The 230,686-nt window shown below is 37.2% G+C and carries 199 protein-coding genes, 3 tRNA genes and 10 pseudogenes (2 of these 212 only partly in view); 167 read left to right on the forward strand and 45 right to left on the reverse strand.

The features are described from left to right. The 25 genes and pseudogenes from BR30_RS0119800 to BR30_RS0119920 all read left to right on the forward strand — a co-directional run. Positions 1–1,087: the 3' portion of a 4-hydroxybenzoate 3-monooxygenase gene (locus BR30_RS0119800; RefSeq protein WP_026566524.1), read on the forward strand. 125 nt of this gene lie to the left of the window's left edge; only the last 1,087 of its 1,212 coding nucleotides appear in the window; its start codon lies off the left edge, out of view; it ends in the stop codon at positions 1,085–1,087. 159 nt (positions 1,088–1,246) lie between these two features. Then, positions 1,247–1,438: an ATP-binding protein gene (locus BR30_RS0119805; RefSeq protein ID WP_026566525.1), complete on the forward strand. Its 192-nt coding sequence runs from the start codon at positions 1,247–1,249 to the stop codon at positions 1,436–1,438. A 97-nt stretch (positions 1,439–1,535) separates the two neighbouring features. Beyond that, entirely contained in the window at positions 1,536–2,450 is a 915-nt protein-coding gene (locus BR30_RS33980) for a DMT family transporter (RefSeq protein WP_051633682.1), read from the forward strand. Positions 2,451–2,802: 352 nt separating this feature from the next. After that, positions 2,803–3,693: a DMT family transporter gene (locus tag BR30_RS0119815; RefSeq protein WP_026566526.1), complete on the forward strand. Its 891-nt coding sequence runs from the start codon at positions 2,803–2,805 to the stop codon at positions 3,691–3,693. A 222-nt stretch (positions 3,694–3,915) separates the two neighbouring features. Next, on the forward strand, positions 3,916–4,941 hold the full coding sequence (locus BR30_RS0119820) for a LacI family DNA-binding transcriptional regulator (RefSeq protein WP_026566527.1): 1,026 nt from the start codon (positions 3,916–3,918) through the stop codon (positions 4,939–4,941). 72 nt (positions 4,942–5,013) lie between these two features. Then, complete coding sequence (locus BR30_RS33985; RefSeq protein ID WP_081825510.1) at positions 5,014–6,030, forward strand: dihydrodipicolinate synthase family protein; 1,017 nt, start codon at positions 5,014–5,016, stop codon at positions 6,028–6,030. After that, positions 5,979–6,209, forward strand: a complete 231-nt coding sequence (locus BR30_RS38710; RefSeq protein WP_026566528.1) for an exo-alpha-sialidase — start codon at positions 5,979–5,981, stop codon at positions 6,207–6,209. The genes BR30_RS33985 and BR30_RS38710 overlap by 52 nt, the downstream gene beginning before the upstream one ends. Before the next feature lie 21 nt (positions 6,210–6,230). Beyond that, positions 6,231–6,890, forward strand: a pseudogene (locus BR30_RS38035) (exo-alpha-sialidase); the annotation flags it as partial. Between the two features lie 179 nt (positions 6,891–7,069). After that, the gene (locus tag BR30_RS0119840; RefSeq protein WP_026566530.1) at positions 7,070–8,095 is read left to right on the forward strand and encodes a Gfo/Idh/MocA family protein; all 1,026 of its coding nucleotides are present in this window, start codon (positions 7,070–7,072) and stop codon (positions 8,093–8,095) included. 97 nt (positions 8,096–8,192) lie between these two features. Next, entirely contained in the window at positions 8,193–8,984 is a 792-nt protein-coding gene (locus BR30_RS0119845; protein ID WP_026566531.1) for a phytanoyl-CoA dioxygenase family protein, read from the forward strand. 257 nt (positions 8,985–9,241) lie between these two features. Then, positions 9,242–10,561, forward strand: a complete 1,320-nt coding sequence (locus BR30_RS0119850; RefSeq protein ID WP_026566532.1) for an ABC transporter substrate-binding protein — start codon at positions 9,242–9,244, stop codon at positions 10,559–10,561. A 90-nt stretch (positions 10,562–10,651) separates the two neighbouring features. Continuing rightward, positions 10,652–11,518 (forward strand): carbohydrate ABC transporter permease, encoded by an 867-nt coding sequence (locus tag BR30_RS0119855; RefSeq protein ID WP_026566533.1) that lies wholly within the window; start codon positions 10,652–10,654, stop codon positions 11,516–11,518. Continuing rightward, the gene (locus BR30_RS0119860; protein WP_081825511.1) at positions 11,515–12,420 is read left to right on the forward strand and encodes a carbohydrate ABC transporter permease; all 906 of its coding nucleotides are present in this window, start codon (positions 11,515–11,517) and stop codon (positions 12,418–12,420) included. Before BR30_RS0119855 ends, BR30_RS0119860 begins: the two co-directional genes overlap by 4 nt. Before the next feature lie 335 nt (positions 12,421–12,755). Continuing rightward, on the forward strand, positions 12,756–13,586 hold the full coding sequence (locus tag BR30_RS0119865; RefSeq protein WP_026566535.1) for a sugar phosphate isomerase/epimerase family protein: 831 nt from the start codon (positions 12,756–12,758) through the stop codon (positions 13,584–13,586). After that, positions 13,580–14,602 carry a Gfo/Idh/MocA family protein gene (locus tag BR30_RS0119870; protein WP_026566536.1) on the forward strand — a complete coding sequence of 341 codons (1,023 nt, stop codon included), beginning with the start codon at positions 13,580–13,582 and terminating at the stop codon, positions 14,600–14,602. The genes BR30_RS0119865 and BR30_RS0119870 overlap by 7 nt, the downstream gene beginning before the upstream one ends. Before the next feature lie 33 nt (positions 14,603–14,635). Beyond that, entirely contained in the window at positions 14,636–15,550 is a 915-nt protein-coding gene (locus BR30_RS0119875) for an AraC family transcriptional regulator (protein ID WP_026566537.1), read from the forward strand. A 50-nt stretch (positions 15,551–15,600) separates the two neighbouring features. Next, on the forward strand, positions 15,601–16,989 hold the full coding sequence (locus tag BR30_RS0119880) for a sulfatase family protein (protein ID WP_026566538.1): 1,389 nt from the start codon (positions 15,601–15,603) through the stop codon (positions 16,987–16,989). Positions 16,990–17,274: 285 nt separating this feature from the next. Beyond that, positions 17,275–17,913: a YesL family protein gene (locus tag BR30_RS0119885; RefSeq protein WP_035445745.1), complete on the forward strand. Its 639-nt coding sequence runs from the start codon at positions 17,275–17,277 to the stop codon at positions 17,911–17,913. A 133-nt stretch (positions 17,914–18,046) separates the two neighbouring features. After that, a complete protein-coding gene (locus tag BR30_RS33995) occupies positions 18,047–19,453 on the forward strand; it encodes a sulfatase family protein (RefSeq protein ID WP_051633684.1) in 1,407 nt (468 codons plus the stop codon). Between the two features lie 113 nt (positions 19,454–19,566). After that, on the forward strand, positions 19,567–19,902 hold the full coding sequence (locus BR30_RS0119895) for an L-rhamnose mutarotase (protein WP_035445746.1): 336 nt from the start codon (positions 19,567–19,569) through the stop codon (positions 19,900–19,902). Between the two features lie 215 nt (positions 19,903–20,117). Beyond that, positions 20,118–21,536: a rhamnulokinase gene (gene rhaB, locus BR30_RS0119900; protein ID WP_026566541.1), complete on the forward strand. Its 1,419-nt coding sequence runs from the start codon at positions 20,118–20,120 to the stop codon at positions 21,534–21,536. Positions 21,537–21,557: 21 nt separating this feature from the next. Next, positions 21,558–22,811, forward strand: coding sequence for an L-rhamnose isomerase (gene rhaA, locus BR30_RS0119905; RefSeq protein ID WP_026566542.1), 1,254 nt, complete (start codon positions 21,558–21,560; stop codon positions 22,809–22,811). Positions 22,812–23,089: 278 nt separating this feature from the next. Next, complete coding sequence (locus BR30_RS0119910; RefSeq protein ID WP_026566543.1) at positions 23,090–23,851, forward strand: DeoR/GlpR family DNA-binding transcription regulator; 762 nt, start codon at positions 23,090–23,092, stop codon at positions 23,849–23,851. A gap of 316 nt (positions 23,852–24,167) precedes the next feature. Continuing rightward, the gene (locus tag BR30_RS0119915; RefSeq protein WP_026566544.1) at positions 24,168–24,923 is read left to right on the forward strand and encodes a class I SAM-dependent methyltransferase; all 756 of its coding nucleotides are present in this window, start codon (positions 24,168–24,170) and stop codon (positions 24,921–24,923) included. A 184-nt stretch (positions 24,924–25,107) separates the two neighbouring features. After that, positions 25,108–25,548, forward strand: a complete 441-nt coding sequence (locus BR30_RS0119920; RefSeq protein WP_026566545.1) for a cell wall hydrolase — start codon at positions 25,108–25,110, stop codon at positions 25,546–25,548. A gap of 258 nt (positions 25,549–25,806) precedes the next feature. On the opposite strand, the gene BR30_RS38485 is transcribed toward BR30_RS0119920, so the two are convergent. Beyond that, a complete protein-coding gene (locus tag BR30_RS38485) occupies positions 25,807–25,929 on the reverse strand; it encodes a hypothetical protein (RefSeq protein ID WP_269320624.1) in 123 nt (40 codons plus the stop codon). Positions 25,930–25,963: 34 nt separating this feature from the next. Beyond that, positions 25,964–26,848 carry a LysR family transcriptional regulator gene (locus tag BR30_RS0119930; protein WP_026566546.1) on the reverse strand — a complete coding sequence of 295 codons (885 nt, stop codon included), beginning with the start codon at positions 26,846–26,848 and terminating at the stop codon, positions 25,964–25,966. Between the two features lie 169 nt (positions 26,849–27,017). On the opposite strand from BR30_RS0119930, the gene BR30_RS0119935 reads away from it, so the two are divergent. From BR30_RS0119935 to BR30_RS0119995, 13 genes and pseudogenes are all read left to right on the forward strand, one after another. After that, entirely contained in the window at positions 27,018–29,909 is a 2,892-nt protein-coding gene (locus BR30_RS0119935; RefSeq protein ID WP_026566547.1) for a 2-oxoglutarate dehydrogenase E1 component, read from the forward strand. A gap of 79 nt (positions 29,910–29,988) precedes the next feature. Then, positions 29,989–31,239, forward strand: a complete 1,251-nt coding sequence (odhB, locus tag BR30_RS0119940; RefSeq protein ID WP_026566548.1) for a 2-oxoglutarate dehydrogenase complex dihydrolipoyllysine-residue succinyltransferase — start codon at positions 29,989–29,991, stop codon at positions 31,237–31,239. A 415-nt stretch (positions 31,240–31,654) separates the two neighbouring features. Then, the gene (locus BR30_RS0119945; protein WP_155928724.1) at positions 31,655–32,005 is read left to right on the forward strand and encodes a type 2 periplasmic-binding domain-containing protein; all 351 of its coding nucleotides are present in this window, start codon (positions 31,655–31,657) and stop codon (positions 32,003–32,005) included. Beyond that, a pseudogene (locus BR30_RS34000) lies at positions 32,002–32,370 on the forward strand (carbohydrate ABC transporter permease); the annotation flags it as partial. The gene BR30_RS0119945 and the pseudogene BR30_RS34000, both read left to right, overlap by 4 nt. 497 nt (positions 32,371–32,867) lie before the next feature. After that, positions 32,868–33,335, forward strand: a complete 468-nt coding sequence (locus tag BR30_RS37410) for a DUF6198 family protein (protein ID WP_231507753.1) — start codon at positions 32,868–32,870, stop codon at positions 33,333–33,335. 309 nt (positions 33,336–33,644) lie between these two features. Beyond that, positions 33,645–34,472, forward strand: a complete 828-nt coding sequence (gene rhaD, locus BR30_RS0119960) for a rhamnulose-1-phosphate aldolase (protein WP_026566550.1) — start codon at positions 33,645–33,647, stop codon at positions 34,470–34,472. A gap of 94 nt (positions 34,473–34,566) precedes the next feature. Then, a complete protein-coding gene (locus tag BR30_RS0119965; RefSeq protein WP_026566551.1) occupies positions 34,567–35,712 on the forward strand; it encodes an iron-containing alcohol dehydrogenase in 1,146 nt (381 codons plus the stop codon). A gap of 175 nt (positions 35,713–35,887) precedes the next feature. Continuing rightward, positions 35,888–36,865 (forward strand): autoinducer 2 ABC transporter substrate-binding protein, encoded by a 978-nt coding sequence (locus BR30_RS0119970; protein WP_231507754.1) that lies wholly within the window; start codon positions 35,888–35,890, stop codon positions 36,863–36,865. After that, on the forward strand, positions 36,855–38,696 hold the full coding sequence (locus tag BR30_RS34010) for a cache domain-containing sensor histidine kinase (RefSeq protein WP_035445748.1): 1,842 nt from the start codon (positions 36,855–36,857) through the stop codon (positions 38,694–38,696). Before BR30_RS0119970 ends, BR30_RS34010 begins: the two co-directional genes overlap by 11 nt. Next, on the forward strand, positions 38,693–40,342 hold the full coding sequence (locus BR30_RS0119980; RefSeq protein WP_026566553.1) for a response regulator transcription factor: 1,650 nt from the start codon (positions 38,693–38,695) through the stop codon (positions 40,340–40,342). The genes BR30_RS34010 and BR30_RS0119980 overlap by 4 nt, the downstream gene beginning before the upstream one ends. Positions 40,343–40,514: 172 nt before the next feature. Further along, positions 40,515–40,829 carry an L-rhamnose mutarotase gene (gene rhaM / locus BR30_RS0119985; RefSeq protein WP_026566554.1) on the forward strand — a complete coding sequence of 105 codons (315 nt, stop codon included), beginning with the start codon at positions 40,515–40,517 and terminating at the stop codon, positions 40,827–40,829. A gap of 90 nt (positions 40,830–40,919) precedes the next feature. After that, positions 40,920–42,221, forward strand: a complete 1,302-nt coding sequence (locus BR30_RS0119990) for an MFS transporter (protein WP_026566555.1) — start codon at positions 40,920–40,922, stop codon at positions 42,219–42,221. Positions 42,222–42,340: 119 nt separating this feature from the next. After that, positions 42,341–43,300, forward strand: coding sequence for a helix-turn-helix domain-containing protein (locus BR30_RS0119995; RefSeq protein WP_026566556.1), 960 nt, complete (start codon positions 42,341–42,343; stop codon positions 43,298–43,300). 47 nt (positions 43,301–43,347) lie between these two features. Here the strand turns inward: BR30_RS0119995 and BR30_RS0120000 are convergent, their stop codons facing one another. The 4 genes from BR30_RS0120000 to BR30_RS0120015 all read right to left on the reverse strand — a co-directional run bounded on the left by BR30_RS0120000 (position 43,348) and on the right by BR30_RS0120015 (position 47,143). Beyond that, positions 43,348–44,355, reverse strand: coding sequence for a FecCD family ABC transporter permease (locus BR30_RS0120000; RefSeq protein ID WP_026566557.1), 1,008 nt, complete (start codon positions 44,353–44,355; stop codon positions 43,348–43,350). Beyond that, positions 44,352–45,353 (reverse strand): FecCD family ABC transporter permease, encoded by a 1,002-nt coding sequence (locus tag BR30_RS0120005; RefSeq protein WP_026566558.1) that lies wholly within the window; start codon positions 45,351–45,353, stop codon positions 44,352–44,354. Before BR30_RS0120005 ends, BR30_RS0120000 begins: the two co-directional genes overlap by 4 nt. A gap of 70 nt (positions 45,354–45,423) precedes the next feature. Further along, positions 45,424–46,347, reverse strand: a complete 924-nt coding sequence (locus BR30_RS0120010; protein ID WP_026566559.1) for an iron-hydroxamate ABC transporter substrate-binding protein — start codon at positions 46,345–46,347, stop codon at positions 45,424–45,426. Continuing rightward, complete coding sequence (locus BR30_RS0120015; RefSeq protein WP_026566560.1) at positions 46,298–47,143, reverse strand: ABC transporter ATP-binding protein; 846 nt, start codon at positions 47,141–47,143, stop codon at positions 46,298–46,300. The genes BR30_RS0120010 and BR30_RS0120015 overlap by 50 nt, the downstream gene beginning before the upstream one ends. 307 nt (positions 47,144–47,450) lie before the next feature. On the opposite strand from BR30_RS0120015, the gene BR30_RS0120020 reads away from it, so the two are divergent. After that, positions 47,451–48,218 carry a hypothetical protein gene (locus BR30_RS0120020; RefSeq protein ID WP_026566561.1) on the forward strand — a complete coding sequence of 256 codons (768 nt, stop codon included), beginning with the start codon at positions 47,451–47,453 and terminating at the stop codon, positions 48,216–48,218. A 30-nt stretch (positions 48,219–48,248) separates the two neighbouring features. Beyond that, entirely contained in the window at positions 48,249–49,304 is a 1,056-nt protein-coding gene (locus BR30_RS0120025) for an NAD(P)/FAD-dependent oxidoreductase (protein WP_026566562.1), read from the forward strand. Between the two features lie 106 nt (positions 49,305–49,410). Here BR30_RS0120025 and BR30_RS0120030 read toward each other — a convergent pair whose 3' ends face one another. Together BR30_RS0120030 and BR30_RS0120035 are read right to left on the reverse strand one after the other, a co-directional pair. Next, positions 49,411–50,181 (reverse strand): IclR family transcriptional regulator, encoded by a 771-nt coding sequence (locus BR30_RS0120030; RefSeq protein WP_026566563.1) that lies wholly within the window; start codon positions 50,179–50,181, stop codon positions 49,411–49,413. A gap of 104 nt (positions 50,182–50,285) precedes the next feature. Continuing rightward, positions 50,286–51,215: a LysR family transcriptional regulator gene (locus tag BR30_RS0120035; RefSeq protein WP_331280811.1), complete on the reverse strand. Its 930-nt coding sequence runs from the start codon at positions 51,213–51,215 to the stop codon at positions 50,286–50,288. A gap of 323 nt (positions 51,216–51,538) precedes the next feature. Here BR30_RS0120035 and BR30_RS37415 point away from each other — a divergent pair, with 323 nt between their 5' ends. The 18 genes from BR30_RS37415 (at position 51,539) to BR30_RS34035 (ending at position 69,843) form a co-directional block, all read left to right on the forward strand. After that, on the forward strand, positions 51,539–51,808 hold the full coding sequence (locus BR30_RS37415; RefSeq protein WP_026566565.1) for a hypothetical protein: 270 nt from the start codon (positions 51,539–51,541) through the stop codon (positions 51,806–51,808). A gap of 217 nt (positions 51,809–52,025) precedes the next feature. After that, on the forward strand, positions 52,026–52,496 hold the full coding sequence (locus BR30_RS37420) for a hypothetical protein (RefSeq protein ID WP_231507755.1): 471 nt from the start codon (positions 52,026–52,028) through the stop codon (positions 52,494–52,496). Between the two features lie 177 nt (positions 52,497–52,673). Then, on the forward strand, positions 52,674–53,780 hold the full coding sequence (locus BR30_RS34020) for an FAD-dependent oxidoreductase (protein WP_035445749.1): 1,107 nt from the start codon (positions 52,674–52,676) through the stop codon (positions 53,778–53,780). A 184-nt stretch (positions 53,781–53,964) separates the two neighbouring features. Beyond that, positions 53,965–54,333 carry a hypothetical protein gene (locus BR30_RS0120060; protein ID WP_155928726.1) on the forward strand — a complete coding sequence of 123 codons (369 nt, stop codon included), beginning with the start codon at positions 53,965–53,967 and terminating at the stop codon, positions 54,331–54,333. Positions 54,334–54,642: 309 nt separating this feature from the next. After that, positions 54,643–55,464: an ABC transporter ATP-binding protein gene (locus BR30_RS0120065; RefSeq protein ID WP_081825512.1), complete on the forward strand. Its 822-nt coding sequence runs from the start codon at positions 54,643–54,645 to the stop codon at positions 55,462–55,464. Positions 55,465–55,491: 27 nt separating this feature from the next. Continuing rightward, positions 55,492–56,325: an ABC transporter permease gene (locus BR30_RS0120070; RefSeq protein ID WP_026566569.1), complete on the forward strand. Its 834-nt coding sequence runs from the start codon at positions 55,492–55,494 to the stop codon at positions 56,323–56,325. A 71-nt stretch (positions 56,326–56,396) separates the two neighbouring features. Then, on the forward strand, positions 56,397–57,527 hold the full coding sequence (locus BR30_RS0120075) for an ABC transporter substrate-binding protein (RefSeq protein WP_026566570.1): 1,131 nt from the start codon (positions 56,397–56,399) through the stop codon (positions 57,525–57,527). Between the two features lie 498 nt (positions 57,528–58,025). Continuing rightward, the gene (locus BR30_RS34025) at positions 58,026–59,093 is read left to right on the forward strand and encodes a phosphotriesterase family protein (RefSeq protein WP_051633686.1); all 1,068 of its coding nucleotides are present in this window, start codon (positions 58,026–58,028) and stop codon (positions 59,091–59,093) included. Between the two features lie 75 nt (positions 59,094–59,168). Next, positions 59,169–60,128: a phosphotriesterase family protein gene (locus tag BR30_RS0120085; protein WP_026566571.1), complete on the forward strand. Its 960-nt coding sequence runs from the start codon at positions 59,169–59,171 to the stop codon at positions 60,126–60,128. Between the two features lie 147 nt (positions 60,129–60,275). Further along, positions 60,276–61,439, forward strand: coding sequence for a thiolase domain-containing protein (locus tag BR30_RS0120090; RefSeq protein WP_026566572.1), 1,164 nt, complete (start codon positions 60,276–60,278; stop codon positions 61,437–61,439). 3 nt (positions 61,440–61,442) lie between these two features. Beyond that, positions 61,443–61,856, forward strand: coding sequence for a Zn-ribbon domain-containing OB-fold protein (locus tag BR30_RS0120095; RefSeq protein WP_155928728.1), 414 nt, complete (start codon positions 61,443–61,445; stop codon positions 61,854–61,856). A 273-nt stretch (positions 61,857–62,129) separates the two neighbouring features. Next, the gene (locus tag BR30_RS0120100) at positions 62,130–63,827 is read left to right on the forward strand and encodes a CocE/NonD family hydrolase (protein WP_051633687.1); all 1,698 of its coding nucleotides are present in this window, start codon (positions 62,130–62,132) and stop codon (positions 63,825–63,827) included. A gap of 35 nt (positions 63,828–63,862) precedes the next feature. Then, on the forward strand, positions 63,863–64,828 hold the full coding sequence (locus tag BR30_RS34030; RefSeq protein WP_051633688.1) for an MBL fold metallo-hydrolase: 966 nt from the start codon (positions 63,863–63,865) through the stop codon (positions 64,826–64,828). Then, positions 64,829–65,524 carry a 3-oxoacid CoA-transferase subunit A gene (locus BR30_RS0120110; RefSeq protein ID WP_026566575.1) on the forward strand — a complete coding sequence of 232 codons (696 nt, stop codon included), beginning with the start codon at positions 64,829–64,831 and terminating at the stop codon, positions 65,522–65,524. Then, the gene (locus BR30_RS0120115; protein ID WP_035445751.1) at positions 65,517–66,200 is read left to right on the forward strand and encodes a 3-oxoacid CoA-transferase subunit B; all 684 of its coding nucleotides are present in this window, start codon (positions 65,517–65,519) and stop codon (positions 66,198–66,200) included. The genes BR30_RS0120110 and BR30_RS0120115 overlap by 8 nt, the downstream gene beginning before the upstream one ends. A gap of 35 nt (positions 66,201–66,235) precedes the next feature. Beyond that, positions 66,236–67,345: an FAD-dependent oxidoreductase gene (locus tag BR30_RS0120120; protein WP_026566577.1), complete on the forward strand. Its 1,110-nt coding sequence runs from the start codon at positions 66,236–66,238 to the stop codon at positions 67,343–67,345. 76 nt (positions 67,346–67,421) lie between these two features. Next, entirely contained in the window at positions 67,422–68,348 is a 927-nt protein-coding gene (locus BR30_RS0120125) for an alpha/beta hydrolase (protein ID WP_026566578.1), read from the forward strand. Positions 68,349–68,589: 241 nt separating this feature from the next. Further along, positions 68,590–69,843, forward strand: a complete 1,254-nt coding sequence (locus BR30_RS34035; RefSeq protein WP_035445753.1) for an MFS transporter — start codon at positions 68,590–68,592, stop codon at positions 69,841–69,843. A gap of 420 nt (positions 69,844–70,263) precedes the next feature. Here BR30_RS34035 and BR30_RS0120135 read toward each other — a convergent pair whose 3' ends face one another. Next, on the reverse strand, positions 70,264–71,013 hold the full coding sequence (locus BR30_RS0120135) for a GntR family transcriptional regulator (protein ID WP_026566579.1): 750 nt from the start codon (positions 71,011–71,013) through the stop codon (positions 70,264–70,266). A gap of 130 nt (positions 71,014–71,143) precedes the next feature. On the opposite strand from BR30_RS0120135, the gene BR30_RS0120140 reads away from it, so the two are divergent. The 3 genes from BR30_RS0120140 (at position 71,144) to BR30_RS0120150 (ending at position 74,970) form a co-directional block, all read left to right on the forward strand. Continuing rightward, on the forward strand, positions 71,144–72,109 hold the full coding sequence (locus BR30_RS0120140) for an MBL fold metallo-hydrolase (protein WP_026566580.1): 966 nt from the start codon (positions 71,144–71,146) through the stop codon (positions 72,107–72,109). 109 nt (positions 72,110–72,218) lie between these two features. Further along, a complete protein-coding gene (locus tag BR30_RS0120145) occupies positions 72,219–72,791 on the forward strand; it encodes a TetR/AcrR family transcriptional regulator (RefSeq protein WP_026566581.1) in 573 nt (190 codons plus the stop codon). A gap of 211 nt (positions 72,792–73,002) precedes the next feature. Next, on the forward strand, positions 73,003–74,970 hold the full coding sequence (locus tag BR30_RS0120150; RefSeq protein WP_026566582.1) for an acetate--CoA ligase: 1,968 nt from the start codon (positions 73,003–73,005) through the stop codon (positions 74,968–74,970). A 52-nt stretch (positions 74,971–75,022) separates the two neighbouring features. On the opposite strand, the gene BR30_RS0120155 is transcribed toward BR30_RS0120150, so the two are convergent. The 3 genes from BR30_RS0120155 to BR30_RS0120165 all read right to left on the reverse strand — a co-directional run bounded on the left by BR30_RS0120155 (position 75,023) and on the right by BR30_RS0120165 (position 76,977). After that, the gene (locus BR30_RS0120155; RefSeq protein WP_026566583.1) at positions 75,023–75,721 is read right to left on the reverse strand and encodes a pirin family protein; all 699 of its coding nucleotides are present in this window, start codon (positions 75,719–75,721) and stop codon (positions 75,023–75,025) included. Between the two features lie 373 nt (positions 75,722–76,094). Further along, positions 76,095–76,168, reverse strand: a tRNA-Arg gene (locus BR30_RS0120160). Positions 76,169–76,233: 65 nt separating this feature from the next. After that, the gene (locus BR30_RS0120165) at positions 76,234–76,977 is read right to left on the reverse strand and encodes a YwaF family protein (RefSeq protein WP_026566584.1); all 744 of its coding nucleotides are present in this window, start codon (positions 76,975–76,977) and stop codon (positions 76,234–76,236) included. 200 nt (positions 76,978–77,177) lie between these two features. Here BR30_RS0120165 and mutS point away from each other — a divergent pair, with 200 nt between their 5' ends. Further along, complete coding sequence (gene mutS / locus BR30_RS0120170; protein ID WP_026566585.1) at positions 77,178–79,778, forward strand: DNA mismatch repair protein MutS; 2,601 nt, start codon at positions 77,178–77,180, stop codon at positions 79,776–79,778. Between the two features lie 13 nt (positions 79,779–79,791). Continuing rightward, complete coding sequence (gene mutL / locus BR30_RS0120175; RefSeq protein WP_026566586.1) at positions 79,792–81,714, forward strand: DNA mismatch repair endonuclease MutL; 1,923 nt, start codon at positions 79,792–79,794, stop codon at positions 81,712–81,714. A 98-nt stretch (positions 81,715–81,812) separates the two neighbouring features. Here the strand turns inward: mutL and BR30_RS0120180 are convergent, their stop codons facing one another. Then, positions 81,813–82,034, reverse strand: coding sequence for a hypothetical protein (locus BR30_RS0120180; RefSeq protein ID WP_026566587.1), 222 nt, complete (start codon positions 82,032–82,034; stop codon positions 81,813–81,815). Between the two features lie 300 nt (positions 82,035–82,334). Then, a complete protein-coding gene (gene mreBH / locus BR30_RS0120185; RefSeq protein WP_026566588.1) occupies positions 82,335–83,342 on the reverse strand; it encodes a rod-share determining protein MreBH in 1,008 nt (335 codons plus the stop codon). Positions 83,343–83,649: 307 nt separating this feature from the next. Between mreBH and miaA the strand changes: the two genes are divergently transcribed. The 3 genes from miaA (at position 83,650) to spoVK (ending at position 86,013) form a co-directional block, all read left to right on the forward strand. Further along, a complete protein-coding gene (gene miaA / locus BR30_RS0120195; RefSeq protein WP_026566589.1) occupies positions 83,650–84,606 on the forward strand; it encodes a tRNA (adenosine(37)-N6)-dimethylallyltransferase MiaA in 957 nt (318 codons plus the stop codon). Positions 84,607–84,632: 26 nt separating this feature from the next. Then, complete coding sequence (hfq, locus tag BR30_RS0120200) at positions 84,633–84,863, forward strand: RNA chaperone Hfq (protein ID WP_026566590.1); 231 nt, start codon at positions 84,633–84,635, stop codon at positions 84,861–84,863. A gap of 202 nt (positions 84,864–85,065) precedes the next feature. After that, on the forward strand, positions 85,066–86,013 hold the full coding sequence (gene spoVK / locus BR30_RS0120205; protein ID WP_026566591.1) for a stage V sporulation protein K: 948 nt from the start codon (positions 85,066–85,068) through the stop codon (positions 86,011–86,013). A 55-nt stretch (positions 86,014–86,068) separates the two neighbouring features. On the opposite strand, the gene BR30_RS0120210 is transcribed toward spoVK, so the two are convergent. After that, a complete protein-coding gene (locus tag BR30_RS0120210; protein WP_026566592.1) occupies positions 86,069–86,674 on the reverse strand; it encodes a trimeric intracellular cation channel family protein in 606 nt (201 codons plus the stop codon). Between the two features lie 192 nt (positions 86,675–86,866). Here BR30_RS0120210 and hflX point away from each other — a divergent pair, with 192 nt between their 5' ends. From hflX to BR30_RS0120235, 5 genes are all read left to right on the forward strand, one after another. Further along, a complete protein-coding gene (gene hflX, locus BR30_RS0120215; RefSeq protein WP_026566593.1) occupies positions 86,867–88,129 on the forward strand; it encodes a GTPase HflX in 1,263 nt (420 codons plus the stop codon). 11 nt (positions 88,130–88,140) lie between these two features. Further along, positions 88,141–89,412, forward strand: a complete 1,272-nt coding sequence (locus BR30_RS0120220; RefSeq protein ID WP_026566594.1) for a methionine gamma-lyase family protein — start codon at positions 88,141–88,143, stop codon at positions 89,410–89,412. Between the two features lie 159 nt (positions 89,413–89,571). Further along, positions 89,572–89,949, forward strand: a complete 378-nt coding sequence (locus BR30_RS0120225) for a MerR family transcriptional regulator (protein WP_197032396.1) — start codon at positions 89,572–89,574, stop codon at positions 89,947–89,949. A 37-nt stretch (positions 89,950–89,986) separates the two neighbouring features. Further along, positions 89,987–91,321 carry a type I glutamate--ammonia ligase gene (gene glnA, locus BR30_RS0120230; protein WP_026566596.1) on the forward strand — a complete coding sequence of 445 codons (1,335 nt, stop codon included), beginning with the start codon at positions 89,987–89,989 and terminating at the stop codon, positions 91,319–91,321. Between the two features lie 444 nt (positions 91,322–91,765). Further along, positions 91,766–92,020 carry a hypothetical protein gene (locus BR30_RS0120235; protein WP_026566597.1) on the forward strand — a complete coding sequence of 85 codons (255 nt, stop codon included), beginning with the start codon at positions 91,766–91,768 and terminating at the stop codon, positions 92,018–92,020. A 90-nt stretch (positions 92,021–92,110) separates the two neighbouring features. On the opposite strand, the gene lexA is transcribed toward BR30_RS0120235, so the two are convergent. Next, positions 92,111–92,734: a transcriptional repressor LexA gene (lexA, locus tag BR30_RS0120240; RefSeq protein WP_026566598.1), complete on the reverse strand. Its 624-nt coding sequence runs from the start codon at positions 92,732–92,734 to the stop codon at positions 92,111–92,113. A gap of 159 nt (positions 92,735–92,893) precedes the next feature. On the opposite strand from lexA, the gene yneA reads away from it, so the two are divergent. The 8 genes from yneA (at position 92,894) to BR30_RS0120280 (ending at position 101,122) form a co-directional block, all read left to right on the forward strand. Next, positions 92,894–93,220 (forward strand): cell division suppressor protein YneA, encoded by a 327-nt coding sequence (gene yneA / locus BR30_RS34040; protein WP_035445755.1) that lies wholly within the window; start codon positions 92,894–92,896, stop codon positions 93,218–93,220. A gap of 12 nt (positions 93,221–93,232) precedes the next feature. After that, the gene (locus BR30_RS0120250; protein WP_026566599.1) at positions 93,233–93,880 is read left to right on the forward strand and encodes a YneB family resolvase-like protein; all 648 of its coding nucleotides are present in this window, start codon (positions 93,233–93,235) and stop codon (positions 93,878–93,880) included. Positions 93,881–93,958: 78 nt separating this feature from the next. Then, positions 93,959–94,189 carry a DUF896 domain-containing protein gene (locus tag BR30_RS0120255; protein WP_026566600.1) on the forward strand — a complete coding sequence of 77 codons (231 nt, stop codon included), beginning with the start codon at positions 93,959–93,961 and terminating at the stop codon, positions 94,187–94,189. A 179-nt stretch (positions 94,190–94,368) separates the two neighbouring features. Further along, entirely contained in the window at positions 94,369–96,375 is a 2,007-nt protein-coding gene (tkt, locus tag BR30_RS0120260; protein ID WP_026566601.1) for a transketolase, read from the forward strand. 245 nt (positions 96,376–96,620) lie between these two features. Continuing rightward, on the forward strand, positions 96,621–97,061 hold the full coding sequence (gene sirA / locus BR30_RS0120265; protein ID WP_026566602.1) for a sporulation inhibitor of replication protein SirA: 441 nt from the start codon (positions 96,621–96,623) through the stop codon (positions 97,059–97,061). Between the two features lie 71 nt (positions 97,062–97,132). Beyond that, on the forward strand, positions 97,133–97,345 hold the full coding sequence (locus BR30_RS0120270) for a YneF family protein (RefSeq protein WP_373561664.1): 213 nt from the start codon (positions 97,133–97,135) through the stop codon (positions 97,343–97,345). Between the two features lie 230 nt (positions 97,346–97,575). Continuing rightward, positions 97,576–99,327 carry an ABC transporter transmembrane domain-containing protein gene (locus BR30_RS0120275; RefSeq protein WP_026566604.1) on the forward strand — a complete coding sequence of 584 codons (1,752 nt, stop codon included), beginning with the start codon at positions 97,576–97,578 and terminating at the stop codon, positions 99,325–99,327. A gap of 1 nt (position 99,328) precedes the next feature. Continuing rightward, positions 99,329–101,122: an ABC transporter ATP-binding protein gene (locus BR30_RS0120280; RefSeq protein WP_026566605.1), complete on the forward strand. Its 1,794-nt coding sequence runs from the start codon at positions 99,329–99,331 to the stop codon at positions 101,120–101,122. Positions 101,123–101,229: 107 nt separating this feature from the next. On the opposite strand, the gene BR30_RS34045 is transcribed toward BR30_RS0120280, so the two are convergent. After that, positions 101,230–101,406: an aspartyl-phosphate phosphatase Spo0E family protein gene (locus tag BR30_RS34045; RefSeq protein ID WP_035445758.1), complete on the reverse strand. Its 177-nt coding sequence runs from the start codon at positions 101,404–101,406 to the stop codon at positions 101,230–101,232. A gap of 280 nt (positions 101,407–101,686) precedes the next feature. Here BR30_RS34045 and BR30_RS0120295 point away from each other — a divergent pair, with 280 nt between their 5' ends. After that, positions 101,687–102,394 (forward strand): cytochrome c biogenesis CcdA family protein, encoded by a 708-nt coding sequence (locus BR30_RS0120295; protein WP_026566606.1) that lies wholly within the window; start codon positions 101,687–101,689, stop codon positions 102,392–102,394. Positions 102,395–102,570: 176 nt separating this feature from the next. Next, positions 102,571–103,050, forward strand: coding sequence for a CcdC family protein (locus BR30_RS0120300; RefSeq protein ID WP_026566607.1), 480 nt, complete (start codon positions 102,571–102,573; stop codon positions 103,048–103,050). A 76-nt stretch (positions 103,051–103,126) separates the two neighbouring features. On the opposite strand, the gene BR30_RS0120305 is transcribed toward BR30_RS0120300, so the two are convergent. Continuing rightward, positions 103,127–103,552: a DUF2621 domain-containing protein gene (locus BR30_RS0120305; RefSeq protein WP_026566608.1), complete on the reverse strand. Its 426-nt coding sequence runs from the start codon at positions 103,550–103,552 to the stop codon at positions 103,127–103,129. Between the two features lie 265 nt (positions 103,553–103,817). On the opposite strand from BR30_RS0120305, the gene BR30_RS36840 reads away from it, so the two are divergent. From BR30_RS36840 to BR30_RS36850, 20 genes are all read left to right on the forward strand, one after another. Continuing rightward, positions 103,818–103,914: transfer RNA gene (locus BR30_RS36840), tRNA-Sec, on the forward strand. A 170-nt stretch (positions 103,915–104,084) separates the two neighbouring features. Further along, on the forward strand, positions 104,085–105,056 hold the full coding sequence (locus BR30_RS0120310) for a tyrosine-type recombinase/integrase (protein ID WP_026566609.1): 972 nt from the start codon (positions 104,085–104,087) through the stop codon (positions 105,054–105,056). Next, positions 105,037–105,234, forward strand: a complete 198-nt coding sequence (locus tag BR30_RS38040) for a hypothetical protein (RefSeq protein WP_155928730.1) — start codon at positions 105,037–105,039, stop codon at positions 105,232–105,234. The genes BR30_RS0120310 and BR30_RS38040 overlap by 20 nt, the downstream gene beginning before the upstream one ends. 432 nt (positions 105,235–105,666) lie before the next feature. Continuing rightward, positions 105,667–106,275, forward strand: coding sequence for a hypothetical protein (locus BR30_RS0120320; protein ID WP_155928732.1), 609 nt, complete (start codon positions 105,667–105,669; stop codon positions 106,273–106,275). 156 nt (positions 106,276–106,431) lie between these two features. Beyond that, positions 106,432–107,412 (forward strand): hypothetical protein, encoded by a 981-nt coding sequence (locus tag BR30_RS35360; RefSeq protein ID WP_051633689.1) that lies wholly within the window; start codon positions 106,432–106,434, stop codon positions 107,410–107,412. A 781-nt stretch (positions 107,413–108,193) separates the two neighbouring features. Further along, positions 108,194–109,621: a hypothetical protein gene (locus BR30_RS0120335; protein ID WP_026566611.1), complete on the forward strand. Its 1,428-nt coding sequence runs from the start codon at positions 108,194–108,196 to the stop codon at positions 109,619–109,621. A gap of 540 nt (positions 109,622–110,161) precedes the next feature. Next, positions 110,162–111,613, forward strand: coding sequence for a hypothetical protein (locus BR30_RS0120340; protein ID WP_026566612.1), 1,452 nt, complete (start codon positions 110,162–110,164; stop codon positions 111,611–111,613). Positions 111,614–112,162: 549 nt separating this feature from the next. Continuing rightward, a complete protein-coding gene (locus BR30_RS34055) occupies positions 112,163–114,262 on the forward strand; it encodes an ATP-dependent nuclease (protein ID WP_081825514.1) in 2,100 nt (699 codons plus the stop codon). Between the two features lie 382 nt (positions 114,263–114,644). Next, entirely contained in the window at positions 114,645–116,588 is a 1,944-nt protein-coding gene (locus BR30_RS0120350; RefSeq protein WP_026566613.1) for a retron Eco8 family effector endonuclease, read from the forward strand. 256 nt (positions 116,589–116,844) lie between these two features. Then, the gene (locus BR30_RS34060) at positions 116,845–117,828 is read left to right on the forward strand and encodes a reverse transcriptase family protein (RefSeq protein WP_051633691.1); all 984 of its coding nucleotides are present in this window, start codon (positions 116,845–116,847) and stop codon (positions 117,826–117,828) included. Between the two features lie 218 nt (positions 117,829–118,046). Next, on the forward strand, positions 118,047–118,286 hold the full coding sequence (locus tag BR30_RS0120360; protein ID WP_026566614.1) for an EVE domain-containing protein: 240 nt from the start codon (positions 118,047–118,049) through the stop codon (positions 118,284–118,286). Between the two features lie 60 nt (positions 118,287–118,346). Next, the gene (locus tag BR30_RS38715; protein WP_331280803.1) at positions 118,347–118,904 is read left to right on the forward strand and encodes an HNH endonuclease; all 558 of its coding nucleotides are present in this window, start codon (positions 118,347–118,349) and stop codon (positions 118,902–118,904) included. Between the two features lie 186 nt (positions 118,905–119,090). Then, positions 119,091–120,320: a PGAP1-like alpha/beta domain-containing protein gene (locus BR30_RS0120370; protein ID WP_026566615.1), complete on the forward strand. Its 1,230-nt coding sequence runs from the start codon at positions 119,091–119,093 to the stop codon at positions 120,318–120,320. Between the two features lie 328 nt (positions 120,321–120,648). Next, positions 120,649–121,764, forward strand: a complete 1,116-nt coding sequence (locus BR30_RS0120375; protein WP_026566616.1) for a hypothetical protein — start codon at positions 120,649–120,651, stop codon at positions 121,762–121,764. Positions 121,765–122,469: 705 nt separating this feature from the next. Next, on the forward strand, positions 122,470–123,030 hold the full coding sequence (locus BR30_RS0120380; RefSeq protein WP_026566617.1) for a recombinase family protein: 561 nt from the start codon (positions 122,470–122,472) through the stop codon (positions 123,028–123,030). A 445-nt stretch (positions 123,031–123,475) separates the two neighbouring features. Beyond that, the gene (locus tag BR30_RS34070) at positions 123,476–124,942 is read left to right on the forward strand and encodes an AAA family ATPase (protein ID WP_051633692.1); all 1,467 of its coding nucleotides are present in this window, start codon (positions 123,476–123,478) and stop codon (positions 124,940–124,942) included. Then, the gene (locus BR30_RS0120390; protein ID WP_026566618.1) at positions 124,935–126,044 is read left to right on the forward strand and encodes an HNH endonuclease; all 1,110 of its coding nucleotides are present in this window, start codon (positions 124,935–124,937) and stop codon (positions 126,042–126,044) included. The genes BR30_RS34070 and BR30_RS0120390 overlap by 8 nt, the downstream gene beginning before the upstream one ends. Positions 126,045–126,507: 463 nt before the next feature. Then, entirely contained in the window at positions 126,508–127,770 is a 1,263-nt protein-coding gene (locus tag BR30_RS0120395; protein WP_155928738.1) for a hypothetical protein, read from the forward strand. Between the two features lie 13 nt (positions 127,771–127,783). Continuing rightward, on the forward strand, positions 127,784–128,671 hold the full coding sequence (locus BR30_RS0120400; protein WP_026566620.1) for a hypothetical protein: 888 nt from the start codon (positions 127,784–127,786) through the stop codon (positions 128,669–128,671). 217 nt (positions 128,672–128,888) lie between these two features. After that, positions 128,889–128,981: transfer RNA gene (locus tag BR30_RS36850), tRNA-Sec, on the forward strand. Positions 128,982–129,143: 162 nt separating this feature from the next. On the opposite strand, the pseudogene BR30_RS38900 reads toward BR30_RS36850, so the two are convergent. After that, positions 129,144–129,680 (reverse strand): annotated as a pseudogene (locus BR30_RS38900) (site-specific integrase). 792 nt (positions 129,681–130,472) lie between these two features. On the opposite strand from BR30_RS38900, the gene BR30_RS0120415 reads away from it, so the two are divergent. Together BR30_RS0120415 and BR30_RS0120425 are read left to right on the forward strand one after the other, a co-directional pair. After that, entirely contained in the window at positions 130,473–130,907 is a 435-nt protein-coding gene (locus tag BR30_RS0120415) for an OsmC family protein (protein WP_026566621.1), read from the forward strand. Between the two features lie 850 nt (positions 130,908–131,757). Further along, positions 131,758–132,183 carry an ASCH domain-containing protein gene (locus BR30_RS0120425; RefSeq protein WP_026566623.1) on the forward strand — a complete coding sequence of 142 codons (426 nt, stop codon included), beginning with the start codon at positions 131,758–131,760 and terminating at the stop codon, positions 132,181–132,183. A 467-nt stretch (positions 132,184–132,650) separates the two neighbouring features. Here the strand turns inward: BR30_RS0120425 and BR30_RS34080 are convergent, their stop codons facing one another. Together BR30_RS34080 and BR30_RS34085 are read right to left on the reverse strand one after the other, a co-directional pair. Next, positions 132,651–133,163, reverse strand: a complete 513-nt coding sequence (locus BR30_RS34080; RefSeq protein WP_051633693.1) for a DUF3231 family protein — start codon at positions 133,161–133,163, stop codon at positions 132,651–132,653. A 55-nt stretch (positions 133,164–133,218) separates the two neighbouring features. Further along, positions 133,219–134,436: pseudogene (locus BR30_RS34085) on the reverse strand (IS110 family transposase). Positions 134,437–135,301: 865 nt separating this feature from the next. Here BR30_RS34085 and BR30_RS0120440 point away from each other — a divergent pair. The 4 genes and pseudogenes from BR30_RS0120440 (at position 135,302) to BR30_RS0120455 (ending at position 138,677) form a co-directional block, all read left to right on the forward strand. Further along, positions 135,302–137,647 (forward strand): carboxypeptidase-like regulatory domain-containing protein, encoded by a 2,346-nt coding sequence (locus BR30_RS0120440; RefSeq protein WP_026566624.1) that lies wholly within the window; start codon positions 135,302–135,304, stop codon positions 137,645–137,647. A gap of 62 nt (positions 137,648–137,709) precedes the next feature. Further along, the gene (locus BR30_RS0120445; RefSeq protein WP_026566625.1) at positions 137,710–137,922 is read left to right on the forward strand and encodes an iron-containing alcohol dehydrogenase; all 213 of its coding nucleotides are present in this window, start codon (positions 137,710–137,712) and stop codon (positions 137,920–137,922) included. A 30-nt stretch (positions 137,923–137,952) separates the two neighbouring features. Further along, positions 137,953–138,216: pseudogene (locus BR30_RS36095) on the forward strand (ATP-binding protein); the annotation flags it as partial. Between the two features lie 197 nt (positions 138,217–138,413). Further along, positions 138,414–138,677, forward strand: coding sequence for a hypothetical protein (locus BR30_RS0120455; RefSeq protein ID WP_026566627.1), 264 nt, complete (start codon positions 138,414–138,416; stop codon positions 138,675–138,677). A gap of 59 nt (positions 138,678–138,736) precedes the next feature. Here BR30_RS0120455 and BR30_RS0120460 read toward each other — a convergent pair whose 3' ends face one another. From BR30_RS0120460 to hxlA, 3 genes are all read right to left on the reverse strand, one after another. Then, positions 138,737–139,456: a 3-ketoacyl-ACP reductase gene (locus tag BR30_RS0120460; RefSeq protein ID WP_026566628.1), complete on the reverse strand. Its 720-nt coding sequence runs from the start codon at positions 139,454–139,456 to the stop codon at positions 138,737–138,739. A gap of 115 nt (positions 139,457–139,571) precedes the next feature. Next, positions 139,572–140,129 carry a 6-phospho-3-hexuloisomerase gene (gene hxlB, locus BR30_RS0120465; RefSeq protein WP_026566629.1) on the reverse strand — a complete coding sequence of 186 codons (558 nt, stop codon included), beginning with the start codon at positions 140,127–140,129 and terminating at the stop codon, positions 139,572–139,574. Positions 140,130–140,137: 8 nt separating this feature from the next. After that, positions 140,138–140,770, reverse strand: coding sequence for a 3-hexulose-6-phosphate synthase (gene hxlA, locus BR30_RS0120470; protein WP_026566630.1), 633 nt, complete (start codon positions 140,768–140,770; stop codon positions 140,138–140,140). Positions 140,771–141,526: 756 nt separating this feature from the next. On the opposite strand from hxlA, the gene BR30_RS0120475 reads away from it, so the two are divergent. Both BR30_RS0120475 and rpiA read left to right on the forward strand, forming a co-directional pair. Continuing rightward, positions 141,527–142,534, forward strand: coding sequence for a DUF3231 family protein (locus BR30_RS0120475; protein WP_026566631.1), 1,008 nt, complete (start codon positions 141,527–141,529; stop codon positions 142,532–142,534). A 57-nt stretch (positions 142,535–142,591) separates the two neighbouring features. Further along, entirely contained in the window at positions 142,592–143,260 is a 669-nt protein-coding gene (gene rpiA / locus BR30_RS0120480; RefSeq protein ID WP_026566632.1) for a ribose-5-phosphate isomerase RpiA, read from the forward strand. Between the two features lie 40 nt (positions 143,261–143,300). Here rpiA and BR30_RS0120485 read toward each other — a convergent pair whose 3' ends face one another. After that, positions 143,301–144,293 (reverse strand): NADPH:quinone oxidoreductase family protein, encoded by a 993-nt coding sequence (locus BR30_RS0120485; protein WP_197032366.1) that lies wholly within the window; start codon positions 144,291–144,293, stop codon positions 143,301–143,303. A 148-nt stretch (positions 144,294–144,441) separates the two neighbouring features. On the opposite strand from BR30_RS0120485, the gene BR30_RS0120490 reads away from it, so the two are divergent. Then, positions 144,442–144,807 (forward strand): transcriptional activator HxlR, encoded by a 366-nt coding sequence (locus BR30_RS0120490; protein WP_026566634.1) that lies wholly within the window; start codon positions 144,442–144,444, stop codon positions 144,805–144,807. Between the two features lie 61 nt (positions 144,808–144,868). Here BR30_RS0120490 and BR30_RS0120495 read toward each other — a convergent pair whose 3' ends face one another. From BR30_RS0120495 to BR30_RS0120505, 3 genes are all read right to left on the reverse strand, one after another. Beyond that, positions 144,869–145,960: a Ger(x)C family spore germination protein gene (locus tag BR30_RS0120495; RefSeq protein ID WP_026566635.1), complete on the reverse strand. Its 1,092-nt coding sequence runs from the start codon at positions 145,958–145,960 to the stop codon at positions 144,869–144,871. Then, the gene (locus BR30_RS0120500; RefSeq protein WP_231507756.1) at positions 145,957–147,000 is read right to left on the reverse strand and encodes a GerAB/ArcD/ProY family transporter; all 1,044 of its coding nucleotides are present in this window, start codon (positions 146,998–147,000) and stop codon (positions 145,957–145,959) included. The genes BR30_RS0120495 and BR30_RS0120500 overlap by 4 nt, the downstream gene beginning before the upstream one ends. Positions 147,001–147,085: 85 nt before the next feature. Continuing rightward, positions 147,086–148,567: a spore germination protein gene (locus tag BR30_RS0120505; protein ID WP_026566637.1), complete on the reverse strand. Its 1,482-nt coding sequence runs from the start codon at positions 148,565–148,567 to the stop codon at positions 147,086–147,088. A gap of 1,153 nt (positions 148,568–149,720) precedes the next feature. Between BR30_RS0120505 and BR30_RS0120510 the strand changes: the two genes are divergently transcribed. The 7 genes from BR30_RS0120510 to BR30_RS0120540 all read left to right on the forward strand — a co-directional run bounded on the left by BR30_RS0120510 (position 149,721) and on the right by BR30_RS0120540 (position 157,706). Further along, positions 149,721–151,259: a class I adenylate-forming enzyme family protein gene (locus BR30_RS0120510; RefSeq protein WP_026566638.1), complete on the forward strand. Its 1,539-nt coding sequence runs from the start codon at positions 149,721–149,723 to the stop codon at positions 151,257–151,259. Between the two features lie 48 nt (positions 151,260–151,307). After that, positions 151,308–152,084 carry a response regulator transcription factor gene (locus BR30_RS0120515; protein ID WP_026566639.1) on the forward strand — a complete coding sequence of 259 codons (777 nt, stop codon included), beginning with the start codon at positions 151,308–151,310 and terminating at the stop codon, positions 152,082–152,084. A 437-nt stretch (positions 152,085–152,521) separates the two neighbouring features. Next, positions 152,522–153,373, forward strand: a complete 852-nt coding sequence (locus BR30_RS0120520) for a 3-hydroxybutyryl-CoA dehydrogenase (RefSeq protein WP_026566640.1) — start codon at positions 152,522–152,524, stop codon at positions 153,371–153,373. Between the two features lie 12 nt (positions 153,374–153,385). Beyond that, positions 153,386–154,171, forward strand: a complete 786-nt coding sequence (locus tag BR30_RS0120525; RefSeq protein ID WP_026566641.1) for an enoyl-CoA hydratase-related protein — start codon at positions 153,386–153,388, stop codon at positions 154,169–154,171. Positions 154,172–154,279: 108 nt separating this feature from the next. Beyond that, a complete protein-coding gene (locus tag BR30_RS0120530) occupies positions 154,280–155,584 on the forward strand; it encodes an acetyl-CoA hydrolase/transferase family protein (RefSeq protein ID WP_026566642.1) in 1,305 nt (434 codons plus the stop codon). Positions 155,585–155,731: 147 nt separating this feature from the next. Continuing rightward, a complete protein-coding gene (locus BR30_RS0120535; protein ID WP_035445759.1) occupies positions 155,732–156,721 on the forward strand; it encodes an NADPH:quinone oxidoreductase family protein in 990 nt (329 codons plus the stop codon). A 199-nt stretch (positions 156,722–156,920) separates the two neighbouring features. Continuing rightward, the gene (locus BR30_RS0120540; RefSeq protein ID WP_051633694.1) at positions 156,921–157,706 is read left to right on the forward strand and encodes an enoyl-CoA hydratase/isomerase family protein; all 786 of its coding nucleotides are present in this window, start codon (positions 156,921–156,923) and stop codon (positions 157,704–157,706) included. A gap of 207 nt (positions 157,707–157,913) precedes the next feature. On the opposite strand, the gene BR30_RS35365 is transcribed toward BR30_RS0120540, so the two are convergent. Continuing rightward, on the reverse strand, positions 157,914–158,264 hold the full coding sequence (locus BR30_RS35365; protein WP_231507757.1) for a helix-turn-helix domain-containing protein: 351 nt from the start codon (positions 158,262–158,264) through the stop codon (positions 157,914–157,916). Positions 158,265–158,545: 281 nt separating this feature from the next. On the opposite strand from BR30_RS35365, the gene BR30_RS34095 reads away from it, so the two are divergent. Beyond that, on the forward strand, positions 158,546–158,770 hold the full coding sequence (locus tag BR30_RS34095; protein WP_051633696.1) for a helix-turn-helix domain-containing protein: 225 nt from the start codon (positions 158,546–158,548) through the stop codon (positions 158,768–158,770). 387 nt (positions 158,771–159,157) lie between these two features. On the opposite strand, the gene BR30_RS34100 is transcribed toward BR30_RS34095, so the two are convergent. The 4 genes and pseudogenes from BR30_RS34100 to BR30_RS34105 form a co-directional block, all read right to left on the reverse strand. After that, positions 159,158–160,123, reverse strand: coding sequence for a 3-hydroxyacyl-CoA dehydrogenase family protein (locus BR30_RS34100; RefSeq protein WP_051633697.1), 966 nt, complete (start codon positions 160,121–160,123; stop codon positions 159,158–159,160). A gap of 164 nt (positions 160,124–160,287) precedes the next feature. Then, complete coding sequence (locus BR30_RS38490; protein WP_269320625.1) at positions 160,288–160,410, reverse strand: hypothetical protein; 123 nt, start codon at positions 160,408–160,410, stop codon at positions 160,288–160,290. Positions 160,411–160,470: 60 nt separating this feature from the next. Continuing rightward, a pseudogene (locus BR30_RS0120565) lies at positions 160,471–160,761 on the reverse strand (GntT/GntP/DsdX family permease); the annotation flags it as partial. 313 nt (positions 160,762–161,074) lie between these two features. Further along, a pseudogene (locus BR30_RS34105) lies at positions 161,075–161,227 on the reverse strand (IS3 family transposase); the annotation flags it as partial. A gap of 614 nt (positions 161,228–161,841) precedes the next feature. Between BR30_RS34105 and BR30_RS38050 the strand changes: the two are divergent. The 8 genes and pseudogenes from BR30_RS38050 (at position 161,842) to BR30_RS0120620 (ending at position 169,401) form a co-directional block, all read left to right on the forward strand. Further along, entirely contained in the window at positions 161,842–162,018 is a 177-nt protein-coding gene (locus tag BR30_RS38050) for an SDR family NAD(P)-dependent oxidoreductase (protein WP_081825518.1), read from the forward strand. Between the two features lie 170 nt (positions 162,019–162,188). Next, entirely contained in the window at positions 162,189–162,611 is a 423-nt protein-coding gene (locus BR30_RS38055; protein ID WP_081825519.1) for an aromatic-ring-hydroxylating dioxygenase subunit beta, read from the forward strand. Positions 162,612–163,340: 729 nt separating this feature from the next. Next, positions 163,341–163,860 (forward strand): annotated as a pseudogene (locus tag BR30_RS38060) (transposase). A 1,616-nt stretch (positions 163,861–165,476) separates the two neighbouring features. Next, positions 165,477–165,614, forward strand: a complete 138-nt coding sequence (locus BR30_RS38065) for a hypothetical protein (protein ID WP_155928740.1) — start codon at positions 165,477–165,479, stop codon at positions 165,612–165,614. A 313-nt stretch (positions 165,615–165,927) separates the two neighbouring features. Further along, positions 165,928–167,415: an aldehyde dehydrogenase gene (locus BR30_RS0120605; RefSeq protein WP_155928742.1), complete on the forward strand. Its 1,488-nt coding sequence runs from the start codon at positions 165,928–165,930 to the stop codon at positions 167,413–167,415. Between the two features lie 125 nt (positions 167,416–167,540). Further along, the gene (locus tag BR30_RS0120610) at positions 167,541–168,320 is read left to right on the forward strand and encodes a 2-keto-4-pentenoate hydratase (protein ID WP_026566649.1); all 780 of its coding nucleotides are present in this window, start codon (positions 167,541–167,543) and stop codon (positions 168,318–168,320) included. 44 nt (positions 168,321–168,364) lie between these two features. Beyond that, positions 168,365–169,153, forward strand: coding sequence for a 2-keto-4-pentenoate hydratase (locus BR30_RS0120615; protein ID WP_026566650.1), 789 nt, complete (start codon positions 168,365–168,367; stop codon positions 169,151–169,153). A 38-nt stretch (positions 169,154–169,191) separates the two neighbouring features. Then, positions 169,192–169,401, forward strand: a complete 210-nt coding sequence (locus tag BR30_RS0120620; protein WP_269320637.1) for a 4-oxalocrotonate tautomerase — start codon at positions 169,192–169,194, stop codon at positions 169,399–169,401. Positions 169,402–169,897: 496 nt separating this feature from the next. Here the strand turns inward: BR30_RS0120620 and BR30_RS37430 are convergent. Further along, positions 169,898–170,017, reverse strand: a pseudogene (locus BR30_RS37430) (FtsW/RodA/SpoVE family cell cycle protein); the annotation flags it as partial. A 40-nt stretch (positions 170,018–170,057) separates the two neighbouring features. Here BR30_RS37430 and BR30_RS36865 point away from each other — a divergent pair. After that, positions 170,058–170,231: a hypothetical protein gene (locus tag BR30_RS36865; RefSeq protein WP_155928745.1), complete on the forward strand. Its 174-nt coding sequence runs from the start codon at positions 170,058–170,060 to the stop codon at positions 170,229–170,231. A gap of 103 nt (positions 170,232–170,334) precedes the next feature. Here the strand turns inward: BR30_RS36865 and BR30_RS38495 are convergent. Further along, a pseudogene (locus BR30_RS38495) lies at positions 170,335–170,511 on the reverse strand (ATP-binding protein); the annotation flags it as partial. 756 nt (positions 170,512–171,267) lie between these two features. On the opposite strand from BR30_RS38495, the gene BR30_RS38500 reads away from it, so the two are divergent. The 8 genes from BR30_RS38500 (at position 171,268) to BR30_RS35370 (ending at position 177,141) form a co-directional block, all read left to right on the forward strand. Continuing rightward, positions 171,268–171,723: an SDR family NAD(P)-dependent oxidoreductase gene (locus BR30_RS38500; protein WP_269320626.1), complete on the forward strand. Its 456-nt coding sequence runs from the start codon at positions 171,268–171,270 to the stop codon at positions 171,721–171,723. Position 171,724: 1 nt separating this feature from the next. After that, entirely contained in the window at positions 171,725–172,063 is a 339-nt protein-coding gene (locus BR30_RS38505) for an SDR family NAD(P)-dependent oxidoreductase (protein WP_269320638.1), read from the forward strand. A gap of 88 nt (positions 172,064–172,151) precedes the next feature. After that, a complete protein-coding gene (locus tag BR30_RS0120640) occupies positions 172,152–173,435 on the forward strand; it encodes an aromatic ring-hydroxylating oxygenase subunit alpha (RefSeq protein WP_026566652.1) in 1,284 nt (427 codons plus the stop codon). Continuing rightward, the gene (locus BR30_RS0120645) at positions 173,432–173,911 is read left to right on the forward strand and encodes an aromatic-ring-hydroxylating dioxygenase subunit beta (RefSeq protein WP_026566653.1); all 480 of its coding nucleotides are present in this window, start codon (positions 173,432–173,434) and stop codon (positions 173,909–173,911) included. Before BR30_RS0120640 ends, BR30_RS0120645 begins: the two co-directional genes overlap by 4 nt. A 99-nt stretch (positions 173,912–174,010) precedes the next feature. Then, positions 174,011–174,925 carry a VOC family protein gene (locus BR30_RS0120650; RefSeq protein ID WP_026566654.1) on the forward strand — a complete coding sequence of 305 codons (915 nt, stop codon included), beginning with the start codon at positions 174,011–174,013 and terminating at the stop codon, positions 174,923–174,925. Positions 174,926–174,959: 34 nt separating this feature from the next. Beyond that, positions 174,960–175,994, forward strand: a complete 1,035-nt coding sequence (locus BR30_RS0120655; protein ID WP_035445763.1) for an amidohydrolase family protein — start codon at positions 174,960–174,962, stop codon at positions 175,992–175,994. Positions 175,995–176,211: 217 nt separating this feature from the next. Continuing rightward, positions 176,212–176,445, forward strand: a complete 234-nt coding sequence (locus tag BR30_RS34120) for a DUF2798 domain-containing protein (RefSeq protein ID WP_269320627.1) — start codon at positions 176,212–176,214, stop codon at positions 176,443–176,445. 306 nt (positions 176,446–176,751) lie between these two features. Next, positions 176,752–177,141 carry an amidohydrolase family protein gene (locus BR30_RS35370; protein WP_051633699.1) on the forward strand — a complete coding sequence of 130 codons (390 nt, stop codon included), beginning with the start codon at positions 176,752–176,754 and terminating at the stop codon, positions 177,139–177,141. A 281-nt stretch (positions 177,142–177,422) separates the two neighbouring features. Here BR30_RS35370 and BR30_RS0120670 read toward each other — a convergent pair whose 3' ends face one another. After that, entirely contained in the window at positions 177,423–178,316 is an 894-nt protein-coding gene (locus tag BR30_RS0120670) for a LysR family transcriptional regulator (protein ID WP_026566656.1), read from the reverse strand. Between the two features lie 1,187 nt (positions 178,317–179,503). On the opposite strand from BR30_RS0120670, the gene BR30_RS0120675 reads away from it, so the two are divergent. Continuing rightward, positions 179,504–179,701 carry a hypothetical protein gene (locus BR30_RS0120675; RefSeq protein WP_026566657.1) on the forward strand — a complete coding sequence of 66 codons (198 nt, stop codon included), beginning with the start codon at positions 179,504–179,506 and terminating at the stop codon, positions 179,699–179,701. A 385-nt stretch (positions 179,702–180,086) separates the two neighbouring features. Here BR30_RS0120675 and BR30_RS37435 read toward each other — a convergent pair whose 3' ends face one another. From BR30_RS37435 to BR30_RS36875, 3 genes are all read right to left on the reverse strand, one after another. Then, positions 180,087–180,263, reverse strand: coding sequence for a hypothetical protein (locus tag BR30_RS37435; RefSeq protein ID WP_197032369.1), 177 nt, complete (start codon positions 180,261–180,263; stop codon positions 180,087–180,089). A gap of 649 nt (positions 180,264–180,912) precedes the next feature. Continuing rightward, a complete protein-coding gene (locus tag BR30_RS0120695; protein ID WP_026566658.1) occupies positions 180,913–182,976 on the reverse strand; it encodes a cation:proton antiporter in 2,064 nt (687 codons plus the stop codon). Positions 182,977–183,092: 116 nt separating this feature from the next. After that, on the reverse strand, positions 183,093–183,248 hold the full coding sequence (locus BR30_RS36875) for a hypothetical protein (protein WP_155928749.1): 156 nt from the start codon (positions 183,246–183,248) through the stop codon (positions 183,093–183,095). Positions 183,249–183,726: 478 nt separating this feature from the next. Here BR30_RS36875 and BR30_RS0120705 point away from each other — a divergent pair, with 478 nt between their 5' ends. From BR30_RS0120705 to BR30_RS0120715, 3 genes are all read left to right on the forward strand, one after another. Then, a complete protein-coding gene (locus BR30_RS0120705) occupies positions 183,727–185,007 on the forward strand; it encodes an MFS transporter (RefSeq protein WP_026566659.1) in 1,281 nt (426 codons plus the stop codon). A 229-nt stretch (positions 185,008–185,236) separates the two neighbouring features. Next, positions 185,237–185,395: a hypothetical protein gene (locus BR30_RS37440; RefSeq protein ID WP_197032370.1), complete on the forward strand. Its 159-nt coding sequence runs from the start codon at positions 185,237–185,239 to the stop codon at positions 185,393–185,395. A 125-nt stretch (positions 185,396–185,520) separates the two neighbouring features. After that, entirely contained in the window at positions 185,521–186,768 is a 1,248-nt protein-coding gene (locus BR30_RS0120715) for an NADP-dependent malic enzyme (RefSeq protein ID WP_026566660.1), read from the forward strand. Positions 186,769–186,919: 151 nt separating this feature from the next. On the opposite strand, the gene BR30_RS0120720 is transcribed toward BR30_RS0120715, so the two are convergent. Further along, the gene (locus tag BR30_RS0120720) at positions 186,920–188,209 is read right to left on the reverse strand and encodes an MFS transporter (RefSeq protein ID WP_026566661.1); all 1,290 of its coding nucleotides are present in this window, start codon (positions 188,207–188,209) and stop codon (positions 186,920–186,922) included. 275 nt (positions 188,210–188,484) lie between these two features. On the opposite strand from BR30_RS0120720, the gene BR30_RS0120725 reads away from it, so the two are divergent. The 15 genes from BR30_RS0120725 (at position 188,485) to BR30_RS0120800 (ending at position 205,376) form a co-directional block, all read left to right on the forward strand. Beyond that, positions 188,485–189,300, forward strand: coding sequence for an IclR family transcriptional regulator (locus tag BR30_RS0120725; RefSeq protein ID WP_026566662.1), 816 nt, complete (start codon positions 188,485–188,487; stop codon positions 189,298–189,300). Positions 189,301–189,660: 360 nt separating this feature from the next. After that, a complete protein-coding gene (locus BR30_RS0120730) occupies positions 189,661–190,194 on the forward strand; it encodes a cupin domain-containing protein (protein WP_035445767.1) in 534 nt (177 codons plus the stop codon). Positions 190,195–190,315: 121 nt separating this feature from the next. Beyond that, the gene (locus BR30_RS0120735) at positions 190,316–191,239 is read left to right on the forward strand and encodes a VOC family protein (RefSeq protein ID WP_026566664.1); all 924 of its coding nucleotides are present in this window, start codon (positions 190,316–190,318) and stop codon (positions 191,237–191,239) included. A 41-nt stretch (positions 191,240–191,280) separates the two neighbouring features. Further along, complete coding sequence (locus tag BR30_RS0120740) at positions 191,281–192,072, forward strand: SDR family oxidoreductase (protein ID WP_026566665.1); 792 nt, start codon at positions 191,281–191,283, stop codon at positions 192,070–192,072. A 31-nt stretch (positions 192,073–192,103) separates the two neighbouring features. Continuing rightward, positions 192,104–193,792, forward strand: coding sequence for a thiamine pyrophosphate-binding protein (locus BR30_RS0120745; protein ID WP_026566666.1), 1,689 nt, complete (start codon positions 192,104–192,106; stop codon positions 193,790–193,792). A gap of 13 nt (positions 193,793–193,805) precedes the next feature. Further along, complete coding sequence (locus BR30_RS0120750; RefSeq protein ID WP_026566667.1) at positions 193,806–195,251, forward strand: aldehyde dehydrogenase family protein; 1,446 nt, start codon at positions 193,806–193,808, stop codon at positions 195,249–195,251. A 15-nt stretch (positions 195,252–195,266) separates the two neighbouring features. Then, positions 195,267–196,052, forward strand: coding sequence for an aspartate dehydrogenase (gene nadX, locus BR30_RS0120755; RefSeq protein ID WP_026566668.1), 786 nt, complete (start codon positions 195,267–195,269; stop codon positions 196,050–196,052). Positions 196,053–196,089: 37 nt separating this feature from the next. After that, positions 196,090–197,394, forward strand: coding sequence for an aromatic ring-hydroxylating oxygenase subunit alpha (locus BR30_RS0120760; RefSeq protein ID WP_026566669.1), 1,305 nt, complete (start codon positions 196,090–196,092; stop codon positions 197,392–197,394). 21 nt (positions 197,395–197,415) lie between these two features. Continuing rightward, entirely contained in the window at positions 197,416–197,925 is a 510-nt protein-coding gene (locus BR30_RS0120765; RefSeq protein WP_026566670.1) for an aromatic-ring-hydroxylating dioxygenase subunit beta, read from the forward strand. A gap of 46 nt (positions 197,926–197,971) precedes the next feature. After that, positions 197,972–198,754, forward strand: coding sequence for a 3-(cis-5,6-dihydroxycyclohexa-1,3-dien-1-yl)propanoate dehydrogenase (locus BR30_RS0120770; protein ID WP_035445940.1), 783 nt, complete (start codon positions 197,972–197,974; stop codon positions 198,752–198,754). A gap of 171 nt (positions 198,755–198,925) precedes the next feature. Then, positions 198,926–199,741: an alpha/beta fold hydrolase gene (locus BR30_RS0120775; protein WP_026566672.1), complete on the forward strand. Its 816-nt coding sequence runs from the start codon at positions 198,926–198,928 to the stop codon at positions 199,739–199,741. Next, complete coding sequence (gene aspA, locus BR30_RS0120780; RefSeq protein ID WP_026566673.1) at positions 199,734–201,167, forward strand: aspartate ammonia-lyase; 1,434 nt, start codon at positions 199,734–199,736, stop codon at positions 201,165–201,167. Before BR30_RS0120775 ends, aspA begins: the two co-directional genes overlap by 8 nt. A gap of 256 nt (positions 201,168–201,423) precedes the next feature. Further along, positions 201,424–202,812: an aminotransferase-like domain-containing protein gene (locus tag BR30_RS0120785; RefSeq protein WP_026566674.1), complete on the forward strand. Its 1,389-nt coding sequence runs from the start codon at positions 201,424–201,426 to the stop codon at positions 202,810–202,812. Positions 202,813–202,979: 167 nt separating this feature from the next. Then, positions 202,980–204,182 carry an aminotransferase-like domain-containing protein gene (locus tag BR30_RS0120790; protein ID WP_026566675.1) on the forward strand — a complete coding sequence of 401 codons (1,203 nt, stop codon included), beginning with the start codon at positions 202,980–202,982 and terminating at the stop codon, positions 204,180–204,182. Positions 204,183–204,563: 381 nt separating this feature from the next. Next, a complete protein-coding gene (locus BR30_RS0120800; RefSeq protein ID WP_026566676.1) occupies positions 204,564–205,376 on the forward strand; it encodes a VOC family protein in 813 nt (270 codons plus the stop codon). A 467-nt stretch (positions 205,377–205,843) separates the two neighbouring features. On the opposite strand, the gene BR30_RS0120805 is transcribed toward BR30_RS0120800, so the two are convergent. Further along, positions 205,844–206,752, reverse strand: a complete 909-nt coding sequence (locus tag BR30_RS0120805; protein WP_026566677.1) for a LysR family transcriptional regulator — start codon at positions 206,750–206,752, stop codon at positions 205,844–205,846. 276 nt (positions 206,753–207,028) lie between these two features. On the opposite strand from BR30_RS0120805, the gene BR30_RS0120810 reads away from it, so the two are divergent. Beyond that, positions 207,029–211,165: a S8 family serine peptidase gene (locus BR30_RS0120810; RefSeq protein ID WP_026566678.1), complete on the forward strand. Its 4,137-nt coding sequence runs from the start codon at positions 207,029–207,031 to the stop codon at positions 211,163–211,165. Between the two features lie 60 nt (positions 211,166–211,225). Here the strand turns inward: BR30_RS0120810 and BR30_RS0120815 are convergent, their stop codons facing one another. Beyond that, complete coding sequence (locus BR30_RS0120815) at positions 211,226–212,143, reverse strand: LysR family transcriptional regulator (RefSeq protein ID WP_026566679.1); 918 nt, start codon at positions 212,141–212,143, stop codon at positions 211,226–211,228. Between the two features lie 135 nt (positions 212,144–212,278). On the opposite strand from BR30_RS0120815, the gene BR30_RS0120820 reads away from it, so the two are divergent. The 10 genes from BR30_RS0120820 to BR30_RS0120865 all read left to right on the forward strand — a co-directional run bounded on the left by BR30_RS0120820 (position 212,279) and on the right by BR30_RS0120865 (position 224,884). Next, complete coding sequence (locus BR30_RS0120820) at positions 212,279–213,796, forward strand: long-chain-fatty-acid--CoA ligase (protein ID WP_035445768.1); 1,518 nt, start codon at positions 212,279–212,281, stop codon at positions 213,794–213,796. Between the two features lie 60 nt (positions 213,797–213,856). Beyond that, positions 213,857–215,377, forward strand: a complete 1,521-nt coding sequence (locus tag BR30_RS0120825) for an aldehyde dehydrogenase family protein (protein WP_026566681.1) — start codon at positions 213,857–213,859, stop codon at positions 215,375–215,377. A 35-nt stretch (positions 215,378–215,412) separates the two neighbouring features. Further along, entirely contained in the window at positions 215,413–216,621 is a 1,209-nt protein-coding gene (locus BR30_RS0120830) for an iron-containing alcohol dehydrogenase (RefSeq protein ID WP_026566682.1), read from the forward strand. Between the two features lie 145 nt (positions 216,622–216,766). After that, positions 216,767–218,671: an alkyl/aryl-sulfatase gene (locus BR30_RS0120835; RefSeq protein WP_026566683.1), complete on the forward strand. Its 1,905-nt coding sequence runs from the start codon at positions 216,767–216,769 to the stop codon at positions 218,669–218,671. Positions 218,672–218,796: 125 nt separating this feature from the next. After that, the gene (locus BR30_RS0120840) at positions 218,797–220,068 is read left to right on the forward strand and encodes an MFS transporter (RefSeq protein ID WP_026566684.1); all 1,272 of its coding nucleotides are present in this window, start codon (positions 218,797–218,799) and stop codon (positions 220,066–220,068) included. A gap of 86 nt (positions 220,069–220,154) precedes the next feature. Further along, the gene (locus BR30_RS0120845) at positions 220,155–220,853 is read left to right on the forward strand and encodes a hypothetical protein (RefSeq protein ID WP_026566685.1); all 699 of its coding nucleotides are present in this window, start codon (positions 220,155–220,157) and stop codon (positions 220,851–220,853) included. A gap of 18 nt (positions 220,854–220,871) precedes the next feature. Next, a complete protein-coding gene (locus BR30_RS0120850) occupies positions 220,872–221,420 on the forward strand; it encodes a hypothetical protein (RefSeq protein WP_026566686.1) in 549 nt (182 codons plus the stop codon). Positions 221,421–221,443: 23 nt separating this feature from the next. After that, positions 221,444–222,508 (forward strand): alpha/beta fold hydrolase, encoded by a 1,065-nt coding sequence (locus BR30_RS0120855; protein ID WP_051633700.1) that lies wholly within the window; start codon positions 221,444–221,446, stop codon positions 222,506–222,508. 38 nt (positions 222,509–222,546) lie between these two features. After that, positions 222,547–222,936, forward strand: a complete 390-nt coding sequence (locus BR30_RS0120860) for a YidH family protein (protein ID WP_035445770.1) — start codon at positions 222,547–222,549, stop codon at positions 222,934–222,936. 436 nt (positions 222,937–223,372) lie between these two features. Next, positions 223,373–224,884, forward strand: coding sequence for an aldehyde dehydrogenase family protein (locus tag BR30_RS0120865; RefSeq protein WP_035445771.1), 1,512 nt, complete (start codon positions 223,373–223,375; stop codon positions 224,882–224,884). A gap of 306 nt (positions 224,885–225,190) precedes the next feature. Here the strand turns inward: BR30_RS0120865 and BR30_RS0120870 are convergent, their stop codons facing one another. Further along, complete coding sequence (locus BR30_RS0120870; RefSeq protein WP_026566690.1) at positions 225,191–226,330, reverse strand: AbrB family transcriptional regulator; 1,140 nt, start codon at positions 226,328–226,330, stop codon at positions 225,191–225,193. Positions 226,331–226,470: 140 nt separating this feature from the next. Between BR30_RS0120870 and BR30_RS0120875 the strand changes: the two genes are divergently transcribed. Continuing rightward, the gene (locus tag BR30_RS0120875; RefSeq protein WP_026566691.1) at positions 226,471–227,343 is read left to right on the forward strand and encodes a LysR family transcriptional regulator; all 873 of its coding nucleotides are present in this window, start codon (positions 226,471–226,473) and stop codon (positions 227,341–227,343) included. A gap of 167 nt (positions 227,344–227,510) precedes the next feature. Here BR30_RS0120875 and fsa read toward each other — a convergent pair whose 3' ends face one another. Both fsa and tkt (BR30_RS0120885) read right to left on the reverse strand, forming a co-directional pair. Further along, a complete protein-coding gene (gene fsa / locus BR30_RS0120880) occupies positions 227,511–228,179 on the reverse strand; it encodes a fructose-6-phosphate aldolase (RefSeq protein ID WP_026566692.1) in 669 nt (222 codons plus the stop codon). 23 nt (positions 228,180–228,202) lie between these two features. Beyond that, complete coding sequence (gene tkt, locus BR30_RS0120885) at positions 228,203–230,191, reverse strand: transketolase (protein ID WP_026566693.1); 1,989 nt, start codon at positions 230,189–230,191, stop codon at positions 228,203–228,205. A 248-nt stretch (positions 230,192–230,439) separates the two neighbouring features. Here tkt (BR30_RS0120885) and BR30_RS0120890 point away from each other — a divergent pair, with 248 nt between their 5' ends. Further along, on the forward strand, positions 230,440–230,686 hold the beginning of the coding sequence (locus BR30_RS0120890; protein WP_026566694.1) for a DeoR/GlpR family DNA-binding transcription regulator. Its footprint extends 503 nt past the window's final position; the window shows 247 of its 750 coding nt (coding positions 1–247); it begins with the start codon at positions 230,440–230,442; its stop codon lies off the right edge, out of view.

Here is a 230,686-nt window from a genome sequence, read left to right on the forward strand (position 1 = left end):
CATTCGTGCGGGGGTTTTAGAGCAAGGAACGGTTGACTTGTTAAATGCCACTGGTGTCGGTGAACGAATGATGAGGGAGGGGCATGTTCACGAAGGGATTGAATTGCAATTTAATGGCAATAGACACCGTCTGGATTTCGCTGAGTTAACCGGTGGAAAACAAATTATGTTATATCCTCAGCATGAAGTCATTAAGGATTTGGTTGCTGCCCGATTACAAGCTAATGGAACTATTTTCTTTAATGTTAGCGATGTTAAACTAGTAAATATTGAATCTACTCAACCCACAATAGAGTATACGAATGAATTTGGTGAGCCACAGGTCATCGAATGTGATTTTATTGCAGGCTGTGACGGATTCCATGGACCAAGCAGACAATCCATCCCAAAAAGCAAAAGAATTGAAAAACAGCAAATCTATCCATTTGGATGGCTGGGGATTATTGCAGAGACACCTCAAGTTAACCCAGAGTTAATCTATGCCCACCATGAACGAGGATTTGCCTTACTAAGTACCCGTACCCCATCTATTCAGCGCCACTATCTTCAAGTTGACCCACATGATGATATTGTAAACTGGTCAGATGATCGAATTTGGTCAGAACTTCATGCGAGAGTTGATATGGAGGGCTGGACTCTTCCACAGGGACCGATTATCCAAAAAAATATTGTTTCCATGAGAAGTTTTGTTTGTGAAACAATGCAATATGGACGTCTCTATTTATCTGGAGATGCTGCACATATCGTGCCTCCAACAGGAGCAAAGGGACTAAATTTAGCAGTAGCTGATATCCAAGTTTTGAGCCAAGGGATTAAAAAATTTTATGAACAAGGTAATCAGGATATCTTGCAAAAGTATTCCCAAATATGTCTAAAAAGGGTTTGGAGGGCACAAAGATTTTCATGGTGGATGACCACCATCCTTCATACCAACCAAAACCATAGTCCGTTTGAATACGGAATTCAGTTGACAGAACTTGATAATGTTACATCATCCCGAAATGCAGCAGCAAATTTAGCTGAAAACTATGTCGGTTTACCATTTGAACTCCCTTTATATAAGCATGAATTATCGCAAAAAAGGTAATGAGCCATAATCTATTAAAATAAACCGTACTAGGTTCATGCTAGTACGGTTTATTTTAATGAAATCAAATGTAATAATAACACCTTTTCCTCGTTTAATTGCACGTATTTCGATTGGCAGCTTTGGGTATAATCTTGCACTTATTACCGCACCGTATGATTGTGGAAGGTTGAAGATGGAAATATTACGATTCGATTATTAAAAGTGGAGGACAAAGCGGTAGTTGAGATTAGCGATATGGGTGTTGGTATAGAAGATGCAAATCTGAAGAAAATCTTTAGTCCATTCTATACAACGAAAAATGGGGAAAGTCTGATTCAAAAAAAGAGAAGCTATTCAAATGAAAGATGAATGGAGATTCGATAGATAATTCTTTCGATATGCGAAATACCGTGTTATACTTATACAAGTTATCAATGAAAACGTCCTAGAAGGGTTGTTTATTTAAATGTCTAGTACAATAAAAGCTTTTATAAGTCTCTTTCTGGTTTCTGTTTTGTGGGGGTTAAATTATCCAATCAGTGCCTATTTGCTCCAAGACTTTTCACCTGTCTTTTTATCAACTGTACGAATTTGTTGTACCTCACTTTTTTTGATTATCGTTGCCTTGATTCATAAAGGAATAAAACGCCCCACCATTTCAGAGTGGAAATTCCTAATTGGTGTGGGAATCTTTGGAACTCTGTTAAATCAAACCTTTTACTTTACTGGGCTGCATCATACAACACCGGCAAACGCCTCATTAATCATTTCCTTGGCACCCATAGCAACAATTTTATTGGAACGGATCATCTTTAAGGTCAAGTTTACGGTAAAAAAATCAGCAGGAGCCATTATAAGTCTAATTGGTGTTTTTTCAATAATTGGCGTTGGAAAGGGCGGTTTGGGAATCTCATGGGGCGATTTTAACATTCTAGTCGCCATGCTTTGCCTCTCGATTAGTCTATTATTTATTCGAGGTTTAGCGAAAACCATGAATACCTTTATTATTACCGTTTACTCCACCGTACTAGGAAGTGTACTGATGATTCCTGCAGCAGGAGTTGAAAATTTGGTAAGCGGCTCCTCTATCAGCCATTCCCTTTTCATGTGGATATTATTAGCTTTTGCTGGGATTATCGCTCAAGGAGTTGCCGGCTTTTGGTGGAATAAAGGTGTAGCAAGGGTTGGCGCAGGTACAGCTTCAATGTTCATGAATATTCAGCCATTTGTGGCCATCCTTGCCTCCCATTTTATTCTAGGGAATCATATCTTGTTGAATCAAATCCTTGGGGGTATTTTGGTATTGCTTGGAGTATTTATTGCAAATATGCCATCAATTAAAAATGTGGTTTCTACTGGACCAAATAAAGTAGCAATGTGAAAAGTCATCCCATTCAGGGATGACTTTTTTTGTATAAAAAATTGGAGCCGTAAAAATAATCATTTAGTATTTGATTAAAATTAAGAGGTCTCGGTCAAAATATTTAATTTTTAAAATATTCTGAAGGTTTCTATTTACTTCTGAAGAAATTCAGAGTTAAAATAGTATCATCTTATCTGTTGGTCTGACCACAGTCTTAAGGGGGGAAACTGATAGTCGAGAACAAAAACTCGTTTTAAATAAAACATTGGAAGGGATAATGTTATTTTAAGCTTTGAATTTTCACTGGTACTGTTTATAATAAAATCTTTATCTTTTTTGTAAAAATTTAAAAAAAGGAAGACAAAAAAATATGGGAATACTCTTACTCCTACTTTGCACTTTGATGTGGAGTTTTGTCAGTATACTTGTGAAAGCAACTAGTTTCTCGGTAGATAGCTATACTATTACGTTTTTACGCTTTTTTTTAGGTGTAATTTTCTTGTTTGTGTTTATTTGGATGAGTAAGAGGAAACTGAATTTCTTTTGGAAATCTAAATGGATATGGTATGGAGCACTTGGGAAAATTCTGAACTATCTACTAGAAAACTATGGTGTATCAATCGGGTATGCCTATGAACAAATCCTAGTGACGCCTTTTGTTACAATATTTATGTTACTTTTTTCTGTTTTTTATTTTAAGGAAAAAGCGACATTTCTCTCCTGGATATCGGTAACATTATGTTTAATTGGAGTAGTATTAATTAGTTGGAATGGTTTACCAATCCAAGATTTAATGAAGTTTGACCTTTTTTTGACTTTCATATTTGCTTTGTCTGCTGTAGGTGCCAGTATCCATTTTATGTCTCAGAAAATTCTGGTTGAAATGATGGATGCAGCTGACATGAATTTATCAATCTTTTTATGTTGCAGTTTGATAACGACTATCCCACTACCATCTCAGGCTAAATGGACAGGCGATTTCCACGAAATAACGATATTAGCTTTAATAGGTTTAGGATTAATTACTGGAATTAGCTTTTTAATATATGCTAAAGCATTGAAAAATGTTTCGTTTTTAATGGCCGCAATTCTGGGCAATTCCAGTGTCATATTCACCATCTTATGGTCATGGTTAATTTATAAAGAACCAATCACTAAATATGTGCTTGAAGGGTCAGTATTATTTTTAATTGGCATGAGTTTATTAAGTTTACCTAGTTCAAAAGTTTTGAAACCCAAAAAAGTCATCAAAGCCAGCTAGGAACTATGGAAAAACAATCTTTTTATCTTTCTTTTAATAGATTACTAATATAATAAAATTATTATAAATTTAATTGGTGTCGATCATTAATAAATGAGAAGTGAATTTTGATTTATTAATTGAATTTTCTAATAATTTTTAGGATTGTCATTGACAAAACTTAATCTGATAATATACAATTAGCTAAAACGTTTAACTAAATCGTTTAAGCAGGGTGATAACTTGGCTAGTATTAAAGAAATTGCAAACATTGCAGGAGTTTCCATCGGTACTGCTTCTTTCGTACTTAACGGAAAAGCTGATCAAATGAGAATTTCTAAGTCTACACAGGAAAAAGTGTTAAGAATAGCAAAGGAATTAGGCTATACTCCTAATATTTCTGCTAGGCGTCTTCGCAGCGGTGGAGAGAAAGTTCTCCCAGTTATCGCTATGCTATGGACCAAAAATGCTCGTGCTTCTCTCATTAGTCGTTTCTTGGAGGGGATCCAAGATAAATCCTCCTCGATAGATCAAAAGAGGGAATTTGAACTCCTGATTCAACCATACGAAAATGGCCATTTAGATAAATTGAACAGTTTAAAAACGGGGACTCGTTTTAATGGTGCCATTATTGCAGGGGCTACGGAAGCAGATTTGAATTATTTAGAATCCAATGATGTAAATGTCCCAATCGTTATATACCAAAGAAAATCGGCAAAATTTAGTACTGTTTCCGTAGAAGGCTTTACATCGGGAGAAAAAGTAGCCGATGTTTTTATGAAAAAGGGTCATAAAAAAGTGGGGATGATAATCCCGAAATTATCCAATCAAGCTATTTCTCTTAGAAAAGAAGGTTTTGTAAGTCGTGTTATCTATCATTCATTGGAACTTTCTCAGAGTAATATTTTAACAGGCAACTTTTCAGAGGAGGGAGGCTATCAATGTGTAAAGCAATGGCTGGCAGAACAAAAGGTATTACCAACCGCTATTTTTTCATTAAGTGATGAATTGGCAGTTGGGGCATTGACCGCTTTTCATGAAGCAGGAATACGAATTCCCGAGGATATTGAAATGATCGGTCATGATAATAATGATTTTACAAAATTTACTATCCCTTCTCTATCGACTGTTCATTTACCAGTGGAAGAAATGGCAGCCCAATGTGTGACGACCTTACTTAATCTTATTGAAAAACAGACAAGAGGTCCAGTTCATTTCACATTCGAATCCTCGATTGTTTTTCGAAATAGTTGTCTGGCCCCCTCATAATTAGATGTAATGAGGGAGTCTGCTGGATGCTTAAACGTTATAGCAGGATTATTTACATAGGAGGAAGCATGGATGTTCTTTTCTTTAAAAAATGGTGTTTGGCCAACGATGCTCACGTTATTTTCAGATGATAATCAAATTGATTATCCTGCCATGGAAAATCTGATTGAATGGTACCGTTCCAATGGTGTATCCGGACTGTTTGCTGTCTGTCAATCGAGTGAAATGTTCTTTCTTTCTCTAAAAGAAAGAGTGGAGCTGGCGAGATTTGTAAAAGAGAAAGCCGGAAGTGACCTGCAAGTTGTAGCTTCTGGACATATCTCTGACTCAATTGAGGATCAAATTGATGAAATAAGACAGATCGCCAGCACAGGCATTGATGCGTTTGTTTTGGTCAGCAATCGATTAGCGGCTGAAGAAGAGTCAGAGGAAGTTGTTAAACGTAATGTTGCGACCATCTTGAAGGAAATACCATCAGTAAACTTTGGCATTTATGAATGTCCATATCCCTATAAACGGCTACTATCTCCCTCCTTGCTAAAATGGCTGGCGGAAACAGGAAGATTTTTCTTTTTAAAGGACACGTCCTGTGACCTTCATCAAATTAAGGAGCGAATGCAGGCAGTTAGTGGAACAAACTTAAAAATATTTAATGCGAATTCAGCAACTCTTTTGGATTCTTATCAACTGGGTATAAGCGGTTTCAATGGTGTAATGGCAAATTTCCACCCTGAAATTTATAGTTGGCTGTTCAACAATTGGAAGGACAGCCCTGAAGCAGCATTAAAAGTACAGTCTTTTATCGGTATGGCAGCCATGTATGAATTACAGCAATATCCTGTCAATGCCAAGTATTATCTACAACTGGAGAGTGTACATCATTCCCTCTATAGTCGGTCAAAAAATCAAGCGGATTTCAAAGATTTTCAGAAAAAAGAAGTAGAACAACTAAGACTTATGACTAGCACGTTTAAAAAAACTCTTCTATCAGAAGCCATGATGTCTAATGATCTAGTAGTCCCAGGGGGAAAAGGAGAATGCAGCAGAAAAGAGGAACACGGATTAGTCGTCTACAGAAAGAATTATTAATCAATGAAAACCATAACTATTTTCACAATTGTCATGCTTCTACGATTGTGAAGTTGTCAAATCATGATATACTTGTGGCTTTCTTTGCCGGGACAAAAGAGGGAACCGGGGACATTGCGATTTGGATATCACGGAAAACTAAGAATGAATGGCAGGAGCCAAAAAGAGTCATCTTGTAGGAAGGCCTTCCTCATTGGAATCCAATTTTATATCAACAAAATAAGAAAATCTGGTTATTCTACAAAGTTGGTTTAGATGTGCATTCATGGATTACGAGGTTTGTGACGAGTGTGGATAATGGGTATACCTGGTCAAGGCCAAAAGAATTAGTTTCTTTTGACCCCACCCCGCGCGGTCCTGGAAAAAACAAAATCATCTCGTTATCGAATGGCGCCTGGCTGGCCGGAATTTCTATTGAAGGGATAAGAAATTGGGATGACTATACGGATTATTCTCCGAAACAAGGACTGACTTGGGAAAAGAGCCGTCTAGTGCCGGTTACCCACAAAATAGGGTCGTCGATCGAGAATAGGAATCTATGGGAAGGCTTAAAACAAGAGTCACTATGGGAAAATGACCTGGCAAAGGTTTCGCGTTGGGACGGAATCATCCAATAAGCCTTATGGGAATCTCAAAAGGGCCATGTTCATATGCTGTGCCGGAGTACAAGGGGCTATATCTACCGAAGTGATTCCAGCGACTTTGGAAGAACCTGGTGCGAGGCATATCCGAATTCATTGCCAAATAATAATTGCAGTATTGACGTTGTAAAAATGGAAAATGGGGCCTTGGCACTCGTCTATAACCCTGTTTTAGGAAACTGGTCGGCCCGTACACCCTATCACGATTTCCTTCTCTGAAGACAACGGGAATACATGGGAAGAGCATTATCATTTTGAAACAGAAAAAGGGGAGTTCTCCTATCCTGCCATCATCGCTGAAGGAGAAGAACATTTTTTGACCTACACGATGGATCGTAAAAATATGGCATTTATTCATCTTAAATTATAAGTATAAGCGGAAGAAGGGGACCTTAAACATGCTTAAAGTAGCTGTCATAGGAGTCAATAACATCGGAAAAATTCATTGTCAGACATATAGCGAGAATCCAGATGTCAAGCTTGTCGCTGTCTGTGACTTAGTCGAAGAAAGAGCAGCAAAGATGGCCAGTTTGTACCATACAAAATACTATACCGATATGAAAACCATGCTGGAAAACGAAGAAATCGACATCGTAAGCATTGCTACGGCCGGTGAAGAAAATGGCGGCCACCATTACTTACCGACGATGATGGCAATTGAGGCGGGTAAGGATGTTCTTGTCGAAAAGCCAATCTCTAATAATATTGAAGAAGCTCGGGAAATGGTCCGTCTTGCTGCGGAAAAAAATGTCCGCTTGGCGTGCAATCTAAATCATAGTTCTGTTCCCACAGCTTATAAAGGGAAAGAACTAATTGAAAAGGGCGAATTAGGGAAACTATTATTTTTAAATATGAAACTTGCGATTCAAAATGTGAAAGAAGCCACCCCGTGGTTCCATCTTCGTGCCCTCCATCCTCATTCAATAGATGTCTTGCAATATTTTGGAGGGGAAATAAAACGTGTACAAGCGTTTATGACAAAGGCACCTGGGCGCACAAGCTGGTCAACGGCATCCATTAATCTTGAATTTGCTTCTGGAGCAGTAGGACATTTAACAGGAAGTTATGATGCTTCTAGATTGCATCCGATTGAGTATTGTGAGGTAGCAGGAGATAAGGGCAGATTTGTGATTGATAATGTTTATGAGAAACTTACTTTTTATCCTCATCACAGTGATGAGCTTTTGGTCCAGCGAAATTCTATCATTACCGGAGTAGGGAATTTTCACCAAACTTTTAAGAATAGGCTTGATTGCTTTATTAGGGAGGTAAAGGAAGGGGTAGCGCCTCATCAAATTCAAGCTTCTGGTGCCCATGCATTGGCATGCCAAGAAGTTATTGAGGCAGCCATTCGTTCTCAGATGGAAAATGGAGCGGTAATCGATGTAACAAAGGTAAGTATGGAAGCGGTTAATAAAATTTAATTTTATTATAGTAGAAAAGTGAATTGAAGGGTGGTGAGAAGGCGGGGAAGACAGCCTGATTGTATGAATACGATACTACAAAGGAAGGAGGAATAAAATGGTAAAGATGATGACTACAGATCAAATTGATTTTTATAGGACCAATGGCTTTATTCAGATTGATGACCTTCTGAGTAATGAGGAACTTGATGAATTAAGGCAGTATGTGGATGAATCAATGAAAGAACACAATCTTACAGCTCTTGATTCTCCAGATATGGGTTCTTATTACCGAGTTTTGAATCAAAAGGTTAATAGTTGGCAAAATCATGCAGGTATGGCCAAGTATAGCTTTCACCCTCTTTTTTGTAATATTGCCCTGCAATTAACGGGAGCAAGTGGAATGCGCTTTTTCCATGACCATATCCTATTTAAGATGCCTGGAGATTCCAAACCGACTCCCTGGCACCAAGACTTTCCCTATTGGCCAATGAATGAGCCGGGGGCAATGTCGATCTGGATTGCCCTTGATGACGTAAACGAACAAAACGGCTGTATGATGTTTGTTCCTAAATCACATAAGGCAGGAAAGTTTAAACCTATTAATTTGGCAGATCCAGAAGATATCTTTCAATATACTAAAAACTTAGAGATAGATAGAAACACACCAGTTATTTGCCGGATGAAAGCGGGAGGTTGCACCTTCCATGATGGATTAACCTTTCATTATGCACATGCCAATCACACGGACAAACCAAGACGAGTTTTTGCTATTATCTATTATCCTGAAAACACAACCTACAACGGCAAAAAACATATGGTAACCGATGGAATGGAATTGACAGTGAATGAACCTATTCAGGGTGAATGGTTTCCATTGCTATCAAAAAAAACTGAATCTGCCACCTAGAAATTAATCAGTTAATCATTAGATTCGGAATATTGTAAATTTTGGTTGTATTAAAAGAATATTTTCTCTATAATAATAATTAAATTCAAACACAAACAAAAGTTAAATGATTAGAAACTTGTTGTTTTGTTTTTCTATACTTTTGTTTTTTTTGAAGTTGAAAGCGATTGCATCCAGGGGTCTATTACATAACTTCCATATATACAAGTAGTTTGCTAGTTTTACAAAAATAAGTGAAAATACTAGGGGGACTGGGAATGAACAAGTTTAAATCAAAAATTGTTAAGGTTTTAGCTACTTCTGTCGTACTTTCTACTCTTTTAGCCGGCTGCGGTGGTCAAGAAAAAGCGTCTACTAGTTCCAATAGTAAGAACGAGCCGGTAACGCTTACAATGCTGATAGGTGAAACTATCAATACGCCTGGTTTTCAAGAAGTTGTTAAGAGTATTGAAAAGGATTTGAATATTAAAACTGAGGTAGAGCTTCGTCCCGGCGGTCCTGAAGGTGAAAATATTGTGAAAACTAGACTGGCAACAGGCGATATGGCTGATCTAAGTGTATTTAATTCCGGGTCACTTTTGAAAACGCTTAACCCCGAACAAAACTTTGTTGATCTGACAAACGAGCCATTTATGAAGAATGTATTTGATTCATTTAAGGAGACTGTTACCGACAAAGGAAAAGTATTCGGTGCACCTGTCAGCTCCAGCCAGGTAGGCGGATGGCTTTATAATAAAAGGGTTTATAAAGAATTAGGTCTCTCCGTTCCAAAAACATGGGATGAATTGATGGCGAACAATGCAAAAATTAAGGCTGCAGGTAAAACTGCTGTTATTGGATCCTACAATACCAACTGGACATCTCAGTTAATTATTCTAGCAGACTACTATAATGTTCAGGCTCAAGAACCAAATTTCGCTAAGGACTATACTGCTGGTAAAGCGAAGTACGCAAAAACTCCTGCTGCACTTAGAGGATTCGAGAAACTGGAAGAAATCAACAAGAAGGGTTACATGAATAAAGATTTCAACACTACTACTTATGATCAAGCAATGAAAATGCTCGCAGATGGTGATGGAGTACAATACCCAATGCTGACTCAAGTTCTCCCGGTCATTGCTGACAAGTATCCAGATAAAATCAATGATATCGGTGTTTTCCCTCAGCCTAGTGATTCAGCAGACGTGAACGGTTTTACCGTTTGGTTGCCTAATACCATCTTAATTAACAAGAAGACTGAAAAGCTGGAAGCAGCAAAAAAATGGGTTGAATATTACGTTTCAGAAAAAGGAATTGCTGCTTATGCATCTAAATCAAAGGCTATTGGTCCAAACGTAATTAACGGCATTAAAATTGCAGATGATGCTTATCCAGCTGTTAAAGAAATGATGCCTTTCTTTGATAGCGGCAATGTTGCTCCTGCACTTGAATTCTTAACCCCGGTAAAAGGTGCGAACCTTCCACAGATTTCTACAGAAGTTGGCGGCGGAATAACGAAAGCATTAAAGGGTGCTCAAATGTATGACAAAGACGTTGAGAAGCAAGCGGTCCAGTTAGGACTTCCTGGCTGGAAATAAATTGGGTTCTGAGGTAAATCTTTCGTAGTTGGAAATGAACCCTGTAGTGATTTACAGGGTTCATTTTCTAACAGATAAGGAGTGAATAGAATGACTAATGTCAATAAACGTATGTATTCATACTTTTTTATCATACCGGCCGCCATCATTTATACGGTATTTTTCTTATCACCAACTGTGATGTCATTTTTCTTCAGTTTAACAAGATGGACGCTCATTGATTGGGAATTCATCGGTCTTGAAAATTTTAAGCAATTCTTCTCTGAACCATCGTTAATGATTGGTTTTAAAAATACGCTTATCTACGCTTTTTCAACAATGTCCCTGAAAGTGATTATTGGACTTCTGCTGGCTGTATTCCTCTGTTCAAAAATCAGAAATAAAAATCTCCTTAGGTCTGTTGTTTTCTTCCCAGCTCTTCTAAGTACCATTGCAGTTGGGGTTGTGTTCAATGCTATGATGAATCCCACTACTGGAATCATCAATAAAGGTCTCGCATTAATCGGCATTACTGGACCTGATTGGCTGGGAGATGCTAACATTGCTCTTTTTTCCGTTGTCCTGGTGGATGTCTGGAAAGGGGTTGGAATTGCAACGGTAATTTTCATTGCAGGAATCATGGCAATACCTGCCGAGTATTACGAGGCTCACAAGATTGATGGAGGAAATTCTTTTCAAGAGTTCTTACATATTACCTTGCCGCTTTCACGCCCAGCCATGAACACCGTTATCATTCTGGCACTTATTGGTGGTATGCGTACATTTGATTTAGTATGGGCGATGACTGGTGGTGGTCCAGGATTTTCTACTGACTTACTTGCTTCTATTATATATAAACAGTATGCAGGCGGGTTTTATGGACTTGCGACAGCAGGCAATGTTCTTTTATTCCTTTTCGTAGGACTAATCGCATTTCCAATCTTCAAATTACTTAACCGGAAAGAGGTGGATCTATGAGTATTGAAATCAAACAAGAGGGAACAGCTTTGGTTCGATCATATGACATTGAAATTCATAGTAGTGTAAAGAAAAAAAAGAACTTTAAATTACTTTCAATTGAATCATTTTCTGTTCTAGTCGCTATCGTCCTTTTTGGCATCCCTTTTTATTTCGTTATTATTAACTCATTTAAAGATGTGACTGAAGCTTCCAATATGAATCTCGCTTGGCCTAGTAGCTTACACATCCTTGAAAACTATACACAGGTTATTACAACAAACCATGGAATGGTCCTTAGGGCCTTTTTCAACAGTACTCTAATCACCGTTTTATCTATTGTAACAATGATTCTCGTATGCTCAATGGCTGCTTTTGTTTTGCAAAGAAGACAGGGGAAGGGCTCCAATTTTCTAAATTCATTGGTCCTTGTGGGATTGATGATTCCGCCGGCAATTGTTCCAACAATTTGGGTGCTGCAATCAATCGGTCTGTTTAAAACTTTGCCTGGAATTGTCTTGCTTGAGTCTGCGCTGCATTTTTCTTTTGCATGTATGCTTTATAAGGCATTTATGGCCACGATTCCGCGCGAGATTGATGAAGCAGCACTTATGGATGGATGCGGCTCGTTCAAATTGTATTTTAAGATCATCCTCCCACTTCTAAAGCCTGTTACTTCAACGATAATTGTTCTTTCATCGATTAATATCTATAACGATTTTGAAAATATGTTGTACTTCTTCCCTGGTGCCGAAAATGCAACTGTCCAGTTGACACTTTACAATTTCAAGGGAATGTTCGGTACATCCTGGAACTTGCTTTTTGCCGATGTTTTATTAATCTCAATTCCGCCTCTGATCCTGTTTATTTTCTTTAATAAGAAAATTGTGGCAGGTATGACAGCTGGTGCTGTTAAAGGGTAAATGGGATTCACAATAAATTAGAAAACGAAACCTGGAGAATTTTCCAGGTTTCCCCTTTTTAAAATGAATATCGAACTAGAGTTATCTCAATCTATCTCCTGCACCCACTGACTAGTGACCATAAGTAGCTTAACGTCCGCTTCCACTTTTTATTTTTTGTCCATATCGACCATGTTGATGGCGAAATACACCAAGAATAATAGTTAGAATTGTTTTATTATTTGAATAAATAAAGCACAGAAGGGAGTCAGTTAATAACCTGTTCATTGTAAGCGATTTCTAATCCTGTTGTTTCAGTTAAACCAGTGTTTAATTCATTTTAGGAGGAGATTTAGATGAAATTAGGCGTTAATACCGTTTTATTCGGTGGATATGATTTGAAGACAGCTGTTGAATATATCAAGTACAGTGGATATAAAGGTTTAGAACTTGCCTCTATTGTGGGAATGGCGGAGCACTTGAGCGATACAGCAAGTGATGCTGAGCTAAAAGATGTCTATAGACTTATCGAAGAAGCTGGATTGGATCTGTATTGTGTCGAGGCTGCTACTGACATATTAGTCCCAGAAAATCGCGAACGGACAAAAAGAGTGTTTGAAAGAGCTGCAAAGCTAGGAATCCCGATGGTTACCGTCGGAAGTTCAGGCGAGTCCGATAATGAAGAAAAAACAGGTGCCTCCATCAAAGCGATTGAGGAATTGGCCCAAGCAGCCGGAGATTGCGGTATTCGATTTGCCTTAAAGCTTCACTATGGACACAGTATTTACAATACAAAAACTGCTCTTCGACTCATGGAAGAGGTAAAACATCCAGCACTTGGATTAAACTTTGATGCGACACATGTCGGCCGGGTTGGTGACGATCCAGTAGCATGCATTGAGGCGCTTAAGAAGCATATCATCCATGTTCATATTCGCGATACGTTTATTGAACAATTGAAAATTGCCGCTCCAGAGTTTCAAATTGCGGGCAGAGGGACAACGCCGCTGAAGGAAGTTGTCAATAAGATGGTCGAAATCGGTTATGAAGGAGCTACGGTTCTTGAAATCATTGGGGCGAAAAATCATGAGCTGCCAAAAGTAGTGGCCATTGCTGCAGAAAGTCATGGATATTTAAGCAGACTTTTCCAAGAGGCTAATGAAAAGAGGGGGAATCTTGTATGCTAAAAGTTGCTGTTGTTGGGGTTGGGAATATTGGGAAAATTCATTGTCGTTATTATAGTCAGAATTCAGATGTAAAGCTGGTAGCAGTGTGCGACCTCATTGAAGAACGCGCTTTGGCTATGGAGGAGCTTCATGGCGCTAAGGCCTATACCGATTTGAAAATAATGCTACAAAGTGAAGAGATTGATATTATCTCCATTGCAACAGCAGGTGAAGAAAACGGTGGTGACCACTTTGCACCAGCTGTTATTGCTATCGAAGCTGGTAAAGATGTGCTAGTTGAAAAACCAATTTCTAATAACATTGAGGAAGCTAGAGAACTAGTTCGTTTAGCTGCTGAGAAAAATGTCCGTTTAGTTTCTAACTTGAACCACCGCTTTGTTCCTGCTGCATATAAGGGGAAGGAATTGATCACAAAGGGAGATTTAGGAACATTATTATTCTTAAATATGAAGCTTACCATCCAAAATCCGAAGGAAACAAGCCCTTGGTTCCACCTTCGTGCACTGCATCCACATTCTGTTGACGTTATGCGATATTTTGCTGGTGATATCAAACGTGTTCAAGCATTTATGACAAAAGCGCCAGGACGTAGTATTTGGTCAACTGCTTCTATTAATCTTGAATTTGAATCAGGAGTTGTTGGTCATTTGACAGGAAGCTATGACATGGCCGGACGTCATCCGATTGAATATTGTGAAGTGGCTGGAAATAAGGGAAGATTTGTTATCGACAATGTCTATGAAAACTTTACCTTCTATCCGCATCAAAGCGATGAACTCCTTGTTCTTCGAAACTCTATCATGACTGGAGTAGGTAGCTTCAATGAGACGTTCAAAAATCGTCTTGATCATTTTGTTAAGCAAGTGAAGGAAGGAGTTGCACCTTCTCAAATGGAAGCTTCCGGTGCAGATGCTTTAGCAGGTCAAGAAGTCATTGAAGCAGCAATCAGGTCACAGCTTGAGAATGGCGCCGTGATTGACGTGCCAAAAGTAAAAAAGGGGATTTTACAGGCTTAAACCATTGTTAAGCTAGAAAGGGGCTGAATCCAGATGAAATTAAAAGGCAGTCAATATATGAATGAAAAAGAATTTCCATTTTGTATACGTTCCTTCACTCATACTGAATATAACATGCCACCCATTCATAGCCATGACTTTGTTGAGCTTGTTTACATAGCCGAGGGCGAAGCACAACATAGTTTTGAAGGTGAACTGTATGATATTTCTGCAGGGGATGTGTACATAATAAATCCCGGTGAGGTCCATACCTATATCATTCAGCCAGGTGGAAAATTAGAAATCATCAACTGCCTGTTTATGCCAAGTTTCATTGATGAGTCCTTTTTAAAAGAATTAGGTATCTCCGAGTCAATGGACTACTTCTATGTTCACCCCTTTCTAGATAATAAGGAACGATTTCATTATAGTTTAAATTTACGAGGGCAGGATTCCTCAGAGGTTTTGTCGCTGTTAAATCGAATGTCTGATGAGTATAAGGGCTTACGAAAAGGTTACTCGACTTTAATTCGTTTACAGTTAATTCAATTACTGGTCCAATTGTCGAGAATCTATGAGGAGCAACAAAATTACAAAGAACCAGCGATTTTACGTAATCAAGAAAGAAAAATTCTTGTGCAAAGAATTTGTGGATATTTAGAAAGACATTTTCATCAGAAACTGTCACTCGCGATTCTTTCGGATTTGTTTAATATTAGTGCCAGGCATATAAACCGTGTGTTCAAGGATGAAACAGGAAAAACCGTGATCGAAGCTCTTCATGATATTCGGATTGAAAGAGCGAAGCACCATCTTCTGCAATCGGATGAAAAAGTCATTAGTATTGCTATGGAAGTGGGATACGATGATCCTGCATTTTTCACACGCTTGTTCTCCCGAAAGGTTGGCGTATCACCTGGAAAGTTTCGAGGCGAAACTGTCCATACCCAGGAACGATTAGTAAAATAGGTACAACTCTATTTTTTATTCTAGTAATAAAAGGAGGAGACTATAAATCTATGAAAAAGCCAAATGTTATTGTTTTCGGTATTGATAGTTTAAGAAGGGATTTTATGAGCAGCTATGGGTATCACCGGCTGACCACTCCTCATATAGATAAAATTGCCACCGAGGGTGTACTTTTTGAGAATCATTTTAGTCCAAGTATCCCGACTACTCCTGCTTATGCAGCCATGCTGACAGGTATGGACTGTTTTGGAACAGATGTGGTTGCCCTGCGCCACGAAGGTCCCCTTGGCATCCATGTTAAAACACTAGCCGAAATATTGGGGGGAAATGGCTATATTACAACCTGTGTTGGTTTTTCAGGTAATCCATCGTCTAGAGGATTTGAGAATTATCTAGATTATGAAGCATGGATTCCGGACGAAACAGGCCGTTGTCCTAAAGCAGAAAATTTGAATGCGGTTGCCATTCCAGAATTGAAGCGTCTGGCTGGCGAAGAAAAGCCATTTTTCTTATTCCTTCGCCACATGGATCCGCATTCGCCATATCTTCCTCCGAGTCCGTTTGAAAGAATTTTTTATGATGGCAATGAATATGATCCGGAAAATCATTCAATGGAGCCTGTTTATCAGTTTAAGCCACATGCAGACTTCTTAAAGTCTTGGATTCCTGAAGGCGTTACTGACGAGAAGTATGTTTGTGCCCAGTATGAAGGTGCAGTTGCTTATATGGATTCATGCATCCAAAATATTTTTGCAACTGTGGAAGCTTTAGGGATTGAAGAGGAGACTTTAATCGTAATTACCTCTGATCATGGTGAAACGTTATATGAACATGATTGTTATTTTGATCATCATGGCTTATATGATAACACCCTTACTGTCCCGCTTATTTTTAAATTCCCAGGGAAGATCCCAGCAGGCAAGAGGTTTCCGAATGTAAGCATGATTCAGGATATCACACCAACTATCCTTGAATTGCTGGAGATTGATACTGGAATTGATTTTAACGGACAAAGCCTGGTTAATATCACTAAGGGAGAAGACATTAACAGGGTTTCGGAATTCTATCTAACCGAGTGTACATGGATGAGAAAACATGGATGGAGGACTCCTGAATGGAAGTTGATTCAGGCATTGGAGCCAGATTTCCATTTTAAGCCTGAAATTGAGCTCTATAATCTAATAGAGGATCCTAAGGAAAATAACAATGTAGCTGGACAATTCCCAGAAATCGTAGAACAACTCCAGCAAAAGATGGAGAATTATATTGCGGCTCGCGAGCAGCAAACAGGCCGGATTAATCCGATCTATACCAATGTTAATTACCATGGAAAAGGTGGGGGACCAATTAAATCCTCCGAGGAGGCTTATGAAAAACTCTACCTTGGTACACTTAGAAGTGCTCGTGGTTTGCAAGAAAAGGAAACCCAAAAGCGGTAATATACAAAGAAGAAGGATAGTTTAAGATATTTCATGTAAGAGGGTGACTCAATCAAAAACTGAGCCCTCTTTTTTTAGTATAATATCAAAGAAGGCTTTTTAAAAAAGGATTTTGAATATCAAAAGTTAATAGTTGGGAAATGGTGGACCAGGAATTTTTAAACTATTTATATTGTTTTGAAAATATTTTTATTAGTTAACATGTTTGATATAATAGTTAATAGAAATGAAAACGCTTAAAAAGGAGTGTTTATTACTAGAAAAATTATTTTAGGAGGAGGATGAATGGGAGGATACATAGGTGGCGTCTTAAAAATACCCGTAATTTTATTAAACCTAGCCTATTTGAATTTGCTATGGATTCTTTTTTCAATACTAGGTTTATTCATTTTTGGCTTTTTTCCTGCAACAACATCAATGTTTGCAGTCATTCGTAAATGGGTTATGGGTGACTTGGAAATACCGATCTTTAAGACTTTTTGGTCACACTACAAAAAGTACTTTTTGAAAAGTAACCTTCTGGGACTTGTTATTACTTTTGTTGGATTTTTCTTGTTCTTTGATATCCGACTTGTTCAACAATTTCAAAGTGGTTATATGCTCTTTTTTTATTATTTTTTACTAATGATTGCACTAATATATGGCTTGACAGTATTATATGTTCTGCCTGTTTTTGTCCATTTTGAACTATCGGTATATAAGATTATGAAAACTTCTCTTTCATTCTTGATTGTCTCACCACTTTCAACAATTATGATGTTTGCAGGAGGTATTATTATTTTTTTTATACTAAAGTCTTTACCGGGTTTAGTATTTATTATTGGTGGCAGTCTGCCTTCCTTGTTAATTATGTGGTCTTCATACCATGCTTTCTCGAGATTAAATCAAAAAAATATACCAGAAAGAAAATTTCAAAATCCTTAATGATTTAATCGGTGAAATGGCGTGATTGACCATTTCCCTGTCCGTATAGGCAAAGAGATTTTGTGTTTTAGAGTTTACAATATAATGAATATTGGGATATAACTAAACAACATGTATCGAGGAGGATAACCACTTGAAGATTATCATGATCTCTTTAGATTCACTTAGAGCCAATAGATTGGGGTGTTATGGTTATAATAAACCAACAAGTCCCTATATCGATAAAATAGCTTCAGAAGGAGTACTATTTGAGAATGCATTTGCATCTGATATCCCAACTGAGGTAGCTCATACCTCTATTTTCACAGGAAAAGTGGGTCTTCGAACTGGTGTTGTATCACATGGTTCAGAGTTGACTACTCTATCTAAAAAAACGGAATGGCTTCCTACAATGCTTCGGCAAGCAGGGTTTACAACTGGGGCTGTCGACAATTTATATCAGTTGAAAGAATGGTTTGCGAGAGGATTCCGCTACTATATTAATAGTGTAGGGGGAAACCGATGGATTGACGGCAAAACCATAAATGAATTAGCCAAGCCTTGGTTGAGAGAACATAGAGATGAAGACTTTTTCTTATTTCTTCACTATTGGGATGCACATACTCCTTATCTCCCGCCAAAAGAATTTATACCTGATTTTTATGATACAAATAATGATCCATATGATAAGAAGAACAAAAGTATGGATCAAGCCTATAATCATCTTGCTTATCCTTTTTTCAAGCATCACCATTTTGATTTACTTGGTCCCATAACTGACGCTGAATATGTAAATTCTTTATATGATGCTGAAATCAGGTATTTAGATGACAGTTTGAAAGAAATCGATACATACTTAGAGGAACTAGGTATCAAAGACGATACCCTTCTAATCCTATTTGGTGATCATGGGGAAAGTCTGACAGAACATGACATATATTGGGATCATTGTGGACTTTACGATAGTACAGTCAAAGTACCAATAATTATGAGATGGCCAGAAAAGATTCCTGAAGGAAAACGGGTTACTGGACTGATTCAACAGGTTGATTTAATGCCAACTATTTTAGAGGCAGTTGTTAATCAAACTTCGCTTTATACAGACAAAATATCAATTCCTAGCGAGATGGATGGACGTAGTTTATGGCCGACTATCCGTGAGGATGTTGAGGGAACCCATTCTAAGATTTATTTAAGCGAGTGTGCCTGGCAGGCATCTAGAGGAATTCGTACTGAAAGATTTAAATACATCCGGACACTTGATAGTGGTGTTTTTAATCGTCCTCCTAGAGAACTTTATGATTTACACACTGACCCGGATGAAACAATTAATCTTGCAGAAAATTACCTTGAATTGGCGGGAAGTTTTGATAAGGACTTGGATTCCTGGGTGCAACGAATGCTCCAGGGGAGAGAGGACCCAATGATCATACAACTAAGAGAGGACGGTTTACCATTCCGTAAACGGATTGAAAAAATCCTTGCTGATGTAAATCTAACCTGGGAAGAGTGGAATGAAAACCCTTTACGGGAACGATTGGAACAACTAACCCACTCTTGAGAAACGGAAAAGTAGTCTCTCTGGTAAACAAGCCCTGTCTCTTGAAAAGGCGCAAATAGTCAAATTAGCCATTAAACCAATTTATTTAAATAATACCCGAGTACTAAAGGAGGATGAAGAAGTTGGAAAGCAGCAACAAATTTGCATGGACATGGGAAATTAAAGAAGAAAACCTAGAGGAATATGTAAACCTTCACTTGGATCCTTGGCAAGAAATTCTCGAAGAGCACAGTAAGGCAGGAATTAGGAACTATTCTATATTTCAAAACGGAAATCAATTTTTTTATTGTTTTGAATGTGATGATGTAGAAGCAGCATTTGAATATATAGCCGGGAGTGATGCCTGCAACCGCTGGAATGCCATTACTTCAAAGATGGTAAAAGGCTCCTTCGATTTTAATGATCCAAATCCAATCAAACCACTTCGGGAAGTGTTTTATCTAGCTTAATAATCAAGAAAGTAAAGGCGTCGAATACTATTGACGTCTATTTACTATTTTTATTACTTTTAAACTCACCAGGATCACTTTGAATGATGTGGGATAAACAAGCTCTAACTTTGCAAATAAGGACAATAAATTGGTCGAATCACGTTATAGGAAATTCTTAGATTTCTATTAAAATAGAGTTATCAGTAAGCGTTTCCAACCGAGAGGTGATGTTAATGACAAAATACAGTATTGCTGTTGATATTGGTGCATCTAGCGGCCGCCTTATTTTAGGCCATCTAGAAAATGGATTATTAAAATTAGAAGAAATTCATCGTTTTGAAAATAACATTGTTAAAAAGGACGACTCCTATTGCTGGGAGGCCAATCAACTTTTTCAAGAAATCAAAAACGGTTTAAAAAAGTGCAATGACCTAGGGATCAAACCTGATAGTATCGGAATCGATACCTGGGCAGTCGACTTTGTGTTGTTGGATGAAAAGGACCAACTATTAACGGAGGCCGTTTCTTATCGTGACCCAAGAACAGACGGAATGATGGAACAGGTTTTTGAAAAAATCATGAAGGAACGCCTCTATCTAGAAACAGGCATCCAATTCCAAAAGTTTAATACCATCTATCAATTGTACTCGATTAAACAAAATTCACCGGAAATCTTAAATCAAGCAAAATCATTCTTAATGATTCCGGATTATTTCAATTATTTGCTTACCGGAAAAAAAGCAAACGAATACACGAACGCGACATCTACGCAACTAGTCAATGCTTTTACGAAAAAATGGGATCATGACTTGTTGGATTTATTGGGAATTAATAAAGAAATGTTCCATGATATTAAAACGCCAAAAACCGTCCTTGGAACATTAAAAGAAGAACTAGTTTCAGAGTTTGGTTTTGATCTTCAAGTGATTCTACCTGCAACACACGATACAGGTTCTGCGGTAATTGCCGTACCAGAAGAAAATGAAACGATTTATATCAGTTCTGGTACATGGTCTCTGATTGGAGTAGAAAACTACTTCCCAATCTGTGTAACGAAAGCCCTGGACTACAATTTTACCAATGAGGGTGGAATCGATTATCAATACCGCTTCTTAAAAAATATTATGGGCCTTTGGATGATTCAAGAGGTAAGACGAAACTACAATAATGAATATTCATTTGCCGAGCTAGTCGATTTAGCGAGAGAAGCAACAGACTTCAAAGCTGTGGTCAATGTCAACGATGACCGTTTCTTAAAACCAGAAAACATGATTCAAGAAATCATGAATTATTGTGTGGAAACAGGCCAGCTGATCCCAAGCACACCTGGCGAAGTCGCAAAATGCGTTTTTGATAGTTTAGCAGTTAGCTATCAAGATGCCGTGAACGAAATCGAAGAAATTTTTGAAAAGAGATTTGAAAAAATCAATGTCATTGGCGGCGGCTGTCAAAATGAGATGTTAAACCAACTTGTTGCTGATGTTACGAAAAAAGAAGTATATGCTGGACCTGTTGAGGCTACTGCCATAGGTAATATCGTGGCTCAATTAATGGCTCTCGATGAAATTCAAGATATTAAAGAAGCTCGTACGATTGTTAAAAATTCATTTGAAGTGAAAAAATATTTGCCCACTGCACCGATTACAAACTAACAGATAGAGAGGAAGAATGACATGTCTATTCAAGAAAACTACGAACTTGCTAAAAAGGCTTATGAAAAATGGGGAATTAATGTTGATGAGGTCATTGAAACCTTAAAGTATGTTCCAATTTCGATTCATTGCTGGCAAGGTGACGATATCGGTGGATTTGAAGTAAACCCAAACGAATTATCTGGCGGGATTTCTGTTACTGGTAATTATCCAGGTAAAGCATCAACACCGGAAGAATTAAGAGCTGACTTAGAAAAAGCACTATCCTTGATTCCGGGTAAACATCGTGTCAATTTGCATGCCATTTATGCGGAAACAAATGGAGAAGTTGTCGAAAGAGATCAATTAGAACCAAAGCATTTCGAAAACTGGGTTAAATGGGCAAAAGAAAACGGACTAGGCTTGGATTATAACCCAACACTATTCTCCCATCCAAAAGCGGCGGATGGTTTGACTCTTTCGCATCCAAAGGAAGACATCCGGGAATTCTGGATTAATCACTGCATTAGCAGCCGGAAAATTGGTGAGTATTTTGGAAAAGAACTTGGTACACCAGCATTAACAAATATTTGGATTCCAGACGGCTATAAGGATATCCCTAGTGACCGTCTCACTCCAAGAAAAAGATTAAAAGAATCACTAGATAAGATTTTTACAGTTGAAGTAGATGAAAGATATAATCTTGATGCCGTAGAAAGTAAAGTATTTGGTATCGGTTCTGAATCTTACGTAGTTGGCTCCCATGAATTTTATCTAAACTATGCAATGAAAAATGATAAATTATGCTTACTAGATACAGGACACTATCATCCAACAGAAACTGTATCCAACAAGATTTCATCCATGCTTTTATTTAGCGAAAAGCTTGCATTACATGTTTCAAGACCTATGCGTTGGGACAGTGACCATGTAGTTATTTTAGACGATGAATTAAAAGAAATTGCTTTAGAAATTGTACGTAATAATGCGTTAGATCGTGTCATCATCGGACTTGATTTCTTTGATGCGAGTATTAACCGTGTGGCTGCTTGGACCATCGGCACACGCAATATGATCAAGGCATTATTGTCTGCTATGTTGGTACCAAACGAGCATTTAAAACAACTTCAAGAAGAAGGCAACTTCACTGAAAGATTAGCGTTAATGGAAGAATTCAAGACTTATCCATTTGGTGCAGTTTGGGATTATTACTGTGAAAAAATGGGCGTACCAGTAAGAGAGTCTTGGTTAGAAGAAGTAAAAGCGTACGAGCAAGAGGTATTATTAAAAAGATAAGTTTTGTTTTGTTAAGGAAGACTCAAATAGGAGATAGATAGGCTCCTATTGAGGCTTCTTTTTTGGTATTTACACATATATTAGATGGGATTGTACAAGAATTAGGAGGAATTTTACGAAGTTTTAAAAGTGGGAAAATAAACTTTTTTGAATCTTTACTAATAAATTATTTATGTTTGTTTTTCAAAAGAATATGTTATAGTTATAGTGAGAATAAGTAAAAAACAAATATAAAACAACATAAATAAAAAGTGTCTCGGCAGGAAGGGGAAGCACTAGTGCTAGTTGCAGAAAGACAAAAAAAGATTGTGGAATTGGTTAATGAACGTTTGAGTATTCGAGTCACAGAGTTGAGCAAAATTTTCTCCGTAACAGAAGAAACGATACGTCGTGATCTTGAAAAGCTTGAAAAAGAAAAACTATTAATGCGCAGTCATGGTGGTGCAGTTAGTATTGAAAAGGATCAAGGGGAGACTTCTTATTTAGAAAGGGAGATCACCAACGCTGCCGAGAAGAAAGCAATAGCTGTAGAAGCAGTTCGTTCCATCGAGCCTGGTGATCAAATTGTCTTAGACGCAAGTACAACGGCGTGGTATGTGGCGAAAGAACTGCCTGATATGCCTTTAACGGTTTTGACTAACTCGATAAAAGTAGCTCTTGAGCTCAGTAAAAAAGAACAAATCAAAGTGATTTCTACTGGTGGAACATTACTCTCTCAGTCTCTTTCGTATGTAGGACCGCTTGCTGAACGTTCGTTGAGTATGTATCACGTGAATAAAGCGTTTCTTTCCTGTAAAGGGGTTCATCTAGAAAAGGGATTAAGTGATTTTAATGAGTCACAGGCTCTATTAAAAAAACAGATGATGGAAATAGCCGATGAAACCTTCTTAATGGTGGATTCGAGTAAATTTGGAACACGGGCCTTTTCGCAAATTGTCCCTGTTTCTACCATCGACTGTATTATTACCGATTCAAATATCGATGAAGAAACTAGGAATGAACTGGAAGAGAAAAAGATAAAGCTATTAATTGTAAACTAACAGGCCATCTCCCGGTCTGTTTTTTTTATATGTATTAGCTGCATAGAGGTTTATTGTAATTTAACTGGGATCATCGGTATCGCGGTAGTAATTTTTGGATTATTTGGCGGAGTTATTGCAGATAAAACCCGATTAAGGGTGGGAAGAAGAAGGTTTTGGATGATTGCCGCAGGAAAAGGACAAAAAAAAGAGTACGCCTGCTTATTTTGATTGGTTTGATTATTCTATATAAAATAAGTGAAGTAATTTATATGCTCTGTGAAAAGATGGTAAAATAGGATAAGGTATACATTTGTAACAGAGAGAAGGTGTCTTTATGAAATCAACAGATAAATTCACAGGAAAAGCAGAGGTATATGCAAAATATCGTCCTAGCTACCCCCATGAATATATTGAATATTTAATTTCTAAAGCTGTATTAAATGAGGATAGTATTATTGCAGATATTGGCTCGGGAACTGGAATATTAAGTGGGCAGCTTCTCGAAAGGGGATATACTGTAATCGGAGTGGAGCCAAATGATGATATGAGAACAGTCGCAGAACAAACTTTGAAGACGGATTCCCGTTTTATTACGATTAAGGCCACGGCTGAAAACATAACGTTAAATGATAATAGTATAGATCTAGTAACAGTAGCACAGGCATTTCATTGGTTCGATATGGAGCCGTTCAGATTGGAATGTCAACGGATTTTAAAACATGATGCGAAAGTTGCCCTTGTCTGGAATAGCCGGGATGGGTTAAGCGATATAAACAAGGAAAGTGCAGAGGTTTGCCAAAAGTACTGTCCAAATTTTAAAGGATTTAGTGGCGGCATGGAGGAAACTCCGATTGCATTTCAGCAATTTTTTAAAGATGGAAAGTATGATTTAAAGTACTTTCGCAATGACCTTCAATTTAATTTAAATGGATTTTTGGGACGATACTTATCCGCTTCCTATTCCCTCAAAAAAACCGATGAGGAATATTATCCCTTCATTACAACATTATCGAATCTATTTGAAAAATATAGCAATAATGGGCAAATAGTTATTCCAAATATCACAAGAAGCTATCTAGGTAAAGTGTAATTGTTTAAATGATGATAATATTTCTATTTATTAGGACAAAAAATGAACTATTTTTAGTCAAAAAAGGCGAGGGATAATGTATTCCAATCAACTGGCTTTTTAACTGTAAAAACTAAGTATTCATATTTCATAAAATATGACAACATTGTAGGATTTATTTCATACCATATTCAGGGGTGAAATAATGCCAAGAGTAAATTACCGAACTTCAGATGTTGACTTAATGGCAAGGATGATGAGAGCAGAAGCAGAGGGTGAAGGACAACAGGGAATGTTATATGTTGGAAATGTAATTGTAAATCGTCTTGTAGCAAATTGTTTAGACTTTAAAGGACTAAGGACAGTTCCGCAAGTAATTTATCAAGTACAAGGTGGAAATTATTCCTTTGAAGCAGTTCAAAAAGGGAATGTATTTTATCAAAGATCAAGAACTGCTGAAAGAAGATTAGCAAAACAAAATTTGGATTATTGGAGAGACCACCCAGGGAAATATGCGCTTTGGTATTTTAATCCACATGCTCCATGCCCTCCAACATGGTACGATCAACCGCAATCTGGACAATTTAAAGAACATTGTTTTTATGAACCAAAGGCTGGAACATGTGATAGTGTATATAGAGGTTAAGCTTACCCTTTGAGTAAGCTTTTTTTGTCTTTCTTTGTGCTTGTTGTTTGGCGGATATTTTGGATGAATTAGATGTAATGCTAAAAAAGATTAAAGTGATTGTAGAATAACGAAAAAAGCCATATATGTGGATTTCACACAATATGGCTTTTTGGCAATCCTAAGAAATTAGCGACTTTGGTTATTAAAGAGCAAGATTGAAGAAGAATATTTGATAAAGACCAAAACGCTGAACAAAAGCCGAAGAAAAGGTTATCATCAAGCAGATGAAGACCAAAACTTCATAAGAAAGCCAAAGAAAAGGTCATCATCAAGCGGATGAAGACCAAAACTCCGAAAGGAATTCAAAGAAATGGTCATCATCGGTTCTGCTTTTTCCAATCCCGTAAAAAAACAGTGTCCACCTCTGTGATATTCAATTGTCTTTCCAATCGATTTTTTCGATAAAATTGACAAACGCCTTAACAACATTCCATTCCATAGCTTCCTTATGGTAATACATCCACGTTCTTCGCAAAATCGGATTTCCTTCTTGGTCTTTTAAATTGATTTTGTATATGTCTTCTATCCCTTTGAGTACTCTGCTAGATAAAATGCAATATCCTAAACCATTTATAACCATTTCCTTACATGGGTCTACTTGATCGACTTCTATACTTATAAAGGGGGCTTGCGCAAAGTTTTCTGCCCACCAATGATCAATGAGTGATTTTAATAGGTAGTCCCCTCTATATTCGATTCTAGGAAGACGAGGTAGATCCTTCATATCAAACTCATTTTTTGAAGCAATGCAAATAGTTTCCTCAAACAATTGATGTTTCGATAATCCCCGCCAGCCATAATCTCCACGGACAAAGCTGATATGAACGTCTTTATTATGAATAAGTTGAGTTACGTCTCTGCTCCATCCCGTCGTTACTTTGAACTCCACATGTGGATATTGCAATTTAAATAATTTCAAAATATAGGGAAGTTCGTAATTCGCGAAAAAATTGGAAACCCCCAATTTCAACGTACCTACCACCTGGTCACTTTCGTGATTACTCATATTTTGGACATTTTCTTTTATCTTTTCATAATGTGCTAAGGCCTCTTCAGCACAATGAACAAGGTATTCTCCTTGTGGGGTAAAATGCACTCCCCTGCTTTCACGGGTTACGATTTTTACGCCTAGTTCTTCCTGCATATGCTTTAATCGAGTCGTTAATGCGGGTTGAGTAAGAAATAAGAGGCGAGCTGTTTTTGTTAGATTCTTTTGATGATAAAGCACCTTTAGTATTTCCCAGTCACGGTAATCCATTTTTCCACCCATCTATCAGATATTAATATTTTTTATAGGTTAATATAATTTTTAAGCATTTTATTTATTTCAATTATTACATTATCCTTAAGCTTAAGCAATTGAAAATTACTTATTAAATAATCTGAAATAAAACATATAAAGTAACACAACAATGGAGGAATTGTGAATGGAAGTACAGAAAAATCAGCATAATCCATGGCGGAAATTCAATGGTCCAAACCTTGGCTATGTAATTGAACAATACGAGCGGTATACGAACGGAGAAGAATCGATTGATCCAAAATTAAGTGAGCTTTTTCTAAAATGGGGCTCACCTTTGTCGTTGGAGTCAAGTCATACCGAAGAAACCCCTAATAATGAATCTTTCAATTCTAATAATTCCACAAATATACAGAAAGTACTTAAAGTGGTAAAGCTGCTTGAGGACATTCGTTCTAACGGTCATTTAGCGGCAAACATGAACCCATTAGAGGGGAATGTGCAAAATCAAGAGTTGTTTCATCCAGAAAAACATGGGGTAAGTGAGGAAGAGCTGAAAGCGATTCCAGCCAAACTTGTTTGGGAGGAGGCCCCGGCAGGCATACAAACCGCATGGGATGCGATCAACTTTTTAAAGAGTATCTATACCTCCACACTAGCCTATGAATTTAACCACGTGCACCATATGGATGAACAATCATGGTTGACTCAAATGGTGGAAACAGGTTCCTTGCATCGCTCCTTATCAAAAGAAGAACAAAAAAACTTGCTGCAGGGTTTGACAGAGGTTGAGGGATTTGAACAATTTTTGCATAAAACCTTTGTCGGTCAGAAGAGATTCTCCATTGAGGGCGTTGACATGCTAGTACCGATGCTGAATGAAGCCGTGCACGAAGGTGTCGAGGATGGGGCACGTAATGTCGTGATTGGAATGGCGCATCGCGGCCGCTTAAGTGTTCTTGCGCATGTGTTAAACAAACCATACAGCAAGATGTTCTCTGAATTTCAACATTCGTCCGCTAAACAACAAGGTCCTTCAGAAGATTTAGTCGATATTAGTGAGGGATGGACAGGAGATGTGAAATATCATTTAGGCCGGAATCGTTTCATGGAAGGCCCCGGGAATGTTCGCGCACGGATTACCTTAGCCAATAATCCGAGTCATCTTGAGTTTGTTGATCCGGTAGTTGAAGGATTTGCGAGAGCGGCCCAAGAAGAACGGAAGAATGCCGGATACCCAAAGCAGGATGTTACGAGGGCATTTGCGATTTTGGTCCATGGTGATGCAGCTTTTCCGGGCCAGGGAATTGTAGCGGAGACCTTGAATTTAAGTGGGTTAAAAGGATATCGAACAGGTGGAACGATCCATATCATTGCTAACAACATGGTTGGCTTTACGACTGATAGCCACGATTCTCGATCAACAAGATACTCAAGTGACTTAGCAAAAGGATTTGAGATTCCAATCGTCCATGTAAATGCGGACGATCCAGAAGCCTGTCTGGCTGCTGTTCGACTTGCTTATCAATACCGTGCCAAGTTCCAAAAAGACTTTTTGATTGATTTAGTTGGATACCGTCGATTTGGCCACAATGAAATGGACGATCCAGCGGTCACCCAACCACAGGTATACAAAAAAATTATGAACCATCCAACTGTAAGAGCGGTGTATGCCAATCAGTTGAAAGATAGAGGCATTCTCAAACAAGAAGATGTTGAGCAGATGAATCACAGTGTGCAAGAAATGTTACAAGTGGAGTATGAAAAAGTGTCAGAGAAGAAGCAGAGTGAACACAGGGCAGAAGTAGAGGTTCCGATGGTAATCGCTAAAGGAATTCCACCGTTGGAAACAAGTGTGCCACTTGATACTCTTCGTGAAATAAACCAAGATTTGCTGAAATGGCCGGAAGGTTTTCATGTTTATCCAAAATTAAAGCGGATTTTAGAGCGTCGTGATAAAGCACTAGAAGAAAATGGGAAAGTAGAATGGGCGGTAGCAGAGGTGCTGGCATTTGCTTCGATGTTAAAGGATGGTACGCCTATTCGTCTCACTGGCCAAGATTCAGAACGTGGAACGTTTGCGCAGCGGCACATTGTGCTGCACGACGCAGAAACCAACGAAACTTATTCACCATTGCACCAACTTCCGCAAGCACAAGCATCGTTTGCAGTTCATAATAGTCCGCTGTCGGAAGCAGCTGTTGTAGGTTTTGAATATGGATACAATGTATTTGCTCCTGAAACACTTGTCATGTGGGAAGCACAATATGGCGACTTTGCAAATACAGCACAGCCACTCTATGATCAATTTGTTTCATCTGCAAGGGCAAAATGGGGACAAAAATCAGGACTTATTCTCCTCTTGCCTCATGGGTATGAAGGTCAAGGTCCGGAGCATTCCAGTGCACGACCTGAACGGTTTTTACAATTAGCGGCTGAAAACAACTGGACGGTTGCCAATCTTACAAGTGCGGCCCAATATTTTCATATTTTACGCCGTCAAGCCTCCATCTTAGGTTCAGAGTTTGTTCGACCATTGGTGATTATGACGCCGAAGAGTCTGCTCCGTCACCCGTTAGTGGCTTCTACTGGCAAGGAACTAAGCGAAGGTCATTTCCAGACGGTTTTGGAACAGCCGGAGCTGGGAAAAGCGCCAGATAAGGTAAGAAGATTAGTGTTAACAACGGGTAAGATGGCCATCGATATGGCTGTAGAAATCGACTCACAGAAAGAAAATCGAAACTTAGAAGAGGTACACATCGCTCGAATTGAACAATTGTATCCATTTCCTGAGGAAAAAGTAGAAGCCATCATAAAGCGGTACCCTAACTTGAAGGAAATTGTATGGGTGCAAGAAGAACCGAAAAATATGGGCGCATGGCATTATATCGCTCCAACTCTCTTTGAACTTGCTTCTGGAAGACTGACAGTTGGTTACATTGGACGTCAGGAGCGTTCAAGTACAGCAGGCGGCGATCCAACCGTTCATAAGAATGAACAAGAACGGATTATCCAACAGGCGTTGAACTATATTGAGTCTAATAGTTACTCAGAAACAAGAAAGAGAACTAGGTACTAATTGCATTTCCGGAAAATAATCTAAGTAGAAATTCTAACTTTATAGGGGACTTATCAACAAACATAGGAGGATACACCACATGATTGAAATCAAAGTACCAGAACTGGCAGAATCCATTACGGAAGGAACCATTGCTCAATGGCTCATTAATATTGGTGATAAAGTAACCAAAGGAGATAGTGTTGTTGAGTTGGAAACAGATAAAGTTAATATAGAATTAAATGCCGAATACTCAGGTATAGTTACAAAGTTTTTAAAAGAGCCTGGCGATATCGTCGAAGTTGGCGATGTCATTGCGATTATCGAAGAGAATACGGCTGCAGGAGCCACTTCACCTGTTCCAGCAACTCCGGAAAAACCAGCTGAAGTAGAAACCCTTAATCAACAAAGCACCCAAGCTGAGCAAGAACTTCCGAAAGCTGCAAGCCCGATTGCTTCGCCAGCGGCAAGAAAATTGGCAAGAGAATTGGGAATCGATTTAGCGCAAGTAAGCAGCCGGGATCCACTTGGCAGAATTAGACCAGAGGATGTAAAAGCATACACACCTACACCTTCAGTTAAAGAAGAGCCAAAGTTGGAAAAAACCAGCCCAAAACCAGCCGTACAACAAATAGATGAAGAGTTTGACAAACCAGTTGAACGGGTGAAAATGTCCCGCCGGCGTCAAACGATTGCTAAACGCCTAGTAGAAGTCCAGCATACAGCAGCGATGTTAACCACATTTAACGAAGTTGATATGTCGGCTGTTATGGATTTACGCAATCAGCGGAAAGATGCTTTTTATGAAAAACATGGTGTTCGTCTTGGGTTCATGTCATTCTTTACCAAGGCTGTAGTCTCAGCTTTAAAGCAATTCCCACTTTTAAATGCCGAAATACAAGGCGATGAATTGATTCTCAAGAAGTTTTATGATATCGGAATAGCCGTGGCAGCACCAGAGGGATTGGTCGTACCGGTTGTACGCGGTGCGAACCAGAAAAGTTTTGCCGAAATCGAACAAGATATCAGTAATCTTGGTAAAAAAGCTCGTGATAATGCCCTTACGTTAAATGATTTGCAAGGTGGAACATTTACAATTACAAACGGTGGAGTTTTCGGTTCGTTAATGTCAACTCCAATCTTGAATAGCCCGCAAGTAGGGATTCTCGGAATGCATAAAATCCAAACAAGACCAATAGCGATTGATAAGGAACGAATGGAAAACCGCCCGATGATGTATATCGCCTTGTCTTACGACCATCGAATTGTAGACGGCAAAGAGGCCGTTAGCTTCCTAGTTGCCGTGAAAGAATTGTTGGAAGATCCTCACTCTTTATTATTGGAAGGATAAGTAATAAAGATCAGCGAACAAATCAAGACCTCAAATAAATTAAATAGTCATTAAAAACAGGGATGGGGGATGTTTCCATCTCTATTTTTAATGAAAACTTGGTTAGCTCAATAACCCCTTCACCCTCCAAAAAAATCCGCACACATATCAAAAAAAGCTCCACTATTGTTCTATAAAGGTTTGGCTATTTTTTTCTAGGGAAGGGCTGTATGAAACGTCTGTTAATTGTATCCCGCTTTGCTATGGTTACTCCATATATGTATTATCATCTTATTGAAGCACCAATCATTTCCCAATACTCGAGTTAAATGGGTACTAAATCTAAAAATTGTCCACTCAAATTACTAAATTAAATGTACCTATTATTACGCTACAATCAAGATGTGCACAAGTAATAAATGGCCAGTAACTTTTAATGATAAAAACTCGTGGGGTGAATTTAATGAGAAAAATGAAAGCGTTTCTATCAGGTACCTTAGTTATGATACTCACCATCGCACTATTAGCCGGCTGTACAAGCTCAAGCTCTAGTGAATCAAAAAGCAGCGGTTCATCTAATTCTAAAAATATAACCATAACAATGCTGGTTTCTGGAAATAAAGCGGCCTCTGGTCAAGATTTTGAAGTAGATATTTTACCGAAATTAGTTCATAAAAAGTTTCCGAACATTACATTAGAGGTACAAAAGCTACCTGATGATCAATATACAACTTCGATTAAGACTAAGCTTGCAGTAAACCAAGCGCCCGATATTTTCTGGGTATAGCCTTATATAAAGGCTTTATGGCAACGATTCCACGTCAAATTGATGAAGCAGCGTTGATTGATGGCTGCGGCCGCTTTCGCTTATTTTTCTCTATTATATTACCATTGTTAAAACCGGTTTCCGCAACAGTAATCGTTTTGACTGCGGTGGGGATTTATAACGACTTTGTTCACCCGTTATATTTCTTCCCAGTTGCACAAAACGCAACATTACAGCTTACGTTGTATAACTTTTCAAGCATGTACAATACGCAGTGGAACCTGCTGTTTACAAATATCATATTAATCTCACTTCCACCTCTTATTCTATTTATTTTCTTCAATAAGAAGATAGTGGCAGGTATGACAGCTGGTTCGGTGAAGTAGAAAGGATGAAAAAGGGACTGTGAGTGAAGGGATTGTTCACAACTCATAGCTCTCTCATTCTCCTTTGTTAGGGGATAAAGCGATATAAATTGTAAAAAAATGACGGATTAAGTGAATGGAATTTCATAGTACACCGGATTCCTTCAAATGGTCCTGGTAAGCATGAGTTTTGTAAGAGAAAAAAAAATAAGATGTATTAGGTTTGCTGCCTTTAAAAAGTAATAATTTAAAGAAGTCTTAGATAGGTAGGAAGCAGATGAGAATCTTTAATCGGAATTTATTATGTTTTATTGTTTCAATTATATTAAATGCATTAGGAAATAGCTTTATGATAACAGCTAACCTTGGGAGTGCTCCTTGGACAGCTGCTGGGCAAAATTTTGAATCCATACCTGCCAATCTCCCTCGGCATCTGCATTATAATTATGAATTTTTGTTCGTTTGTTCTAAGTTACATGATGAATACCAAGTTTAAATTGGCTACTATCGTAAAAAGTATGATTCTGACATTCGTTTTTGGATTATTTATTGATTTTTTTGAGTATATACACCACATGGTTTACATACCAGAAAACATATGGATCCGTTATCTATATTTGGTAATTGGGATAAACCTTATTGCAGCAGCTGTAAGCATTTATTTTCAATTAAACTCACTGTTTTTACCTTTTGATTATTTACTTAAGGCTTTTGGAAATTTAACGAAAAACTATACTTTTGGAACAATTTTCTGTATGTCTATCCCTTTATTTTTAAGTATTCTTATTTTTATCTTTGATCACCATTTAGCAGGCTTGGGAATAGGCACGATTCTGTTTGTGTTTGGAATAGGTTTTTTAATCGACCATTATAATCGCTGGATCGTGATTGATACAAATACAGAAACAGAAACAGAAACAGAAACAGAAACAGAAACAGAAACAAGTAAAGGTGTCCCAGTAAATAAAAAAGTTGCTGGGATTTAGGCTTAAGAAAAGCACAAAAAAATACTAGAAAGCCTGAAATATAAAGTTATAATAAGAGTCACTTTACACTTTTACTAAAAATTTAAAAAAAGAAAACAGACCTTTTAGGTCTGTTTTTATTTGTTTAATCAGAAGTAAACAAATATAACGTGTGACAATAATGTTAACAAAACAAAAATAAACAAAAAAACATTCTTTGTTTATATTGATTTATGTTTGTTTAGAAGTTATTATGTACATGTAACAAAGATAAATAAAGAAATTTATTATATAAATCAATTTATTGAAAGGGAGAGAAAAACCATGAGCATGACATTGAGAAATTTAATATATACAGCACCATTCTTACAAGAAATGATTGAAGCAACAGCTAACCTATACCGATTAGGCTGGGATGAACGTAATGGCGGGAATATCAGTTATTTATTAAATGAATATGAAGTTTTACCATACTTGGATGTTGATAAAGTGGTAAGAACAGTACCAATGAACTTTGATGCTTCTGAATTAGCTGGAAGATATTTTGCTGTAACTGGTTCTGGAAAATACTTTAAAAATGTAAAGGAGGACCCAGCTTCTAACTTAGGCGTCATCCGTATTGCCGCGGACGGCAAAAGCTACGAAATTCTCTGGGGTCTTGAAGATGGCGGAGTTGCAACAAGTGAACTGCCAACACACTTAATGAATCATATGAAGCGATTATCAGCAGATAAAAATCATCGCGTGATTATGCACTGCCATGCCACTCATTTGCTTGGGATGACATTTACACATAGCTTGAAGGAAGAAGATTTGACCAAAACTCTTTGGGAAATGTGTACAGAATGTATTGTTGTTTTCCCTGATGGTATTGGCGTAATTCCTTGGATTATCCCAGGAACAAATGAAATTGGTGAAGCAACCGCAGAGAAAATGGAACATGTCCGCCTTGTCGTTTGGCCGCATCATGGTATTTTCGGAGCAGGAGCAACAATGGATGAAACATTTGGCTTGATTGAAACAGCTGAAAAAGCAGCTCAGGTTTATACGATTGTTTGTGCGCAAGGTGGTAAAAAACAAACGATTACCGACCAGCAGTTACAAGACCTCGCTGATGCTTTCAAAGTTGTTCCAAGACCAGGAATCTTAAATTTATAAAACCTTAACATGAGTTTATTTTTAGGGGACGTAATCGTCCCTTAATTTAAAAATAAATATGTGAAATAGTGAACATAAAGAAGGAGGATTACAAATGAGTGTTTATTATGTGCCAAGTACAAATTTAATGGGTAGAGGCTGTTTAAAGGAGCTAGCTCCACTTGTTAAAGTTCTAGGATTTAATAAGGCAATGGTTGTTACGGATAAATTCTTAAATCAAAGCGGAGTTGCTGGTAAAGTTCTAGCTGAACTAGATTCTATTCATTTAGAATACATAGTTTATGATGAAGTAAAACCAAATCCAACCATTGAAAATGTATATACGGGTGTAGATGTTTTTAAAACGAATGAATGTGATTGTCTAGTATCAGTTGGCGGCGGTTCACCACAGGATACTGCTAAAGCAGTTGGTCTATATGTTACCAATGGCGGAGATATCCGTGATTATGAGGGAGTCAACAAAACCAAAAATAAATCGATTCCAATCGTTGCGGTCAATACGACTGCCGGAACATCAAGCGAATTTACAATTAACTATGTTATTACCGATAAAGAACGTGAAGTTAAAATGGTTATGGTGGATAAAAATAGCTTGGTTACTATTTCTGTTAACGACCCTGAATTAATGCTCGATAAGCCAGCCTCCTTAACCGCCGCGACAGGTATGGATGCCCTGACACATGCGATTGAAGCAATTGTTACCCCGGGTGCATATGCAGTAACGGATGCGACTGCCCTTGCAGCGGTTGAAATCATCTTTAATTATTTGCCTCTTGCCGTTAAGAATGGTCATGATATTGAAGCTCGTGAGCAAATGACCTATGTCATGTTCTTAGGAGGAATTGCCTTTAATAATGCCGGCCTTGGTTTTGTCCATGCGATGGCACACCAGCTTGGCGGCGTTTATGATTTACCGCATGGTGTTTGTAATGCAATGCTGCTGCCAATTGTGGAGAGAGAAAACGCCAAACGTGGTCCAAGAAAATTCCGTGCGATTGCAAAAGCTGCTGGTCTTGAAGTTGCTGGAAAAACAGATGAGCAATGTGCGGAGAAAGTAATTGAAGCTATAAAAGCTCTTTCTAAAGAAGTTGGGATTCCTAGTAAACTAATAGAGCTAGGAGTAGAAGAGATAGATTTAGATAAAATTGCGATTAACTCTTTAAAGGATGCCTGTGCACCAGGAAACCCATTCCAGCCAACAAAAGAAGAAGTAATTTCCATGTTTAAGGAAATTTTGTAAATTATTTTAGCAATAAAAACGATTTCAATTTATGTTATAATATAAAGAGGCTAAGTTCATAGATGGCCTCTTTTTTACATTTATTCAAGACGTCTTATGTGAGGTGTTGAACATAAAACCTACCTTAAACTTTTTTGTTTGCTTTTTAATAGTAATATTTGTAAGCGGTTGCGATTTGAATTCCGGAAAATATCAAATTATTTATAACGGAGATCAAAAGAAAGAGCAAAATAAACAAAATGAAAGCAAAGAAAATTACACGATTGCCATCGTACCTAAAGTAAGTGGGATTCCTTATTTCAATGCTGTGGAAGAAGGAGCACGTGAGGCAGGGGAGGACTTACATGTTAACGTTCTTTATGAAGGTCCGCCTATCGCAGATTGGGAACAGCAGCGGAATATTATAGATGATTTTATTCGTAGGGACGTTGATCTCATCGCCGTTTCAGCTAACGATCCAGAAAAATTAGGACCTGTATTAAAAAGGGCCGAAGAAAAAGGGATAAAAGTGATCACTTGGGATTCCGATACCGACACAAAATACAGAGAACTTTTTATTAATATGGTCGATCCGGAAAACCTTGGCCGGCATTTAATGGATAATTTGGCTTCCCAGATGGGGGAAAAAGGTGAGTATGCTATTTTGACCGGTTCTAATGCTGCTGCCAATTTATCAGAATGGATGAACTATATAATTGAGCAGCAGAAAGAAGTATATCCGGAAATGAAATTAGTAGAAGTAGTTGAGACGGAAGATAATCCCCAAAAATCATACACCGGGGCTGAAAGGCTATTAAAAACTTATCCACGTTTGAAAGGGATACTAGGCAGTTCTTCTGTTGGACCTCCTGCCGCTGCACAGGCAGTTCAGGACGCGGGAAAGGCGGGGATCGTTACCGTAACAGGGCTCTCCACCCCTAATTTAATGAGGAGTTATTTAAAAGATGGATCGGCACAAATGATCACATTATGGAGCCCTAAGAAACTAGGCTATTTAACTGTTAGTTTAGCTAAAGAATTATTGAATGGTGACAAGCTTAAGGATGGGCAGCACATTGGGAAGGTAGGTAATATCAAAATTAAAGGTGACACGGTGATTATGGGGCTGCCAATTGATTTTACAAGGGAGAATGTTCAGCAATATGATTTCTAGGCTTCTTGAAAAAATAAAATTAAAAAACTCCCGGTTATCAACGAAACTCATAATTACGTATATTTTGTTAACCGTCATTCCTATGGGGCTATTAGGTGCCCTAGCTTATTATGAATATACGAAATCAATTGAAGAAAAAGTTGGAGAATATATCCCAAAATTATTAAAGCAAGCCAATAATAACATTGAAAACAGCCTAGGTGAATTGGAACGGCTTCCCGAATTAATTTATAGCTCCAGCGATGTTATGTCTGTGTTAAGAGATAGCAGCTATAAGAATCAATCAGAATTACATCGCGATCAATTTGTTGTAGAAAGTTTTTTAACCAATACCTATCTTGATAACAGTTCAGAAATATTAGGAGCGTTTCTATTATCTAAAAATCGATCTTTTATCAGTACACGTATACCCTATGAGGGATTTAACATTGAAAATCAATCTCTGCCATATGGTGAAGAACACGCACTAGGGGACAAAATCCAACTCATCCTTCCAAAACAAGCAAGTTTGAAGTTTGAAGGGAATCCTCCTTATATTTTATTAATGAAACAAGTAACAGATTTTGATAATAGGAAGTCGCTAGGTACGCTCTTTTTAGCTGTTAAGTTATCTTTTATTAAAGATGTATTAGCTGATTTAGAAGAAGAAAAGAATGCCACTATGTGGGTGATGGATGAGAATGGACAGGTTATATTCCATACGGATTCCTCTAAAATTGGCTCTGTTTTTACTGATATAAATGACTACCCTTTGGTTAACGGAAGTTTTCAAACAGGAACAGGTCAAGAAAAAACACTCATTAGTGTGAATAAATCAGCACGCCATAAATGGATGTTGGTTCATAGTATTCCTTTAAAACATTTAACCATGGGTACTGACATGGTAAGAAATGTAACCGTTTTAGCTTTTTTGGCGCTTGTCATCATTACGAGTCTCATATCATGCTTTCTGGCCTGGTCAGTGACCAAACCAATTAAAAAGCTGGGGCATTTAATGCAAGAGGTCAAAGAGGGGAATCTTAGCGTTTCAATTCCAATTCACTCAAATGATGAGGTTGGAGTTCTGGCTCAAAGCTTTGATTCGATGCTGGAAGAAATTAGGGAGTTAATTCAGAAAAATTATTCTATTGAAATTCGGCAGAAAAACGCCGAACTATATGCACTGCAATCTCAAATTAACCCGCACTTTATGTACAATACACTCCAAACAATTAGTATGGCGGTTGAAGATGGAGAATCCGAAATGGTGGTTGAAATGGTTACGCTTCTTGGAAGAATGCTCCGTTATTCACTAAGTAATAAGGATCGACTGGTTCCGATTTCTCAAGAAGTGGATCATATTCAGGATTACCTAAAAATCCAAAAATTCCGATTTGAGGAAAGACTTACTTACACCATTCAAATAGAGCTAGATTCTGGATCCTATTTTACCCCCAAATTTATCTTACAGCCGCTGGTTGAAAATTCTATTAAATATGGATTGGAGAAACGGAAAGGATTAAGCATTCAAATTTCTGTAAAAGAAATTCTAAATAAACAAGGGAAAATAGATATCTTATTTACCATCCGTGATAATGGGCCAGGAATAAATGAGGAAAAGTTGGGAGAGTTAAATAGCAAATTAAAATCAGATCCAATGGGAAAAAGAGAATCCGGTTTCGGGATATTGAATGTTCATGCCCGGGTGATGATGATGTTTGGTGATCAATATGAATTACGAGTTCATAGTTCCATAGAAAAAGGAACAGAGATTATGATACAAATTCCAGCAATCTTAAAGAGTGAGGTAACTAATTATTCTGGGATTCAAGAGGATGGTGATGGAAAATGACACAGATAAAAACGGTTATTGTCGATGATGAAGGAAGAATTCGAAGAGGAATTGAACGAATGGTTCGCTCGTTGGGTGATGAATGGGAAATCGTCGGAACATTTTCTGATGGATTAGAAGTTTATGAAGCCGTTTTAAACCATGCTATTTCTTTCGACTTACTTATTTCAGATATTCGAATGCCGGAAATGGATGGGTTAACCTTAAATAAAAAACTTAAAAGCCATCTAACGTTCCTAACCATTTTTATAAGCGGATATGATGATTTTGTATATTTGCAAACGGCCCTAAGAGATGGAGCCGTAAATTATATCCTGAAGCCAATCGACAAAGAACAATTTCAATTACAAATGGATGAAGTTAAACTAAAGATTCAAAAGGTGCATGCTGAAAAGCAAGAATGGCTTAGTATGCAGAAAAAAGCATCCCAACTGGAATATACAAAGCAGCTTCAGGTTTTAAGTGAAATGACCTGGAAGGGAGATAAGGATATTGCGTATCTCGACTGGACCCGGCAGTTTCCAAGTGGCTGTTATCAATTGATTCATGTTAGTGTTGATCAGGTTTTTTCACAAACGAAAGAATTTTTACCAGAAGATTGGAATAAATGGTCTCGAGAAATTGAAATTATATTAGCTGAAAAAGTGGCGAGTCCTATTAGAGACGATCAATTCTTTAGCTGGTGGTGGCGAGGTAGTACGTTAAGCTATTGGATATTACTACACATGGAAGATAAAGCCAACAATCATGATTATTCATTGGTCTTCCGACAGTTTGCAGAAGAACTAAGAGTTTCCATTCACAAAGCCACACCTTTTACAGCATCTGTAGCCCTGGGAGATGTATTTAATGATCTTGCTCTTTTTAGTCATATGAAATCACATCTACTCACTCTGCTTCAATTTCGAATCATCCAAGGAGGAAACCGAGTCTTTCAGTCTGATTTGTTTGAAGTCATTAAAGAACAGAAATCTAGTGGGATATCGTCTTCAATAATGAAATATACAGAACAAGTGATGAACTCTTTTGCACAAGGGAAAAAGAATGAGTTACTTCAGGCATTACAAGGATTTTTTTATGAGGTAGAAACCTTATCATCGCCTATTATGATTAATGAAGCGGTTCATTACTTATTAATCGGAATCGCTAATCATTGGATTGAAAAGGATGGCTACGGTGAGGATCCGGATTTACTAACAGATGCCTTAAATATTACAATGCATGCCTCAAACTTCATTCAGTTGAAGGATAGGGTTAAATTGTGGATTCTACATGTGATGGAGAAAATGGGTAGTTTGAACAAAAAGCAGCAGAATCCAATTCTGATTGCGAAAGAATGGATTAAAAATAATTTGGGAGACAATATTACAATTAAAAAAATTGCTCTTCAGGTTTATATGAATCCGAACTACTTTTGTGATTATTTTAAAACTCAAACTGGAGAGACCATTTTAGATTTTGTCACATCCGCAAGACTTGAAAAAGCTAAAGAATTATTAGAGAAAACAGATTTAAGAATTTACGATATTTCCTTATCCGTTGGTTATCAAGATACGAAATATTTCAGCCGATTATTCAAACAGTGGCTGGGTCAGACACCTTCCCAATTCAGGGATCATTTTATAAAATCGTCAGCAGATAAATAGGAGGCTGGTAAGAGTCAAGGAGTATATTTCTTCTTGGCTTTTTTTGTTTTGTAATCCCTTTCAACTTTCTGAATAATTTCACCCTTAACTGAATTTTGTCTCCTACAAGTAAGCGTTTTACAAGGGTATAGTTTAGCTATAAGGAAACTAAATTCTAGAAAGGAAAATCAAAATGATAAGAAAAGCTAGTATCATGTTTGTCAATCGTGATAGTTATGATGAATATAAGCGCCGACATGATGAAATATGGCCTGAGTTGGCTGCAGAATTAAAGGCACATGGGGCACAAAATTATTCTATTTTTCTAGAAAAAGAGACTGGTAGGTTGTTTGCCTATTTAGAAATAGAAAATGTAGAGAAATGGGAGCAAATGTCACAAACAGAAATCTGTAAAAAATGGTGGGCATATATGGAGCCAATTATGGAGACGAATCCCGATAATAGCCCTGTTTCAATTAATTTAGAAGAAGTCTTTTATTTAGAATAGTTACTTTCGGACATTCGTCTTTAGCATTAATAACAAGAATGAAACCGGTTACTTCTTTGGATAGTAAACAAATTATTAGGAGGTATTACAATGGCTAAGATTGGTTCCAAAAAAACGACTGGCTGGAAAGCCACCATCTCTGTTGCAATGGCCAACTATATTGAAGCTGGATCAATTATCGCAGCAGCAAGTAGTTTAACTATGTGGCAGGCATATCTTCATTTAGATAATATGGCGGTGGGGCTTTTAAGTGCAGTGAGTGCTAATGCATTTGGAGCGGCAGTAGGAGCTTTGTTTGGTGGGTATTTATGTGACAAATATGGACGGAAATTTATTTACACCTATGACTTGTTGGCTTATATGCTAGGAGTATTATTGATTGCCGTTTCCGTTAACTTCCCAATGCTGTTAATAGGAACAATAATTACCGGGATAGCAGTAGGTGCCGGGGTACCAGCCTCATGGACATACATTGCAGAAGAAGCGCCAGCCGACAAAAGAGCTGCGCATGTTGGAACTGCACAGTTAGCATGGTCGACAGGTCCAGCGATCACGTTTTTACTTGCCGTCTTGCTTACACCACTTGGTTTATTAGGAAGTAGAATTATTTTTATCCACTTATTAATCATTGCCTTTATTACATGGTACATCAGACAAGGCTTATCTGAGTCAGCTATTTGGAAAGAAGGAAAAGAACGTGAAGCTAAAGAAGGCAATAGCAATAATAAAGGTGTACTCAAAGAACTACTTAGTCTAAAACCAAATCGTGAAGCATTATTTTTATTAATTGGAATTTATTTATTCTGGAATTTAACTGCAGGTGCTATGGGATATTTCATGCCATATATTTATCAAAATGTTGGTGGATTAACGGGTACTCAAGCGAATTTACTTCAAGTTCTTCTTTGGAGTTTAACCGTTGCAACCACATATTTTGTATTCATGAAACTAGGAGACAAATTTAGCAGACGTGCCTTGTTTGGAATTGGAGCTGTGATGGGTATTGCTGCTTGGATAATTCTAACATTTACAGGAATGAACTGGTTCTCACTCTTTGCTTTTGTACTACTTTGGGGCAGTGCTGCTGGTTTCGGTGCCCAAGCGTTCTACGGCTTGTGGGCGAGTGAACTTTTCCCAACAAAATACCGTGCTGGTGCTCAAGGAATAATGTACTTCTTAGTAAGATTGGGGATTGCGATCTGGTCATTTATTTTACCAACAGTTATGGATAAATTAGGATTTAAAACAGCTGGGATTGTTATGCTTGTATTCTTAACCATTCATTGTGTTATCGGAATTCTTCTTGCTCCGAATACGAATGGAAAAACATTGCAACAAATTGAAGAAGAACGATTTGGCAATTCAAAAGGAATAAAAAGAAAAGTCGTTTAAATTAATAGAGTTGGAAAAACCTAGGACCAATAATTCATTGCCCAGGTTTTTTCTTTAGGCAGGTATTTGAGGTATGTTATGATTTGACTAAGAAACAATCCATGAAAAAGGTGAAACACATGAGCCAGGATCTTTTAAGTGAGCTTTTACAGATTACGGATGAAGAGAAAACCATCCTTGTACGGCGAACCAGAGTAAGTAAAGAATTGTATACAAGTAAAACCAATTTTATCATCGAAAGCGAAAAATTTCTAAGCAAAGACAAGATGATCATGGTTCGAAAGCACACTAGATTTGTTGATTTCCCCCTACATAAACATGACTATATAGAAGTCAATTATGTTTATAACGGGGAATTGAATCAAACCGTTGGCGGCAGACAAATTACCTTGAAAAAAGGAGAACTTCTCTTATTAAATCAGCATATTGAACATGAGATTAAAGCCTGTGCCAAAGAAGACATCGTCATTAATTTTATCATACGTCCCGCGTTCTTCGATTTTATTTTTTCCTTTTTAAGTTCCGAAAATATTGTCAGTGATTTTCTGCTTAATAGCTTATATAACAACACTCAGAACGGCCAATTCCTTTATTTTAAAGTTGCTGAAGTACCCTCTATTCAGGATATGATTGGAAAAATGATTGAGGAGATCATGCATCCTTCTGCTTTCTCAGAGTCAACCATTAAACTTTATATGGGGCTTTTCTTGATTGAACTCATCAAAAATTCGGATAAGGTGGAGAGAAAAGAAGAAGCTTCTATGAATCATTATTTAGTAGTAGAATCACTTAAGTATATAGAAGATCAGTATAAGGATGCTTCGTTATATGAATTAGCCGATCGATTGAAACAATCTCACTATGGTTTAAGTAAGACTATAAAAAAGGCCACGTCCCATACATTCAAAGAGCTTTTACAAGAGAGGCGACTTATGAAAGCGAAAGAATTACTGGAAGGAACCGATATCGCGATTGCTTCGATAGTAGAGCAGGTTGGATATGATAATATTAGTTATTTTTACCGGATTTTTAAAGTGAAATATGGACTGACACCAAAGGAATACAGGAAGAGAACATGATAGATTTAAAAAACAATGAATCCCTCCAAATCGGGATCCATTGTTTTTTACTTTTTTAATAACAAATACATAAAGTAGGGAGCACCGATTAAGGCAACCATTATACCTGCAGGAATACCATTTGGTTCAATCAGATTTCGTCCAATTGTGTCTGCTATTAGTAAGAGCCAACCGCCAATTAGAATCGCTAGGGGAATAAATAGTTGATTTCTAGGTCCTACCAATGCTTTTGCTATATGTGGAGCCATCAATCCGATAAAGGAAATTCCTCCCGTAACTGAAACGGCAGAAGCGGCTAGGGCAACGGCTGTTACTAGTAAAACAATCCGTTCCTTTTCAATTGAAACACCCACACCGAGGGCTACAGGCTCACTTAGTCCGAGAAGATTCAATCGATTTGCTTTGAATAATGTGTAGGGGATTAGGATCAATAACCAAGGTAAGAATGCCCAAATAAAAGGCCAATCCGTTCCCCAAATATTCCCCGCCAACCATTTCGCAATAAAATCTACTTTTTCCCGTTCGGCAGATGAAATCAGGACAATCATGACCCCAGAAAGTGCCATCGAAAAACCAATCCCGACTAGAACTAATCTAACCGGCTGCATGCCAGTATTTCTTTTATAAGAAAAAAGGTAGATTAGTGCGGCAGTTAGTATCGCACCGCAAAAAGCCACAAGGGGAAGAACATAAACAAATAAACCTGCTTCAATTGGGAAAAACAAAAAGAAAACGGTAATAGCCACACCTGCTCCAGAGTTTATCCCAATAATACCAGGGTCAGCAAGATCATTTCGTGTGATTCCTTGTAAAATAGAACCAGATAAGGCCAAGGCCATCCCTGCTAACAATGTAATAATCATTCTTGGTAAGCGGATAGAAAATAAGACAAAATCCTCTTTAAATGTTCCATATCCGAGAAGTGTTGGAATAAGTCTGTCATAGGATAGGGAAGAGTATCCCAACCCCATGCCAATAATGCATGATAACAATATGAGTCCTAGTAAACTACTTAAAAGCATCCTCTGTTTTTTTAATAAAGAAGGCTGAATCATGAAAATACGCTTCCTCCTTTACGGACAATAACAAGGAAGAAGGGCAGACCCATTACAGCCATGATTGCAATGATTGGTGTTTCGTAGGGAGCATTAATGGTTCTCCCAAGGGTATCAGCAAAAAGCATAAAAGTGGCTCCAGAAATAGCGGACATTGGAATGATGAAACGGTAATCTGTTCCGACCATGGCGCGAACCAAATGGGGAACCATTAAGCCGATGAAGGCCATATTCCCGACAAGTGCCACAGAAGCACCTGCTAATAGAATGATCACTATAAATAGAATCGTCTTTATTTGAGTTGTTTTTTGACCAAGTCCAACGGCAACTTCTTCATTTAAGCTTAAAATGGTAAGCTGTCTGGAGAGAAAAAGTGACACAAGGATCCCAATAATAATAAATGGGACGATGATTTGAAGCTGTTTCCATGACGTTCCCATCATCCCTCCAGAAGTCCACATGGAAACATTTTTGGAAACTTTGAAGTAAATTCCAATGCCCTCTGCAACTGCAAAAAGGAAGGCAGAAACCGCAGCACCAGCTAATACAATTCTAAGCGGTGAAAAACCGCCTCTTTTAATGGATCCGATCCCAAAAACCATCAATGTTCCAACAGCAGCTCCCAAAAAACAAGCGATTGTCATGCTGAAATAATTGACAGAGGGGATAAACGCAATGGTTATGGCAAGTGCCGCATTCGCGCCAGCTGTTAATCCAAGTAACCCAGGATCGGCAAGTGGATTTCTCGTCAGTCCTTGCATGATCGCGCCTGAAACCGCAAGAGCAGCACCAACAAAAATGGCTGCCGCTGCTCTGGGAAATCGGATTTCGCGGAGCATCAAAGTGGCTTTGTCAGTTGAATTTGATGTAAGTGCCATCCATACATCTTTGACCGACGTCTCTGCCGCTCCAAAAACGCAGGCAGCAATGGACATACCAGCAAAAACAAGGAACGCTGCGATAAGTTTATATACAAAGGGGAATTTTTCTTTTGTCATCAGTCTCTCATCTTTTCTTTCCTAGAATTAGGGAAGAGGAAATTCTTGAAAAAGAATCCCTCAGAGATTATTAATTTCCTAGAAATGACTTCTTAAAAAAGTCTAATTGCTTATCTAATGTAACTGGGTCACTAAAGGAAGCACCATTTCCATTCATTTCAAAGACACGATTATTTTTAACCGCAGGAATATTCTTGTATGTTTCTGTTTCTTGGAAAGATTGATCTGCATCTGCATATTTACTTAAAATCACATAGTCCCCGGCATACTCAGGAAGTACCTCTGCTGAAATCGCATAGTAGCCAGATTTTAAAGCCATTTCCTTCACTTTTTCAGGCATTTTTAAATTCATGGCTTGATATAAGATTTCCGTTCCTCTAGCCCAGTTATTACCGAACACATATAAATCCTTATCATAGGCTTCTATGACTGAAACCGTTGCGTCTTCACCAATTTTTGAACGGATTTCGTCTCCCGCAGTTTTGGCCCGTGTTTTAAAGTCATCAACCCAGGCTTGGGCTTCTTTCTCTTTATTTAATAGCTTTCCGATTTCTACGTGTTGGGTTAAATAGTCGGCTTTCCCCCAAGTATAAGTTACAGTTGGAGCAATTTCTTTTAATTTATCAAGGTTTTTAATATTGGATAACCCAATGATTAAATCTGGTTCTAATTCGATAATTTTTTCTAGGTTTTCATCTGATACTTCTGCGACATCTTTTAATTCTTCTTTAAACGTGGGATTGTTTTTAGACCAAACATCTACACCAACGATATTTACACCTAAATCGATGACATTCCCCGTGAATCCTGACAGCAATATGACTCGTTTTGGGTTGGACGGGACTTCGATTGGGCCATTTTCTGATTGATATGTAAAGGTTTTTGGTTGTTCTTCTTTTTTAGGGGAACTCTCTTCTTTTCCTGACGTCTCGTTACTGCAGGCACTAATAATTAACACTAAGAGTAGGATAAACGGGAATAGCAGCTTTTTCATTTTTATTTTCTCCTTTTAATAAATTGTAGGTAATACATATGGGCTTATTTGTTCGTGGATCTCGTCCGATTTGGGCATCAATTTGGAATACCTTTTTCAACACTTCAGGAGTCATAACTTCCTCGCAATCTCCTGCCTTGACGATGTGGCCGTCTTTTAAAGCAATGATATAGTCAGCAAAACGCGCAGCATGATTTAAATCGTGAAGGACCATGACAATGGTTCGTTCCTGTTCGATGTTCAGCTTTTGAAGAAGTTCTAGTACTTCCAGTTGATGGGCCATATCTAAATAGGTAGTGGGTTCATCCAGAAAAATGATGTCCGTTTCTTGAGCAAGAGCCATGGCAATCCAAACTCGTTGGCGTTGGCCGCCAGATAAGGAATCGACTGAACGAAACTTAAAGTCTAGTAAACCCGTGACCTCAAGTGCCCAGTCAATAACTTCATAATCTTTTTTCGTTAAGCGTCCAAAACCTTTTTGATAGGGAAAGCGGCCATAAGAAACGAGCTCAGCCACGGACAATCCACCGGCACTTTCAGGTGATTGCGGGAGAATCGCCATTTTTTTTGCAAGAATCTTTGTATTTTCCTTTGAGATATCTTTACCATCTAACAAAACGGTTCCAGATTGATGCGAAATAATTCGTGTGATTGCTTTCAATAAAGTAGACTTCCCGCAGCCATTCGATCCGATGATGGTTGTAATTTTTCGATCGGGTATTTTCACACTGAGATTTTTAACAATTAACTGTTCACCATAGCTAATGTTTAAATCATCTGTATATAACCGAACCATTATTGACCTCCTTTTAAACAAGAGTAAGTAAAAGCGTGTTGATGATAATGATTATCATTTTCACAACTAACTATATTCGCTCGATTTATTTCTTGTCAATAATTATTTTTTCATTTTTCTGAGAATCCTTGAAAAAAAAAGTGGGAAATCGTTGATAGGACGGAGTGGATGTTTATCATTTAATAAAAAAATTCGAAAAAATAAAAAAAACATTTGATATTGATAATCGTTATCAATTAAAATGGAATTAAGTGATAATATTTATCAATTAGCGGAGTGGGATGGATATTAGGGGAGGGGCTTTGACATGAAGAGCCAGCTGAACGTAATGAAATATTTGACAGAAGAAAATTTAAGAGTGTTCGTTACTTGTCCTTATAAATTTTATTATGAGTATATTGAGAAGAAAAATCGGCCGATGGACTGGAGACATATGGTACAACAGGTGGTAAATCAAGTCGTCTATTCCTATTTTCGAATCCCAATTGAACAGCGGTCAGCAACGAAGATCCTTGCATTGGTTGAACGATATTGGTCCAATATTTCTCCTCAAATATTTGAGTCTCGAATTCATTATTATACGGTGACAGCTAAAATTACCGATTACTTAATGCGAAATTTGACTGCAGAAACAGATTCAGCCCCACCTTTGTTTTTATTTGAAAAATTTACATCCACTATACAAGAACTAGATATGGATCTCTCTTTAACGATTGATGTGGCGGAATGGTCCAATTCCTCCTTTGTTGTAAAAAAATACTTGGTTGACGCAGAAACAGACATGTTAATGCTATATAACTATTTAGTCGCAGTATTTTCCAAAAAGGTTTTTAATAAAATCCCTAGTAGAATTGAAGTGACAACTTTATTGGATGGAAGGAAGCATACCTATTTTCCTACACCTGAAAAAATTGATGAAAGTATCCTTTATTTGCAATTGATGAATCATATGCTAGGTGATTCTTCAAGTTTTAATGAGGTATACAACGAAGATGATTGTGTAACTTGTCCTTTTGAACAGGTCTGTAAACGTGATGCGCGAAATGTAAATGAACCGACTACATATTATTCATAGGAAGATTTTTTTGGCAGGGAGTGTTCACAGATGGAACAGCAGGAACTATTTGATGTGATCGTAATTGGCGGGGGACCAGCAGGACTTTACTCGACTTTTTATAGCGGACTTAGAGAAATGAAAACAAAACTCATCGAATTTCAGCCGCAGTTAGGCGGGAAAATTCATGTTTATCCAGAGAAAATGATTTGGGATGTTGGCGGGCAAATGCCCATTCCTGGAGCCAAATTAATAGAACAATTGGTTGCACAGGGATTAACGTTTAATCCCACAGTAGTGGTAAATGAAAAGGTTGAGTTGATCACACGTAATGAAGATGGTATTTTTGTATTGCAAGCAGCTTCCGGCCAGAAGCATTTTTCGAAAACAGTCATCGTCGCAATCGGCAGTGGCATCTTGAACCCTCAAAAGCTGGAGATTGAAGGCGCGGAGAGATTTGAAGTATCAAATTTAAATTACACTGTCAAGTCATTAAAACATTTCAAAGATAAAACGGTCATCATTTCAGGTGGTGGAAATACAGCCATTGATTGGGCGAATGAGTTAGAGTCGATTGCCAAAAAAGTTTTTGTGACGTATAGAAAAGAGGCATTAAAAGGTCACGAGGCACAAGCAACACAGTTAATGAAAAGTTCTGCTATTTGTTTATTTCAAACCTCAATTACCAAACTGATTGCCAGCAGCAATCATGAATCTATTGAAATGGTAGAACTGACAAATCATGTTTCAGGAGAGGTTTCTAATTTGCCAATTGATGAAGTGATTATTAATCATGGGTACGAACAAGACGCCACATTACTTGAAAATAGTAGTTTAAATATTAAAATAGCAGACAATTATTATATTGCAGGTAATTCTGTGAGTGAATCTTCCGTTGAGGGGCTTTATGCTGCTGGTGATATCCTTATGTATGATGGTAAGGTTAATTTAATAACAGGTGCATTCCAAGATGCAGCAAACGCAGTTAATAAAGCGAAACAATTTATTCAGCCTGACGCAAGTAAAATCGGGATGGTCTCTTCCCATAATGAACTCTTTAAGAAGCGAAATAGGGAAATAGTGAAACAAATGATGAAACAAGCTTAACCGATTTATTAAAGATGTCCTTCATCGGCATGATGAAGGACATTTTTCTTTAGTCGAAACAGAGTTTTGTCCTTCATCGATGGTATTCTTCCAATTAAGTACGTTTTTATTTCACAGATGACATATACCCGAAACTACCAGAAATTTCTTTGCAGATTTGGATTAAATAATGAGCTAGTTCATTATTTCCATTTTGAGGGATAAACTCAGAAAAGCCTACTACTGTTACGGCTCCAAGGAGTTTTTTCTTATAGTTTAATACCGGGATGGATACGGAAGACACAGATGATACCAGCGGTTCCCTTGCAAAGGCAATTTCCTTCTCTCGTATGAAGCTGCATTCATCATCAAGCAGACGAACCTTTTCAGGAGGAATTTGCATAAATTCCTTCGCTTTCCAATCGCAAATCAAATAATCATCCATGAAGGCCATAAACACTTTACCTGTTGCAGAACGAATAGGAAGTAAGGTTCCTATTTGAGCGCCAATATTAAATCCTCGATTGTTGTTCAAATCTTTAACAATCATTGGACCATTATCGGTCCAGCTGGAAAATAGAACGGTACTCGAACTTTTTTCGTTAATTTCATGCAGAAAGGGTGAGATTCGGTCAATCACATTTTCTTGATCAACAGCAGCCATTCCATATTCAATCAACTTGCTTCCCAATACATATTCTCCTGTATCCATGTGCCGATACAGAAGACCTAATTGTGTAAATGTATTTAAATATTTATAAAGATTACTCTTTGTAATCTGTGTTAAGTCTTGAATATCTGAAAATCTTAATGGCCTGCCTTGTTTGGCAATGATATCAATAATCCCCATTCCTATTTGTAATGACTGAATGGTTGTTCCTTTTTTAATGGCTTCCATACTAAACCTCCTATAGACCTTAATCCCATATTAGCATAGCAGTACACACAAAGTTTACTATATAGATAATATTTATTATTCGTTAAAATCTGAGATCAACGAAATCAACTTTTAATCACAGTATCATCCATATGGAAATATTCCATAAATTTTCTCGATATAGAAGAAAGGTATCTTCCCTTCAACCAAATTAATGCTGGCGGTCGTGCCATGATAGAAGGGCGGATAATTTCTTTGAAAATAAGCTGAGTGTTCGGGATGAGGTTCATTGCAGATTTTGGGACTAAGGCAATCCCGATATCATGATAAGCCCATGTTAATAGCGTCATGATATCACTGCTTTCACAAATAATTTTAGGTTCGAATCCTACGTTTAAGCATGCTGTCTTCACAACGTCTGCTGTATACATATCTTCGTTGTACATCGAGGTGCCTTGCTGTCTTCGAAGTAACATCAATGGCTTATCCTCAAGTTCCGATAGCATAATATAAGGTCTATCCTTGTCAGTATTCCATTTATTACTCATCGCCACAACAATAGGTTCATCAGGTAAATGAATCATCTCGAAAATTTTGTTATCAATAGGTAATCTAACAATCCCCAATTCTATAATACGGTTTTCAACTAACTCCATGATCCGATTGGGATCTCCTTCCCATACTTGGAATTGAACATCCGGAAAGTGGATTTGAAAATCACGTATTCTCTCAGGCAAAAGTTGGGCTCCAAGTGAGGCAATTGTCCCAATCGACAATGTCCCCTTAGTACCCTCGGAAAATTCTTTCACTTCTTCTACCGTTCCCGTTAATAATTCTAGTATTTCTTTAGCCCGTTTATAAAAAAGCATTCCCTCTTCAGTGATAATCAACTTTCGAGTATTTCTTTCAAAAAGTGTAACACCTAGTTCGTTTTCCAATTGTTTTAATTGTTGACTTAAAGGGGGTTGGGCCATATTCAAGCGTTTGGCTGCTTGTGAGATTTTCCCTTCTTCGACAATCGTAATGAAATATTTTAAGTGACGAATATCTATTATTAAACATCCCTTTCATAAGTAAGTTATTTAATAAACCCTATTGTAAAGGATTGTTTATATATTTTACATATAAATAAAAAATAAAATGGGAGTGATGATTGGATTAATAGAATTAAATTTAATGAAGATTAAAGTTGGTTAAGTATTTATATGCGATAAATATAAATAAGTAATGAAATATATATTTTACAAAAAAACTTAATATTAATAATATTGAGTTAATAGGATGTTCAAATTTGTTAAATAAGGAGCGAAATACATGACTTATATTGAGAAAATCAATACTTTACCGCAAAAACCAAACTTTTCAATTCCGCCGTTAATTGAAAAACAAACACCACGATGCCCGCAGGATTCACATTAAAGATCCAGAAAGAACGGATTTAAGTTATACCAATCATGATGAATATTGGGATTCAAAACGAGAATTTTTAAATCCTGATTTGGTTTCTAGATTTTGGGCTGGTAATGAAGAATTTGGAAAAACAAACCTTCCAGGTCACGTATTAGGCCGGCCATGGTTGTATCTTCCGAAAGAAGACGCAACGGGTTATATCGCAGCTACAACAAACCATATCGGACCTGTTCCTTAGATTGGCATGAAGGTTGATAGTGGGAAGATAACAGAAATCTATGAGGGTGGTGAATTTGGAGATAAACTGCGTAAATTAAAAGCTGAAACAGATCACCTGCATTATCCTGGATTTCCAGATAAATGACTTTTCCGGTGGTGGGAAGCTTCCATCGGTACGAACCCGCATATTCACCGTCCAAGAAAAGGGTTTCTCACTGGCTGGCTAAACTGCCTTTATGAGCGTATGCGCAGCGGGGTCATTCATATCGGTTTTGGAACAATCATTTCAAGTGCTGCTGAAGGCCAAAATGGGATTGCCTGTGGGTCATTGGCATGTCCATCTGTATTTTCCAACGGTGACATGTGAAATGATCGGGGGAGAAACAGAAACGATTATTCAGGACGGGCATTTGATGGGATTGGATGATCCAGAGATTCGTAAAATTGCCGCCAAATATGGAGACCCAGATCTTTTATTAGCCGAGTCTTGGAATCCTGCTGTACCTGGTCTGAATATGACAGGAGACTACTGGAAGCATTATGCGGAAGATCCTGAAAAATGGGTTCTTGCAGAATTAAATATTTGTGAAAACTATCATCCTATGTTTATGAGTATGGTGGGTGCTGATCCAAAGTATTGTAATAATCCTTTGTGGAAGGTGCCAAGTTCTCAAGGTTCATGTTCGTGCGGAGGGCACCACATTTAAATAAAACACAATTTATTAGGTAAGAATTCTTTTATCGGGTAGCTTCTAAAAGCAGCTACTCCAATTTACCTATTATGTGCAGGGCTTTAGTAGGGCGACTCCGCAATTCCCTTCTAATATCATCGCCCTAAGCTATTAAAAAGAGAAACTATCTCAAAATATAAGGGGGAAAAATTCGTGAAATCAAAATCTACATTAAGAATTGCCATTATTGGAGGGGGGATTGGTGGTGCCGCAGCTGCGGTTGCATTACGACGTGTAGGTATTCGCGCAGACCTTTATGAGCAAGCCCCAGTTATAAAAGAAGTTGGTGCAGGTGTAGGCATGCGTCCATCAACCGTTCACTTTTTCGAAAATTGGGGGATTTATGAAGAATTAAAGAGTAAGAGTTTGCAAAGTAATATTATGCAAGTGGTAACATCTAATGGGCATATTTTAGTGAATGAAAAATGGCCGCTTTTAACTGATAACCCTGATGAAACATGGGCGAGATTAATTCATCGAGCAGATTTGATTGAGACGTTTCTGAATCAATTACCACCAGATTCCATCCACTTAAGTCACAGGTTGGATAAGATCATCGATTACGGGAATTATGCTGAAGTTCATTTTGAGAACGGTCATTTGATTGAAGCAGATTTAGTTATTGGAGCAGATGGTATTCGTTCTACGGTTCGATCGCAGTTATTTAGCGATAAAGGGCCTATTTATTCTGGAACCCATGCTTACCGAGCGGTTGTTAAAAACAAAGAGGCATTTGATTTGGTTCCTGATGACGTATTTAAAGTTTTCGTAGATGGCAGTACCCAAATATATGTCTTACCGTTACACCATAGAAAGGAAGTTTCATTTGATGTTACGTTACAATCGGAAGACTCTGCATGGAGACCAATGGTAGAGAAAAATGATATTATCAAACTTTTATCAAACTTTGACTCTAATATCATAAAGACGGCTGAAAGTGTAAAAGAGTACACTTGCCGAGCGATATATGATATCGATCCTATCGATCGTTGGCATTCGGATTGTATCACACTCCTAGGGGATGCCGCCCATGCCATGCAACATCATCTAGGTCAAGGCGCAAATATGGCTATCCAAGATGCAGGAGTTTTGGCTGAATGTTTAAGTGAATCTGATTCCATTATGGAAGCGTTACAAAAATATCAGGCTATCAGAAAGCCAATTACCGATAGATATCAAGAATTATCCCGGATGGCACCAACACAAGATGAGGAACCGGCTTTCTTGGAAAAAGACCAGGCTAATCAACTAAATGGATAAAAAAACTTATCTAATTGCTTCAAAATATAAAAACTAAACGTTACTAAGTCTTCAGAAAAGGAAGGGGTAAATCATGATATCTTTGTTTACATAAGCACTTGTATTTTTCGCCATCATCCTTGGGACTGTATAGATCTATCGGTTACTCTTTACAGTACGCAAAGAACTTTCTTGTACAACTGCTATGATGGCCGCGATGATGATGGGGTCTATGGGAGATCTATTAACGGGAACTGTTCTAGCTTTTAACCTTAGTTTTTCAATTAATACGATAGTGGCCATGATTATTGGGATCGGTATAGGAATTATTATCGGATTACCTTTTAATCCATTAACTATTCTAGAAGGTATGATGGCAGGGGTTATGGGTGGGTTGATGGGACCCATGTTGGGTGAAATGTTAGTACCCAATTTTATTTCTATCTTAAACTTCATTTTACTCATTCTATTTTCATTTTCTATTAGCCTGCTTAGTAATGCTATTAAACAAGAAACAGGTACCGTAAAAAAACGGAGTCTAATGGAGGGCGAATTAAAGTCCTGTCCATTCTAATTGCCTTTGTTACTGTAGCTTTGAGTTCTATTATTATGGTGGGGTCATTCTATGAGTCTCAACCTAACTTAAATAATACCAATCAAAATCCTGCAGAACATCATCATCATTAAAAATTATTTATAACTAGGAAACTAGTAAGTCTAATTTTCTTTATATTTAGAAAAGTTAGAAAAGTATTTGACTTTGGTATAACAATATTATAATATTTTGTTATAAACTTAAGGGTGATTTACTTTTCTTTTTTTGAAGAAAAAGAAAGCGATTGCAGAGAAATAAGGCATTCAAAGATGGATGGGAGGAATGATGATGACTACTAATGCATTTACTAGCACCGTTCTTGAGAAAACGTTATCAGTGCGAGAACCGATCATTGAAGTTTGTAATCTTGACCAGAGATTTAAGACTACTTCTGGCAACACAGTGGTGGCTCTTGATAATGTGAATGTCAGTATAGGTGATACCGAATTTCTAGCAGTTCTCGGACCCAGTGGCTGTGGGAAAAGTACATTGATGCAGATTATGGCGGGATTGGTTAAACCTACATCAGGACAAGTTCAATTAAAAGGGAAAGATGTGAAAGGCCCGAACCGTGACATTGGCATTGTGTTTCAGCGGCCAGCGCTTTTTCCTTGGAGATTGGTATTAGATAATGTCATGTTAAGTGCTGAAGTACTGGGGTTGGAACGGTCTCAAGCGAAGGTCCGTGCACAAGAATTACTAGAATTAGTGGGATTGGGTGATTCAGGAAAACTATATCCGTATGAATTATCCGGCGGAATGCAGCAGCGTGTTAGTATCGCGCGGGCGCTGATGCACGACCCTGAAATTCTATTTATGGATGAACCATTTGGCGCTTTGGATGCTTTAACACGAGAAACCATGGGATTAGAGCTCCTGCGTATTTGGGAGATGAAACGCAAAACAGTTGTATTCATCACTCATAGTGTGACGGAGGCCCTTTTCTTGGCAGATCGCGTGTTAGTGATGTCACCTCGTCCGGGGAGAGTAGCAGAAGACTTCAAAGTTAATCTTCCACGACCTAGAAATCTTGACGTCATGTCAACACCGGGATTCAGTGAGGCTGCCGGCCATCTTCGTCATTTACTTGGCGCAACAATTGGGGAATAACATGAAATGGAGAAGGGAGATAAACACATGGAAAAGCCCTTTGTAGTAACTACTCAAAAAAAATCTACTGTTACGAAAATGCGCCGTTTTCGACTGGATTACTTATTGATACCTGCTGTGTTTGTTGCATTTATCTTTTTATGGGACTTGTTGATTACTATTTTTGACATTCGGTCAGTGATTCTTCCAAGACCATTATCCGTGTGGCAAAATTTTACCAGTGGTTTAAATCCAGATAATTCTTTAAATTATTATACACATATCCTGGGTACCCTTTATGAGGTTCTTTTCGGATACATAATTGGAGCGATTGTTGGTATTGCCCTTGCTTTATTGTTATCTCAAATTCCATTGCTTGAACGTGTATTTAAACCGTTTATTGTGGCCTTTCAAAGCATTCCTAAAATTGCGATTGCCCCACTAATTATCATCTGGTTTGGTTTTGGAGTAGGTTCAAAAATTGCTCTCGTTATTCTGATTGTCTTTTTCCCAGTACTAGTAAATGGTTTAAGCGGTTTCAAATCTGTGGAACCGGAGCGACTAGCAGTAATGCGTTCACTGGGTGCTTCGCAATGGAAAATCTTTAGTAAGCTTGTATTGCCAGGGTCGCTGCCATTCTTATTTGCCGGGCTTGAAGTTGCGTTAGTTCAAGCAATGACAGCAGCTATTGTTGCGGAGTTTCTTGCTGGTCGTGAAGGGCTGGGGGTACTCATCATTCAAATGGAACAAGTGTTGAACACTGGTGGCATCTTCGGTGTCCTAACGGTTCTAGCTATCCTTGGCTGGCTTTTAACCATGATCTTGAACCTTATCCGTAAAAAGTTAGTATTTTGGTCTGATGCAGAGCGAAGCAGGAAATAAGAAAGACGAAAACTTAGCGAAAGTTACAAGTAGGGACGTAAAATATCAATGATAGAAAAGGGGCAGTTGATATGTTGAAGATTCGGAATTTTAAAAAAATGTCCATATTTACCTTGTTGTTAGCGGTATTACTAGTTTTTAGTGCATGTTCTGAAAGTAGTAATGGTTCTTCTAGCAATGGAGCATCAGATAAAAAATCAGGTTCAGAAGGTAAGTCGAAAGATAAAGTCACAATAGCTATTCCGTTTGTGCCAGGAGCACCGAGTGGAGCTTATCTCTGGCTAGGTAAGGGATTAGGTTTTTTTGAAGAGGAAGGATTAGATGTTGAAATTGTTGCATTAGCTGGAAAACCAGCAGAGGCGATTGGACTTGTAGTTGCCGGCAAGGCTGATATCGCCATTTCTCAACCTGATGCTCTTGTTTTTCCTATGGCAAAGGGAAATGATCAGGGACTAAGTTATATTTTCACCCCTTATCAAAAACCAGTGTTTGGTATTGCTGTAGAAAAATCTAGTGATATTTCGTCTCCAAAACAACTTGAGAAGAAAACAGTTGCTATGACTGCGTTAGGTGCACCTTTTGAAACGTTCATGAAGGCAAATGTAAAAGCAGATGGAGGAGATCCTTCTAAGATTGATTCTGTTACGATTGGCAGTGGAGCCGCAGCAATGGAAGCGTTAGGAAAAGGAGATATTGATGCCTATGTAGGAAATCAAGGTGACATAGCTATTGCCTCGCTGGTGACTGGAAAGGAAACAAAAATTTTACCTTTCCCTACAGAAATTGAAGAAGGCTTTGCAGCCGGATTTGTTATTCGCAAGGATACGAATGGTGCGAAAAAAGATGCGATTGCTCGTTATATTCGCGCAGTTTTGAAATCAGCGATTTTTGCTCAAGAGAATCCGGATAAGGCAGTGGCAGTGAACTGGGAAATGTATCCTGCATCTAAGCCAACTGATAAATCGGAAGAGCAGGCTGCAAAGGAAGCCAAGGTTTCTTTAGAGGTAACAGTCGGTAATTTTAGTCCGGCGGATAATGGTCAATGGGGCTATATTTCCGAAGAACGCTGGCAGAAATTTGTAGATAATAATGGCTTAACAGATAAAATTTCAGACGTGACAAAACTATTTGATTACTCACTTCTCGATAAAATTAACAAATTTGATGAAGAAGAAGTTAGAGCAGAAGCAAAAACCAAGTAATTAAAATCCAGATCGCTTCTAAACTCTGAACAAAAGGTTGAGTTGTTGCAAAGTCTTCAAAGCTGACTTTACGACAACTCCTTTATATTAGAATTCAATCAAAATAATAAACTCCAATATAAATAGAATATTTATTTAGAAAAATAAGAAATGTTTGACTTTGGTATAACAATATTATAATATAAAACTAACAACAAGAGATGACATTACTGCCTCCTCCGCAGAGAAAGCGATTACATAGGAAAATTCGGCATCATGGGGAAGGTAAGGTAGTTCAGTCCCAGTTATTTAAATCAATTTTGTTACTTTGTAGAGATTGGCAGATGATGTTGAAGATTAGGAGTTTTAATTTTTGAAACCTCCAAACCAACCGGTCTGTTTAGATTATTTTCCATTCAACAAACCAACCGGTCTGTTCAAACGATTTTTTATTTAAACAAATTAAGCGTTTTCCACACCTTTAAAATGAGGAGCTATTAATTGATAGGGGGTTTTATAATGCCAGAAAAAATACAAGATAAAAGTTCATCTATTGTTCGTACTGTTCTTGGACCAGTGCCAGCTCAAGAATTAGGTTTTGTGCTCATTCATGAATCACTTCTTTCTGTTGTGCCTGGTGCGGAATTTGCGCCTGAAATTAATATGGATAAGAGCGAGATCTTTGAGGTCTTAAAAAGAAAGCTTACTGACTTCCGCCGACTAGGCGGTAAAACCATCGTCGACAGCAGCGGGATGTTCCATGGTCGTGATGTGTGGCTTTATCAGACACTTTCGAAAGCAACAGGTGTGCACATTGTCGCTTCAACTGGTTTAGGACCTGAACCGATGTTAGGAGGGTATTTTACTGCACCGCAAACCGATCCACCTACACCGTGGCCAGCAGAAAAATTTGCCAATTTGTTCTCAAAAGAGATTGTAGAAGGTATTGTTGTCCCACGCGTTGAACGATCAACCTCGGCTGGATTAGTAACGTCAATTGCCAGTCAAAATGGAATGACTGAAATTGAAACAAACCTGTTCCGCGGTGTTGCGCAAGCTGCAAATACAACTGGAGTAGCTGCATCTGTACAATACGGTGAAGATGCTGTACATGACTTAGAAATTTTATTAGGTGAGGGTATTGCACCAGACCGAGTGATTATCGGAGGGCTAGACCGTGTAGTTGCTGTTGAACGAAAGGAAGCATTCGCTATTGCACGCCTGGGTGCCTATGTGGCACTAGATCATATTGGATGGTCTACAAATGAAGGCTATGTAACCGATGAGCAACGGGCTCAATTAGTATTAGAATTATTTGCAGAAGGTCTTGGAGAGCGTGTCCTTATTTCAACAAATGCAGTTGCAGTAGCAAAAGGTCATGAAGCGAATGATCTTGGGTTCGATTACTTACTTGCAACATTTGTACCATTATTACGAAAAGCAGGTGCAACGGATGAACAACTCCACATTTTATTAGAAGAAAATCCACAGCGTGTACTTACTGTTGATGCTTCAGCAGAGCAAAAAATCACTGAATATTCGGTTACTAATTGGAGAAATTTGTTCCAGCCTGTTGATTTATTATAGGTTGACCAATTTCGGCTTTTATAAAAATAAAAGTGGAAGCTTCAGTTGAGTAAAACAAGGTCAGGAGTGAAAAAAATGGGTAAGGTAAATACGGTGTTAGGACCAATTGCTACAGAAGATTTAGGAATCACGGCATTGCATGAGCATATTGGGTTCGGTCTGCCTGGGTGTGATTTAGATACACAATGGTGGAAAAAACCAGATGAAGCATTTGACGTTACACTTCAAAGATTAAATCGATTCCGTGAACATGGCGGAAAAACATTCGTAGATTGTACGGGGATTGGAAATGGACGCGATGTTGAATACTTCCAAGTACTTTCACGTAGAACGGGTATTCATATTGTAGCTGTTACAGGTTTTGTAGCTGGTGACTCAGCACTGCCATATTTCCGTAACAAATCAGTGGAGTATCTTACAGACCTGTTTGTTCACGAAGTGACAGTGGGGATTGAGGATACGGGTGCTAAAGCAGGTGCGATTAAAGTAGGCGTAAGTCGTGGCGGTAAACTAAACGAACTTGATAAACGTATTTATCGTGCTGCCGCAAGAGCTGCGGTAAAAACGGGTGCACCAATAATTACACACTTATCAACAGACCCAATGACCGCAATTAATATTTTTGACGAGGAAGGCCTGCCTTTAGACCGTGTGTTAATGGGCCATGCAGATGTTGGTCAGGATGCAGACGACGACCGCGATGAGATGATTGCTAAAAAAGGCGGTTTAGTTGGATTCGATACCCTTGGCTATGATACAGAGTTGCCAAATGCACCGTATTGGTCACGTCCACGTCAAGAGCGTGTCAAACATTTTCTTCGTTTCATCAATAAAGGATTTTTAGATCGTGCCGTTATTTCAGCTGACGCCAATTGCTGTGCTCTTGGCTGGCCAGGATTAAAAGGACATTCAGTCAATTATGTATTTGAAGAGTTTTTACCCGATCTTCGAAAAGCAGGTGTTAGTGAAGAAGTATTTGAACAACTTTTGGTGCATACACCGGCGAAATTCCTAACATTACAAGAACCTCGTTAATTCGCATATCCGATAGTGTTGACTCGTTATGCGACAGTAATGAGTGCTTATACGACAGTATTGACTTGTTATCCGCCAGTATTGAAAAATTATGCGCCAGTATTACCTGGTTTTACGACAGTAATTTTCGTGGGGAGGTTAAGGAATATGAGTATTAAAGGAATGGCCTATATTGCGGGTGCGTTTGAGCACCCAACACGTAAGGCCCCGGACAAGTCTGTTGCAGTTATCCATGCGGAATGTGCCAGGGGCGCATTGGCAGACGCCGGCCTTTCATTTAAAGATGTAGATGGCTACTTCTGTGCTGGTGACGCACCAGGCGGCGTTCTATCTATGGTCGATTATTTAGGGCTTAATGTACGCCATATCGATGGAACGGATACAGGTGGTTCTTCTTACATTGCTCACGTTTCACATGCCGCACAGGCGATTGCAGCGGGGAAATGTAATGTAGCATTGATCACCATGGGAGGACGCCCACGTTCCGAAGGCAGAAGTGGTGTTAAACAGAAGCTTGTGGGTGCCAATGTTCCAGATACACCTTTTGAACTTCCATTTGGACCAACAGCTGTAAATGAATATGCAATGGCTGCGATGCGTCATATGCATGAATACGGTACATCAAGTGAACAGCTAGCATGGATTAAAGTCGCAGCTTCTCACCATGCACAGTACAATCCAAATGCCATGCTGCGTGATGTCGTAACTGTTCAAGACGTACTTGAGTCTCCAATGATTGCCGATCCCTTACACCGTTTGGATTGCTGTGTAGTAAGTGATGGCGGTGGTGCTCTCGTAGTGGTAAGCCCTGAAATCGCAAAAAGGCTAAAACGGCCACTTGTCCGTGTCATGGGAGCTGGAGAATCTCCTAAAGGTTTACTGGGCGGTAAAGTAGATCTTACTTATAGTGGTGCTGTATGGTCTGGGGCAGCAGCCTTTGAGGAAGCTGGAGTTACGCCACAAGATATTAAATACGCATCAATCTATGATAGCTTTACCATTACAGTATTAATTCAACTCGAGGATTTAGGTTTCTGTAAGAAAGGCGAAGGCGGTAAGTTCGTTGCTGATGGAAACTTGATCTCAGGAGTTGGGAAACTTCCTGTCAATACCGATGGAGGCGGGTTGAATAATAATCACCCAGCGAGCAGGGGCGGTATGGTTAAAGTATTAGAGGCTGTGCGCCAACTACGCGGAGAGGCACAACCGGAGGTACAAGTGGAAAATTGCGACCTTGCACTCGTTCATGGTACTGGCGGCGGACTGGCAAGTCGTCATGGCAGTGCAACATTGATCTTGGAGAGGAGGTAGACAATGGCAACTCTGTATCAATTAAGAAAGATGACGATTCCTGAAACTCATCCGGAACATCAAGAGTTTTGGCAGGCCGCGGAGGATGGAAAGTTGCTTATAAAGCAGTGTGAATCCTGTGGTGAATATCATTATTACCCACGTGTGCTATGTCCATATTGCATGAGCGATAAGACGACGTGGAAAGAAGTGAATGGCACTGGCAGTATCTACACGTATAGTGTCATGCGAAAAGGATTTCCCTATGCGATCGCCTTTGTGACGCTTGATGAAGGTCCGAGAATGATGACAAATATCGTGGATTGTGATCTAGATGAAGTACACATCGACCAAAGAGTAAAAGTGGTATTTAAACAAAGCGGCGATCAGGATAATCCAGGTTCTTTTATACCTTGCTTCACACCTGTGGAAGGTTGATAGGGTAATTTATTTATACTTAACAGTTATCAAAGTGTCCATAATGGTGCTCTTGGGGACGAAATGAAATCAAAAATCTACCAAACTGTCCGTAATAGGCACTCTTGAGGACAAAATGGTGTCTAAAATCTACCAAACTGTCCGTAATAGGTTTTCTGGTGGGCAAAACCCAACGTTGATCTTCTTTTTTTAGGACAATGGCCGATGGAATGAATGTAAAAATATTCCATAAGTAAATCAAACTTAGTAAATAAAAGAGAGGAGCGAATAAAAATGAGAATCCTTAAGGACATACAGATTCCTATGCGTGATGGTGTACATATCGCTGCTGATATCTTCCTTCCTGATGGAGCAGCCAAAGTACCAGCATTACTTGCGCTTAGTCCGTATGGCAAGGAACTGCAGGCACAAGCGTTAACATTACCTCCGCAAGCACGTCCAAGCCATCTTTGGAACGGTGCGATTGAAGCAGGTGACATTCGTGAAGTGGTATCACGCGGTTATGCACATATTATCGCAGATGTACGCGGTACAGGTGGTTCTGAAGGTCAAATGTGCGGTAACTATAACTCTGGTGGTCATGGAGACGGTAAAGATATCTATGATCTCGTTGAATGGATGGCTGAGCAAGATTGGTGTGATGGCAACATCGGGATGATCGGTATTTCGTACTTTGCTTCCGTTCAAATTTTAGGTGCAGCGGAGCAGCCGCCACATTTAAAAGCCATCTTTGCGAACGGTGGGCACTTCGATCTTTATGAACTTTGTTATCATGGCGGGATTATGTGGTTAATGCCACGTGCTTCTCGTGAAGGACGCGGTGGCGATAGCGGTAATGCCTTTAATAACGTAGCAAGCAAGAGCTCAAAAGTATTTTCTCCAGGCGAGCTTAAAGAGAAGACACTAGAGAGGTTAAATGATCCAGACATTGCTCATTGGTCGGATTTCGTACACCTTTTACATTATCAAGACCGTCACGAATTATGGATGGATTACTTATTGAATCCACTTGATGGGCCATTCTGGCAAGAAAATAGCGCTATACAAGTAGCACATAAAGTAACGATCCCAACTTACTTCCAAGCAAAATGGGGCCGTGGTTGGAATGTTGAAGGCACCATTGAATGCTTCCACAAAGTGTCTGGTATTAAAAAGCTTGATATCCAAGCACTGCCGCCAATGCTAGAACGTCCATTCCATGAAAATCATGATGAAATGTTCCGCTGGTATGATTACTGGTTAAAAGGCATTGATAATGGCATTATGGATGAACCAACTGTGCAATTCTCGGTAGAAGGTTCTTACAAATGGAGGAAAGAAGATTACTTCCCATTGATAAATGAGGAGAAGAAAGCGTTCTACTTGCGTCCTCGCCACAAAATCAGCGAGAAGCCAGAGCCGCTACCTTCTGAATATGCTCATCCAGATGGCTTCTATCAAGCACCATTAACCGTAACAACAACATCCGAAAAGATAAAATGGACCAGTGATAAATTCCTTGAGGCTGTAGAAATGACAGGAACAGGGGCATTATACATTCATGCAGAAATCGATACGGATGATACAAACTTCATTGCCAAACTTTATGATGTAGATCCAAGCGGCAAGCGGACATTAATGACATCTGGTTATCTAAAAGCATCACATCGTGAATTAAATGACGAAAAATCAACATACGGTGAGCCATGGCACCCGCACAACCGTGTGGTACCTGTAACGCCAGGTGTAATCAACGAGTATGCGATTCGCTTATATCCGTTCTCATTCTTAATTAAACCAGGACATCGTATTGAATTAGAACTTGCATGTAACGAACCACTTGATGGAGAAGATGCAAAATTACTGCCGCCGGATAGCTATCACTTACCTAGCGGTAGGGCAACAACGCATAAAATCTATCGAGATAAAGATCACCAATCGCGTTTAGTGTTACCAGTCATTCCAAAACAATTTGACGTTACTAATAAATAGTCTGCTTATTATCTAGATTAATAGGAGTGAGTAAGATGGCAGATGCAGTACGTGTAATACCGATTGAATGTAAATTTGGTCCAATTTCTGCATTTGCATATTATGTGGATGCGCCAGAACCAGCTATTATTGATGCCGGTGTGAATGTCTCGGCAAGCCAAGACATAGAACCGACCTTAGCTAAACATGGTATTAGAATGGAAGACATTCGTTGGATCTTACTAACGCATGGCCATGTGGATCATCTCGGTGGTGCCTATGAAGTATGGAAAAAAACAGGAAGACAGGCAAAAGTAGTTATTCCCAAAAAAGAAGCTCGGCTATTGCGTGATAAGAATGAAAATATAGTTGATTACAAATCACTACAAGGAAAATTCATCACCGACACATCAATCCAAGAAAAACATATCACAATGTTAACAAATGATATAGGTGACAATATTGAACCGGATTTGGAAGTAGTAGAGGGTGATTCTATCAATTTAGGAGGAAATATCACATTGAAAGTGATTGAAACTCCAGGTCATTCCATTGGTTCCGTATCCTTCGTCTTGGATGGGCTAGGCTGGGCGTTTGCAGCGGATGCAGTTCAAATGTATGGCGGTGCAGGTGGCTTGCCAACGATTGAATACTCATCACTATATCGCATGAGTATTCAACGTTTGTTAGAGGAAGTACGTCCGAACCGATTATTCTTAGGTCATCCATTCCGAAATAGCAATGGCGAAATGCAAAGTGCACAAATAGACGGTGAACAGGTAACAGCTGTTTTACAAGCAAGTATTGATCGAGATGCTCAATTGAGAGATGTTACGCGGCGCCATTTAACAAATGGGCTTCCTTCTGAACAGCATGAATTGTACGGACCGTTTGGTTCAATTGCTGAGGAAATTGGCTATACAGGTGATCCACGGAATTTACCTTGCGCGTTTTTTGTGACGATAAATGGTTATTATGAAGAACTTAAAAATGCACAGATATATGAGAGGAGGAAAAACTAAATGATCCAAAAGAGGTTTGAAAATATAGCCAAGGCTGTTGCTGATATATACGATGGAGCTACGCTTCTTGTCGGAGGATTTGGGGGAAGCGGATTACCGTCCCATCTGATAGCAGCCCTAGTAGAGCAGGGTGCGAAAAATCTGACAGTCGTATCAAATAATATTGGTGCTGTTAGCGATGGTGTAGCCGCACTAATCAGCAACAACCAAGTGAAGAAAATCATCTGTTCTTTCCCTGTCGGACCACATGCTGACGATTTGATTGCACGTCTTCAGAATGGAACGATTGAGTTAGAAATTGCACCTCAAGGAACATTAGCAGAACGTATCCGAGCAGGTGGTGCGGGGATTCCAGCCTTTTACACACCGACGGCAGCGCACACAGAACTTGGAGAGGGAAAGGAAACGCGGGTGTTCAATGGTCGATTGCATGTCTTAGAGAATGCCATCATAGGGGATTATGCTTTTATCAAGGGACATAAGGCAGATCGCTGGGGAAATCTTGTTTACAATAAGACACAGCGTAATTTTAATCCGGTTATGGCGACTGCAGCCCGCATTACAATCGCAGAGGTAGATGAAATTGTAGAAGTCGGAGAGTTAGATCCAGAGAATATTGCCACACAGAACGTCTACGTTCATAGACTAGTAAAATTAGAAGCTCTACGTGAAGAGGGGGTGTTAGCAAATGGTTAAAGACGAATTGAAGGTTGGATGGTCAAAGATTCAGTTAGCTTCTCGAGTCGCTCAAGACTTAGAAGATGGGTGGTTCGTGAATCTTGGTATCGGAATTCCGACACTGGTGGCCGATGTGATTCCAGAAGGTAGAGAAATTATTCTGCACAGTGAGAATGGACTTCTTGGGTTGGGGCCAAAACCAGCTCCAGGTGAAGAAGATATGGATCTTGTCAATGCAGGAAAGGAACCTATCACATTAAAGCCGGGTGGCAGCTTCTTCTCACAATCAGATTCTTTTGCCATGATCCGTGGCGGTCACCTTGATGCCGCAGTCCTTGGTGCTTTTCAAGTCTCAACGTACGGTGATTTGGCTAGTTGGAAGGTCCCTAACGATCCGCTTGGACGTGTTGGAGGCGCGATGGATTTAACGGTTGGTGCAAAGCGTGTATTCCTCTGTATGCAGCATTGCACGAGGAAGGGAGAATCGAAAATCGTGGAGGAATGTACTTATCCTCTGACTGCACCTCGCTGTGTTGATCGTATCTATACAGACCTTGCAGTGATAGAGGTGACAGATGATGGACTTGTTGTTCAAGAACTAGCACCTGGAGTTACGTTTGATTACCTGCAGGAACGTACGGCTGCCCCTCTTAAGAATCAAACGACCAAGGACTTAAAAGCGGAGACTCTATAAATTTATTTAATTAATAGCTTAGGAGGGAAATTTTTATGATATCAATGTCTTTAAGAATTGCTATTATCGGAAGTGGAATTGGCGGGGCAGCAACGGCGGTAGCTTTACGGCATGCAGGATTTAATGTTGATGTCTATGAGCAAGCATCAGCAATTACAGAGGTAGGTGCAGGTATCGGTTTACGTCCGCCATCCATCCGTTACTTCAAGAGATGGGGGCTTCTAGAAGAAATTGAGAGAGTGACCCATAAAAGCGTATTAATGGAAATCCTTTCCGATAAAGCAGAAGTAGTACTTGAGGAAAAATGGCCAGCGTTAACAGATGACCCAAACGAAAGATGGGCAAGATTAATTCATCGCGCGGACTGTTTGGACACCTTAATTAATGCCATCCCTTCTGAGTTCATCCATTTAAATCACAAATGTAAAAATATCGTTCGCTATGGAGATTATGCAGAAATTGAGTTTGAAAACGGTGTTAAAGTGGAAGCCGATTTGGTCGTTGCTGCAGATGGTATTCGTTCCCTAACTCGTTCGCTATTTTTCAGTCAAGCTGCGCCGGTTTTCCACGGTTATCATGCCTATCGTGCTCTTGTGAATGAGGATGAAACCTATGGTTTAGCTTCTGAAGACACATTGAGAATTTTCTGCGATGATAAAGTCAATTATTATTTATTGCCGTTAAAATATAGAAAACAAGTTTCGGTTGATATTACCGTCCCACATACAGACCGTGCAGGTAGACCGAATGTACCGAAAGAAGACATGCTTAGGGAATTAAAGAATTTCCATCCAAATCTTCAGAAGATAGCTGAAAATATTAATCATTTCGATGTTCGGTCACTATACGATATTGATCCTGTTGAACAGTGGACTAATAATTGTATCGCCCTGCTTGGGGATGCGGCACATTCAATGCTTCATAACCAAGGTCAAGGTGCAAATATGGCCATCCAGGATGCAGGAGTATTGGCTGATTGTTTACTTGAAGCTGATAGCGTTGAAAATGCCTTACAAAAATATGAGTCTCTAAGAAAACCAATCGGAACTTTATTTCAAAATTTATCTCGCCAGTTCCATAGTGACAAGGAAGAAACTGCTTTCCCTGAAAAAGAATTCCTTGAAAAGTCTCCTGAGGGAAAATAATTTAAAATCATGACCCGTGGGAAACGAAATAGGATTTACCTAAATTAAATGTGATTGAAATAAGGAGGTTTAATAGATGCCTGTACATCCCGAGATAAAAAAAATATTGGATTTCATTCCACAATCCGACTCTAAACCTAGAATTATTCCAGAAGAACATAGAAAAATGTTCGATGCACCTATTTTACCGGTTGAACAACGTGTCCAAGTTTATTCTGTTGAAGAAAGATCGATTCCTACGGCTGAAGCGGATATTCAAGTAAGAATTTATACACCGAAAGAAGCGGATTCTTACCCAATTCTCATGTATTTCCACGGCGGTGCATTTTTCTCAGGAAATTTAGAAAGTCATGATGAAATTGTTCGTCCGATTTGCATGGAATCCGGTTATAAAGTCATTTCAGTGGGATACCGTCTTGCTCCTGAACACCCATTTCCAGCACCATTAGATGATTGCTATAACGTAACCAAATGGGCAGCTGAACATAAGGAAGAATTGAAATGGGATGGCCAGAATCTCGCGCTTGCAGGTGATAGTGCGGGGGGGAACTTAGTTGCTGCAGTCTCACTAATGGCCCGTGACAAAAAGGAATTTGCGATTACGAAACAAGTACTATATTATCCATCCTTGGACCTTGATGTCAGTGAATTTCGTTACCTATCACAGGTGGAAAATGGAAAGGGCTATTTCGTAGAAAGTGATCAATTAGCAGAATATAACTCCTTCTATTTAATTGGAGACGTAGATACGGGTAATCCGCTTGTTTCACCTATTCGAGAAGAAAATTTAGAAAGTCTTTCAGCAGCACTTGTCATCACAGCAGAGTTTGACCCAATGCGCGATGAAGGAGAACTATTTGCGGAGAATTTAAAAAAATGTGGTGTAGATGTTGTAACAAAACGGTATGAAGGCGCTACTCATGGATTCTTAGGGAAATTCACTCATCTTGATGAATATAAAGACGTTTACAAACGTACGGCTGATTTTTTAAATTCTAAGTAACGTACTTTCAGGGACCAACGGGACTTTGAACAGTTTAATAGGGTTACTGGTTTTCCAAGGAAGTGATCATTGTGGCCAAACCATATGCATTTGGTCACTTCCATTTTATTTTTATAGCCTCCTAGAAAATCTTTTTACATCATTGTTAAAAGCACAAAACTAGCAATAATTTTCTTAATATTCTGAACTTTATTTCAAAAGCTTTGACAATACTTGATTTTAAGGAAGGGTGTTTTATTCCATGGAAAATAAAAAGTTTTGGACTTATGAAAATAAGTTAGTAGTCATCGTCTTCTTCACAATCGGATTCGTTTTCTTTGACCGTTTAGCGATTAACTACTTATTCCCAATGATTTCTGTAGATTTAGGACTAAACTACACGCAATTAGGATTACTTGGAGCAGGACTTGCGTTAACTTGGTCAGTTTCTGGTCCATTAGGTGGATTCATTTCAGATAAAGTGAAGAGTAAGAAATCCATGCTAGCCATTTTAGTATTGGCATTCTCGGTTATCTCATTAATGCACGGGTTAGCACAATCATTTGCCATGTTATTCGTACTACGTCTATTAATGGGTATTGTTGAAGGTCCACTGATTCCGCAAACACAATCGATTTTAGCAATGGAATCATCAGATCGTCGGAAAGGATTTAACCTTGGTTTTACCATGAACACAAGTAACGCATTATTCGGTAGTATTTCAGCGCCTATAGTAATTGTTGCTTTAGCAACAAATTTCGACTGGCATACTGCTTTCTATTTAACGATTATTCCCGGAATTATTTTAAGCTTTGTCATCTTCAAATCTGTTAAAAATCCGGATCCAGGTAAATTCCATGCAATGCATGAGATAAAATCGACTGAAAAAGTCAAAGTGATGGATGTTCTTAAGCATCGTAATATTTGGTTATCCATTGTTGTTTTCAGCTTAGTAATGACAACACTTATGGCATTCCAGATTTTTGGACCAACCTATCTAGTTCAAGCAAAAGGTTTATCTGATACAACAATGAGTTTCGTCATGGCTACATTCGGAATTGGATATGCAATCTTCGGTTTCTTAATTCCATCAATTTCAGAGCGTACAGGACGTAAACCAGCTTCTTTACTTTCTGGCTTGTTGTTAATAATGATTCCTCTGGCTATAGTTTTTGTGGATTCCATACCATTAATGATGGTGCTTTTATTCATTGGTTCAGCTGGTTCGGGTGTCATTGGAATGTCGATGTCTGTTATTCCAGTTGAATCTGTTCCATTACAATACTCAGGCCTTGCTATCGGTTTAACCATTGGTATTGGTGAGTTAATCGGAGGATTCTTAAATCCAATGGTGAATGGTGCTTTAGCAGACATGTTTGGTATTCAAACACCATTATTCGTAGCGGCTGGTGCGGCTGTGTTGGCATTACTATTTTCATTATTTTTCAAAGAAACTGCACCATCTAAAGTTCAAACAACCAATGGACCAGAAATCAAAGGTAGTGTCCAAGTTTAGTTTTATTCGTTCTTACTAAATTCCAGTTGAATACTTTTTTTTATTAAAGGGACAATAGGGGCTTAGTGTAGTTCCCGTTGGACCTAACTTTTTAAGTCAACGGGAACTAGTGGCTTAGACTAGTTACCATTGAAGTCATTTTTCTGAGTCAACGGTAAATAGAGGCTTAGACTAGTTCCCGTTGGACCCATATTTCTGAGTCAACGGTAAATAGAGGCTTAGACTAGTTCCCGTTGGACCCTTTTTTCTGAGTCAACGGTAAATAGAGGCTTAGACTAGTTCCCGTTGAACTCATTTTTCTGAGTCAACGGGCAACTAATCCCCACCTCATCTGGAAAGATGTGGGAGGGATGTTAACCTACTTTTAGTGAACAAGAACATTTCGATAGGTTAATAGTTTTTCCACGGAAGTTTTTATTCTTATCGATTGACTGTAAAAGCGTACTTGTAGTCTTCGGCCCTGTGAACAGCTTTTCTCCATCCTATAAGGATGTCATTACGTGTGTACATAGTTGTCTCTATTACGAGGATCGGCTCACCGGTTGTAACGCCCAGGACCTGTGCCTCCTCCTGACTTGCGCTAGTTGCCCAAATTTGATGTTCACCCCGGGACAGGGAGATCCCTAGATCCCGTTCGAGAAGAAAGAAAACATTCCCGACTGACTCTAGTTCTCGAGCATCTGGTTGAAAGTCTTCTGGAACACTCAGGTAAGTCTTCGTCCATACAAGTGGCTTCTCTTGGAACCAGATCAGGCGAGAGATGTGAAGTACCTCATCGTTTGGCGCAAGGTCAAATAAAGAACACTGATTCTTCGGAGGTTGGATGCGATCGACGTCCAAGACTTGCGAGCTAACATCCATGCCTTGTTTCCTAAAGTAGTCGACCAGCCCGCCTAATTCAAGACCTGGTGGGCGGACGGGTAACCCCTGAACTGGGAAGGTGCCCTTCGCACGCTCCCGATAGACATATCCTTCATTGGCGAGCTCCTTTAATGCCTGGCGAACAGGTGCCCGACTCACGTGGAAACGCTGAACCAGCTCTTGCTCAGTACTGAAGGGTCGATTCGTTTCACCATCAGAAGTCTGCAGCTCCTCAATTAGAATTTGCTTGATTTGTTTATAAATGGGAATCCCAGAGCTTCGATCAATCGTCTGTTTTTTGTTCTGCATTTTTATCCTCCCTTAATTTAGATTTTCATAATCTTTCCTATTGTTTAAGTATATATTGTTATACCAAAGATACAAGATGTTTTCAAAAATCTACTACTTTAAGAAAATTAATTAGAAGGAGGGAGATTCATTGTTTAAGAAAAGCGATATAGAGGTATTTCCTGTTATTGTTCCAACTTCCAATAAATTGAAAAGTATTAACTTTTACTTAGTTAAACAAGAGAATTCCTTAACGTTAATTGACACCGGTTTGAACAGTGATGATTGCTGGAATTCCTTACAAAAGACCTTAAAGGAAAATAATTATTCACTTACTGAACTCACAGGAATTTTACTAACGCATCATCATACAGACCATGTTGGATTAGTGGAACGAATTGTATCCAACCATTCCATTCCCGTATATGCCCATCCTTATGCCATACTTGTATTAAAAAGAGACAGAGAATATCTGAAAATGAGGGTCGAGTTTTTCAGAAAGCTTTACCAAGAGATGGGATGTGGTGAAATGGGAGAGAAACAAGTAGCCAATTTATCTTATCCTATTATTCTAGATGAGAATAAAAAAATCGACTGTGATATCCAAGCAATCACCAACAACCAGATCTTTGGCTTTGATATCCTAGATATTCCTGGTCACGCTCCAGACCAGATTGCCTTTTATCATAATGAGTGTAAGTATCTATTTGCTGGTGATTTATTAATTGAAAATATGCCTAGTAATGCTTTCATTGAACCAAATTATGATGGCACAAAAACCAAATCCCTGATACAACAAAAGCAATCATTAGAGAAATGTTTATCATTGAATATGGATCTCGTTTTTTCAGGACACGGGAGAATCATAGAAAATCCTAAAGATTTAATTAAAGCTAGAATAAAAGAAATTGATGAAAAAGCCGACAACTATATAAATATGATAAAAAACGGAATTTCAACCGCAAGCGAATTGGCCCAATTCCGTTATAAAGAAAAGTATGAAAAACAGTTTTTCAATGTAATGTCTGAAATGATTGGATATCTAGATTATCTTGAAAACCAAGGGAAAATTACTAAGGAAATGAAGAAAGGAATTTGGCATTATTATTGTTCCTAATGTTCAATATTGTAGACATTACCAACTACATTATTTATTCTATAAATATAATAATTCTAAGTTGGTTAATTTATCTTTATCATATTGTCTTAGGGAGGAGGTTACTGAAATGGATACAAAATCAATGATGATTGACATCGCGACAGATCTTTTCCAACAAAAAGGATATATGGGTGTTGGTTTATCCGAAATATTAAAAGCTGGAAATTTTTCAAAAGGTTCTTTCTATCATCATTTTCCGAGTGGAAAAGAAGAATTGCTCATTGCTTGCCTAAAGTCAATGAGTGAAACAATTACTAAGGATATTGAGGAAATTTTTGAAAGATATCCGACTACAGGCGAAGCTACAACCGAAATGATTGAGAAGTTAATCGCTATTTTTGAACGGGATGGAACGATTGCTGCATATACCTTTAGCAGTATTGTTAGTGAGTTGGCATTACTAAGTGAACCAGTCCGACATGCCTGTTCTGACTTATACATAAAGATGCAAAGGATCTATACGAAGAAGCTAGAAGCAGATGGATTTTCAGCCGAATCAGTACATTCCATTGCTCTCATGATGACAGCTACGCTTGAAGGTGCAATTATGCTCTGTCTCACTCAAAGGTCAAGCGATCCTCTAAAAACTATTTCGCAAGTATTACCTACATTGTTGCTTAGAAATGTACAACAAATATAATCCAAGGTACTGACCCAATCGTTGATTGGGTTTTATTATTGAAAATTCAGAATATTTATGTTAACCTTATTGATGTACATCAAATGACGAGCTGCTATTTTAGAGTAATTTTTGTATATCACAAAAGTAAAGCGCTTTCATTTATTTAGCGCTGAACTGATCAAATAGTCGGTCACTATGGTTCTAATATTTTCAATATAGGGGGATTCATATGGATGTAAGCGGAATTTTAAAGGTAGTTGCAGAAAGTAAGCTTGTATATCCAAGCGAAGAAAAACAATCTAACACCTCAATTGGAAGCGGTAAAGCTTTTCAAGAACTTCTTCAAAAATCCCAAAAAGATCCTGAAGCCTTTTGGGACGATGTGGCAAAAGAGCTAGTTTGGTATGAGCCCTGGCAAAGTACAATAAGTGGAAGTCTTCCAGACTTTCGTTTTTTCGAAGGGGGCATCAGCAACCCTTGTGTAAATTTACTCGACCGTCATGTGGAAAATGGTGCTGCAAATCGCACCGCACTGATTTGGGAGGGAGAAAACGGGGATACAAAGTTTTTTACATATAATATGCTGTTAGCTGAAGTAAATCGCTTTTCGAATGTCTTGCGTTCCTTTGGTGTGAAAAAGGGGGACTGTGTGGCGATTTTCCTTCCGAATTTGGCTGAAGCAATTATTGCCGTGCTCGCTTGCTTTCGGATTGGGGCAATTTACAATACAGTATTTTCAGGATACTCCGAAAAGTCATTGAAGGACCGTCTCATTAGCTTTGAGCCAAAGATTATCGTGACGACTGACGCGACGATAAGACGTGGAAACAAAGTTTGCTTGAAGGAAAAAGTGGATAGGGTAATTCCAGATATTCCATCCATTGAAGCGGTGATTGTCGTTAATCGCCTAAATACAGAAATCAATATGACAGAAGGACGGGATTTCTGGTGGGAGGAACTAACTAGAAAGGCAAGTATCCAATGTGAACCTGAGAAGCTAGAGGCCAATGAATATGGAATTGTCTTCTATACAAGCGGTACAACAGGAAAACCAAAGGGTGTCGTTCATTCAGGAATGGCCTTTGTGATCCAAAATTACATCTATAGCAAATATCATATGGACCATCATGATGATGATGTGTTCTGGTGTACGGCTGATATTGGATGGTTAACAATGCATATTTGGGGTATTGCGGGCGCACTCGCAAATGGAGTGACCACTGTCGTATATGAAGGATCAATTGACTTTCCAACAAAGGACAGATTTTATCAAGTAATCGAGAAATACCGTGTGAATAAATTGTTTACAGCGCCAACCGCATTACGGATGTTAAAAAGTCTAGGTGAAAAAGTACGGAATCAATTTGATTTATCATGTCTGGATGTAGTTTCTCTAGTGGGTGAACCCTTTGACCCAGAATCATGGCAATGGACGTATGAAGTATTAGGAAAGAAAAAGATATGTGTCAATAATACGTGGGGACAAACGGAAACAGCGGGCTGTCCAATTGCTGGATCCGCATGGTTAACCCCAATGAAGCCCGGATCAGCTGGAATGCAATTTTTAGGTGCAGATATAGCTGTTGTAGATGAAGAGGGAAATCAGGTTAAACCGGGTACGTTAGGAAATTTAATCATTAGAAAACCATTCCCAATGCTTTGCCGTACGCTTTGGAAGGAACCGGAGCGTTATATTTCCTCTTATTTTAGTCAGGTAGAAGGAAGCTATTTTGCAAGTGATTTGGCCCTGATTGATGACGATGGCTATGTGTGGGTTGTTGGTCGTTCTGATGATGCCTTCAATGTTGCCGGGCATCGCTTAAGTACAATGGAAATTGAAAGTGCGGTTCTTGAATGTGAAGGAGTTGCTGAAGCAGCTGTAATTGGTGTCCCAGATGAAATCAAAGGAGAAGTACCGCTTGTATTTGTCCGGGTAAATGATCTTTCTCTAGGGACTGATGATTTAAAAGAAAAAATAAATGAACGTATTATACAGCTTATCGGAAAAATTGCCCTGCCAAAATCCATCATTTTTACTGAAACACTACCTAAAACAGTTAGCGGAAAAATCATGCGTCGCTTATTAAAGGAAATTTTCGTTTCAGGTAAGGTTTCAGGTGATATTACAGGGCTTGAAGATCCAGCAACAGTGGCTCAAATTCAAATGATTATCAATGAAAGGTCGACAGTGAAGTAAAACAAAAAGTCTGATGGGATTTCCATCAGACTTTTTTATATAAATCAAACTACTATGCTTTTTTCATCTCTATTAGTAAAATATGCGAGGTTTTTTCTGCCTTAATTGTGATATCTTCTTCAACAATTTCCATTCCATCTCTATCAGAGAGCTCAATGCCATTAATGATAGAAGTACCTTCTATTTGAACTAAATAAGCTTGCCTGTCCTCTTTGACTGGAAAGCTTATTTCTTTTCCTTGTTGCAATTCCAAAGAATAAATGTTTGCATCTTGGTTAATCTTAATTTGAGCATCACCGTCTATTCCTGATACCATGTGCAGCCAATTCTTTTTTCTATCATCCCAATTGAATCTAAAATCACCATAAGCTGGTGTATGGCCAATTTTGTCTGGTAAAATCCAAATTTGTAAAAACCTTGATGTATGTTCACCTAAATTATATTCGCTATGAAGCACACCCGTACCTGCACTCATATATTGAACTTGTCCGCGAGTTATTGTATTTTGGTTACCCATGCTATCACCATGAGTCAACTCACCATTCACCACATAGGATATAATCTCCATATTTCTATGTGGATGGGTACCAAATCCTGTTTGTGGATTAATTAAATCATCATTAATTACCCGTAAAACTCCAAACTGAATATTGTCTGGATTATAATAATCTGCAAATGAAAAGTGAAATTTACTTCTTAACCATCCAAGATTACTAGAACCCATATCCCTGCTGTTGATTTTTCTTAACATATTTTTCTCCCCAATCTATCATAAAAAATGTATAAAAGAAAACTTGCCTCTTTTGTTCTCTATTGATATTTGTGATTCTAAAATATAATTATCTTGAATTCGAGATAATTATATACATTATATTTCAGTGTGTCAACATTAGTCGAGGGCAATAATAAATTACCAAGTAAAATAAAAACCCCCTTGTATGGCAAGGGGGTTAAGTCATATCAGCTGAGATATTCCGATTAACTGCTCTAAATAAGACAATATCTAAAATTTGGATAATATAATCGAAATTTTATCGTTTATTTTTCAAGCACAGTGTCAACATTCAGTTTAACAAAGCCTAAAAAATAAAAAAGAAACCCTTGATAAATAAGGATTTCTTTAACGTCCCGAAGAGGATTCGAACCTCCGACCTACAGTTTAGGAAACTGTTGCTCTATCCTGCTGAGCTATCGAGACACACATATTAGGAACGTTATTTATTATATGTTGTTAATGGCAAAAGGTCAACAAAAAAGTTGATATTATTGAAACGGCAGGTCTCTGGCCACTTCGGTTCCTTTCGAAGTCTTTTCACGGAATATCAACCAGACGATTAAACTGAGCCCAATTAGTAATCCTTCCAGAGATAAAATGTACCAAGGATAGGGTCCTAGAACATCTAATAAACTCGCACTGTCAGGTTTATGACTTAAGAACATATAATTTCCGCCCACCAGCTTATTAATCAACATAATGATCGGCATGAGCACATTTAAAAAGATACATAATTTTAAGACAGACCAAATCGTCGGCCGGTAACCCTTTGCCCATGTAAAATAAAGAGGCACCCAGATTTCCATCAGATGTGTATAAAAGAAATGGAAAAACCGAAAATGAGGGAAGTCATAATTTAAGGAAGGGGTTAATAGTGCCTGCGATGCGCCTAATAATGCCGTAAATAATAAAATCTCATAGATTATTTTTTTCGTAGTTAGCAACAATATGACCGTTAATATTAAACTAATGCTACATAATTCTAATGGAAAGGCATGGCTGACATTCCAACTACCATTCACAATCATCCACAAATGATAGGTCAATTCCATGATGATGAGAGTGATCGCGATCCCGATTTCGGTCCGTCTTCTTTGCTTAGCATTCAATTTATCTCTATTAAGATAGATAAAGATGGAACCTAGGATTAAGACGGCAATAATAACAAAATGACTGATTGAAAACATTTCAAAATCATAGTTAGTAAAACTGCGGCAAAACACCCCATCCATACCCCCACCACCTAATTCGGCTAATAGTACCTTTTCTAATTATATTCGATGGAATTGCTTTTACACCTCTTCCAAAATATAAAATATTTCCATTTCACTCCGTTCTATAATTAGGATTTTTCTTCCTAAAAAAGTCTGTATGAAGTATGGTATAATAGTTTGTCGAACATACTCGAAAGTCTTTTTTAGTGGAGGTCATTATGGCTGCATATACGCCGATGATACAGCAATACTTAACCGTTAAGGCAGATTACCAAGATGCCTTTTTATTTTTTCGCTTAGGCGATTTTTATGAAATGTTTTTCGATGATGCCATTAAAGCATCACAAGAATTAGAAATAACTCTAACAAGCAGACAAGGCGGCACGGATGACCGGATTCCGATGTGCGGCGTTCCCTACCATGCGGCCGCTAACTATATTGAACAGCTCATCTCTAAAGGCTATAAAGTAGCCGTTTGTGAGCAAGTTGAAGACCCGAAGCTGACCAAAGGTATGGTGAAAAGGGAAGTTGTTCAATTGATCACACCTGGTACAGTGATGGAGGGCAAGGGTTTAACGGATAAAGAAAACAACTATATTGCTTCGATTACTAGTTTTGAGGACGAAACTTTTGGGTTTGCCTACAATGATATCTCAACCGGTGAAAGCCGAGTCACCCTGTTATCGAAAAATTTTGATGAGGTCCTAAATGAGTTAGCTGTTCTAAGTGCGAAGGAAGTAGTTGTCGCCAGCGACTTTGACGGTGAATGGCAAAAGAAACTTCGTGAACGTGACGTCCTAGCGATTTCATTTGAAGATAATAGTTCAATAGATATGAACTTTTCTCATCTTCTAAAAGATTTGAATCAAGAAAAATTAAAGCAAACAATCGCACGTCTTTTTCATTATTTATACCGGTCACAAAAAAGAAGTTTGGATCATCTACAGCCAGTAACCACCTATCAAATCCATCAATATATGAAAATCGACTACTATTCCAAGCGTAATCTTGAATTAACAGAAACGATTCGTTCCAAAGGAAAAAAAGGGTCCTTATTATGGCTTCTTGATGAGACGATGACTGCCATGGGAGGCAGGATGTTAAAGCACTGGATTGACCGCCCATTAATCAGTCAAACTGACATTGAATCACGTCAAGCGATAGTGGAAGTCCTATTGTCGCATTATTTTGAGCGTCAAGAACTTCGTGAAAAGCTAAAGGAAGTTTATGATTTAGAACGATTAGCCGGAAGAGTAGCTTTTGGTAATATCAATGCCCGTGACTTGGTCCAATTAAAGCGTTCGTTAATACAGGTTCCATATTTACAACAAATTTTGCAAGGCATGCAGAATGAAAAAGTGAACAAAATCGCCGAACTGCTTGATCCTTGTGAAGATATCACGGATCTTTTGGAGCAGGCGATTGTTGAAAATCCGCCGCTTTCCTTGAAAGAAGGAAATATGATATGCGACGGGTACAATTCTCAACTCGATCAGTATCGTGATGCCAGCCGGAACGGGAAAACGTGGATTGCCCAGCTGGAACGAGAAGAGCGGGAGAAAACCGGTATTAAGTCACTAAAGGTGGGCTACAACCGTGTATTTGGATATTATATTGAGATCACACGTGCAAACCTGCATTTGTTAAAAGAAGGACAATACGAGCGGAAACAAACATTATCCAATGCGGAACGGTTTATTACCCCTGATCTAAAAGAAAAAGAAGCATTAATTTTACAAGCAGAGGAAAAAAGCAGTGAACTGGAATATGAATTGTTTACGGAGATTCGCGAGATTGTAAAAGAACAGATTCCGCGTTTACAAGCATTAGCAAAAACGATTAGTGAACTGGATGTCCTGCAGTGCTTCGCTCAAGTTAGTGAAGACAGGCACTATGTCAAACCACAGTTTTCAATGGAGGGGCGTGTCGTTGTTAAGGAAGGCCGTCATCCCGTGGTTGAAAAGGTATTAAACGCACAGGAATATGTTCCGAATGATTGCTTAATGGACAGCGACCGGGAAGTTTTATTGATTACGGGCCCAAACATGTCAGGGAAAAGTACCTACATGCGCCAAGTCGCTTTGGTCGCGATTCTAGCGCAAATCGGCTGTTATGTCCCAGCTTCCGAAGCGGTCCTGCCGATTTTTGACCAGGTATTTACACGAATTGGTGCAGCCGATGATTTAATTTCCGGGCAGAGTACTTTTATGGTTGAAATGCTTGAAGCTAAAAATGCAATTTCAAATGCAACGCAAAACAGCTTAATCTTGTTTGACGAAATCGGGCGTGGAACTTCGACTTATGATGGGATGGCCCTTGCGCAAGCGATCATTGAATATATTCACACCAATATTGGAGCGAAGACTCTCTTCTCCACCCATTATCATGAATTAACAGTTTTAGAAGAAGAATTGACCAAGTTAAAAAACATCCATGTCAGTGCGATTGAGCATAATGGAAAAGTCGTTTTTCTTCATAAAATAAAAGAAGGACCAGCGGACAAGAGTTACGGAATTCATGTCGCTCAGCTGGCAGGACTGCCTTCAGACTTAATCAGCCGTGCGAATGAAATATTAACCGCACTTGAGCAGTCTGATACGCAGGAGGTCAAGCCAAAAACGGAAGCAGTGAAGGTAGTTCACGTGGAAGAAAAGCCTGCTCAACTTTCTTTCTTCGATGAACCGAAAGATATGAAAAAACAAGAACTGTCCTCTAAAGAGAAACGTGTGATCGATAAAATGAAGGAATTAGATATATTAGATTTAACACCACTTCAGGCGATAAACATGCTGTATGAGCTCCAGAAAAAGTTAAAGTAGGGGGTGGATCCGAATGGGTAAAATTATTCAATTAGATGATGCCTTATCGAATAAAATCGCAGCGGGGGAAGTAGTAGAACGTCCTGCCTCAGTGGTAAAAGAGTTGGTTGAAAATTCAATTGATGCGGGCAGTACGGTTATTGAAATTGAGGTGGAAGAAGCTGGACTTGCCAAAATCCGCATTACCGACAATGGTAATGGGATCGAGGAAGAGGATGTGTTACTCGCCTTTCAACGCCATGCTACATCTAAAATAAAGAATGAAAATGATTTGTTCCGAATCCGGACCCTCGGATTCCGGGGAGAGGCCCTGCCGAGTGTCGCCTCCGTTTCACGGCTCGAGATGAAAACTTCTACAGGTGAAGGGGCGGGAAACCGGTTGGTCATTGAAGGCGGCAAAGTTGAAATATTTGAGAAAGCATCGAGCAGAAGAGGAACCGATATTACGATTACCGATTTATTTTTCAATACACCGGCTCGCTTGAAGTATATGAAGACTATTCATACCGAGCTTGGAAATATAACGGACGTCGTGAATCGACTGGCCCTTTCTCATCCAGAGGTGGCCTTCCGCCTCATCCATAATGATAGGAAATTGTTGCAAACCAATGGAAACGGAGATGTTCGTCAGGTCCTGGCATCGATTTACGGGCTGGGGATTGCCAAACAGCTGGTTCCCATCTCCGGGACATCGCTAGATTATAAGATCACTGGATTTGCTTCGATGCCTGAGGTTACCAGAGCTTCCCGGAACTATATTTCAACGATGATTAATGGTCGATTTATCAAGAACTACCCATTAGCCAAGGCGATCCAAGAAGGCTACCATACCTTGCTTCCAATCGGCAGGTTCCCAATTGTTCTCCTGAATATTGAAATGGACCCATTGCTTGTGGATGTCAATGTTCACCCTTCGAAAATGGAGGTCCGTATTAGTAAAGAAGCGGAATTGAATGAACTTGTCACAGCGATGATCAAAGAGGAGTTTAAATCGAAAATCTTGATCCCGACAGCTTATACAGCGGTGAAAAAGGAGATGCCAAAGGAAGAACAGACCACTTTGGCCCTTGATGAAGGAACCATACCATCAACAGAGCGAAAAGAGTTGGAGTGGTTCCGGCCAGAATCAACTGCAATCGTTCATGAAAAACGTCCATTGCTAGTTGATTTGCAAACGGAATCACCACTTTCAAAATTGCCGATTCAATCGGAAATCGATGAGACGGTGGTGCCTGACACCTGGTTCGAAACCAATCCATTTAGTGATTTGCCTGCTAAGTCGGATGAAGGTAACACAAAGGTTGAACCTAGCATTGAGCCTAACGAGACAGATTATACGTCATCGTCAGAGAGTAGAGTTCCCCGGTTATATCCAATCGGGCAAATGCACGGGACTTATATTTTTGCCCAGAATGAAAATGGACTGTATATCATTGACCAGCACGCAGCCCAGGAGAGGTTAAAGTACGAGTATTTCCGGGAAAAAGTAGGACAGGTCCAATCCGAGTTACAGGAAATGCTGGTACCCTTGACGTTTGAGTATTCAACGGATGAATTCTTGAAAATAAATGAATACCAACACGAGCTCGAAAAGGTGGGGGTTTTTCTAGAGGAATTCGGGATTAATAGCTATATTGTTCGTTCCCATCCGCAATGGTTCCCCAAAGGGGAGGAAAAAGGGATCATTGAAGAGATGATTGAGCAGCTATTATTAATGAAAAAAGTAGATATTAAGAAACTACGTGAAGAAGCAGCAATTATGATGAGTTGTAAGGCATCCATAAAAGCGAACCGCCATTTACGAAATGACGAAATCCAAGCACTCCTAGATGATTTACGGAGGGCTTCCGATCCATTTACTTGTCCGCATGGAAGACCAATAATCGTGCATTACTCGGTTTATGAGATGGAGAAAATGTTTAAACGGGTAATGTGATCCTCTAAATGTAGGAAGCCAGCCCAGAACGTATGAGAAAGAAAAAAAGCCTCACTCATGATTGAGTAGGCTTTTTTTCCTTCTTTAATTACCTAGCATTAGCCAAGTTCTTGACGGCGTTTTTGTCTATTTCTCTGCAATTCTCCTTGTTTCCACGTGTATTTTTGCATATATAGCTTTAAAACATCATTAATTGTCTTTCCGCTTTTTTCTACTGCTTCCAGAAACTTGTCCCTAATATGTGGTGGAACGTCGATACTTAATTGAACAGTTTCGGTCAATTTCTTCTCCTTTTGTTCCTCTTTTCTTAGCTGCTGCATAAATAATGCCTCCCCTTTGCAATTAAAAAAAAAGAATAGTTTAAAAACAATAAAAATTTTAAATATTTATGATAAATTGATTTTAACAAGTGGAAGCGGATACAATGAAACAATATTTTTCGACAAATTTCGACATTATTTCAGCGTGAAGGTTTTCTGTATCAGAATATAAAACCAATCTAATAAACATTAAATGATGATACAAGAAAATAGAAAAAGCTGCAGAATGGTGTGTTCTGCAGCTCTTTCAACTTCTATCAATTTTAGTGTTATCTAGGTAGAATTTCTACCAAAAACATCTTATACCACAGCAACTGGCAGCTTGTTCATGTACTGCAGGGCTCTTCCAGTTCCGATCGCTACCGATTCTAGTGGGTTTGGTGCAAGCTGGACAGGAACGACAATCTCTTGGCTTAGCCATGCCTCCATCCCATTTAATAAAGCTCCACCGCCGGTCAGAATAACACCACGGTCAACGATGTCTCCACTGAGTTCTGCTGGACAATCTTCAAGGGTTGCACGGATTGCTTCTAAAATATGCAAAAGTGGTTCCTTAATTGCTAAACGAATTTCGTAGGATGATAGTTTAATTGTTTTTGGCAGCCCAGTTACAAGATCACGACCGCGGATATCCATGAAAATTTCCTCGTGGTCAATGAGAGCATAACCAATTTCCATTTTTATGTTTTCAGCTGTTCTTTCCCCAATCAGGATATTATATTCTTTCCTGATATGTTGAATAATATCTTCATCGAGGCGGTCACCACCAATTTTAATGGAATGGCAGGAAACAACACCGCCAAATGATATTATGGCAACTTCGGTATTACCGCCACCAATATCGACCACTACATTGGCTACAGGTTCATCGATTGGTAATCCTGCCCCAATTGCCGCTGCGACAGGTTCTTCAATTAAGCTGATTTTCTTTGCTCCCGCTTGTTTTACCGCATCCTTGATCGCTCTTCTCTCAACACTTGTAGAACCAGATGGGATACTAACGACAACATTTGGTTTCCGAACTGCAAATCCAATCTTTTTGGATGCCTTACGCATGATGTGTTTTAGCAATTCAGTCGTTACGTCATAATCAGCTATAACTCCATCTTTCATAGGACGAATAGCAACGATTTTTTCAGGGGTCTTTCCAATCATTTCCTTAGCTTCTTGACCAATAGCTACAACATTTTTGGTGACCGTATCGATTGCCACTACCGCTGGTTCATTTATCGCAATTCCTTTATTTTTACTATAAACTAGTATATTTGCTGTTCCTAAATCAATTCCAATATCAAAAGTTGATAACATTATATTTCACCTTATTTCATTATTTTTGGTTACTAGATATGCTACGGGTAGTCTATCATAAAGATGGGGGTAGTAAGCACTTTGTAAATGAACCGTTATCCTTTTGTAAAGTTACAAGAAAATTATTCCTATTTGGTAATGAAAATGAAAAATTTTGATTCATGTGGATTAGGAGCATAGAAAAGAACTTTTATGTATATACTAGTTTGATGTTCAACTGCTTTTTAAATTTATGTTACGATGAAGGGGTGAAAGTGGAATCGAAAGCATGCTTTCACTTAAAATGGGATAAGGCAGTGTGAAAATATTGGATTCAAAACAAAAGTTATTAGTAATCATCGGACCAACTGCTGTCGGAAAAACAAAGTTAAGTATCGAAATGGCTAAACGATATAATGGAGAGATTATCAGCGGGGACTCGATGCAGATCTATCGTGGCATGGATATTGGTACAGCGAAAATCAAACCAGAAGAAATGGAAGGTATTCCACACCATCTCATTGATATAAAGGAGCCTACTGAAAATTTTTCAGTTGCCGAATTTCAACTCCTTGTTCGGGCTAAGATTGATGAGATTGCCCAAAAAGGCAAGCTGCCTATCATTGCTGGTGGGACAGGGTTATATATACAGTCTGTCATTTATGATTATCAATTTTCCGATGTGCCCGGGGATGAGGCCTACCGTCTTATGCTGGAGGAAAGAGTAAAGGAAATCGGAAATGAAGCTCTGTATAAAGAATTATTAGAGGTGGATCCTGAAAGTGCTTCACAAATCCATCCGAATAATGTAAGAAGAGTCATTCGCGCCCTTGAAATTTTCCATTTGACAGGGAAGACAATGCAAGAGTTTCAACGTACACAACAACCAGACCTTTTGTACGATACAGCCATTATTGGGTTAACGATGGAACGAGAGAAACTTTATGAGCGGATCAATTACCGAGTGGATATCATGGTTGAGGAAGGGCTCATAGAGGAAGTAAAACGTCTATTTCAACAGGGTTTACATGATTGTCAATCCATCCAAGCGATTGGATACAAAGAGATTTTTGCTTACTTTGATGGTAAAATGTCGTTAGATGAAGCGATAGCCAATTTAAAGCAAAATTCGAGAAGATACGCGAAAAGACAATTGACTTGGTTTCGGAACAAGATGGATGTTGATTGGTTTGATATGACCGATGTGGAGAATGTATCAAAAAAAATAAAGGAAATTTCACATTGTGTTGAAGGAAAGCTTAAAGTAAAATCGAATACATATTAGTAGAGATAAAAGAGGAGGAAATACAAATGAAAACAACAATCAATATTCAGGACCAATATTTAAACCAGTGCCGCAAAGATAACATACATGTGACCGTCTTTTTATTAAACGGATTCCAATTAAGAGGCCAAATTAAAGGCTTTGATAATTTTACAGTCCTTTTTGAATCAGAAGGAAAGCAGCAATTAGTATATAAGCATGCCATCTCAACCTTTGCGCCACAAAGAAATGTTCATCTTGAATTGGATAACCAATAAGTTTTTAAAAGCCCATCTTACGGGCTTTTTTTTATTTTTGTGAAAACTTTTTTAATGAAATTCAACGTATATGAATACATATTAGTTGAAGGACTATGCATTCCTCAGAGTGAATTTGAGTTCGGAATTTAGAGGATAAATTCTGAGTGGCCATAAACAAGCATCCTTTGTAAACTGTTGGCGAAAATGAGAGGTGAAAGCTTTGGACCAACCCATTCGAATGAAAAGTAACGGCCAAATAAGTGTTGTCCTCAACTCACAAAAAGGAAAAACCATTTCAAAAGAGTTACCTGAATTTCAAGTGGTTCCAAAGGATATTCCACCTGAACACACGGCTCTTAAAGAAATTGAAGACGAGCTTGGGGCTTTGGTCGGGATGGAAGAAATGAAAAAGATGATCAAGGAAATTTATGCTTGGATTTATGTAAATAAAAAACGTGAAGAAATGGGTTTAAAAGCAAGAAAACAAGCCCTTCATATGATGTTTAAAGGAAATCCAGGTACAGGAAAAACGACAGTAGCAAGACTAATTGGCAAGCTTTTTCAAAAAATGAGTGTATTAACAAAAGGTCATTTAATTGAGGCTGAGCGTGCGGACCTTGTGGGCGAGTATATTGGTCACACCGCACAAAAGACTAGAGATTTAATTAAGAAGGCCCAAGGGGGAATCTTGTTTATTGATGAGGCGTACTCATTGGGGCGAGGGGGAGAAAAGGATTTTGGCAAAGAGGCAATTGATACCCTAGTAAAGCATATGGAGGATAAACAGCATGAATTTATTCTGATTCTTGCCGGATATTCTCGGGAAATGGATTATTTCTTAACCCTTAATCCTGGGCTGCATTCACGCTTTCCATTAGTGATTGATTTCCCTGATTACAATATCGATCAGTTAATGGAAATTTCAGCAAGGATGCTAATTGAAAGAGAATACGCATTCAGTCATGAAGCGGAAAAAAAGCTTAAAGAACATTTAATATGGGTGAAAGCAGTATTAAGCCCAAATAGTTTTTCAAACGGTAGGTATGTTAGAAATATTATTGAAAAATCAATTCGTGCCCAGGCGATGAGGCTGCTCATGTTAAATAGTTATGACAGGCATGAATTAATGACACTTCGAAGTAATGATCTTGTGTTTGAAGAAGATTAACCACAAAAAAACGGCAGATTCTTAGTAATCTGTCGTTTCTATTTGGATTAGCCTCTTAATTTGCTTCAAGCTTACGAATGGGCAGTTTCCAATTAAAGGTATAGGAAAGGACTCGTAACACGGTCACAAGAATAAATAAGGAATATAACTCCCATGGCTGTTTCGCAATACCCAGACCGAGAAATAAGCCTGTCAAAATGGCCCAGAGGGCATAAATTTCCGCTCTTAGTACAATTGGTTTTCTTCCGGCTAATAAATCGCGAATGATTCCGCCGCCAATTCCAGTTAAGACCGCCGCAACAATCACGGCACTAAGCGGTAGATCCATTTTTACAGCGTAAATGCCACCTTGAATGGCAAAAGCAGAGAGGCCGATCGCATCAAATAAGTTCCCCCATTTTTGCCAGTGTTTGAGAAGATTGCTGGGAAATAAAAACACAGCAGTTATCGATAACAAGGCAATTTGAAAAAATAATCCTTGATCCCATAATGCAGATACCGGAACACCGATTAACAAGTTGCGAATCGCTCCACCGCCAAAAGCGGTTACAATTCCTAAAATATAAACTCCAAAAATATCATATTCTTCCTCCATCGCCACAATCGCTCCACTCACAGCGAAGGCAATGGTTCCAATCATACTTAATACATCCCATGTCATTTTGCTATCCCCTTGATGTTTATTTTCTTATTACACTATTTATATAGTTAAAAGGTAACAGATTTCAAACATTTAAATTTTATCATGTTGTAGAAAAATTACAATAAGTTTTCTTTGGAATTGGAGAAAATAGAGATTATATATTTTTTTTGTTATGATGAAAGGTAGATGTTTAGAAAGGAAGGATGCCTTTTGGAACAGAAAGAAACGAAAGAGAAAGTAATCCTGGTTGGCTGCCAAACCAATGGGGACGATGACTTACGTTTTCACTATTCAATGGAGGAGTTAGAGGCATTAACAGAAACTGCTCAGGGTGAAGTATTGGTATCTGTCGTTCAAAAACGAGAGCGCCGTCATCCAGCAACATACATAGGTAAAGGGAAAGTCGAAGAACTAAATGCGCTGGTTGAGGAACTTGAGCCTGATATCGTCATCTTTAATGATGAACTCTCGCCCAGTCAAAAGAGAAATCTTGCTACAGAATTAAATGCCCGAGTAATTGATCGAACTCAACTAATCTTAGATATTTTTGCGCAACGAGCGAGGTCCAAAGAGGGAAAACTGCAAGTGGAACTTGCTCAATTGCAATACATACTCCCGCGGCTTGCGGGTCAGGGGACCGCGTTATCTCGACTTGGTGCCGGAATTGGAACAAGAGGACCTGGTGAAACGAAATTAGAATCGGACCGTCGTCACATCCGCCGCCGAATCGATGATATCAAAAGTCAGCTTTCTGTCATCGTTCAGCACAGGGATCGGTACCGAGAAAGAAGGAAGAAAAATAAAGCCTTTCAGGTGGCGATTGTTGGATATACCAACGCCGGTAAATCAACCTTGTTTAATCGATTATCCGAAGCCGAGTCATATGAGGAAAATCAATTGTTCGCCACCCTTGATCCAATGACACGAAAGCTGATCCTGCCTAGTGGTTTCTTTGCTTTGATTACGGATACAGTTGGCTTTATTCAAGATTTACCGACAACTCTGATTGCTGCCTTCAGGTCCACCCTTGAGGAAGTAAAGGAAGCGGATCTACTGCTTCATGTAGTGGATATGTCCAACCCGGATTATTTCCATCATGAGAAAACGGTAAAAAAACTGCTAGATGACTTGGAAGTAAAAGATATCCCGCAAATAACGGTATATAATAAGAGGGATATTCAGCATCCTGATTTTGTTCCAACCGCGGATACACCGACAGCATTTATAAGTGCTTTTGATGAAAATGACCGCCATGCCTTAAAAGAAAAAATCGAGAAAGTTGTGATGGAATTAATGGCGCCATATGAGGTGGCAGTTCCTTCAACAGAGGGAAAACTGCTTTCTCAATTAAAAAATGAGACCATCTTAAGAGAACTTTCCTTTGATGAAGAAAGCCAGTTATATCGCTGTAAAGGGTTTTCGTTGCAAGACCATCAAATTACAGGCCAATTACAGAATTATAAAAGTAGATAGGAGATTCAGGTATGTTTCAACAGTTAAAAAATGGGGAAAAACTCCAGCCAATCGTTAGGGAAGTCGAACAACAAATCGCTGGGGTGCATAAGGGAATTGACGAAAGAATCGAAACCAATCAATTTAGGGTTTTACAGAGTTTTCAAAAACATCGGGTCAGTGACTCTCATTTTATCCCTTCAACTGGATATGGCTACGATGACATTGGCAGAGATACGTTGGAAAATGTCTATGCAGATGTCTTTGGCGGTGAAGCAGGATTGGTTCGCTCGCAAATCATTTCTGGTACCCATGCCATTTCCATCGCCTTATTTGGTGTTCTTCGCCCTGGGGATGAACTCCTTTATATTACGGGCAAACCGTATGATACCTTGGAAGAAATCGTCGGACTTCGTGGAAATGGGGTTGGTTCTTTAAAGGAATTTGGCATTTCTTATGATAGTGTTGCCCTGACAAATGAAGGGCAAATTAACTGGGATAATGTATCTGAAAAAATAAAACCGAATACGAAGATGATTGGGATTCAACGTTCCAAGGGCTATGACACAAGACCTTCTTTTACAGTAGCTGAAATTGGCGAAATGATTAAGTATGTGAAAGAAATTAAGCCGGATGTCGTTGTATTTGTGGATAACTGCTATGGAGAATTTGTAGAAGAGAAGGAGCCCTGTCATGTCGGTGCGGACTTAATGGCTGGCTCGCTGATTAAAAATCCTGGTGGCGGAATAGTGAAGACTGGCGGGTATATTGTTGGGAAAAAACAATGGGTGGAAGCTTGTTCCTATCGGATGACATCACCTGGGATTGGCGCTGAAGCTGGTGCATCCCTCTATAGTCTTCAAGAAATGTATCAAGGCTTTTTCCTAGCTCCTCATGTTGTGGGTCAAGCCTTAAAAGGTGCTGTGTTCACGGCGGCAATGCTGGAGAAATTAGGCATGAATTCCTCGCCAAAATGGAATGCTAACAGAACAGACTTAATTCAATCTGTACAGTTCGATGATCGTGATAAAATGATTGCTTTTTGTCAGGCCATTCAATTTGCGTCGCCCATTAATTCATACGTTACTCCTCATGCGAGCTATATGCCAGGGTATGAGGACGACGTGATTATGGCTGCGGGCACCTTTATCCAGGGAGCAAGTATTGAACTCACTGCAGACGGGCCGATTAGACCGCCATATGTTGCCTATGTACAAGGTGGTTTAACATATGCCCATGTAAAAATGGCTGTTTGCCTTGCGATTGATCATTTAACTGAAAAAGGATTAATGGACCTGTATTAGTGAATCGTAAGGATTTTTGAGATGTCCGATTATTTTAAAAAACAATGTAAGAAAACCTAACATACCATTGACAACTTTTCTAACACGAAATATAATAGCATTATAAACAAACCCGAAGGGAGGAGTAATTAGGTGAGTGGAAAGGAAATTCGCCGTTCTATGCCGCTGTTCCCGATTGGAACGGTCATGCAGTTAACGGAACTTACAGCCAGGCAAATTCGCTACTACGAAGAACACCAATTGATTTCTCCAGCTCGAACCGAAGGGAATAGACGTCTATATTGCTTAAATGATATTGATAGGCTCCTAGAAATTAAGGATTTGATTGATCAAGGTGTAAACATGGCTGGTATTAAACAATTATTCCTAGTTAAAGAGCAACAACAATCTAACATAATCGAACAACAAGCAGAGAAGGCTAAACGCGAATTAACTGATGAACAGCTTAGAAAGCTACTACGTAACGAAATGATGCATTCGGGCCGAAACAACCGATCATCATTACGTCAAGGAGATATGTCAAGATTCTTTCATTAAATTGGAAGCTTCTTTTCAAAAAATAGGGGGTAAGAAAATGGCAAAGTATTCAAGAGAAGATATTAAAAGATTAGCTGTTGAGGAAAACGTAAAATTTATTCGTTTACAATTCACAGACATCCTTGGAACCATCAAAAACGTAGAGATACCAATTTCTCAATTAGAAAAAGCGCTTGATAACAAAATGATGTTTGACGGATCTTCCATCGAAGGTTTTGTACGAATTGAAGAATCTGATATGCTACTTTATCCAGACCTTAATACTTGGGTAGTATTCCCTTGGACAGCAGAAAAAGGGAAAGTTGCCCGCTTAATTTGTGATATTTATACACCAGAAGGAGAACCATTCGAAGGGGATCCTCGTAATAACTTAAGAAGAGTATTAAAAGAAATGGAAGAGTTAGGTTTCACTAACTTCAACCTTGGACCTGAGCCTGAATTCTTCTTATTTAAATTAGATGAAAAAGGTGAACCAAGCTTAGAATTGAATGACCAAGGTGGTTACTTTGATTTAGCACCAACAGATTTAGGTGAAAACTGCCGTCGTGATATCGTACTAGAGCTTGAAGAAATGGGCTTTGAAATTGAAGCGTCTCACCATGAAGTAGCTCCAGGTCAGCACGAAATTGATTTCAAATATGCAGATGCATTAACAGCTTGTGACCAAATCCAAACGTTTAAATTAGTGGTTAAAACAATTGCACGTAAACATGGCTTGCACGCAACATTCATGCCAAAACCATTATACGGAGTAAATGGATCTGGAATGCACATGAACCTTTCATTATTTAAAAATGGAGAAAATGCATTCTATGAGCCAGGTGGAGATTTAGATATGAGCGACACAGCTCGTCAATTCATCGCAGGTATCCTGAAGCACGCTCCAGCGTTTACAGCGGTAACTAATCCAACTGTAAACTCTTATAAGCGTCTTGTTCCTGGCTATGAAGCACCATGCTATGTAGCTTGGTCAGCTCGAAACCGTTCACCATTAATTCGTATTCCTGCTTCACGTGGATTAAGCACTCGTGTGGAAGTAAGAAGCGTAGACCCATCTGCTAATCCATACCTTGCAATGGCTGTTCTTCTAAAAGCTGGTTTGGACGGAATTAAAAACCAATTAACTCCTCCAGCACCAGTTGACAGAAACATCTATGTAATGAGTAAAGAAGAAAGAATCGAAGAAGGCATCGTCGATCTTCCTGCAACATTAGCTCAAGCATTAGATCAATTAAAAGCTGACGAAGTAATCGTGGCTGGTCTAGGAGAGCACATTATGGAACACTTTGTTGAAGCAAAAGAAATCGAGTGGGATATGTTCCGTACAGTCGTTCACCAATGGGAACGCGATCAATATATGAGCATGTATTAATATCATTAAAGGCCCTATCGCACTATGCGGTAGGGTTTTTTTGATGTGGTTTATCACAATAGATTTGGAAGCAGTCCATTGATTGACGCCCCAATTTGCTTTTTCTATCAAATTACGGTAGCCAATAGCCCTTATTGACGCCCCAATTTGCCTTTTCTATCAAACTACGGTCGCCAATGCCCTTATTGACGACTTAAAATGCTCAAAATCCCTAAGGACGGTCGCTAATAGCCCTTATTGACGACTTAAAATGCTCAAAATCCCTAAGGACGGTTTCCAATAGCCCTGATTGACGACCTAAATTACTCATAACGTCTAAATCAGGTCGTCAATCCCCAAAGATATTTATAATTCCTTTATTTCTTGAAAAATTCACAATTATCTTCCTTCTGCTACTCATATATATTATATGATTAACTTGAAAACATTTGGGAGGTGCTCTAATTGTATAAACTGCAAATTTGTAATGCTCAAACCCAAGAAATACTTCGTGAAAAGACGTATAAGAAACCCGACCTTATTTTTAGTTTGCTAGAATCAGGAGCCAAAGGTCAGGTATGTTTTCTATTTGATGAGGAACGTAGAACGTTAAAAGGAGATTATGTGAGCCATTCCGTTTTTAAGGAAGCGGATACAGAAGTTTATAAAGCGCTTTTTAAAGTGAGAATATCAGAAATTCAAGCAAGGATAGCAAGGTAGACTTAGTAAGGAGGGGCGCTGGCTTCTCCTTTTTAATTTGTTAGTCATAATAAAAAAGAGCCGGCACGATTATGGCCAACTCTTTTAATCTTAATGAATATGGCGGTAAACCCCAATGACCTTACCTAAAATAGAAACATTCCTTAATATAATAGGGTCCATTGTTGAATTTTCCGGCTGCAGGCGTATGTAATCTTTTTCTTTAAAAAATCTCTTACAGGTGGCTTCATCTTCCTCGGTCATTGCTACAACGATATCGCCGTTATTTGCAGTTGGCTGCTGTTTCACAATGACATAGTCCCCATCTAGAATCCCAGCTTCTATCATACTCTCACCCATGATTTCTAGCATGAACACCTGTTCATCAGCAGGTGCAAGACTTTCCGGCAGAGGGAAAAACTCTTCGACATTTTCAATAGCTGTAATTGGTAATCCTGCCGTTACTTTACCAACCACGGGAACATTTACTACCGCATTTCTTGGTATATGTGCTGCTACATCTGCTTCTAATATTTCAATTGCTCTTGGTTTGGTTGGATCTCTTCTAATCAGTCCTTTGCTTTCCAGCCTTGCTAAATGACCGTGAACAGTTGAGCTGGAGGCAAGTCCAACTGCTTCTCCAATTTCTCTTACTGAAGGGGGATATCCTTTACTCTTAACCTCACTTTTAATGAAGTCTAAGATATCCTGCTGCCGCTTTGATATTTTAGCCATGATAAAATCCACCTCGTCTGGTTTTTGTTGTCTTTATTATACCATGTTCGTATTTTTTATACAAACATAAGTTCGAAAAAATAGTTGACAACAAACAAATGTTCGATTTATAATCAAATTAATAAAACGAACATATATTCTTAGTAGAGGTGTTTTAATATGAAAAAATTATGGAACAAATACTCCTATGCTATTACTCTAATTATTTTAAGCTGTTCACTTTCCCTCATTTTATCTTTCCAACATCATTCAAATGATCAAGATAAGTATTTAAAGATTACGATTTCAGAAGGTGATTCACTTTGGGGAATCTCAGACCAATATTCCGAACAACATTCATTATCAAACCAGGAATTTGTTGCATGGATTAAAAAGCATAATGAAATTAATGAAGATCGAATTTTTCCTGGTGAAGAAATTATCATTCCGGTGAGTAACGAAGAGGGTTCATCAACACAAGAATTAGCTAGTGCCGTGGGTGAATAGAAAGGAATAACAATGAAAGCAATCATATACTGCCGTGTCAGCACCAACAAAGAAACACAAGAAACATCATTAAAGCGCCAAGAAGAGGAATTAACACAACTTGCTCATTCCTATCACTTTGAAATTGATAGCGTAATTAAAGAAAAGGCAAGTGGCTACGATTTCGACCGGGAAGGGATCTTTCAATTATTAGAGCGAATCAAAGATGATCAAGTTCATGCGGTCTTAATCCAGGACGAAACCCGACTTGGTAGAGGAAACGCGAAAATAGCGATTTTGCACTGCATTTTAAAAGAAAATATTAAACTTTATAGTATCTCTCATAGTGGAGAATTGCAGCTGTCCGAATCAGATTCCATGGTTTTAAAAATTGTTGGTATGGTGGAGGAATATCAACGGAAACTTCATAATGCAAAGATTAAGCGCGGCATGAAGCGGGCTGTCCAGAATGGTTATAAACCTGAAAGAAACTTAAAAAATCTAGGGGAAGCATCCGGACGCGAGAAAATTGAAGTGCCGGTGGAAGAAATTGTCCGGTTAAGAAAGAATGGATTAATTTTTTCTGAAATTGCTGCCACTTTGAGAGGTTTTGGTTATAACATCTCAAAGGCAACCGTACATAGAAGATACCAAGAATATATCGAATCACAAGAAGAGTAAACCTTTTGCCTTGTCATTAGGTTTTTTTTTTAGTAAAATCAGGTGTCATGTAAACAGGTAGAAAGGAAGGTTCACTCCATGCTATCCAAAGAAAAAATGGCTAGAATTAACGAGTTGGCAAGAAAAGCAAAAGCAACGGGATTGACAGAAGCAGAAGCCAAAGAACAATCAAAATTAAGAAGCGAATATTTGGCAACATTCCGTTCTAATATGCTTGATACCCTAACCAACACAAAGTTTATTGATCCTGAGGGAAATGATGTCACACCAGAAAAAATCAAAGCTAGAAAAAAAAATACTCTTCACTAAAAAAATTCAGGGATACAATTTTTGTATCCCTTTTTTACATAGAGTGACATATTCTGTGTCAAACTAAAAAATAAAGTGGATTTTGTTCTTTATTAATATGCTATTTGTTGAATAAAACACAGTATCAATATAAAATTGAAATGTACTTAGTACCTAGTCATTAGGAAAGGATGTAATTCATGTTTAATACTATTGATGATTTATCTGTTACCTCGATACGAACTTTATCGATTGATGCAATCGAGAAAGCAAACTCTGGACATCCAGGGATGCCAATGGGTGCAGCGCCAATGGCATATACTTTATGGACTCGTTTCATGAACCAAAATCCGAAGAATCCGCGCTGGTTTAACCGTGATCGTTTTGTTTTATCTGCTGGACATGGGTCAGCGTTGTTATACAGCATGCTTCACTTGTCTGGTTTTAATTTAACCATGGAGGACTTAAAACAATTCCGTCAATGGGGTTCAAAAACACCAGGTCATCCTGAATACGGCCACACTGAGGGTGTCGAAGCAACCACTGGTCCACTTGGACAGGGGATTGCAATGGCAGTGGGAATGGCAATGGCAGAGCGCCATGTTGCAAGTGTTTATAATAAAGATAAGTATGAACTTGTGAACCATTTTACATACAGCATTTGTGGAGATGGAGATTTGATGGAAGGTGTTTCTGCAGAGGCAGCTTCACTAGCAGGACACTTGAAACTAGGACGTTTAGTGGTCCTTTATGATTCAAACGATATCTCTTTAGATGGTGATTTAAATAAGTCTTTTTCAGAAAGTGTCAAAGATCGCTTCCTATCCTACGGCTGGCAATATCTTCGTGTGGAGGACGGAAACAATCTAGAAGAAATCGCAAAAGCGCTTGAAGAATCAAGAAATGATTTAGAACGACCAACGATGATTGAAGTAAGAACAGTTATCGGTTACGGTTCACCAAACCGTGCGGGTACATCAGGTGTTCATGGTTCACCACTTGGTGCTGATGAATTAAAACTTACTAAAGAATCCTATAAATGGACTTTTGAAGAAGATTTCCATGTACCACAGGAAGTCTATGACAACTTCCAAAAGCTTATAGTTGAAAATGGTGAGAAAAAGGAAAAAGAGTGGAATGACCTTTTCGCTCAATATACAAAAGAATACCCTGAATTAGCGGCTCAGCTTGAACAAGCATTAAATAATGAGCTTCCAGAGGGTTGGGATAAGGATATCCCTGTTTATAGTGAAGGGAAAAGCCTTGCAAGCCGTGCCTCATCAGGAGAAGTAATAAATGGGATTGCTAAAAATCTACCTATTTTTATTGGGGGATCAGCAGACCTTGCAGGATCTAATAAAACGATGATCAAAGGTACGAAAGACTTTATGCCAGGATCTTATGAAGGCCGCAATATCTGGTTTGGCGTTCGTGAATTTGGAATGGGTGCTGCAATGAACGGGATCGCTCTTCATGGCGGAGTAAAAGTTTTTGGCGGAACGTTCTTTGTTTTCTCTGATTATTTACGTCCAGCAATTCGACTTGCTGCGTTGATGGGATTACCTGTTACCTATGTATTTACGCATGATAGTATTGCTGTTGGGGAAGATGGACCAACGCACGAACCGGTAGAACAACTGGCAGCTTTACGTGCGATGTCAGGAATTTCAGTCATTCGCCCTGCAGATGGAAACGAAACAGCGGCAGCATGGAAGCTTGCTGTTGAGTCAACAGACAAACCAACTGCACTTGTGTTAACCCGTCAAGATTTACCTACATTAAAAAGTACGGATACCAATGCTTATGAGGGTGTTTCTAAAGGTGCCTATGTAGTTTCTCCTTCTGAAAGAGAAACTCCAGATGCATTGCTGTTAGCAACTGGATCTGAAGTAAGCCTTGCAGTGGAAGCTCAAAAAGCACTTGCGGGAGAAGGGGTTTATGTTTCTGTCGTAAGTATGCCGTCTTGGGATCGCTTCGAGCAACAATCCCAAGAATACAAAGACTCTGTCTTACCAAGAAGCGTGAAAAAGCGTCTTGGAATTGAAGTTGGCGCATCATTTGGCTGGCACAAATATACTGGTGACGAAGGCGATGTATTAGCAATTGATCATTTTGGAGCGTCAGCACCAGGAGAAAAGATTATGGAAGAATTCGGTTTCACCGTAGATAATGTAGCTGCACGTGTGAAGGCACTTTTACAAAAATAAGATAGTAATTCTAAGGAGAGCGGAATTTATCCGTTCTCTTTTTTGTTCGGACAGAAAATTTTTACAATAATATGAACAAAAATATTTTTGCAGGAAAATTCATAAAATCTACCGAAATATAAAAAATAGCTTGCAATTCTGATAATCGACAAAAATAGTGAAAGTTTTTGGCACCGTAAGACAAATGTTTCGCTTGTCTTTTTTTATAATAGTAAAAAGGGTAACCAACGAAGGAGAGAACAGTGGTGAGAAAATATCAACTATATTTAATAGAAGATGAATTTGCGACCCATTACTTCGGAAGAGAGCGATTGTTTTTTCAGCTTTTTCAAGAGAATCATAAAGCAAACGGTGAGTTTAAATTTATAACCCAAAAACAAATTTCCTATATAACAAGAAAGGTCGAGGCGCTAAAGATTCATCAACTTATATTAAAGCAGCTTGGAAAAATCAAGGGTTTTAAAGCAGAAAATGGTGCATATTCGATGGAATTAAGCGGAAAACTAAGTACGGCAAAGTTAGAGGTTTTCCAAGACTTAATTACCATTGATGCACAAGGAAGTTATGAAGCCGAGACTGCCTTTTTTGAAGTATTAAGAAAATGTGAGTCTTCCTTTTTAGCGCTCGACCTTGAACATCAACGATACGGCTGGTTAAAACCGATAAAAGAAAGAAAATTTATCTGATTGCAGATATTGTCTAATCGTGTTTTATTTAGTACACTGTATGGTAGACAACACGAAGGAGGAAGTTGAATATGTATTACGTTCTAGTTGGTATACTGGCACTAGCAGCTGGTGTAGCACTAGGATTTTTCATTGCTCGTAAATATATGATGAGCTACTTAAAGAAAAATCCGCCTATCAATGAACAAATGCTGAAAATGATGATGATGCAAATGGGTCAAAAACCATCACAAAAGAAGATCAACCAAATGATGGCTGCCATGAACAAGCAACAATCTAAATAAACGGACAAGCAAACACGATCCGATTAGACAAATAATTAACCACCTTTCTGAATTTATTTAAATTCCGACAGGTGGTTTTTATTTTCATAAAAGTGGATACTTATGTTTTTTAGTCCTTAGTAAGTATTCTTAATCTTTCTTATTTTGATAATATTTGGTAAAATTAAACCTCAGTTATTGGATTAATTTGCCTAATAGCAATAATTTTCTTGTGTTTTGGGGGCGGTTGGATGAAAGTATTTTTAGACTTAGGATGGTATTTTAAAAAAGAGAAAAAAGCGTATATTTCTGGGATATGCATTTTAATGCTTGTGGCTGTCCTTCAGTTAGTGCCGCCAATGGTCATTGGAATCATTGCTGACGAAATTAAGGATGGGACCATGACTAAGGGAACACTTCTTCAGTGGGTAGGTGCACTCATTGCTGTAGGTTTGGCTATGTATGTTCTCCGCTATTATTGGAGAGTGATGATTTTTGGTTCATCTGTAAAGCTCAGTAGACTGCTTCGGAATCGGCTGTATCAGCACTTTACCAATATGTCTCCATCATTCTACCAAAAACGTCGAATTGGCGATTTGATGGCCCATGCCACAAACGATCTGCAAGCGATTCAGCAAACGGCTGGTGTTGGCGTGTTAACTTTTGTTGATTCGCTGTCAACTGGTGGCTTTGTTATCTGTGCAATGGCATTTACAATCAGCTGGAAACTCACCTTAATTTGTTTGATTCCGATGCCCTTTATGGTCATCCTAACGAGTTGGTTTGGAACGATGCTCCATCGAAGCTTTTATCAGGCACAAGAAGCCTTTTCGTCCTTAAATGATAAAACTCAGGAAAGTATTACCGGGATTAAAGTCCTTAAGACATTTGGTCAGGAAAAGGAAGACATTGAGGACTTTCGGAAGCAATCAGAAGATGTTGTCCAAAAAAATATCATCGTTGCAAAAATTGATTCGCTATTTGATCCAACGATATCAATTATTGTGGGAATCTCCTTCTTTTTATCGATTGTATTTGGCTCCAAATACGTACTGAATGGAGAACTAACGATCGGACAATTACTTTCGTTTACTACATATTTAGGGTTGCTTATCTGGCCGATGCTTGCATTTGGTTGGTTATTTAATATCGTTGAGCGGGGCAGGGCTTCCTATGACCGTGTCAGCCTGCTCCTTCAGGAAAAAGTAGATATTACCGATCTTGAGGATGCCTTAAACGTAGTGCCGGCAGGGGAAATAGAATTCGATCTTGCGAAGTTTACTTATCCAGGTGAAACAAAACTTGTTTTAAATGATATTCACTTTTCACTGCAAGCAGGGGAAACACTTGGTATTGTAGGTAAAACGGGTGCAGGAAAAACAACTCTTTTAAAGTTGCTCATTCGGGAGTTTGATAGTTATCAAGGGAAAATTACCTTTGGTGGGAAGACACTTCAAGCCTACAAACTTGAAAAATTACGTGAAGCGATTGGTTATGTACCACAAGACCACTTTTTGTTTTCGGCCACAGTCGGTGAAAATATCGCCTTTACAAACCCTAACGCCACTACAGAGGAAGTAGAGAATGCCGCAAAGATAGCGAATATCCATGATGACATCCTCCAATTTGTAGATGGTTATCATACGGTTGTTGGGGAGAGGGGGGTGTCCTTATCTGGTGGGCAAAAACAGAGGATTTCGATTGCCCGGGCTATTTTGATGAATCCAGAAGTATTGGTTCTCGACGACTCCTTATCTGCGGTAGATGCAAAAACAGAGGAAGCCATCCTTTCCTCGTTAAGACAGAACAGGGAAGGAAAAACAACCATTATTACTTCCCACCGATTAAGCGCGATTCAACATGCCAATCTCATTCTCGTTCTCGATGAAGGTAAGATTGTCGAAAGAGGCACCCATGAAACACTAATGGAACTGGGCGGATGGTATAAGCAAATGTATTTACGCCAGCAGCTAGAAGAGCTGGTCGAGCATGGAGGACATTAATATGGAAGAAAAAATACAGCTTTCCGAGCGTGAACAACGAAATATATTATTCCGGCTGCTGTCCTACACGAAACCACATAAAAAACTGATAGGAATGGCATTTATCTTTCTATTATTAACAACCATCGGTGATATTGTCCTTCCGATCTTAGTCAAAATATTTATCGATGATTATTTAACACCTGGAAAGCTCGCTTTTCAACCTCTATTAATCCTTGGCTCCACTTATATGGGCATTCAAATCATAAAAGCCATTCTGATGTTTTTTCAATTTGTAAAATTCCAAGAACTTGCTTTAAAAATTATCCAACAGCTTCGAATCGATGTTTTTTCTAAAGTTCAGTCACTTGGGCTAAAATATTTTGATCAAACACCTGCCGGCAGTATCGTTTCTAGGGTAACGAATGATACCGAAGCGATTAAAGACATGTTTGTCACTGTCATTGCAACGTTTATCCAAGGTGGGTTTCTATTATCGGGGATTTTTATCGCGATGTTTATCTTGAATATCAAACTTGGATTATTATGCGTCATTATCCTTCCGATGCTATTATTTGTCATGAACCTCTATCGAAAGTTAAGTTCACGATTCTACCTTGATATGCGCGAACGATTGAGCCAGTTAAATGCCAAGTTAAGTGAATCTTTGTCAGGAATGGGCATCATTCAAGTGTTTCGTCAGGAAAAACGACTCCGTGCTGAATTTGGAATGATAAATGACCAACACTATCATGCAGGAATGAAGAATCTGAAGATTGACGGTCTGCTCTTAAGACCTGCGATTGATTTGATTTACATTTTAGCATTAATCATCGTGTTATCATATTTTGGGCTCACATCTTTGAACCATGTCATTGAAATCGGAGTTTTATATGCCTTCATCAACTATTTGGATCGCTTTTTTGAACCGGTTAATCAAATGATGATGAGACTTTCCTTGTACCAGCAAGCGATTGTCGCAGGATCACGCGTCTTCAAATTATTAGATGAGGAAGAGTTAGCACCGGCACAAAAGGAAGAAAATAGCCTATCGATTGAACTAGGAAAGATTGAATTTAAGGATTTAAGTTTTTCCTATAATGGGAGGCAGGATGTGCTTAAATCTATTTCTTTCACGGCAAATCCAGGCGAAACCGTCGCCCTAGTTGGTCATACCGGAAGTGGGAAAAGCTCCATCATCAATTTGCTGATGCGGTTCTATGAATATGAACGGGGTGACATCTTCATTGATGGACAATCAATTCGTAACTTCACAAAAACAGAGCTTCGGGAGAAAATGGGCCTCGTATTACAGGATCCATTTTTATTCTTCGGGACGGTAAAGGACAATATCCGCCTGCATATGAATGACATGACGGACGAACAAGTGGAAGAGGCGGCTAGGTTTGTCCAGGCCCATACCTTTATCGAAAAATTGGTGGATGGTTTTAACCATAAGGTGGTGGAGCGAGGGACCACTTTCTCTAGCGGTCAAAGGCAATTAATCGCCTTTGCTAGAACGGTTGCAACCAATCCGAAGATTTTGGTCCTAGATGAAGCAACAGCCAATATTGATACGGAAACAGAGGAAGCCATTCAAACAGCTCTCGCCAAAATGCGAAAAGGGCGAACAACCATTGCAATTGCTCATCGATTGTCAACGATTCAGGATGCAGATTTAATCTTAGTTTTGCATCAGGGCGAAATTGTCGAAAGAGGAACCCATCAAGAACTGTTGGCCCAAGGCGGGTTATACCATAAAATGTTCCTATTACAAAATGGAGTGGAAGAGCGTCTTGAGGATGTTGTGAATTGACAACAGAAGTTGTAAGCTCTATTTTATCTGAGTATGGACTGGAGATATACAATGAAGAAAGCCTGGCATCGCTGCCAGGCTTTTAGTATTTTTATAGGAGTTTTTTCTTAACAGGCTGATGATGGAACCTTTTTTATATATACACGATGATATTCATTTAAGAGGTGGTCAAGCTCCTGGCTGTAGCGAATCGCAACGGAGGATGTCAAGCCGTTGCTAGTAGCGACTTGAATTAATTCAGCTCGTTTTTTCTCAATTAAGTTAACTAAATCATTCTTTGTCACGGCCGATTTCCTTTCCAGAGTAACCCCTAAATATTGGTTAAAACAGAATACTAATATATCAAATTTCCATTGGTTTTACTAGTATAACCTATGTTGTAAATTTTTACAAAGAGAAATGTAAATAAATATCCATCCAATTTATGCATATATTTATTTGTAAAGGACTATTTGATAAAAGCAGAAAAACCAGCGGCGACACAAAATATTCAAGTTCATCATTATCATTTATAACAAACATTTGTTAGAATAGAAACGTATCGACTATAGTGGGAGTGTTAATATGTCAGATGTAAATATATTTTTAGCATTAGGGGCAGGATTTTTAAGTTTTATTTCACCATGTTGTTTACCGCTTTATCCTGCATTTCTCTCATATATCACAGGTATGTCTGTTGGTGAGTTAAAGAGTGAAAATGCCATGCTTCAAAAGCGGAGTCTACTCCACACCCTATTTTTTCTATTAGGCTTTTCGATTATTTTTATTGCGATTGGATTTGGAACTTCGTTTCTAGGAAGCTTTTTCTTACAGTATAAAGATCTGATTCGTCAGCTCGGCGGAATTTTTATTGTCTTCTTTGGTTTAGTGATCGTTGGAATTTTAAATCCGAAGTTTATGATGAAAGACCGTCGTATTGAATTTAAAAATCGTCCTTCCGGCTATTTTGGTTCTGTGTTAATTGGGATGGCGTTTGCCGCTGGGTGGACACCTTGTACCGGTCCAATTCTTTCATTTGTTATCTCGCTAGCAGCGACTAATCCTGGTTCTGGGATGATGTATATGATTGCTTATTCGCTAGGTTTTGCGATTCCATTCTTTATACTTTCATTCTTCCTTGGCCGTATGAATTGGATTAAGAAGAACAGCACGAAAATCGTCAAAATTGGTGGTTACATAATGATTGTCATGGGGATTGTTTTATTTTTTGACTGGATGACAAAAATCATTTCGATTTTTTCAAATCTGTTTGGTGGCTTTACAGGGTTCTAAATATATAAAAATATAAATATTAATTGTATAGGAAATTCCTGAGGAGGTTTTTCCTTTTTTGTATTAATAACTAGGTTGGTAAAAATGGGCTACCTTTTTATTGAGATAATTTTTTTCAAATCGATTTATTTGAGTTATAATGGGTTAGTAAATATATTAGATAAGGAATGAATCTAATGAACATAGTTCTTGCTTCTTCAATCGGAGCGGTGTTTATGGGTAGTCTGGCCTTAGTGGTCCGGATGAAAGCCGCAAAAAAACCCACCAATGCTCGTAAAATAATTCTACCGCCTCTGTTCATGTCAAGTGGGGCATTAATGTATATGGATCCGCAATTTAGACTAACTGGAGCAGAAATGATCGAGGCAGCGATTGTGGGGATGCTATTCTCTATTTTACTTATTAAAACCTCGAAGTTTGAGATCCGCGATAATGATATTTATCTAAAACGGTCCAAGGCATTTTTCTTTATATTGATTGGGCTATTAGTTGTTCGCCTAGTTATGAAGTCGATACTAAGTGCGACCATCGATATTGGTGAACTAAGCGGCATGTTCTTCTTCCTAGCCTATTGTATGATTGTGCCTTGGCGAATTGCGATGTATTTGGACTATAAAAAACTGTTTAAACAGCTTCATGGTGATAAACAGATATAGTTTGGTGTGGAAAACTGGTCCTTTAGAGGGTCAGTTTTTTTCATTGAAAAACAAAAAACCGTCCCATGATGGACGGTTAAAATAGGTGCTCGAAGGGAGCTACATCAATTCGATTTTCAAAAAGCTTTTTACGTAAGAATTTATGATCTCTTTTTGGTGTTGCTTGGATATAGCCACGAATAACTAAATCTTGAGTAATTTTTGGAGCTTTTTCTTTTAAGGCGATTTCGCCAATTTTTCCAGCAATCTTATGTCTGGCCACATCACGGAAAAGCTCGGGAACAGGGCTGACTAAATCCTCAAGGAGATCTTTCTCCTCAAGTCCCCACAAGTGACGGGATTCATTAACATAATGTTCTTCCCAATCCATAACGGACTTACCGTCTTCTTTCGGCATCTTTTTCAAAAACTTTCGGAACATAAAAAATCCACCAATGGCAAAAGAACCAACTAGGAAAAATACCCAGAAGAGGATAAACCATAAAAACCAACCATGAAGCATATCTATTCACCTACAAGATAACTATTTTTCTTCTTATTATAGTCTGTTTGTATGGATTAAGACAAGTATCGATGGTTTTAGGAGCATATTGGCAAGCCAGATTACGGTTCTTTTATTGTTGAAAAGCTTGTCGATAAAGTGACAGGTACGCCGATTGTATTGATTAATACCATTTTTCATTGTAATATGATAACAAATGCAGGAAAGTAAAATAACTTAAATTAAACTATGTTACTATAGTTCTATCTTCCTGAAAATTTTCTATGGGGCTGAATGGGGTACTGGTGTCCTCCACAGTCTTCAAAACTGCTTGAGACCTGCGTGCCAGGTCTGGTGGGTTCGATTCCCACGCAGTCCCGCCAAAATAATGTTTTCAAATTAACACCGAATAAGTGTTTGTGCTTATTCCCAAACGGATTTCGACCAGTCTCACGAAAGACTGTGTTAGGCTGTAATGAAAAACCGTTTTAGACTGATACATAAAACCGTTCAACCTCTTACGTAATTTTTATTATGAAAGGGGTTTTTTATTTTGCGTCAAGGTCAATTAAGGCGTGTTAAACGTGAAGCAAAATCAGTAAATGATGGAGGTTTTGCTTATTCCATTTCAGAGATGTTTGAGCAATTCATGTTAATTAAAAAGGGAGAGGGATTAGCAAAAAGAACCATTAAAGAATATTACAATAACTTTCAATACTTTATGGAATATATAGGTAGAGAAATATCAGCAAAGGAAATGACTACAGAGGTTTTTACTGGATGGATAAGTTACATGTGTGATGAGTTGGATTACTCACCTGCAACTGTAAACATACGTGTTAGAACAATGAGGTCATTTTTACGATACATCCATGAAGATAAGCAGTGGATTCAAGAAGCTATTCACAAACGCTTTAAGCCAATCAAAGCACCTATTGATAATGTTGAAGCATTCACACCAGAAGAATTTAAAAGGCTTTTAGGTGCCATTGATGAGTCCTCCTATACTGGGTTTAGAACCAAGGTAATTTTGTTTGTTCTAATAGATACTATGGTTCGGGTATCCGAATTAGTTGATATTAAAAGGAAAAATGTTAATTTTAAAAATTTAACCATTCAATTAGAGGCAGCTGATACGAAAGTTAGAGTTGCTCGTACTGTTCCTATATCAGCAAAAACAGCGAAATTGCTTAGTGAGTATATGGTTGAAACAGAGGATTTTGGGAATGAATATGTGTTTTTAACGTATGAGGGTGAAAGAATGAGTGAGGCTACTGTACGAGACAATATGAGGTTATATGGTCATGTTGCAGGTATTAATAATAAACGCTGCAGTCCTCACACACTGCGTCATACTGGTGCTTTATTCTATATATTAAATGGTGGTGACCCATTCAGTTTGCAGCGTATACTCGGACATTCGCATATGAATATGGTAAGGCGGTACGTGCAAATGACAAATATGGACGTACAAAATCAGCATAATATTCATTCCCCGTTGAATTATGTTTTTAGTAAAAAGTAACAAAGAAGAAATGGGGGATTCATTTAAAAAAATTTGTATAGAAATGGAAGGATATCTTAGGATGATAAAGATAGACACAAATGGTCAGATTTTCTTAATTGAGAGAAATGACCTTAAAGCAGGTATAAAGAATAGTGCGAATACGAGGCATTTTTCCGAAGAAATAGAGCGAGCATAAAACCATATATTACCTTTATATAGAAAATTGGAAATAGAAAACCTTGAGCAATACCTTATTAAGATATTTAATCCAAAATTCAATCAACTGAAATGGTCTGATTATGCCATTCTGTCTAGAATTAAAGAGTTTGAAATATAAAAAGTAAAACCACAACATGTAAGCTAAGGGAGCAGTCATATGACTGTTCTCTTTTCTTTTTGTTGTGTAAAGGTTAATACCTCTTTCAAAAGAAAAATAAGGTAGTAACTTATAAGGGTAACATGGGTATTAATTTCAAATGCTATATTTTTAATATATTAAAATAACATTATGTATCTTAGATTATTCTTTTGCGAGTGGGATGAAGGTTATATTTCAGTGTATTAGTGTGTTACTTAGTTATCAGAACATTCAGTTTATTTATTGAAAAAAATGTTCCAGTATAGTAATATGAATGAGGAAGTAAAGTTTGGAGGTGAAATAGTGTTCATCGCTTATACAGATTGTTCAGTAAAAGGGGGAACAACATTTCTAGCTTTCGTTATTATCTTTGAAGATAAAAGCATAATTCGTAGGAGGATAGTTGTTGATGAATCCGATAGCAACGTTGCCGAAGCATTGGCAATTTCAGAGTTACTATCATTTCTCCGTTACTACAATTTAAGAGACGGTTTATTGTTGTTTGACTCAAATGGGGTTAAAAAGCAACTTAGAAAGAAGAGTAGCAAGTTGCATAAACACATACCTAAAGACACGTATAAGGGGCTCAGAAATCTTAATGTGAGGACACAGGTATTCCCTAGAAAATTTAATCTCGCACACAGAGTATGCTATGAGAATAAATGCTTCACATCACATCCAATTTCATTAATAAATCGCAGCTATTATCAAAAGATTGAGAATTACCCAGATTACTTTATACAATTATCAGTGCTAGAAGAATACAGGCAGCTGTACAAAAAGCGTTTAGCTACCTTTCATGAGGCACAAATGAAGCTAAATATGAAAAGATGGTTAGGTGACATTGTTGAGGATTTAGATGGGGTTAAAGTGTATTAGATAAATGATAGAAGAATTAGGGTGCATGGAGATACCATTGTAAAGATTACTAAGGTTAATTATGTCCAAATTGGAAGTACTGGAGAGTAATGAGAAAGAGGAAAAGATTAATGAGAATGTTGAAAGTTCGCACTAATAGTTAAATAGGAGGTAAATATGGCTAAAAAAAAGACTCACGAAGAGTTTGTTAATCAGGTATATGAATTAAGTGGTGAGAACTACATAGTGATAGAACAGTATATTGACGCTAAAACAGAAATAAGATTCAAACATAATGATGAGAAGAATTGCCCAGAAGGCTTTACAGAAGGATTTCTAATGACCCCAAATCGATTCTTAAGTGGACAAAGATGTACAAAATGTAGGCATAAACGAAGTCACGAAAAAACTACTAAAACTCATGAACAATTTGTAAAAGAGGTGTTACAGTTAGTTGGTAATAAATATACTGTATTAAGTAGGTATAACGGAACGGATAAACATGTAAAAATGAAACACAACAATGAATCCTGTGGTTATTATGAATATCCTGTTACACCTAACAAGTTTCTACTGGGCAGACGCTGTCCAAAATGTTCTTATAGGAAGAGAGCAGTAGATAAAAGAAAAAGCTTAGAAAAGTTTAAACAAGAAGTTTTTACCTTAACAGGTGGGGAATATGAGGTGTTAAGTCGTAGCTATTCTAACAACCATACAAAAGTGAAAATGAGACACATAAACGATTATTGTGATTATCATACTTGGTATATTAAGCCAAACAATTTCCTTAATGGTCAGAGATGTCCTTTGTGTAAGGAAAGTAAAGGTGCTAGACGAATACGATTATTTTTACAAACAAATAAAATAAAGTTTGATAGGGAATACACATTTGATGTCTTGAGAGGCGTTAATGGCTCAGAACTTAGGTTTGATTTTGTTATATACAACGAGGATGGTAGCCTTAAACTTCTAATTGAGTATGATGGAGAGTTCCATGATAAACAGATACACGAAGAACATGACTTAAAAACCCAGCAGTATCATGATATGCTTAAGGACGAGTATACTATTAAGAATAATATAAACTTGATTAGAATAAGTTATCGTGAGCAAGATGATATTGAAAACATCTTGAGAAATGTTCTAAGACTGGTATAGAGTTGATTCGCTATTTGTCCTATTCAACGACCGTATTGAGTACTTTATTTATTTTTACTATGAAAAATCTATTGCATTCCGATAATGATAATAGTATAATATATATACTAAAATTAATAATTGAATTACATCAAACAAATAAACTATGTAAGGAGTGAAACTACATGCAACCGCCTCATTAGGAGGCACACCTATATTCTGTATGCCTATGATTAAATCATAGGTTGGTATGATTTATACCTTTATTTACAGGGATAAGTGTGTTTTCTAACGGGGTAGGTACATGTAGTTTCACTCCTTTTTTGTGTTTTCTAGGGGAAGGCTAAAACAAAACAAACTAAATCGAAAGAGAGGGTCGAGTAATAAAAATAGTATGAGCGAGAGGAGTTATTGACAGCTCCAAATGAATGTTTAATATCAGTAAAAAACAAGTATTCAAAATCAGAAGAGTTTCAAGAAAAATAAAAAGGATTAAGTTGACTGTATATGTTCCATTTCAGCTTAAAAATAAAGTATGTTGGTAAAAGCATTGTCCTAAGGTAGCAGGTTTGAGTTTTACCAATATGACTCAATGGTAGATATCGAACATAGCATGTTTCAAATACACCAAATCATAAAATACAAAAAAACACCAATTTTATTTGTCAAAAAAACTAGTAAAAACCTATCAAAATTAAGGTGACAATTTCAAGTACTAAGTATTAAGAATATTAGTACTTACTATTAGAAATTGTCACCTTAAAATAGTCAGTAAAAACCAATCAAAAATGGAGGTCAAATAGTGGTAAAAAATCAGTTTTATAAGAAGCGTATTTTAGAAACTGTAGATGCTTTACATTTAGTTGGAACAGAAGCAATGAATAAAGCATTTGCTAAAAATGGGAAGTTAAATAGTAATAACAGGAAGTCACTTGATAGAAGATTGACTAAGAAGTTCACTATCGTTAACAAGATTGAACTAAATGGTCGTATTGCTTATGAAGTCGATGGAGAATACGAACATGTCGATGCAGGAGGTCGATTAAAAGGAAGTGGTAAAGCTCCTGCACCATATATAGATGACTTTAAGTCGTTAGCACTAATCTACATGTGGAAGAACAAGAACGTCGAACCTTTATCTCTTCTAACACATCTTTCTAAAATGGGAGTTGTAACTGGCAAGTTCGTAGCGTGTACCTACGATGCAGATATTCGAAAAAGTAATACTAAGTCATTGCAGAAGCTATGGAGTAATATCAAAGGTTATAAACCTAATGAGCATGATGTCGACTTCGTAGATAACTATGTAAATAACGAATCTAATCGTTTAAAGCGTAACTATATAACGTTCATGGAGGAATTGCAGAAGCTTCAAGTATTAAATTTTAAAGATATCATGTATGGTAAAACGACTAAAAATTCTAAACGACCTTTAACAATAAAAGAAATAGTATCGGTTGATAAGTTGCAGCGTAGATTTATGAAAGAATTTGGAATCATGAAGCAAGATATGTATAAGTCAGATTGCGAAAAGGTTATAGCTTACAAGGAGAAGTTTAAGAATAACCTTATTCGAAAGCATAAGCTAGAGTACATCTTTAAAGCTTATAAATATGAGTTCACATGTGACCTAGAAAGCTTAGAACGAGTTGCAGTAGACTTGGGGATAATTTACGAAGGTGGAACACTTATCAAAACACTATTCAAGCAAACACATAGCAAACATGTGTTATTACTTGCAGAAGGTCGAAAGTCAGTTAACAAGTCGGATAAGTTACGAATCAAGGAATTGAAGAAGAAGAACCTATATGTTCCGATGTTCGAATGGAGTAATGTATACTTTGAATTCAAACCTGCTGTATACGTAGAAGAACCATCTGCACCAGTTAAAGTAGTTAGTGCAGAAGATATTCAACGATTTACAATTGCAACGTACTTTACAGAGGTTACGGAAGCTGACTATCTACAACACCTAGCAGATATGCAAGATTTAGAGCGAGAAATTTCTGATGCAGAGGGTAGAACTTTAACTATTGATGAAGTAGAAAATATTCCACAATTAGCACATGAGATTGAAGCAATACAGCGAGAAGAATTGTACGAAGTAATACGATTAGATGAACTATATCAAGCTAAAGCAATTGCTAAAGTAAAAGCAGCTTGGGAGGTAGATATGGGGTATGAGTTAAGCGAAGAAGAAGTTAAAAGATTATTAAAAATAGCTAATTAATAGACGAATGTATTGTTGAAGTAAACTATGAATTTAAGTGAATAGATATGTACTCTTAGGAATTAAAACATACAAAGGGAACGAGGAATTAAACTTAAGTTACATCAGTTGAGCAAAATTTCAGATAAAGAACTACAAACAGAGATAATGAAAGAAGTAATGAATTATTATACATGTGGACATCTAGATTATCTGATGGGTTTTGTATGTAGGAGATTAATAATAGGAGTGTTCTCAAAATTGAGGATATTCTTTTTCTTTTATGCTTAAAGTTTTTTATTTAAGGGGTATGGGCATCTAGAAAGTTACTGTTCAGTAGCTTGTTCTACACGCTTCTATATATAATTCCGATACGATAAGGATTGAATTGTTGAATAAGAAACCATAAACAATTAAAAATACTGGAAATTCAAGGTCGTTTACGATAAATGTTTGAAGATATATTATAGAATTAAATATTCCCCTTTCAATTTTTTGATATCCACTATGAATATGATTAAACATAGGCTTAAGATTTAGAACTAATGGAGATGTAATTAAATGACAATCTTAGAGTTTGAAGTAGTGGTATTAATAGGAAATAATTTAAAATACTACGAAAATTTAGGATATGAAATACCTAAAAGGATAGATACGAGAGGTGTACTTAGATATGTGGAAGGAACTACAATAAGTGTAAAGGTAGAGCACTTGCAAATTGGGAGTAATGTGCCTGTAACAAGAGTTTGTGACGATTGTGGAGAAGTAGCTAATGGTGTAAAGTATTACAAAATAATTAATGCAAGGAGAAAAGTAGATGGCAAGGATAGATGTAAAAGTTGTGCATATAAGATAAGTCAAGCAAAAAAAGTTAAGAAATATATAGAAGATGGAAATAGTATAGCAGAAACAAATCCTCATTTAGCAAGTTTGTTTCTAAATAAGGAAGACTCATATAATAATACACAACATTCAAGTAAGAAAGCATACTTCGTTTGTCCAGATTGTAAAAGTGTAATGTTTAAAACAATTGGTACTGTATGTGTTCAAGGTCTCGGTTGTGCAACTTGTTCAGATGGAGTTTCATATAGTGAGAAATTTTTAATACAGATGCTAAAGCAATTAGAAGTAAAATATGCCACTCAAAAGCTTTTCAAATGGTCTCAAAGAAAAAGATATGATTTCTTCATAGGTGACAAGAACATGATTATTGAAGCACATGGTAGTCAGCACTACCAAGAAACTACAAGAGGAAGAAGTTTAAAAGAAGAGCAAGAAAATGATTTGTTGAAATATAAAAATGCTATAAGCAATGGAATTGATAATTATATTGTTCTTGATTGTAGAGAATCAGAAATGGGATATGTAAAAAATAGTATTCTAAACAGTGAATTAAACGGTACATTTGATTTATCTTCAATAGATTGGGAAGCGTGTCATAAAAACTCTTTAACTTCGTTTGCCTATGAAAGTTGGAAACTATATGAAGAAGGTTTAAGCTTAATGGATATTTCCAATAAATTAGGTATTGGTAATGCGAGTATTCGTAAATATTTAAAGCAGGGTGCAAAAGTTGGTATGTGTAGTTATACCACTGAAAATTGGTACGAAAAAAGAGAGAAGCCTATTCTTCAAATTTCTTTAGATGGTGAATTGATAAAGGAACATAGAGGTTTAAGATTTGCAAGTAGACACCTTGGAAAACCAAATCACTCAAATATATTGGATGTCTTGCAAGGAAGACAATCTACTGCATATGGATTTAATTGGATATACAAAGAGGATTATGAGAAGTACCTAAGTGGTAAATTAAGTACGAGAGAGGATAATAATAGGTCTCCAGTAGTACAAATATCTTTAGACGATGAATATATCAAAACTCATAATTCTATAGAAAGTGCGAGAAAAGAACTTTGTATACCGCATGCAAAAGGAATAACTGCAGTATGCAAAGGAAGACAAAAAACTGCATACGGTTTCAAATGGATGTACAAAGAGGATTACAATAAATAATATAGTGAGAATAAATTTAAATAATTCATATAAGATTGTTAATGATTCAACTATTGTAAGGTTCGAGGAATTGAGTGACAAATGTGTAAGTTCTTTGCATGATTTATAGAAATACTAAAACTGTTGCAAAAGATGGATTCATAAAGAACACACTGCCAAATAGGCAATTGGAATTGCAGAATCCACATACAAAACGGATAGAAGTAAATTTAAAGATGGTGGAGAAAAGAGTTTCAGAAGAATGAGGAGAGTCACTCAGGTGAGGCTCTTCTTTTTGTATGTTGAAGTAATTGATTAAAACCTAAGCCGAAAAAAGAACATGTTTTTACAAAGATTAATAAAACTCGTCTTTTATTATCGAATAATAGTTCGAATAAGTGTATTCTCCAATACTCTTTTTCTCAAAAACACATGGTATAATATTCCTACATTAGAAGATAGAGGTTCATTATCATAACGGTTGGATTACACATGTAAGTGTTATAAGTTATGTCTTTGGACGGTTAGCATACAGATGAAAAAAGCCAGAAGAAGATAGTTATTAGTAGAATGGATAGAAGTATTCTTTTAGCTAGAGGTAACAAGCATATGAAAGTGATTGGAAAAGCAGAACTTACTGGAGGGGTAGTATTGTATTTATCGGATTTATACATAAGTAATTACCGTAGTATTAAAAATTTACATATTCCGTTTGGACTAGGAAGAAATGTATTAGTAGGTAAAAACAATGCAGGCAAGAGTAACATCATTAAAGCAATGGGGAATGTAATAGGGGAAAGTCGGGGGCAGCGATTAGAGATAAACGATTTCCATGCTACAGAAGTGAATGACTCTGGACATAACAAACTAGTAAATGCTAAGGAATTATTTATAGCAGTAAAATTAAGGGGTTTAATAGAAAATATTGAACTGCCGCCAAGTACTACTATACAGGAAGATGGCATGCTAAATTGGTACAAGGAAGTAGATGGAATAAGACAATTAAACGATATTTTAAAAATGGATGTTTCTGAGGTTGAATTCAGAAGAAAAAGATATAAACGTGAAGAACTACAACAGGTGTTAGAAGATATTGAAGAAGTAATATTGTATATGCATGCTGAAAGGGATGAATATATCTCAGAAAAATTCCATGGAGTAATAGTGAAATTTAAGGGTGAAGAATTTTACAGAAGATGGTTATTAGGGAGTAGGTATTCCAAGAACTTTATTACAATAACTATTCTTCCATCCTTTAGAGAACCAGAAAGTCAGTTAAAGCTAGGGGAGTCTACTTGGTACAATAAATTAATAAGAAATATGTGGGAAAACAGGGATAAAACAATGAATCCCGAATTTGAGAATTTGAACAAAAGATTAATATCTATGAGTAATCACATTTTTGAAAATGCAACAGAGGATTTTCGAACTAAATTCCCTAATTTATTCCCTGAAAGTTCTCTCAATTTTAGGTTCATTTCTAATGATTTAGACCAGCTTTATAAAGAGGTGCAACTGTATATTGATGATGGCTTTGAGACAACATTACACGAAAAGGGCAGTGGTATGCAAAGTGTAGTAATTATCAATTTATTCTCCTACTATTGTTCAATGTTTCATAAAGGAAACTCATTACTCGCCTTAGAAGAACCTGAGTTATATCTTCATCCACAAGCAAGGAGAATGGTTGCAGCAAAGTTAGATGAATTTATAACGCAAGGTGGAATAGGTCAAAATCAAGTTATAATCACAACTCATAGTGTAGAATTTCTAAGGGATACAAATGTTGAAAACATTATCGTCATAAAATCAGGAGAGGATAAAAGTACACAGGCATATTATATTCAAGCCGATGAACCGAGGACAAAGGAATTTCAAAAATTAAGACAATTATTATGGAATAAGAATTCCGAGTTGTTCTTTGCGGACAAAGTTATTTTGGTAGAAGGAGGGGAAGAATACCTAATTCCTGCCATTGCGGATGATATGTATGGTGAAAAAGGTTTTTTGGATAAAAACAATATTTCTGTTATTCAAGTTGGTGGAAAAAGTCAATTCCCGAGTTACATAAAGATTTTGAAAGACTTGGGTATAAGATATTATGCTATAGCTGATTTTGATTATTTAGAAAGAGGATTGGAACAAATATCAAACTATGTAAGTGATTTTGACAACAATACATTAGGTGAAATCCGTAATGGGATGAAGGCATATAAATCTGAATTTACTAAAGCGAAAGAAATTAAAAATAAAATATTATCTCCAGAAAAACAAAAAGACGCTAAAGCGTTATGTCAATTACTTGATGAAATTTGTACTATGCAAGAGTATGACTCGAGGCTTCGAGAACTATGGTTATATCTTCGACCAAAGGTAAGCAAGAAGGTCACTTACGAAGATTTCCAAGATAACGAGCGGTTGAGAAACAAGGTAGATGAGTTTATGAGTATACTTTCAAAAAATAATATAATGATTCTTCGAAAAGGAGAACTTGAAGACTATTATACTGATGTGGCTGATAAAGTCATTAAGGATTCTGATTTAAAAAACAGAAAAGAATTAGCTGTGTTAAAACTATTAGAGTCGGTAACAAATGAGCAGTATACAATAAGCGATTTACTTGATGTTACAGAATATGGAAGAGCAATTCAGCAAGTTGTTGATATGTAATCAGATTATTTCCAATTGAAACGTAAAGAGATGATTAGAACTAAAGATGTAGTATTCTGGGATGACTCAAATTTGAGTAAGCCCTTAATTTATGCGGGGGATTCAAAATGGTCATAAACTAATAAAACTGTGATTTTATCAATAAACTTTATTAATACCTAAAATAATAGGATGTCTTTTAATCTAACAGTTAATTGATGTAAGATAACAAGTATATAGTAAAAAGAGAGGCAGAGAATTTGGAGAAATGAAAATTGAAAAGTATTGAATGGTTAAATAAGATAGGAACGAGAAGGAACTACTCTGGTTTTTAATAGAGACCAATATCATAAAGAAAAATACCTTTAAGGTAAAGGATTTGGATGTTTTTTGTTAGAGGAGGGTGAATACCATAAGTATTTTAAGTATAAGATTTAAAAACGTAAAGAGTTTAGGTAATACTTATATTGATTTAAGAAATATAAATATTTTGATTGGCAAAAATGGAGTAGGAAAGACGAATATTCAAAAATATCTATACTATTTTTATGAAAATCTAATGGAAAATAAGTTAGACACAGATATATTTGACAAGGAAAATCCTTACAATAACCATGCGGAAATAAGTATAAAGTTTGATTTGAAAGACTTTTTAGAAATTGGTAAGAGCCAGCCAGAAAATCAGTTTTTTGAAAAGATTAGTAAACTTCAAGAAAGAGGTTCCACTTTAAACTTAACATTTAAACAGTATAAAAATAATACTGTATCTTGGAGTCATGATTACCAAGAAAGAAAGTTAATAAAGTATTTATTTCCTATTTATTATATAGATGTAAGGAATATTGATTTATACGATTGGGATAATGTCTGGAATTTAATTGGTGATTTGGGTCAAAGAAGGAGTGAAAAAGAGGAAGAGTTCTCAAAGGAATTAGATAAAATTTTAAAGGATATCTATGGAGTAAAGTATTTTGAATATCTTGTTGAATTGAAATCTGAAATTGAGGGGTTAGAATATAATGTACAGCCTTTTAGTAACAGTGATAAATTCAAAGAAATTTATAAGTTAAAATTTGGAGGGGAGAAATTCAAATTTAAGAAAAATAATCTAGATTTTTACTCTAAAGGTTATAATTCTTATAATTATTTAAGAATATTCTATACAATTTTAGATAAACTGCATAAAAGTAAGGTGAAAAATCCTATTGTTATTATAGATGAACCAGAAATAGGATTGCACCCAACTTTAATTGATGACCTTTATAAGTTTATATATTCACAAAATGAACTAATACAAACTATATTTGCTACACATTCACCAAGAATTGTTAAAAATGCATTGGTATTTGGTGGTGTAAATATATTCCAGATATATGAGAGTAAACTCAAAACTAATGTTAAAAAAGTAAAAAACCTAGAAAATAAAAAAAGTGATAAAGTTATTAGTGATAAAGAAGCTAGTTATTTTTTTTCAAATGGAATATTATTTGTCGAAGGGGTTACTGAATATGAGATATTTAATAACCCTACTCTAAAGGAACTTTATCCAGTATTATCTGAGATTGAAATCTTCACCTATAATTCCAATAATATATCTTTAGATGTTTCTCACCCATTCCAACGTAATTTAGATATTCCATATTTACTTTTGCTAGATATGGATAAAATAGTGAAATATGATAATGGAAAGAAAAAGTTTAATATTTCTGGAGATAACTATAACCCTTTAAAAAACCAAGAAATAATAAAACGTGAAAAATATGGATATGGAAAGAGAAGAAAATTGCTAAATTTGAGGAAAAGGATTGTAGGTATTTCAAATAAGATTGAATTTAATTATGACAAAGACTATTTAATATTTGGAGACGAATTATTTTATACCTTCCGAGTACTTATAAAAGCTTATTGTAAATATTATAATGTCTATCCTGTTCATACAACAATTGAAGGTACCATAGTAAATAAGTCAAGCTATGAATATTTCTATGATTGGTTAATAGATGATAACACAAGGTATTCTGATAAGGATAATTTAGAAATTGCTTATAATAAAAGTGAAAATGTATCATATAAAATAAATATTTTAAAAACGGTAATTGAAGGGAACCTGGAACCACTATTTAAATTAAGTGAAAATAAAATGTCAGAATGCACTATCTCGGAAATAAAAGAAGGATATGAGATTGCTTATGAGTTAAAAAAGTTTAAAAAAGGTTCAGGTTGGATTTCAGAGTTTTTCAATTATATTTTTGATAGATTTGAAACAGAAAACCAAAAATTAAAATTTAATAGTCTTTTTCCAGAATTAGCTGATATAATTAAAAAGTTAGAAGTAATAATGAGGTAAGTAGTAAAGAAGTTATAATTACATATAATTTCTCCTTGTTGCAATCGTCTAGAGTCTGAAAAACTTAAGATGATAATATAAAAGCCAAGGGATTAAGGTTGCTTTTTGCTCCAGCGTATTCTCGCTGTCACTTTGCTGCAGCTGCATCGCTTTCAGGAAGTACTTACTTCATTATTATTATTATTATTATAAAGGGGGAGATTCTATCAAATCACCCATTTATAGCAAGGATTATTTCCAAGGGAAAATTTTAGGAATGGATATTCTTGATGAGGTTCCCACGATAGAAGATATCAATGAATACTATGATACATTTAATATTCAAGTTAACAAAAAGCAAAGAACAATTAATGCAGTAAAGCAGGGTAGTTTGTTACGAAAATTACAAGAAAAGCTTCTAGTGAATTTTTTAGAAAATATACCTTTATCGGACTGCGTTTGTGGGTTTGTAAAAGGGAAAAACTACTTGGATTTCCTAATTCCTCATTGTGAAAAAAAATATTTCTTAAGAATTGATATAAAAGACTTTTTTAACTCGTTAAAAGTTAATTTAGTTCGAGATACTCTATCTGAATATATTGATATTAAAATCCCTGACGAAAAGGAAAATGTTATCGATGAAATTATTACCATAACTACACTAAATGGTAGTCTCCCTCAAGGAGCGGTTACTTCTCCGCAACTATCAAATATACTCATGAGAAGAATAGACATTAGAATTAGAAAGTATTGTGAAAAGTTTAAAGTAGAATATTCAAGATATGCTGATGATATGTTGTTTTCTTCGGAGACTTCCGAGATTCATAAATCATTCTTTATTGGTAAATTAAAAGAGATTCTAAAGGATATAAATTTGAGAATTAATTCGAAAAAAGTAATTAAAACTAATGAAAAGATTATCTTGAATGGATATGTTGTATCAAATAATATCTCATTAACAAGAAAAAAACTAAAAAAATTGAATACACTTCTTTATACGTTTGAATATAATGGCTCGATTAAAAAGTATCCTCAAACATTTACAGAGTATATTAGGAGGTTACAATCAGTTAATCCCATTTTGATAGATTTGTCCAAGGGTGATGACTGGTCTAAGGTTCAAATAATAAATTACCTTGCTGGATACAGAGCCTTTCTATTATCTTTTAATGCATTATCAATAAAAGATTATACCTGTGATTTTTCTAATAGAATAAAAAGAACAGAAAAAATGTTAGAAAGATTATCAGATATCAAATAACAATTAGAGGATTTATTTAGATTAACTCAACTGCACCCCAAATTTTAGACACAGTCTAGGATTTGGAGGTGCTTTTCTTTTGGTTAAATATTCATCTGAAGATAAATAATGCTGTGTTTACCTTTTTATCTTCAAAAACCTAGTCGTCATATGGTATGATTTTCCTATAATGTTAACTAAATTTAACTTTATACAATGCATTAATAAGGATGATAGTAATGAATACATGGATATTTCAAGGTAATCCTAAATTTTTTGATATAAATAATTATGTTAAGAATCTTAGATACATTTGGTGGGCATTAAGACAAAAAGGTTACCGTGACGAAATAAAAATTAATGATGTGGTATTTATGTGGAGGTCAGATGGAGAAGAGAGGCGGACTGGAGGAATACTAGCAAAGACCCGAGTAATAGGGTTACCTCAGGAAAGACCCAATGATGAAGATAACAAGTAATATTGGCGTACTGATGATTGGAAGAACCCCTACATCGGTATAAGATTAGAGGTTCTTGAGGTGAAATTGCAAGAAGGATTTATTCGAAGAATGTCGCTTCTTGAACATCCTGTTTTGAAAGAGTTACTTATCCTTAGACAAAGAACCAAAACAAATTTCTTATTGCCACCAGAACATGCAGCTGAACTTCAGAAGTTATGGGATTCCAGCGTTGGTAACATAGAAAGTGTACCGGATTCAAATGATTTTGAAAATCTTCTTGATAATGAAATAACTGATACGGAGAAAGAGCGGATTTTCAAGTCCAGAATAGGTCAGAGGTTGTTTAAAAAGAAACTCTTATCAGTTGAGAAGAAATGCAGATTATGTGGTGTTTCGGATGAAAGATTCCTTGTGGCAAGCCATATAAAGCCTTGGAGTCAATCTAATAGTCAAGAGAGGCTAGATGTTAATAATGGATTGCTATTATGTCCAAATCATGATGCCTTATTTGATAAGGGATTTATGAGTTTTGATGAAGATGGAAGAATATTGATTTCAGAGTGTCTGGATGAGAGAACTAGGATATTTCTAAATATCAATCAAACTATGAGGATTGGGATGAATGAAGGTCAGTAAGAGTATGTGAAATGGCATAGGGAGAACATTTTTAAGCAGTAATTAGTATTCTTAAAGCAAAAGAGGAAGTTCGAAAAGAAATTCCAGTCAATATAATAAGCCTCCTTTTTTGAACTTTAGAATCACAAATAAAATGGGGTCAAATACTTTTGGAAATTAAATGGTTTACTGCAAAGGAGTAATATTTTGAAAGAAATAGAGTTTATTCATCAGGAAAACAATAAGAATGTTGTTCTTTTTATTCACGGATTTCAAGGTAATTCTGATACATGGCGACATCATAATGGAGTCTATTTTCCTAAGTTACTTTTAAAAGAGGGAGTTATTGCGAAAAACTATGATATAGCCGTTATTTACTATTACACAAAACTTAGGGACTTTTATAAATTTAGAACTTTTAAAAATCTTACTAATAGATATTTATTAAGAAAGGATTCTTTGACACTAAAGATATTCGGGATTGAAGAGTTAGGGGATTCATTAAAAACTATTATTGACCTTAAATGTAATAGTTATAAAAATATAATAATCATTGCACATAGTATGGGGGGATTAGTAGCAAAATCTTATATTTTAGATTCCTTAAACCAGTCAGAACCAAAAGTTCAACTTTTTATATCTCTGGCAGTACCTCACGAGGGGACAGAATTAGCTACTTTAGGAAAGTTGATGTTTAGAAAACATGCCCAATTAGAAGATTTAAAACCAATTAGTAAGAGTATAAACAGACTTCGTAAAAACTGGATTAAAATTGATAAGGGATTACCAAGAACAGTGTATCTTTATGGTCGTGATGATGCAGTTGTAGACCCTGAAAGTGCTGTTGGAACAGAAAAGGGAGAACCATATAAACGAGGTTTTAGAACAGACCATTATTTAATTGCAAAACCTGAATCAACAGATAACCTAGTTTATGAAGAGGTTGTTAGACAACTAGTACAATTTACTGGTGAAGACAAAAGAAAGCCTATTTTAGCTATTGTTGAAAAAGTTAAAGAATTAGGTAATGAAATTTATGGAACAGTAGAAGGAAACAAAGTTTCAGAAGAGCTTTATGAATTATGTCGCAATAATGGAGAATATTTCCTTGTTGATGATATAGTAAGTTTGGTTGAGGGCGTTTATTCAAGAATAGGTATAAACGCTTTAGGAAATTTGTATAATAAGTATCCTGAATATATAAAGAGCATGAATTTACCTCATGTCTTTAAGCATGAAATCTATTTATCTTATTATTGTAAGTTAAGAGAAAAATATAAACATAAGGACATACTGTCATTACTAATGAATGCAGATGAAATCAATTGGGTAATTGATGGTGTAACTATTCCAACTGATGAAATAGATTTATTTGATAAATCAATTACTAGAGGACACTCAGTAATTGTAGAATATGCTTACTCCGTGAAAGAATAACGTTAATTTAAATTATTTAAAATGCGAATCATTGTCAACAAAAACGTAAAAGATAGTGTCAAAAAACGAACTAATCAGACAAGCGGATATAACACTTTTAAGATTTAATGCGAGCTTAAAGAATGGAGTATTTTGTAATTACGCCTTTTTTAAATTTATCATTTTAATTTAACTAATAAATAGCTAATAAAATTTTGATTTTATTGAAGTGACTATCTTTTGATTTCACGTCAAAAATAACGCTTTAATTGTGTGTTTTATTTAATCCAAATATAGTACATTTGCTACAAGATATTGGATTAATATCAAAAAGAGGGTGAGAAAAAGTATGAATAGTAAATATAGTTTTGCGAAGATTTTTGAAATTTCATTGTTAATAGTTGGGCTAATTGGATTATTATTAGCTATATTAAGCCCAATCACTTTTTATAATTTAAAAGAGAAGGCGAATCTTGAAGTTGAAGAAACTAGACCAGTCGGAGAAGTAAGTAAAGAAACTAAACCTGTTGTAGAAGTAAGTAAAGAAACAAATGAAATTGGAGAATTTCTTAACAATCTTGAGGACCTAGGACCTGTAGGAGATTTTATTGGAGGTTCTTCTGTAGCTTTTCTAACTTTTTCTAGTGTTATCTTTTTATTATTAACTATCTATTTACAACGTCAAGAACTTACAGAGACACGTAAAGAGTCAAGCCGTGCAAATGAGCAATATAAGTTAAGCAACGAAACAATGCAATTACAAAAATTTGAAACAACATTTTATAATCTTATTGATTTGCTTAACACTAACAAAGAAAATATAGTATTTTTTAATAAAAATAAAAATGAAAAATATTTAGGAATAGATGCTTTAAACGAATATCTTAAAGAAATTAGAAAGCGTCGAGTTCCTATTATATGGTCAATTGCAATTCAAAATTATATAGAAGGAAAAATCGTTACTAAAGATAAAGTAGAATTGGAAGAGTCACTTGAAAGGCTAGAAGAATTTATTAGTTACTTTAGAAAGACAAATGAAACCGCTAGAAAATTTGAAATGATGTCAATTGATGACAGAATTTCCAAACTTGAAAATTCTGAAATATACATCAATGATATCAGTGTAGATGAAGTTACAAATATAATTAACGGCTACAATGGAGAAAAAAAAGGATTAGTAAAGTTTCTTCAAGATAAGATAGATGAAAATAGGAAAATGCAAAAAGAAATTCAAAGACAACAGATAAAAAAAATAAATGAAGGAAATAATAATCCGCTAGACAGTTATATAACTACTCTTAAAATTATCTTAAAACATGTTGATGAATTCGATGAAAGTCAAAATAAAGATTTATACTATAATGTAATTTTATCTTGTATTTCTGAAATGGAACGGCAAGTATTAAATTGTTTTATTGAATATGGAAATTATGAAGAAAAATTAGAGTTCTTTAGATTAAAATAAATTATAATTCTAGAATAGTAGAGGGATATTAAGTAACAACACAGAAATCTTCTCAAAATTATGAGGTAGCAAATGCATTACGAGATGTTGGGATTACATATCAACAATATATAACTGGAATTAACATAAATTCTTATCTGAAAAATGGTAATATAGTAAGAAAAAATAGGTGTTTATTTTGACTTTTCACTCTTACTATTCGTAGGAAGCTTGGAATAAATTCCTCAAGCTAGCTGGATGTCTTTTTGGATGAATTTATGCCCATTCATAGTTTTGTTTTAGAGGACTGATGATATACCTCTGCTGTGGAGTTGGTCCGTTTGTGGGGCCAATTCAGAAACCACTCTCATTCACACATATATTCGGTAATTTTCCGACACGACTCAAAGAATTGCTGTGTTTTAGTACGGTAAAGTGGTAAAACATGTAGTAATTTACTGATGTTGTTCATTAATGATAATCGATAAAACGGCATTATCAAATTAAGAGATATTAAAGGACAAATATCGCTGCTTTTACATGTTGTTTTTGGTAATCAATGTAAATCTAGAGCGTGCCTTAAGTTTACACCCGATAAGCATCACTATATTGTAAATCTGAAATTGATATTCAAGTTTATTTACAAAATGTAAATAAAGTTCTTGAATCTAATTTTACGATATGCTATCTTTGATTCATCATATAAGTACAGAAGGAACGATGAATATGAACATAGCATATATCAGAGTATCTACAGTTGAACAGAATGAAGCAAGACAAGTCGAAGCAATGAAGCAGTACAAAATAGATAAGGTGTATCAAGAAAAAGTATCAGCTAAGAATACAGACAGACCAAAGCTACAAGAGATGTTAGACTTTGCAAGAGAAGGAGATACACTCTATGTTGCAGACTTCTCAAGATTAGCACGCTCCACAAAAGACCTGTTAGAACTAGTCGAACTATTAAAATCAAAAGGAGTTCAACTGGTATCAATTAAAGAGAATATCGACACTTCAACGGCAACAGGCAGACTAATGTTAAAGATGATTAGTGCTATTAACGATTTTGAACGTGAAAATATGCTCGAAAGACAGCGTGAAGGCATTGCGATAGCTAAAGCAGAAGGAAAGTACAAAGGACGAAAGGAAGTAGCAATCCAAGATTTCGAAAAGCATTATCAACGATATATGAATCGTGAAGTATCAAAGTCTCAGTTAGCAAAGGAACTAGCGGTGTCGAGACCAACCCTTGATAAGTTAATCAAAGAGCATCAACAAATGAGGTAATATGGACTCCAAAGGGGGTCTCTTTTTTTATGTTGATGATATGGGGGCGTATTTCCACATTATTAGTAGGGTTATAAGCAGGATAACCCCCATAGTTGATTCATTCACACGTCATAATTTTTATCACACTTATTCAAAAAAGGTTTTGCACATGTAACAGGTGAATGTAAGAATAAAAACAAATATCATAGTACAATTTATTTTTTTATAGTCGAGTGATGCCAATTTCATTATATTTTTAGATAGTATCAAGATTCTTTTAAGAAGGAAAAATCTATGGAAATGAGGATGAAATAAATAACATTAAATAAAAGTGGAAAGTACAAGGGGTATTTTTTGCTTATTTGAATATTGTGGTGTAAGTGGAGATATACAATAGAAGGTAAAAAAATAAAAGTCAATTTGATATAATTTAACATGAATTTTATAAAGGGGAGTTATATTTATGATTTACGTTACAAGTTTTTTCTCAAAAAGAAATAAAAAAGGTTTTCATTTAATACCAGACAATTGGGACGATTATAATTATTCAACACTGTTTCATGTTGAATATATTGATGATGATAAAACCCATAAAATCGGACCAGTGAAAATAGGCTTCAAAGGTCAAGGTGGAGGGAGAACTAAATTAGATTCAGCTTTTGAAGAATTGCCAGAGGGATACTTTTCAGTAGGACAAAATTTAACTTACTATAGCCGAATAAAAAAATTAAATGATGATGATTTGAGAATAGATTTTCTCAATGGTATAAAAGACGTAGCATATAATCGAGATATATATGAACTATATAAGGATGAAGATGTTTTTAAAACTTCTTTAATGAGAGATATAAATAATTATAACTTAGAAAATCAATTTAGAAGAATCGCACTTGGTGGAGCAATTTTAACTGATTATAAATTCACATATCCTATAGATAAAGAAAACCTTCCTAAAGCTATATTTGATTTTGAAGTAATACCTTATAAACAGCCTCCTACAAATTTACATACAATTATTGGTACAAATGGGGCTGGTAAAACAACAGCTTTAAATGGAATTATTAATGAATACTTTGATGGAGATTTAAAAGATAGTTTTGCTAATTTAATATTTATTTCATTTAGTGTATTTGATAAAAATCCTAAATATGAAGTAGATAATACAGAACAAAAATATTATTATGTGGGAGTAAAAACAAATAAATCAAAATCTAAAAGTGATGGAGAGTTAAGGGCTGAATTTTATAATTCCATATATAATATTTTGTTTAAAAAGCGACATTATTATCTACAAAGAATGTTTGAAATATTAGATTACTCGGATTTTAATTTTAGAAACTTAAAATTACTTAGAATATTAGAGGAATATATTAAATCAGAAAAAAACGACAGTAATATTATAAGCTTTAGTGAAATGATAGCGAGTAAATTTAGCGATTTAAGTTCTGGTCATCAAATTATTCTTTTATCAATTTCTAAAATAGTTGAATTGTTAGTTGAACAAACCCTGGTTTTAATTGATGAACCTGAGACACACTTACACCCACCACTTCTAGCAGCTTACATTAGAGGACTTTCAGAAATTTTAACTGCAGAAAATGGCGTAGCTATATTGGCTACTCACTCGCCAGTTGTTTTACAAGAAATTCCAAAATCTTGTGTATCCATTATCAGAAAGTATGGTGAAAAGGTAAAAATTGAAAGACCGAGAATCGAAACGTTTGGTGAAAACACGGGAATTTTAACAGAAGAAGTTTTTGGTTTAGAAGTTAAAAATTCAGGTTTTCATAGACTATTAAAGGAAGCGGTAGAAGAATATCAGGATTATCATAAGGTTTTAGAAGTATTTAATAATGAACTAAGTATTGATGCAAAATCTATTGTAAGAACATATATTAATGAATTAGAGGATGGTCTTGAAAATGTATAAATTACAATTGCCTGACTATCAATTAAATGATTTTTTCGATGGAATTCTAGAAGACCGACAGGGAGCAGCTTCTAATTTTCTCCTTGGAAGATTGAAAGCAATAAAACCTTTTCTTCTGAATAAAGAAGTTTTATATAGAAATCTAATGTTTTCTGAAGAAGGAAATAAGATATTTAATATGGAAGAAAATAAATTTATTGAAATTCCAAAGGATTTTAAGTTAGGGCAGTTCTTAAATTTTTCAAATAGTATTACAAAAAATGATTTAATTGAAAAGTTAAAAGAATATGGATTGGAGCGTTTATTTGAAAATATTACGAGCATGAGACTTTCAGATGTGAAAAATGTTCTTAATCAAATTAGTCTTGAAGAAGCATTGCATATAATTGATGAAACTAATACGTTATTTCAATTTATGAGTTACGTTGATTCGACTACTATGAAAAAAGCTTATGAAAATTATATTGTAGAATCTGAAGATTCGGGTAAAAAAGGTCGAGATATTTATGAACATATACTTCTCCTCGCTGATGATGGAATATGTCCATACTGTATGTATGGGGATGTGAGTACAGTTGACCACTATTTACCTAAAGCTCATTTTATTGAATATGCCATAACACCCTTAAATTTATTACCGTCATGTTATGAGTGTAATACAAAAAAAAATGATTTAAGAAAACTAGAAGAAAATAAAATGTTTATCAATCCATATTGTGACGACTTAACACAAATAAGATGGGTAGAATGTAAATTAGTTGATAAAGTATGGCCGCTTACTTTCGAATTTAATGTTAAAAAAGATATGGAAAGTGCGATTCTAAAAGAAAGATTACTTGAACAATTTGAAACTCTATCACTAGGAAAATTATATGCTACAAAAGCAGGAAGATATTTTAGAGTTAGAGCAAAAAAAATTGTAGAAAATTATGAATCTGGGGGAATAGAATCGATTATTGAAGCTTTAGAAGATGATAAGGTATCAGCAGAATTTTATAATCTTAACTCATTAGAAGCTAAGGTTTATGAAGCTTTATTAAATTCAGAATGGTTTATAAATGAAGGAATAAAAGAAGTGAAAGAATTTTATTTGAAAAATTAATTTTTAGGAATCGTGAGTATATTAATGCTATTATTTCCTAAATAAAGTCTCCGAACCAACTGTGTAAATATGTAATATTCCTTAGTTGGGTTAATCAATAAATGAGCATGTGGCAGAAAATCTACGCAGTTTTTTTGCAGTAAGGGTTGTGTCGGCAGCATAATGCTAAGCGTAATCTAAAAAGATAAACTACAAGTGTAATAACTAAAGTTTCAAAGTTTCTGGACGTACCTCAGCTGGACCAATGTAGAAATAATATGACTAAAGCTACACTCTATCGGAAGGTTAAGGAATATGAACTAAAGAGACTCCCGAACTGAGGAGTCTCTTTCTTTTGCAATTGATACGGGGGTATATTTCCACATTTTCACTGGGTTCATGGGTTGGAGATGGGGTAGGTTGCCTTATCCACACGAAACGAAATAAGATTGTTACTTGCGGCAAGACTTTAACCCCCTGTAATATGAAATTAAGATTTGTAATCGAAAAAAGAGTGGAATGGGATATAATATTGCGACTTGATAATTATTTTCATGATTATAAAGATAAAAGTGAATCCAACAGAACTTTAGAAGTTCTGGAGTTATTCCTTAATAACCATACAATCATGGAAAACTATAGTAGTGTATACAATAGTATATCATTTAAATTTTTGAATAACGCACCTATAAAGCGAGAAGCAAAGATACTTATGCCTTATGGGATTCATCCTGAGGTGGAGATTCTCTCCCATTTTGAAGATAATAGGAAATTATCTGTAGAGACATTTCATCTTGCACTTGGATTATTACAAGAAGCAATTCCTCGTATACCACATGCCCCTGCTAAAAAAGAATTTGATTTTGATGTTGAAGGACTTTTGAGAGATATTAGTACGGCTGCTAAAGATGCCCCACACTCCAAAGAAGAACTCAAACATTTGGAGTATAACAAGCACCAGATAACCATACGAAATCGTATGAATCACAAATTGAGGATAATTCAAAATTTTAGGGAGAATCCAAGACCTTTAGATACAAGACTTATAGGAGTTCGTATCTTTAACAATTTTCGATTTCATGATGATGATGTTTATTTCTATCAGAATATGTATGAAACCATCTTTTCTGATGTTCTACGCAGGTACGATATTCGTTTACCTAGCTATCGAGAAATTTATTTCGATTTAGTAAATTCTTTAGAGGAAGCCACTGAGATTAGCACTAGTAAGGAAGAATGGTTTCAGTACACCCATGCAATATTAGATTACCCACGATTTAAACAATCATCACAAGCAACGAAAGAACAATTATTATTAGATAGTTTAATTGAAGGATTAAGATATATTACAGATTTCGACCACTTAGAAAAGGACAAAATTGAAAGTGCAATTAAGTATATCCAAAAGCATAAACTGCAAACACCACTTATTTATGCCGTTAAAGAAAATGAAGAATACGAGGTGAAAATTCAATATAAAGTAACAAGAGAAAATATCATCGGGAACTATGTAAAAGCCAGTTATATTTTACAAATTTTCCAAAAGGCAGCAGGAGAAGAACGTGTGATTCCACTAGGGGTATTCGAAACATTTAATGTGCCTTATGTTTTGGGAACTATTCATCTTACTAAGAAACAAGTCACAATCAAGGGGAGAACAGGATTAAGAGCAGAAATCTATCGTTCAAGCGAAAAAGCACCTAGTGAGTACAAATTTCAGTTTCAAGAACTGTTCTTTACCAAGTGAGAAGGTGATATCATTGACAAACCATATACAAGCAATTAATAAGCTAAACATTGGCCATATAGCAGGAAACCATGATACACGTAATATCTGCATAGATTTCAATGGTAATCTTATTTTGCTAACTTCGATTAAAAAAAGTGGGAAATACCATCATTCGATTTTTCATGTTACAGAATGGGGAGTACAGAAAATTATGCTTCCCTCTGTAAAAGAACAATTTCATTATACCCAGCCATTAGAGAACAATTGGCTATTTGTAAATGCTCGTGTAAAGAATGATAAGACACATAATGCCTTTGTTTTCGATGAAAATCAGAATATGATTTCTTCCTTTCATATGGGTGATGGAATAGAAGATGTACAAACGACTAAGAATACTGAAATTTGGACTAGTTATTTCGATGAAGGAGTATTTGGAGATACCATCGGGGCAAGCGGGTTACTTTGCTTTGATAAAGATGGGGTAAAACTATTTGATTTTGTAAGATTTGTACAAACTCCTAGCAATAATGAAATTCCTTTCATCGATGACTGTTATGGTTTGAATGTCTACTCAAATCAATCTATATATTTGTATTACTATTCGGACTTCCCTCTATTAGCATTACATAATAAGACTGATTATGAGTTATTTAACCACGAACCGTTGAAAGAATCGCCGATTGTAGGGAGCAAAGCCTTTTCAATTTGGAAAGGTCATATCCTTTTTGGACATGGATACAATGGTAAAGGGAAACTGCATCTATATTCATTAAACAAAAAAACAACCCAAAGCTATCTTCCTGTGAATGAAGAAAATGACATCATTAAGTATGATTATGCAGTAGGACGGAAGAACAATCTGTTTTTAGTTTGTAAAAATGATGTTTATCATGTTGATATCCGAGACATTATTGAGTAGGTTTATCTCACCCAAAACAGTTTGAAATAGAGGTTTGTAGAAATGAGAGTACTGACTTATGCTTCACAGAGTAATCAATTAGAGTATTAACCATTGACGTTATGATTAACTAATAACTATAATAAATCTGTAATGGTTGAACGAAAACTGTATCAGTAGTTATAGGAAATCTGTTTTGGTGGGTTAGAAAATGTTGATATAACTGCATTTTGAAACTGCGAATGGGGTACTGGTGTCCTCCACAGTCTTCAAAACTGCTTGAGACCTGCGTGCCAGGTCTGGTGGGTTCGATTCCCACGCAGTCCCGCCAACCTTGATATATATGGGTCTTTGAGGACATATGTGAAGTTATAAGAGGAATTCTATTTTTAGAAAAAAGTGAAAAAAACGCCTTGTGGTCACACTTTGGTCACAACGAATTAAATAGAAAATTTTATTTTATTAGTTGCTCTAATAACTGAGCAGCTTCTTTTTACATATTCGGTAAAACATGAGTATATGTGTCCATTGTAATTCCAATAGTTGAATGACCTAATCTTTCAGAAACTACTTTAGGATGTACCCCTTGTTTTAATAATAAAGTAGCGTGAGTGTGTCTTAAATCATGAAACCTCATATAGGGTAATCCACTTATGTCTACCATCTTACGATAATTCCTTGCCATTTCGGTTGGTTGAATTGGTTTGCCATTTCTTTGGGCAAACACTAAATCCAGATCTTGGTACCCCTGTCCTAAAAAAAGCTTATTTTCTAATTGTTGCTTATAAATTTTTTTAAATTCCTTTGTTTGAGAAGAGGTTATAGTGATTGATCTACTTTTCCCTGATTTAGGTTCCTAAAATGTTAATCCTTCCTTTTTTACTTCCTGTAAAGATTGTCGAACATAAATTATATTATTTTCAAAATCAATATCCTGCCACCGTAACCCTAAGAGCTCACCACGACGCATTCCAGTATTAATGGCAGTTAAATAAATTGGGAAATAAGTAGAATCTTTACTAACATCCAAGAAGGTTTTTACCTGTTCATTAGTGTTAAAGAATTAAATTTCATAAATGAATATGTTTGGAAGAAATCAAAGACTAGTCCGAATCGAAACTTTAAAGCTGAAGTCTTTATTAGTCACGGTCTTTATTTATGTGATATACATTTGGTAGTAAAGGATAGGAGTAGTAAAGAAATAATAAAAAAACTAGTGGTATCCACTAAACCTGACGAGTTAATATTTTACCATTATCTTGGTGAATTAAAGTGGTTATCAAATTATGAAGTTGCTTTATTTAATAGACCTAATTCAAAATATGTTTCCGTTCATTTGAAAGAAGTCTTGTTGAACTAACGGGTGCGTTAGTGAAAGAAGAATTAATTTATTTTAACAATGGGATCATATTTTAGGTATGCCAGAAAAGGACGTTGTAGAGGTCCAAGGAAAATAATGAGAAAATTCCCGATTTTCTTGGTTCACGGTCAATCTCCTTTTTTAATGAAAATGTTACCATATTGTTCCTGTCAATTAACTTTACTGTAAACAAGCAATGATATATTTATTACGGTCCTAGATGGATCAATCTCCTAACGATGACAAAATCGCATGCCACCTAGCAAAAAACCCGGTTTGAAACACCGGGCTTTTTGACGCTAGCTCTTGAACTTTCATAGATATTCACCACCTAAAATATTTTCCTACCGCAAGTTTGCAAAGTCATATTTAAGGAGGTGCTATCACTTTCCGTTAAATATTTTCGATTACCCGAAGAATAATAAATATGAATTTATTTAATTTTTTGGAGGAGTGTTATACATGACTGATATGAAAATAAATGTGAACGCTGTTTGGAATGGTGGAGTGAACGGGAACGGAACGCTTAAAGCAGATTTCCTTGAAACAAAAATCGCTATACCTACATCCTTAGGAGGAAGCGGGGATGGAGCAAATCCAAAAGAGGTACTTGTTTCGTCTGTGACAACTTGTTATACAGCGACTCTTGTGTTTGTGCTCGAAAGTAGAAAGCTACCTGTAGTGGAACTTACGGTGGATTCTGGGGCAAACATTTCTGAAAATGAGTTTAAAATTACCCATCATCCACATATTGTTTTATCTTCTGATGCAACACAAGAACAGATAGAATCAGCACATAGAGCTGCAGAAGCGGCAGATAAGGGATGTGAAGTGGGAAATGTATTGAAAAAAGCAGATGTTAAAATTGAGGTTCAAGGAAAAGTTTCCACTAAGTAGTGTATTCACCCGAAAGTAGATAATTTGTAAGCGTAAAGGATAGCAAATTGCTATCCTTTTTTATTTCTTTTGCACGCTAATGATGATAAATGATTTAAATGAAGACCTAATGTTGGATATAAATTACAAGGATGGAAAGAATAAGAGGGGTAAGAAATATCGCTTGAATAGTAAGTTCTTCTACAAAAAATTACATTTAAATAGTTGTAGATTGTTGTGAGTGTGAGGTGGTTTGGGTGATCTTCAAACAAATGTTTATAAAGAATAAAGATGAGAAAAAAGCAAGTAGTTTCGAGAGTATTAACGAATTATTTACAAAAGTTCAAAAATCTCATGATTTTGGACAATTTTCACTTACAAATAAAAAAGGACACTTCATTCTTTCTTACTACAACACCCTTATCGATCGGATACAACTTCAGCGTAGAGTAATTACATATTTTCCAGGAGCCATCTTTTGATTTTTCTTATATAAAGAAAATTGATGATATTAAGCAGACTATCCCAATTGAGGATATTGTTATTACAGACAACATTGAAGCAATCCAAACAAAATTACTTAATGGGTATGCGATTCTGCAAATCAAGGAAAATGATAATAAGGTTGCATTAATTAATTTATCTAACGAAAAAGATGACATCTATTCAAAAATTGCATTCTATTTTCTTTATTGTTATATTCCGTTTTTGTTTGTGTTTATTTATATGAAGCAAAAGATAATGAAACAGCAAAACAATGTGGTTTCCCATAATTAGAAATGGATGTTTCTTCAATGTCTATGCTGATAAAATTTTTCTGCAGGGAAACTCTATAAACAAAGTAAACTTTTATCGGTTGGAGGCCGTTAGAATGAAGGTTTTATCAATGATTCAGCCTTGGGCAAGTCTTTTTGTCCTTCGTGAGGCCAAATATGAAACAAGGACATGGAGAACGAATTATCGAGGGCCATTGGCGATTCACACAAGTAAAAAAATAGATAAGGCTGTCTGCAACCATGTAGCAATCCAGGCGTTGCTTGGAAAGCATGGGTACACAAAAGAGAACCTTCCAACTGGCATGATCATTGCGGTATGCAGGCTGGAAAATTGTTTGATGGTGACTGAAAACAACCAGACGAGTACAATCCTGGAGGATGGAAGAATTGTATCAGGTAATGACTATTTTTTAGGTGACTTTCAAGTGGGAGGTTTTGCTTGGGAAGTTCAGGACATGCAGATACTGGATGAGTTTATTCCAGCGAAAGGAAAACTAGGACTATGGGAATATAATTTATAACAATTTTTAGATAAAACTTATCCGCAGAATAAATGACACGACTTAATTATTTGGGTGCCATTCAGTTTTTAGACCTTTTTTCACCACAACACGTATAGAACGGTTACATAAATTTCGTTAACATAAAAATACCATTTTTCCTGAATGAGAAAATGTATTTTCTTTAGTAGGAGTGATTAATTATTTTTTTCAATCCAATTATTACACCCGGTATCACAAATAACATTGGTAGCCATACTGGACCCCATAACTTTCCCAGAAATACAAAGTCAGGAGATAATATTAGCACCACCTTAACGAAATTCGCGGTGAAGACAAATGGAAGATATGCATAAGTAATACCATCCCTAACTGAATCATGACAGGCGTCCCACATAGTAAAGAAATAAAGACAAGCGAGCAAAGCCTGGTAACGCTATGCTCCATAGAATAGTTTCAATGACCTTCTCTTTATTCATAAGCTACACTTACTTTATATTTCTTAAACTTTCACGATCTTCAGCTAAAGGTGGTTGCTCCATCCAACCATATTTTATTAAAAGTTGAGCTCCGTCCTCCGCATACAGCCCTATCTCAGCCATGTGCTTTGTAAATTTCATGGCAAGGTCGCTTCTTTGAGAAATAGAAGCACCAGCTGCAAAATAACCAACTGCTGCGGAAACCAAAATAACAATATGATTTAACATTAATTTATCAGAATAAGGGGAAACAGTGGAATTTGTAACTTCAGATACCCATGAAGTAGGAGATGTCAATTCATCTTTAGCTAGAATAGCACTTAGTTCTCCGAATTGCTTTTCACAAAGTTTTTTTCCTTCTTGGAAATACTTTTGTACTTCTTTTGTTTGGCAACGATACCTAAGAATATAAGTTCTTAAACTATAAGAAAGATTGTGAATTAATGTACTTAAGCTACCATGAAAATTAACTTCTGTGACATCCGAAAAATGGCAATACTTAAATAGACGCAGCTCATTCATCTTTTTAAAAGGGGAGAGCGTCTGATCTTTGGTGGTTATATATTTGTTTAGTGGATTAGGAAGCCTCTGTTATTGTAACTGTATAACCTAAGTTTTCTAGTCTTCGAACCGAATGGCGTACAATTGAAACCTGTCTTTGTTTATCGAAGTAGTCTTCGCCTAAGTCTACATACATTTCTTTTCTAGTTAACAGGTAATATGCGATTCGCAATATCGCATGGGCAACTACTATAGCTGCTCTTTTCTTGCCTTTTCGTCCTGCTGTTCGACGATACAATGCACCAAGATAGTTTTTTGAGCCCCTGACTGATTGAGCTGCTTCAGTTAATGCTGATCTTAAATACTTATTTCCTTTTTTAGTTTTAGTTGATTTTCTTTTCCCAGCACTTTCATTATGTCCAGGTACTAGGGCTGCTCATGAACAAAGATGAGCCGCAGTTGGAAATTGTTTTTTAACATCAGTACCGATTTCAGCTAGGATTTGTTCAGCCATTCTTCTGGCGATTCCAGGAATCGAATCCAGTCTTTCAATATCTTCTTCATAAGAGCTAACTCGTTTGGCTATCTCTTGATCTAACATTTCAATTTGCTCAGTTAGGAAATCAATGTGAGTTAAAATCGTTTTGAGCATTAATCGTTGATGTGGGTTAACATAGCCCCGAAGTGCTAATTCAAGTTCTTCTTTTTTCTTTTTCATTGTACGACGAGCGAAGTTTGCTAGTTTCTCAGGATCATCCTCGCCATCGGCTATAGCTCGAAGCATATCCTTTGAGGAAACACCCATAATATCAGATACAACTGAACCGAGTTTGATATTAGCTCCTTCTAAAACTTTTTGAACCCGATTATGTTGTCTTGCACGTTCTTCTATAATACTACGGCGATAACGGACAAGTTCTCGAAGTTCCCTTTGAGTCCGATTTGGAATGAAACTAGTTTTGAGTAAACCATGGCGAAGAAGTTGTGCAATCCATTCGGCATCTTTAACGTCGGTCTTACGACCTGGGAGTGCTTTCATATGTTGGGCGTTCACAACTAAAAACTCAATTCCTTCAGATTCTAGTAGATTAACAATAGGTTTCCAATAAACACTTGTACTTTCCATTGCGACATGGGTGCATTGATTTTCCTTAACCCAGTCTATTAACTTGAGTAGAAAAACTGTTTTTGTAGAAAACGTTTGAATCTCCTTTCCATCAGGTGTCAAAATACACGCAGTGATATTATCCTTATGAACATCCATACCACATGCTCTTTCAATGATTACATCCATTGAAGTTCTTCCTTTCTAGGCTTGTAAGATTGGAGGCTGGTGCAACAATCAGAATAAGGATTAATCTACCATGAGTGCTTCCCGTAAGGGAGCGACAGTTTGTGATGCACCATGGTCGTTGGAGTCAGACTAACGGATGGGCTCTAACGCACCAAACTTAAACGACCTTCCTCTCCCAGCCTTAGAACAAGTATGGACGGATTCAATACATTTTCATTCTTTGTGGTGAAGAGCTTTTTTTTAGCGATTCATGGATGGCTAACGGGTAGCGTTAGTTGAAGAAGGATGGTCTACTGAACAAGAAAAAGCCCACTCAATTGAGAAGGGCTTTATACTTTATTACATCTAAATTGTCCTCAAGTGTCCTCCTATTTGTCCTCCGATGTTTTATATCATATTTAAAATATTTAAGTTAAATCTCCTGAAAATGTTGATCTAAAGCCTTTTTGAATATATTATTTCTTTCTATTTTATATGAAAATGAATGATCAACATTATGTAATTGGAATAGCATTTGTCATTTAAGAAGAAAGTGGTATCTGCTTGATATTCCTCTACCAAAGTTATGTACTGTTGAAGCCTTCTTATCTCAGCTTGCGTCTTGGAACAGTTATTAGTTTTGTTGCCATAAATTCACCTCCTTATTAGGGAATTTTCGACACGTTTCATTTTATTCCTTTCGACAACTTTATGAACGAAAAGCTCCTTTTAATTGATTTTCTCGAAAATTTCCATCAAGTATAAAATATATGCCAAAATACCTAGAGGAGTTATTTAGAAAAAATCGAATTAATTTAGTTGGAAAAAAATGATAGTTTCCAAGAAGAGACTATATTTTTAAAATACCTTAAGAGGGGGATTAGAAATGAGAAAAAAACTAATGTACATGCTATTAATAATTGTATGTATCCTGGGTGTATCAAACGGTCCTGTAAACGCCGCTGCACCAACCAAAGCCAAAGCAGATGTGGTGAAGGGGACGATTAAAGAGCACGGCCAACCGTTAAAGAATACCCAAGTTATGATTAAGGAACAAGGAACGTTAAAGTGGATTCAGACGATTACAGACACAAACGGAGCCTTTAAAACAAAGTTGGCTGACGGTACATATATGGTAAAAGGGATCAAGGACAAAAGTAATTCCTGGTATAGTACAAACCAAAGTTTTGTCGTAAGTAAAGGTAAAATTCAAGGCTCAACCGGAGGGGAAATCAACCTTTCCAAAACGAAAAAGGGAAAAACTCCTTCAGAAACATCAGGTAACTTCAACGGTGTTTTAAAGGAAGGAAAAAAGGGCTTAAAAGCAGATTTAATTATCTCAAAATATAATGAATATCAAGAAGATATTTATACAGTATTCTCAAAAGGCAATGGAAGCTTTACAGCTTCATTACCAGATGGGCAATATTTCCTATTTGACATAGAAGTGGATCATGGATCTTATCGCTATCAGTTAGCATTCACAGTCAATGATGGCAAGGTATATGTTGGAGATGAACAGCAAACGAGTATATCCATCACCATCCCTGTCAACAAAATAGCAGGGAAGGCAGCAGACTCTACTACTCCATTAACTGAGGCTACGATTCTTGTAGAAAAACGCCTGGAAGATGATATTCAATTTATTCAAAGTGTGTTAACAAACAAAAAAGGGGAATTTTCGTTAAGGGAATTAGCTGATGGAACCTATAGCATTAGTGTTTATCACCCAACCTATATTTCAGTAGATCCTATCACCGTTGAAATCGTAGATGGAGCTATTTATATCGATGGGAAGAAGACTTCATTACTTACCATTACTGTTCCCGATATTAACGTAAAAGGAACAGTCTCTGATGGTGTGCAGTCCCTGACGAATGCGTATGTCAATTTTGAATGGCAGAAGTCCGAGACAGATTTTTATATGTTCGGGACACCTGTTGACGCAAATGGGAACTTTGAGTATCGATTCCCGGACGGCCAGTATACGATTACGACTATTGATGAACAAAACCGATTTAATAGGGTTGACATTCCATTTGAAATACGTGATGGAAAACTCCTTCGAAATGGAGAACCAGCTTCAACTTTAGACATTAACCTGCCGCCTGTTTCCTTCCAAGGGAAGCTTGTTGAATCAGGGAATGCCCTTCAAGGTGCGATTAATGTTGAAAAAATTTCTGAAGACGGAACTACAGAGTACAATGATGGCGTAACAGATGAAAATGGAATCTACTCGATGCGCTTAAAGGATGGCAGCTATCAAATCACGAACGCATTTCTATTTGATGAAGGCGAAAACCTTCAATTCAATAAGAAGTTTGATATTGTTAACGGCAAGCTAATCATCGATGGTAATGAGCAATCCTTACTAGAGTTGCAGATTCCGCCAGTTACTGTGCATGGAAGAGTGAAAGATGGAGATGCTGCTGTTTCATATGGCTTCATGTGGATTAGTTCATCAGACGGAAGTTACTCTGATGGGAAGAGCCTGAACGCGGACGGAACCTTCTCCCTGCGTTTAGCAGATGGGGATTATTTAGTAAAAGAAATTAGTTTAGATGATGGAACCGCTGCGTCTATGGATTTCGCTTTTTCAGTTGTGGACGGGAAGACATATGTGAATGGTCAGGTAACGGATTTGCTTGAGGTTACTGTACCTGCGGTCACGGTGACAGGAACGTTAACGGAAAATGGAAATCCGATCATGGGGAACATGTACATCATGGAAACTGGCGATGCAGATAATCCTGTCCAAGCGGGGGGCTTAACCACTGAGGATGGCAGATTCCAATTCCGCCTGCCAGATGGCACATACAAAGTCTATGATATCTATCTTAATGATGGCACAGCTTACAGTCCTGGCACAGAGTTCACTATCGAATCAGGACAATTATATGTAAATGGTGAACAAGCGGAGCAGCTTGACATTGCCGTTGCCCCTGTAACCTTATCAGGTACTGTGTATAATGGAGAAAACCTTGTTACCGATGGTTACGTTGCAATCACTTCTTTGGATGGAAGCTGGACAGCCGGTTATCCTAGCTGGATTCAAAACGGCCTTTATCAAGGTCGCCTGCCGGATGGGCAATACGAGATTTCAGCAGTGGAAGATTTCCAAAATGGTACTTATTACTTAAATAAACAGTTTACTATCTCAAATGGGAAACTTTTTGTAGATGGCAATGAAGTAAGTTCATTAGATCTAAACCTGGCCGATGGCTGGCAATAAACCACTTCGATGTGGGTTTTGTCCTCAATAGCGCGATTCATGCATTCTTCAGGCGAAGGGAAGTGGTAGAAAATATTGAAAAATCCGCAGCAGGTAACAAACAGTCAAGAGCAGAAATGCATTATGCCAAAGCCATTGCCGGCATGGCCTTTTCCAACGGATTTTTAGGAATTGTCCACAACTTAGCCCATAAGAGTGGAGCCATTTTTAAAATTCCGCACGGTATTGATTTCCTTTCTCGAGCCCGAAGCCTTATTGAAAAATGTACGAATTAAATATGAATTTCCTTCAGAGGATATCGTTTTTACCGGGGAAAAAATCAGTTAAAACAGGTTTTTATAAATTTAATTAAAAATTCCATAGAGGCGATGCCAACTGGTGGTAATATCTATGTTTCCATTGATTCGACTGCTCATCATATTTTAATTAAAATCAAGGATGAAGGGGTAGGAATAGGGGAGGAACAGGTTAAAAGATTGGGGGAACCTTTTTTCACTACCAAACATAATGGAAATGGATTAGGCCTTATGGTCAGCTATAAAATTATTCAGAACCATAAGGGAAATGTTAAAAGTAAACTAAATCAATGAACCTCTTTTATAAATCACATTTAATAAAAAAACAAAAAAGAAGCCTTTAATCTTTGATGCTAAGGTATAAATCAAACATTTGAAAAGCCCTCATATTCTTTAAATTTGAGGAGTAAAGATTTATTTAACATATTATGTGGGAAAACTATCCTATACTGACTTTGAGGAGTGAGAGGATGTTCGTGAAAGGGAACATTATTGCAGGTGAATTTGATTCGACTATCAATGAATTTTCCTTACAGAAAGTTAAGAATTTCGAAACAGAGTCGGTCCTTAATGAAGACCAGTTAAATAATATTTATCATTATTTAAAAAAACATCAGCATGAAGAGGATGGACAAATTATTACTTTATACGATCAAATGCTTGTACGCTTAGCACAGAATGAAGTTAACCAGTTAATTGTTGATTTAGAGAAAGTAATGTCCTTGTATCACTGATACATATAAGAGTATTTTGTACGAACTAAAGAAGCAGACCCCACTGGATCTGCTTCGTTTTATGATGGATTTGTTGACCATAATCCAGCTGTTTTAACGAATACTCTTGGATTAAATTTTAAACTAGCCACGACTAATTCTGCAAGGTCTTCTGGGTGCATCACGTTTTCTTCATTGCCTTTAACAAGATTTGTATCAATGGCTAAATCTGTAACGACCGTACTTGGTGTTAAAGCAGTAACACGGACATTATGTTTTCTTACTTCTAGCATAAGTGATTCTGTTAGCCCTAAAACAGCGAATTTAGAAGCACTGTAAGCACTTGTAACAGGAGCACCTTTTTGGCCAGCAGATGAAGAGATATTGATGATATCTCCTGATTTTCTTTCGATCATTCCTGGTAATACTGCTCTTGTTACATTATACACACCCATTAAATTGACTTGGATGATTTTTTCCCATTCTTCTGGTGTTAAATCAAGGAATCCACCAAATTTAGCAACACCTGCATTGTTGATTAGGATATCAATTGGACCTAAGTCTGATTTGATATGTTCAACAGCATGAGTAACGGATTCAAGATCGGTAACATCTGCTGTTGCTGCAGAAACCTTTACATCAAATTGTGCTAGTTCAGCAGCTACCTTTTCTAGATTAGACATATTTAAGCCGATTAGGCCTAAATGAACGCCTTCTTTTGCTAAGGCGATAGCAGTAGCACGTCCAATGCCTCTTCCTGCGCCAGTAACTATTGCAGTTTTTCCATTTAAAGAAATCATTTTATCACTCCTAAAATTATTACAAATTGAAGTAGTTCATTCTAACAGAAAGACCGCAATCTTGCATGGAAACAGCTTGCGGTCCTTCCTATTTAGAACTCGAGGAATAATATATTTATTCTAAGTTGGCGTGTCTACCGTACATTTTATTGGTATCCAAACCTTTTTTCTCCATGAACCGAAGAATCACAGCGTCGTAAAATAGTAAAAGTGTTTGCTCAAATAATGAGCCCATTGGTTGAATCGTCTTAAAATCACTCTCCGACTGATCTTTAGGTGAGCCAGGCAACTTAATTGTGATATCCGCTAATTGTCCAATAGTGGACTCAGGGAAAATGGTTACAGCTGCAATCGTCCCACCGATGCTTTTTGCTTTCTCAGCCATGGAAACTAAACCTTTTGTTTCTCCTGAACCTGATCCAATGATTAAGATGTCATCTTTTTCAAAGTTAGGGGTTACTGTTTCGCCAATCACATAGGCATCTATCCCCATGTGCATCATTCGCATGGCGAATGATTTGGCCATAAATCCAGATCTACCTGCGCCTGCAACAAAGATTTTTTTTGATTCAAGAATCCCATTTACTAATTTTTCAACTTCATCATCCGAAATTAAATCTACGGAGCGATTTAACTCTTTTATGATTTCAGCTAGGTATTGAGTTGTATTCATGATCTGAATTACCCTTGATTAATCATTTGTTGCATTTTGGCAGCAGCAGCTTTTATATCAGCTTGTCCAGTTATCCCGCCACCTACAATGACAAGGTCTGGTTGTACTTTAATGACTTCTGGAAGTGTGTCTAATTTAATACCACCTGCGATTGCAGTTTTAGCATTTTTTACAACACTTTTAATAGTTTGTAAATCTTCAAATGAGTTCTTTCCAACAGCTTGTAGATCGTAGCCAGTGTGCACACAAATATAATCAACACCCATAGCGTCCACTTCTTTTGCACGTCCAGCAAGATCTTTTACAGCAATCATATCAACAAGGATTTTTTTGCCTTGTTTTTTCGCTTCTTCAACAGCACCTTTAATAGACATATCTTCAGCAGTTCCAAGAATTGTGACGATATCTGCACCTGCTTCAGAAGCTTTCATTACTTCATAACCAGCTGCATCCATGATTTTTAGGTCTGCTAATACCTTTAAGTTAGGGAATGCTTTTTTAACTGCTTTTACAGCATGAAGACCTTCGTTAATTACAACCGGTGTACCGATTTCAACGATATCAATATGTTCCTCTACTTCTTTTACCAGCTCAATTGCTTCTGGGATATTGACTAAATCTAATGCTAATTGTAATTCCATCTATATTCACTCCTATAATTTTTTTATTGTTGTACAGTGATAATATCTCCAAAGGGTAATAATACTTTTACAGTAATATTATCCTTATAGTGCATTATCTGTACCTGCCAGCAATAAGGGATATCATGTTCTCTCGCTGAACAATTGCAAGTATACAACGTATATAACAACAATAAAAGTACGCACTTTTATTTTACATAGTGTTAAAAAGTATACTATAAGACAAACCGCTTATATAGTCTTACTATTAACTTTAAAAGAAACAATACACCATTCCGCATGGCCTATCCGGTTTAGATAGCTCGCTTATTACGCCAAAAGCTTCAACACATAAAGAATAATGTTCTCAACAAATTTATTAGTGGCCAGGGAGAGGATGCTCACCCTGGCTTTTTAATTTATTTAACACAAAAATAGATGAGTTTATTTCCTTTAGTATACATTTTGTTATTATGTTATTTTTTTATCACTATTTAAATAAAAAGTGCGTACTTCCATTTAAAAAATGTAGGTATTATACTTACAAAAGTTAAATAGGGAATCTCAAACGGTATGAATTCCCTATTTAACTTCTGCTTCTATTTTTGTAATGCATCTTCCTATCAGGAAAATATGTTTAACTTTTCCAATCATATAAGATTCCCTAATAAACATGAGTAAGAAAACGATAATATATTTATCTTGCCAAGAACATTTTACAAATTTTATTAATGTAGATGGTTATCCTAATCTGTAATAACTAGGAGGGATAATAAAATGGAACAAGTTAATCACCATACTAAAATTAATGCATCAGAAAATGCTGTCATTTGGTCACAATATGTTAATGACAGTTTGTCACGATGTATTCTTCGCTATATGTTACATGATGTAAAGGATGAAGATATTCGCGATTTACTGGAATTTGCCTTAGAATTATCAGAAACTCATTTAGAAAAAACGAAGCAATTCTTATCCTTAGAAAATCTTCCAATTCCAATAGGCTTTACAGACGAAGATGTCACAGTAGACGCTCCTAGTTTATTTACTGATACATTTAAGATTGTTTATTTACATATTATGACAATTCACGGTTTGACGAGATATGCTGGTGCCACTAGTGTTTGTATACGAGAGGATGTAAGAAAATACTTTATTGAATGTACTTCGCAAACATTGGAACTATATGATAGGGTAACTAGTGTTTCCTTAAATAAGGGAATTATTAACAAACCTCCTACTTTAAACAATCAACAAAAGATTGATTTTGTTAGGAAGCAAAATTATTTAACTGGTTGGTTCGGGAAACGTAGACCTATTAACGCAATTGAAATCAGTGGTGTGCATCTTAATATGCAGAAAACAATGGTGAAAATGGTATTGGAGTTAGGATTCAGTCAAGTTTGTCAATCTAAAGAGGTACGAGATTATATGGACCGTGCTCGTAAGCTTTGTATTAAACACTTTGATATTCTAAGTTCAATGTTAAAAGAGGAGAATCTTCATGTTCCAAAGTTATTTGAAACAGAAGTAACAGATTCAACAGTTCCACCCTTTTCAGATAAACTTATGCTATTTCATATAGCGACACTGCTTTCTGCAGCAATTGCTTATTATAGTGAGGCATTATCAATGGGACAAAGAAGAGACTTAACGGCAGATTACGCACGAATGAATACCGAAATTGCCTTAATTGCTGAAGATGGTATAAATCTATTAATAGAAAAGGGATGGATGGAACAACCTCCCTCTGCCACTGATCACGAAAGTTTGGCAAAGAATTAGATCAATGATAATTATGCTTTATGAAAAAGAAAGGACCTAGTTATGATGGGTGTCAAAATGGTTGATAAAAAAATAGTCGGTGAAAAAGCAGCAGAGTTTGTTAAAGATGGCATGGTTGTGGGGCTTGGTACGGGTTCGACAGTTTTTTATACCATACAAAAGCTTGGTCAGCTAGTGAAGGAAGGCCTTTCCATTAAAGGTATTCCAACTTCTGTTCAAACGGAAGAATTGGCTAAAGAATTAGGCATTCCACTTACAAGCTTTAGTGAAATAGAAAGTATAGATATTGCTATTGATGGAGCAGATGAAGTCAATTCAGAATTAGAACTGATCAAAGGTGGTGGCGGCGCACTTTTAAGAGAGAAAATCATAGCGAGAGCAGCTAAAATATTTATTGTTGTAGCAGATTCATCTAAAAGGGTAGAGAAATTAGGTGCGTTTCGATTGCCTGTAGAAGTTATTACGTTCGGTTATGAAATGACAGAAAAACATATTAGAGCCATTGGTTTAGTCCCGGAAATTCGATTAAACGGTGGAACTCCGTTTATTACTGATAATGGGAACTATATTTTTGACTGCCAAATTCCTGAGCACGTTCAGCCTGAAATGTTAGAACGAATGCTTAACATGATACCGGGAGTCGTTGAAAATGGGTTGTTTGTTGGAATGACTGACTTGGTGATCACTTTAGATCAAGAAAAAAATGTTGTCATGTTAAGAAGGTAAGAACATAAGAGAGAGTCTTTGAGTCCCTCTCTTATGTTTTTTATATCTTTACAATGATTCTACCTCTTGCTTGTCCTTTTAAAATAGTAGGCAAGTTTTCAGGTAATTCTTCAAGTGTAATTTCTTTCTGTATAATTTCAGAAAGAGTAGAAGGTTTTAAATCGGTTGCCATGCGATTCCATAGTTCTTGCCGAACATCCATTGGACAATAAACAGAATCAATACCGAGAAGGTTTATGCCACGTAAAATAAACGGAAACACGGTGGTAGGAACGCTTCCTCCACCAGTTAAACCACCGACCGCAACAGAACCATTGTATTGGATTTTACTTAAGATGGATGCAAGTGTCTCTCCTCCGACTGGATCAACCGCTGCAGCCCAATTTTGTTTATCAAGAGTTTTTATTTTACCATTAAAGACATCTTCACGAGAGATAATCTCTTTTGCACCGAGCTTATGTAAAAAAGTATGCTCAGAATTTTTACCCGTACTAGCGACAACTTCGTATCCTCTTTTTGAAAGCATGGAAACAGCTAAACTTCCTACCCCACCAGTAGCTCCAGTGACAAGGACTTTGCCCTTTTCTGGCGATAAACCGTTATCTTCTAACCTTTGAATGGAGAGGGCTGAAGTAATACCTGCTGTCCCCAAAATCATTGATTCCATCAACGTTAAATTTTCAGGTAAAGGGACAATCCAATCACCAGGAATGCGGGCATATTCACTATAACCACCATAATGGGATACCCCAATTTCATAGCTTGTTGCTATGATCTCATCTCCTTCGCGGAAGCGTGGATCTTGAGACGATACGACTACACCTGCTAAATCAATACCTGGAATAAAGGGATAGGTTGTGACGATTTTTCCATTCGGAATACTAGCTAAACCGTCTTTATAGTTAATCGCAGAATAAGAAACCTTGATTAAAACATCACCTTGAGGTAACTCATTTAAGGTAATATTTTTGACTTGAACAGAAAAATCGTATTCATTTTTATCTACCATCAATGCTTTAAATTGTTCCATCATTCTTTAACTCCTTTCTTGAACAGCAGAATAGAATTATATATTCACTGCTAATATATAATGTATGGAAGGATATTATAAGTACATACTTTTATTTTATATAGTGAAAAAAGTATACTGTGGGTAATAATAAATATGGAGGTGAAGTGAAATGTCACGAATGCAGGATAAGATGTTTAATTGTGAAAAAGAATTAACTCTTTCCGTTATCGGTGGTAAATGGAAGATGCTTATACTATGGCATCTAGGAAAAGAGGGAACGAAGCGATTTGGTGAACTGAAAGCTCTTATGCCAGGGATCACGCAGAGAATGCTAGTTAATCAATTGCGAGAACTGGAAGAAGACTTGATTGTAAAACGCAAAGTCTATCCCGTGGTTCCTCCAAAAGTAGAATACTCCCTTACTGAACAAGGAAGAAGCTTGATGCCGATTCTCGATGCTATGTATAACTGGGGGAAAGATTATATGGAAACTGCTGGGTTGAATCCTTTAGTAAGACAAGAGTCGATCAGGTAAATTTTAACTGGTAATCTAAGGTTGACTCCGGCCAAGGGGGTCAACCTCTTTTCATGATAATTTAATAATTATTTTTAGTATTTTGTAATGCCTCAAAATAAAGCTGATAATTAACTTTTATTTTCATTTTTCCCCAAGCGGCTAACCATACCTTTTCGCTGATGGGTTTGGAAAAGGGGCTAAGGGTGTGTGTCCCGATTTGAAGAGGATCCACCTTCAGCTCTTGCATTTTTTTTATGAGGCCCGTAGTTTTCATTTCTAATTCAGTTTCAATTTCCTTATGAAGCTGCATCAGTTCATTTCCGTTGAGGATATTTTTATTACCTTGATATTCCTCAATTCTTCCATTTAGTTTCACGTTTATTGAAACTAGGGAAAGATTTTTATCCAAATCCACATTTACTCTTGAACGTAGATGTCCAATAACCACATCTAATTTGGTTATTGGGAAAAACTTCAAATAGTGATCATTGTCAAGAAGTTGAAATATTTGATCTTCGGTATTTGTGACCATTTCTATTAATTTATCATTGCTAAAAAAAGCAGTCCCCTCGTAAGTAAAGTTATCTTTCGCTACTTTGAAAACAGGAAGAACGGGATCTGAAAATGGTGAAAACAGCTTATTTTTATATTCATGCAAATTGACAATGGTCATTTCACCTTGTTTTTTCCTCTCATAGTGTCTTAGCATCCGATACAGGTAATAATCAAGGTTTTCTTGCTTCTTTGCTTGTCTGTTAATATATTCGTCAAAATTACCTTTAACGATGACTAAATACATTCGTTGCGAAATATCATAGTCTGTCAATAGCGTGTTAATCAACTGAATAATCCCTTGTTTCGCTAATTCCTCATGAATTAAAAACAAACGGAGTTGTCCAACCTTCAATTCACGATAATATCTTAAATTAAAGTCTTTTCCTCCCTGTTTAAGGAGATCAACATCTAGTGTTAATAAGCTTTTTGGCTCATTTACTAATGGAGGGACTAATGTACTCATTTTTATTTTTCCTTTTTCGCCTTTACTAATTGACCAAAAAGTGACAGGGGCAATATCTTCAATTGTATTGTTCTCAACAAATGGGGCACATCCTGGAATCATGACTAATGAAACAAAGATTCCCCAAACTAAAAGCATTTTCTTTCGTCTCATGCTTTTACACGCCCTTTTAGCTTTGTCAATAGGAGCAAGAATGTGGGGACGATAAAGTAAGTTATTCCACTTAACCAAATTTGAATATTCAGGAGAATATTCTGTTCGGTTTCAATAGACCAAATCCAATTATTCACAATTACAAAGCAGAGAAATAACATAATACAAGTGACAGCAAAACCCATACGTGAAGGTTGAGTACTTGTTTTTTTTAGGATGATTCTTGTAGCCCCATATATACATAACAAGAAAATTGATAAAGCAAACACCAATAAAAACATATGTAGAGAAATCAGGATAATATCCAGTCGTTCAAACATGGGAGATTGTAAGTATCGAATCATATGAATAATAGGGTATTTACTTTTACTTAAATAATTTGAACCGAAAAAGAATAAACTCGCAATAAACAATAGCAAATACTCTGAAGTAGAAAGAGCATTCGCATAGGTTAAATATTTACTCATTTTTTGTTGTGGTTTGATCCAAGGAATTAAACAGATTAAATACTCTGGTCCTGAATATGAAGACCAAATGAGTAACAATCCTTTCCATGAATCAGTTGTCCAATTTGTTGGTATCAAGGGATACAAATCATGTAATGCAGCGATTGGTGGAATAAAAAAGGGAAAATATAAAAAAATTATCCAAAAAACACATAAAAAAACAATTACCACAAACCGTATGGTATTTTTCATTCCTAGTGAAGCAACATAGGAGCTCGTAAGAAGAATGAAAAAAATAATCCAATTTGAATTCATTGATGGGAAAATAAAATCATGAATGACTTCTAAGTATCCGAGTGTGATCACCGTTATTTTGATTAGTATCAATATAAGGCCTATAAAAGTCAAAAGCCTTACCATTCGAACACCAAAAAGCTCTACAAAACCTTGATATCCCTTTTTAGCATAATTTGATTCTAGCCATTTGCATAACAGCCTTATATTGAGTTGGGAAAAGATTGCCATTGCAACAATGCCCCAAATCATAAACGGGTGTAATAAGTAGGTAGGCATTAATAAAAATAGGTAAAGCATTTGGAAACGGTTGACGATGAAAAAGGCATAGATTCCGTCAAATTTAGATGATTTATCAAATAAGGAAAATGTGGTCAACTTTGAATCACATCCTTCGTTTGTATCTCCATTTCTGTAAAGGGTGTAAATGATCCGGACGGGATTTCATGTTTACTAAAGGCCCTCTAATAAAGAGATCGATCCAGTCCTTCCAGTAAAATGGAGCGATTGGTGAAAAATAGGGTTGTTTTAAGGAAGTAAGACCATTTAGATGTGCCAAAATGGCAATTGCTCCCATGGCAATGCCAAAAACACCAAAAAAGGATGAAAGGAGAAGAAAACCAAATTGAATGAGTGTATTTGCCTTCGTCATCAAATAGTTTGGTACTAAAAATGAGGAGATGGTTGAAATACAAACTAATACAATTAATACTTTGCTCGCAAAACCCGCTTGAACCGCTGCTTGACCGATTACTATACCACCAATCACCCCTAAGGTTTGACTTGATTTGGTCGGCATCCGTAAACTCGCTTCTTTTATGATTTCAAGAATAGTTAACATCACTATTGCTTCCCAAAATGGTGTAAAAGGTAGTTTACTTCTAGATTCCACTATAACAAATAGTACTTGTAAGGGAATCATTTGATAATTGTGGGTTGTTAGTGCAACATAAAATGGTATCAGTGTGACGGACAGAAAAAAGCTTAAATATCGAATAAGTCTTAAAAAACTTGCAACCGGCCAACGATTAATATAATCCTCAGGTGATTGGAAAAGGTGAAAAAAGGTGATTGGTGCAATTAATACAAACGGTGTGTTCTCTACCAAGATAGTTAATTTACCGAGCCCTAAGGAATAAGCACAAACATCTGGGCGGTCAGTTTGTTGGAATTGTGGAAAAATACTGTGATGATGTTCCTCCATAAATGCCGCTACCTGGGATGAATCGAAAAATAAATCAAAGTTAATTTCAGAGATTTTCTTTCTTGCTATTGATATATATTCAGGATTGGTTAACCCGTCTATGTACATTAGGACAACCGTTGTTTCACTTAATGAACCTACTTTATATTTCTCTGTTTTTAATTCAGTAATAGGAAGTCTTCTGCGAATGAGGGTGATATTTGGTTCTAATTGTTCAGTGAAACTATCTTTTGCACCGTATAAAATTGTTTCTGTTTCAGAGGTTTCAATCCCCCTACTTAATTCGTTAGGAAGAGGAATGACCAACCATTGTTCTTGGATACAATCATTCAGAAGTACAGCACCGGTGAGGAGTAATTTCTGTGCCTCTTCAAGTAATTGGATCTTCATTACTTTAGGTGTGGCAATGCTTTCGTAAATCATGGCATGTGGACATTGGATAACAGGTTTTATTATCGATTCATTCAAACGATCCTGGTCAATTAAGGTTCTTAAATAGATAAAGACAACTTTTTGATCGTTAAGTGTAGTGCGTTCGATTATCTCTACATCGTCCATATTGTCTAAAGCCTGTTTTAGAGAGTCTAGTGATATCTTCCTTTGCACAGGTTGTTGTGTGTCACTACTATCATTAGCAATTCTTTTACCCTTTTTCCAAAACATAAACATCCCTCATTGATATAAGCTGCCATTTGTTCACTTTAGAAAAAGTGTAATGGTAATTCTTCCTTTTAGTATGAAAAAGAAAAGATTATTTTATCCTAATAAAATAAGGTAGGGGAAACTAAATAAATTTTTTCAGTATAGTTTTTTTCACTACATTTAATAAATATTGAACTAAAAAACAAAAAAAACGCCCAGTGCTATTTCGGGCGTTAAGCAGTAAAAAAGATCATAAAGAATGAAATGGATGTCCCATATGTGAAATCAAAAAGTTGGTCAGGATAATTATTTAGCAACGTTAAATCCAGTAATAGCTAGTAAATCGCATCCGACAAAGATTGGAGATTTTACACCTGGGGGCTTTGCAGCAGGATTAGATAAAATGGTATGGCGGAAATCTGAAAAAGGTCATGAATGGCAATCAAATATAGTGAAAGAAAAAAGTCCGTCCTAGACGGACTTTTCATTATTTTTTCTATATCTTAACATTATACGATGAAAACTGATCGCACTTTTGGTCACAACTTGGTCACAGACTAGATGTTTTTATATTTAAATAGATTAAACTAAATGATTTATGACATTTTAAAAAGTGCATTAGATCAAGACTTTAAATCATTACATAAAACTAAATGGAATCAAAAAAGATATCTTCCCTCTAACTTCAAAACTACTTGAGACCTGCGTGCCAGGTCTGGTGGGTTCGATTCCCACGCAGTCCCGCCAAAAATTGGGCATGATCCTTAAGGTGTTTTGGGATAAATATCAATTATCACTTTGAATTTTACTTGAATAGTGGATCTCCATTCCAGTTTTCATAATCTTTTTCGAAAGACTTGTTGAAGACTAGGATTAAATATTGATTTCACCTACTTTTTTCAATCTTAGCTCACTTAATTCATTTAAGTGGGCTTTTTATTTCGAATATTTATAATATTGATATTAGATATTATAATAGTTTAAAGTTAAATCGAAATAAATAGATGTGTGATATAGTGGGAGACAATCAATTTATTTCAAAAAGAATACGTAAATCTTTAAATTAATTATTATTAGTAAAATAAAAAAAGAATTTTTTTATGTTGAACTGAGCTCATTTCTGAAATAAAAAATACTTGTTCCTGTAGAAAATTAATGAAAGGACCTGATAGCTTTGAATTTATACCAACTATTCTCGTTTTCTGCCGCTCGTTATCCAGGCTATCCAGCCATGGTTCATGGAAATAGGAAAACCACATATTCCCAGCTTTCAGAAGAAGTGAACCGAGTTGCTTCATCTTTCCACAGGCTTGGATTAAAGAATGGGGACCGCGTCATGGTCCTTTTGAAAAATAGAATTGAAACCGCGGTTGTCTTTTGGGCTGTACAAAAATTAGGAGCGGTCTTCACACCAATTAATCTCCGTTCATCAACAGAAGAAATACTTTATTGTGTAAATGACCTTGAAACCAAATTCATTGTGTTTGAAGACGCAAGCAAACACCTTATAAGAAACCAAAAGTATGTTGAGCGTCCGTTATTTATCGGACTGGAAGACACATTGGGCGACTTGAGTTACGGGGAGCTGTTAAAAAAAGGTATCGTGGAGGTAGAGACTTATCCTGCACTTGATGACGACCTGGCTGTTATTTTGTATACATCTGGTACTTCCGGCAAGCCAAAAGGAGTACCACGTTCCCACAAGAATGAGTATGCTTCAACAATAGCCCATATTATCCAGTGCAGTTATCAGCCGTTTGAAAGGACCCTTGGAATTCCAACTTTGTCCCATACCATTGGGCTTCGCTCCCTTTTGGCAATGACGTTCGTCAATGGTGTTTATATTCCATTTCCAGATTTTGATGCATATAAAGCACTAAAAATGATTCCAGAAGAGAAGATTAGCTGCCTTTTCCTGACTCCGACTATGTATCATGATATTGTCACTCACCCATATGCAAAAGCAGTTGATTTTTCCACAATCCACACGATTGTATACTCCGGTGGCCCGATGCCAAGCCACCTGATTCAAAAATGTGGGGAACTTATGGATCCGGACGTCTTTGTTAACCAATACGGGAGCACAGAAATATATACTTTCAGCACATTTCCAGATGTTAGAAAGAAACCAGGCTGCGCTGGGAAAGCAGGGATCCATGAACGGATTAGGCTGGTAAATCCGAACAGAAAATGGAAAAAAAAGCTTGTCTGGTTAACGGAGAAGGGTGAAATAGGTGAAATCCTTGTTGATATAAGTTCACCGGAGGCTTTTAAAGGATATTGGAACAGGCCTGACGCAACAAGAAAAGCAATAAAGGATGGCTGGTACTTTACCGGTGATGTCGGGTTTATAGATGAGGAAGGGGATCTTCATGTCGTGGGACGGGTTGATGACATGATCATTTCCAGTGGGGAAAACATTCACCCGCAGGAAATCGAGAAAGTTCTGACTGAACACCATAGTGTAAGGGAGGCTGTGGTTGTTGGTGAGGATGATGAACGGTTGGGACAAATTGTTACAGCTTTTATCGTTTCAGATGACAAAGAATTGACCCCTCAGGCGCTAGACTATTTTTGCAAAATGCATAAACGGCTGCCGAATTACAAAAGGCCGCGAAATTATATATTCATTAAGGAAGTCCCTAAAAATTCAGCGGGAAAAATTTTGCGGCGCGAACTAAAGGAAGGGAATTATGTTGAAGTAGTTTTTTAAAAATTTTGCTTTGTTGACAAAATTTTTAAAGAAAAGGAAGGTGCTTTCTTGAACGGAATCTTAATTGTGGATGATGATAGGGAAACATGGGAGGCTGTCCAATCCATCATAGAAAACAGCCAATTTATGGACTCGACCATTTGGAAGGAAGAAATGGCAAATAAGGGGTTAGAGCTGATTAAGGAAAAGCGTCCAGCTTTTCTATTGATGGAATTGTCACTTCCTGATATGGATGGAATCGAGTTCGGAAAAAAGGCTAAGGAAATCCATCCAAACCTCCATGTTATTGTTGTAACGCACCTGCAAATGTTCAAAACCGTCCAGTCCTGCATGAATACAGGTTTTTCAGCCTACTTGCTGAAGCCAATTGCGAACGGGGAATTGCTGCAGACCCTTGACCGCCTTTATACTTCCCGATTGGTCCATGATTCACTGCCTTATTTGGAAACTAAGAAGGAGCATGATGCAGGAGAATTGGAAACTGACCTGGGAAACCCAATTAAAACGGCAATTAAATTTATCCACCTGAATTATCATAAGCCTATTCTTCTTAAGGAAGCAGCCGATTTGGTCTACCTCAGTCCATCGCATTTCAGCCGTTTATTCAAAGAAGAAACAGGAGTCACTTTTGTTGAATTTTTAACCGATTACCGTCTGGAGAAGTCAAAACTTCTTCTAAAGATTACATCGATGCCAATTGAGACCATAGCAAACCTCACAGGGTTTGCAAGCGCGGCCTATTTTGCAACAAGTTTTAAACGTAAGGAAGGGCAAACTCCAAAAGAATACAGGAATATGTGTACTTTTTCAGAGACCGATCCGTAGAATGGACGGTCTTTTTTTGACGATGAAGATTCTGGAAACGAGCATAAAAATGAAATTGAAAAGAAGATAATTTTAAAACATATTATTTTTCAGACTATTATTATTTATAAAAGAATTCATGCAACTAAATGGCTCTGAATTTAAGGGGGGTCGATTAACAGGAAATCGATTTAGAGGAAATAAGAAAATTGCGTCATTTATATATCTTCTTTAGCAGGAGATTAGTTTTTGGCATATTTGAAAAATCGGCAAATGTTTACCCGAATAAGCCAATAACAAAAAAGCAAAAAAATTAAAATGAAGAGAAGATAATTTTAAAACAAGGAAATTTAATATTTCATTATAATTTATTTGTAACCGATTACATATTATTTCCTTATATTCCAGAAGGAATAGAAATGCGCATTCTTAAGTAAAAGTACTGGGGGAGTTTATAAATGGAAATTCAGAAAGTCATGGTAGTTGGTTCTGGGCAAATGGGAAGCGGAATAGCACAGGTTTTGGCAGAAACAGGTTACCAGGTTGTCTTGAATGATATAAAAGAAGAATTTGTCCAAAGAGGATTTGATAAAATCACGAAGCAGCTGAACCGTGATATACAAAGGGGACGTAAAACGGAAGAAGAAAAAGCGAAGCTTCTTTCCAGAATCCAGGCTTCGACCAATCTGGAGGACGCAAAAGATGTCCAATTGGTGATTGAAGCAGCAACAGAAAACAAGGAGATTAAGCTGGAGATTTTCCGTAAGCTGGATGAAATTGCACCGGAAAATGTAATCCTCGCCACCAATACATCATCTCTGCCGATTACAGAAATTGCCAAGGTTACAAAAAGGCCTGAAAATGTCATCGGGATGCACTTCTTTAACCCCGTTCCGATAATGAAACTGGTGGAAGTAATCAGCGGGTTGGCTACATCTGAAGTAACATTTTCAATCATTCAAGACCTGGCTAAAAGCATGAAAAAGGTGCCTGTTTCCATCAAAGACTTTCCGGGGTTTGCTGTAAACCGGATTCTTGTTCCGATGATTAACGAGGCAATCTATGCTGTTTATGAAGGGATATCCACCCCGGAAGGCATTGATGAAGTAATGAAGCTCGGTGCCAATCACCCGATGGGACCGATTACTCTTGCTGATTATATTGGATTGGACACTTGCCTTGCAATCATGGAAGTGCTGTTTGAAGGATTCGGGGATCCAAAATACCGCCCGTGCCCGCTTCTTAGAAAGTATGTGGAAGCAGGATGGCTCGGCGTTAAATCCGGACGCGGATTCTATGTCTATGAATAAAGGAGACTAAAAATGAAGGAATTTAAAACGATTCTTTTTACCATTGATGAAAATATTGCTGTGATCACCATCAATAGGCCTAAGTTTTTAAACGCTTTAAACACAGATGTACTAAGAGAAATATCGGAAGTTGTTGACATCATCGATGCAGATTCATCAATCCGCGCAGTCGTCTTGACTGGAGCCGGAGAAAAAGCATTTGTTGCCGGCGCAGACATTTCGGAAATGCAAAATAAAAATGTCTTAGAAGCCCGTGAATTTTCGTCCTTTGGAAATAAGGCATTTTCTAAATTAGAGAATTTAAAAATGCCAGTCATTGCGGCTGTAAATGGTTATGCTCTCGGGGGCGGCTGTGAATTGGCCATGGCATGTGACATTCGGATTGCCGGCCACAAAGTAAAATTTGGTCAGCCTGAAATTACCCTTGGCATCATGCCAGGATTCGGCGGTTCCCAACGGCTTGCTCGTCTCACAGGTTTTGGAATTGCGAAAGAAATCTTGTTTACTGGTGAAATGATCAACGCCGAACGGGCTTATGAAATTGGTCTTGTTAACCGTATTGTCGATTCGTCTGAAGTTCTTTCTGAAGCAATAAAAATGGCGCAAAAAATTGCTGCCAATTCACCACTCGGAGTTTGCTTTACCAAAAAAGCTGTTAATGAGGGAGCAAACCTTGACATTGAACGGGCCGTATCCCTTGAATCTGAATTATTCGGTTCGCTTTTCTCCACTAAAGATCAAAAAGAAGGAATGACGGCATTTTTGGAAAAACGGCAGGTTACTTTTAAAGGGGAGTAGGAATAGTAGGGTTGGCAGTATTGTCTGTGAAAGACTATTGGTAGATTGCAAGACTTATAGATTCACAGATTTTATTACTTTTTAAATATAAAAAAGGAGGAAAAAGAAATGAGTTACCAAGAAGTTTATAAAGCTAAGCGTTTTACTGCAGAAGAAGCTGTGCATTTTGTTGAGCCTGGGGATGGAATCATATTTCCGATTACTGGTGAACCACCCGCCTTGTTGGAAGCCCTTCCGTCCAACGGAAGACTTTCAGGGAACAGGCTTTTCCGTATGCTCCCTGCCTTACCAGTTCTTGATATAGAACCGGAAAGAATCAAGCAAGTTTCCATTTTCCTAAGTGGCCTTGACCGGAAAGGCTTCAGCGAGGGAACAATCGATTTGCTTCCCAACCACTTTTCCGACATTCCTTCATTATTGAAGCGTCAAACATCCAACGGTGTAATTATGGCAGTTGTTTCCCCGATGGATGAAGAAGGATATTTTTCACTCGGAACAGGCGTCAGCTATGTTGGACCATTACTAGCAGATGCAAAGTCCATCATTGTTGAAGTTAATAAAAATATGCCGCGGACATTCGGGGAGCATAACCGGATTCATATCAGCCAGGTAACGGCATTAATCGAAAATGATTTCGATCTGCCATCCCTTCCTGATCCAAAACTAACCGAAAAAGACATGAAGATTGGTCAGACAATCGCAGAATTAATTAACAACGGTGACACGATCCAAATCGGTTTTGGTTCGATGCCTAACGCGGTTATGGAGTATTTGAAAGACCACCGTGACCTTGGGGTGTATACAGAAATGCTCCCTGACAAAGTCGTAGACTTATATGAAAAAGGCGTCATTACAAATGCGAATAAAAAGATTTTCAAAGGGAAAACAACGGCTACATTCGCCCTCGGTTCTAAGAAATTGTACGATTTCATGGACAATAATCAGGATATCCTCATGCTTACATGCGATGTCTGCAACGATGTCCGCAATATTGCTCAACTGGACAACCTTGTATCTGTCAATACCACAGTTGAGGTAGATTTCCTTGGTCAGTGCAACTCTGAAACGATTAACGGAAAATACTATTCTTCTTCAGGTGGCCAGGGAGACTTCACAAAAGGTGTTCGCCTTACCGAAAATGGCCGGGGAATCATTTGTCTCTATTCCACGACAAAAAATGATACCATTTCAAAAATTGTTCCCGCATTGCCACAGGGTGCTGTTGTGACTACATCCAAAAATGACGTCGACATCATTGTTACTGAGTATGGCAAAGCAGAACTAAAAGGCAAAACCGTCCAGGAGCGCACAGAAGCCCTGATCAACATTGCCCATCCGAAATTCAGGGAACAACTCGCTTTCGACGCTGTCAAACGTGGATTCCTTCCACAAAAAAACTTCTATATGGTATAAGCAATATTACAGCAAAAGAAGACCCGATCTTTAAGAGTAAAGCTCCATCTACTGAATCCTATAGGGAATCATTCTATGATAATGATTCCCTTTTTGTATAAATCATTTTATGAGATTTTTTTATAATCGAAAGGAGTAATAACGATCATGCGCCCATTTGATGCACTAATAGTCAATAAACAAGAAGAACAATTTTCTGTGGAACTTCAAAAGTTAACGATTCAAGATCTACCAGAGGGAGAAGTATTGATTTCCGTCCGTTATTCTGGTGTGAACTATAAAGATAGTCTCGCTACTATTCCTAATGGTAACATCGTCAAGACCTATCCTTTTGTACCTGGAATTGATTTAGCTGGTGTCGTTGTTTCATCTGAAGATCCTCGATTTCAAGAAGGTGACGAGGTTATTGCTACTAGCTATGAAATCGGTGTTTCCCATTTCGGAGGTTATAGTGAGTATGCTCGTATTCCGGCTAAGTGGATTGTTCCACTTCCAAAAGGTCTTACGTTAAAGGAAGCAATGATTATCGGAACAGCTGGTTTTACTGCTGCATTATCCGTCCAGCGACTAAAAGAAAATAATGTTTCTCCTGAAAATGGAATGGTGCTTGTCACAGGTGCCACTGGTGGCGTTGGTAGCTTTGCTGTCTCTATTCTCTCAACTCTCGGTTATCAAGTTGAAGCAAGTACAGGTAAAGAATCTGAACAAGAGTATTTGAAAAAACTTGGAGCGACTTCAATTGTTTCACGTGATGAGGTCTTTGATGGGAAAGTTAGAGCATTAGGCAAACAAAAATGGACAGCTGCCGTCGATCCAGTTGGTGGTGAACCATTAGCATCTCTATTAAGTCAAATACAATATGGGGGTTCAGTCGCTGTAAGTGGGTTAATAGCAGGAACAAAGCTTCCGACAACCGTCTTCCCCTTTATTTTACGGGGTGTAAACTTACTAGGAATCGATTCTGTCTATTGCCCGATGGAAACACGATTGAAAGTATGGAATTGTTTAGCTACAGATTTCAAACCATCAAACCTAGAAGAATTCATTCAACAAGAGGTAACACTTCACCAACTTCCAGATGTTCTACCTACTCTACTTAAAGGTCAAGCACGAGGAAGAACACTTGTAAAATTATGATAAAAAGGTGACCAGATAATTAATTCTCGTCACTTTTTCAATGTTACCTATTTATAACTCTGCTAATCCTTTAAACGCCACTGACACCTTTGCAAACAAAACAACTGGGGATTATATAAGAGCAGATGTCAATATAGATGACTAACAGATTTAGAAGGGAGTTAGGGCTTAATGGTTTTCTTTAAAAGAGGTAAAACAAATGGAAAATAACAGTGTACATCTATCAATTGAAAATCATGTTGGAATTATAACTTTAAACCGTCCAGAAGTAGGGAATGCATTGGATTTGCAAATGGCAAGGGAATTAATGGATGTAGCTATCTTTTGTTCGGAAAGCGAAAAAATACGAGCAGTGGTTATTACTGGAGCTGGAAATAAGTTTTCAGTTGGTGGGGATTTAAAAAGTTTTGCTAATGAAGGTGATGAAATTAGCTTACATCTCAAAAGTGTTACTGCTTATTTACACCAAGCAATTTCATATTTAGTAAGAATGAATAAACCGTTAATTGGAGCTGTTAATGGAGTAGCTGCTGGTGCAGGAATGAGTCTTGCATGTGCTTGTGATCTTGTCTATGCTTCGGAAAATTCAAAATTTGTAATGGCTTATAATAAAATAGGTTTAACACCCGATGGATCAGGTAGTTATTTTTTACCCCGTATTGTCGGGATGAAACGAGCATTAGAGTTAATGTATACAAATCGATTATTGGGTGCGAAAGAGGCAAATGAGTGGGGAATCGTCAATCATGTAGTTCCTAATGATAAATTAATGGCTGGTGTCCTTGATTTAGCCGAGACACTAGCAAATGGACCAATGAACGCATTTGGAGCAACCAAAAAATTATTTTATCATTCTATACAAGAAACACTTGAGTCCCAAATGAGTATGGAGTCTTTATTTCTTGCTGAAAGAGCATGTAGTAACGAGGGAGAAGAAGGGATTTCTGCATTTCTAGAAAAACGTGAACCTGATTATTTAAAATAACAACAAATAGGAGAGAAGTGGCAAATATTTATGCTACTTCTTTTTTATGTTTCAAAATTATTTGATCGGTTTTTCTTATTGAACGGGGTCTATAGTTGGGAGAATTGGTTCCGGTGGTGATTTCCTTTTTTATTTTGACGGAAAGAATAGCAAAATATGCTTCCACTTGCTAACTTTCTAAAGTTTGCCATCTTTCCTTTTCCCTTTTCAATCCCTTAAAAAGATTTGGATAAGGCTTTTTATTTTTGCTTTTCCTTCTTTTGTCAAAAGTTTGTCTTGAAAAAATATTGGATGATTAGAACCTAATAAATAATCAAGGTAAATTTGTTCTTGTTTTTGTTGTGATAATGACCATATTTTGTCTTCTCTTTCGTTTACCAAAATATTAAAATCAATTGGGTCAATATATCCTGCTGCAGTCATTAAATTTTTATATGATTCTTCTAAACCCTTTGCCAATCTTCCTATAATTTCTGGTGAAGGTCGATCTCGTTTGCCGCTTTCAAGATGTGAAATATACATAGCAGAAACACCAGATAATTCCCCAAGTTTATTCATTGAAAGGTTTTTTTCTTCTCTTTTCGTGTTTTGAGATATTCTCCAAATTTCATTAAAAATCACTCTCTCTTATAAATGCATTATAAACAATAATTTATTATTATAAACAACCGTTTGTATAAAATGTAGTTTATACTTAAATAATGTTTTTATAAATTAGAGTTTATAAAAAATGGAGTAAAATGTTTAAAAAAATACACCAAGAAGGAATAATAAATGCTTAATATTTCTTTAGACGAAAACGAATTGAAAAAAGTATATTTAGAAGAAGTCGTAAATGTGTGGAAGAAATTGAGGAACAAATGGTGCTTATAGACACCAAAGAACTTTGTAAAATGCTTTCTTTAAGCAGACCAACTGTAGAAAAATTATTTATTTATAATCCTAATTTTCCTGCTATACGAATGGGGAAGAAATGGTTATTTCATCGTAAAGAAGTTGAAGCCTATATAAATAAATGGGTAAAGGATGTTAGGAATAATGGCGGCATTGTAGATTGCAATTAAGAAAAGAATAACTTCAGCATGAAAGCACAAACCATGGGATAGGTATTTATGAGAACACTCATTCGTTCGATTTTACTTTCAGGTTTTTAATCAATATTAAGGATTATAGGCTTCATTGGCAGAACTAGAAGGACTAAAGAAAACGCTAAACAATAAATAGCTTTTGAAGGGAATTCTCCTTTGAAGGAAATGTTTCTTCAGTAGCCTTTTTCTTCTTCAAGTAACAGGAGAGTTGAACTTAAAATAAGTGTTTCTTGGGTCCGAGGGTAAATCTAAGTTAATCAACAAAAGCTTTTTCTATCCCAGAATAGGAGACGCTGTACAGAGCAAAAAAAAGAAGCCAGCTAAACCAACTTCTTTCTCACTATTTTTAAACTGTCACATTGCTTATTTAACTGCTGATGCTGTTTTTTCCTTCTTTGCTTCTTTATCTTGAATTAATTTTAGAAGATCTAGGAAATTATCATCACGTGTATAAATTGCTTTTGCCCCATTATCATCGTATTCATAGAAACCTTTATTTGAACGAATACCATGTTCACTTTTTTCGACCATTTCTTTTAAGAATTTAGGAATTTCTCTTGTATTCGATAAATCCTGCTCGATGTTGTATACCATAGCTTGTGTTGTTTGCAGACCTGCTAAATCCTGACTTTCCATTGGTCCGCAAAAAGCCCATTTAAAGCCCATGCTTCCTCTTACAGCGATGTCAATATCTTCTGCCGTACATATTCCCAATTCAATTAAGTTGAAGCATTCCCGTAGAAAAGCTACTTGTATGCGGTTAACGATAAAGCCGGTAATCTCTTTTTTCAGTACCACTGGAGTTTTACCGATTTCCTTCATTAGGTCATAAGTTACTTTTACGACATTTTCATCTGTCTTCTCAAATTTAGCAATTTCTACAATTGGTACAAGTTGTGGAGGGTTAAAGTAGTGTGTAATGATAAATCTTCCTGGATGTTTTGCTCTTTGTGTTAATTCTTTTAATGGGAAAGTTGATGTATTTGATGCAATAATCGTTTTTTCAGAGACAATGCTTTCAATAATCTCGTAAGTATCTAATTTTGTTTCAAGCACTTCTGGAATAGATTCTAGAATAAAATCAGTATCCTGGATCGCTTCAAGTAAATCTGTTGTATATTTAATATTATCCAAAGTCTGCTCCATTTTTTCTTTTGACAGCATTCCTTTATCAACCATAATTTTCAAGCTGTTTGTAATCATTTTTTTTGCTGTTTCCAATGATGTATCGCGTCTAGCTTGAATACGTACAATATATCCTGCTTGTGCAAGTAATTGAGCAACGCCATGACCCATAATACCTGCTCCAAGTACTGTGATGATCTTCATTTAAAAACCCCATTTCGTATTATATTTTCTTCATTTTTCATAATTAGAATAGAAAGTCTATTAAAAATATGAAGCATCTTGCTATTTATTTTTATAATAGTAACTTCATTGTGAAAGGAATTTATCAGATAGCTTTCTCTTGGTGTTATGTAAATATATAAAGATTAAACAGAAATATTTTTAATTTGCTTCTTCTTGCTTCCAGCCCCTTCAATCGTGTGAATAACAACTGCAGCAACTAGGATAGCTGCAATGGTTACACCAGCTAATATGACAGAAGTATCCATTAAGAAGAATAATTCCAACAATTGATGCTACTGATGAAAGAATCGTATATGTCGCAAATGCACATTCCTGCTTCCAAACTTATCGATTAATGTCATTGAAATTCGATAGGCTCCACCTGCATCAGCGATCAAACGACCAATCATCGCTCCGAAACCTAAGATTAGCGCTATGTGTCCTAAAGTACCGCCTAATCCAGCTTCTACTGAAGTGACTATGTCACCTAGCGGCATCCCTAATGCCAGCGCCACAACAAACGAAACAATAATCAATGAGATGAAAGCGTTTAATTTGAAGACCGTGATTAAAATAATTAGTAGAATAACTCCAAGTGCAACCATTAATAATGGCATATTCATTGCCCCCCTTTTTTATATAACCCTAAATCTTCCAATAACTTAAAGAATTCCCTTTGTCTTAAGCATTCAGAAAATAAATATTTTAAATATATGAGAATTTTCCGAATGTTTATATTGTAATAAATAGCTATTGAAATATCTAATAGAATATAATTTATAAAAAGGCGGTTTTTTAAAAATATTTTTTATAGTTGTAAGTCAATAACGGGATCTATAAGGAGAAAATATTACTGTATTAATTAATAATTCTTATTTAGAAAATCAGAGCCATATTAGGAGGAGAAAACAAGATGGTACAAACAGCAACAAAAAGTCTCTTGCGAATTTGCCCTTCTTTTTCCACAATAAATATATGCTTAAATTGATCAGTATAAGTGATTCCTTTTGAGCTTACAGATTTAACGTAATTATTAGCTGAGTGCAACTTGATCTCTTTCTCTGTGAAGATCTTTTTACTCATAATTACTCCGTCTCCATGTTTAGTTCGCTGAGTTGTATTTCTTTATTCTACAAAAATGTACCCTCGAGGTAGACTTTTTTTAAGTACTCTATTAGGGTACATTTTATAGGGAGAACACTTTTTTTTTGGAAAAAAATAAATTTGGAATGATTTAAATAGAAAGATGTCTTTTTGTTTATTCGTGGTTTTATTTTTATTTCCAACTCCGCTTACCCTTTTTTAATTAAACGTTTTTTAGAACTCACTCAGGACAACGAAGTCTAGTCATTATTCCTATTAAAACATTTCCTTGCATTAGAATTAACAATGTATTTATTGTGTTTATATATTAATAAAATCTTGAATTTTGGCTCTAGAAGAAAGATTATTTCGATTAGAATTACATGGGGAAAAGATTTAAAATTAAATTAATCAAGATAATATTCCGATATATTTAAATATTAACATTTTTAGACCATAGCACACTGTGTTAAGTTTTGATGCGATTACATTTGGCTGAGGTATCCGGACCAATGCTAGTTTTTGTGCATTTGATAGTTGCACGACAAAAAGGAAACAGACCTTTTTCTTTACAAACCAAAAAAGAGATTACAAGGAAAAGAGGAGATTTTAGCATGTCGAGTCAATCACAAGCCTATTTTTTGGAAGGGAGAGTAGCCGTTGTAACAGGTTCTTCACAAGGAATTGGGAAAGCGGTTGCAATTGGTTTATCACAAGCAGGTGCGACTGTATTGGTTACAGGAACCAATCCGGAACGTACGAAGAAAGTCACCGAGGAAGTGGCCAATTAACAGGGCGGGAAAAAGACTACTTTATTGGTGATCTATCAAAAGATGAAAACGTTATCTAGATGGTTGAAAAGCCATACATAAATGGGACAAAATCTACATTCTTGTCAATAATGCCGGCGGCGTGATTCTCCCGTTCCTTGAACAAACACCGGAAACCTTAAAAACAACAATTGACCGCAACCTCTGGACTATGCTGTGGTCATGTTCGCAATGGTTTATGGGGCCATGCAGCCTATAATACTGCAAAGGGCGGGGTCTATGCCATTGTTTCCGGATTAAGAAGAGAATTCGCCAAAAATTTAGAACAGCGGGCGTTACGATTACTGAAAAGAGAAGCCCATGTAGAATACCCGCACTCCAATACTCTTCACAATGTGACGAATGTAAGAATCGTTAATAATGAAGAGGATGCCGTAAAAGTTAGATGCAATTTCTCTACGTTCGGTACGAAGCGTGAAATACTTGACAATTATGTCGGGGTCAACGAATACATCATTGTAAAAGAACATGGAGAATTAAAGATTCAATCCAAGAAAGTCATACTCAAATTGGACAGTCTCCGCCCCCACGGAAAAGTAAGTAGCATCTTATAATTTGTAGACAAATTTTGGAGCTGACCCACGCTGGATTACCGCGGTGAACCAGTGGGTGCCCAGCAAGCCGTTAATTGCTAGTTGGTTTAAGTCCAACTGCCAAAAGACTTCTCGGTAGCTGACAGGTAACTGGTGGCTAAGGTTGAATCCCTGTGACAAAGTAACTCTTTGAGAGTGCTAGCAAGTTAACAGACGGGTTGTAACCTAAAGTGAATCCTGTAACCTCGTCAGAAGAAATACGGGTTTTGCCTATCCTATTCCAAGACAAATTCAGAATTTTCCTAGGAGGATTAAAACAACTGTTTCATCAGGTGGAGGGAGTACCAACCTATTTACTTATTTTGCTCGAGTAGAGTCTAATTAGAAGGGAGCATTCATTATGGTAATGGTTTGTATAGAACATCTCACAAAAGGATTGGAATTACTTCCTGTTCCACATGTAAAAAAAATGCCTGTCCAAACAAAAAAAACATGTTCCTTTTGTGGCAAACAGGCGGAACTAAAATTATTTCTTCTTCTTAGCGTTAGAGAAGAAATATCATTTAACCTGATTCATTTATAGTAATTTAAGATTTAAGCTTATAGCCTTGTATATAAACTTTCTCACCCAATTGGGTTTGCGCTAAAAAAATGAAAAAAGCATCCAATTCTATTAGAGTTTAAGTAACCACACAAAAACCACACAGAAAGGATTCTTTAACGCAAGTATCTCTTGATTTCAACCGGAAAATTAAATTGTCAAGTGATGGAGGATCTCTTTCCTCCCGATACTGGTGAATTTCTCTTTAGAGAATTCGATGAAAAACGGGATTTTCGAAGACTTTAGGAGATAAAACTGAATGATTCAAGGGCCTATTAACTTCATTCAGATGAAACCCTTAAATGCCAAAAGATTTATCAAATCATTTCTGGGTATTCCGAAGATGACGCTGCAGATCAATTAACTAAAGATCCTGTTTACACACAAATTGTCTTCCAGCCAGGGCAATATATTAGCATAAAGTTAAAAATCGAAGGTGAAAAGTATACACATATTCGTCAATACAGCCTTTCTGATGCTCCGGGAAAAGACTATTATCGAATCAACGTCAAAAGTGAGGCGGGAACCACAAATCCTGACGGTCAGGTATCAAATTATCTTCATGACCATGTGGAGGAGGGAGACATTCTTCAAGTAAGTGCAACTGCAGGGGACTTTGTCCTGGATTTGGAAAAAAAAATCACCTGTTGTCCTGTTAAGCGGAGGTAGAGACTAATATTCTGAAGAGTATTTTTTTCGATCAACATCAACATTGGGAAAAATTCAAAAGTCCCCTTTAATTTAACCGGTTCTCTTCAATGGGACAAAAGTTAAAAAAACATCAATAATCCACAAATTTCGGTTAAGAAATAAGTAGGGAGTATTGATGGTTTTACTCCATCTCGTTTCATTACAACTAGCCATTTATCTATAAATTTGTATAATCAATTAGTGTTGCTTAAAACTCTCCCCATTCATTTTTAGTAGAGTTTTCCGCAAAATTTTTTAGGAAAGAAAGGAATAATCAAATTTCCATCATCATCCCTGTTGCCAAACCCTCATTATACAAACCCCAAAATTCTTCAAATCGACCACTTTTTTAACGAAATGCTCATAATGGCTTCTGTTCGTGCAGTCCAAAAAATCTAAGTATCTGCGATAAACCCATCCAATTTACTATAATAAGTTTTTACCCCAATACTTAGAACATTAATAGTTTTTGAAACTGGCATTTTATTTACCAATAGCTTGATGAATAACAGCAGGATGCCATTTCATTTTTGGTTAAAGGTGGATGTTTTCTTCTGGTCGGCATCATATTTCCCACACTCTTTACACTGCCATCGCTGCGTGCCAGTTTTGCTTTTTTCTCTTTTATAGAAATAGGAAGGATGTTCAACTGGATTTTTATCTGAATTTACACATGTTTCCTTATGAAATTGGTATTCAGACACAACATCCTTCACAGAATTAATACGGATTCAGTGTTCTATTTCCTGTGCGATGCTCTAATTAGAATAGGGTGTGGTTGTGCAATCGAAAGTCATACCTTGATTAGGATATATAGCGTCACAAGTTACATTGAATTGATTTGTGTCCCGCTTTCCCGATGAGCTTGTACCGATAAGGTTTATTCTTGACCGCAGTAAATCGTGTTTGTGGCTTTCCGAACCACTTACAAAACGGATTGATACAAAAATTTAATTGAATGGTATGTTTTATCCCATTTTATCGAAATGTAACTGGAAGAAACAAAGGTTTACTATATTATTAACAGCGTATTCATTGTGTTTATATATAAATAAAATCTTGAATTCGGGCGCTAGAAGAAAGATAATTTCGATTAGAATTACATGGTCAAAAGATTTAAAATTAAATTAATCAAGATAATATTCCGATATATTTAAATATTAACATTTTTAGATATTGATATTATCTGAAATATACATTAAACGCTGATTACCTTAGCACATTGGCTTAACTTTTGGATGCGATTACATTTGGCTGAGGTGCCCGGGTTCGATGCTAGTTTTCGTGCATTTGAAAGTCACGACAAAAAGGAATGAACAGGGAAATTCTCCAAGCGACGGATGAAGAACAAATGCGTTCCTTTTGGCGTGAATGGGATAAACGGAGGACAGCAGCGGAAAGCAAAAATTAAGAAGCTGGGAAGGTGAAAGTATGAACATAACACGTCAGGAAATTGAGGATCTTTTAGTCCATGAGACGAAACCTCTTGATGAGTTTAAGCTAAAGGAGTGGGCTACATTATTCGCAAGCAATTGAACGTATGTGATTCCGACCATCGGAAATTCTGATGCGGACTTTTAAAAATTTCTTCGTTCATGATAATCGAGCCCGTCAAAAACAGGGGCGTTACGATTATTGAAAAAGAGGTCCGTGTAGAATATCCGCATTCAACTACTCTTCACAATATCACGAATGTAAGAATCGTTAGTAATGAAGGGGATGCCGTAAGGTAAGCTTCATTTACTCATCCTATCCCACAAAACGTGAAGTGCTCGACAATTACATCGGAGTCAACGAATACATCTCGGTAGAAGAAAAAGAAGAATGAAAGATTTGATCCAAGAAAGTCATTCTAAAACTAGACAGTCTCCGTCCGCACGGAAAAGTAAGCATTATCTTATAATTTAGGTTGGGTCAGACGCACACTTTTTTAACTCTTTAAGTGAAGTGGAAAGTTCCATAAACAAATAAGCATTAACATAAAACACGTAAGCATTAACGCTATATTTAGAAAATATTAAAATCAAAACCAAGGAGGAATTATGAATGGTGCAAGTCGAAACTAAAAAAGTAGTTGAACCTATCGTAAACCCATTTGATTGTTTACATTTTATCGACGGTAAATTTGTTGAATCTGTAGATGGAAAAACGTTTACCAACGTGAACCCTGTTACTGAGGAAGTTTATGGTACAGTTGCAGAAGGAAGCGCGGCAGATATTGATTTAGCTGTTAAAGCTGCTAAACGTGCTTTTGAAGAAGGCCCATGGGGAAAAATGACTGTAAATGAACGTTCAAGAATTATCCGCAAAGTTGGTGACATTCTTGAAGAAAGACAAGAAGAAATTGCACAATTAGAATCATTAGATACTGGTAAGCACCTTAAATTCTCACGTCACGTTGATGCTCCTCGTGCAGCAGCAAACTTCCATTTTTTTGCTGATTACATGATTTCTATAGGAACAGAGGCATACCAAGATGAAACTCACAATGCGCTTAACTACGGATATCGCCGCCCGATTGGAGTAGTTGGATTAATCCAGCCATGGAATCTTCCATTATTCTTATTAACATGGAAATTAGCTCCAGCTTTGGCTGCAGGATGTACAGTAGTGATTAAGCCATCTGAATTAACCCCGATGACTGCAACAAGATTAATGGAAATTCTTAAAGAAGCTGGTGTTCCGGATGGAGTTGTAAACTTGGTTCACGGTTTTGGACCTGGTGCTGGAAGTGCAATCAACAAACACCCTGACATTGCTGGTATCGGTTTTATCGGGCAAGTATCTACAGGTGCTAAAATCATGGCAGAAGCTGCGCCTACACTAAAAAAGCTTTCTTTCGAATTAGGCGGTAAAAACCCTAACATTATCTTTGCAGATGTCGATATTGATGAAGTAGTGGCAACAACCATTAGATCAAGTTTTACAAATCAAGGGGAAGTTTGTGTCTGCGGTTCAAGAATCTATGTTGAACGTCCAATTTTTGATGAATTCGTAGAAAGATTTGCATCTAAAACAAGAGAATTAAAAGTTGGCGATCCATTTGATATGAGCAATGATCAAGGCGCATTAGTCGCCAAAGTACACTATGATAAAGTAATGAGCTACCTGAAAATTGCTGAAGAAGAAGGCGGTACTTTCGTTACAGGAGGTAAGCGCCCTGATGGTTTGGATAAAGGATATTTCATAGAACCAACCATCATTACTGGTCTAGATGACAGATCTCGTTGTGTTCGTGAAGAAATCTTTGGACCGGTTGTTACAGTTATTCCATTTGACACAGAAGAAGAAGTGATTGCGGCAGCAAACGACACTCGGATGGGCTTAAGTAACACAATCTGGACTAACGATATCCGTCGTGCACACCGTGTAGCCCAAAAAATTGTATCAGGTTTATCTTACATCAACTGCTGGTTTGTACGTGATCTTAGAACTCCATTCGGAGGTACGAAAGACAGTGGACTAGGTCGTGTTGGCGGTAGTCACAGTTGGGAATTCTACACTGAAATAACTAATATTTGTGTTAAACTTTAATTTTATTTTTTAACATGGATATGTTGCACGGTTTAAATAAGATATACCGTGCAACTTTTTTGAATGTTTCTCAGCTTATACTAAACAGTGTCAAAATACATTTATAATAGAAAGGATATATTCAATTGACTAGTAAAATTGAAAAGTTTGCTGCTAAATTATTAGAAGCTGAAAAAAAACGCGTTGGAATTAATCCGCTAACTGTGGTAGATCCAGAAATTACTGTAGATAAGGCATATTATATTCAATTGGAAAATATTAAAAAGAAGCTAGCTGAAGGACAGAAAATTGTTGGCAAAAAAATTGGATTAACCTCTGTTGCCGTACAAAAAATGTTGGGTGTTGATGAGCCTGACTATGGACATCTATTAGACAGCATGGTCGTTGAAAATGGAGGTACTATTTTTTGTGAAAACATGCTTCAGCCGAAAGTAGAAGGTGAAATTGCATTTATTTTAAAGAAAGATTTAAAAGGTCCGAATGTGACTGTTCTTGATGTGCTGCAAGCAACAGATTATGTTGTTCCTGCTTTAGAAATTGTTGATAGTCGGATACAAGATTGGAAAATTAAGCTACCAGACACGGTCGCTGATAATGCTTCATCCGGATTATTTGTATTGGGTGGCAAGCCTACAAAAATTCAAGATATTAATTTGGAATTAATAGGCATGGTACTTTTGCAAAATGGTGAAGTTGCCAATACAGGTGTTGGAGCCGCTGCACTTGGAAATCCGGCAACTTGTGTTGCATGGCTGGCGAATCGTTTAGCAGATTATGATATTACTCTTAAAGCAGGTGACGTAATCCTTTCGGGTGCACTTTCCGGCATGGTTGTCGTTAATCCGGGCGACAATTTTACAGCAAGATTTGCTCATCTTGGTCAAGTAAGCGTTAACTTTAAATAATTGGCTTAAATAGATACTGAATCTGGATCAAAGGAGGAAAAGGTATGGCAAGTGATATTATTAAACAAATTGCTGATTACTTAGTTGCTGCGGAAGTAGAAAAACGTGAAGTTGTAAAGGTAACTAAGACGTTTAAACCTGATTTAACAGTTGAGGAAGCTTATCAGGCACAGGAACTGCTTGTTCAAAAAAAATTAGATGAGGGCCGAAGAATCATTGGCCCTAAGATGGGATTAACAAGCAAGGCGAAGTGGGAACAAATGGGCGTTACTGAGCCAATTTACGGATATGTGTTTGATTATATGTTGATCGATAACGGTGGTGTTCTTCCATTTTCTGATCTGATCCATCCAAAAGTGGAAGCAGAAATTGCGTTTTTGATTGGTGAAGATATTGAAGGACCTGGAATTACCAGCTCACAAGTGTTAGCTAAAACAGAGTATGTTTTACCTGCACTTGAAATTATTGATAGCCGTTATGAAAATTTTAACTTTACCCACACAGATGTAATTGCTGATAATGCATCTACTTCAAGGGTCGTATTCGGTAACACACTTCGAAAACCAAATGACTTTGAACTTGAATTAGTAGGGGCAACTTTATCCATTAATGGCCAAATTAAAGAATTGGGCGCTGGGGCTGCCGTTTTAGGACATCCTGCAAATGCCATTGCAGTATTGGCAAACATGCTCGCTAGAAAAGGAGATAAAATTAAAAAAGGCGAAATCATATTATCGGGAGCCTTAACAAGTGCAATATTGTTAAAAGTTGGCGACGTTATTTCAGGTAAATTTGATGGCTTGGGCGAAGTAACTTTCTCTGTTGGTAAATAAATCAGCAATTTTAAAACATATTACAATAGGAAAATATAATTTATGAAAGGGGAATTACCATGCCACTTATTCAAGTAAATATTATGGAAGGTAGACCATCTGAAAAAATAAAAGCATTAATTGAAAATATTACTGATACTGTTGTTGAAACATTAGTTGTACCAAAAACTAGCGTTCGAGTATTGGTAAATGAAATGCCAAAAACTCATTGGGGAGTTGCCGGTGTACCGGTTTCTGATAGAAAATAAACGAATAAGCATGAGTCTAGTAACTGTATTCTAGAAAAATGACAAACTATTAGTTGTTTTTATAAAGGTAATTTTTCACAACCATAGAAATAAAAAATTAAAACTCCCTATATTTTTTGAAAGGGAGTTCAGACTGTCGACAAATTTGAAAATATTCGGGTTTGTCGATAAACCTGAGGTACTGACATTCCCTTAAGGGAGGTTCGCTACACCTCTTCTTGTTATTCACTCATATTGTTATGATTAGCCATAGTAGAAATAGATTTAAAGGCATACCCATTCATCTTGTTGAATTGGTATTTTTTATATCTGTCTGATTTAATCGTTACATTAACGAATTTTTTTATCATGATAATCCATTGTTTTCAGGTCTATTTTCCAGGTGCAAACTCTTATAAACATTGCAGACATCGGTAAAGGTTTCTTTAAAAGATTTTACAAATATGAAATAGAACCAAGTGGGAATTGCTTAATTGGTTTCGCACTTAGAGAAAATTTACCCGTAGCTGACAAATGGAAGCGGGACCCCCGCAAGCCGAATGAATCCGGAAATCCCGGCAGGGTTGATAATAACTTGAGTTCCAATCATGCTAGAGTCCCCAATTGTCAGCAAATTTCCAAAGGAAGCTTTTCATTTTAATGGAGGAAAATAAAAAATGACAGTATCTGAACTCATTGAAAAACTAGAGAAATTGGATATTCAAGATGCACAGATAGTGCTTAAAGATTCATCAGATGAATATTTAGACATAGGAGAAATTGAAAGTATTTTAGGATTCTATTATGTAATTCATCCAGTTTCAACAAAAAGGAGCCAGGAGGAAAAGTAACGGGTTCTCTTTTCGAAGGGAAGGTAACTTTTTTAGCAGTAAATAACACTGTAATAAACAATATTTTAGCATTAGAAAAAGGCAACTTAATGAAGTGACCCCCTTAAGTTGGACTAATAATCCAACTTAAGGGGGTTTTTAATATGGTAAAGTTTTCAAGTGATTTTAGAAAATGGATTGTATCAGAGTTGGTTAGTCGATCTAGAAGGGCTGCGGTCATTTTTTTATCTCCAAATATAGACGTCCATTCCGTAAATTCTAGATTCGTAGTTATCATAATGTATCATTTTTAAGATATTTTGCTAACAGTGTTACGAGAAATTCCAAGTTTTGGCGCAATTTGCTTTTGCAATAAACCTTCAACCTCTTTTAAGAATTTTGATATTATGAAATTGAGCTATTTCGATCATCCTGTTCTACCTCTCATATGAAGAAAGTATAGTCACTTCCTATCATAAGAGAGGTTAATAGAATTGGAAATCATGTGGCTCATTTTTTATGTGATCAAATCGTATAAAAGTACCCCAAATCTAGATTATCAAAAACAAATATTAAAGATACTTTTAGTTTATTCCTTTTATAATTTAGAGCTCCCCTTACCTTTTTTTATTACGTCATGACCATTTAAATGTCTTTAAAATTTACTCAGGACAAACGAAATCTATTAATTATTCCTCTTAAATCATCTCTTTGCACGCGAATTAACAGCGTATTCATTATGTTTATATATAAATAAAATCTTGAATTTAGTCACTAAAAGTAAGAATATTTCGATTAGATTTTCGCAAAAAAAAGATTTAAAATTAAATCAATTGAGATAATATTCTGATATTTTTAAATGTCAATATGTTCAGATATTATCTGGAAAAATGCATTAAACGCTGTTTACCTAAGCACACTGAGTTAAGTTTTGGATGCGATTACATTTAGCTGAGGTATCCGGATCGATGTTAGTTTTTGTGTATTTGATTGTCACGACAAAAAGGAAACAGACCATTTTCTTTACAAACCAAAAAAGAGATTACAAAGAAAAAAGGTGATATTAGCATGTCGAGTCGTCGAGTCAATCACAAGCCTATCTTTTGGAAGGGAGAGTAGCCATGTAACAGGTTCTTCAGAAGAAATTGGGAAAGCGGTTGCAATTGGTATATCACAAGCAGGTGCGACTGTATTGGTTACAGGAACCAAACCGGAATGTACTAAGAAAGTCGCCGAGGAAGTGGCCCAATTAACAGGGCGGGAAACAGACTACTTTATTGGTGATCTATCAAAAGATGAAAACGTTATCCAGATGGTTGAAAAAGCCATTCATAAATGGGACAAAATCGATATTCTTGTCAATAATGCCGGCGGAGGCGTGATTCTCCCGTTCCTTGAACAAACACCGGAAGCCTTTAAAACAACAATCGACCGCAACCTCTGGACCTTGCTGTGGTCATGTTACAGAGTGTTGCCGCATATGGTGAAACCAAAATTACGGACGGAATATTAACATAGGAGCAGATTCTGTCCGCAATGGTTTATGGGACCATGCAGCCTGTAATGCTGCAAAGGGTGGGGTCCATGCCATTGTTTCCGGATTAGGAAGAGAATTCGCCCAAAATAATATTACCGCGAATGTCATCTCTCCCCCGTCAGTAGAGAGGGAACTGCTGGATGAGATAAGAAAGAGAGATACGGGGTTGGTAGATCGCTATATTAACATCATTCCAAAAGGAAGAGGGGCCAATCCGGAAGAAGTGGCGGATGCCGTGGTTTTCCTTGCTTCCGATAAGGCGACTTTTATTACGGGCCAAGTGATTAGTGTAAATGGCGGAAGCACGATGCAATAAAAATGATTTTAAGGTTTTCTAAAACATCTTTCAGAACTGACATAGATGATGAGCAGGTTTACTAAAAAACTTATTAGGGGGAGAGCCAATGAGCAATTATCTTAAGGAAGATCAACAGAAGTGTTTATTCAAAGTAAATCGTGAAGTTTTTATTGATCCGGAAATTTTAGAAGTCGAACGCAATGAGATTTTTGATAAATGCTGGTTATATATCGGGCATGAATCAGAAGTACCGAATAAAGGCGATTTTCATAGAAGAAAAGTTGGTGGACGAAACCTTTTATTTACCCGCGGCAATGATGGGGTGATAAGGGCATTATATAACTCCTGCCCACACCGGGGGGCGCTCGTATGCCGTGAAGGAAAAGGAAACTCAAAAGTATTCCGCTGCTTCTATCATGCGTGGAGCTTTAATACGCAAGGGGAATTAGTCGGATTACCTGATAAATTTGGTTTCTTGGAAGACCATAACTGCGATGGCTCCAAAAATATGCTGGCTGTCAAACGACTTGAAAGTTACCGCGGTTTCGTATTCGTTAACTTTGATGTCACCGCCATATCATTAGAGGAATACCTGGCAGGTGCCAAAGAGTATCTCGACTTGGTGGCAGATCAAACAGAAGTTGGAATGGAAGTTTTGCAGGATCCCCAAGAATATAGCGTACGAGCGAACTGGAAATTACTTTGTGAAAATAGTTTTGATTTATACCACGGGGTACCAACCCATAAAACTTATTTTGATATTGTTTCGACCCGCGGCGGAATAATGGAAAAAGACAGTCTTGCAGGGGAAGCACGCGCTCTGGGGAATGGACATGCCGTAATGGAATATTATGCCCCGTGGCCAAGACCAATTGGAAAATGGATTGAAGGTTACGGTGAAGAGGCGAAAGAAATTATCGACAAAATCAATGCCCGCTTAGTAGAAAAATTTGGCGAAGAAAGAGCCCACCGCATTTCGAAAAAGAACCGTAATATTTTAATTTTCCCTAACCTGGTCATCAATGATATCATGGCGATTGCAATCAGAACCTTTTATCCGATTGAACCGGGTTATATGCAAGTAACCGCCTATGCTTTATCTCCTATAAATGAAACAGACGGTTTCAGAGAGGTACGGAATGACAGCTACTTAGAGTTTTTAGGGCCAGGCGGTTTTGCGACTCCTGATGATAATGAAGCACTTGAACTATGCCAGGAAGGCTTTTTAAATACTAAAGAAGTCGGATGGAATGATATTTCCAAAGGAATGAACAGGGAAATTCCCCAAGCGACTGATGAAGAACAAATGCGTGCTTTTTGGCGTGAATGGGATAAACGGATGACAGCAGCGGAAAGCAAAAAAGAAGATGCTGGGAAGGTGGAAGTATGAACATAACACGTCAGGGAATTGAAGATTTTTTATTTCATGAGGCGGAGCTTCTTGATGAGTTTAAATTAAAGGAGTGGGCTGCATTATTCGCAAGCAATGGAACGTATGTGATTCCGCCCATCGGAAATCCTGATGCGGATTTTAAAAAATCGCTTTTCTTTGTTCATGATGATCGTGCCCGTTTAGAACAGCGGGCGTTACGATTACTGAAAAGAGAAGCCCATGTAGAATACCCGCACTCCACTACTCTTCACAATGTGACGAATGTAAGAATCGTTAATAATGAAGAGGATGCCGTAAAAGTCAGATGCAATTTCTCTACTTACCGTACGAAACGTGAAGTACTGGACAATTATGTCGGGGTCAACGAATACATCTTAGTAAAAGAAAATGGTGAATTAAAGATTCAATCCAAGAAAGTCATTCTCAAATTGGACAGTCTCCGCCCACACGGAAAAGTAAGTATCATTTTATAATATGAAGTCAGATTTTGATTGAGGTTCATACGAATTAACACATTAACGCGGTTAAGCTATGAGGGTCAGACCCTCTACTATAATATAGGAGGTTTTTGAATGATTCGTTATAAAAAGTTGGGATATGTTGTGTTAAGCGTGACTGATCTTAATAAATCGGTAGATTTTTATGAAAATATTGTTGGTATGGAATTTGTTGAACGGGTTCTTGATGCGGCATACCTTCGATGCAGCGGGGACCATCACAATTTAATCCTTGAACAAGGAGAAGAACCTGGGTTAAAAAGAGTAGCATTTGAGCTTGAAAAGGCAGACCAATTTCAAGCAGTGTTTGACCATTTAACGAAACAAGGTGTAAATCCTGTCGAATTAAGCGTAGAGGAGTGCCAAAATTTGGCCCAAGGTAGAACATTGCGTTTTAAAGATCCATATTTAGGGGTAACGTATGAATTCTATGTGCAAATTATGCAAATGGGTACACCATTTGTTCCTAAGAAGGCCAGAATTACGAGACTTCTTCATGTCGTTTATGAAACTAATAAATTTGACGAATTATTTGATTTCTTTACGAATGTTTTGAACTTCAACATTTCAGATATCCAAGGAAGGGAAACGGGATGGGCCTGGTTAAGGGCAGCTGGAACTCCATTTCACCATAATTTTGCCCTGACAAAAGGAAAAGAAAATAAATTGAATCACCTTGCTTATCAAGCTCAACGTGTAGATGATGTGGGGATTCAAGTTAATAGATTAAAGGATAACAATGTTCCGATTCTATTTGGGCCAGGAAAACATCACCCATCGGGCAGCATTTTCCTATATTTTGCGGATCCTGACGGCTTGACGATTGAGTATAGTCAAGGAATGGAAGAATTTCCGGAGGAAAATCCAAGAGAGCCTCGCCGTCTAGAACCAACCATGCATACCCTTGATGAATGGGGAGGAAGACCTAAACCAGGATGGGGAAAAGTTGGTAAATTGATAAAGGAAGACCTGGAAAAAGTTAATCAATAATCAATCAACAATTATCCTTTAAGGAGGCAGAATCGTGTCAAAAGGTGAGAATTTCCGTGTTGACTTTCACACCCATATTATTCCTGAGAATTTTCCTGATTTTGCGGAAAAATATGCGGATGAACGTTTTCCGATTTTAAAGCATACGTGCAGCTGTGGAGCTGAAATTTACAAGGATGGAAAGTCCTTCCGAAAAGTCGACGAGAATGCCTGGAATCCTGAAAAGCGCCTCGCTGAAATGGATGCAGAAGGTGTCAATGTCCAAGTTTTATCTCCGATTCCGGTTACGTTTACATATTGGGCAGATGTAGAAAAGTGTTTAGAGCTGTCGAAAGCACAAAATGATTTTATAGCTTCGGTAGTAGCCCAATATCCTGATCGTTTTGTCGGCCTTGGAACGGTACCATTGCAGAATTCGGATTTTGCGATTGCAGAAATGGAAAGAGCAGTTAACGAGCTGGGGCTGATCGGGATTGAAATTGGCAGCAACGCAAATGGAAAAACCCTCGATGATCCAGAGATTCAAAGATTTCTGGAGGCAGCGGCAAAAATGGATGTACCCATTTTAGTTCATCCATGGGCCACGGTCGGAGTAGAGAGAATGCCAAACCATAACTTTATGTATTCGATCGGAATGCCGTCCGAAACAGCTCTTGCGGCAGGAAGCCTAATCTTCAGCGGTATTCTTGATAAATTTCCAAAATTAAAAATCTGCTTTGCCCATGGCGGAGGGTCCCTGCCGTATTTATTACCGCGAATCGACCAAGCCTGGGAAGTATGGCCGCATATTCGCACAACGGAACGGCCGCCAAGCTATTATGCGAAGAAACTCTATTACGATACGCTCGTTTACGATCCGTGCAATCTCCAATTTATGCTTGGAAAATTTGGTGCTGATCATATTATCATGGGTACAGATTATCCATTCATGTTGCGGGAAGCACCGCCGGGGAAAATAGTTGAAATGTTGGAAAATGTTTCGGATGTGGAAAAGAAACAAATGCTTGGAGAAAATGCGATTAAGTTTCTGGGATTAAATAAAGAGAGTTTTATTAAAGAATCGGAATAGGCCAAATAAAAGAACATTCCATTTTGATAGGAATGTTCTTTTATCTTGACCTATAGGTTCTATAGATCAGGAAATATCTGTTATTTGTTCTGTTCTTACTTGAAACAATATGTATGAAGGTATTCGTAAGATAATAATTTAGTTAAATTAAATGATGAGGAGATGAGTAATAATAAATATTAATATTAAATATAAAAATATCATTTTTGTATTTTTAATGGCTTTTAGTATGTCCTTTTTTATTTCATTAATATTAATCTTAATAAATAGGGGTTATGATGGAACATTTTTACATGCATGGTTAAAAACTTGGTCACAGGCTTTTATTTGCGCTTTTTTTGGAGCTTACTTTTTTCCGAAAGTAATACAAAAAATAATGAAAAAGATTAATTTTGTAGAAAAACCATTAATAATTGAGAATGATATTTTAGTGAGAGAACAAAACGATTAATAATAAAATTTAAAGCAAAGTACAGAGTTCAAAGTCATTATGGAAAAAGCATAACAAAGAAGATTGAAAACGAACTAACTCAAACAAATAATTTAAATGTTAAGACCGTCGAGATATATCTGACGGTTTTTTGATTTTTTATAAGTTTGTGTAACATTTAATAACCTTATGAATATAACTAAAATCTTGAATTGAGGCGCAAAAACAAAGATTATTTCGATTAGAAATCCACTGAAACGGTACTATTGCAGGATGCCGATTTGGCAATTGCAGAAATGGAAAGAGTTATAAAAGAGCTTGGGCTGATTGGTATTGAAATCAGTAGCAATGCAAACGGCAAAAGTCTTGATGATCCGGAGATTCCAAAGATTTTTAGAAGCATCGGCAAAAATGGATGTTCCGATTTTAGTCCATCCTTGGGCGACAGTTGGCGAAGAGAGAATGCCTGAAGATAATATGTATTCAATCGGGATGCCTTCCGAGACAGCGCTTGCTTCAGGAAGTTTAATCTTCAGCGGCATTTTTAATAAGTATCCAGATATAAAAATCTGTTTTGCCCATGGTGGAGGAACCCTACCCTATTTATTACCAAGGATCGAACAAGCTTGGGAAGTATGGCCGCATATCCGTACAACGGACCAGCCGCCAAGCAATTATGCGAAGAAAATTTATTACGATATACTAGTCTATGACTAGCACAACCTCAATTTATGATTGAAAAATTGGGGGCTGATCCCATCATCATGGGTACTGACTAGACATTTCTGCTGCGAAAAGCACCACCAGGAAATGTAGTCGAAATGTTAGAAAACGTGTTGGATGAGGAAAAGAAAAAATGCATGGAGAAAATGCTATAGAGTTTCTGGGGTTAAATAAAGCCACAGTGTTATTAAAGAAACAGTATAGATTTATAACAAAGGACATTTCTGTTTAAATGGAATGTCCTTTGTTCTTACTAATCCATAGCTTATACCTATTTAAATAGATTTTAAATTTTTTAAAATAGCTTCAAAAGTATGAAGAAACAGAAGAAGCCTTTCTAATTTTGGGGAATCCTTTTTATATATTCCAGCAACATTATAAGAGAGATCTTTAAATTCAGCAAAAGGGACGGTATATAAATCTTTATTGTGTTTATTTGTGTGATTAGCTAAAATTAGTTCTGGTACGACACTAAAACCCCAGTTATTTTTAATCATCGATATTACCATTTCGAATCCGCCAACTTCAATTCGTTTTAGATTTCTTACTCCGATTAATCTTTCATCAATTTTTCTCCATAAGGCTGTTTCCCTACGATAGCAAATCATCGTTTGGTCAATAAGATCGTCTTTTAAAATTTCAGCTTTTCCAACTAATGGATGGTCTTTTCCAACAATAAAAACAAGTTTTTCATGAAAAATATATTCTGATTCTAGATTTGTAAATGGGATTACATCTCTTACAAGCCCTAAATCGATTGACCCATCTTTAATCATCTTAGAAACTTCTACAGAGTCCGCTGCTTCCACTAGTTCAAAAGAAAACTCACTTGTTCTGCGCAGATGTGATAAAACCTCTAAGACAATTGAAACTGAGATGGCAGGTGATAATCCAATGGTAATTGTTGGGATTTTAATGCCTTCAATCACCTGTCTTGCTTCTTTTACATAGTTTAATATTTTACGAGCATATGGAAGCAGGGCAGTTCCTTCCTTAGTCAATAGGATTTTTTTTCCCTCTCGGTAAAATAATTTACAGTCCAGCTCATTTTCTAATTTTTGAATTCTTGCCGTTACCGCGGGCTGTGTTAAATTCAAGTGCTCTGCTGTACGCGAATAATTATTTAACTCAAAAACAGTAATAAAGGTTAAAAGTTGTTCATCATCCATAACATCACTTCCTTATTTAAAAAAATGAGCTCCTTTTATATTATGATATCAAAAAAAACATTCCGTGCGGCTGAATTAATGCGCTTTCATTTTTATGTAAAAATTACAACTAACCAATAATTTAAACTAATTATAGATTTTAATGATGTTAAATTCTAATCAATAAAATCTTCTTTTTACGGCTAAAATCCAAAATATTTTTTATAATACCGGAGCTTCAATAAGTTGAGTAGACGTTTCCATAGAATAAATATTTTTCCAAAAGTTCCAACAATAGCAATGAATAATCGACAACAATAAATAGTTATAGATGTTTTTTTAATAGTCGAAGTAGTGCAAAGCACCAAACAATTGTCTTTTTATGTCGTATATTGATTGATTGTTACTTGCCGCCACTGTTATAGAAAATCGCGAACAGGTATTGTCCGGTTGGGAGTAATTTTACCGAATAATACCTGGGTAGCATCCTTATAAAAAATTTGTGAATCAGATCTTGGTATTGTGATAGGAACAAATCTTGAAGTATACCCGGCACCGTCTATATTAATGCAGAGATCGAGGGAAAGCATATCTTTGACCTGATTGAATATTAAAGGTAAATCGGAAGAAATGTTGAGACAAGTGAATAAAATTATACTATAATATTAAATTTGCCTATCAATAAAATTTACTATTTTTGCAAGAAGCGCAGTCTGAAATCAACGGTGTTTTTTAATTTAATAACTTTTTGGTGTTTTTCCAATGGGATATTTTCCCTTCAAAGGGTAAAAGGTATGATAAATAAAACTAATGGATTTGACATATATACTAGTGATTTAAATAGAAAAATACTTGTGATTATATCTTTATAAAACTCATCTGAGTTTGATCTTGAGAGGATTCTCCTGATTTCATAAACATCAATTAATTTGCAATTAAGGCGTCCAGTCTTCAAAACTGCTTGAGACCTGCGTGCCAGGTCTGGTGGGTTCGATTCCCACGCAGTCCCGCCAATGATTTTACTCCCGAAAGGGTTTGACGATGATTGACTCGGTGATTTTGCCCTTGATTGAACCGTTAACTTACACAGTTTCCGCCCAGTCTCGACGCAAGACTGTGAAAGACTGTCGGTTAAGACTTTTTTAATAGTTGCTTAAAACTGTTCGTCCTCTTACGCTATTAATTTTGCGGAAGGGGATTTTTTATTTATGATGCGGAAAGGTCTACAACGAAGAGTTAAGCGTGCTGTACCGGTTAAAGTTACGATAACTATTACGGAAATGTTTGAGGAGTTTATGCTCGTAAAGAAGGGCGAAGGACTAGCGAAACGGACGATTCAAGAGCACTATAATAAATTCGGATTTTTTAAGACGTATATCGGAAAGAGCTATCTGCGGAGGAAATGACTACCGAATTATTCGTCGGATGGATTACGCGATAACCTTTGCGTCACCTTAACGGGTGGCGTTTTTTATTAACAATATTTAAGTTTAAGGAATATGATAAAAGGGGAGGTGAAGACGGATGTCCAATTTTTTGCAAGGTTCTTATGTAACAGTTCATTTTAATGACGGGACAGTAATAGAATTAAAATTTATTTCCTTACATGATACTTATTTTATGGCAATTAATAGCTTTGGACATACGATTTTAGTTCCTTTTTCTAATGTTAAGTACATAGAAAGTTAATATTTTTTAACGCGCTCTAATGAAAAGAGGCGTTTTTATTTGTACAAAAATTAAAGAAAGCCCTATGTTCAAGGGCCCAATTGGCGTGTAAAGTATCGATAATTAATTCTTAGTGTTTTCCTCAATTTTATGAATATACACGACACCGCTCGTTACAACTGAACCATTTGTTTCACCGCAATGGGGACAATTTATATACTCACGCTCTTTGCCTCCAGGGACATTCATTTCCGTAACTTGGAAATAAAACTCTTTTTCACATTTTTTGCAGTTCAACAAAAGACATCCCTCCGTGTACTTTTATTAGTAACTCAATGTATATATTCGCTAAGTTGTAAGCGTTTTCCTTTTTAATATTATTTATTTGACGGAATTATAGAGGAAATTATGAATATACCTACCAGGGGTATATCGTAGAAGAAACTCGGTATTTCGGAAAATGTGCGAGTAATGGTGCGTAATGTGGAAGAAATAACGCTGGGTGCTATTGATTTTGACTACCGTCATTATCTTGCATCTGCTGTTTTAACTCTAAGTATAATAAAAAAGCTAATAAAATGAGAGGAATAGAAAACAAAGAGATGACAAACCAACCTGTGTTTATAAAATGAGTGTATATCCAAGAAGAATACATGCGGAGCACCTCCTAATTCTAGAGTGTCCGAAATGTATCCAATTAATCATCAGTGCGGAGCCACCATCGGAGACGCCTTGTCGAAACCGAGGGGGGTCTGTCGATAAGACGGGTTTTCGGTTTAAAAATATAAAAAATAAATATATAGGATACAAAGAAGCACGAACGAAAATGTTCATCGTGCTTCTTTTGTCTCAATTACTTTGTAACATTGGTTCTCTGTATTGTAAGTGGTATTTTAATCATTGTATTGTTATCGGTTTTTTCCAGTAAATCCAATATTAAAAGTTTCATTTAGTCATCATAATCTTTTTTAAAGAGTAATTCTTTTGGGATCTCAGTACCCCGTGAACCACGAATGTCTGTTTCCTTCATTTCGGTTGGGTAGAACACGATGAAGTTTTCAAGATTCATTGAAGCTATTTTTTTTGGTAAAGCCTCTAGTTCTGGGTGCCATGCTACGGTCCCTCTTCTGGCACTTAATACAATCACAAGATCATTTGATTTAACATTATTTAAATTTCCTTCATATAAGGAATTCCAGCTATCGATTGATTGGAACTCGATATTTAAATTAGGGTGTACTTGCTGAGATGTCTTTTCATACATTTCTAAATCATCACGAATGACAAGACCCTTCATTGTAGCACTGAGCTGTGAGGCAATGCTCTTAATAATGGATATAGAATCGCCAAAACCCGGTTTATGCACGATGTTATTTGGCAACATAATAATTACCCGTTCCATCGTATTTAACGGTTGCTTGATATGGGTTATAAGTGAGCGTTGATACGTATGTTCAAGGAAATTATCAATTACTTTCCCGAAGATTCTTCGGCCCCCTTCGCTTGCGCCATCCCACCCCACAATAATCGTTGTGCTTCGTTCTTCCGTAGCAGCGCGTTCTATCCCTCTTCCAATATTATAATCCACTCGTGTCAACAGCTTAACAGAAACATCTGCCCCTGAGGCATACATGACGGAGTGCCCAAGCATTCTTTCTGCTTGAGCTATTTCATTGATTGCTTGTTTTAAATCCTCCTGAACGACTGATAATGGGTAAAGCGGCTCATCTGTCTTTATTGCCCTTTTTACGACAAATCCTAAATCCAATAGGGATTCCATTGTATGTGGATTAGCCATCGGGATTAATATACGTTCAGGAAGTGTTTCATCCATTACCGTTTCCTCTTGTGCAATGGCTAATTTTCTACCATATTTTTCACAGAAGTATGGGCCCATGATACAAGTAACTAAAATAATAATTATTACAGCATTTATTATTTGCTGGTCAAATAAACCAAGGCGATATCCAACAAGTGTTATGGCTAATGTTGCTGCAGCATGTGTTGTAGAAAGTCCAAACATTACCTTCCTTTCCGCTTTGGAATAGCCATATACTTTACCTGTTGTCCAACTGGCAAACAGTTTACTGCCTATCGCTACAATTGGGATTAACATGGTTAGTAGTATCGCATCGGAGCTGGCTACAAGAACACGAAAATCCATTAACATACCCACGGATAACAAGAAGAATGGAATAAACAATGCATTTGCCGTAAATCTGATTCTGTTCATTAATGGACCATGATCATAAATGTATCGATTCAGGGCTAGACCGGCCAAGAATGCTCCAATAATTGGTTCCAAGCCCACAAATAATGATATGGCCCCGGCGACGAATAAAATCGCCAAGACAAAATTAAATTCTATAGTTCCTTCATTGTTGGAGCGTTTAAAGAACCACTTTGTCAGGTAAGGGGTGAAAATTAGAACAACTACAGCAAAGAGCGTTGTGGCAATAATCAAGTACATCCAAAATCCAAGTGTTAAATTACCTTCAACAGCCCCTGTTATTACAGCGAGAAAAATCATAGCTAGACTATCTGTTAATAATGTACCGCCAACCACTGTTGTAACAGCTTTGTTTTTCGCAATACCAAGCCGGCTTATGGCGGGGTACCCTAGAGGCGTATGGGAGGAAAAAATGGTACCAAATAAAATGGCCGATAGTAAACTGAGATTAAGCCATAAACCTATTATTACTCCAAGAATTAAAGGGATTGAAAACGTGAGTAAGCCAAATAAAATACTGCGATTTCTGTACCTTTTGAAACCATCTAGATCCAGCTCCAGTCCTGCAATAAACATGATAAACAATAATCCGACGGTTCCAAGCAATTCGATTGTTGAATCACGTGCCAATATTTCTAGCCCGTTTGGTCCGATAATAATTCCCGCTATAATAGGACCGATAATAGCCGGTACTTTTAATTTTCCCATTAGTATAGGGAACAGCAAAAATATTAACACAGCTAAACCAAATATAAGAACTGGCTCCTTCAGTGGTATATGCATAAGAATTCCCCCTTACTTTTGTCAAACATCAACTGTTTTTATCGGATAATTTAAACCTATTAGAAAACCACTTTTATAATTCGTGAAATTAAAAAGAGGGCAGGTGGGCCCTGCCATTAATTTTTATCTTCTCGCTTCGTGACTACTGTTTCATTACCACACCTTTTACATCTAAACCAAGTCGCGATATATCCCCATCCATCAGGTCTCTGATTTATTTCTTCATACACGTGACCTTTAAATTTACAAATGATATTCGCTAATATACTCATATATAAACCTCCTTCAAAGAAAAGTTGGTTTTTTATTTATTACATCTTTATGTTCAGATGCTTGTACTCGTTGTTTTAAGATTTCACTACAATCATTACAATGAAGTAATGATCTGCATGGTCCTATTTTCTTCTAATACACTCATAACTAGTTGATTTTTGTTTTATACATTGAAAAGTATTGATGAAAGAAAAAGGTATTGATTCATTGTTGTTATCAATGAATCAATACCTTTTTTGTTTCGTATATAAAACTATTTTTCTTTATAAAAACTAATTATCTGAATATTATTGACTATTAATAAAATAAAATATATTATTATTAATAATAGTAACACTGTTTTATATATAAAACAGTGGTTTACTCTATTAATTATTAAAGGGGAGTTGATGGTGTTTAATAGTGTGAGTGATATTATTTTTATCGCAAATAATGAAAGCGTATTCGTGTAGGACTAAATTGAAGGGGGATAATAACATGTTACAAGGTCAAAAAAGATGGTTGTATATTGCCGTTCCAATTTTTTTCTTTTGGTTTTTCGGTCAGATTGATAAAGTAGGCATTTCGGTTATCCAAACAGATCCGGGATTCTTAAGTGATCTTGGTTTAACTGGCCCAGATAAAAATGCAAAAATTGGCCTAATTTCCTTTATATTCATGATTTCATACTCGTGTTCCAACGTTTTTTGGGGAATTATTATCGACAAGTTAGGGGCAAGGAAAACAGCTGTTTTGGGTCTACTGGCATGGACAGCGACCATGGTAATTGGAGGGCTGTCTACTTCATATGAAATGTTTTTAATTAGTAGAATCATCCTTGGAATCGGGGAAGGTATGATGATTCCAATATCGGGTAAATTTATTTCGAATTGGTTTAATAAGCGAGAGCTTGGCCGTGCACAATCATCCTGGATTACTGGCAACTATCTTGGTCCAGCAGTGGGTGCGGTTATCCTTATACTAGTTATTTCCACTTTTCATTGGCAGGCCGCATTCTTTGTTCTTGCCGGCTTTAACTTATTTATTAATATTCCAATGTTCCTTTTTCTGACACGTAATACGCCAGAAGAACATCCACGTCTCAGTAAAGAAGAGGTCTCCTATATTCGCCAAAAAGACGAAACAGTTGATGCAGAGACGAAGCAATTCTTCGCTAAGGATTTTCGTTATTGGATTGTCTGGTTTGGCAATTTGATGTCGTCCTTTCTTTTCTTTGGAATCAGTATTTGGCTGCCTACATATCTCGTTGAAGCCAAAGGCTTTGAAAGAGAAGCAATGACGGGGATTACTTCATTATCGTGGCTATTCGCACTTGGATTTGTACTGGTTGGTGGATTCCTAGCAGACAAAACGAAACGCCCGAGTATACAGGCGACGATTCTTTTCATACTTACAGCTTCATTTTTGACAATTGCAGTTATTGCACCAAATCCTATCGTGGCTGGCGTTTCAATGGGACTCGCAATGGGATCTCAGGGAGGAATGTTTCATCTAACCAATTTATTCATCATCAAATTTTCAACACCTAAAACAGCGGGCCGCGCAGCCGGTTTAATGGGGTTCACGAATATTATGGGTGGTTTTTCGAGCTATATTATGGGGTGGGTACGCGATTCGTCCGGTGGAGATTTTGGTCCATCCATTATCATGTTGATTGTGGCAGCTATTATTGGATTTGTGGCGTACCTGTTTATGATTAAAAAAGAGGCTGCTGAATATCATCTAAGCAATACATCAGGAAATAAAGTAATTGTTTAAATGGAATTGACTTGAATCAAGTAGACAGCAGCGACCCGCTAAGCAGAATCAGACCAGGTGGTGGGAAAGCACACGGTTGGAAGATCCAGAATCCTTTTAATTAGATGGCTAAAAGTTACATAAAATAAGTTTTTATATGTGGATTCTTAGTATGAAGGAGCGCTAGATTCTTACTGAGAAACCAAAAGTATTTCTTTAATGAAATCAAATTTATTTGGGGGAAATGTTAATGTGGCTCATCACTCTCTATTCAAATTCAAATATAAAAATGTTTGAGTTTGACACAGCGGAAGAAGCAAAAGAAGCTTTCGAAAACATTGAAGGCTGTAAGATTCTTTCCGAGATTGTTTATTATAATGATTATGGTGTTGAATTAGTTGCTGTTTAAGATCTTTTCCATGATAACTAAGAATAAAATGGGCTGAAGCCCAAAGTTATGTATCCTTTTCACATAGCTCTTTTTTCTCGATTTTCCTATAACAATAACATATTAAACAAAGGGAGAGACATTGTATGTCAACTTTACGTGAAGAAGCATTAAAGATGCACAAAGAAAATCGAGGAAAGCTTGGTGTTCACTCAAAAGTCGCAGTACGAAATGCAAACGATTTAAGTCTTGCTTATTCACCAGGCGTTGCAGAACCCTGCCTGGACATTCATGAGAATGAAAGCAAGGTATATGACTATACAATGAAGGGTAATCTTGTTGCAGTTGTTTCAAATGGAACAGCTGTACTCGGACTTGGAAATATTGGCCCAAAAGCTGCAATGCCGGTTATGGAGGGAAAAGCATTGTTATTCAAGTCATTTGCCGATGTAGATGCATTCCCTCTTTGCTTAGATACAACTGATTGTGACAAAATTATCGAGGTTGTCAAATTACTTGAGCCTACATTTGGCGGGATTAACTTAGAAGACATTTCTGCACCTCAATGTTTTGAAATTGAAGATCGCTTACGAAAAGTTTGCAATATTCCCATTTTCCATGATGATCAACACGGTACTGCAATCGTAACAGCTGCCGGATTAATCAACGCTCTAAAATTGGCTGACAAGAAAATTGAAGATATTCGCGTAGTCGCAAACGGTGCGGGTGCCGCAGGAGTGGCGATTATTAAGCTGTTGCTTCATATGGGAGTAAAAGATGTTATTTTATGTGATACAAAAGGAATCATCTATGAAGGCCGTCCTGAGGGAATGAATTCATTTAAAGAAGAAATGGCCCGTATGACTAATAAAGAACAACAACAAGGGTCATTAGCGGATGCGCTAGTGGGAGCAGATGTGTTTGTCGGGGTATCAGCTGCAGGTGTTGTTACCAAAGAGATGGTTCGTTCCATGAATCAAAATCCGATCATTTTTGCGATGGCGAATCCGGTGCCGGAAATTATGCCGGAGGATGCAAAAGAAGCGGGAGCACTGGTAGTTGGGACGGGCCGCTCTGATTACCCGAATCAGGTGAATAATGTACTTGCATTCCCAGGCATCTTCCGCGGTGCTTTAGACGTTCAGGCAAAAGAAATCAATGAAGAAATGAAACTGGCAGCTGTTTATGCCATTGCTGGATTGATTTCAGAGGAAGACCTCCATACTGACTATGTGATCCCGGATCCATTTGACCGCCGGGTTGCTGCCCATGTAGCAGCGGCTGTGGCTAAAGCTGCAATGGAAACGGATGTTTCACGAAAAATTGTAAATGTAGAAGAGATCAAAAAGCGTCTATTAACACTTGAAGAAGAAAAACAACCTGCTTTTGTATAAATCCAGGGAAACTATGACTATCTAAAAATCCCCTTCCTGTAGACGTTAAAGATTTAACTTTGATCGGTCTAATGGAAGGGGATTTATGAATTTGTGATCTTACAATTTTTTTATTATTGATTCAAAATATATTTTCGAAAAATGCATTCTTTTAGGCGTGCCTTTTTTGAGTAGGGAGAGGAGCTGAATGAAGTTCAGTTGCCTCTTTTTTAACCGTAAATACATAAGCGCCCAAACCTAAAATAGATGCAAAAATTAACATAGCAATGGATGTACTGAAGTCCCCGTTTGATATGTCACGAAGCCAGCCCATAATATAGCTTGAAAAGCCGCCCATAATATTTGTGAATCCCATCAAACCTGCTGCCCGACCGGCTGTTTCTGGTGTTGAGTATTTTACCATAAGCAAATTACTCAGATGGAACACACCGCCCTGGCATCCCATTGCAAGACCCATACAAATCCCCGCTATAATTGGATTTGGGATAAAAACTGCCACTGTCAAAAAGATGGTTGTCATTATAAATAAAATCGATGCCATTAAACCTGGCCGTCTTGTCTTATCGGCAAGAAAACCGCATGACAGAACAAATCCAAGCGCAAATAACCAGGAGAGGGAAGTGATGCTTGACATCCCTTTTTGTTCGAAGCCTTTTGCTTCCATAAGATATGTTGGGAGCCAAATACTGATCCCGAAGAAAAGGAAAGAACATACGAGCATACCAAACCAGACAATCCAGAAACGGTAATCCTGAGCAAAACTCTTATTCTCAGACGCGATTCCCTCTTTCTCATCAACATCCAAATGACGGATAAAAGCCAGTTCTTCGTTACTAACCCGCGGGTGCTCTTCTGGTTTATTTCTTGTCAGGAAGATAAACATTGGGATATTAATAAATAAGTTAAACGTCGCTAGAATAAAGAAAGCTGACTGCCAGTGGAGTGATGAAATAATGAGAGTCAATACAACGGCTCCAATCGCCGGTCCTAAATAATTTCCAGTAAGCCCAGCTGCCTGAGCACGTCCTATTTCGCGATTATTAAACCAGGAAGAAATAAATTTACCGGATACAGGAAGCATCATCCCTTCGCCAAAACCAAGAATAATTCGGCTTACTAAAAATATTTCATATGAAGTAGTGAGACCTGACGAAAACATGGTAAGCGTCCAAATGGATAATCCAGCAATAGCTGTTTTTCGCGCACCAAATTTATCAATAATGAAGCCCCAAAAAAGATTTGAAACCCCATAAGCTATAGTAAAAACAAACGAAAGAAGACCAATTTTTGTATTTTTGTCTTCACCTGTTATCCCGAACGTATTCAAGAAATCCGGATCTGTTTGAATGATGGAAATACCCACCTTATCAATTTGTCCAAAGAACCAAAAGAAAAAAATCGGTACGGCAATATATAACCATCTTTTTTGTCCTTGAAGCATAATATCTTCTCCTTGTTAAAGCTTAATTAATAATTAAAACGTTTACAATTGAAAAATATGTTTTGTTGATGAAACGTTTTTAATATATATACGATAAAATAAGTATAATTGTTTGTCAATTTAATATATTAACATATTGAATTTAATTTCAGACAAATATATAATTTATTTATTAACGATGTTTTATATATGAAAAAATAAATTATTAGATAATGATCAGTTTCTCCTATATATTAAGGGGCTCTGAAAGAGTAAACAACGGGAGGAATACTCGAATGGTAAGCGAAGAAAAAGAAAAGTATAGTGCCAATTCATTAGTAAGAGGATTGGAAATAATAAAGCTTTTTAATGAAGAACAGCCGAGTTTGTCACTTTCAGAAATAGCGAAACAGCTGGGCGTTAGCAGAACGGTACCATATCGTTTATTATTTACACTTCAAAATATGGGTTACCTGTCTCAGGATGAAAATACAAAACATTATAAATTATCTCCAAAAGTGCTTGAATTGGGTTTTAGTTATTTAAACAGCTTGAAATTCCCGGAAATTGCCCAACCTTATATGGAAAAGCTGCGTGATGAAATCGGTGCTTCTTGTCATTTGTCTATTTTGGATGGACAGGAAGTGGTATACGTAGGAAGTGCTCCGGTCAGGGGTGTATCCGCTATCAATGTGAACATTGGAATGAGACTCCCAGCTCATGCAACAGCCAATGGAAAATTATTGCTTGCTTATCAGTCAAAAGAAAGTCTGAAGCAAATGTTTCATGTCTCAAACCTAACTCCTTATACAGCTAAGACACTCATAACACCGAGTGAGTTTCAACAGCAATTAGAAACAATACGGCAAAAAGGATATTCAATGACTAGTGGAGAATTCCATCCGGGTATTCGTTCTGTTGCAGCGCCGATTTTTGATAGAACTGGAGAAATTTTGGCGGCTTTGAATGTCGTAGCAACAGAATCGGCTTACCAGGAAGATTTTATGGATAAAATTTCTTTGCCAAAAGTACTGGAAGTTTCCCAGTTACTATCGAATTATATGGGATACAGTGGAGGAATTCCAAAAGCGTTTAATCAAAAGGATGTCTGAAAAAGCAATTGATCTTAACTATAAAAAGAATCATCTTTTTTCAAAAGTGTGGATACCCGATCTTTAGGGTAACCACACTTTTTTGTTGTTTAGAAAATATATTTATAAACTGTGGGTAAACGTTTCGTCATAAAGTTCCAAGTTTTATAAGTTACTTCCGCTTTTGTTCATAGTTTTAGATAAAGCCTTGGATTGTTCAAAAAAAGTGGGGTTTTAAAATAAAAACACTTTTAAATTTTCTAAAAACTAATCTTGACAATATAATGATTCCATTTTAGAATTAATTTATAAATAAAACATTGTTTTATATATAAAACAAAATGCATATAAAGAACAATGAATAAAGGGAGGATTTATAAAATGACAAAAGAAACTTTTTCGGTTAAAGAATTTGAAAAAAAATATGTGGCCCGCTTGGAAGACCGTACACTTGATTGGAATGTCTTGAAGTTCCAGGAGGAAATTGACCCAGCTTATAGACGTGCACAATTGCGATATATTGGTCGAGGTGCTACTGCGAATAATGATTCAAATGTAATTGCAGCGGAACATTTTACATTAAGTACAATGGTGCTTCCTCCAGGATGTATCGGGCCGTTGCACCTCCACGATGATGTAGAAGAAGTATTTTTTATTCTTGAGGGAGAAGTTACAGCGTTAATTCAGGAAGACAGCAATAGTGAAGTTCATGAAATTAAACTGAATGCGAGAGACTGCATCAGCAGCCCTCCAGGAGTATATCGCGGAATCAGAAATGATGGAAAAGAAGAGGCGCGTATGCTCGTTATGCTTGGCGCAGTAAAGCCTAATTTGCCAACCTATCCAGAAGGTAGCGCACTTGAAGAACTACGTAAACAACGTGCTAAAGAAAGAGAAGCAATCATTAAAGGTTGATTAATAAATAGAAAAGTCACAGCTGCATTATGAAAAATAATGCAGTTGCCTTTTCTAGAGCGTTGCCAAATGAAAACGTTTTCTGATGCGAGGGATATCTGTTTAATGGGAGGTATAAAAAGTGCTTGGAATTACTCATTTACGGCATATTAGTTTGATTACGTCGAATTTTGACGAACAAGCAGAGTTTTATGAAAAGGTTTGGGGTTTAGATAGAGTGAATGTTCCAAAAGAAGAAAATACAGTTTATTTTCGTGGGGCTGGACCAGAACACCATATTGTAAGCCTTCACAAAGGAGAAAAGCGTGGTTTGCACCACATCTCATTTGGGATGGTCGATAAAAACGCAGTGGATCGTGCAGCTGAAATATTACAGTCAAAAGGTGTACGTATTATCCAACATCCAGGTTATTTGGATGAAGCAGGAGCTGGATATGGACTTCGGTTTGTGGATCCAGAAAATCGCGTGATAGAGCTTTCGGCTTGGGTGGAAGTCCAAACGTCCATTTGGAACAAGAAAAACGTTGATCCTGTGAAATTGAATCATGTTGTCATGAACACAAAAGACTTAGATATGATTGTAGAGTTTTATACAGATGTACTTGGCTTTAAAGTAACGGATTGGAGCGAGCACCAAATGTCTTTCTTGCGGTGTAACCGAAAACACCACTCAATCGCATTCAATCAAGATACACATGCTTCAGTCAATCACATTGCTTACGAGGTTGATTCAGTCGATGAACTAATGCGTGGTATAAGCAATGTTCGAAAAGCTGGCTATAGTGAATTATGGGGGCCTGGACGTCATGGACCAGGAGACAATATTTTCTGTTATTTTCAGGACCCAGGCGGATTCGTTATGGAGTATACGTGCTATCTCGAAACGATTGAAGATGAGTCTGAGTGGAGAGCACGTGTATGGAAACGTGTGCCTCATTTAATGGATCAATGGGGTATTGCAGGGCCACCGAGACCTGAAGCTCGAAAAGCAATGGGTGGAGATCCCGATCCAGGCTGGGTAGATGCAGCAGTTAACGTTCGTTAATGCGGCGAATCGAGAAGCTACATATTTAAAGGAGTGACGAGATGGACTTAGGTTTGAAAGGAAAAGTTGCTGTTATTATGGGAGGCACATCAGGTGTAGGATTAAAAACAGCAGAAATGTTTTTAGGTGAAGGCGCAAAAGTAGCTATATGTGGAAGAAGCGAAGAGCGCATGGAAAATGCCCAACATCAATTGCAATCATTTGGGAACAAAGAAGATATTTTTGCATCAACTTGTGACGTTACCTCGAAATCAGACGTTGAATCGTTTATTAACAGGACATCAGAAAAGTTAGGCGGAATTGATATATTAGTAAATGCTGCTGGACAAAGCGTGATGGGTTATTTTTTTGACATTACAGATGAACAGTGGCAAGAACAAATTCAATTAAAGTATTTTGCTATCATTTATGCGGTTCGTTCTGCTCATCCACACCTTGTTAAAAGAGGTGGCGGGCGGATTATTAATATTAATGCCACGCTTGCTAAAGAGCCTGAGCGTCACATGGTAGCGACTGCAGCTACACGGGCTGGTCTTTTAAATTTAAGCAAAACTTTGTCTCAAGAACTGGCTTTAGACAATATATTAGTGAATTCAGTTAGCCTCGGGTTGATTCGGACTGATCAATGGGAGCGCAGAAGATTGAAAAATGCCCCTGATATGGATCCGGAAGAATATTATAGAGATCTTGCGAAAAAACGGAATATTCCACTTGGCCGTGTAGGTGAAGTGGAAGAAGTTGCTAGTGTTATCGTATTTCTAGCTTCAGACAAAGCGAGTTATGTAGCTGGCTCGACGATTGAAACTGCAGGAGCGATAGGTAAAGCGCTTTAATTATATTACTAAACAAAGGTAGGATATCACAATGAAAAAACAAGAAGAGATAGAGTTTACAACAGCGGATGCCATTGTAAAAGAGCTAGTACGTGCAGGCGTAGAAACCGCTTTCGGTATTGTCAGTATTCATAATATGCCTATCTATGATGCCATTCTTAGAGAGGGAAGCATTAAGCTTATCTGTTCGCGTGGTGAGAGCGGTGCAGTCAATATGGCAGATGGCTATGCGCGTGCGACTGGGAAATTAGGTGTAGTAATTACAAGTACGGGAACAGGAGCAGGAAATGCAGCTGGTTCATTAGTTGAAGCATGGGCTGCCGGCGTACCACTTCTTCATCTTACCGGTGAAGTCGCATCCCCATATCTTGGAACAGGTAGAGGATACATACATGAATGCAAAGATCAGCTCTCGATGATGAGCGGTGCATGTAAACATGCTGTACGGCTAAGAAGGCCGGAACAAACAGCTGCAGTAGTAAGAAAGGCGATTCAAGAAGCGTTAACTGCGCCGACTGGACCGGTATCACTAGAAATTCCAATTGACTTTCAATCGGCGATTATAGAGGATCTTTCTCTTGATGGTGTACAAGTCGCAGAGTCTAAACAACAATCAACGGCATTTATTCCTGAACAAGCAGTGACAAAAATTATTGAAGCACGCCGTCCAGTAATTTGGGCAGGAGGCGGTGTCATCACTGCTAATGCTTCACATGAGCTGCAACAATTGGCGGAAATTCTTGGCGCAGCAGTTATTACAAGTCAAACAGGAAAAGGTTCGATTCCAGAAGACCACGAACAATGCATCGGACATTTTGCGGCATATGAGTCCACAAAAGAGTTTTTGCGAAATGCGGATTTATTGATCAGCGTAGGTGTCCGTTTTAGAGGGAATGAAACGTCCAACTGGAAAGTACCTGTACCAGAAGAGCATATTGCAATTGATGCGGATTGGCAGGCAATCAACCGTAACTATAAAGCGACATTCGGTTTAGTTGGCGATGCAAAAGATTTGTTAGAGGCTCTCGTGCAAAAGCTCGAAGAAAAATCAGTTTCTGCAGTACCTTCTTATATAGAAGAAGTACGTTCCCTAAGAGATGAAGTGCGCGCTCAACTCCGTGAAACGCTCGGACCATATGAGCAATTTGTAGATGGAATGAGAGAAATATTGCCGCGCGATACCATTTTAGTTCGTGATGTAACTGTTCAGGCAAATGTTTGGGGAAGCCGTTTATTTGAAATTTATGAACCGAGGACTTCCATTCATGCGTCAGGAGGCGGAATTGGTCAAGGCCTTCCAACAGCAATTGGTGCACAAATGGGTTGTCAAGATAAAACAGTTGTGCTGATGGCTGGAGACGGCGGGTTTATGGTCAATGTCGGGGAAATGGTTACGGCAGCTGAAGAAAATTTACCAATCATCATTGTATTGTTTGATGACTCAGGGTACGGGGTTCTTCGCAATATCCAAGATGCTGCATATGGACGCCAAGTAGCTGTGGATTTATTGAGTCCTGATTTTGTAATGCTTGCTGAGTCAATGCACTATGCTGCTGTACGGATTGGTTCTGGAGATGAATTTGTTAGCGAACTAAAAAAAGCAAAAGAAAGACGTAAACCGTCAATGATCGTTGTCGATATGGAAGCTGTTGGGCCAATGGCAAAACCGTTCGGCGGACCTCCAGGAGCAGCGGAAGCATTTAAACCCAAAAAAATATAAAGGAGGATTGAAAATGATTTCGACATATCCAGTTGTTTCAGGGAGATACCTCGTTAATGGAGAATGGAAAGAAATAAAAGAAACAGTTGATGTGATTAATCCTGCAAACACGTCAGAAGTAGTAGGCGAAGTGGCAATATGTTCTGAGGACATTGTAAATGATGTGATAGAAGTGGCAGATAAGGCTTTTGAAACCTGGTCTCGTTCTGATATAGGAGACCGAGCAGCCCTCATGAAAACAGCGGCAGAAGAACTGGCGACTATCATCGAGGAAAATGTCACACTATTTGTACGGGAAAATGGAAAAACACTTGTAGAAGCTAAAAAAGATTTACTACGGTGTGTTGAGGTCATGAAGGGCTGCGCAGCAGAGCTGAGTAACTGGTGGAAACCAGAAGTGCTAACAGGAAATCAAAAAGTCCAAGTTAGAAGAAGAGCAAGAGGCGTCACAGCAGTGATCACACCATGGAATTCACCCATGATTTTAACATTTAAACGAGTCATCCCAGCCGTTTTAGCAGGTAATACCATCGTTGTAAAACCTGCTACAAATTGTCCATTAACAATTATGACTTGTTTAAAAGTAGTCGCTGAACATTTTCCACCAGGCGTCATTAATATTGTGACAGGTTCAGGAAAAGTAATCGGTGACAGACTTTGCTCTGATTCCCGCGTGCGTACCGTCGCTTTTGTCGGCAGTACTGAAACAGGAAAAGATATTATGAAGAAGTCTGCAGGAAATCTCCAAAAAGTATATATGGAACTCGGCGGCAATGATCCAGCAATTATTTTGGACGATGCTAACATGGATGAAGCAGCGATCAATCGTCTTAAAATGGGTATTTTACGAGCAGCAGGCCAAGTGTGCTCAGCTATTAAACGTGTGTATGTCCATGAATCGCGTTATGAAGAAGTTGTCAAAAAATTAACGAAAGAGTTTGAACGGGTTGTTGTTGGTGATGGCATTCAGCCTGATGTAACAATGGGGCCGTTAAATAATAAAGCGCAGTTTGATTATGTGAATGAGTTGATTAAACGTACAGTTAAGTCAGGTGCAGAAGTAATCACTGTCGGCATTCAACTTAATCCGGAATCGTGGGATCAAGGTTATTTTATGCTGCCTTCGATTGTTACAGGAATCGATCAGCAAAGCGAAATTGTTCGCGTCGAGCAATTTGGACCAGTCATCCCTATTTTACCTTTCTCTGATGTTGATGAAGCGGTAAAGTTAGCGAATGATAGTGAATTTGGTTTACGGGCGTCTGTTTGGACTGAGAATGCAGAATTAGCTATTGAGCTGGCCGATCGCCTCGAAGCAGGAGCTATTTTCCATAATAATCATACCGTTTTCAGTGATTTGGCTCTCGACTTTCCGGGTTTAAAAGAAAGTGGTGTTTCCCGCGAAACGAGACATTGTGGACTGGAATTCTATGCAGATTCATACGGGTTTGCTAATTGAGAAAGGGTGAATGGCATGAAAATAGGGCTAATTGGGTGCGGTAATATCGGTACATTTCTGCTTCAGGCAATAAATAAGGACGGACTTCTTCCAGGTGGAAAAATCGTTTCGATTTATGCACGCCGCGAAGAAATCGCAGCTCAACTAGCTGAGGAATTTGGGGCACAGTGGTATCGAGATGTTGACTCACTCCTTCATTCTGATGTGAATCTAGTCATTGAAGCAGCGACCATTGAAGCCGCTGAAGAATACGCATTGAAAGTTCTTGAAGATGGAAAAGATTTATTATTAAGTAGCATAGGAGTAATGGCCGATGCTGCTTTTGAAGAAAGCATACGCGAAATTTGCCGGAAAAATAATGTGAACGTTTTCCTTCCATCTGGTGCGATTGGAGGACTCGATGTACTAAAATCAGCAAAAGCCGTGAATGGACTTGAATCAGTGTCCATTACAACGAGAAAACCGCCAAGCGCATTGCCAGCTGGTGCTTCATCAGAAAAAGAAACGGTTTTATTTGAAGGCTCTGCAGCTGAAGCAATTAAGCAATTTCCGAGAAATATTAATGTTGCGATTGTGTTATCTTTAGCCGGTCTTGGTTCTGAAAAGACGAAAGTAAAAATTATTGCCGATCCAGATGTGTTGAAGAATAGCCATCTTATTGAAGCGTCAGGTTTGTTCGGAAAACTTAAGCTTGAAGTAGAAAATGATCCGATGCCAAACAATCCGAAAACGAGTTATTTAGCTGCTTTAAGTGTCCTGGCTACGCTTCAAAACAAAGACAATACTATTCTAGTTGGATAATGAATTAAGTGAAGCCCGAAGAGGGAGGAGTACAACTATGCTTAAAACAACTAATCAATCATTAAAAGAAATGTCGAAAGAGCAAGTGGTTAATTATTTGAACGAAACGGTCAAACCAGAAGATGGGGTAATCCCTGCTTACCTTTTAGGCGATCAAACTGTTTACGATTTAGAGCATGAAAAAGTATTTTTGAAAACGTGGGTTTTTGTCGGCCATGAATCTGAAATCCCGAACACAGGGGACTTCATGACCCGTGAACTTTCTGGATATTCACTCATAATTACACGTGATAAAGAAGGAGAAATTCGTGCTTTTTATAATATGTGTACCCATCGTGGAATGAAACTATGTCGGGCTGACAAAGGGAATAAGTCTTTATTTACGTGTCCATATCACGGATTTAACTTTAAAAATACAGGGGAGCTTGTTGGTGTTCCGCTTCAAAAAGATATTTATGGCGAGACGCTTGACCGTTCAGAAATGGGTCTTCACCAAGTGAAGCTTCAATCTTATAAAGGTCTTTTATTTGGAACATGGAATCAAGATGCAGAGCCGCTTGAAGAGTTTCTCGGCGATTTCAAATGGTATATAGATATCGTTGTAGGACGCGCAGAAATGGAAGTGATTGGGGCTCCTCAACGATTTATCGTGAACTCTAACTGGAAAGTCGGTTCTGATAACTTTGTTGGTGATTCCTATCATACGATGGTCACACATGGTTCAATTGCAAAACTAGGCATGGTGCCAAATGCTACCTATTCAAAGCGCGGTTTTCAAATTTACACAGAAAATGGACATGGGCTAAATCTCGGAACACCTAACCCTGACTTTGCTTTCCCGGAAGAATTGAAAGATGAATATAAAAATAATTTGTCTGAAGAACAATTTGAAGTGTTATCAAACTTAAAAAATATGATTGGGAACGTTTTTCCGAATCTATCATTTTTAATATCCCATACAAAAATAAAAGACCAGTTAATCTCTAACACTTCCATAAGAATGTGGCGACCAATTGGCCTTAATAAGATGGAAGTAATCGCATGGATGCTCGTTGAAAAAAACGCCCCTCAAGATTGGAAGGATCGTTCGAGAGATTCGTTTATCTTGACGTTTAGCCCATCGGGTATTTTTGAACAAGATGACACGGAGGTATTTACGGACATTACGGAAGCCGCCCAAGGCTCAATGCCTTTTCAAAATAAGTTAAATTATAACTATACAATGGGTCTTCATCGTGAACCTGTTGAGTTTATCGGACCAGGTGTTGCCTACAATGATAAATTCACAGAAGCGGCTCAGCGTAATTTCTACAAATATTGGCTGGAATTAATGACGAAGTGATGAGTAGTAGGGGGAAGAAAAATGAACGTGGAAAAAATGCTGGCAAAATGTGAGTTTGAACAGTGGTTGTATGATGAAGCACAATTACTTGATGACATTGAATTTGATGATTGGTTTCATTTAATGCATTCGAGCTTGCGTTATCAAATGCCTGTACGAGTTAATAAAGAAGGAGTAGAACGTCCAGACTATTCAACTGATATGTTTACGTTTAATGATGATATTGAGTTGTTAAAGCTTCGCGTGGAGCGTTTGAAAACGGATTATGCATGGGCGGAAATTCCTCCTTCAAGAACGCGCCGCTTTGTCAGTAATGTCCGTGTGAAAGACTTTGTTGAGGGTGAAAAGGCAGTTGTAAATAGCTATTTGCTGATTTACCGTAGCCGAAGCACAGATATTCATCATGATTTAATTTCGGGTGAACGAAATGATGAATTTCTATTTGAAGATGGAAAATGGAAACTTTCCAAAAGGGTATTCATTGTAGATCAAACAACAATAAATACAAGAAATCTTGCAATCTTCGTGTAACTATAATCACGTATGAAAGATAACTAGAGAGGTGGAGACAATGGTAATGGCCTTAAAAGATAAAGTAGTATTGATTACAGGTGGCGCTTCAGGGATTGGAGAAGCTGTCACACGCCGATTTATTCAAGAAGGAGCAAAAGTGAGCATTATCGGCCGCTCTATAGAAACGTTAGAGAAAATGAAAGAAGAATTTGGTGAAAATATCCTCACTTATCAGGGAGATGTTAGCAAATACGAAGACAATGAGCAAGCTGTCCAAGCTACTGTCAAAAAATTTGGAAAGTTAGATGTTTTTATCGCTAATGCTGGAGTATTCGATGGATTTGCTAAATTTGCCGATGTGACTCCTGATGCGCTTTCCGAAGCGTATGATTACCTTCTCAATATTAATGTAAAAGGTTCTTTTTTCGGCGCAAAAGCAGCTCTTGAAGAACTGAAAAAAACAAATGGTAATATTATTTTTACTGTTTCTGGTGCGAGTTTCTATCCTGATGGCGGTGGCGTGTGGTACACAGCGAGCAAGCACGCTCAAATAGGACTGATGCGCCAGCTTGCGTTCGAACTTGCGCCGTCTATCCGCGTAAATGCGGTAGCACCAGGTGGCACGCTGACAGCACTCTCTGTTATCCCACCGCTTCGTCCATTTGTTAAAATCGTGGATAATGATACGAAAGCAAGCAGTATTAAAAAACGAAATGTTCTTCAACTAGCCCAGATGCCAGAAGATCATGTGGCGGCGTATGTACTATTAGCATCCGACCAATCACGCGCAATCACCGGTGAAGTAATTTCCAGCGATGGAGGATTGTCAGTGCGAGGACTTGGCTAAAAAAAATAAATAAAATGACCTTTAGAAAGAAGATTCTAAAAGTTGTCATTTATGCATCAGCAAAAATAGGGTCCGTTCATGTGGCATTGTCTGAACAAATGGACCCTACTTAATGAGAAGTAAAATCGGTGAAATATCAACTTTTTCATGGGAAGTCGGAGGACTGGTAGTATGCCTTACGTACAAGTAGAAGACTTGAGTATCCATTATGAAATAGAAGGAAATGGAGAACCATTAGTATTGCTGCATGGTATGAGCAATAATTCACAGTCGTGGAAGGAACAAATACAGGAATTAAAAAAGCATTACACAGTTATTGCCTGGGATGCTCCGGGTTATGGGAAAAGTTCAGATCCAGCTGAAGAATTTAGATATTTTAAAGAGTTTGCACATATTCTGAAAGGCATGCTGGATGAGATGAAGTTGGAAAAGATCTATCTTCTCGGGCATTCAATGGGAGCAGCAATTGCAATAGAGTTTTGTAGACTTTACGCTCATAAGGTTCAAAGGCTTATAATAGCTGATCCAACAAGAGGAGCAGCTGCTCTGGATCCAGAAGAGAATGAGCTGAAATTAAAAAATCGATTATTTTCTATTGAAAATCTGTCTCCTGAGGAAATCGCGGAAAAAAGGATCAAAGCCTTGCTATCTCCCTATGCTTCAAAAGAAGTATATCAGCGGGTAAAAGAGATTATGACACAGGTTAGACCCGCAGGATATCGTTCGGTAGCATATTCACTTTATCATCAAAATCAAATGAAAGAGTTATCTCAGATAAATGTTCCTGTTCTTGTTATTTGTGGTGAGTTGGATTCTGTTACTCCTGTAAAGGAATCGAAAGCGATTCATGAAGAATTGATAAACTCCCAGCTCGTTATTATTCCAGAAGGCGGTCATTTGTGTTATCAAGAAAATCCTGAAAAGTTTAATTCAAGCATCATAGAATTTCTTAACAAAGAGGAAGGTGCTTGTTTTGTCAATGATTAATACCATTCAATCAAATGTAAGAATTGAAAAAGACTTTTTAGGTGAAAGAGAACTGCCTATTAATGCGTATTACGGTGTTCAAACAGTAAGGGCTATGGAAAATTTCCCGATTACGGGCTATCGCATTCATGAAGAATTGATTAAAGCGTTGGCCATCGTTAAAAAAGCAGCCGCGCTTGCAAATATGGATGTGAAATGTTTATATGAGGGACTTGGACAAGTGATTGTTCAAGCAACAGATGAAATCATCGAAGGAAAATGGCATGACCAATTTATGGTGGACCCGATTCAGGGCGGCGCTGGTACATCCATGAATATGAATGCTAACGAAGTCATTGCGAACCGCGCCCTTGAGCTGCTCGGCAAAGAAAAAGGCTCCTATTTTGAGTTAAGTCCAAATAGTCATGTCAATATGTCACAATCAACGAATGATGTGTTTCCAACCGCCATTCATATCGCAACCCTTCATTTGGTTGGAAAATTGTTAGACACGATGCAATATATGCTGGAAGTGATTAAGAAAAAAGCACAGCAATTTGATCATGTCATTAAAATGGGGCGTACACACCTTCAAGACGCGGTACCGATCCGTCTTGGGCAAGAGTTTGAAGCATATAGCCGTGTGTTGGAGCGTGATATTAAACGTATTCAACAATCACGCCAGCATTTATATGAAGTCAATATGGGTGCGACAGCCGTTGGCACAGGCTTAAATGCAGACCCTCGCTATATCGAAAACGTGGTCAAACATTTGGCAGACATTAGCGGCCTTCCGCTTATAGGCGCTGAGCATCTTGTTGATGCAACACAAAATACGGATGCGTATACAGAAGTATCTGCTGCCTTAAAAGTATGCATGATGAACATGTCGAAAATCGCCAATGATTTACGTTTAATGGCCTCAGGCCCTCGTGCGGGACTTGCGGAAATTAGCCTACCGTCCCGTCAGCCCGGCTCTTCCATTATGCCGGGAAAAGTCAATCCGGTTATGCCCGAAATGATTAACCAAGTAGCGTTCCAAGTTATCGGCAATGACCATACGATCTGTCTGGCATCTGAAGCGGGCCAGCTTGAATTGAACGTGATGGAACCTGTGCTTGTGTTCAATTTACTTCAATCAATCAGCATCATGAACAATGCCTTCCGCGCATTCACAGACTACTGTCTTGCAGGCATTGAAGCAAATGAAGAACGTTTAAAAGAATATGTAGAAAAAAGCGCAGGGATTATTACAGCTGTAAATCCGCATATTGGATACGAGGTGGCAGCACGTATCGCACGAGAAGCCATTTTAAATGGAAAATCAGTACGTGAACTTTGCCTGCAAAATGATGTATTAACAGAAGAAGAGTTAGACCTAATATTAGATCCTTATGAAATGACACACCCCGGCATTGCAGGAGCAGTACTTTTTAATCGAGAGTAAAAATATTAAAGTATAGTTGATTCATAGGAGGAACTTCCAAATTTTTATTAGGAGTACCACACATCCATCAAGTTAATAGAACCTACATAAAAGTCTTTTTCTGTCCAGAATATAGGAAAGAAAGAGGCTTTTTTAGTGCCTTTACACATATCAAGGGAGGATTACCTTATATTTGAACGGACTTTTACAGGAAAGAAAAGTATAATTGTTTTATAAACCACACAATCAGATAATTGTATGAAAAAGGATGCGTATTATGCCGATTAATTCGTTTGAAAACTATCCGATGAGCTGGAAGCCATCGATTGATAAAACTAAAAAGCCCATTTATCAAACACTTGCAGGGCAATTGGAACAGGATATTTTAAACGGAGTTTTATTGCCCGGAACAAAACTTCCCCCACAGCGCGAACTGGCCGATTATTTAGATTTAAATTTGAGTACCATTTCAAAAGCGTTAAAAGTGTGTGAGTTAAAGGGATTGATAAGTGCCTCTGTGGGAAGTGGCACATTTGTATCATTTGATGCGTTATCGAATTCGTATTTACTTGAAGATACAAAGCCGAAGCATTTAATTGAAATGGGAGCGACACTACCAGATAATGCTTCATACGAGCCCCTACTACTCCAACTGAAAAATATGCTGCAAGAGACAGATTATGAAAAATGGTTTGGTTATGGTCGAGCGGGGGAAAGTCTCTGGCAAAAGGATGCAGCACTAAAGCTAATTCTAAGAGGTGGATTTGAAACCACCGTTGATCACATTTTATTTGCAAATGGGGGTCAAAATGCGATTGCTGCTACATTGGCAAGTCTATGTAAGCCTGGAGATCGCATTGGTGCTGACCAGCATACCTATCCTGGCTTAAAAACAATTGCAGCGATGCTTAGTGTGCAAATAGTGCCGATAAAGTCAGAGAACTATGAAATGAGTCCAGATGCCTTTGAATATGCGTGTAAAAATGACAATATTAAAGGCTTATATTTGATCCCAGATTATCATAATCCGACAGCTTCCAGTTTGTCTGTCGAGAATCGAAAAAAGATTGCAACAATTGCCAAAAAGTATAATCAGTTCATTATCGAAGATGCGACCTATAATCTCCTCAACGAAAAACCAATTCCAGCAGTAGCATCATTTGCACCAGAACAAAGTATCTATATTGCGAGTTTATCGAAATCAATAGCACCGGGGTTACGTCTAGCCTATGTAGCAGTACCGAGTCGATTCAAGGAGCCAATTTCAAAGGCACTTTATAATCTAAATATATCGGTTTCCCCATTATTAGCAGAACTCGCAGCACGTACCATTGTATCGAATCAATTTGAAAACATCATTAAGGTTCATCGGGAACAAAAGATTCGTAGAAACCAAGTCGTAAATCAATATTTATCGGACTATACCTGTTTAGGGACTGAAACAGGTATCTTTCGTTGGTTAATATTACCTGGCAAAATCACAGGTGCAGAATTTGAAAAGTTAGCTGCACAAAATGGGGTACAAGTGTATGCGGCGGAACGTTTTGTGGTTGGAAATAGTTGTCCAGACCGGGCTGTAAGAGTTGCCGTCAATGCAACAGAAACACTTGAAGAGCTTGAGCAAGGATTGATCATCCTCAAAGGTTTACTAAACGATATTACCTAATTTTTTTGCCGTACATTCATAATATTGTTTGCCATACAATTATAATGTTGTATGGTTTTTTTGCGCGTGTTAAGATGTTTTGAAAAGTAACTGAAAATTCAGGGTATTTTAAAGCAAAAGCAGCTATTAATTAATTAATTACTAATAATAAAAAGGAATGATGAAGAGTGGAAAATAAATTTGCTGAGAGAACTCATTTAGTAAAACCTTCTGAAACACGTGAAATATTAAAAGTCACAGAAATGCCTGAAGTTATCTCCTTTGCGGGAGGCCTGCCAGCTCCAGAGTTGTTTCCTGTAGAAGCTCTTAAGGATGTTTGCAATGCTGTATTGAATGAAGAAGGTGCGGCTTCTCTTCAATATAGTACGACTGAAGGATATATACCTCTAAGAGAAGCTGTTTGTCAAAGGATGGAAGCTATAGGAATCAACTCAACTATTAAAAATGTTCTTATCACATCAGGATCCCAGCAAGCAATCGACCTTACTGGAAGATTATTTATCAATGAGGGAGATACGATTATTTGTGAAAGCCCTACCTATCTTGCAGCCATTAATGCATTCAAGTCATACAATCCCAAATTTGTTGAAGTAGCTATGGATGATGATGGGATGGTTATGGAAGAGCTAGAGAAAAAGCTGCAAGAGCACCCTAACACAAAATTTATCTATACGATTCCAGATTTCCAAAACCCTACAGGTCGCACATTAAAGCTCGAAAGACGAAAGAGAATGATAGAGCTCGCTAATCAATATGATGTACTGATTGTAGAGGATAATCCTTATGGAGCGATCAGATTTGCTGGGGAGGCACTCCCGCCATTAAAATATTTTGACACAGAGGGTAGAGTAATTTATATCAGCACCTTTTCTAAGATTTTTACTCCCGGTCTTCGACTCGGGTGGATTTGTGCAGACGAATCTTTCATTGAAAAGTACGTTGCATTTAAGCAAACAGCTGATTTACATACTGATAGCTTTGCTCAAAGAATTACAGCTAAGTATTTGGAACTTTACGATATCGAAGAGCACATAAATAAAATCAAAGCTGTTTATAAAGATAGATGTACAGCTATGTTATCTTGTATCAAAGAATTTTTCCCCAAAAATATAACCTACTGTATACCAGAAGGTGGATTATTTATTTGGGTTGAGCTTCCTGAGTCTGTTGATTCTAGGGAATTATTCGCTGAATGTTTGGCAAATAATGTTGCGTTTGTTCCTGGTACCCCATTCTTTCCGAATGGAACAAAGAATAATGCTTTACGTTTAAATTACTCGAATATGCCTAAAGAGAAAATTAGGGAAGGTATGAAGCGTATGGGAGAAGTGCTCCATCGTGAATTAGAAAAAGAAACAATTCCTTTATGATTCAGAGCAGAAAGTCTGACCGAGGAAGTCACACAAATAAACAAGGTCTTGTGCCCAATCTTATAAATATTATACATTTCCTTAGATTGATGACTACATGCGAGATATTTTTTCTACAACCAGCAATCAATCTTAAATTTTCAACTCAACAATATCGAACGATATAACAGGTGATATATTAATGAAAATTGAAATTTGGCTCAATCATGAAAACACATTTTTTCATATAAGGAAAGCTCATTTAAATAGAAGGAATTCGTCAAAAATTGCTTTTGCCTAAGCTCTTAACGGATAGAACTGCCAAACAGTTGGGTAAAATCGGTTTATATATTGGATAAAAAATTAAAGAATATTTTTTTATTCTTAGATAGGAGTACTATAATGCAATTTTTCTTTGATCACCTTGTTTGGTTCTTTAAGGAACCAGAGAAAGCAATTTCACCCTTAAAACAAAGAGGACTTCATGTTGTGAAGGGTGGCCGTCATGAATCTTGGGGAACATATAATACCCTAACCTATTTTGGCTTAAGTTATATTGAATTTTTAGGAATTGAAAATTTATCAATAGCTGAAAAACATGGTGAAAATCGATTGATTACGCAAATCGTTGAACAGCTAGCAAAAGAAAGTCGGGAAGGTCCTGCGAAAGTAGCGATTCGAACAAATCAAATTGAAGAACTAGCAATAAAACTTAAAGCAGAAGGACTTACAGTATATGGGCCGCTAACTGGGGAGAGAGTTCGTTCTGATGGTCAAGTAATCAGGTGGTCATTGTTATTCCCTGAATACGAGGAAAACAAGGTTTCTTTACCATTTTTTATTCAATGGGAGAAATCAGATGAAGAAAGGTATTCGGAATTAGAGGAACAAAGACTCATAGGGTCACACATATTAGGCCAACCAAAATTGGAAAGTGTTGGTTTTGTCGTAAATAATTTGGATAAAACATTAGAAATTTGGAGGAAATTGTTTTGCCTTGAACAAGGAGAGGAGTATATTGATACGGAAATCAATGCACGGTGTAGAATTTTAGAATTGAACAGAACTAATTTATTATTTTGTACACCAATTGGAGATGGGCCGGCTGCTAAAGTATTAAAAGAAAAAGGGGAGACTCCTCTTTTAGTGAACCTGACTGACACGAATCAAAGTCACTTTTTTGAAATGTTGGATGGTTATTGGAGGTTCCAGTAATATATTAAAATCATTATATAGTAAATCACAGATTGTGATATGAATATGCTCCTTTTATATTGGCTTGTAAAATACCCGATACAGTAAAACGTGAGTATGAGTGTCCATCGTATTACAATATAATATAGCCAGCTTCTATAAACTTAAAAAATCCACAAAAATTCCAAAACGAGAAACTACAAGAGATATAAACAAATGGACTTAAGTTAACAGAGTGCATTTCCTAAATCTAATTAATAATGTAACTATCCAATAATATTGAAGGAATCGTTACCTGGTTCAATCACATTTTGCAAAACTAAGTGGCATTATAAGTGTGATTGCCTGCGCCTAGGACCTAAATTCGATTTATTAAATAAACGGAAGGTAGCTGTTTTATAGAAATATCCCTCTCCAGTGGAGAGGGATATTTTAATTAGTTGAATGAAATAAATTTCAATTGTAGACCAACAAAGTGCATACATTTATTAATTTATAAACTGACACATTTCAGATCTAAGAAACTCAATATAGTGCTTTTCAATTTTAGAAGGTCGTCTTTTCTTATGATGGATTATTGCAAGATTCGTACTTATGGGTTCGTAATTAATGATATTTACCTCAACAATTTTACCTTCTAATACAAAAGTATTGTTTCTCATTGTTATATCGGGCGCAAAGCTGATTGCCAAACCATTTGAGACTGTTCGTGTTAATTCTTCCGTGTTGTTTGATGAAAATAATATATTCATTTTTCCAAATGTAAGTTGAAAATGATGAATGAACCATCTTATATAATCACCGTTATATAGGACTACCTCTTGCTGAAATATTTCTTCTGGCGTTATGGTTTTCTTCAGTGCAAAAGGTGAGTCACTGGCAACATAAACTTTCATTTTTCCTTCAAGTATCGCCTCGAAATGTAAATCCTCTATATTTTTTAATATTCCATCGTAGATGAAGATTAGGCCGATATCTGCTTTATTCTGTCGTACCAATTCAACAGTAGATTCCGTAATTTGTTCTAAAAATTCGATGGTTGAATGTGGATATAGATTTCTAATTTCCTTCAATGGTTTTAATAAATAGTTTATAAAAGGCGGCACCGTTGAGACGCGCAGCATACAAGTATGAATTTCTGAACTTTTTCGAGCCTCTCCCATTAATTCTTCATATTTTAACAAAACCTCATTTGCCTTTTTTATAATGTTAGATCCGTCAGCTGTTAATATGGCCCCAAGACGAGAACGTTCGAATAGTTTGATTCCGAGCTCTTCTTCTATTTTTGTAATAATCTGGCTGATACCAGATTGACTCATATGAAGATTTTGCGCTGCAATGGAGATAGATTTTGTTTTAGCTACCTCAACAAGTACCTCAAGTTTTTGTATGTGCATAGGATGACCACCTTTAACTCCTTAAGTAAGAAATTATCTTAGATTATGAAATTCCTCTATTTTTTATATTAAAGAATATGAACTTACTATTATAAACCTTAAATTTACTTAGTAAATTTGTAGTTATACAATTAGTTCGAATAATTCATAATTTTCTTATATTAATAGAAAGGGTGATATTTAGTAGACTAAATGTTTTTGTATATTTATGTTCTCTTAATTTTCATTGTTTTGCAAGCGTTTTCATTAATTGTTTGAAAGAAGGAGTGTTTATTAATGAAATATCGAAAGAAAAAATTCCTGCCTGTTATGCTAACAGGTGTACTTGCTTCATCCATTTTTACTTCTTATTTAATACCTCAACATAAATCTTATGCAATCTCAAATTCTGCAGAATCGATTTTAAATGGACTGTCGGAAGAACAAAGACAGTCTATTAAGCGATTAACTCCACAAGAAGGTTTTATCATTGATCCGAGTTTATTATCATTGAAGGATAAAACGGCACATGTCATTGTTGAACTTAAAACATCGCCAGTCGAAGAGACTCAGTTGAAATCAAAAGGTGCACTTAACAATAAAAAACAAAAGATTCGCGAGGAACAAGAGTTTTTTAAACAGCGATTAAATGATCTTTTTACAAAGGAGAAACCAACTCAAAAATCAAAGAAAGATAAAAATCAATTCGAGGTTAAACAAACATATGAAAATGTATTTAACGGAATGTCCATGACCGTTCCAACCAATCAAATTCATACGCTCCTTGAGACGGGGGTAGTGAAAAGGATTTGGAAAGACAATGAAGTAACGCTGCCAATAAATGAGCTTTCTGCTAAAGGAACGACGACTGAAAAAATAGTTCCGCCAGCGCTGCCACATTTGGGTGTTGACCGCTTACATATCGAGGGTTTAAAAGGACAAGGAATTAAAGTTGGTGTTATTGATACAGGTATTGACTATCATCACCCTGATTTAAAAGATGTCTATAAAGGTGGCTATGATTTCGTTGATGACGATGCTGATCCAATGGAATCAACGCCTGCAGATCAATTGGCATCAGGTGAACCCAAGTTTATAGATGGTCTTCCATTTGTAACAGAGCACGGAACGCATGTTGCTGGAACAATCGCATCTAACCCTAAAAATGATGTTGAATATGCCATGACAGGTGTAGCACCAAATGTTGAATTGCATGCCTATCGAGTCTTAGGTCACTATGGATCAGGATTAGATTCATGGGTGATCGCAGGTATAGAAAGAGCTATTGAAGATGGTATGGATGTAATTAATCTATCATTAGGTAATAGTAGTAATAGTTCCTTAAACGCTACCTCAGTGGCCATTAACAATGCGGCATTACAAGGTGTTGTACCAGTTGTTGCCGGCGGAAATGCCGGGCCAAATCCTGGAACGCTTGGATCACCAGGCTCCTCACCACTTGCCATAACTGTTGGTGCTAGTGATGTGCCGACAGATATTCCGACTGTAAAAACAAGTTTAGGAGATATTTCCGTTCAAAATACTTTAATGGGTTGTGGATTTGGTAAGGATTATTTGAAAGTAATGGACAAAGAGTTTGAAGTGGTTGATGTAGGAATTGGTACGGAAGAAGATTATTCAGACAAAGAAGTTAATGGGAAAGTGGCATTAATTTCTCGTGGGACTATATCTTTTGATGAAAAAATTCGACGTGCTCACGAAAAAGGTGCTGTAGCTGTACTGATTTACAATAATGAAGATGGAGAAATTCCATTTTTCTTGGGTGAAAGTTATGGATATGTCCCAACCTTTAAAATGTTAAAAGGTGATGGAGAAAAACTACAAGATAAATTAAAAACAGATCCTACTATTAAACTTAATCTATCAGATTTACATTCAAATATGACTACTGGTGATGTGTTAGCCGATTTTAGCTCACGTGGACCAGTAAATAATAACTTTGATATAAAGCCAGATGTAGTAGCACCTGGAGTGTCTACATTTTCTACCGTTCCAGAATATATTAATAGTCCAAAAGAGGGTATCGACTATTCTAGCGCATATGCAAGTTTAAGTGGTACATCAATGGCGACACCACATGTAGCTGGAGTTGCAGCCTTATTATTACAATCACACCCAGATTATACAGTAGCAGATGTAAAAGCAGCGCTAATGAATACGGCAGATCCTTTAAAAGGTCGTATGTACAATGTAAATGAAGTTGGAGCAGGACGCGTAGATGCTTATGAGGCAGTTCACAATACAACGTTATTTGAAGTACAAAATAAGACGACTACCTTAGATGAAAATGGATTAAAAATAGAAATCGATGACATTTCAGGATCTATACCTTTTGGTAGTGTTGCACAATCAAGTGAGACTCAAAATAGAAAAACATCGATTTCTATTAAGAATTTAAGTAGTGAACTAGAAACATATCATACTAGAGTTGAATTTTTAACAATCGATGGTGTCTCAAAGGATGCTGAAAAGAGTGGTGTGACGCTTAAATTACCATCTACGATTGAAGTGAATGGAAATGAGAGTAAAAATATTAATGTAGAAATAACAATTCCAGCTAATGCAGAATTTGGGATATATGAGGGATATATTTATATAGAAAATGAGTCAAAAACGGCAGAATATCAAATTCCTTTCCATGTTCGTTATGCTAAACCTGGATTCGAAAAACTAAAATTTTATAAACATGCATTAACGAATGACCTTAGTAATTTTCATCCATACATCGAGCCGTTTACACCAGTCGATTTCAAGTTAAATAGTCATATGAAAACGATTGATGTAGTGGTTAGCGATCTAGCTGGCAATCCAATTGGGTTTTATGGCACATTTAATTTAGAAAATGCGTCAGTTGACACGGATTACTTAATATTTTTCGGATTTTCAGGTGAAGTAAAACATTTTACAGGTGATCCGAATAAACCTTTAGCACTTGAATATGAACCACTTAAAGAAGGTAAATACATTGTTTCTTATATTGGTACAGGAGTAGATGGTAAAACATATAAAATCGATAATGACATGGTAATCGATAATACAGCTCCAACACTGGAATTTGATAAGAAAACTGGAATCCAAGAACTTTCAAGTTCAGATTTAACAACTGAAAGTTATGACGGACAGGATTATACAGCATATTGGGTGCATGGAAAATTATATGATGATACGATTGACTATTTAAAAAGTAGAGGACATGACATTACTCAAGAGGCAAATACTGCGTACGCTTATCAAGATTCTTTTTGGCCAACAGCTCAATTTTTCCCAAATGCAAATGGTGAATTTAAATTTGGTGTCTTACCAGAAGAATATGCAAACTATCCAACTAATGTAAGAATCTATACTTATGATTACGCTACAGCAGGAAATCCGATTTTCCCAGAGTTTACTTTTATTGATAAGGGAGATCAATATTCTATAATTAAACCAAATACAAAAGGTGTAAGTCTTGAATCGGAGTTTGTAAATACATTTACGGTTCAAAACGCGAAAGATTTAACAAGTGCTTCTGTAACAATCGATGTCCCTAATTATTATAAAGTTGTAGACGTTAAGCCATCAAAACAGTTAGAGGACCTTACTAAGAAAAATAATTGGACTATTAATGTCGCAAAGCCACAAATTACAGAAAGCACGTGGTCTAATATTTCAGAATTTGCTGTAGATATTTCAGACAAAAAGACAAAATTACCTGTTTCAATTAATGATGATATTGATTTATTGGATATCACATTAAAAGTAGTAGATGACCATAATTACATGGTAGAAAGTACATTCTATTATCAAGAATCTTCATATCAAACAAGCTCTGGTAGTAAGTCTTCTTTACCAACATTTGCTGAAAAGTTTAAATTCATTTCCCGGCACTCATGGGTAGAAGGTTACTATCATGGTGAAGCAGTTAATTTAGACAACTATGATTTAGATTATTCAAAGATTGGGACAAAAGCTTATCTGGTTGATAAAAACGGTAAAAAGTACCCTGCGGATATTTCAGAAAATGGGTATATGACGTATAAGGATATTCCTGCAACGAAAGATGAATATACGTTAATCGTGGATATTCCAGGGCATTTCCTATATAGTAAAAAATTAACTTTAAGCAGAACTATTGATGGAAAAGTCCAAGGCAATTTCTATACTGTCTATACGGATACGGCAGCTGCTGGAGATGTCAACGGAGATCATGTAATCGATATTTATGACGCAAAGCTTATAGCAAATAATGCAGGAAATACAGGTGATAGGTTAAAAGAAGATCTTAACAAAGATGGAGTCGTTGACATTATTGACTTTAACTTTGTCGAAAAGAACTTCATGTCCATCAATCCATACTTCCCAACGTCCAATAAGCCAGTTGAAAAAATGGGTAATCTTACTCTAAAAGAATTAAAAACACGTTTTAATAAATAACTTAGTCCCATAAAGAATCCTCCCTTCAATTTTGGAAGGGAGTTTCTTTAACAATAATCGTTAAGATGAATATGTCAGCATTCGGGAGTGGAAATTAAAATGTTCTAGAAATTTCTTGGTGTTAATAGAAAAATGATTATTCTCCGAGCGTACCCAGCCTACACCTATCTTTTCCTGTTCGTAATTTATGATTTCGATAGGAACGATTTCGCCGCTTAAAACACAAGGATCATTTCTGTTAGAAAAGTCTGGTCCGAAGCTAATTCCTAAGCCCTCTAAAATCGCTTTTTTTATTACTTCTGTATTATCAGAGGTAAATAAAATGTTCATTGGCCCAAATTTACTAATTAAATCATTTGCAAATCGTTTTACATAATCGCCATTATATAAAATAACGTTTTGAGTCATCAATTGTTCATGAGTTATAAATTTTTGTGAAGCTAAAGGAGATGATTTGCTAACGTACACTTTCATCTTTCCTTCTAGTATTACTTCAAATTTTAAATCTTCTCTTTTATTTATTAAATCATCGTAGATCGTGATTAGGCCAATGTCAATCTGGTTATTTCCGACAAGCTCAATGATATGCTGCGTTCCTTTTTCTGAGACTTCGATATTTACTTTTGGAAACGCGTTTTTAAAAGAAGCTAAAGGTTCTAGGAGGAACATCATAAAGCCAGGGATCGATGATAACTTTAAATTTCCCGAAGTTACAGTGTTGAAAGATTGGGCCTCCTCTTTAAATTCTTGAAGTCTGATTAATACCTCGTATGCCTTTTTAATTAAGGTTTTGCCTTCATTCGTTGGAACGGCGCCAAGTCGTCGGTGGCGTTTAAATATTTTAACGCCCAACTCATCTTCTAATCTAGTAATCGATTGACTAATTCCCGATTGAGATACATGCAGGTTTTCTGCTGCTATTGAAATTGAGCCTGTTTCCGCAACCTTTACAATATACTCTAATTGTTCGATATGCATAAGTTTCTCCTTTTATATATAAGTTCAGCTTATATTTACTTCATCATTGGTTGATTTATTTAAGTGTAAATTATATATATAATAAATTCAAGGAAATCTTAATTTTCTAAAAAATAAAAGGAGGAAAGGAAAAGGATGACTTTGAATTTGAATGAGATCTTGAAGAACAGTGCAGCAAGATTTCCAAATCGCATCGCCTATACATTTCTGAATCAAGGTAAAACATTTGCAGAACTTGATAAATTGGTAGATTATGCTTCTATCAGTTTACATGATGCAGGCATCAGAAAAGGGGATAGAGTCGCTTTAATGCTTGGTAATTGTCCTGAGTTTGTAATTACTTACTTTGGAATCCTACGGGCAGGTGCAGTGGTTGTTCCGATTAATCCTGTCTACACTTCAGCTGAAATTGCGTATATTCTCTCTAATAGCCAAGCAAAGGCAGTAATTGCTCATTCCTCTTTAGAACCAACAATATCTTCAGTGAAAGAGAAACTGGAACATCTGAAGATAGTTATCTACACAGAATCAATTGAGACTGAATGGTCTTGGGAGCGTCTTATTCAAGAATCAAAAGAAGTTTTTGAAAGCCCTTCCATTGATGAAGGTGATTTGGCCGTCATTCTTTATACCTCTGGCACGACTGGAAAGCCAAAAGGTGCCATGCTATCGCATCGAAATATGGCATCCAATACTGCTTCTATGGCCCAGCTTGCTGAGTTCACGGAAGAAGATCGAATCATTGCCGTTCTTCCCATGTTCCATGTGTTTAGTATTGCGACTTGCATCAACATTCCGATTGCTTCCGGGGCAGCCATTGTCATTGTTCCAAAATTTAGCCCAACCGATGTGATCAATACGATTAGAAGAGAGAAGGCGACGATTTTTGCCGGAGTTCCGACCATGTTTAGCTTTTTGTTACAGGTGCCAGGTGCAGCGGCAGAAGACTTTTCATCGATACGGGCTTGTTTTTCAGGAGGTGCTTCGATTCCAGTTGAATTATTACATAGATTCGAAGAGAAGTTTCAGGTTCCGGTTTTAGAGGGGTACGGCCTTTCTGAAACGGCACCCGTAACAGCCTTCAATCCGTTGCGAGGAACACGGAAACCAGGATCTGTAGGCGTAGATATACCGGAAGTGAAGACTATAGTGGTGGATCCGAATGGAATGGAGGTTTCAAGAGGCGAAATCGGTGAATTAATTGTAAAAGGTCCGAATGTGATGATGGGATATTTAGGATTGCCGGAAGCTACTTCTTCCGCTTTGAAAGACGGATGGTTTTTCACCGGTGATTTGGCCCGAATGGATGAGGAAGGATACATTTATATCGTTGATCGTAAGAAAGATATGATCCTCGTTGGCGGATATAATGTCTATCCGAGAGAAGTCGAAGAGGTATTATATCAACACCCGGCCATTGTGGAAACAGCCGTGATCGGAATGCCGGATAAAGAATACGGAGAAATCGTAAAGGCTTTCGTGGTCACCAACGATGAAAGTATCACGATGGATGACATCCTGTATTTCTGCCAAGACAAGCTTGCCAAGTACAAGCTGCCAAAACAAGTGGAATTTATGAAGGAATTACCAAAGAACAGTACAGGTAAAATTTTGAGAAGAGCTTTGCGTGTTGAACAAGTGGAAGTTAATTAGTTTGATAGAGAACTTTTTATAAAATAATGATCGGTCTTTAGATAATAAGGAGGAATTGCTATGAAAGCAGCTGTGCACACATTGGAATTTCCACTCTTTATAAACGGGGAATGGAAAGCAGCGATAAGCGGAGAAACGTTTGAGGTAGTAAACCCTGCAACGGGTGAAGTGGCTGCAAAGGTGGCGAAAGCCGGGAAAGAAGATGTGGAAGAGGCAGTTTCATCCGCTCGTACAGCTTTTGATTCGGGAGTATGGTCTAAAAAATCTCCACAAGAACGCGCGAACGTACTTATCCAATTTGGAAACAAGATTATTGAGCATGCGGAAGAATTGGGGTACTTAGAATCTATTAGTTCAGGAGCAACCGTTCGCCGTATTTCTAATATGGACATCCTATCAATCGTTGATCTCTTACAGCAAACGGCAAAGTTCACTGTAGAGTATCCGTATGTGGAAGCCCTTCCTACTTTACCATTTCCTGGACCAAGCAATAACCAGGTATGGCGGGAACCGATTGGTGTTGTAGCGGCAATTACCGCTTGGAATTTTCCAATGATTCTGGCAATGTGGAAATTGGCTCCTGCCTTGGCAATGGGGAACTCAATTGTAGTCAAACCAGCTTCCAATACGCCATTGTCTACCTTGAAATTAGCGGAATTGGCTGCTGAAGCAGGAATTCCAGCAGGTGTCTTCAATGTTGTATCTGGTCCAGGCGCAAGCATTGGAGAAGTTCTTGTAACCCATCCAAGTGTAGACAAAGTAGCTTTTACCGGTTCTACAGAAGTCGGGAGCCGAATTATGCAGATGGCAGCAGGAACGGTAAAACGCGTCACTCTTGAGTTAGGCGGGAAATCACCAGCCATCGTGTTGCCGGATGCGGACATGAGTATCACCATTCCAGGCATTTTATTCGGATTCTTATCACACTCTGGGCAAGTTTGTGAATCAGGCACTCGTGTTCTTGTACATGATTCCATTTATGAGCAAGTCATTGAACAATTATCTGAACTTGCCAAATCTATTACAATTGGAAACCCATTAGATATCGCAACCGGTATGGGTCCGCTGGTATCAAAGCAGCAATTGGAAACCGTCCTTTCTTATATTGAATCCGGTATTCAAGAAGGGGCTCGATTGGTGTGCGGCGGAAAGCGTAGGATCGTAGAAGGATTTGAAGATGGCTATTATGTTGAACCTACCATTTTTGCCGATGTTCATAATGACATGAAGATTGCGAGAGAAGAAATTTTTGGTCCTGTTCTCTCCGTCATTCGTTACTCCACGGTTGAGGAGGCAATTGAAATAGCGAACGATACCATTTATGGACTAGCAGGCGGCGTGTGGTCTAAGGATGTAAATAAAGCCATGCAAATAGCCCGTGAATTAAAGGCAGGAACGATATGGATTAATGATTGGCATATGCTCCGAAGTGATGCCCCATTTGGCGGATACAAGCAAAGTGGTTTTGGCCGGGAATTAGGACGCCATGCGTTAGACGAATATTCTCAAGTCAAGCATGTCCACTGCTCGCTCGTGCCCGAAGTCAGCCAAAGACCTTGGTATCAAATTTTATTGGGATAATTTAAAAATACAAATCTAATAAAGCAGGTGATTCTATGTCGACATCATTTTTTCAATTTTCTGTACGAACGGTTGTTAATAGCGGAGCGGGATCAAGAACATTACTTCCTGAGATGATTAAAGGGCTTGGCGGTAAACGAGCAGTACTCTACACGGATAAAGGGTTAACCCAGGCTGGAATAACAGAGCAAATTAAAGAGTTATTTGCTCTTATGCCGGGTACGCCGGAGCTCGTTGGGGTGTTTGATGAAATCGAACAGGATGCAAAAGGAGGTATTATTAATCGCGGAGCTCGTTTCTTTAAAGAGTGCAACGGTGATTCCCTAATTGCTCTTGGCGGTGGCAGTGTCTTAGATACAGTAAAAGGAATTAAGTGGATGCTCCATAAAGGTCTGGATGATATTCGTGATTCCCTGCTTACCGGAAATGTGATGGAATGGTGGCCGGAGGCTCAATATATTTCGATTCCGCATGTAGCCATTGCGACAACAGCGGGAACTGGAGCGGAAGTATCACCTGTAGCCGTTATCCTAAATGAAAATCTCGGAATAAAATCAAACCTTCTTCATCCGTTTATCAATGCGGATATGGCGATTTTGGATCCGGATTTAACAGTAGGGCTTCCTCCTAAAATTACTGCATTTACAGGATTTGATGCCTTAACGCATGCAGTGGAAGCTTATTTTTCACCGAAGGCCAATCCGATGACAGATGCCTATGCCCTGCAATCGATTCGTATGATTGTTGATCATTTACAGACTGCGGTTCACAAAGGGGACGATCTTTCAGCAAGAGCGAATATGCTGATGGCAAGTTCGATGGCGATTTCTGCTTTCTGTTTATGTCTGAATGCCGTTCCAATTCACAATATGGCACACGCGATTGGGGCAAAATTCAATATCCCGCACGGTTTGGCTAATGCTGTGCTTTTGCCAAATGTAATGGAATCTTTGCCTGCGTACTATTTGCCGCGAGTCACTGGATTTGCCCAAGCATTAGGTATCGCGAAACCATCAGAACAACCGGAAAAATGTTTAGAGGAAGTTATTCAATTTATAAGAGATTTCCGCAAAGCGGTGAATTTACCAGACACTTTTGCTGAATTTGAATGTAACGAAGACAAGCTTCACCTTTTGGTGCCGGCTGTACATCATGACCCTGCAGGAGTTTTCTTCAAGATCCCAGCCCCTATTATCACCAAAGTGATAAATGAAGTGTTCGAGCTAAAAGCAATAGAGGCTTAACACGACCATTGGCAATCTTGTCATACGGAAAACACTTGAAAACCTCCTGTTGATGTATGGTCGCCAGACTTGACATTAGTGCCGGGAAGTCAAAAGTGTTTTCCTTTTTTTGTTAATTAAAAAACAACAATCCTTGGAGGTTTGTATGAAAAGCAAAGTAGTAAATCCAACTAAGTCCGCCACTTCTTTTACAAAAAAGGCAAATTTAGCAGTATATAAATCACTAAATTTCAATGATCTACAGGATTTCGAGGATGCGAACCGCGGTTTTATTGCCCCTTTGGAATCGACCATCCTTAAAGATTATTCTGGGGAAGTCGTTTGGGACATCGATAAGTTAGATTTTCTTATCGACGCTGCTCCAGAAACAGTGAATCCAAGCCTATGGAGAAATGCCCAATTACAGGCTATAGCTGGTTTATTTGAAGTGGTAGAAGGAATATATCAAGTGCGTGGGCAATCCATCGCCACCACTTTCTTCTTTGAAGGTAAACAAGGAGTCATTGTTTGTGATGCTTTAGGAAGTACGGAAACAGCTGAAGCCGCCATGGAATTATATTATAAACATCGTCCAAAAAAGCCAGTTTCAGCCATCATTATCAGTCAAAGTCATGCGGACCACTTTGGCGGCATTCAAGCTGTTCTAAAATATGCGGAAAATCCGGCCATTCCTATTATCGTTCCTCAACATTTTACAAAAGAAGCAATAAGTGAAAATGTGCTTTTGGGTACCATTATGGCGCGTCGGGCCGAGTATCAGTTTGGTAAAAACATTCCAGACGGCAGGGAAGGCTCGGTATCGATTGGTATAGGTAATACGATGAGTTCCGGTACCATGAGTTTTGCACTGCCTACGGTTGAAATAGAGAACGAAATCCAAACGATGGAAATCGATGGGGTAACCTTTCAATTCTTGTTAACCCCTAACACGGAAGCACCTGCTGAAATGCATTTTTATATACGAGATTACAAAGCATTATTTGTATCAGAGAACGCGAATCAGTTGATGCATCAAATTTATACGGTTAGAGGGGCAAAAACTCGTGATGCCCTGCATTGGGCCAATTCACTCGATAAAACCATTGATTTGTTTGAAAATGAAGAGATTGATGCGTTGCTCATGATTCATGCATGGCCTGTTTGGGGCAAAGATCGTGCTTTAGGACATTTGAAACTGCAGCGTGATTTGTATAAATATATGCATGACCAGACCATACGCTTAGCCAACCATGGGTATACCATGGAGGAAATAGCTGAAACGATCAAACTTCCAAAATCATTAGATACGTATTGGGGGAATCGCGGGTATTACGGTACGTTAAAGCATAATGCAAAGGGGATTTATAATTATTATTTAGGTTATTATAGTGCACATCCTTCAGATTTAGATCCATTACCACAAGTAGAAGCAGGTCTTAAATATGTAGAATACATGGGCGGAGCGACCGCTATTTTGGAAAAAGCAAAAGCTGATTTTGATAATGGGGAATACCGCTGGGTAGCTCAAGTATTAAAAAATGTCGTAATGGCTGACCCGGAAAATTCGGAAGCCAAAAATTTATTGGCAGATGTCTACGAACAATTGGGTTACCAAGCCGAATCAGCCAATTGGCGTAATATTTATCTTGTTGGTGCTGCCGAACTAAGGAATGGAATCACTAAAGATCCTGCCCCATTAGATGTTTCAGGAATTATCAACCATATGCCGATAGAGGATTTCTTAAAGCTAATCGCTGTTAAACTAAACGGAACGAAGGCAGAAGGTAAAAAAATAACGTTGAATGTAGCTCTATCAGATATTAACCAAAACTTTGCTATTTATTTAGAAAACTCCGTTTTGGTTTATAAGGCTGGAAAATTAGACGCTAATCCAGATGTTTCCTTAACTCTGGAACGATTAACATTCTTTGGAGTTGGACTTGGCATGGTTTCACCAGAACAAGCAGCAGCAGCAGGTAAATTAAACATTTCTGGTGATCAAACAAAATTGAATGACTTTTTATCACTTTTAGATCAATTTGACCGATTATCCAATATCGTAACACCTTAATTAACAATAAGCACCTGCTTAAATTTATCCGCTTTAAAGGTGGAAATGCAGGTGTTTTCCTTCTTAGGTATAAAAGTTAATGCCATTATAAATTAAGAAATATTTGACGAGAGGCAGGAGTACGAATGAAAGGTTGGACAAAATGGGTTATTTTACTTGCACTTTTTATTTTGTCTATTGTTAATTTTGCCGATAAATCCATTACAGGTTTAGCCGGAATTCATATTATGAAGGATTTGAATCTAACTTTCTCTCAATTTGGAATGGTTGGAAGCAGTTTTTTTTGGTTGTTCCCATTAGCTGGAATATTAGGGGCTTCTTTATCAGATCGTTATGGAACGGAAAAATTATTGGTTGTTATGGCGATTATTTGGACCATTGCGCAATCAATGGTGATGTTTGTTTCTGGCCTTCCGATGCTTTTGTTTAGCAGGGTATTACTAGGTATTGGAGAAGGTCCTTTTCAAGCAACGGCAACCAGTCATATTAGTAAATGGTTTAAACCGGAATCACGTGGATTAGCCATGTCCATCTTAAATTTTGGCAATGTTGTGGGCATAGCGGTTACAGCTCCAATAGTGGTTTTTCTAATGTCAAATTTTGGATGGACACAAACGTTTTTTATTTCTGGCATTATTAGCTTTGTCTGGTTAATTTGCTGGCTTTGGCTCGGAAGACTGAAACCAGATGTTTTGTTTGAAGAAGAGGAAAGGAAACAGGAAACCAAACTTGAGACAAATGGGAAAGACAAGTGGAAAGCGTTGCGATCTCCTATTTTTATTTTTACATCCTTAGCTGCATGTATCGGCTTTTCTTATATTGTCTTTGGACTTACCTTTAATCCCGCCTATCTAATGAAAGTTAAGGGATTCACTGAACAACAGTCTGGAAAAATCATTGCTATATCTGGATTAATTGGCGCGATACTTGCATTAGTAGTGGCAATCATTTCAGATCGTATTTACAAAAAAACTCTAAATTTATGGAAGTCGAGAATTCTTTTTTCTGCAAGTGGTCTAATCCTAGCAGGCATTATCTATGCTTTATATCCCCTTGTTAATGGTAAGGGTTCAATCATCATTATCCTTTCTAGCGTGTATACATTAGTGGCAACAGCTGGAAATCTAAATCCCGCAGTAATTATTAGTTTATATCCTGAACGGAGAGGTCTTATGACAGGAACTTATTATGCAATCATGACATCATCAGGTATATTTGCTCCCATTATCTTTGGAAAGCTCATTCAATCTTCAGGTGAAAATCCAGCAGTGGGTTTTAGCTTATCCATTTATGGAATCTCTGTTGCTATGGTGTTTACAGCAATGTGCATGTTCCTTTTCGCAAAGCCAAAACAAAGAATTGCAACAAATAGTGATAAAAGAACTGTGAACCTCTAATGAAATTTTGATTTGCGATTATTTAACTGGACTCATTCATAGCCTAGGTTTCAATCTAAATCAATTGTTTAAAAGGATGTGTTAAAATGGCAGCCAAAAAAGATAATCTAAAAGAATCATTGAAAGAATATATAACGTCAAAGGAAAAACAAGGAGTTGATGAAACGGTAGAAACTGTACAGGAACCATTAATAGAGGAAAAATCGGATGAAGAAATCACGGTCGATGAAGAAAATGAAGCATCGCTTTCTAGCCTGGACCTCCTCTGGAGATATTCATATCAGGTATTGGATGAATGGGCAAAGTGTGGTGATCATCGCGACGAAGTCTTCTTAAAACAGGTGAGACGATTCTCTGGGAATCAGGGATATAAAAAAACAATAGCAGAGCAATTGACGAAGGAGGTTACTGAGTGGGAAAAGAATGCACGAGATGAATTTTTAATGTCCACCACCACCTTGCACCATTTCTTTCCGGTTCGATCTTATGAGGAAATAAATGTACAATTTGATCAGATTCAAAAGACAGTATTGTCTCTTTTAAGTACTCCTTGTCAAGCCATTGCGAACAGTCAAGCCACAGAGAAATATGTAGAATTGATAGAGCAATATATTGAGTTTAGGAAAAAAGGAAGAATGCAATATATCAACATTGTTAAACAAGCTGGGAATCCACTCTATGAATTTCAAAAAGGATTTGTCAATCAGTTTACAACTCAATTCAAAGAACTGATTTTCCCACTTAATAAATATTTGGAAAAAACAGAAGAACCTTCTAAGTCTTAATTTAAGGAGAGCAACAGCATGTCAAATGAAAAAATCTATGATCCTTTTGTTGGATTAAACCAATTGAGTGAAATGTGGGACAAACAATTAACTGGCCTTTTATATAACTTAACAGACAACAAAGAATTTGTTCACACAGCAAGTCTCGGAATCAACACTTATTCATTTTACCTAGAGCGACTTAGAAAGAACCAAGAGGTTTTTGCTTCTCTTATGAATATCCCGACAAAGAAAGATGTAGCCAATGCCGCAAAGCTATCTATTCAGACAGAAGAAAAAATTGATATTTTAGAAGAACAAATTTGGAAATTACAAGATAGTGTTAGCTCCATTACGAAAGAAAATGGAGGAATGTTCGAAGAGATAGTAAATATTGTCATGCAAATGAAGAATGAATTTCGACAGATGTCCCAAGCGTTGGTGGAAACGCAAAAAATGAATTCTGACCTTCAGGAATTGCGTAAAGAAGTAGAGAGAGGTCTTATCGAAATTCGGCGTGAGAAGCAGAAAAAAGAACCAGAAAAAAAGCAGAATAAAGAACTGGTGCTCACCGGTATTAATAAATAACATTAAAGAGAGCAGTGATCATAATGAACGCATTAGGAACAAACCTTTTTCCGAGCTTTAACTTAGAAAAAGAAATGAAACGGTGGAATCATCTCAATAATATTATGACCGGTCCAAAGCCAGATATCGTGCCTACACCGAGACAGGCTGTCTGGAAGAAAAATAAAGCTACTTTATGGTATCATCCTGCCAAAGAAAAAAGACATACCATTCCGGTATTTCTAGTCTACTCCCTGTTAAATAAGGTGTACATTCTTGACATCGGTGAAGGAAGCAGCGTTGTAGGCGGGCTTACCGAGCGCGGCTATGATGTCTACCTATTGGACTGGGGGTCCCCTGGGCTTGAAGATTCTGATATCACACTGGATCAATATATCATCGATTATTTGGAGAACGCCCTAAAACGAGCGTTAAGACATTCAGGTGCAAAGGAAATATCACTTGCCGGTTATTGCCTGGGTGGAACGATTGCAGCCATTCTGGCTTCCATAACCGATCTGCCGATTAAGAATTTATCACTTGCAGCCGTTCCAATCGATTTTAGTATCGGTGTCCTTCCTGATAAAATCCTAGAAGGACTACAAAATGGGCAGTTAAGTGTTGACCGTTTTGCCGATGCACATGAGACCATTCCATCAGAATTTCTGTATTTGATGTTTAGGATGCTATCGCCAAGTGAGATTAGTCCAAAAGTTAATCTTTTCAGCCGGGCACATGATGAAAAATATGTAGAAAAGTGGCGCCGGATGGATAAGTGGACGAAGGACGCTGCTTCGTTTGCCGGTGCTGCATTCAAACAGATGTTTAATGATCTCTATAAAGATAACAAACTCTTAAAGGGAGAATTGGTGATTGGCGGTAGAAAGGTGGATTTAAAGAATATAAACTGCCCGCTTTTTGTTTTTTCCTGCTCACGTGACACACTTATATTAGAGAAGCAAAGCCTTCCGGTGATGAACCTTGTTTCAAGTAAGGATAAAACGTATGAGGTGTATGAAGGTGGACATGTTTCACTTGTCTTGACCGGGGTGTTCGCAAAAATTTGGGATAAGTGGCTATTGGCTCGATCACAGGAAATTCGGGAATAATGAGATTAATAAAGTTTTTGAAGGGGATTTAATCATTAATGAAAGCCTTTTATAGAATAGAAGAGTCACCAGGAGAAAGTGTAAAGTATGCACAGCAGCATTTAGCAAATGAAAGAACGTATCTTGCATGGATACGTACGGCTATATCGATAACAGGAGTAGGTTTCTTAACGACTTCCTTACATTTTACAACTAAAATCAGTTCCAATCCCTTTATTAATACCCTAGTCATCATTCTCGGAATCTTTGCTTGTGTTATCGGTGTTATTACTAGTGCGTTGTCGACGATACAATACACAAGGAAAAGAAAGGAAATTGCAGACGGAGTCTTCACACCATCAAACCAATCCATTATCTTTGTTTCTAGTTTATTTTCATTATTAGTGTTCATGATTTTTATGTATCTCTCGCTTTTATTATTCAATTAAAGGCAAATGCATGATAAAACTTAAATGAGCAATGGGACGGTCTCTCGTAGGTGGGTTCGATTCCCACGCAAACAGAACCCAATTATATCAAGGGTTTAAGCTGTTTGTTGTAGGTATTTTGTCAACCGTTTAAACTGTGATTTACGAAGAAAAAGTCACCAGTGTTTTTTCTGAAAATTACTAAGTACTCGTGCGACTGATTGAAGGTGCACTAGTGTGTGTCAAATCCACCAAATCTTGAATGAAGGGTGGAATTTTTTTTGTAAACGGTAAGGAAAATTCAGCGGGTAGTAGAAATCTAATACCTCTATAGTATTTGATATCGTAGTATTACACCAGAGAGGGTTTCCAGCCTTCTTTTTTTTGCAAAAATTAAGGCATACAGCATAGAATAAATAGACTTTTCAGAAATTATATAGAAAGGACATCTAATATTATGGATATCAAATCAGTCTTAGTGCCGGTTACAATTATACAAAGGATGTATATCGATGGAAGATGGGTTGTAGGTGATGCTGATGAGAAAAGAGAAAGCATCAATCCTGCAAATGGTGAAGTTATAGGGATTGTTACGGAAGGTTCAACGCAAGATGCAAAAAAAGCTATCGCAGCTGCACGCAGAGCATTTTATGACGATGGCTGGATGAACAGCAAAGCAAGAGATCGTGCGGATCGTTTGCTCCAAATATCAAATAAGCTGGAGGAAAGAAAAGAAGAGTTCGCATACTTAGAGACACTTAATAATGGGAAAACATTGAGAGAGTCGCTGAATGATGTGGAAGATGCAGTAAATCAATTACGTTATTATGCAGGGTTAGCAACAAAACCTCATGGTCAAACCTATGATGTTCCGGATGATATTCAAGCCATGGTGATTCGTGAACCGATTGGTGTTGTGGGTATTATCGTTCCCTGGAATTATCCATTGGTTATGGCAAATCAAAAAATTGCAGCTGCAATTGCAGCTGGATGTACAGTGATTGTTAAGCCCGCAGAGCAGACACCTCTTTCGGTCATTCGCTTGTTTGAGATAATAGATCAGGTTGGATTCCCGCCAGGTGTTGTTAATTTGGTATTGGGTGCTGGAAGTATGGTTGGGGCAGAATTGGTCAAAAATCCACTTGTAGATAAAATTTCTTTTACCGGGGGTACAGATACAGGGATTAAAATAATGAAATCTGCAGCAGATACTGTTAAAAATATTAGTTTAGAACTGGGCGGAAAATCACCAAATATTGTTTTTGCTGATGCTGATCTAGAAATAGCCATTGATTATGCACTGTTTGCGATTTTCGCGAATCAAGGTCAAGTGTGTTCAGCAGGCTCTCGATTATTGTTGGAAGAGAGCATATATGAAAGATTTGTACCTGAACTAGTAGAACGGGCAAAGATGATTAAAGTGGGACCGGGTTGGGTAGACGGTATGGAGATGGGACCACTCATATCAGAAAATCATATGAATAAAGTGCTAGAGTATGTACAGATTGGCTTGAAAGAAGGCGCTACACTTCTTTGTGGAGGTAAGCGTATCGTTGAGGAAGGATTAACTGATGGTTATTTTGTAGAACCTACAATATTTACAAATACCAGACCTGATATGAGAATTGTTCAGGAAGAAATATTTGGTCCAGTACTAGTCATTCAAACCTTCAAAACAGAAGAGGAAGCGATTCAATTAGCGAATGGTACAGACTTTGGGCTGGCTGCTGCGGTGTTTACCAATGATGGGGCTAAAGCTCATCGTGTGATTCGTCAGATGCGAGCAGGTATCACTTGGATAAACACCTATCATCCAACGTTTAATGAGGCACCATGGGGTGGTTATAAGAAAAGTGGAATTGGCAGAGATTTGGGAACTTATGGGTTCGAAGAATATATAGAAACCAAACAAATTAATGTGAATTTGAAAGTGGAACCATCTGGTTTCTTTCAAGGTAAAAACCAATAAGATACATTTATGGTTGCCTTAATTGAATAAAGTGAGTTGCAAAAAAGATGGTTCTTCCAATAAACATCAATACCCGGAATCTAGGGTCAGTCCCTCGATAAATTAATGTTTTAATGTGGTGGGGGACTGACCCACTGGCCTTAAAAAATGATAATCTCCTACTTCAGGTAATCCTTTTTTAGGGCATTTCCTAGAATATGAGGTCCTCGTTCGAACCCACAGAGTATTGCTGCTCCTTTTTCTGATAATAGATATTATATTAAAATTCCAAACTATTATTATAGGAACCACAATTGCCTGAAAAAATTAAGCGGATGTTTTAGACAAAAAATGTTTTTTCTGCTCAAGATAATTTAACAATCGAAAAAACTGCGGCAGGATCACACAAATAATGAGGATTCGAAGAACCTGTACTGCTACGACAAAGGTCGAGTCTCCATGGAGGACGACAGAAGTTGTTGTCATTTCAGCAATTCCGCCAGGTGCGAATGCAAGAATAGAGGTTATAAGTGAGATATCCGTTATCTTAGCCACTAAAATAGCACAAATAAACATCGAAAAAATGAGACCAACTGTACTAAAGAAGGACACCATGATTGTCCGCTTTAAACCAAAAAACATGCTTTTCTGAAAACGGGAGCCAATACTGGCCGCAATCATAATCTGCGATAAAATAATTACTTCATGTGGCCACCATGAAATGATATCTCTGCCTATAAAGAACGAACCAAGAGATTGGGCAATCGCAACACCTACCATGCTTCCAATCAGCCATGGAGCGGGAAACCGTAAATATTTGATCAATCGATAGCCTGCATAGGCAAATCCAATAAGTGCAAAAGTCCAAAGTAACATCCCGATTTTAAATTCCGGGTCAGTCAGTACAGGTATGGGGACATGATTCGCCGAGTTTCCACTAGCTGAAGCAGATAAAGAAGCAATCAACGGAATCATTAGGATCACTAAAAATACACGCATGGTTTGAATAATGCTGACGACAGCCGTATTCGCCCCTGCCTCTTCTGCAATCCCAGGCATGGCGGATAATCCACCTGGAGCCGTTCCGAAAAAGCTGGTCATCATATCCGTATTACTATATTTCCAGAGTACGAGCCCGGAAAGTAAGGAAAAAATGATAGATAGAAGAAGCATAAGAATTATGGCAAGCCAATTTTCTTTAAACACATGCAAAAAAGTCAAGTTTAATTTCTGTCCCAAATGAATGCCTAAAATAAACTGCCCCATATATAACCAGTATTTTGGCATCCCTTTTTGATTCCCATTACCCCTTAAAACTGATGGCCTCCAAAATGATAGGAAAGCAGCTGCTAGAAATGTGCCGATCATCCATCCAATGGATAGGTCCGTCAATGAAATCAAAAATCCTCCTAAGCTACTTACAGATATAAAACAAACACTACGAAAAAAGGTGTTTTTTCTATTCATGAATAATCCTCCTTGCACTCAAAACATCCAATTAAGATTTCGTAATTTAAATATAGTATAATCAAAGCAATAAATAAAATATGGAATTTATATCGAAAGCCATAATCAAAAATTATTTCTTATGGTATGAGGTGACCCCGATGGATGAAAGAGACTGGATGGTTTTGCAAACTCTTTATCAAGAAAAAAATATAACCAATACAGCTAAAAGCCTGCATATTTCGCAGCCGGCTTTAACCAATCGTTTAAAAACAATGGAAAACTACTTTGGAGTAAAAATCGTTAATCGAAACTGGCGCGGAGTCGAATTTACCCCACAGGGTGAATATCTTGCAAAAAATGCCCATGAAATGTTATTGCGAATACAAAGGATGAAAGAAACAGTCCTTAATATGGAGGAAAAAATATCGGGTACATTAAGGCTGGGTGTTTCAACCTTTTTTACGGATTATAAACTTCCCGGATTATTAAAACTTTTCAAAGATCAGTACCCTGATGTCGAGTTTAAAGTTACAACGGGGCCAAGCAACGAGATTGCCCATTTAATGTACAATCATGATGTACATGTTGGCTTTTTAAAAGGGGAATATGGCTGGAAGGGTCAAAAAAAGCTCCTCTTCGAAGAAAGCATTTGTATCGCTTCAAAAGAAGAAATAGACCGGAACTTACTGCCCGATTTACCTAGAATTGATTACGAAACGGATCCATTATTAAAAGCTGTAATTGATAACTGGTGGGCTGAAAATTACTCACAGCCTCCACTTGTCAGTATTAATGTGGATAAGGCTGATACATGCAAAAAGATGGTGGGTTATGGTTTGGGCTACGCGATTATGCCAAGCATGATTATTGATGACCTTGTTCATATCAATAAAATTAAAATTAATAATAAGGAGGGAGAAAAAATTATCCGAAAGACGTGGATGTTTTACCATGAAGAATCTTTAGAATTTAAAGTAGTAAAAGCCTTCGTCGAATTTGTTGATGCGATTGACATGCGATCCATTATCTAAAAAAGCCTTACCTATTTTTTTAGAAAAACAACAAGGAGTCATTATTAATATTGCTTCCATTATACTAAGGGACTTGCAATTGAAAGAACGGCAATTGAAAATCTTAAATAGCTAATTAAGAATTAAAAAAACGACAGGCGATTAACCTGTCGTTTTTTTTCTATAACTTAGTTTTTAAGAGTATTTTCCCAATCTGCAGCAAATTTTTCCATCCCTTGATTAGTAAGTGGATGTTTTGAAATTTGCTCAATGACTGAAAACGGAATCGTTGCAATATGTGCTCCTGCCATTGCTACACGAGTAACATGGTCCGGGTGACGAACAGATGCTGCAATAATTTGTGAGTCGAAATTATGAATGCGGAACAGTTCAGCTATTTTTGATACTAATTGTACGCCGTCTTCGGAAATATCGTCTAAGCGTCCTAAAAATGGAGATACATAAGTTGCACCTGCACGAGCTGCTAATAGTGCTTGGTTTACAGTAAAGATAAGTGTGACATTTGTTTTAACGCCTTTATCAGCAAGATAACGGCAAGCCTCTAAACCGTCTAAAGTCATAGGAAGCTTGATTGTAATTTTCTCATCTCCGCCGTTAATTTTAATAAGCTCCTCAGCTTGAGCAATCATTTCGTCAGCTGTAACGGCATCTGGAGTTACTTCAGCGGAAACAGATTCTACCCGTGGAACTGCTTGACAGATTTCTTCAATGCGGTCTTCGAATTTAACGCCTTCCTTAGCAACTAGGGAAGGATTAGTTGTAACACCTGATAAAACACCAACTTTATATGCCTTTTTAATATCAACAAGATTTGCAGTATCAATAAATAATTTCATCGTATATTACCTCCGTTTTAAGATTATAGTAGACTTTTTGTAGTTCGAACAACATTTTCAGTCGTAAATCCAAATAGCTCCATGACTGCAGCGCCTGTTCCTGAAGCACCGAATGTTTCAATAGATAATACTTTCCCTTCTGATCCTACATAGCGTTCCCATCCAAGAGAGATACCCATTTCTAGTGCCACACGCTTCTTAATAGCAGCAGGTAAGACAAGCTCTTTATACTCCTTCGGTTGACGATCGAATAGTTCCCAGCTTGGCATTGCAACAACGCGAACCGATACATTTTCCTTTTCAAGTTCAGCTTTCGCGTTAATGGCTAATGACACTTCCGAACCGGTTGAGATCAAGATAACCTCTGGTTGGTCATTTGTTTGCGTTAAAATGTAAGCTCCTTTAGAAAGGTTTTCTAAATTGGCTTGTGTTTCTTGGAACACTGGCAGGTTTTGACGGCTTAGTACTAGGGCAACAGGACCGTCAGTTTGTTTTAGTGCATAAGCCCAAGCACTTGCCGTTTCGTTTGCATCTGATGGGCGAATGACGGTTAGCCCTGGGATGGCACGAAGAGAAGCTAGCTGCTCAATTGGCTCATGAGTTGGACCATCCTCACCAACCGCAATCGAATCATGAGTAAATACATAAGTGACTGGAAGCTTTTGCAAGGCTGCTAGACGAATGGATGGTCTGAGATAATCATTGAAAACAAAGAATGTGCTTACAAATGGCTTTACCCCGCCATGAAGAGCCAAACCATTGCCAGCCGCCCCCATTGCGTGTTCCCGGACGCCAAAATAGATATTCCGTCCGCTAAATGATTCTACGGCGAATGCTGCGTTTTCCTTTATATCTGTCATTGTGGAGTGAGAAAGATCCGCACTTCCACCAAAAATAGAAGGAACTGATTTGACAAAATGGTTAATGGCTTCCCCGCTGGCTACACGAGTTGAGATTGTTTTTCCTGTTTCAAATGTCAGGATGTCTTCTGCATTAATTAAAACCTCTCCCGTGATGGCTTGTTGCAATTCTTTTGCTAATTCAGGATATGTCTCTTGATAAGACTGGAATAATGCATTCCATTGTTGTTCTTGACCCATTCCTCTTTGTTTTAGCTCTTCAAAATGGGCTTTAACTTCCTCCGGTACAAAGAAATCCTCTTCATAGTGCCAGCCATATACCTGTTTTGTTGCAAGAGCTTCTTCTGCTCCAAGGGGATTTCCATGTGCCTTGTTTGTTCCTGCAACTTTGGGACTTCCATAACCGATAGTAGTTCTAATTTCGATCAAGGTTGGTTGGTTTGTATTTTGTTTAGCTAATGTAATAGCTTTTGAGATTTCTGCTACATCATTGCCATCTTCTACTCGTAAATATTGCCAATGAGCAGATTCTGTTCTTTTTTGAATGTCCTCTGAAAATGAAAGGTTTAATTCACCGTCCAAAGAAATATCATTGGAGTCATATAATGCAATTAATTTTCCTAGTTTCATATGGCCGGCCATAGACATGGCCTCATAAGAGATACCTTCCATTAAATCTCCATCGCCCACTAGAGCATATGTATAATGGTCAATTACAGGGTATCCATCCTGATTGAATTTTCCAGCTAAATGCGCTTCAGCCATCGCCATTCCTACTGCATTTGCAATCCCTTGCCCTAAAGGTCCAGTTGTCGCTTCAACACCGTCTGTGTGACCAAATTCGGGATGACCAGGTGTTTTGCTATTAAGCTTTCTAAAACTTTTTAAATCTTCTAAAGATACATTGTACCCAGCTAAATGAAGCAAACTATATAACAAGCTAGATCCGTGTCCGGCAGAAAGAATAAAACGATCTCGATTAAACCATTTTGCATTTGCAGAATTATGATTTAAATGATGCGCCCAGAGTGCATAGGTCATTGGAGCAGCCCCCATAGGTAGGCCTGGATGACCAGAATTAGCACTATTAATCGCGTCAATTGATAAGGTGCGAATCGTATTTACTGCTAGTGTTTCAATACTATTATTCATCTTTTTTTCCTCCTTTAATTTCGTGTGATTTAAGTTAGTACAAAAAGTGAGTATTAGGTTTCTTGCCTCAAATGATTTCTTGTTTTTGCATTTTAACGTAAGTTTTTTCTTATTCGTGAATATTTTATCTTTATAAACAAGAAAAAACAAGAAGAATTTTGCCGATTTTAAAAAAAAATTTGTGAATTCAAGAAAAAATAATATAATATAAGAAAAAACATGCAAAAACACGGAGGCTGATCATTGTTATGCTAAGAAAAGAACGACAAAGCAAAATTTTACAAATACTTGAAAAGGAAGGGAAAGTCGTTGCTAAAGAATTAAGCATGAAATGGGATGTTTCCGAGGACACAATTAGACGAGATTTAAGGGAAATGGATTCATTAGGTCTTCTCAAAAGAGTACACGGCGGGGCATTTCCTGCATCTGCGAGCGCTTTAACATTTTCTGAAAGAACGGAAGAAAATATAGATGCAAAAAAAGAATTAGCCTTAA

This window comes from Bacillus sp. UNC41MFS5, assembly GCF_000686805.1.

Bases quoted from the DNA above. Each gene is read 5' to 3' on its own strand.
- BR30_RS0120730 (WP_035445767.1), top strand. From the start codon at position 189,661: ATGACAAAAGAAACTTTTTCGGTTAAAGAATTTGAAAAAAAATATGTG.
- BR30_RS0120000 (WP_026566557.1), bottom strand. From the start codon at position 44,355: ATGATTCAGCCTTCTTTATTAAAAAAACAGAGGATGCTTTTAAGTAGT.
- BR30_RS0120090 (WP_026566572.1), top strand. From the start codon at position 60,276: ATGAGTATTAAAGGAATGGCCTATATTGCGGGTGCGTTTGAGCACCCA.
- BR30_RS0119840 (WP_026566530.1), top strand. From the start codon at position 7,070: ATGCTTAAAGTAGCTGTCATAGGAGTCAATAACATCGGAAAAATTCAT.
- BR30_RS0120785 (WP_026566674.1), top strand. From the start codon at position 201,424: ATGCCGATTAATTCGTTTGAAAACTATCCGATGAGCTGGAAGCCATCG.
- BR30_RS0120135 (WP_026566579.1), bottom strand. From the start codon at position 71,013: ATGCAGAACAAAAAACAGACGATTGATCGAAGCTCTGGGATTCCCATT.
- mreBH (WP_026566588.1), bottom strand. From the start codon at position 83,342: ATGTTATCAACTTTTGATATTGGAATTGATTTAGGAACAGCAAATATA.
- BR30_RS0119885 (WP_035445745.1), top strand. From the start codon at position 17,275: ATGGGAGGATACATAGGTGGCGTCTTAAAAATACCCGTAATTTTATTA.
- BR30_RS0120300 (WP_026566607.1), top strand. From the start codon at position 102,571: ATGAACATAGTTCTTGCTTCTTCAATCGGAGCGGTGTTTATGGGTAGT.
- BR30_RS0120860 (WP_035445770.1), top strand. From the start codon at position 222,547: ATGAAAGCCTTTTATAGAATAGAAGAGTCACCAGGAGAAAGTGTAAAG.
- BR30_RS0120030 (WP_026566563.1), bottom strand. From the start codon at position 50,181: ATGGAAGCCATTAAAAAAGGAACAACCATTCAGTCATTACAAATAGGA.
- BR30_RS0120340 (WP_026566612.1), top strand. From the start codon at position 110,162: ATGACAATCTTAGAGTTTGAAGTAGTGGTATTAATAGGAAATAATTTA.
- mutL (WP_026566586.1), top strand. From the start codon at position 79,792: ATGGGTAAAATTATTCAATTAGATGATGCCTTATCGAATAAAATCGCA.
- BR30_RS0120360 (WP_026566614.1), top strand. From the start codon at position 118,047: ATGAATACATGGATATTTCAAGGTAATCCTAAATTTTTTGATATAAAT.
- BR30_RS0120390 (WP_026566618.1), top strand. From the start codon at position 124,935: ATGTATAAATTACAATTGCCTGACTATCAATTAAATGATTTTTTCGAT.
- BR30_RS35360 (WP_051633689.1), top strand. From the start codon at position 106,432: ATGGCTAAAAAAAAGACTCACGAAGAGTTTGTTAATCAGGTATATGAA.
- BR30_RS0120455 (WP_026566627.1), top strand. From the start codon at position 138,414: ATGTTCGTGAAAGGGAACATTATTGCAGGTGAATTTGATTCGACTATC.
- BR30_RS0120275 (WP_026566604.1), top strand. From the start codon at position 97,576: ATGAAAGTATTTTTAGACTTAGGATGGTATTTTAAAAAAGAGAAAAAA.
- hxlA (WP_026566630.1), bottom strand. From the start codon at position 140,770: ATGGAATTACAATTAGCATTAGATTTAGTCAATATCCCAGAAGCAATT.
- BR30_RS0119895 (WP_035445746.1), top strand. From the start codon at position 19,567: ATGAAGAAGTTGGAAAGCAGCAACAAATTTGCATGGACATGGGAAATT.
- BR30_RS0120530 (WP_026566642.1), top strand. From the start codon at position 154,280: ATGAGTTACCAAGAAGTTTATAAAGCTAAGCGTTTTACTGCAGAAGAA.
- BR30_RS0119850 (WP_026566532.1), top strand. From the start codon at position 9,242: ATGAACAAGTTTAAATCAAAAATTGTTAAGGTTTTAGCTACTTCTGTC.
- BR30_RS0120270 (WP_373561664.1), top strand. From the start codon at position 97,133: ATGTATTACGTTCTAGTTGGTATACTGGCACTAGCAGCTGGTGTAGCA.
- rpiA (WP_026566632.1), top strand. From the start codon at position 142,592: ATGGTTGATAAAAAAATAGTCGGTGAAAAAGCAGCAGAGTTTGTTAAA.
- BR30_RS0120395 (WP_155928738.1), top strand. From the start codon at position 126,508: ATGAAATTAAGATTTGTAATCGAAAAAAGAGTGGAATGGGATATAATA.
- BR30_RS0120615 (WP_026566650.1), top strand. From the start codon at position 168,365: ATGGCAAGTGATATTATTAAACAAATTGCTGATTACTTAGTTGCTGCG.
- BR30_RS0120835 (WP_026566683.1), top strand. From the start codon at position 216,767: ATGAAAAGCAAAGTAGTAAATCCAACTAAGTCCGCCACTTCTTTTACA.
- BR30_RS0120120 (WP_026566577.1), top strand. From the start codon at position 66,236: ATGATATCAATGTCTTTAAGAATTGCTATTATCGGAAGTGGAATTGGC.
- BR30_RS0119935 (WP_026566547.1), top strand. From the start codon at position 27,018: ATGGAAGTACAGAAAAATCAGCATAATCCATGGCGGAAATTCAATGGT.
- BR30_RS0120800 (WP_026566676.1), top strand. From the start codon at position 204,564: ATGCAATTTTTCTTTGATCACCTTGTTTGGTTCTTTAAGGAACCAGAG.
- BR30_RS37440 (WP_197032370.1), top strand. From the start codon at position 185,237: ATGTGGCTCATCACTCTCTATTCAAATTCAAATATAAAAATGTTTGAG.
- BR30_RS0119875 (WP_026566537.1), top strand. From the start codon at position 14,636: ATGAAATTAAAAGGCAGTCAATATATGAATGAAAAAGAATTTCCATTT.
- BR30_RS0120475 (WP_026566631.1), top strand. From the start codon at position 141,527: ATGGAACAAGTTAATCACCATACTAAAATTAATGCATCAGAAAATGCT.
- BR30_RS0120125 (WP_026566578.1), top strand. From the start codon at position 67,422: ATGCCTGTACATCCCGAGATAAAAAAAATATTGGATTTCATTCCACAA.
- BR30_RS0120775 (WP_026566672.1), top strand. From the start codon at position 198,926: ATGCCTTACGTACAAGTAGAAGACTTGAGTATCCATTATGAAATAGAA.
- BR30_RS37410 (WP_231507753.1), top strand. From the start codon at position 32,868: ATGATTCTGACATTCGTTTTTGGATTATTTATTGATTTTTTTGAGTAT.
- BR30_RS0120085 (WP_026566571.1), top strand. From the start codon at position 59,169: ATGGGTAAGGTAAATACGGTGTTAGGACCAATTGCTACAGAAGATTTA.
- BR30_RS0120165 (WP_026566584.1), bottom strand. From the start codon at position 76,977: ATGGATGGGGTGTTTTGCCGCAGTTTTACTAACTATGATTTTGAAATG.
- BR30_RS0120280 (WP_026566605.1), top strand. From the start codon at position 99,329: ATGGAAGAAAAAATACAGCTTTCCGAGCGTGAACAACGAAATATATTA.
- BR30_RS34025 (WP_051633686.1), top strand. From the start codon at position 58,026: ATGCCAGAAAAAATACAAGATAAAAGTTCATCTATTGTTCGTACTGTT.
- BR30_RS0119915 (WP_026566544.1), top strand. From the start codon at position 24,168: ATGAAATCAACAGATAAATTCACAGGAAAAGCAGAGGTATATGCAAAA.
- BR30_RS0120075 (WP_026566570.1), top strand. From the start codon at position 56,397: ATGTTGAAGATTCGGAATTTTAAAAAAATGTCCATATTTACCTTGTTG.
- BR30_RS38050 (WP_081825518.1), top strand. From the start codon at position 161,842: ATGTCGAGTCAATCACAAGCCTATTTTTTGGAAGGGAGAGTAGCCGTT.
- BR30_RS0120815 (WP_026566679.1), bottom strand. From the start codon at position 212,143: ATGCATATCGAACAATTAGAGTATATTGTAAAGGTTGCGGAAACAGGC.
- BR30_RS0120180 (WP_026566587.1), bottom strand. From the start codon at position 82,034: ATGCAGCAGCTAAGAAAAGAGGAACAAAAGGAGAAGAAATTGACCGAA.
- BR30_RS0120065 (WP_081825512.1), top strand. From the start codon at position 54,643: ATGACTACTAATGCATTTACTAGCACCGTTCTTGAGAAAACGTTATCA.
- BR30_RS34030 (WP_051633688.1), top strand. From the start codon at position 63,863: ATGGCAGATGCAGTACGTGTAATACCGATTGAATGTAAATTTGGTCCA.
- BR30_RS0120605 (WP_155928742.1), top strand. From the start codon at position 165,928: ATGGTGCAAGTCGAAACTAAAAAAGTAGTTGAACCTATCGTAAACCCA.
- BR30_RS0120025 (WP_026566562.1), top strand. From the start codon at position 48,249: ATGGAACAGCAGGAACTATTTGATGTGATCGTAATTGGCGGGGGACCA.
- BR30_RS0120650 (WP_026566654.1), top strand. From the start codon at position 174,011: ATGATTCGTTATAAAAAGTTGGGATATGTTGTGTTAAGCGTGACTGAT.
- BR30_RS34080 (WP_051633693.1), bottom strand. From the start codon at position 133,163: ATGAATGAGCTGCGTCTATTTAAGTATTGCCATTTTTCGGATGTCACA.
- BR30_RS0120840 (WP_026566684.1), top strand. From the start codon at position 218,797: ATGAAAGGTTGGACAAAATGGGTTATTTTACTTGCACTTTTTATTTTG.
- odhB (WP_026566548.1), top strand. From the start codon at position 29,989: ATGATTGAAATCAAAGTACCAGAACTGGCAGAATCCATTACGGAAGGA.
- BR30_RS0120715 (WP_026566660.1), top strand. From the start codon at position 185,521: ATGTCAACTTTACGTGAAGAAGCATTAAAGATGCACAAAGAAAATCGA.
- BR30_RS38040 (WP_155928730.1), top strand. From the start codon at position 105,037: ATGTTTTTAGTAAAAAGTAACAAAGAAGAAATGGGGGATTCATTTAAA.
- BR30_RS0120425 (WP_026566623.1), top strand. From the start codon at position 131,758: ATGAAGGTTTTATCAATGATTCAGCCTTGGGCAAGTCTTTTTGTCCTT.
- BR30_RS0120110 (WP_026566575.1), top strand. From the start codon at position 64,829: ATGATCCAAAAGAGGTTTGAAAATATAGCCAAGGCTGTTGCTGATATA.
- BR30_RS0119965 (WP_026566551.1), top strand. From the start codon at position 34,567: ATGAGTGTTTATTATGTGCCAAGTACAAATTTAATGGGTAGAGGCTGT.
- rhaA (WP_026566542.1), top strand. From the start codon at position 21,558: ATGTCTATTCAAGAAAACTACGAACTTGCTAAAAAGGCTTATGAAAAA.
- BR30_RS0120540 (WP_051633694.1), top strand. From the start codon at position 156,921: ATGGAAAATAACAGTGTACATCTATCAATTGAAAATCATGTTGGAATT.
- BR30_RS0120500 (WP_231507756.1), bottom strand. From the start codon at position 147,000: ATGCTTTACCTATTTTTATTAATGCCTACCTACTTATTACACCCGTTT.
- BR30_RS0120380 (WP_026566617.1), top strand. From the start codon at position 122,470: ATGAACATAGCATATATCAGAGTATCTACAGTTGAACAGAATGAAGCA.
- BR30_RS0119815 (WP_026566526.1), top strand. From the start codon at position 2,803: ATGGGAATACTCTTACTCCTACTTTGCACTTTGATGTGGAGTTTTGTC.
- BR30_RS0120415 (WP_026566621.1), top strand. From the start codon at position 130,473: ATGACTGATATGAAAATAAATGTGAACGCTGTTTGGAATGGTGGAGTG.
- BR30_RS0120505 (WP_026566637.1), bottom strand. From the start codon at position 148,567: ATGTTTTGGAAAAAGGGTAAAAGAATTGCTAATGATAGTAGTGACACA.
- BR30_RS0120485 (WP_197032366.1), bottom strand. From the start codon at position 144,293: ATGATGGAACAATTTAAAGCATTGATGGTAGATAAAAATGAATACGAT.
- BR30_RS0120705 (WP_026566659.1), top strand. From the start codon at position 183,727: ATGTTACAAGGTCAAAAAAGATGGTTGTATATTGCCGTTCCAATTTTT.
- BR30_RS0120115 (WP_035445751.1), top strand. From the start codon at position 65,517: ATGGTTAAAGACGAATTGAAGGTTGGATGGTCAAAGATTCAGTTAGCT.
- BR30_RS0120250 (WP_026566599.1), top strand. From the start codon at position 93,233: ATGAAAGCAATCATATACTGCCGTGTCAGCACCAACAAAGAAACACAA.
- BR30_RS34070 (WP_051633692.1), top strand. From the start codon at position 123,476: ATGATTTACGTTACAAGTTTTTTCTCAAAAAGAAATAAAAAAGGTTTT.
- BR30_RS0119870 (WP_026566536.1), top strand. From the start codon at position 13,580: ATGCTAAAAGTTGCTGTTGTTGGGGTTGGGAATATTGGGAAAATTCAT.
- BR30_RS0120150 (WP_026566582.1), top strand. From the start codon at position 73,003: ATGGATGTAAGCGGAATTTTAAAGGTAGTTGCAGAAAGTAAGCTTGTA.
- BR30_RS0119855 (WP_026566533.1), top strand. From the start codon at position 10,652: ATGACTAATGTCAATAAACGTATGTATTCATACTTTTTTATCATACCG.
- BR30_RS0120695 (WP_026566658.1), bottom strand. From the start codon at position 182,976: ATGCATATACCACTGAAGGAGCCAGTTCTTATATTTGGTTTAGCTGTG.
- BR30_RS33985 (WP_081825510.1), top strand. From the start codon at position 5,014: ATGTTCTTTTCTTTAAAAAATGGTGTTTGGCCAACGATGCTCACGTTA.
- BR30_RS34035 (WP_035445753.1), top strand. From the start codon at position 68,590: ATGGAAAATAAAAAGTTTTGGACTTATGAAAATAAGTTAGTAGTCATC.
- glnA (WP_026566596.1), top strand. From the start codon at position 89,987: ATGGCAAAGTATTCAAGAGAAGATATTAAAAGATTAGCTGTTGAGGAA.
- BR30_RS0120845 (WP_026566685.1), top strand. From the start codon at position 220,155: ATGGCAGCCAAAAAAGATAATCTAAAAGAATCATTGAAAGAATATATA.
- BR30_RS0120255 (WP_026566600.1), top strand. From the start codon at position 93,959: ATGCTATCCAAAGAAAAAATGGCTAGAATTAACGAGTTGGCAAGAAAA.
- BR30_RS0120520 (WP_026566640.1), top strand. From the start codon at position 152,522: ATGGAAATTCAGAAAGTCATGGTAGTTGGTTCTGGGCAAATGGGAAGC.
- BR30_RS0120720 (WP_026566661.1), bottom strand. From the start codon at position 188,209: ATGCTTCAAGGACAAAAAAGATGGTTATATATTGCCGTACCGATTTTT.
- yneA (WP_035445755.1), top strand. From the start codon at position 92,894: ATGAAAAAATTATGGAACAAATACTCCTATGCTATTACTCTAATTATT.
- BR30_RS0120750 (WP_026566667.1), top strand. From the start codon at position 193,806: ATGATTTCGACATATCCAGTTGTTTCAGGGAGATACCTCGTTAATGGA.
- BR30_RS0120765 (WP_026566670.1), top strand. From the start codon at position 197,416: ATGAACGTGGAAAAAATGCTGGCAAAATGTGAGTTTGAACAGTGGTTG.
- BR30_RS0120855 (WP_051633700.1), top strand. From the start codon at position 221,444: ATGAACGCATTAGGAACAAACCTTTTTCCGAGCTTTAACTTAGAAAAA.
- BR30_RS0120440 (WP_026566624.1), top strand. From the start codon at position 135,302: ATGAGAAAAAAACTAATGTACATGCTATTAATAATTGTATGTATCCTG.
- BR30_RS0120820 (WP_035445768.1), top strand. From the start codon at position 212,279: ATGACTTTGAATTTGAATGAGATCTTGAAGAACAGTGCAGCAAGATTT.
- BR30_RS0120295 (WP_026566606.1), top strand. From the start codon at position 101,687: ATGTCAGATGTAAATATATTTTTAGCATTAGGGGCAGGATTTTTAAGT.
- rhaB (WP_026566541.1), top strand. From the start codon at position 20,118: ATGACAAAATACAGTATTGCTGTTGATATTGGTGCATCTAGCGGCCGC.
- BR30_RS0120675 (WP_026566657.1), top strand. From the start codon at position 179,504: ATGATGCGGAAAGGTCTACAACGAAGAGTTAAGCGTGCTGTACCGGTT.
- BR30_RS0120375 (WP_026566616.1), top strand. From the start codon at position 120,649: ATGAATAGTAAATATAGTTTTGCGAAGATTTTTGAAATTTCATTGTTA.
- BR30_RS0120850 (WP_026566686.1), top strand. From the start codon at position 220,872: ATGTCAAATGAAAAAATCTATGATCCTTTTGTTGGATTAAACCAATTG.
- BR30_RS0120210 (WP_026566592.1), bottom strand. From the start codon at position 86,674: ATGACATGGGATGTATTAAGTATGATTGGAACCATTGCCTTCGCTGTG.
- BR30_RS33980 (WP_051633682.1), top strand. From the start codon at position 1,536: ATGTCTAGTACAATAAAAGCTTTTATAAGTCTCTTTCTGGTTTCTGTT.
- BR30_RS0120225 (WP_197032396.1), top strand. From the start codon at position 89,572: ATGCCGCTGTTCCCGATTGGAACGGTCATGCAGTTAACGGAACTTACA.
- BR30_RS0120725 (WP_026566662.1), top strand. From the start codon at position 188,485: ATGGTAAGCGAAGAAAAAGAAAAGTATAGTGCCAATTCATTAGTAAGA.
- BR30_RS0120220 (WP_026566594.1), top strand. From the start codon at position 88,141: ATGTTTCAACAGTTAAAAAATGGGGAAAAACTCCAGCCAATCGTTAGG.
- BR30_RS0119930 (WP_026566546.1), bottom strand. From the start codon at position 26,848: ATGGATTACCGTGACTGGGAAATACTAAAGGTGCTTTATCATCAAAAG.
- BR30_RS0120070 (WP_026566569.1), top strand. From the start codon at position 55,492: ATGGAAAAGCCCTTTGTAGTAACTACTCAAAAAAAATCTACTGTTACG.
- BR30_RS0120100 (WP_051633687.1), top strand. From the start codon at position 62,130: ATGAGAATCCTTAAGGACATACAGATTCCTATGCGTGATGGTGTACAT.
- BR30_RS0120020 (WP_026566561.1), top strand. From the start codon at position 47,451: ATGAAGAGCCAGCTGAACGTAATGAAATATTTGACAGAAGAAAATTTA.
- BR30_RS0120095 (WP_155928728.1), top strand. From the start codon at position 61,443: ATGGCAACTCTGTATCAATTAAGAAAGATGACGATTCCTGAAACTCAT.
- BR30_RS0119860 (WP_081825511.1), top strand. From the start codon at position 11,515: ATGAGTATTGAAATCAAACAAGAGGGAACAGCTTTGGTTCGATCATAT.
- lexA (WP_026566598.1), bottom strand. From the start codon at position 92,734: ATGGCTAAAATATCAAAGCGGCAGCAGGATATCTTAGACTTCATTAAA.
- BR30_RS0120155 (WP_026566583.1), bottom strand. From the start codon at position 75,721: ATGTTAAGAAAAATCAACAGCAGGGATATGGGTTCTAGTAATCTTGGA.
- BR30_RS36875 (WP_155928749.1), bottom strand. From the start codon at position 183,248: ATGAGTATATTAGCGAATATCATTTGTAAATTTAAAGGTCACGTGTAT.
- tkt (WP_026566693.1), bottom strand. From the start codon at position 230,191: ATGAATAATAGTATTGAAACACTAGCAGTAAATACGATTCGCACCTTA.
- BR30_RS0119980 (WP_026566553.1), top strand. From the start codon at position 38,693: ATGACACAGATAAAAACGGTTATTGTCGATGATGAAGGAAGAATTCGA.
- BR30_RS0120145 (WP_026566581.1), top strand. From the start codon at position 72,219: ATGGATACAAAATCAATGATGATTGACATCGCGACAGATCTTTTCCAA.
- BR30_RS0120320 (WP_155928732.1), top strand. From the start codon at position 105,667: ATGAATGAGGAAGTAAAGTTTGGAGGTGAAATAGTGTTCATCGCTTAT.
- BR30_RS0120670 (WP_026566656.1), bottom strand. From the start codon at position 178,316: ATGGATGATGAACAACTTTTAACCTTTATTACTGTTTTTGAGTTAAAT.
- BR30_RS36865 (WP_155928745.1), top strand. From the start codon at position 170,058: ATGACAGTATCTGAACTCATTGAAAAACTAGAGAAATTGGATATTCAA.
- BR30_RS0119990 (WP_026566555.1), top strand. From the start codon at position 40,920: ATGGCTAAGATTGGTTCCAAAAAAACGACTGGCTGGAAAGCCACCATC.
- BR30_RS0120460 (WP_026566628.1), bottom strand. From the start codon at position 139,456: ATGATTTCTTTAAATGGAAAAACTGCAATAGTTACTGGCGCAGGAAGA.
- BR30_RS34010 (WP_035445748.1), top strand. From the start codon at position 36,855: ATGATTTCTAGGCTTCTTGAAAAAATAAAATTAAAAAACTCCCGGTTA.
- BR30_RS0120305 (WP_026566608.1), bottom strand. From the start codon at position 103,552: ATGCTTCATGGTTGGTTTTTATGGTTTATCCTCTTCTGGGTATTTTTC.
- rhaM (WP_026566554.1), top strand. From the start codon at position 40,515: ATGATAAGAAAAGCTAGTATCATGTTTGTCAATCGTGATAGTTATGAT.
- BR30_RS0120805 (WP_026566677.1), bottom strand. From the start codon at position 206,752: ATGCACATACAAAAACTTGAGGTACTTGTTGAGGTAGCTAAAACAAAA.
- BR30_RS0120865 (WP_035445771.1), top strand. From the start codon at position 223,373: ATGGATATCAAATCAGTCTTAGTGCCGGTTACAATTATACAAAGGATG.
- BR30_RS0120060 (WP_155928726.1), top strand. From the start codon at position 53,965: ATGATGGCCGCGATGATGATGGGGTCTATGGGAGATCTATTAACGGGA.
- BR30_RS0119995 (WP_026566556.1), top strand. From the start codon at position 42,341: ATGAGCCAGGATCTTTTAAGTGAGCTTTTACAGATTACGGATGAAGAG.
- BR30_RS0120495 (WP_026566635.1), bottom strand. From the start codon at position 145,960: ATGAGACGAAAGAAAATGCTTTTAGTTTGGGGAATCTTTGTTTCATTA.
- BR30_RS0119920 (WP_026566545.1), top strand. From the start codon at position 25,108: ATGCCAAGAGTAAATTACCGAACTTCAGATGTTGACTTAATGGCAAGG.
- BR30_RS34120 (WP_269320627.1), top strand. From the start codon at position 176,212: ATGGCTTTTAGTATGTCCTTTTTTATTTCATTAATATTAATCTTAATA.
- BR30_RS0120535 (WP_035445759.1), top strand. From the start codon at position 155,732: ATGCGCCCATTTGATGCACTAATAGTCAATAAACAAGAAGAACAATTT.
- BR30_RS0120870 (WP_026566690.1), bottom strand. From the start codon at position 226,330: ATGAATAGAAAAAACACCTTTTTTCGTAGTGTTTGTTTTATATCTGTA.
- BR30_RS0120005 (WP_026566558.1), bottom strand. From the start codon at position 45,353: ATGACAAAAGAAAAATTCCCCTTTGTATATAAACTTATCGCAGCGTTC.
- fsa (WP_026566692.1), bottom strand. From the start codon at position 228,179: ATGAAATTATTTATTGATACTGCAAATCTTGTTGATATTAAAAAGGCA.
- BR30_RS0120010 (WP_026566559.1), bottom strand. From the start codon at position 46,347: ATGAAAAAGCTGCTATTCCCGTTTATCCTACTCTTAGTGTTAATTATT.
- BR30_RS0120770 (WP_035445940.1), top strand. From the start codon at position 197,972: ATGGCCTTAAAAGATAAAGTAGTATTGATTACAGGTGGCGCTTCAGGG.
- BR30_RS0120875 (WP_026566691.1), top strand. From the start codon at position 226,471: ATGGATGAAAGAGACTGGATGGTTTTGCAAACTCTTTATCAAGAAAAA.
- aspA (WP_026566673.1), top strand. From the start codon at position 199,734: ATGATTAATACCATTCAATCAAATGTAAGAATTGAAAAAGACTTTTTA.
- mutS (WP_026566585.1), top strand. From the start codon at position 77,178: ATGGCTGCATATACGCCGATGATACAGCAATACTTAACCGTTAAGGCA.
- BR30_RS0120830 (WP_026566682.1), top strand. From the start codon at position 215,413: ATGTCGACATCATTTTTTCAATTTTCTGTACGAACGGTTGTTAATAGC.
- tkt (WP_026566601.1), top strand. From the start codon at position 94,369: ATGTTTAATACTATTGATGATTTATCTGTTACCTCGATACGAACTTTA.
- hxlB (WP_026566629.1), bottom strand. From the start codon at position 140,129: ATGAATACAACTCAATACCTAGCTGAAATCATAAAAGAGTTAAATCGC.
- BR30_RS37420 (WP_231507755.1), top strand. From the start codon at position 52,026: ATGAGCGTATGCGCAGCGGGGTCATTCATATCGGTTTTGGAACAATCA.
- BR30_RS0120525 (WP_026566641.1), top strand. From the start codon at position 153,386: ATGAAGGAATTTAAAACGATTCTTTTTACCATTGATGAAAATATTGCT.
- BR30_RS0120645 (WP_026566653.1), top strand. From the start codon at position 173,432: ATGAACATAACACGTCAGGGAATTGAAGATTTTTTATTTCATGAGGCG.
- BR30_RS0119945 (WP_155928724.1), top strand. From the start codon at position 31,655: ATGATAAAAACTCGTGGGGTGAATTTAATGAGAAAAATGAAAGCGTTT.
- BR30_RS0119865 (WP_026566535.1), top strand. From the start codon at position 12,756: ATGAAATTAGGCGTTAATACCGTTTTATTCGGTGGATATGATTTGAAG.
- BR30_RS34060 (WP_051633691.1), top strand. From the start codon at position 116,845: ATGGATATTCTTGATGAGGTTCCCACGATAGAAGATATCAATGAATAC.
- hfq (WP_026566590.1), top strand. From the start codon at position 84,633: ATGAAAACAACAATCAATATTCAGGACCAATATTTAAACCAGTGCCGC.
- nadX (WP_026566668.1), top strand. From the start codon at position 195,267: ATGAAAATAGGGCTAATTGGGTGCGGTAATATCGGTACATTTCTGCTT.
- rhaD (WP_026566550.1), top strand. From the start codon at position 33,645: ATGACATTGAGAAATTTAATATATACAGCACCATTCTTACAAGAAATG.
- BR30_RS0120825 (WP_026566681.1), top strand. From the start codon at position 213,857: ATGAAAGCAGCTGTGCACACATTGGAATTTCCACTCTTTATAAACGGG.
- BR30_RS34100 (WP_051633697.1), bottom strand. From the start codon at position 160,123: ATGAAGATCATCACAGTACTTGGAGCAGGTATTATGGGTCATGGCGTT.
- BR30_RS0120640 (WP_026566652.1), top strand. From the start codon at position 172,152: ATGAGCAATTATCTTAAGGAAGATCAACAGAAGTGTTTATTCAAAGTA.
- BR30_RS35365 (WP_231507757.1), bottom strand. From the start codon at position 158,264: ATGAATAAACTTGGGGAATTATCTGGTGTTTCTGCTATGTATATTTCA.
- BR30_RS34055 (WP_081825514.1), top strand. From the start codon at position 112,163: ATGGATAGAAGTATTCTTTTAGCTAGAGGTAACAAGCATATGAAAGTG.
- BR30_RS38710 (WP_026566528.1), top strand. From the start codon at position 5,979: ATGCAGCAGAAAAGAGGAACACGGATTAGTCGTCTACAGAAAGAATTA.
- BR30_RS0119845 (WP_026566531.1), top strand. From the start codon at position 8,193: ATGGTAAAGATGATGACTACAGATCAAATTGATTTTTATAGGACCAAT.
- BR30_RS0120810 (WP_026566678.1), top strand. From the start codon at position 207,029: ATGAAATATCGAAAGAAAAAATTCCTGCCTGTTATGCTAACAGGTGTA.
- BR30_RS0119880 (WP_026566538.1), top strand. From the start codon at position 15,601: ATGAAAAAGCCAAATGTTATTGTTTTCGGTATTGATAGTTTAAGAAGG.
- BR30_RS38065 (WP_155928740.1), top strand. From the start codon at position 165,477: ATGATAATCGAGCCCGTCAAAAACAGGGGCGTTACGATTATTGAAAAA.
- BR30_RS0120740 (WP_026566665.1), top strand. From the start codon at position 191,281: ATGGACTTAGGTTTGAAAGGAAAAGTTGCTGTTATTATGGGAGGCACA.
- BR30_RS38490 (WP_269320625.1), bottom strand. From the start codon at position 160,410: ATGGATACTTCTGTCATATTAGCTGGTGTAACCATTGCAGCTATCCTA.
- BR30_RS0120760 (WP_026566669.1), top strand. From the start codon at position 196,090: ATGCTTAAAACAACTAATCAATCATTAAAAGAAATGTCGAAAGAGCAA.
- BR30_RS0120490 (WP_026566634.1), top strand. From the start codon at position 144,442: ATGTCACGAATGCAGGATAAGATGTTTAATTGTGAAAAAGAATTAACT.
- BR30_RS0120745 (WP_026566666.1), top strand. From the start codon at position 192,104: ATGAAAAAACAAGAAGAGATAGAGTTTACAACAGCGGATGCCATTGTA.
- BR30_RS0120015 (WP_026566560.1), bottom strand. From the start codon at position 47,143: ATGGTTCGGTTATATACAGATGATTTAAACATTAGCTATGGTGAACAG.